This is a genomic window from Pantoea sp. 9140 (assembly GCF_000745295.1).
In the GTDB taxonomy this organism is placed as follows: Bacteria; Pseudomonadota; Gammaproteobacteria; order Enterobacterales; family Enterobacteriaceae; genus Pantoea; species Pantoea vagans.
Map to the genome: position 1 here is coordinate 2,406,053 of NZ_JQNO01000001.1, position 230,686 is coordinate 2,636,738.

At 55.3% G+C, this 230,686-nt stretch carries 175 protein-coding genes, 1 tRNA gene, 2 pseudogenes, 1 riboswitch and 1 other annotated feature (1 of these 180 only partly in view); of the genes and pseudogenes, 82 read left to right on the forward strand and 96 right to left on the reverse strand.

All coding sequences use genetic code 11. The features are described 5' to 3' along the window. Window positions 1-140: 140 nt before the first annotated feature. Window positions 141-1,304 (reverse strand): serine-type D-Ala-D-Ala carboxypeptidase DacD, encoded by a 1,164-nt coding sequence (dacD, locus tag FA92_RS11325; RefSeq protein WP_179291158.1) that lies wholly within the window; start codon window positions 1,302-1,304, stop codon window positions 141-143. 565 nt (window positions 1,305-1,869) lie between these two features. Here dacD and sbcB point away from each other — a divergent pair. Continuing rightward, window positions 1,870-3,297: an exodeoxyribonuclease I gene (sbcB, locus tag FA92_RS11330; protein ID WP_033783616.1), complete on the forward strand. Its 1,428-nt coding sequence runs from the start codon at window positions 1,870-1,872 to the stop codon at window positions 3,295-3,297. A 50-nt stretch (window positions 3,298-3,347) separates the two neighbouring features. Here the strand turns inward: sbcB and FA92_RS11335 are convergent, their stop codons facing one another. The 5 genes from FA92_RS11335 to ltnD all read right to left on the reverse strand — a co-directional run bounded on the left by FA92_RS11335 (window position 3,348) and on the right by ltnD (window position 8,417). Next, on the reverse strand, window positions 3,348-4,703 hold the full coding sequence (locus FA92_RS11335; RefSeq protein ID WP_033783617.1) for a GntP family transporter: 1,356 nt from the start codon (window positions 4,701-4,703) through the stop codon (window positions 3,348-3,350). A gap of 124 nt (window positions 4,704-4,827) precedes the next feature. Next, window positions 4,828-5,613: an HPr family phosphocarrier protein gene (locus FA92_RS11340; protein WP_033783618.1), complete on the reverse strand. Its 786-nt coding sequence runs from the start codon at window positions 5,611-5,613 to the stop codon at window positions 4,828-4,830. Then, entirely contained in the window at window positions 5,613-6,257 is a 645-nt protein-coding gene (locus tag FA92_RS11345; protein ID WP_033783619.1) for an aldolase, read from the reverse strand. The genes FA92_RS11340 and FA92_RS11345 overlap by 1 nt, the downstream gene beginning before the upstream one ends. Then, entirely contained in the window at window positions 6,250-7,512 is a 1,263-nt protein-coding gene (gene otnK, locus FA92_RS11350) for a 3-oxo-tetronate kinase (RefSeq protein WP_033783620.1), read from the reverse strand. The genes FA92_RS11345 and otnK overlap by 8 nt, the downstream gene beginning before the upstream one ends. Then, the gene (ltnD, locus tag FA92_RS11355) at window positions 7,512-8,417 is read right to left on the reverse strand and encodes an L-threonate dehydrogenase (protein ID WP_033783621.1); all 906 of its coding nucleotides are present in this window, start codon (window positions 8,415-8,417) and stop codon (window positions 7,512-7,514) included. The genes otnK and ltnD overlap by 1 nt, the downstream gene beginning before the upstream one ends. Before the next feature lie 267 nt (window positions 8,418-8,684). Here ltnD and ygbI point away from each other — a divergent pair, with 267 nt between their 5' ends. Next, on the forward strand, window positions 8,685-9,446 hold the full coding sequence (gene ygbI, locus FA92_RS11360; RefSeq protein WP_033783622.1) for a DNA-binding transcriptional repressor YgbI: 762 nt from the start codon (window positions 8,685-8,687) through the stop codon (window positions 9,444-9,446). A 49-nt stretch (window positions 9,447-9,495) separates the two neighbouring features. Here ygbI and FA92_RS11365 read toward each other — a convergent pair whose 3' ends face one another. Both FA92_RS11365 and FA92_RS11370 read right to left on the reverse strand, forming a co-directional pair. Further along, window positions 9,496-10,854 carry an APC family permease gene (locus FA92_RS11365; RefSeq protein WP_033783623.1) on the reverse strand — a complete coding sequence of 453 codons (1,359 nt, stop codon included), beginning with the start codon at window positions 10,852-10,854 and terminating at the stop codon, window positions 9,496-9,498. A gap of 403 nt (window positions 10,855-11,257) precedes the next feature. Next, on the reverse strand, window positions 11,258-12,673 hold the full coding sequence (locus FA92_RS11370; RefSeq protein WP_013358430.1) for a glutamine synthetase family protein: 1,416 nt from the start codon (window positions 12,671-12,673) through the stop codon (window positions 11,258-11,260). 204 nt (window positions 12,674-12,877) lie between these two features. Between FA92_RS11370 and puuD the strand changes: the two genes are divergently transcribed. The 3 genes from puuD to FA92_RS11385 are packed head-to-tail and all read left to right on the forward strand — an operon-like array spanning window position 12,878 to window position 15,492. Continuing rightward, window positions 12,878-13,645: a gamma-glutamyl-gamma-aminobutyrate hydrolase gene (gene puuD, locus FA92_RS11375; protein WP_033783624.1), complete on the forward strand. Its 768-nt coding sequence runs from the start codon at window positions 12,878-12,880 to the stop codon at window positions 13,643-13,645. After that, window positions 13,638-14,195 carry an HTH-type transcriptional regulator PuuR gene (gene puuR / locus FA92_RS11380; protein ID WP_013358432.1) on the forward strand — a complete coding sequence of 186 codons (558 nt, stop codon included), beginning with the start codon at window positions 13,638-13,640 and terminating at the stop codon, window positions 14,193-14,195. Before puuD ends, puuR begins: the two co-directional genes overlap by 8 nt. 19 nt (window positions 14,196-14,214) lie before the next feature. Next, window positions 14,215-15,492 (forward strand): FAD-binding oxidoreductase, encoded by a 1,278-nt coding sequence (locus tag FA92_RS11385; RefSeq protein ID WP_033783625.1) that lies wholly within the window; start codon window positions 14,215-14,217, stop codon window positions 15,490-15,492. A 165-nt stretch (window positions 15,493-15,657) separates the two neighbouring features. On the opposite strand, the gene FA92_RS11390 is transcribed toward FA92_RS11385, so the two are convergent. Next, a complete protein-coding gene (locus FA92_RS11390; protein ID WP_033783626.1) occupies window positions 15,658-16,485 on the reverse strand; it encodes an SDR family oxidoreductase in 828 nt (275 codons plus the stop codon). Window positions 16,486-16,664: 179 nt separating this feature from the next. Here FA92_RS11390 and hisL point away from each other — a divergent pair, with 179 nt between their 5' ends. The 12 genes from hisL to FA92_RS11445 all read left to right on the forward strand — a co-directional run bounded on the left by hisL (window position 16,665) and on the right by FA92_RS11445 (window position 26,745). After that, a complete protein-coding gene (hisL, locus tag FA92_RS23320) occupies window positions 16,665-16,712 on the forward strand; it encodes a his operon leader peptide (RefSeq protein ID WP_100396937.1) in 48 nt (15 codons plus the stop codon). Continuing rightward, window positions 16,688-16,808: a sequence feature (His leader region), on the forward strand. (Overlaps the previous gene by 25 nt.) A 48-nt stretch (window positions 16,809-16,856) precedes the next feature. After that, on the forward strand, window positions 16,857-17,756 hold the full coding sequence (gene hisG / locus FA92_RS11395) for an ATP phosphoribosyltransferase (protein WP_004571317.1): 900 nt from the start codon (window positions 16,857-16,859) through the stop codon (window positions 17,754-17,756). Window positions 17,757-17,759: 3 nt separating this feature from the next. Continuing rightward, window positions 17,760-19,064, forward strand: a complete 1,305-nt coding sequence (gene hisD / locus FA92_RS11400) for a histidinol dehydrogenase (protein ID WP_033783627.1) — start codon at window positions 17,760-17,762, stop codon at window positions 19,062-19,064. After that, the gene (hisC, locus tag FA92_RS11405) at window positions 19,061-20,137 is read left to right on the forward strand and encodes a histidinol-phosphate transaminase (protein WP_033783628.1); all 1,077 of its coding nucleotides are present in this window, start codon (window positions 19,061-19,063) and stop codon (window positions 20,135-20,137) included. Before hisD ends, hisC begins: the two co-directional genes overlap by 4 nt. Then, on the forward strand, window positions 20,134-21,201 hold the full coding sequence (gene hisB / locus FA92_RS11410) for a bifunctional histidinol-phosphatase/imidazoleglycerol-phosphate dehydratase HisB (RefSeq protein ID WP_033783629.1): 1,068 nt from the start codon (window positions 20,134-20,136) through the stop codon (window positions 21,199-21,201). The genes hisC and hisB overlap by 4 nt, the downstream gene beginning before the upstream one ends. Continuing rightward, window positions 21,201-21,791 (forward strand): imidazole glycerol phosphate synthase subunit HisH, encoded by a 591-nt coding sequence (gene hisH / locus FA92_RS11415; RefSeq protein ID WP_033783630.1) that lies wholly within the window; start codon window positions 21,201-21,203, stop codon window positions 21,789-21,791. Before hisB ends, hisH begins: the two co-directional genes overlap by 1 nt. Then, window positions 21,791-22,528 (forward strand): 1-(5-phosphoribosyl)-5-[(5-phosphoribosylamino)methylideneamino]imidazole-4-carboxamide isomerase, encoded by a 738-nt coding sequence (hisA, locus tag FA92_RS11420; protein ID WP_033783631.1) that lies wholly within the window; start codon window positions 21,791-21,793, stop codon window positions 22,526-22,528. Before hisH ends, hisA begins: the two co-directional genes overlap by 1 nt. Then, on the forward strand, window positions 22,510-23,286 hold the full coding sequence (hisF, locus tag FA92_RS11425) for an imidazole glycerol phosphate synthase subunit HisF (protein WP_033783632.1): 777 nt from the start codon (window positions 22,510-22,512) through the stop codon (window positions 23,284-23,286). Before hisA ends, hisF begins: the two co-directional genes overlap by 19 nt. Further along, complete coding sequence (gene hisIE / locus FA92_RS11430; RefSeq protein WP_033783633.1) at window positions 23,280-23,891, forward strand: bifunctional phosphoribosyl-AMP cyclohydrolase/phosphoribosyl-ATP diphosphatase HisIE; 612 nt, start codon at window positions 23,280-23,282, stop codon at window positions 23,889-23,891. Before hisF ends, hisIE begins: the two co-directional genes overlap by 7 nt. 114 nt (window positions 23,892-24,005) lie before the next feature. Continuing rightward, window positions 24,006-24,482, forward strand: coding sequence for a YbaK/prolyl-tRNA synthetase associated domain-containing protein (locus FA92_RS11435; RefSeq protein WP_033783634.1), 477 nt, complete (start codon window positions 24,006-24,008; stop codon window positions 24,480-24,482). Between the two features lie 66 nt (window positions 24,483-24,548). Next, a complete protein-coding gene (locus FA92_RS11440; protein ID WP_033783635.1) occupies window positions 24,549-25,340 on the forward strand; it encodes an ABC transporter substrate-binding protein in 792 nt (263 codons plus the stop codon). A gap of 106 nt (window positions 25,341-25,446) precedes the next feature. After that, window positions 25,447-26,745: a succinylglutamate desuccinylase/aspartoacylase family protein gene (locus FA92_RS11445; protein ID WP_033783636.1), complete on the forward strand. Its 1,299-nt coding sequence runs from the start codon at window positions 25,447-25,449 to the stop codon at window positions 26,743-26,745. Between the two features lie 34 nt (window positions 26,746-26,779). Here the strand turns inward: FA92_RS11445 and gndA are convergent, their stop codons facing one another. From gndA to FA92_RS11505, 12 genes are all read right to left on the reverse strand, one after another. Continuing rightward, on the reverse strand, window positions 26,780-28,189 hold the full coding sequence (gene gndA, locus FA92_RS11450; protein WP_033733220.1) for an NADP-dependent phosphogluconate dehydrogenase: 1,410 nt from the start codon (window positions 28,187-28,189) through the stop codon (window positions 26,780-26,782). 151 nt (window positions 28,190-28,340) lie between these two features. After that, window positions 28,341-29,402, reverse strand: coding sequence for a nuclear transport factor 2 family protein (locus FA92_RS11455; RefSeq protein ID WP_033783639.1), 1,062 nt, complete (start codon window positions 29,400-29,402; stop codon window positions 28,341-28,343). A gap of 4 nt (window positions 29,403-29,406) precedes the next feature. After that, window positions 29,407-30,042 (reverse strand): HAD family phosphatase, encoded by a 636-nt coding sequence (locus FA92_RS11460; protein WP_033783640.1) that lies wholly within the window; start codon window positions 30,040-30,042, stop codon window positions 29,407-29,409. Then, entirely contained in the window at window positions 30,032-30,673 is a 642-nt protein-coding gene (locus FA92_RS11465; protein WP_033783641.1) for a hypothetical protein, read from the reverse strand. Before FA92_RS11465 ends, FA92_RS11460 begins: the two co-directional genes overlap by 11 nt. A 12-nt stretch (window positions 30,674-30,685) precedes the next feature. Further along, entirely contained in the window at window positions 30,686-31,411 is a 726-nt protein-coding gene (locus tag FA92_RS11470) for an ABC transporter ATP-binding protein (RefSeq protein WP_033783642.1), read from the reverse strand. After that, window positions 31,408-32,226: an ABC transporter permease gene (locus FA92_RS11475; RefSeq protein WP_033783643.1), complete on the reverse strand. Its 819-nt coding sequence runs from the start codon at window positions 32,224-32,226 to the stop codon at window positions 31,408-31,410. The genes FA92_RS11470 and FA92_RS11475 overlap by 4 nt, the downstream gene beginning before the upstream one ends. Beyond that, window positions 32,226-33,281 carry a WavE lipopolysaccharide synthesis family protein gene (locus tag FA92_RS11480; RefSeq protein WP_033783645.1) on the reverse strand — a complete coding sequence of 352 codons (1,056 nt, stop codon included), beginning with the start codon at window positions 33,279-33,281 and terminating at the stop codon, window positions 32,226-32,228. The genes FA92_RS11475 and FA92_RS11480 overlap by 1 nt, the downstream gene beginning before the upstream one ends. 31 nt (window positions 33,282-33,312) lie before the next feature. Further along, entirely contained in the window at window positions 33,313-34,245 is a 933-nt protein-coding gene (locus FA92_RS11485) for an NAD-dependent epimerase/dehydratase family protein (RefSeq protein ID WP_072008975.1), read from the reverse strand. Continuing rightward, window positions 34,232-35,260, reverse strand: a complete 1,029-nt coding sequence (locus tag FA92_RS11490; RefSeq protein WP_033783647.1) for a hypothetical protein — start codon at window positions 35,258-35,260, stop codon at window positions 34,232-34,234. The genes FA92_RS11485 and FA92_RS11490 overlap by 14 nt, the downstream gene beginning before the upstream one ends. Continuing rightward, window positions 35,253-36,896 carry a glycosyltransferase gene (locus FA92_RS11495; protein ID WP_033783648.1) on the reverse strand — a complete coding sequence of 548 codons (1,644 nt, stop codon included), beginning with the start codon at window positions 36,894-36,896 and terminating at the stop codon, window positions 35,253-35,255. The genes FA92_RS11490 and FA92_RS11495 overlap by 8 nt, the downstream gene beginning before the upstream one ends. Window positions 36,897-36,898: 2 nt before the next feature. Then, a complete protein-coding gene (locus tag FA92_RS11500; RefSeq protein ID WP_033783649.1) occupies window positions 36,899-37,654 on the reverse strand; it encodes a glycosyltransferase family 2 protein in 756 nt (251 codons plus the stop codon). Window position 37,655: 1 nt separating this feature from the next. Continuing rightward, the gene (locus FA92_RS11505) at window positions 37,656-37,982 is read right to left on the reverse strand and encodes a hypothetical protein (RefSeq protein ID WP_033783650.1); all 327 of its coding nucleotides are present in this window, start codon (window positions 37,980-37,982) and stop codon (window positions 37,656-37,658) included. Between the two features lie 543 nt (window positions 37,983-38,525). Between FA92_RS11505 and rfbB the strand changes: the two genes are divergently transcribed. Genes rfbB through FA92_RS11520 form a run of 3 tightly spaced genes read left to right on the forward strand, consistent with a single transcriptional unit; the run spans window position 38,526 to window position 41,668 of the window. Continuing rightward, complete coding sequence (gene rfbB / locus FA92_RS11510; protein ID WP_033783651.1) at window positions 38,526-39,608, forward strand: dTDP-glucose 4,6-dehydratase; 1,083 nt, start codon at window positions 38,526-38,528, stop codon at window positions 39,606-39,608. Further along, window positions 39,608-40,471, forward strand: a complete 864-nt coding sequence (gene rfbA / locus FA92_RS11515) for a glucose-1-phosphate thymidylyltransferase RfbA (RefSeq protein ID WP_033783653.1) — start codon at window positions 39,608-39,610, stop codon at window positions 40,469-40,471. The genes rfbB and rfbA overlap by 1 nt, the downstream gene beginning before the upstream one ends. A gap of 48 nt (window positions 40,472-40,519) precedes the next feature. Continuing rightward, the gene (locus FA92_RS11520) at window positions 40,520-41,668 is read left to right on the forward strand and encodes an acyltransferase (protein WP_159053832.1); all 1,149 of its coding nucleotides are present in this window, start codon (window positions 40,520-40,522) and stop codon (window positions 41,666-41,668) included. 86 nt (window positions 41,669-41,754) lie between these two features. Here FA92_RS11520 and galE read toward each other — a convergent pair whose 3' ends face one another. From galE to wbaP, 14 genes are all read right to left on the reverse strand, one after another. Then, the gene (galE, locus tag FA92_RS11525; RefSeq protein WP_033783655.1) at window positions 41,755-42,768 is read right to left on the reverse strand and encodes a UDP-glucose 4-epimerase GalE; all 1,014 of its coding nucleotides are present in this window, start codon (window positions 42,766-42,768) and stop codon (window positions 41,755-41,757) included. A gap of 42 nt (window positions 42,769-42,810) precedes the next feature. Then, a complete protein-coding gene (gene galF, locus FA92_RS11530) occupies window positions 42,811-43,713 on the reverse strand; it encodes a UTP--glucose-1-phosphate uridylyltransferase GalF (protein ID WP_033783656.1) in 903 nt (300 codons plus the stop codon). A gap of 278 nt (window positions 43,714-43,991) precedes the next feature. After that, window positions 43,992-45,332, reverse strand: coding sequence for a lipopolysaccharide biosynthesis protein (locus FA92_RS11535; RefSeq protein ID WP_033783657.1), 1,341 nt, complete (start codon window positions 45,330-45,332; stop codon window positions 43,992-43,994). Continuing rightward, entirely contained in the window at window positions 45,329-46,552 is a 1,224-nt protein-coding gene (locus FA92_RS11540) for a glycosyltransferase (protein ID WP_033783658.1), read from the reverse strand. Before FA92_RS11540 ends, FA92_RS11535 begins: the two co-directional genes overlap by 4 nt. Window positions 46,553-46,556: 4 nt before the next feature. Continuing rightward, a complete protein-coding gene (gene wcaK / locus FA92_RS11545) occupies window positions 46,557-47,819 on the reverse strand; it encodes a colanic acid biosynthesis pyruvyl transferase WcaK (RefSeq protein WP_013358458.1) in 1,263 nt (420 codons plus the stop codon). Window positions 47,820-47,978: 159 nt separating this feature from the next. Beyond that, a complete protein-coding gene (locus FA92_RS11550; protein WP_033783659.1) occupies window positions 47,979-50,195 on the reverse strand; it encodes a phage tailspike protein in 2,217 nt (738 codons plus the stop codon). 82 nt (window positions 50,196-50,277) lie between these two features. Further along, window positions 50,278-51,312: a glycosyltransferase gene (locus tag FA92_RS11555; protein WP_033783660.1), complete on the reverse strand. Its 1,035-nt coding sequence runs from the start codon at window positions 51,310-51,312 to the stop codon at window positions 50,278-50,280. 46 nt (window positions 51,313-51,358) lie between these two features. Next, window positions 51,359-52,111, reverse strand: coding sequence for a glycosyltransferase family 2 protein (locus FA92_RS11560; RefSeq protein WP_033783661.1), 753 nt, complete (start codon window positions 52,109-52,111; stop codon window positions 51,359-51,361). Window positions 52,112-52,180: 69 nt separating this feature from the next. Further along, window positions 52,181-53,098, reverse strand: coding sequence for a glycosyltransferase (locus tag FA92_RS11565; protein ID WP_033784642.1), 918 nt, complete (start codon window positions 53,096-53,098; stop codon window positions 52,181-52,183). Window positions 53,099-53,226: 128 nt separating this feature from the next. Beyond that, window positions 53,227-54,363 (reverse strand): EpsG family protein, encoded by a 1,137-nt coding sequence (locus FA92_RS11570; RefSeq protein ID WP_013358463.1) that lies wholly within the window; start codon window positions 54,361-54,363, stop codon window positions 53,227-53,229. Between the two features lie 270 nt (window positions 54,364-54,633). Then, window positions 54,634-56,811, reverse strand: coding sequence for a tyrosine-protein kinase Wzc (gene wzc / locus FA92_RS11575; protein WP_013358464.1), 2,178 nt, complete (start codon window positions 56,809-56,811; stop codon window positions 54,634-54,636). Window positions 56,812-56,823: 12 nt separating this feature from the next. Continuing rightward, window positions 56,824-57,258, reverse strand: coding sequence for a protein-tyrosine-phosphatase (locus FA92_RS11580; RefSeq protein ID WP_013358465.1), 435 nt, complete (start codon window positions 57,256-57,258; stop codon window positions 56,824-56,826). 9 nt (window positions 57,259-57,267) lie between these two features. After that, the gene (locus tag FA92_RS11585; RefSeq protein ID WP_013358466.1) at window positions 57,268-58,407 is read right to left on the reverse strand and encodes a polysaccharide export protein; all 1,140 of its coding nucleotides are present in this window, start codon (window positions 58,405-58,407) and stop codon (window positions 57,268-57,270) included. Window positions 58,408-58,701: 294 nt separating this feature from the next. Then, window positions 58,702-60,135, reverse strand: a complete 1,434-nt coding sequence (gene wbaP, locus FA92_RS11590) for an undecaprenyl-phosphate galactose phosphotransferase WbaP (protein ID WP_013358467.1) — start codon at window positions 60,133-60,135, stop codon at window positions 58,702-58,704. A 791-nt stretch (window positions 60,136-60,926) separates the two neighbouring features. Here wbaP and FA92_RS11595 point away from each other — a divergent pair. Continuing rightward, window positions 60,927-62,498: a TerC family protein gene (locus tag FA92_RS11595; protein WP_013358468.1), complete on the forward strand. Its 1,572-nt coding sequence runs from the start codon at window positions 60,927-60,929 to the stop codon at window positions 62,496-62,498. A gap of 30 nt (window positions 62,499-62,528) precedes the next feature. Here the strand turns inward: FA92_RS11595 and asmA are convergent, their stop codons facing one another. From asmA to udk, 3 genes are all read right to left on the reverse strand, one after another. Continuing rightward, the gene (gene asmA, locus FA92_RS11600; protein ID WP_033783662.1) at window positions 62,529-64,352 is read right to left on the reverse strand and encodes an outer membrane assembly protein AsmA; all 1,824 of its coding nucleotides are present in this window, start codon (window positions 64,350-64,352) and stop codon (window positions 62,529-62,531) included. Between the two features lie 12 nt (window positions 64,353-64,364). Beyond that, on the reverse strand, window positions 64,365-64,946 hold the full coding sequence (dcd, locus tag FA92_RS11605; protein ID WP_013358470.1) for a dCTP deaminase: 582 nt from the start codon (window positions 64,944-64,946) through the stop codon (window positions 64,365-64,367). Between the two features lie 81 nt (window positions 64,947-65,027). After that, window positions 65,028-65,669, reverse strand: coding sequence for a uridine kinase (udk, locus tag FA92_RS11610; protein WP_013358471.1), 642 nt, complete (start codon window positions 65,667-65,669; stop codon window positions 65,028-65,030). A gap of 284 nt (window positions 65,670-65,953) precedes the next feature. Between udk and FA92_RS11615 the strand changes: the two genes are divergently transcribed. The 3 genes from FA92_RS11615 (at window position 65,954) to yegD (ending at window position 71,495) form a co-directional block, all read left to right on the forward strand. Then, complete coding sequence (locus FA92_RS11615) at window positions 65,954-66,568, forward strand: phosphatase PAP2 family protein (RefSeq protein WP_033783663.1); 615 nt, start codon at window positions 65,954-65,956, stop codon at window positions 66,566-66,568. 163 nt (window positions 66,569-66,731) lie between these two features. Continuing rightward, window positions 66,732-70,067: a diguanylate cyclase gene (locus tag FA92_RS11620; protein WP_051926522.1), complete on the forward strand. Its 3,336-nt coding sequence runs from the start codon at window positions 66,732-66,734 to the stop codon at window positions 70,065-70,067. A 75-nt stretch (window positions 70,068-70,142) separates the two neighbouring features. After that, window positions 70,143-71,495 carry a molecular chaperone gene (gene yegD / locus FA92_RS11625; RefSeq protein ID WP_033733249.1) on the forward strand — a complete coding sequence of 451 codons (1,353 nt, stop codon included), beginning with the start codon at window positions 70,143-70,145 and terminating at the stop codon, window positions 71,493-71,495. Between the two features lie 226 nt (window positions 71,496-71,721). On the opposite strand, the gene FA92_RS11630 is transcribed toward yegD, so the two are convergent. Further along, entirely contained in the window at window positions 71,722-73,065 is a 1,344-nt protein-coding gene (locus tag FA92_RS11630) for a carbohydrate porin (RefSeq protein ID WP_033783664.1), read from the reverse strand. Between the two features lie 206 nt (window positions 73,066-73,271). Then, window positions 73,272-74,231, reverse strand: coding sequence for an aldo/keto reductase (locus FA92_RS11635; RefSeq protein WP_033783665.1), 960 nt, complete (start codon window positions 74,229-74,231; stop codon window positions 73,272-73,274). A 239-nt stretch (window positions 74,232-74,470) separates the two neighbouring features. Between FA92_RS11635 and FA92_RS11640 the strand changes: the two genes are divergently transcribed. From FA92_RS11640 to FA92_RS11700, 13 genes are all read left to right on the forward strand, one after another. Next, entirely contained in the window at window positions 74,471-75,709 is a 1,239-nt protein-coding gene (locus FA92_RS11640) for an MdtA/MuxA family multidrug efflux RND transporter periplasmic adaptor subunit (RefSeq protein WP_033783666.1), read from the forward strand. After that, window positions 75,709-78,831, forward strand: coding sequence for an MdtB/MuxB family multidrug efflux RND transporter permease subunit (locus FA92_RS11645; protein ID WP_033783667.1), 3,123 nt, complete (start codon window positions 75,709-75,711; stop codon window positions 78,829-78,831). Before FA92_RS11640 ends, FA92_RS11645 begins: the two co-directional genes overlap by 1 nt. Continuing rightward, window positions 78,828-81,902: a multidrug efflux RND transporter permease subunit MdtC gene (gene mdtC, locus FA92_RS11650; protein ID WP_033783668.1), complete on the forward strand. Its 3,075-nt coding sequence runs from the start codon at window positions 78,828-78,830 to the stop codon at window positions 81,900-81,902. The genes FA92_RS11645 and mdtC overlap by 4 nt, the downstream gene beginning before the upstream one ends. A 51-nt stretch (window positions 81,903-81,953) precedes the next feature. Continuing rightward, entirely contained in the window at window positions 81,954-83,360 is a 1,407-nt protein-coding gene (locus FA92_RS11655) for an MFS transporter (protein ID WP_033783670.1), read from the forward strand. Continuing rightward, window positions 83,357-84,745 (forward strand): two-component system sensor histidine kinase BaeS, encoded by a 1,389-nt coding sequence (gene baeS / locus FA92_RS11660; protein WP_033783671.1) that lies wholly within the window; start codon window positions 83,357-83,359, stop codon window positions 84,743-84,745. The genes FA92_RS11655 and baeS overlap by 4 nt, the downstream gene beginning before the upstream one ends. A 6-nt stretch (window positions 84,746-84,751) precedes the next feature. Continuing rightward, a complete protein-coding gene (gene baeR / locus FA92_RS11665; protein WP_013358483.1) occupies window positions 84,752-85,459 on the forward strand; it encodes a two-component system response regulator BaeR in 708 nt (235 codons plus the stop codon). A 267-nt stretch (window positions 85,460-85,726) separates the two neighbouring features. Then, window positions 85,727-87,109, forward strand: coding sequence for a tRNA 5-hydroxyuridine modification protein YegQ (gene yegQ, locus FA92_RS11670; RefSeq protein WP_033783672.1), 1,383 nt, complete (start codon window positions 85,727-85,729; stop codon window positions 87,107-87,109). A gap of 221 nt (window positions 87,110-87,330) precedes the next feature. After that, window positions 87,331-88,230 carry a lipid kinase YegS gene (gene yegS / locus FA92_RS11675; protein WP_033783673.1) on the forward strand — a complete coding sequence of 300 codons (900 nt, stop codon included), beginning with the start codon at window positions 87,331-87,333 and terminating at the stop codon, window positions 88,228-88,230. A 453-nt stretch (window positions 88,231-88,683) separates the two neighbouring features. Next, window positions 88,684-89,898 (forward strand): D-mannonate dehydratase ManD, encoded by a 1,215-nt coding sequence (gene manD / locus FA92_RS11680; protein WP_033783674.1) that lies wholly within the window; start codon window positions 88,684-88,686, stop codon window positions 89,896-89,898. Between the two features lie 10 nt (window positions 89,899-89,908). Further along, window positions 89,909-90,919 (forward strand): Zn-dependent oxidoreductase, encoded by a 1,011-nt coding sequence (locus FA92_RS11685; RefSeq protein ID WP_033783676.1) that lies wholly within the window; start codon window positions 89,909-89,911, stop codon window positions 90,917-90,919. Window positions 90,920-91,000: 81 nt separating this feature from the next. Further along, complete coding sequence (locus FA92_RS11690; RefSeq protein ID WP_033733262.1) at window positions 91,001-92,284, forward strand: MFS transporter; 1,284 nt, start codon at window positions 91,001-91,003, stop codon at window positions 92,282-92,284. Window positions 92,285-92,351: 67 nt separating this feature from the next. Next, window positions 92,352-93,812: a mannitol dehydrogenase family protein gene (locus FA92_RS11695; protein ID WP_033783677.1), complete on the forward strand. Its 1,461-nt coding sequence runs from the start codon at window positions 92,352-92,354 to the stop codon at window positions 93,810-93,812. Window positions 93,813-93,912: 100 nt separating this feature from the next. Then, window positions 93,913-94,599 carry a GntR family transcriptional regulator gene (locus tag FA92_RS11700; RefSeq protein WP_033783679.1) on the forward strand — a complete coding sequence of 229 codons (687 nt, stop codon included), beginning with the start codon at window positions 93,913-93,915 and terminating at the stop codon, window positions 94,597-94,599. A gap of 46 nt (window positions 94,600-94,645) precedes the next feature. Here FA92_RS11700 and thiD read toward each other — a convergent pair whose 3' ends face one another. After that, a complete protein-coding gene (thiD, locus tag FA92_RS11705; protein ID WP_033783680.1) occupies window positions 94,646-95,446 on the reverse strand; it encodes a bifunctional hydroxymethylpyrimidine kinase/phosphomethylpyrimidine kinase in 801 nt (266 codons plus the stop codon). After that, a complete protein-coding gene (gene thiM / locus FA92_RS11710; RefSeq protein ID WP_033783682.1) occupies window positions 95,433-96,230 on the reverse strand; it encodes a hydroxyethylthiazole kinase in 798 nt (265 codons plus the stop codon). Before thiM ends, thiD begins: the two co-directional genes overlap by 14 nt. Before the next feature lie 34 nt (window positions 96,231-96,264). Beyond that, window positions 96,265-96,361: riboswitch (TPP riboswitch) on the reverse strand. A gap of 298 nt (window positions 96,362-96,659) precedes the next feature. Here thiM and FA92_RS11715 point away from each other — a divergent pair. Beyond that, window positions 96,660-96,857 (forward strand): hypothetical protein, encoded by a 198-nt coding sequence (locus FA92_RS11715; protein ID WP_033783683.1) that lies wholly within the window; start codon window positions 96,660-96,662, stop codon window positions 96,855-96,857. A 97-nt stretch (window positions 96,858-96,954) separates the two neighbouring features. After that, window positions 96,955-97,914, forward strand: a complete 960-nt coding sequence (locus FA92_RS11720) for an AEC family transporter (protein ID WP_033783684.1) — start codon at window positions 96,955-96,957, stop codon at window positions 97,912-97,914. 54 nt (window positions 97,915-97,968) lie between these two features. Here FA92_RS11720 and ahpF read toward each other — a convergent pair whose 3' ends face one another. Further along, window positions 97,969-99,537 carry an alkyl hydroperoxide reductase subunit F gene (gene ahpF, locus FA92_RS11725; protein WP_033783685.1) on the reverse strand — a complete coding sequence of 523 codons (1,569 nt, stop codon included), beginning with the start codon at window positions 99,535-99,537 and terminating at the stop codon, window positions 97,969-97,971. 71 nt (window positions 99,538-99,608) lie between these two features. Continuing rightward, window positions 99,609-100,172 carry an alkyl hydroperoxide reductase subunit C gene (gene ahpC, locus FA92_RS11730; RefSeq protein ID WP_013358496.1) on the reverse strand — a complete coding sequence of 188 codons (564 nt, stop codon included), beginning with the start codon at window positions 100,170-100,172 and terminating at the stop codon, window positions 99,609-99,611. 234 nt (window positions 100,173-100,406) lie between these two features. On the opposite strand from ahpC, the gene FA92_RS11735 reads away from it, so the two are divergent. Further along, window positions 100,407-100,862: a GNAT family N-acetyltransferase gene (locus FA92_RS11735; protein ID WP_013358497.1), complete on the forward strand. Its 456-nt coding sequence runs from the start codon at window positions 100,407-100,409 to the stop codon at window positions 100,860-100,862. Here FA92_RS11735 and apbC read toward each other — a convergent pair. Then, on the reverse strand, window positions 100,859-101,971 hold the full coding sequence (gene apbC / locus FA92_RS11740; RefSeq protein WP_033733277.1) for an iron-sulfur cluster carrier protein ApbC: 1,113 nt from the start codon (window positions 101,969-101,971) through the stop codon (window positions 100,859-100,861). The genes FA92_RS11735 and apbC overlap by 4 nt on opposite strands. Window positions 101,972-102,148: 177 nt before the next feature. Between apbC and metG the strand changes: the two genes are divergently transcribed. From metG to sanA, 6 genes are all read left to right on the forward strand, one after another. Then, on the forward strand, window positions 102,149-104,182 hold the full coding sequence (gene metG, locus FA92_RS11745; RefSeq protein WP_033783686.1) for a methionine--tRNA ligase: 2,034 nt from the start codon (window positions 102,149-102,151) through the stop codon (window positions 104,180-104,182). A 228-nt stretch (window positions 104,183-104,410) separates the two neighbouring features. Further along, entirely contained in the window at window positions 104,411-104,803 is a 393-nt protein-coding gene (locus tag FA92_RS11750) for a CidA/LrgA family protein (protein WP_013358500.1), read from the forward strand. Next, window positions 104,796-105,488 carry a CidB/LrgB family autolysis modulator gene (locus FA92_RS11755; protein WP_033783687.1) on the forward strand — a complete coding sequence of 231 codons (693 nt, stop codon included), beginning with the start codon at window positions 104,796-104,798 and terminating at the stop codon, window positions 105,486-105,488. The genes FA92_RS11750 and FA92_RS11755 overlap by 8 nt, the downstream gene beginning before the upstream one ends. Window positions 105,489-105,608: 120 nt before the next feature. Then, window positions 105,609-106,499, forward strand: coding sequence for a cytidine deaminase (gene cdd, locus FA92_RS11760; protein ID WP_033783688.1), 891 nt, complete (start codon window positions 105,609-105,611; stop codon window positions 106,497-106,499). A 269-nt stretch (window positions 106,500-106,768) separates the two neighbouring features. Then, window positions 106,769-108,466: an NAD-dependent malic enzyme gene (locus FA92_RS11765; RefSeq protein ID WP_013358503.1), complete on the forward strand. Its 1,698-nt coding sequence runs from the start codon at window positions 106,769-106,771 to the stop codon at window positions 108,464-108,466. A 135-nt stretch (window positions 108,467-108,601) separates the two neighbouring features. Next, entirely contained in the window at window positions 108,602-109,321 is a 720-nt protein-coding gene (sanA, locus tag FA92_RS11770; protein ID WP_013358504.1) for an outer membrane permeability protein SanA, read from the forward strand. A gap of 658 nt (window positions 109,322-109,979) precedes the next feature. On the opposite strand, the gene mglC is transcribed toward sanA, so the two are convergent. The 7 genes from mglC to FA92_RS11805 form a co-directional block, all read right to left on the reverse strand. Beyond that, window positions 109,980-110,990 (reverse strand): galactose/methyl galactoside ABC transporter permease MglC, encoded by a 1,011-nt coding sequence (mglC, locus tag FA92_RS11775; RefSeq protein ID WP_013358506.1) that lies wholly within the window; start codon window positions 110,988-110,990, stop codon window positions 109,980-109,982. 19 nt (window positions 110,991-111,009) lie between these two features. Continuing rightward, complete coding sequence (gene mglA, locus FA92_RS11780; RefSeq protein WP_013358507.1) at window positions 111,010-112,530, reverse strand: galactose/methyl galactoside ABC transporter ATP-binding protein MglA; 1,521 nt, start codon at window positions 112,528-112,530, stop codon at window positions 111,010-111,012. 68 nt (window positions 112,531-112,598) lie between these two features. Next, complete coding sequence (gene mglB / locus FA92_RS11785; RefSeq protein WP_013358508.1) at window positions 112,599-113,594, reverse strand: galactose/glucose ABC transporter substrate-binding protein MglB; 996 nt, start codon at window positions 113,592-113,594, stop codon at window positions 112,599-112,601. Window positions 113,595-113,903: 309 nt separating this feature from the next. Next, window positions 113,904-114,944 (reverse strand): HTH-type transcriptional regulator GalS, encoded by a 1,041-nt coding sequence (gene galS, locus FA92_RS11790; protein WP_013358509.1) that lies wholly within the window; start codon window positions 114,942-114,944, stop codon window positions 113,904-113,906. A 147-nt stretch (window positions 114,945-115,091) separates the two neighbouring features. Continuing rightward, complete coding sequence (gene yeiB, locus FA92_RS11795) at window positions 115,092-116,255, reverse strand: DUF418 domain-containing protein YeiB (protein WP_033783689.1); 1,164 nt, start codon at window positions 116,253-116,255, stop codon at window positions 115,092-115,094. Window positions 116,256-116,305: 50 nt separating this feature from the next. Next, window positions 116,306-116,971 (reverse strand): GTP cyclohydrolase I FolE, encoded by a 666-nt coding sequence (gene folE / locus FA92_RS11800; RefSeq protein ID WP_013358511.1) that lies wholly within the window; start codon window positions 116,969-116,971, stop codon window positions 116,306-116,308. A 124-nt stretch (window positions 116,972-117,095) separates the two neighbouring features. After that, a complete protein-coding gene (locus FA92_RS11805; RefSeq protein WP_033783690.1) occupies window positions 117,096-118,223 on the reverse strand; it encodes a YbfB/YjiJ family MFS transporter in 1,128 nt (375 codons plus the stop codon). 117 nt (window positions 118,224-118,340) lie between these two features. On the opposite strand from FA92_RS11805, the gene FA92_RS11810 reads away from it, so the two are divergent. The 3 genes from FA92_RS11810 (at window position 118,341) to fghA (ending at window position 121,306) form a co-directional block, all read left to right on the forward strand. Further along, entirely contained in the window at window positions 118,341-119,252 is a 912-nt protein-coding gene (locus FA92_RS11810) for a LysR family transcriptional regulator (protein WP_013358513.1), read from the forward strand. Window positions 119,253-119,326: 74 nt separating this feature from the next. Next, a complete protein-coding gene (locus FA92_RS11815) occupies window positions 119,327-120,451 on the forward strand; it encodes an S-(hydroxymethyl)glutathione dehydrogenase/class III alcohol dehydrogenase (protein WP_003854127.1) in 1,125 nt (374 codons plus the stop codon). 12 nt (window positions 120,452-120,463) lie between these two features. Beyond that, window positions 120,464-121,306 carry an S-formylglutathione hydrolase gene (fghA, locus tag FA92_RS11820; protein WP_013358515.1) on the forward strand — a complete coding sequence of 281 codons (843 nt, stop codon included), beginning with the start codon at window positions 120,464-120,466 and terminating at the stop codon, window positions 121,304-121,306. An 86-nt stretch (window positions 121,307-121,392) separates the two neighbouring features. On the opposite strand, the gene FA92_RS11825 is transcribed toward fghA, so the two are convergent. The 5 genes from FA92_RS11825 to FA92_RS11845 form a co-directional block, all read right to left on the reverse strand. Then, a complete protein-coding gene (locus tag FA92_RS11825; protein WP_033783692.1) occupies window positions 121,393-122,181 on the reverse strand; it encodes an ABC transporter ATP-binding protein in 789 nt (262 codons plus the stop codon). Continuing rightward, the gene (locus FA92_RS11830; protein WP_033783695.1) at window positions 122,181-123,257 is read right to left on the reverse strand and encodes an iron ABC transporter permease; all 1,077 of its coding nucleotides are present in this window, start codon (window positions 123,255-123,257) and stop codon (window positions 122,181-122,183) included. The genes FA92_RS11825 and FA92_RS11830 overlap by 1 nt, the downstream gene beginning before the upstream one ends. Window positions 123,258-123,563: 306 nt before the next feature. Further along, window positions 123,564-125,030, reverse strand: coding sequence for an amino acid permease (locus FA92_RS11835; protein WP_033783696.1), 1,467 nt, complete (start codon window positions 125,028-125,030; stop codon window positions 123,564-123,566). A 117-nt stretch (window positions 125,031-125,147) separates the two neighbouring features. Beyond that, window positions 125,148-126,014 (reverse strand): DNA-binding transcriptional regulator YeiE, encoded by an 867-nt coding sequence (gene yieE, locus FA92_RS11840; protein WP_003854133.1) that lies wholly within the window; start codon window positions 126,012-126,014, stop codon window positions 125,148-125,150. Between the two features lie 9 nt (window positions 126,015-126,023). Beyond that, window positions 126,024-126,398, reverse strand: a complete 375-nt coding sequence (locus tag FA92_RS11845) for a YkvA family protein (RefSeq protein ID WP_033783697.1) — start codon at window positions 126,396-126,398, stop codon at window positions 126,024-126,026. A gap of 105 nt (window positions 126,399-126,503) precedes the next feature. Between FA92_RS11845 and FA92_RS11850 the strand changes: the two genes are divergently transcribed. Together FA92_RS11850 and nfo are read left to right on the forward strand one after the other, a co-directional pair. Continuing rightward, entirely contained in the window at window positions 126,504-127,559 is a 1,056-nt protein-coding gene (locus FA92_RS11850) for a YeiH family putative sulfate export transporter (protein ID WP_033783698.1), read from the forward strand. Window positions 127,560-127,611: 52 nt separating this feature from the next. Next, window positions 127,612-128,457 carry a deoxyribonuclease IV gene (gene nfo / locus FA92_RS11855; protein WP_033783699.1) on the forward strand — a complete coding sequence of 282 codons (846 nt, stop codon included), beginning with the start codon at window positions 127,612-127,614 and terminating at the stop codon, window positions 128,455-128,457. A 376-nt stretch (window positions 128,458-128,833) separates the two neighbouring features. Here the strand turns inward: nfo and fruA are convergent, their stop codons facing one another. Genes fruA through fruB form a run of 3 tightly spaced genes read right to left on the reverse strand, consistent with a single transcriptional unit; the run spans window position 128,834 to window position 132,628 of the window. Further along, window positions 128,834-130,546, reverse strand: coding sequence for a PTS fructose transporter subunit IIBC (gene fruA / locus FA92_RS11860; protein ID WP_033783700.1), 1,713 nt, complete (start codon window positions 130,544-130,546; stop codon window positions 128,834-128,836). A gap of 16 nt (window positions 130,547-130,562) precedes the next feature. Then, entirely contained in the window at window positions 130,563-131,501 is a 939-nt protein-coding gene (gene fruK / locus FA92_RS11865) for a 1-phosphofructokinase (RefSeq protein ID WP_013358523.1), read from the reverse strand. Then, complete coding sequence (gene fruB, locus FA92_RS11870) at window positions 131,498-132,628, reverse strand: fused PTS fructose transporter subunit IIA/HPr protein (RefSeq protein WP_033783701.1); 1,131 nt, start codon at window positions 132,626-132,628, stop codon at window positions 131,498-131,500. Before fruB ends, fruK begins: the two co-directional genes overlap by 4 nt. A gap of 511 nt (window positions 132,629-133,139) precedes the next feature. On the opposite strand from fruB, the gene vapB reads away from it, so the two are divergent. Beyond that, window positions 133,140-133,370, forward strand: a complete 231-nt coding sequence (vapB, locus tag FA92_RS11875) for a type II toxin-antitoxin system VapB family antitoxin (protein WP_013358526.1) — start codon at window positions 133,140-133,142, stop codon at window positions 133,368-133,370. After that, window positions 133,367-133,783, forward strand: coding sequence for a type II toxin-antitoxin system VapC family toxin (locus FA92_RS11880; RefSeq protein WP_033783702.1), 417 nt, complete (start codon window positions 133,367-133,369; stop codon window positions 133,781-133,783). The genes vapB and FA92_RS11880 overlap by 4 nt, the downstream gene beginning before the upstream one ends. 102 nt (window positions 133,784-133,885) lie before the next feature. Here the strand turns inward: FA92_RS11880 and FA92_RS22705 are convergent. Further along, window positions 133,886-134,074: pseudogene (locus tag FA92_RS22705) on the reverse strand (YkgJ family cysteine cluster protein); the annotation flags it as partial. A 331-nt stretch (window positions 134,075-134,405) separates the two neighbouring features. On the opposite strand from FA92_RS22705, the gene yeiP reads away from it, so the two are divergent. From yeiP to yejF, 9 genes are all read left to right on the forward strand, one after another. Beyond that, on the forward strand, window positions 134,406-134,978 hold the full coding sequence (yeiP, locus tag FA92_RS11885; protein WP_033783703.1) for an elongation factor P-like protein YeiP: 573 nt from the start codon (window positions 134,406-134,408) through the stop codon (window positions 134,976-134,978). A 74-nt stretch (window positions 134,979-135,052) separates the two neighbouring features. Next, on the forward strand, window positions 135,053-136,021 hold the full coding sequence (locus FA92_RS11890) for a GTP-binding protein (protein ID WP_033783704.1): 969 nt from the start codon (window positions 135,053-135,055) through the stop codon (window positions 136,019-136,021). A gap of 43 nt (window positions 136,022-136,064) precedes the next feature. Continuing rightward, entirely contained in the window at window positions 136,065-136,772 is a 708-nt protein-coding gene (locus tag FA92_RS11895; RefSeq protein WP_013358529.1) for a phosphatase PAP2 family protein, read from the forward strand. Between the two features lie 513 nt (window positions 136,773-137,285). Next, window positions 137,286-137,861 carry a bifunctional murein DD-endopeptidase/murein LD-carboxypeptidase gene (mepS, locus tag FA92_RS11900; protein WP_013358530.1) on the forward strand — a complete coding sequence of 192 codons (576 nt, stop codon included), beginning with the start codon at window positions 137,286-137,288 and terminating at the stop codon, window positions 137,859-137,861. Between the two features lie 221 nt (window positions 137,862-138,082). Continuing rightward, window positions 138,083-139,645 carry a cyclic di-GMP phosphodiesterase gene (locus tag FA92_RS11905; protein WP_013358531.1) on the forward strand — a complete coding sequence of 521 codons (1,563 nt, stop codon included), beginning with the start codon at window positions 138,083-138,085 and terminating at the stop codon, window positions 139,643-139,645. A 44-nt stretch (window positions 139,646-139,689) separates the two neighbouring features. After that, a complete protein-coding gene (locus FA92_RS11910) occupies window positions 139,690-141,498 on the forward strand; it encodes an extracellular solute-binding protein (RefSeq protein WP_033783705.1) in 1,809 nt (602 codons plus the stop codon). An 11-nt stretch (window positions 141,499-141,509) separates the two neighbouring features. Continuing rightward, on the forward strand, window positions 141,510-142,604 hold the full coding sequence (locus FA92_RS11915; protein ID WP_013358533.1) for a microcin C ABC transporter permease YejB: 1,095 nt from the start codon (window positions 141,510-141,512) through the stop codon (window positions 142,602-142,604). Continuing rightward, the gene (locus FA92_RS11920) at window positions 142,601-143,623 is read left to right on the forward strand and encodes a microcin C ABC transporter permease (protein ID WP_013358534.1); all 1,023 of its coding nucleotides are present in this window, start codon (window positions 142,601-142,603) and stop codon (window positions 143,621-143,623) included. Before FA92_RS11915 ends, FA92_RS11920 begins: the two co-directional genes overlap by 4 nt. Continuing rightward, window positions 143,624-145,228, forward strand: coding sequence for a microcin C ABC transporter ATP-binding protein YejF (gene yejF, locus FA92_RS11925; RefSeq protein ID WP_033783706.1), 1,605 nt, complete (start codon window positions 143,624-143,626; stop codon window positions 145,226-145,228). On the opposite strand, the gene FA92_RS11930 is transcribed toward yejF, so the two are convergent. The 3 genes from FA92_RS11930 to rsuA form a co-directional block, all read right to left on the reverse strand. After that, window positions 145,215-145,535 carry a hypothetical protein gene (locus FA92_RS11930; protein WP_013358536.1) on the reverse strand — a complete coding sequence of 107 codons (321 nt, stop codon included), beginning with the start codon at window positions 145,533-145,535 and terminating at the stop codon, window positions 145,215-145,217. The genes yejF and FA92_RS11930 overlap by 14 nt on opposite strands. A 292-nt stretch (window positions 145,536-145,827) precedes the next feature. Next, the gene (locus tag FA92_RS11935; protein ID WP_013358537.1) at window positions 145,828-147,024 is read right to left on the reverse strand and encodes a Bcr/CflA family multidrug efflux MFS transporter; all 1,197 of its coding nucleotides are present in this window, start codon (window positions 147,022-147,024) and stop codon (window positions 145,828-145,830) included. A 49-nt stretch (window positions 147,025-147,073) separates the two neighbouring features. After that, window positions 147,074-147,793, reverse strand: a complete 720-nt coding sequence (gene rsuA, locus FA92_RS11940) for a 16S rRNA pseudouridine(516) synthase RsuA (RefSeq protein WP_033783707.1) — start codon at window positions 147,791-147,793, stop codon at window positions 147,074-147,076. 155 nt (window positions 147,794-147,948) lie between these two features. On the opposite strand from rsuA, the gene FA92_RS11945 reads away from it, so the two are divergent. Together FA92_RS11945 and rplY are read left to right on the forward strand one after the other, a co-directional pair. Further along, window positions 147,949-149,703 (forward strand): DEAD/DEAH box helicase family protein, encoded by a 1,755-nt coding sequence (locus FA92_RS11945; RefSeq protein ID WP_013358539.1) that lies wholly within the window; start codon window positions 147,949-147,951, stop codon window positions 149,701-149,703. A gap of 141 nt (window positions 149,704-149,844) precedes the next feature. Further along, a complete protein-coding gene (rplY, locus tag FA92_RS11950) occupies window positions 149,845-150,129 on the forward strand; it encodes a 50S ribosomal protein L25 (RefSeq protein WP_013358540.1) in 285 nt (94 codons plus the stop codon). Window positions 150,130-150,248: 119 nt separating this feature from the next. Here the strand turns inward: rplY and yejK are convergent, their stop codons facing one another. After that, window positions 150,249-151,253 (reverse strand): nucleoid-associated protein YejK, encoded by a 1,005-nt coding sequence (gene yejK, locus FA92_RS11955; RefSeq protein ID WP_013358541.1) that lies wholly within the window; start codon window positions 151,251-151,253, stop codon window positions 150,249-150,251. 158 nt (window positions 151,254-151,411) lie between these two features. On the opposite strand from yejK, the gene FA92_RS11960 reads away from it, so the two are divergent. The 5 genes from FA92_RS11960 to FA92_RS11980 all read left to right on the forward strand — a co-directional run bounded on the left by FA92_RS11960 (window position 151,412) and on the right by FA92_RS11980 (window position 154,998). Continuing rightward, window positions 151,412-151,639, forward strand: coding sequence for a YejL family protein (locus FA92_RS11960; RefSeq protein ID WP_010248348.1), 228 nt, complete (start codon window positions 151,412-151,414; stop codon window positions 151,637-151,639). A 22-nt stretch (window positions 151,640-151,661) separates the two neighbouring features. Further along, a complete protein-coding gene (gene yejM, locus FA92_RS11965) occupies window positions 151,662-153,416 on the forward strand; it encodes an LPS biosynthesis-modulating metalloenzyme YejM (protein WP_033783708.1) in 1,755 nt (584 codons plus the stop codon). 73 nt (window positions 153,417-153,489) lie between these two features. Further along, a tRNA-Pro gene (locus tag FA92_RS11970) sits at window positions 153,490-153,566 on the forward strand. Between the two features lie 439 nt (window positions 153,567-154,005). Next, a complete protein-coding gene (locus FA92_RS11975; protein ID WP_003854174.1) occupies window positions 154,006-154,209 on the forward strand; it encodes a hypothetical protein in 204 nt (67 codons plus the stop codon). A gap of 72 nt (window positions 154,210-154,281) precedes the next feature. Next, entirely contained in the window at window positions 154,282-154,998 is a 717-nt protein-coding gene (locus tag FA92_RS11980) for a 4'-phosphopantetheinyl transferase superfamily protein (protein ID WP_033783709.1), read from the forward strand. A 155-nt stretch (window positions 154,999-155,153) separates the two neighbouring features. Here the strand turns inward: FA92_RS11980 and FA92_RS11985 are convergent, their stop codons facing one another. The 3 genes from FA92_RS11985 to apbE all read right to left on the reverse strand — a co-directional run bounded on the left by FA92_RS11985 (window position 155,154) and on the right by apbE (window position 158,589). Then, window positions 155,154-156,806 carry a multidrug ABC transporter permease/ATP-binding protein gene (locus FA92_RS11985; RefSeq protein ID WP_033783710.1) on the reverse strand — a complete coding sequence of 551 codons (1,653 nt, stop codon included), beginning with the start codon at window positions 156,804-156,806 and terminating at the stop codon, window positions 155,154-155,156. A gap of 95 nt (window positions 156,807-156,901) precedes the next feature. Then, window positions 156,902-157,543 (reverse strand): DNA oxidative demethylase AlkB, encoded by a 642-nt coding sequence (gene alkB, locus FA92_RS11990; protein ID WP_033783711.1) that lies wholly within the window; start codon window positions 157,541-157,543, stop codon window positions 156,902-156,904. After that, on the reverse strand, window positions 157,543-158,589 hold the full coding sequence (gene apbE / locus FA92_RS11995) for an FAD:protein FMN transferase ApbE (protein ID WP_033783712.1): 1,047 nt from the start codon (window positions 158,587-158,589) through the stop codon (window positions 157,543-157,545). The genes alkB and apbE overlap by 1 nt, the downstream gene beginning before the upstream one ends. 172 nt (window positions 158,590-158,761) lie before the next feature. Between apbE and FA92_RS23485 the strand changes: the two genes are divergently transcribed. After that, on the forward strand, window positions 158,762-158,872 hold the full coding sequence (locus FA92_RS23485) for a hypothetical protein (RefSeq protein ID WP_013358547.1): 111 nt from the start codon (window positions 158,762-158,764) through the stop codon (window positions 158,870-158,872). A 149-nt stretch (window positions 158,873-159,021) separates the two neighbouring features. Then, window positions 159,022-159,216 carry a hypothetical protein gene (locus FA92_RS22710; protein WP_072008977.1) on the forward strand — a complete coding sequence of 65 codons (195 nt, stop codon included), beginning with the start codon at window positions 159,022-159,024 and terminating at the stop codon, window positions 159,214-159,216. 26 nt (window positions 159,217-159,242) lie between these two features. Here FA92_RS22710 and ompC read toward each other — a convergent pair whose 3' ends face one another. From ompC to FA92_RS12025, 6 genes and pseudogenes are all read right to left on the reverse strand, one after another. Beyond that, the gene (gene ompC, locus FA92_RS12000; RefSeq protein WP_033783713.1) at window positions 159,243-160,361 is read right to left on the reverse strand and encodes a porin OmpC; all 1,119 of its coding nucleotides are present in this window, start codon (window positions 160,359-160,361) and stop codon (window positions 159,243-159,245) included. Between the two features lie 598 nt (window positions 160,362-160,959). Next, window positions 160,960-162,129, reverse strand: a complete 1,170-nt coding sequence (locus tag FA92_RS12005; RefSeq protein ID WP_013358550.1) for an HlyD family efflux transporter periplasmic adaptor subunit — start codon at window positions 162,127-162,129, stop codon at window positions 160,960-160,962. Continuing rightward, complete coding sequence (locus tag FA92_RS12010) at window positions 162,126-164,270, reverse strand: type I secretion system permease/ATPase (protein WP_033783714.1); 2,145 nt, start codon at window positions 164,268-164,270, stop codon at window positions 162,126-162,128. The genes FA92_RS12005 and FA92_RS12010 overlap by 4 nt, the downstream gene beginning before the upstream one ends. Window positions 164,271-164,286: 16 nt before the next feature. After that, on the reverse strand, window positions 164,287-165,642 hold the full coding sequence (locus FA92_RS12015) for a TolC family outer membrane protein (RefSeq protein ID WP_013358552.1): 1,356 nt from the start codon (window positions 165,640-165,642) through the stop codon (window positions 164,287-164,289). A gap of 305 nt (window positions 165,643-165,947) precedes the next feature. Next, complete coding sequence (locus FA92_RS12020; protein WP_033783715.1) at window positions 165,948-167,864, reverse strand: Ig-like domain-containing protein; 1,917 nt, start codon at window positions 167,862-167,864, stop codon at window positions 165,948-165,950. A 547-nt stretch (window positions 167,865-168,411) separates the two neighbouring features. Next, window positions 168,412-186,428 (reverse strand): annotated as a pseudogene (locus FA92_RS12025) (Ig-like domain-containing protein). A 738-nt stretch (window positions 186,429-187,166) separates the two neighbouring features. Between FA92_RS12025 and FA92_RS12030 the strand changes: the two are divergent. The 3 genes from FA92_RS12030 to rcsB are packed head-to-tail and all read left to right on the forward strand — an operon-like array spanning window position 187,167 to window position 191,650. Continuing rightward, window positions 187,167-188,321, forward strand: a complete 1,155-nt coding sequence (locus tag FA92_RS12030; RefSeq protein ID WP_033783716.1) for an MFS transporter — start codon at window positions 187,167-187,169, stop codon at window positions 188,319-188,321. A 19-nt stretch (window positions 188,322-188,340) separates the two neighbouring features. Next, the gene (gene rcsD, locus FA92_RS12035; protein WP_033783717.1) at window positions 188,341-190,998 is read left to right on the forward strand and encodes a phosphotransferase RcsD; all 2,658 of its coding nucleotides are present in this window, start codon (window positions 188,341-188,343) and stop codon (window positions 190,996-190,998) included. Window position 190,999: 1 nt separating this feature from the next. Beyond that, window positions 191,000-191,650: a response regulator transcription factor RcsB gene (rcsB, locus tag FA92_RS12040; protein WP_009089068.1), complete on the forward strand. Its 651-nt coding sequence runs from the start codon at window positions 191,000-191,002 to the stop codon at window positions 191,648-191,650. A gap of 63 nt (window positions 191,651-191,713) precedes the next feature. On the opposite strand, the gene rcsC is transcribed toward rcsB, so the two are convergent. Together rcsC and gyrA are read right to left on the reverse strand one after the other, a co-directional pair. Further along, on the reverse strand, window positions 191,714-194,566 hold the full coding sequence (gene rcsC, locus FA92_RS12045) for a two-component system sensor histidine kinase RcsC (RefSeq protein WP_013358559.1): 2,853 nt from the start codon (window positions 194,564-194,566) through the stop codon (window positions 191,714-191,716). A gap of 425 nt (window positions 194,567-194,991) precedes the next feature. Next, a complete protein-coding gene (gyrA, locus tag FA92_RS12050) occupies window positions 194,992-197,664 on the reverse strand; it encodes a DNA topoisomerase (ATP-hydrolyzing) subunit A (RefSeq protein ID WP_013358560.1) in 2,673 nt (890 codons plus the stop codon). A gap of 177 nt (window positions 197,665-197,841) precedes the next feature. Here gyrA and ubiG point away from each other — a divergent pair, with 177 nt between their 5' ends. The 5 genes from ubiG (at window position 197,842) to yfaE (ending at window position 204,703) form a co-directional block, all read left to right on the forward strand. Continuing rightward, window positions 197,842-198,567, forward strand: coding sequence for a bifunctional 2-polyprenyl-6-hydroxyphenol methylase/3-demethylubiquinol 3-O-methyltransferase UbiG (gene ubiG / locus FA92_RS12055; RefSeq protein WP_033783718.1), 726 nt, complete (start codon window positions 197,842-197,844; stop codon window positions 198,565-198,567). Between the two features lie 523 nt (window positions 198,568-199,090). Next, window positions 199,091-200,422, forward strand: a complete 1,332-nt coding sequence (locus FA92_RS12060; protein WP_033783720.1) for a gluconate:H+ symporter — start codon at window positions 199,091-199,093, stop codon at window positions 200,420-200,422. 529 nt (window positions 200,423-200,951) lie between these two features. Next, on the forward strand, window positions 200,952-203,237 hold the full coding sequence (gene nrdA, locus FA92_RS12065; protein WP_013358562.1) for a class 1a ribonucleoside-diphosphate reductase subunit alpha: 2,286 nt from the start codon (window positions 200,952-200,954) through the stop codon (window positions 203,235-203,237). A 72-nt stretch (window positions 203,238-203,309) separates the two neighbouring features. Continuing rightward, a complete protein-coding gene (nrdB, locus tag FA92_RS12070) occupies window positions 203,310-204,440 on the forward strand; it encodes a class Ia ribonucleoside-diphosphate reductase subunit beta (RefSeq protein ID WP_013358563.1) in 1,131 nt (376 codons plus the stop codon). Window positions 204,441-204,442: 2 nt separating this feature from the next. Then, window positions 204,443-204,703: a class I ribonucleotide reductase maintenance protein YfaE gene (yfaE, locus tag FA92_RS12075; RefSeq protein ID WP_013358564.1), complete on the forward strand. Its 261-nt coding sequence runs from the start codon at window positions 204,443-204,445 to the stop codon at window positions 204,701-204,703. A 270-nt stretch (window positions 204,704-204,973) separates the two neighbouring features. Here yfaE and FA92_RS12080 read toward each other — a convergent pair whose 3' ends face one another. Together FA92_RS12080 and elaB are read right to left on the reverse strand one after the other, a co-directional pair. After that, on the reverse strand, window positions 204,974-206,170 hold the full coding sequence (locus tag FA92_RS12080; protein WP_033783722.1) for a nicotinamide mononucleotide deamidase-related protein YfaY: 1,197 nt from the start codon (window positions 206,168-206,170) through the stop codon (window positions 204,974-204,976). A gap of 245 nt (window positions 206,171-206,415) precedes the next feature. Continuing rightward, window positions 206,416-206,727, reverse strand: a complete 312-nt coding sequence (gene elaB / locus FA92_RS12085) for a stress response protein ElaB (RefSeq protein WP_013358566.1) — start codon at window positions 206,725-206,727, stop codon at window positions 206,416-206,418. Between the two features lie 335 nt (window positions 206,728-207,062). Here elaB and FA92_RS12090 point away from each other — a divergent pair, with 335 nt between their 5' ends. Continuing rightward, window positions 207,063-208,721 carry a glucan biosynthesis protein gene (locus tag FA92_RS12090; protein WP_013358567.1) on the forward strand — a complete coding sequence of 553 codons (1,659 nt, stop codon included), beginning with the start codon at window positions 207,063-207,065 and terminating at the stop codon, window positions 208,719-208,721. A 423-nt stretch (window positions 208,722-209,144) separates the two neighbouring features. Here the strand turns inward: FA92_RS12090 and FA92_RS12100 are convergent, their stop codons facing one another. The 15 genes from FA92_RS12100 to lrhA all read right to left on the reverse strand — a co-directional run bounded on the left by FA92_RS12100 (window position 209,145) and on the right by lrhA (window position 226,457). Then, window positions 209,145-209,603 (reverse strand): GNAT family N-acetyltransferase, encoded by a 459-nt coding sequence (locus FA92_RS12100; RefSeq protein WP_033783725.1) that lies wholly within the window; start codon window positions 209,601-209,603, stop codon window positions 209,145-209,147. A 129-nt stretch (window positions 209,604-209,732) separates the two neighbouring features. Further along, window positions 209,733-211,190, reverse strand: coding sequence for an NADH-quinone oxidoreductase subunit NuoN (nuoN, locus tag FA92_RS12105; protein WP_013358569.1), 1,458 nt, complete (start codon window positions 211,188-211,190; stop codon window positions 209,733-209,735). 6 nt (window positions 211,191-211,196) lie between these two features. Next, the gene (gene nuoM, locus FA92_RS12110) at window positions 211,197-212,717 is read right to left on the reverse strand and encodes an NADH-quinone oxidoreductase subunit M (RefSeq protein WP_033783726.1); all 1,521 of its coding nucleotides are present in this window, start codon (window positions 212,715-212,717) and stop codon (window positions 211,197-211,199) included. A gap of 210 nt (window positions 212,718-212,927) precedes the next feature. Continuing rightward, window positions 212,928-214,763 carry an NADH-quinone oxidoreductase subunit L gene (gene nuoL / locus FA92_RS12115; protein WP_033783727.1) on the reverse strand — a complete coding sequence of 612 codons (1,836 nt, stop codon included), beginning with the start codon at window positions 214,761-214,763 and terminating at the stop codon, window positions 212,928-212,930. Then, window positions 214,760-215,062, reverse strand: a complete 303-nt coding sequence (nuoK, locus tag FA92_RS12120; protein WP_003854236.1) for an NADH-quinone oxidoreductase subunit NuoK — start codon at window positions 215,060-215,062, stop codon at window positions 214,760-214,762. The genes nuoL and nuoK overlap by 4 nt, the downstream gene beginning before the upstream one ends. Beyond that, entirely contained in the window at window positions 215,059-215,610 is a 552-nt protein-coding gene (nuoJ, locus tag FA92_RS12125; protein WP_003854237.1) for an NADH-quinone oxidoreductase subunit J, read from the reverse strand. Before nuoJ ends, nuoK begins: the two co-directional genes overlap by 4 nt. 10 nt (window positions 215,611-215,620) lie before the next feature. Next, the gene (nuoI, locus tag FA92_RS12130; RefSeq protein WP_003854239.1) at window positions 215,621-216,163 is read right to left on the reverse strand and encodes an NADH-quinone oxidoreductase subunit NuoI; all 543 of its coding nucleotides are present in this window, start codon (window positions 216,161-216,163) and stop codon (window positions 215,621-215,623) included. Between the two features lie 11 nt (window positions 216,164-216,174). Then, window positions 216,175-217,152 (reverse strand): NADH-quinone oxidoreductase subunit NuoH, encoded by a 978-nt coding sequence (gene nuoH, locus FA92_RS12135; RefSeq protein ID WP_003854240.1) that lies wholly within the window; start codon window positions 217,150-217,152, stop codon window positions 216,175-216,177. Then, window positions 217,149-219,872 carry an NADH-quinone oxidoreductase subunit NuoG gene (nuoG, locus tag FA92_RS12140; protein WP_033783729.1) on the reverse strand — a complete coding sequence of 908 codons (2,724 nt, stop codon included), beginning with the start codon at window positions 219,870-219,872 and terminating at the stop codon, window positions 217,149-217,151. Before nuoG ends, nuoH begins: the two co-directional genes overlap by 4 nt. A 112-nt stretch (window positions 219,873-219,984) precedes the next feature. Continuing rightward, window positions 219,985-221,325: an NADH-quinone oxidoreductase subunit NuoF gene (gene nuoF, locus FA92_RS12145; RefSeq protein ID WP_175501446.1), complete on the reverse strand. Its 1,341-nt coding sequence runs from the start codon at window positions 221,323-221,325 to the stop codon at window positions 219,985-219,987. A 2-nt stretch (window positions 221,326-221,327) separates the two neighbouring features. Beyond that, a complete protein-coding gene (nuoE, locus tag FA92_RS12150) occupies window positions 221,328-221,843 on the reverse strand; it encodes an NADH-quinone oxidoreductase subunit NuoE (protein WP_033783731.1) in 516 nt (171 codons plus the stop codon). A gap of 2 nt (window positions 221,844-221,845) precedes the next feature. Then, window positions 221,846-223,645 carry an NADH-quinone oxidoreductase subunit C/D gene (gene nuoC / locus FA92_RS12155; protein WP_033783732.1) on the reverse strand — a complete coding sequence of 600 codons (1,800 nt, stop codon included), beginning with the start codon at window positions 223,643-223,645 and terminating at the stop codon, window positions 221,846-221,848. 113 nt (window positions 223,646-223,758) lie between these two features. Next, a complete protein-coding gene (locus tag FA92_RS12160; protein WP_013358574.1) occupies window positions 223,759-224,436 on the reverse strand; it encodes an NADH-quinone oxidoreductase subunit B in 678 nt (225 codons plus the stop codon). Between the two features lie 15 nt (window positions 224,437-224,451). Further along, window positions 224,452-224,895: an NADH-quinone oxidoreductase subunit A gene (locus FA92_RS12165; RefSeq protein WP_010258058.1), complete on the reverse strand. Its 444-nt coding sequence runs from the start codon at window positions 224,893-224,895 to the stop codon at window positions 224,452-224,454. Window positions 224,896-225,533: 638 nt separating this feature from the next. Beyond that, window positions 225,534-226,457, reverse strand: coding sequence for a transcriptional regulator LrhA (gene lrhA, locus FA92_RS12170; RefSeq protein ID WP_013358575.1), 924 nt, complete (start codon window positions 226,455-226,457; stop codon window positions 225,534-225,536). Window positions 226,458-227,420: 963 nt separating this feature from the next. Here lrhA and FA92_RS12175 point away from each other — a divergent pair. After that, window positions 227,421-228,638 (forward strand): pyridoxal phosphate-dependent aminotransferase, encoded by a 1,218-nt coding sequence (locus FA92_RS12175; RefSeq protein ID WP_033783733.1) that lies wholly within the window; start codon window positions 227,421-227,423, stop codon window positions 228,636-228,638. Between the two features lie 69 nt (window positions 228,639-228,707). After that, window positions 228,708-229,307: a 5'-deoxynucleotidase gene (gene yfbR / locus FA92_RS12180; RefSeq protein WP_013358577.1), complete on the forward strand. Its 600-nt coding sequence runs from the start codon at window positions 228,708-228,710 to the stop codon at window positions 229,305-229,307. A gap of 29 nt (window positions 229,308-229,336) precedes the next feature. Here the strand turns inward: yfbR and FA92_RS12185 are convergent, their stop codons facing one another. The 3 genes from FA92_RS12185 to yfbV form a co-directional block, all read right to left on the reverse strand. Beyond that, window positions 229,337-229,996: a sugar phosphatase gene (locus tag FA92_RS12185; RefSeq protein ID WP_033784644.1), complete on the reverse strand. Its 660-nt coding sequence runs from the start codon at window positions 229,994-229,996 to the stop codon at window positions 229,337-229,339. Window positions 229,997-230,009: 13 nt separating this feature from the next. Beyond that, window positions 230,010-230,504, reverse strand: a complete 495-nt coding sequence (locus FA92_RS12190) for a YfbU family protein (RefSeq protein ID WP_033783734.1) — start codon at window positions 230,502-230,504, stop codon at window positions 230,010-230,012. Between the two features lie 145 nt (window positions 230,505-230,649). Continuing rightward, window positions 230,650-230,686, reverse strand: partial view of a terminus macrodomain insulation protein YfbV gene (gene yfbV, locus FA92_RS12195; RefSeq protein ID WP_033783735.1) — the 3' portion only. 416 nt of this gene lie beyond the right edge of the window; the window shows 37 of its 453 coding nt (coding positions 417-453); its start codon lies beyond the right edge, outside the window; the stop codon is at window positions 230,650-230,652.

Below are 230,686 nucleotides of genomic sequence, written 5' to 3' on the forward strand. Positions count from 1 at the left end.
GACTCACATACCTGACCGGAAGTCATGAACAACTGAATACGGCTTTTTAACCTTTCTCAGGAATCAGTAACAGGCTCAGGGTGTAAATGTGAAAACGGGCAGCCCGCAGGCTACCCGTTTCTGTACTGCCCGGCGATTAATCAGAATTTCTGTTTAAGATAGTCCGTCAGACGGGTAATCACACCTGCTGGCTCTACCGCACTCAGCGCCACCAGCGGATAGTGAGCAATCTGCTGATCTTTATCCATCACCTGAATTTCTCCAATCACTTCATTGGCTTTCAGCGGCGCTTCCAGATCTTTGCGATCGATGACGTACTTCGCCTTCACGTTCTGCACTTCACTGCGCGGCAGTGACAGATAGACATCTTCTGCCGTTCCCACTTCTACCTGATGCGGATTGCCGTACCAGACGTTTTCGCTGCCAATCTTCTTACCGGCATGGAACAGCTGAACGGTATCAAAGGTGTTCTGACCCCAGACCAGCAGCTTACGCGCCTGCTCTTCGCGGCCTTTCGGGCTTTTACCGCCCATCACGACGGCGATCAGCCGATGTTTACCCACTACATTTGACGCGATGATGTTAAAGCCAGCGGTTTCCGTGTGACCGGTTTTCAGCCCATCAACGTGCAGGTTGTTATCCCACAGCAGGCCATTACGGTTGTTCTGAGTAATGCCGTTCCAGCTCAGGGTTTTCTCACTGTACATGGCATAAAAGTCAGGCTCACCATCGATAATCGCGCGTGACAGCTTCGCCATATCCAGCGCGCTGGAGTACTGACCCGGCGCATCCAGACCATGAACGGTCTCAAAGTGGGTATTCTGCAGGCCGAGCTTCTCAACATAATGATTCATCATGCCAACGAAGTTCGCTTCGCTGCCGGCCACGTAATCCGCCAGTGCAACACAGGCGTCATTGCCGGAATCGATAATCACGCCGCGGCTTAGATCCCGGACGCTCAGCTTATCGCCTGGCTTCAGGAACATCAGTGAGGAGCCTTTAAACACCGGATTTCCCGCCGCCCAGGCATCTTTGCCGACCGTGACCATGTCGTCACGGCTGATTTTCTTCTGGTCGATAGCGCGGTCGACTACGTAGCCGGTCATCAGTTTGGTCAGGCTGGCAGGATTGCGGCGTTCGTCGGGATTGCCCGCGGTCAGCACCTGCCCGGTGGTGGCATCCATCAAAACCCAGGAAGCCGCATCAATCGCCGGAGGCGTCACAGGAAAGGGAATCGCATCAGCCTGCGCCAGCGAGGCCCAAAAAACAGTAGCGGTAACGGTGAACAACAGACGCCTTTTCAACACTTCATCCTTAATTGCACGGGAGAGAAAATTTCTAAAACGAAACGGAAACAGCCGCACGTTTTACGGCAAAAGCGTCGTGAAGGTTTGAATAAATTGAAAAAAAGTATGAACTGGCAATGACCGGATGAACCGGGTAAGTGAATCCGTCCGTCGGCTGACCGCGACAGAAAAGATGCGGTGCAGGTTTGAGGCCACGAAAAGGCCTGAAAGTGGCATACAGACGTAGTGAGAAAATGTGCAACGGCTCCCGGTTCTGGACATCCGCCAAAACGGGCGGCTGAGTCTGTTGCGGCGGTCGCCAATGGCTGGTTGTCAAAAAGAGGCATCAGGCAGGCTTTACCCTTAACTTCAGACGCGCAGGAATATGGTTTACCATACGTGACGAGCGCCAGCCGCAGCCATGAGCCGCTATAATGGCACTGTACGGCTGAACCCTGCGCCCGCGCATCAGACATAACGATCACATCTCATCCTGCTGCGCGCAGAAAGTTACAGAGCGAGCAGAGCCGATTTAACACGCTCTGTTCATAAAGTCAGTGAACGCAATGAACGGATATGAAATTTGAATAACGACCGCGTACAGCCCACTTTTCTGTTCCACGATTACGAGACCTTCGGCACCAGCCCCTCTCGTGACCGGCCCGCCCAGTTCGCCGGCCTGCGCACCGACGGTGAGTTCAATCCTGTTGGCGAGCCAGAAGTGTTCTATTGCCGTCCGCCTGATGACTATCTGCCACAGCCCGAAGCGGTGATGATTACCGGCATTACCCCGCAGATAGCGATGAGCCGCGGCGTAATCGAAGCAGAGTTTGCCGAACGCATTCATAAGCTGTTCACCACCGAACAAACCTGCGTGGTCGGCTACAACAACGTGCGTTTCGATGATGAAGTGACGCGTAATATCTTCTATCGCAACTTTTACGATCCTTACGGCTGGGCCTGGCAAAACGGCAACTCACGCTGGGACCTGCTCGACGTGATGCGTGCCTGCTATGCGCTGAGGCCCGACGGAATCAACTGGCCGGAAAATGAAGAAGGCTTTCCGAGCTTCCGGCTGGAGCATCTGACCAAAGCCAACGGCGTGGCCCATGAAAATGCGCACGATGCGATGTCCGATGTTTACGCCACACTGGCGATGGCGAAGCTGGTAAAAGAGAAGCAGCCGAAACTGTTTGATTTTTTGTTTACCCACCGTAACAAAAACAAGCTGATGAACCTGATCGACATTCCGCAGATGAAACCGCTGGTCCATGTCTCCGGCATGTTTGGCGCGGCGCGCGGCAACACCAGCTGGATCGTACCGCTGGCCTGGCATCCCGATAACCGCAATGCGCTGATCGTGGTCGATCTGGCGGGCGATATGTCGCCGCTGCTGCAACTGGATGCCGATACCCTGCGTGAGCGTCTTTACACGCCGAAAAACGACCTGGGCGATCTGCCTGCGGTGCCGGTTAAACTGGTACATATCAACAAGTGTCCGGTGCTGGCACCTGCCAGTACGCTGCGTCCGGAAGATGCGGCCCGGCTGGGCATTGATCGTCAGCACTGCCTGGCGAATCTGGCGCTGCTGCGTCAGCAGCCTGACGTGCGGGAAAAACTGGTCACGCTGTTTGCCGAAGCCGAGCCGTTTACGCCGTCAGACGACGTGGACACACAGCTCTACGATGGATTCTTCAGTGATGCCGACCGTGCCGGAATGAATATTATCCGCCAGACCGCGCCCGCCAATCTGCCTGCGCTGGACCTGAGCTTTGAGAGTGCGCGGGTGGCGAAACTGCTGTTCCGCTACCGGGCGCGTAACTTCCCCGGCACGCTGGATGATGCCGAGCAGCAGCGCTGGTTGCAGCATCGCCGTGAAGTATTGAATAGTGATCGGGTGCAGGCATTTATGCAGGAGCTGGAGGGACTGGCTAATCTGCATGAAGCGGATGCAGAAAAGGTTGGGCAGCTCAAAGCGCTCTATCTTTATGCGCAGGAACTGGTCTCCTGAACCAATGAGAAAGCCTGACCCTGCGGGTCAGGCTTTCCTGTCTTGCTGAATCAGAGCACCGTCCACGCCAGCCAGGTCAGCACAAAACCGCTTACCCCCATTATCGTCGTCAGCACCGTCCAGGTGCGTAAACCGTCGGCCACGGAAAGCCCGAGATAACGGGTGACCACCCAGAATCCTGCATCATTAACGTGAGACAGACCCAGGCCGCCGAAACAGGCCGCCAGTGTGACCAGTACCCGTTGCATATCCGTTACACCGGTCACCGCCTGCGTCAGCAGACCGCTGGTGGTCAGGATGGCTACCGTGGCGGACCCCTGTGACGCGCGCAGCGCCAGCGACAGGATAAAGGCAGCCGGCACCAGCGGCAGATGCAGCGTTTCCAGCGTGACCGCCAGCGCTTTGCCGACCCCTGACTCCACCAGCACTTTACCGAAGGCCCCACCCGCACCGGCCACCAGAATTACGCTGGCAGAGGTGGGAATAGCCCGCCCGGTGAGATCTTCCAGCTTATCTTTACTCCAGCCACGCCGCACGCCCAGCAGCCAGGCCGCCAGCCCCAAGGCAATCAGCAGGGCAATCGGCGGTGTGCCAATTACGGTCATAACGTTACGCAGCAGGCTGCCTTCCGCCAGCAGGGTATGGGACAGCGTTCCCAGCACGATCAATACAATCGGGACCACAATCAGGCCACTGATAGTCAGCGCGCCAGGCGGGGCCGGTTCATGCTTCTTTTCCTGCCCCTCTGGCTTCGCCATCTGCAACTGCTCCAGCACCTCAACCGACAGATGGTAATGGCGACGGTTCATGACTTTCGCCACGTAGTAGCCAATGATCCCGACCGGCACGGAAATCGCGATACCCAGCATCATCAGCCAGCCCATATCGGTGTGCAGGATCCCGGCCGCCGCCGCCGCACCCGGATGGGTTGGCAGCGCCACGTGCACCGTCAGCATCACGCCCGCCATCGGCAGGCCAAACTTCAGGGGTGAGATCCGCGCCACCTTAGTGAAGCCATAAATCAACGGGATGACGATGATAAAGCCCACTTCGAAAAAGACCGGAATGCCCAGGATAAAGGCTGCCATGGTCAATGCCGCAACGGTTCGCTTCAGCCCCAGCGTTTTACTGAAGCGTTGCGCCAGTGATTCAGCCCCGCCGGAGGCTTCAATAATCGCCCCAAGCATGGCACCCAGCACGATGATGATAGTGATGTGACCAAGCAGCCCACCCATCCCGGTGATAATCGTCTCCATGATTTTTTCAGCCGGAATGCCGGTCGCGATAGCTACCAGCAGGCTGACAATCAACAGGGCGACAAACGGATGAACTTTGGCTTTGATGACCAGCAGCAGCAGGATCACGATGCTGGCGGTCGCTATGGCTAACAGCAGTGCGGTGGACATAGTAAACCTCAGAAATTGTTATATTTTTTTGGTTTCAGGCGTACAGAAATAGCAGGTGCAGAGTCAGAAAAAGGGCAAGCCGCTCCCGACCGGTGCTGAAACACCGGTTTTTCAGCCCGTTAAATCAGGCTTTTTGCGCCCAGGGAGCAAACCAGCCAAGACCCTCGGTCGTGCTGCCTCGCGGGATATATTCGCAGCCGACCCAGCCAGAATAGCCAACCTCATCCAGCAGCGAGAAGAGGTACGGATAGTTAACTTCTCCCTCATCCGGCTCATGGCGATCCGGTGCCGACGCAATCTGTACGTGACGATATCGTCCCGCATAGTGGCGAATCAGATGGCTGAGGTTGCCGTCCACCCGCTGTGCGTGAAACAGGTCGAGCTGAGTGAACACGTTCGGCCGGTCGATCTGTTCTACCATCTCCAGCGTCTGATACTGGCTGGCGTAGAGATAGTTGGGTTTGGTTACCGGGTTAAGCGCTTCGATCAGCAGGCTGATGCCGTGCGGCGCAAAGCGCTCAGCCGCATAGCGCATGTTGATGATAAAGGTCTCAACGTAGCGCTGACGATCGGCACCGGGCGGCACCGTCGCCGCCATGATGTGAACCTGCGGGCAGTTCAGCGCCAGCGCATAGCTCAGGGCGCGGTCGATATCCGCCTTTGCTTCCGCTTCCCGTCCGGGGATGGCGGAGACGCCCCACTCATCCGCTGCGACATTGCCCGGCGCGGTATTGAACAGCACCAGCTGCAGCTGGTTCTCATCGAGCCACTGTTTTATCTGCGTGGCGGGATAGTCATAAGGAAACAGAAATTCGACCGCTGTAAAACCGGCTTTCGCCGCTGCAGCGAAGCGTTCGGCAAAGGGATATTCATTAAACTGCGTCGAAAGGTTAGCAGCAAACTTCGGCATTATCGGCTCCTTAATTCCGCCACTTCGGCATCGCTGAGATAACGGATCGGGCGGTCACCCAGGGTAAAGATCAGACGGGCGGTCTCTTCCAGCTCTTCCGTGTTATCCGCCGCTTCCTGTAAGGATTTCCCCACCACCACCGGGCCGTGATTCGCCAGTAAAAAGGCGCGGTAACGCGGCGCCAGCACCGCCAGATCATCGGCCAGACGCCCATCGCCCGGCTTGTAGTAAGGCACGACCGGCACATCACCGACGCGCATGACCACATAGGGGGTAAACGGACGGATGCAGTTGTCCGTATCCAGCCCCTGTAAACAGGAGAGCGCCGTCAGGTAGTGGCTATGCAGATGCACCACTGCGCGGCAGTCGGGGTTATTCAGGTAGAGCGCGCGGTGAAACGCAATCTCTTTGGAGGGTTTATCGCCGGAGAGCCATTCTCCCTCAGGTGTGACTTTCGACAGCCGATCACCCTGTAATTCCCCGAGGCAGGAGCCGGTAGGGGTCGCCAGCAGATTGCCATCCGCCAGCAACATGGAGAGGTTGCCCGCTGAGCCGGTGGCATAGCCACGCTGAAAGAACGAGGCGCCGAGACGGACCATTTCGTCACGCGCCTGCTGTTCCGCTAACAGGGAAGATTCAGACATAGGTAAACTCCGTTTGCGCGCGGCGGAAGAAATCTTCGTCGCCAAAATTGCCCGATTTCAGTGCCAGCGAGAGCGGCTGATGGATGTCGCGCACCCAGGGCACGCCGGGCGAAATGGTCGGGCCGATGTGAAAGGCGGTTACACCCAGGCTCTGCGCGACTACGCCGGAGGTTTCCCCTCCCGCCACAATAAAGCGCTGCCAGCCGCGCCCTTTCAGCTCGCGGGTGACAGCGGCGAACAGCTGCTCAACGGCTTCGCTGCTGCGCTGCGCGCCATAGCGCTGCTGAATCAGCTGCAGTTGCTGCGCGTCAGCGGTGGCAAACAGCAGCGGGGCCAGCGTCTGATGGCTGTTAGCTTCCACCCAGTCGCACAGCTGCCGGGCATACCCTTCTGCATCTTCCAGACAATGCTCAATCTCTACTTCGCAGGCCGGTGCCAGTTGGCGGTACGCGGCAACCTGACGATTGGTCATCTGCGAACAGGATCCGGACAGCACCACGGCGCGATCGCCGCGCGGACGGCCTGCCTGCTCTGCCTCTGCATCCGTCTCAGCCGTCGCCCACTGCCGCGCCAGACCGATGGCCAGCCCGGAACCGCCGGTCACCAGTCGCCTGTCACTAAGTGCTTCACCCAGCGTCAACAGATGCGCCTGATGCAGGGTGTCAGTGACGACGTAATTAATGCCTTGCTCCGCCAGCTGGTCCAGCGCCTGACGCACTGACGCTGCGCCCTGATCGACCTGTGCCGCCGCGAGCAGCCCGGCTTTGCCGGTTGCCTGTGACATCATCAGACGAATCAGGTTGCTGTCCTGCATCGGGGTGACCGGATGGTGCCGCATGCCGGAATCGGACAACAATTGATCGCCGACAAACAGATAGCCCTGATAGACGGTGCGCCCGTTCACCGGCAGCGCCGGACAGATGACCGTCTGCGTCTCACCCAGCGCATTCAGCAGCGCATCGGTCACCGGACCGATATTGCCCTGCGCAGTGCTGTCGAAGGTGGAACAATATTTGAAGTAGAAGCGATCGCATCCCTGTTTCTGCAGCCACGCCAGCGCGGCCAGCGACTGCGCAACCGCCTGATCTGCCGGACAGGAACGGCTCTTCAGGCTGACCACAATCGCCTGCGCCTCTGTCCTCTCTGCGCTGGCGGGGATGCCGTTGAACTGGATAGTGGTCAGGCCGTTCTGCACCAGAAAACTGGCGATATCCGTTGCGCCGGTAAAATCGTCCGCTATTACGCCAAGACGCATCAGCTGTTCTCCCCTGCCTGTGGCAGCGTGATGCCGCTGAAGATTTTGATTACCGCACTGTCATCTTCCCGGCCATAACCGGCGTTGCTGGCTTCGGTAAACATGTTGAGGGCGGTTGAAGCCAGCGGCAGTGGAAAGTGCAGCGACTTTGCGGTATCGGCCACCAGGTTGAGATCTTTAACAAAGATATCGACGGCCGATTTCGGGCTGTAGTCGCCGTCTACCACATGCTTCATACGGTCCCCGAACATCCACGAGTTGCCCGCGGCATTAATGACCACTTCATACATGGTTTCCAGCGGAATACCGGCTCGCGCCGCCAGCGCCATGGCTTCTGCGCCGACCGCGATGTGAACGCCCGCCAGCAGCTGATGAATAATTTTGACGGTTGACCCGAGGCCAATTTCATTGCCCACGCGATAGACTTTGGCAGCCACCGCATCCAGCACCGGCTGCAGCTGTGCAAAGACCGCATCACTGCCGGATGCCATCACTGTCATTTCACCGCTGGCCGCTTTGGCCGCGCCGCCCGACACCGGGGCATCCAGCATTGGCAACTGATATTCAGCCAGCCGCTGTTCAATCTGCTGCGCATCCTGCGCTGAGAGTGTGGATGAGACCATTACCACCGTGCCCGGACGCAGTTTTGCGGCCAGACCATCTTCACCGAACAGAATGGCGTTAACCTGCTTTGCATTGACCACCAGCAGCAAAACGGCATCGAGCTGATCTGCAAAGGCTGAGGCGGATGACTGCGCATCACGTGCGCCGGCCTGACGTAAGCTCTCCAGGGCCGCAGGATTCAAATCGACCCCCCAGGTGTTGAGACCGGCGCGCAGACAGGATTTCGCCGCACCCATACCCATGGAACCTAACCCGATAACGCAGATGTTTTCAGCTGGCACGTTACGCCTCCACTGTTAAATTAAGTGATTATTTGTTTGTTACTGTTAATCCTGCCAGCTTCCTGTCGGTAAAAATGTGTCACTCCTCACAAAAAAACATCACCAGTGTGAACGGGAACAATTTTTAACACTGCCTGTTTTACCTGCCTCACCTTGCGTTAGCCCGGTGAGTGCAGCTGCCCGCCCTGTATCAGCTGTTATTTTTTGTTCTGGTTGACCGGCAGATACTTTATAATGTGAAAAAATGGTAATTATCAGGGAGCAGATATGATTCCGGTTGAACGTCATCAACAGATTCTGGCACTGGTGGCCGATCGGGGCGTGGTGAGCATTGCAGAGTTAACTGAGCGGCTGGGCGTATCGCACATGACGATACGCCGGGATGTGCAGAAACTGGAAGAACAAGGCACCGTGCTGTCGGTTTCCGGCGGCGTGCGCTCCGCCGATCGACTGGCAGCTGAACCGTCCCATCTGACGAAAAGCACCCTCTACAACGATGAGAAGCGCGCCATTGGCCGCACCGCTGCCCGTCACATCCCCCGTAATAGCTGCATCTATCTGGATGCCGGGACTACGACGTTAGCGCTGGCACAGGAAGTGGTGGATCGTGATGATTTACTGGTGGTGACCAATGATTTCATGGTGGCGAATCTGCTGATGGAGGCGAGTCAGTGCCGGGTGATCCACACGGGCGGCACCGTATGCCGGGAGAACCGCTCCTGCGTCGGCGAGTCGGCAGCACGCAGCCTGCGCAATCTGGCCATTGATATCGCCTTTATCTCCGCCTCCTGCTGGGGGCCACGCGGCTTGTTTACACCGGATGAAGATAAAGTGATGGTGAAGCAGGCAGTATGCGACGTGAGCAGCAAGCGGGTTTTACTGAGTGACAGTTCGAAGTACAACAGAATAGCGACGTTCCTGGCGTTACCGCTGGAGAGATTTGATCAGGTGGTGACGGACAACAAACTGAGTGATGCGGGGCGGGAACTATTGAGTGCGGGCAGCTGGGAACTGGTGCTGGCCGGTTAAGCTGTTGCCGCCTTCCTGATAAATCCGGAAGGCGGCAACGTTAGCGATATTAAACTTCTTCGCTGAACTGCGGCACCGGATTACGGAAGCTGCGGGTCACGAATGCCAGGTAGATAATCCCGATGGCGGCCCAGATCAGGCCCAGCTCCATAGAACTCGCTTCCAGATTCACCCACAGCGCACCGACCGTCATCGCGCCGAGCAGCGGCAGCAGCAGATACTGAACGTGATCTTTCAGCGTACGGTTTCGCTTCTCACGGATCCAGAACTGTGCAATCACCGACAGGTTCACGAAGGTAAACGCTACCAGCGCACCGAAGTTAATCAGCGCGGTCGCGGTGACCAGGTCAAAGTTAATCGCCATCAGCGCAATCGCACCCACCAGCAGTACGTTGAGCGACGGGGTACGCCATTTTGGATGGATGTAACCGAAGAAACGCTCCGGGAACACACCATCACGGCCCATCACATACATCAGACGCGATACGCCTGCGTGCGCCGCCATACCGGATGCCAGTACCGTGACCACCGAGAAGATCAGGATACCGACCTGCAGCGCTTTACCGGCTACGAACAGCATGATTTCTGGCTGTGAGGAGTCCGGGTCCTGGAAACGGGTGATGTCCGGGAAGTAGAGCTGCAGGAAGTAAGATGCCGCAATAAAGATCACACCGCCAATCAGCGCCGTCAGGAAAATCGCGCGTGGAATAGTACGTTCTGCATCTTTAGTCTCTTCCGACAGCGAACTGATGCCATCAAAGCCGAGGAACGAGAAGCAGAGTATGGTGGCACCGGTAATCATCGGCACCACATGCGCATTCTCAGACCAGAACGGACGGCTGCTCACCAGCGTGCCGGAACCGACGCCGCTTGCCACACCGTAGATCACCATGCCGGTGATCCCGACCATGACAATGACCTGCAGCACCACAATCACACTGTTAAAGTTGGCGACGGTTTTGATGCCCTTGAGGTTAGATAGCGTCATAAAGCCGACCAGCAACACCACGAAGATCCACGACGGGATGCCCGGCACCAGCGATTCGAAATAGTTTTTAGCCAGCAGGATGTTGATCATCGGCATGAACAGGTAGTCCAGCAGTGATGACCAGCCGACCATAAAGCCGACGTGCGGACTGATCGCCTTCTGAGCGTAGGTATAAGCGGAGCCCGCAGAGGGGAAGCGGCGTACCAGCTTACCGTAACTCACAGCAGTGAACAGAATCGCAATCAGCGCGAAAGCATAAGCAGTGGCGACGTGACCATCGGTCAGCCCGGAAACGATGCCAAAGGTATCGAACAGGGTCATAGGCTGCATGTAGGCTAAGCCCATCATGACGACCGGAAGTAACGTAAGCGTCTTTTTGAGTTGCGCACGCTGCGGTGAGGCGGAGGTATTAAGCGACATGCTTCAGTCCCCCATGTGCGACAACCTGGCTGGGCTGGGTCACAGGGCAACTGCGCATTAAGCGACAGGGAGTAAGGTTAGCGGTTGACGCGGCGCCGTAGTCATCACGAAAACGCGTACCAGCGTTGGCTGGCAGAGTGAAAAACATCCCCATCTTTGTAATCCTCAATCTCACGCTTACGCGTGTTTTCAGTGTTTATCTATCCGGGTGCGTGCCCGGCCTCGGTTAAGTCAGCAAAAACGCTCTGTTAAAACTGGATGCAAAAAAATAACCGGCGCGTTAAGCGTCGGTTATCATCTGATTTTGCAGGCCGCGTATTCTGCCCTAACCCGTGGCAGTAATACAAGCCGTTGGGGCACCTTATGCAAAAAAAAACGGGACAAAGTCACGCTGAGAAGCCCATCAGGCGTTTTTCAGCATCCAGTCTATTTCCGTAGACGTAATCAGTCGTTCAAACTGCATCAGTTCATAGTTTTTGCAACTGTGCCAGACGCTGGCAAAGCGTTCGCCCAGTAACTTCTGCAGCGGATAGCTGCTGTCAAACTCATACAGCGCATCGCTCTGCCGGATCGGCAGGGCCAGCCCTTCGGCATGGTGTCCGTTGCCGGTGACCGGATTCGGCAATGGCAGCTGCGTATCCAGCCCATGCAGCATCCCGGCCAGGATAGCCGAGACGACCAGATAGGGATTGGCATCAGCGCCCGCCACCCGATACTCAATACGATGGTTGTCGATATCTCCGCACGGCACGCGCAGCGCGACGGTCCGGTTGTTATGCCCCCACGAAGCCTGTAACGGCACATAGGCTTCAGGGACAAAGCGGCGATAGGCATTGACGTTGGGTGCCAGCAGCGCCATTGACGCGGGCATCAGGTCGATCATGCCCGCCAGCGCACGTTTCATCAGCGGTGAATCGCTGCCGTCATCGCAGGCGAAGGCGTTGTGATCGGCAGCATCCAGCATGCTGATATGCACGTGCATTCCGCTGCCCGCATACTCCTCGTAAGGCTTCGCCATAAAGGTGGCGGTCATGCCGTGATTTTCCGCGACCTGACGAATCAGGCGCTTCAGCTGCACCGCATGGTCGCAGGCGCGCAGCACGTCGCGGGTATGATGCAGGTTGATCTCAAACTGTCCGGGCGAGGCTTCCGCCAGCGCGCCATCAGCCGGTATGCCCTGCTGACGGGCCAGATCGTCAATATCGCGCAGGACATCAGCGAAGTGATCGAGATTATCGACCGAGTAGACCTGGCTCTGCATATTGCGTTCATCGCTGCCGGGCGAACAGGGCGGCTGGATAAAGCCTTCAGCATCGCGCTTTTTGTCTACCAGATAGAACTCCAGCTCTACCGCTACCACCGGAAACAGACCTCGGTTGCGCAACTGTTGCCACAGCCGGTTAAGGACATTTCGGGGTTCAACGTCAAAGGGAGTGCCATCTTGGTTGCACATGGTTAACAGCAGTTGCGCGATGTGTTGAGGGTCAGAGGCGGAGGGAACTAAAGTGCCGCTAACGGGCAGACAGAGATTATCGGGTTCACCAAGAGACTGGCCGAGTCCCGCTTCTTCCACCGTATTGCCGAGGATATCCATGGCAAACACTGAGGCGGGGAAATAACATCCTTTTTCCAGCTTAGGCAACGCAGAGACCGGAATGCGCTTGCCGCGGAACACACCATTTAAATCATTTAACAGGATGTCGACATACTGCGTTTCAGGATGGCGCTCCAGCCAGGCTTTCACCTCAAGCTGGAACGCGCTGGTTCGTTTCTCTTCACTGTGAAGCGTGAAGTCTTCCACTTCTACCAGGTTAGTCATGATCTCACCCGCCCCTATTAGGTTTGCGTAATGCTCAAAATAACAGCCACACCACTAACATAGCGCCAACATAAAAAGTGTGCAAATGTAACAAATCTGTTTGAAGAACAAACAGCAGATTGCTAGATTGAAAAAATATTGCACACTTAACCGCCAGACGTGCCCTTTCGGTAGATATTTCGACCAGTGATGCGAGGACGTAAGATGGGCATTATTTTTGACAAACCGTTGATTGGCGTAGTGATGTGCCACAAAGTTCTGGGCGGCCATGCGACTCAGACGGTGCATAACAAATATATTGATGCGATTGTCCTGGCGGGCGGCGTGCCCCTCGCCCTGCCCCATAGTCTTATTAATGCGCCTCATCTATCAGAAAACGCTATGGCTGTGCTGGATGGTCTGCTGTTCACCGGCAGTCCCAGCAATATCGAACCCTGGCATTATGGTGAAGCCGGTGAAGAGCCGCACGCCGATCCGGGCCGCGACCGTCTCGCCTTTCAGCTGATCACCTGGGCCACCAGCCACAAAATGCCAATGTTTGGTATCTGCCGTGGACTGCAGGAGCTGGTGGTGGCCAATGGTGGCGCGCTGTGGCGGGATCTCAGTGAGCAGTCAGAATTTCAGCGTCATCATGAAGATGAGACGCTGCCACTGGATCAGCAGTATGCGACAGCGCATCCGATCGCTATCGAACCGGATGGCCTGCTGGCAACGCTGCTGGACAGCAGCAAACCGCTTGCGGTCAATTCTCTGCATCATCAGGGCGTACGCGAACCGGGGCCGCAGTTGCGCGTTGAGGCACGCGCGCCGGATGGCCTGATTGAGGCGGTGAGTCTGCGTCATCATCCTTTTGCACTTGCGGTGCAGTGGCATCCCGAGTGGCAGCCGGAAAGTACGGCGGGATCGCAGGCATTGTTCAGCGGCTTTATTCAGGCCGCCATTCGCTATCACAGGGGAAAAGCAGATGAGTGATGTCACGCTGGCTCCGGGACGACGGCTGGCGCAGATTCGGCAGACGATGGGATTGTCGCAACGTCGCGTTGCCGAACTGGCCGGACTGACCCACAGCGCCATCAGCACTATCGAGCAGGATAAGGTCAGCCCGGCGGTCAGCACCCTGCAGAAGCTGCTGAAAGTCTATGGGCTTTCACTGTCGGAATTCTTTTCAGAACCCAAACCCCACGCAGAGCCAAAGGTGATTGTCCGCGCCAGCGATCTGCTGGAAATTGGCAGCCAGGGTGTGTCGCTGAAGCTCATCGACAATGGCCGTGCGCAGCGCACGCTGGGCATGCTGCTGGAAACCTATCAACCCGGCGCCAGCACCGGCGAGAAGCTGCGTCATCCAGGCGAAGAGACCGGCACGCTGCTGGAAGGCGAAATTACGCTGGTGATTAACGGTCAGCAGTTTCATCTCTCCGCCGGAGAGAGCTATGTGATTGATACCGGCTTACCGCACAGCTTCACCAACAGGGCTGAAATCCCCTGCCGCATTGTCAGTGCCCACACGCCAGCCAACTTTTAGGCGCTTCCCGGAGGTTGTTATGAATTATGTGGAGAGTTATTACGCAGCGACCGCCAATCCGCATGCGCCCTGGCCGACCCTGCGGGAGAGCATTCAGTGCGATGTCTGCATCATTGGCGGCGGTTTCACCGGTCTTTCAGCGGCGCTGCATCTGACCGAGGTCGGCTACGACGTAGTCGTGCTGGAAGCGGCGCGCGTCGGCTTTGGTGCCAGCGGCCGGAACGGCGGCCAGGTGGTGAACTCCTACAGCCGCGACGTGGATGTGATTGAACAACGCTACGGCAAAGAGAGCGCCCGCATGCTGGGCAGCATGATGTTTGAAGGTGCTGAGATTATCCGCGATCGCATTAAGCGGTATGCAATTGAATGCGACTACCGGCCTGGCGGCATTTTTGCAGCACTAAATGCGAGACAGATGGCGCATTTGCAAAAGCAGAAAACGCTATGGCAGCAGTACGGTAATTATGACCTGGAGCTGCTGGACGAACGCACTATTCGCCGCGAAGTCGCTACCGAACGTTATGTCGGCGGCCTGCTGGATCGACGTGGCGGCCATCTGCATCCGCTGAACCTGGCGCTGGGAGAAGCAGAAGCAATTCGTCGACATGGTGGACGCATTTATGAGCAGTCCGCAGCGACAGATGTGGTTTATGGCACACCTAACCGGGTGAAAACCGCTCACGGCGAGGTCAGTGCGACGTTTGTGATCTTCGCCGGTAATGCTTATCTCTCACCCAAACTGGAGCCGCGCCTGAGCAGGAAAAGCATGCCGTGCGGATCGCAGATTGTGGCGACCGAGCCGCTGACACCCGACCAGGCACTGTCGCTGATGCCAAACAATTACTGTGTGGAGGATTGTAACTATCTGCTGGATTACTTCCGTCTGACCGCCGACAACCGGCTGCTCTATGGCGGTGGTGTGGTCTACGGCGCGCGGGAACCGGCTGACATTGAAGCGCTAATCCGGCCCAAGCTGCGCCGTACTTTCCCGCAGTTGCAGAACGTGAAGCTGGACTTCAGCTGGAGCGGCAATTTCCTGCTGACGCTGTCGCGTATGCCGCAGTTTGGCCGGATGGAGAAGAATGTCTATTTTATGCAGGGCGACAGCGGTCATGGCGTCACCAGTACCCATCTTTCCGGCAAGCTGATTAGCGAAGTATTACGCGGCGATGCCGAGCGGTTTGACGCCTTTGCCCGCCTGCCTCACCTGCCGTTCCCTGGCGGCCGACGTTTTAAGGTGCCGCTGACGGCGATGGGCGCGGTGTGGTATGCGCTGAGGGATCGGCTGGGGGTGTAAGACTAAGGGCCAGGCATTGCGTCTGGTGAGCCGTATAACGGTCTTTCTGCGGGGCACATTCTGCCCTGCAGAATAAGATAAGTAAGTATGTTGTAACTATAAGGATAGCAAAACAGAGGCGTTTCAGCGGGGGCGCCCTGCCCCCACATCAACGTCAGCCGCGTGTTACTCCAGCGGCATTTTCACCGGATCGTCATAGCGATACTCAAAACCAAGCTCGCTACAGATGCGCGACCCATCTATCAGTTTGCCGCTGTCTTTGACGGCCTCTGGCGCAAACTGCGGCGGCTGCAGACCAAGCTGGCGCGTAACTGCGGGATAGAAGGTGTCACGCGTCGGATGTTTCGGCGCACTGAGGTTGTACACCCGGCCCCCTTTTGGCGACTGCAGCAGCAGCGTAATCGCCTCGACCACGTCATCCAGATGCACCAGATTTACGCCCTGCGAGCCATTTGCCACATCCTGCTTACCGGCGAGGAAGCGTCCCGGATGGCGCTTTGGCCCGACCAGACCGGACAAACGCACAATATCCACGCTGGTTCCCGGCAGATCGTGCAGCCAGCTCTCCAGCTTAACCAGCGTTTTACCGGCTACCGTTTCGGCGGTCAGCGGGCTGTTTTCCCGTTTAATGCCAGAGCTGCCACCATAGACTGACGTTGAGCTGGTAAAGATAATGCGCGGCACTTTATAAACCAGCGCGGTATCGACCACATTCTGTACCGCCTGCAGATAAGCTTCGCCGCCTTCCGCAGTACGGCTGGCAGGTAACGTGACAATTAATGCATCGACGTTAAAGAGCGGCTCGATATCGGCAGCATCACACAGCAGTTCCGGCGTCAGTTCCAGCTGGAACGCCTCAATGCCGCAGCGGCGTGCGGCTTCAACACCGTCTGGCGTGGTTTTACTGCCGGTGACCTGCCAGCCTCGCGCCGTTAACGCCGTGGCCAGCGGCATACCCAGCCAGCCCAGTCCCACAATCGCGACCTTCTTCATTTTGACTCCTGACGTGAAACATCAACCCTGACTTCACCGTAGTTTGCCCCCGGATTGCAAACCTGAACAACCTGTTTCAGCGCTTTCCGAACCGCCTGTTTAAAAAAGTGTTGCCAAGTGCTGCCATCTTCGCTAGGTTAATCCCCACAAATGAATACTCATTCATCGACGAGATTAATATGACACGCGTTCAGTTCAACCATCATCACCACCATCATCCTGACTAGTCTTTCAGGCGATTGGTGCTGGAAGACTTTTAAGATCTTCCAGTGGTGTGAACGCAAGAGAACCCCCGGAAGATCGTCTTCCGGGGGTTTTTTTATGGGCTGGCGCAACCACACTTTCAGGACAGGATTAAGAGGACAGGAACCATGTTAGATAACACCCGTTTACGCATAGCTATGCAGAAATCTGGCCGTTTAAGTGATGATTCACGCGAACTGCTGGCGCGCTGCGGCGTTAAAATCAATCTTCAGCAACAGCGCCTGATTGCGTTTGCGGAGAACATGCCGATCGACATCCTGCGTGTGCGCGATGACGATATCCCTGGCCTGGTGATGGACGGTGTGGTCGATCTCGGCATCATCGGTGAAAACGTGCTGGAAGAGGAGTTACTCTCACGCCGCGCTCAGGGCGAAGACCCGCGCTACTTTACGCTACGTCGCCTGGATTTCGGCGGTTGCCGTCTCTCACTGGCGATGGCGACCGACGCCGAGTACACCGGCCCGGAATGCCTTGATAAATCCCGTATCGCCACCTCTTATCCGCACCTGCTCAAACAGTATCTCGACAAAAAAGGCGTCAGCTTCAAAACCTGCCTACTGAACGGTTCTGTCGAAGTCGCGACCCGCGCCGGTCTGGCAGACGCCATCTGCGATCTGGTCTCTACCGGTGCCACCCTGGAAGCCAACGGCCTGCGTGAAGTGGAAGTCATCTATCGTTCAAAAGCCGTCCTGATCCAGCGCGACGGCGAGATGCCCGCCGCCAAGCAGGAGCTGATCGACAAGATGATGACCCGTATTCAGGGCGTGATTAAAGCGCGTGAATCGAAGTACATCATGCTGCACGCGCCGAGTGAGCGGCTGGAAGAGGTAATCAGCCTGCTGCCTGGCGCGGAGCGTCCGACCGTTCTGCCGCTGGCAGGCGATGTCAGCCGCGTGGCGATGCACATGGTCAGCAGCGAAACCCTGTTCTGGGAAACCATGGAAAAACTGAAAGCGTTGGGTGCCAGTTCAATTCTGGTGCTGCCTATTGAGAAGATGATGGAGTAAGCCATGGCCTTTTCTACCCCGATTGAGTGGCAGCAGTGCACCCCCGAACAGCAGCAGGCGCTGCTGTTGCGTCCAGCCATCGCCGCCTCTGAAAACGTCACGCTGACGGTGCGTAACGTGCTGGAGCAGGTAAAGCTGAACGGTGATGACGCGCTGCGCGAGTTCAGCGCCCGCTTCGACAAGGCGCAGGTTGAAAACCTGCGTGTGACGCCGCAGCAAATCGCAGACGCCAGCTTACGTCTGAGTGACGAGCTGAAGCAGGCGATGGCCGTCGCAGTGGGTAATATCGAAACCTTCCACAACGCGCAGATTCTGCCGCCGGTAGATGTGGAAACGCAGCCCGGCGTGCGCTGCCAGCAGATTACCCGCCCGGTGAAATCGGTCGGGCTCTACATTCCTGGCGGTTCCGCCCCGCTCTTCTCTACCGTGCTGATGCTGGCGACGCCTGCCCGCATCGCCGGTTGTGGCCGCGTGGTGCTCTGTTCGCCCCCGCCGATCGCCGATGAGATCCTCTATGCCGCGCAGCTGTGCGGCGTAGAAGAGGTGTTCCAGGTCGGCGGTGCGCAGGCTATTGCCGCGCTGGCCTTTGGTACCGAAACCGTGCCACGCGTGGACAAGATTTTTGGCCCGGGCAACGCCTGGGTGACCGAAGCGAAACGTCAGGTGAGTCAGCGACTCGATGGCGCAGCCATTGATATGCCTGCCGGTCCGTCCGAAGTGCTGGTGATTGCCGATGAAGGTGCCACGCCCGCGTTTGTCGCCTCCGATCTGCTTTCACAGGCAGAGCACGGCCCCGACTCGCAGGTCATTCTGCTGACGCCTTCACTGACGCTGGCTGAGGCGGTTGCGGACGCGGTTGAACAGCAACTGGCTCAGCTGCCGCGTGCGGCCACGGCGCGTCAGGCGCTGGAGAGCAGCCGCCTGATCGTGGCGCGCGATCTGGCGCAGTGTGTCGCCATCTCTAACCTCTACGGCCCGGAGCACCTGATTCTGCAGACCCGTCAGCCGCGCGATCTGGTGGAGTCGATCACCAGCGCCGGTTCAGTCTTCTTAGGCGACTGGTCACCGGAGTCTGCGGGCGATTACGCCTCGGGCACCAATCACGTGTTACCAACCTACGGTTATACTTCAACCTGTTCCAGCCTGGGCCTGGCCGATTTCCAGAAACGCATGACGGTGCAGGAGCTGACGCCGCAGGGCTTCCTGAATCTGGCCGCCACGATTGAAACGCTGGCCGCCGCCGAGCAGCTGGATGCCCACAAGAATGCCGTCACCCTGCGCGTTGCCGCACTGAAGGAGCAAGCATGAGTCAGAATATTGAGCAGCTGGCGCGCGCCAATGTGCGCGCTCTGACGCCTTATATGTCGGCGCGTCGTCTGGGTGGCAACGGTGATGTCTGGCTCAATGCCAACGAATTCCCGCTGCCGGTGCCGTTTGAGCTGTCGCAGCAGACGCTGAACCGCTATCCCGAATGTCAGCCTAAGCTGGTGATTGAGCGTTATGCGGCTTACGCAGGTTTAACGCCAGAGCAGGTGCTGGTCAGCCGGGGCGCGGATGAAGCCATTGAACTGATCATGCGCGCCTTCTGTGAGCCGGGGCAGGATGCCATTCTGTTCTGCCCGCCGACCTATGGCATGTACAGCGTCAGCGCCGAAACTATCGGCATTGAATATCGCACCGCGCCAGCGCTGAATGACTGGCAGCTGAACCTGCCTGCTATTGCGGAACAGCTGGATGGTGTCAAAGTCGTTTACCTTTGCAGTCCGAACAACCCGACCGGCAACCTGATTAATCAGGACGACATCCGCCAGTTGCTGGCGATGACCGCGGGTAAAGCGCTGGTCGTGGCGGATGAGGCCTATATTGAGTTCTGCCCGCAGGCAACGCTGACCGGCTGGCTGAAGGATTATCCGCATCTGGTGATCCTGCGTACCCTTTCTAAAGCCTTTGCGCTGGCGGGCCTGCGCTGTGGCTTTGCGCTGGCGAACCCGCAAGTGATCGACCTGCTGATGAAAGTGATTGCGCCCTACCCGCTGGCGACACCGGTTGCCGACGTCGCCGGACAGGCGCTGAGCGAGCAGGGAATTGCGCTGATGCGCGAACATGTGGCCCAGCTGAATGACAATCGCGGCTGGCTGCTGGCTGAACTGGCGCAGCTGGCCTGCGTTGAGCAGGTTTTCCCCAGCGAAACCAACTATGTGCTGGCGCGCTTTACCGATTCCCCAAAAGTCTTCAAAACCTTATGGGATCAGGGCATTATCCTGCGTGATCAGAACAAAAATCCGGGCCTGTCGGGATGCCTGCGCATCTCCATCGGCACGCGTGAAGAGTGCGAACGAGTGATCGCCGCGCTGGAAGCCTTTTCTCTGGAGCAAGCATGAGTCAGAAGACCCTTTTTATTGACCGCGACGGGACGTTAATCTCTGAGCCGCCTGAGGATTATCAGGTCGACCGTATGGATAAGCTGGCGTTTGAGCCAGACGTTATCCCGGCGCTGCTGGCGCTGCAGGCCGCCGGTTACCGCCTGGTGATGGTCACCAACCAGGATGGGCTTGGCACCGCCAGTTTCCCGCAGGCGGATTTCGATGGTCCACACAATCTGATGATGCAGGTCCTGACCTCACAGGGCATTGCGTTTGACGATGTGCTGATTTGCCCGCACATGCCGGACGATCACTGCGACTGCCGCAAGCCGAAAACCAGAATGGTAGAAGCCTGGCTGGCAGAAGGCGCACTGGATACCGCCAACAGTTATGTGATTGGCGATCGTCTGACCGACGTGCAGCTGGCGGAGAACATGGGCATTCAGCCTATCCGTTACGGCGCTGACGGCGAGAACTGGCAGACCATCCAGCAGCGTCTGACTCAGCGTGACCGCCATGCGCTGGTGCAGCGTAATACCAAAGAGACGCAGGTTCGGGTCGAACTTTGGCTGGACCGCGAAGGCGGCAGCAAGATTAATACCGGCGTGGGTTTCTTCGACCATATGCTGGACCAGATTGCGGTGCACGGCGGCTTCCGCATGAACATTGAAGTGAAAGGCGATCTCTATATCGACGATCACCACACGGTGGAAGATACCGGCCTGGCACTGGGCGAAGCATTGCTGAAAGCGCTGGGCGACAAACGCGGCATTGGCCGTTTTGGCTTTGTGCTGCCAATGGACGAATGCCTGGCGCGCTGCGCGCTGGATATCTCCGGCCGTCCGCACATAGAGTTCAAAGCCGAATTCAACTATCAGCGCGTGGGCGACCTGAGCACCGAGATGGTCGAGCACTTCTTCAGCTCGCTCTCCTACGCCATGATGAGCACCCTGCATCTGAAAACCAAAGGCAAGAACGATCATCATCGTGTCGAGAGCCTGTTTAAAGCCTTTGGCCGTACGCTGCGCCAGGCGATCCGCGTTGAGGGTAATACCCTGCCGAGCTCGAAGGGAGTGCTGTGATGAACGTGGTGATCATGGATACCGGTTGCGCCAACCTTTCCTCGGTGAAATGGGCGATTGAACGTCTGGGCTATACCCCTGAAGTGAGCCGCGATTCCGATGTGGTGCTGCGCGCCGACAAACTGTTTCTGCCGGGCGTCGGTACTGCGCAGGCGGCAATGAATCAGCTGGAAGAGCGTGACCTGATCGATCTGGTGAAAGCCTGTACCCAGCCGGTGCTGGGCATCTGTCTGGGTATGCAGCTGCTGGGACGCGGCAGCGATGAAAACGGCGGCGTACCGACGCTGGGCATTATTGATGAGCCGGTGTCGCTGATGGACACCCACGGCCTGCCGCTGCCGCATATGGGCTGGAACCAGATTACCGCGCAGGCGGGCAATCATCTGTTCCGCGGCATTGATGAAGGTTCTTATTTCTACTTCGTCCACAGCTATGCTATGCCGGTCAACGCCAGCACCATCGCTCAGTGTCACTACGGTGAAGCCTTCACCGCCGCAGTGCAGAAAGATAACTTCTTCGGCGTCCAGTTCCATCCGGAACGCTCGGGCAGAGCGGGCGCGCAATTGCTGAAAAACTTCCTGGAGATGTAATGATTATCCCCGCGTTAGATTTAATTGACGGCAAAGTGGTTCGTCTGCATCAGGGCGATTATGGCCAGCAGCGTAATTACGGCAGCGATCCGCTGCCACGTCTGCAGGATTACGTCAGCCAGGGCGCGACCGTGCTGCATCTGGTGGATTTAACCGGTGCGAAAGATCCGGCGAAACGCCAGATCGCGCTGCTGAAAACCCTGCTCGACGGCGTTGAGGTCACGGTGCAGGTCGGTGGCGGCATTCGCAGCCGTAACGATGTGTACGCACTGCTTGAAGCGGGTGCGAGTCGTGTGGTGGTCGGTTCCACTGCTGTGAAAGAGCCTGAAGAGGTTAAACGGTGGTTCGCGGAGTTTGGCGCAGAGGCGATTGTGCTCGCGTTAGATGTGCGCATTGATGCCAGTAACCGCAAAGAAGTGGCGATCAGTGGCTGGCAGGAAGCGGCTGGCGTCACCCTGGAAGAGGTAATTACCGATTTTCAGCAGGTGGGCCTGAAACACGTGCTCTGTACCGACATTTCCCGCGACGGCACCCTGAGCGGTTCCAACGTCGCGCTCTATCAGGAAGTGACGGCGCGCTTCCCGACGATTGCTTTCCAGTCCTCGGGTGGCATTGGCGACCTGAATGATATCGCCGCACTGCGCGGCAGCGGTGTTCAGGGCGTGATTGTCGGACGTGCGCTGCTGGAAGATAAATTCACAGTTTCGGAGGCGATCTCATGCTGGCAAAACGGATAATTCCCTGCCTGGACGTACGTGACGGCCAGGTGGTCAAAGGCGTACAGTTTCGTAATCACGAGATCATCGGCGACATCGTGCCGCTGGCGCAGCGCTACGCCGCTGAAGGTGCCGACGAACTGGTCTTCTATGACATCACCGCCTCATCCGATGGCCGGGTCGTCGACAAAAGCTGGGTGTCGCGCGTCGCGGAAGTGATTGATATCCCGTTCTGCGTCGCGGGCGGCATTAAAACCCCGGAAGACGCGGCACGCATTCTGGAGTTTGGCGCAGATAAGATTTCAATTAACTCGCCAGCGCTGGCCGATCCCACGCTCATCACCCGCCTCGCGGACCGGTTTGGCGTGCAGTGTATTGTCGTCGGCATCGATACCTGGTTTGACGAAGCCAGCGGCAAATATCAGGTGAATCAGTACACCGGTGACGAAGCACGTACCCGCGTGACACAGTGGGAAACGCTGGAGTGGGTACAGGAAGTGCAGAAGCTGGGCGCAGGCGAGATCGTGCTGAACATGATGAATCAGGATGGCGTGCGTAACGGCTATGACCTGGTGCAGCTGAAGAAAATGCGTGAAGTCTGCAACGTGCCCCTGATCGCCTCGGGCGGCGCAGGCACCATGCAGCACTTCCTGGAGGCGTTTACGGAGGCTAACGTCGATGGCGCCTTAGCCGCCTCGGTATTCCATAAGCAGATTATTAATATTGGTGAGCTGAAGAGCTTTCTGATCGACAACGGAGTGGAGATTCGCGCGTGCTAACTCAACAACAACAGGCTCTTCTCGACTGGGATAAAACAGAGGGCATGATGCCGGTCATCGTTCAGCACAACGTCTCAGGCGAAGTGCTGATGCATGGCTACATGAACCCGGAGGCGCTGGAAAAAACGCTGGCAGAGGGCAATGTCACCTTTTTCTCACGCACAAAAAACCGCTTGTGGACCAAAGGCGAAACGTCCGGCAACTTTCTGCAGGTAGTGAGCATTACGCCTGACTGCGACAATGACACGCTGCTGGTGCTGGCGAATCCGATTGGCCCGACCTGCCATCTGGGCACCACCAGCTGCTTCTCGCCGGCCGTACCTGAGTGGACCTTCCTTTATCAGCTGGAAGAGCTGCTGGCGTCACGCAAATCAGCTGACCCTGAAAGCTCTTACACGGCACGGCTCTACGCCAGCGGCACCAAGCGCATCGCACAGAAAGTGGGCGAAGAAGGCGTGGAGACTGCGCTTGCGGCGACCGTCAACGATCGGGATGAGCTGACCAATGAAGCGTCAGACCTGGTCTATCACCTTATGGTGCTGTTGCAGGATCAGGATCTCGACTTCAGCGCCGTGATTAATAACCTGCGCGCCCGCCACAAGTAATTGTGCAATAACCTGCTCAGAATTTCGTTTTTATGCAGATTCTGAGCAGAATCCTTCTCAATCTTCATCTCAATCCCGCACAGTAACGGCGACTCAAACCTCAGGGAGAGAACCGTGACAACCCATGAAAAATTAATCGCCCTGCTCGACCAGCACCAGGCGCGCTATCGCCTGATGGAGCATGAGGCCACCGGTAAATGTGAAGCCGTCGCGGCAATACGCGGCACCGAAATCGGTCAGGGCGCAAAAGCGCTGGTCTGCCATGTAAAAGGCAACGGCGTTAAACAGCATGTGCTGGCGGTGTTACCGGCCGACAGGCAGGCCGACCTGGGTAAAGTCGCCGCGGCGGTCGGTGGACGACGTGCTTCACTCGCCAGCCCGGCGGAGACCGATCTGCTGACCGGCTGCGTATTCGGGGCGATTCCGCCGTTCAGCTTTCATCCCGACCTCCGACTGATTGTGGACCCCGCGCTGTTTGAACGTTATCCGGAGATCGCATTTAACGCCGGTCTGCTGGAGCGCTCGGTGATCCTGAACACCGAAGACTACCGGGCGCTGTGCAAAGCTGATGTGATGGAGATAACGCAGTAATTGCCATCCCGGCAGCCCGACGATACTCTGCATAATCACTCATCACGACAGAATAAGAGCAAAATCATGAACATTCTCACTCAATGCCTGCGCCAGACGCTGGCTGTGGCAGTTATAGCAGGCTGCGCGTTTGGCGCACAGGCAAAAATTGAACAGGTGCGTTTTGCGGTCGATCCGACCTATCCGCCGTTTGAATCGAAAACGCCACAGGGTAAGCTGGTCGGCTTTGATATCGATCTGGGAAATGCGCTCTGCACGCAGATGCAGGCGAAATGTGTCTGGGTTGAAAGCCAGTTTGACGGCATGATCCCAGCGCTGAAAGCACGTAAGTTTGACGCCATTCTGTCTGACATGGGCATTACCGAAGAGCGCCTGAAGCAGATCGACTTTACCGTGCCGCTGTATGACACCCACACCCAGCTGATTGCGCGTAAAGGCGCCGGCATCCTGCCCACCGTCGAGTCTCTGAAAGGGAAAACGGTTGGCGTGGAACAGGGAACGGTTCAGGAGCGTTATGCGCTGGCGAAATGGCAGCCCTATGGTGTGACCGTGGTGCCCTATGGCGATCAGGCACAGGTTGAAAGCGATCTGGTTTCAGGCCGACTTGATGCCGTCTTTACCGATGCGGCACAGGCGGCGATTGGCTTCCTGAAGCATCCGCAGGGCAAAAATTTTGAACTGGCTGGCCCGATTATTCAGGATCCGATTATCGGCCCCGGCACGGCAATTGGACTTCGTAAAGGCGATACCGAACTGAAAACGGCGCTGGATAACGCCTTTGCCGAAATTAAAAAGAATGGCACCTTCGATCAGATTCAGAAGCGCTACTTCTCCACGGATATCTCTATCCAGCAGTAACCTCGCGGTCGCCCTTTTTCGTCCACACCGCGATCCGGCACTATACTCTAACTTTTTCGGGACGGCGCGCTGTCGTCCTTTGCCGATTAAAGGACATTAACACGGTATGCATCAACAACATCATCCACTGTTAAGCGCCTCTTTAGGCACCCAGCGTGAAATCATCAGTTTCCATTTTGCTGAGGACAATGAACGTCAGGTTTATATCCAGGCTGCGCTGCATGGCGACGAACTGCCCGGTATGGCGGTGGCCTGGTATTTGAAGCAGCGGCTGCAGGCGCTGGAGTCGGCCGGACAACTCAAAGCCGCCTTTACCCTGGTGCCGGTTGCGAATCCTCTGGCGCTGGGACAGCACTGGCACGGCACGCATCTGGGTCGCTTCCATACGCTCTCCGGTCAGGATTTTAACCGTCGTTTCCCGTCACTGGGCAACACGCTGGCGGCCGGGCTGGCTGACAGTCTGACCCAGAGTGAATCGCAGAACCGGAGCCTGATCCGAGAGGCGATCGATCGTCACTATCGCGATACCGTGCCAAAAACGGAGCTGGATGCGCAACGCTACACGCTGATGCGGATGGCCAGCCAGGCGGATCTGATGATTGACCTGCACTGTGACTGGGAAGCCGTGCCGCATCTCTACACCACGCCGCATGCCTGGCCGGATATCGAACCGCTGGCACGCTGGTTAGGCAGTGAAGTGCAGTTGCTGGCGCAGATCTCTGGCGGTGAGCCGTTTGATGAAGCCTGTTGCGAACCCTGGCTGACGCTGGCAGAGCGGTTCGGCAAAGATTACCCGATGCCTCGTGGCTTATTGCCGGTGACGCTGGAGTTGCGTGGCATGCGTGATGTGTCGCCTGAACAGGCGGAGAAAGATGCAGATGCGATTATTTCTGCGCTGCAGGAAGGCGGTTATATCGGCTACAGCGAGCCTTCGATTTCCGTGGAAGTGGCCGCGCCCGTCATTGGCGGCGATGAGCTGGTCCCGGCGAGCGCGGGCGGTGACGATATCGTGGCCATCAATGACGGTCCGATTGGTTTAAACGTGCCTGACCTCGCTGAAGCACCGGGAGAAGGTAGCGTTATCAAAGAGCGTCACAGCGAGGGTTCAGCGGCGGCCTCTCCTGCCCTGAAAAATCCTCCTACGCCGTTAGCGGGCTGTGAATATATTCATTCGCCGGTGTCAGGGCTGATCCTGCACCGCAAACCGCTCGGTGCGCAGATTCGCCCGGGAGAAGTAGTGGCTGAGATTATTGATCCGCTTACAGACCACATCACCCCTCTGGTGGCGGAGTATGGCGGTATTCTCTATGCGAGACACTGGGTAAGGTTTGCGACAGCAGGCATGCTGGTTGTGCGACTGGCGGGAGAGCGGGAGATTCGGAGCGGGGATTTGCTGGTGGGGTAAAAAAGGGCTTCCCGAGGGAAGCCCTTTTCAGTGATTAATCTAACCACTCAGTGTGGAACACACCGTCTTTATCAATGCGCTTGTAAGTATGCGCACCGAAGTAGTCACGCTGCGCCTGAATCAGGTTAGCAGGCAGGACTTCTGAACGGTAGCTGTCGTAGTAAGCGATCGCCGCAGAGAAGGTTGGCGTCGGGATACCGTTCTGAATTGCGTAAGAAACGACATCACGCAGCGCCTGCTGATACTGATCAGCGATATCTTTGAAGTATGGAGCCAGCAACAGGTTAGCGATGCCTGCATCAGCTTCATAAGCATCAGTGATCTTCTGCAGGAACTGGGCACGGATGATGCAGCCAGCGCGGAAGATCTTAGCGATTTCACCGTAGTGCAGATCCCAGTTGTTCTCTTCTGACGCTGCACGCAGCTGTGAGAAGCCCTGCGCATAAGAGACGATTTTACCCAGGTACAGCGCGCGACGGACTTTCTCGATGAACTCTGCTTTGTCACCAGTGAAAGCTTTAGCCTGTGGACCGCTCAGTACTTTAGAGGCCGCAACACGCTGCGTTTTCAGTGAGGACAGGTAACGAGCGAAGACAGACTCAGTGATCAGTGACAGCGGTTCACCCAGATCCAGCGAGCTCTGGCTGGTCCATTTACCGGTGCCTTTGTTAGCCGCTTCATCCAGAATCACATCAACCAGGTATTTACCGTCTTCGTCTTTCTTGGTGAAGATATCTTTGGTGATGTCGATCAGGTAGCTGCTCAGCTCGCCGTTGTTCCAGTCGGTGAAGGTTTCAGCCAGCTCTTCGTTGTTCAGGCCCAGCGCGCCTTTCAGCAGAGCATAGGCTTCTGCGATCAGCTGCATGTCGCCATATTCGATGCCGTTGTGAACCATCTTCACATAGTGGCCCGCGCCGTCCGGACCGATATAGGCCACACAGGCTTCGCCATCTTCCGCACGAGCAGCAATCTTATCCAGAATCGGTGCAACCAGCTCGTAAGCTTCTTTCTGACCGCCAGGCATGATGGATGGGCCTTTCAGTGCGCCCTCTTCACCACCGGAAACGCCGGTACCGATGAAGTTGAAGCCCTGGTCAGACAATTCTTTGTTACGACGGATGGTATCTTTGTAGAAGGTGTTACCGCCATCGATCAGGATGTCGCCTTTATCCAGGTGTGGTGTCAGTGAGGCGATAGTCTTGTCAGTCGCTTCACCCGCCTGAACCATCAGCAGGATACGACGAGGTTTTTCCAGCGATTCAACAAACTCTTCAACGGTGTAAAAAGGAGCAAGCTTCTTGCCCTGGTTCTCGGCGATGACTTCGTCAGTCTTTTCGCGTGAACGGTTGAAGATTGAAACAGTGTAACCGCGGCTCTCAATGTTAAGAGCCAGGTTGCGGCCCATCACTGCCATACCTACAACGCCGATCTGTTGCTTGGACATTACATACTCCTGTCTGAAGGTCACTTCACAAACGCAGCGGTTTGTGAACAAAAGTGGCGAACATGTTAACCCAGGTAAGCATTAACCCGTTAGAGAATGATGCTATCAGATAGCACTGACAACCATAGGCATATACATGCTCATTGATAAACTAATACAAATAAGCATTAAGTTTTACAATATGACCTTTATTATTCCAGTCGATGATATCAACGCCGCGTAGCAACTTATCATCAAGCTTAAGTTCAAATTCAATGACTGATCTGTTGTGCTCAGCCAGCACAGAAAGCGCTTTAAATTCAAGCAACTTAGTATCGTTGAAGAGTTGTACCAACATGCTACGGATGTTTTCCTGACCAACCTTATGATTTCCAGGATCGGTCAGCGTCGCATTACGGTCGAACATTTCGACCACTTCATGTAAAGAGCGTGAATTAAAAGCAGCGATATATTTTTCTGTCAATTTCTTCACAGGCGGCAAAGCATTAGCATGTGATGATTCAAAGGCTTTTACAGCATGTGCATCATAGAAATTGTGATACACCGAATCACCAAGAGGACGCATTACTATCTTTTTGCCCTTCAATACCAATTCATTTAATGAAGAAGAGAGATAAAAATTATTATCGATAGAGTTATCTTTACGAATAAGCTCTTTAGCGGCTTCAATGAAATCAGAGCCTCGCTTGAAGTAGTAAAGCCCCGCAACAGCATTACGACTAATAGCATTTTTTTCTGCAGTCTGAACGACCAGACCATCTTCATTAGTCTTAACGAAAGACCATTTTGGATGGACAGATTCAAAGGTGAGGACACCAGCATCAGCCTCCAGACTTCTGAAATACTCCAGTACCTGCTGCAGATCATCATTAATGTAATGGTCGGCAGAAGAAATAATCAATTCATCATCGAGATTAATTTCGTCAATAGCCATCATGCTGCTGCAAACAGCGCCCTTGGTCATTCCCTGCAATGGAATGATAACCGCCTGAGGCGAGATCAGTTCAATAATGTTACCCAGCGCCAGCTTACTAAGCTTATCCGCAGGAACAACAAAAAGACTTTTATACTCTTCCGTCAACGTAGAGAAGATATCCTGAGAATACTCCAGCAGGGTACGGTTGTTAATTTCCGTCAGGATTTTTGGATAGATGAAGTCAGCACTGGTTTCATAAAGACTGGCTCCACTCATTGGAATAATAATATTTAACATGCCATTAAACCTCGCTCTCTACCAAAGAGATGAACCGTTTAATATTCGCATAATTAACATCATGCACGGTTTCAACTTCTAATACATGTGCCCCACTGGCTCTGGCCGCTTTGATTCCATTTTCGTTATCTTCAACAATGACACAGTCAGCAGGTTTCAGACCCAGCATTGAAATAGCTTTATTGTACATTTCCGGATCGGGTTTGCCTTTAACAACATCCTGGTTAGAAACGTAAAACTCCAGATATTGTGCAAGATGTGCACGTTCCATCATAACTTCGATCGAATGCTTGATAGAGTTTGAAGCGACGGCCATTTTATAACCATCTTTTTTCAACATGGACAGGGCATATTCATGATGGAACATGGGCTTACATTTGTTATTAACAATTTCCATGGTGTACTGCTGCTTCATTTCATTAATGAAACTATGGAGATTGGTTGATAAGCCTTTATCTTTACTTAACATGATAAGTTTATCTTTAGTAGGCAAACCATCATATGTGGTTAAATGCTCCTGTCGGGAGATGGTCAGTCCGAACAGATCAAGAGCAGTATTCAATGCCTCATAATGCCAATCTTTAGCATCGATAAGAACGCCGTCCATATCGAAAATAACAGCTTTAATATTAGTAGCCATTAAAAAACTCCATACATTCTTCAGGGTAATCGGTACAAATGATTAAATCAGATGAGGAAAGTAGTTTATCATTGAATTTTTTATATTTCTCCCACATTTCAAGGTGGTTCCTTTTATGTAACTCAGGAGAAACAATACAAACTTTTTTTCCATCGGAAAGGATTTTATGCACTAACTCTTCTTTAACAAGATCTTTTTCAAAGCCATCTAACCATACACCTTCAGAAATATCATAAAGTGCATTAAGGCTTTCGAATTCACTATACCTGACAAAAGCTTTTAAACCGTGCTTATAGTAAGCAAGAGAATCAGGCAACGCCATATCGAAAAAAAAGTAATTAGTAATGAGCATTTTCTCAAGAGTGTCTTTGACTTTCTCCTGAAGACCATCGGCTTTGACGTTCAACGCCAATGGGGGGTTAGTGCTGGTGTGCGTCTTATACAATTCAAGCATATGCTGGAATGTCATACATGATGCATCAGGTATATCATGACTGATTACGATTTCACCATTGAAGTCACGTAAGTCAGTTTCTGTGCCAAGATCAAGCTGAAACGAGCGAATGAAAGCTGTTTCAGTGTTTTTTTCTTGTAAAGACTTCCAGTAGCCACGATGAGAAATAACTATCATTTTTAACCTTCTCTACTTAATTAACTGATTGTAAATTTCAACAGCCTGAGTAGTCTCACCCTGATAAATGAGTTGTCCTTTTTCCATAACGAGGCATGCGTCACAGATATTTTCAACCTGATTAACATTGTGACTAACAAAGAAAATAGTTTTCCCACTCTCTTTGACTTCATTTATTTTATTCAGACATTTTGCCTGGAAATTCGCATCACCAACAGCTAAAGCTTCATCGATGACCAGGATTTCAGAATCCAGATGTACGCCAATAGAAAAGGCCAGTCTGACGTACATACCTGATGAATAATATTTCACCGGCTCATAAATGAAATCTCTGACTTCAGCAAATTCAATGATACTTTCAAGTTTTGTTTCTATTTCCTTACGGCTCATACCTAATATTGAACCGCTAAGAAAAATATTCTCGTAACCTGAGAGCTCATGATGAAATCCTGCACCGACTTCCAGCAGACAGGAAATAGAACCATCGACAGTTATTTTTCCGGAGCTGGGTGCAATGATCCGGGTCAAAAGTTTAAGCAGGGTAGACTTGCCAGCTCCATTTCGCCCCAGAACACCAACAGCCTGTCCAGGCGTAATAGAAAAGGAGACATCGTTTACAGCGCGGTAAATTTTTCCGGGTTGAGAACGCTTTTTGTTAAACGAAAAAAGCTCTTTAAGAGTACTATGCTGGTAGTTTCCAACATTGAATTCACGTGTAACAGATTCAAAGGTAATCATTCGTAATCCGCAATTAATCTATCATTTTTGATAAAGTAGTACACACCAAAGATGACTAAAACGATGGCAGTGATAAAGCTATACAATAATGTAGTAACATTAATGCTATTACCACCCAGCAAAGCCCAGCGGGATAGAGCAACAATACCCGTCATCGGGTTGAAGGAATAATATTGATGGAATTCCTTCGGTACTATTGTAAGTGTATAAACAACCGGAGAAGCAAAAAACAGAGCCTGCGTCGCTAAGGGAAGCACGTGGCGTAAATCACGGAAACGTAATTTTAAAATTGCCATGAAACACCCTACGCCACACCCGAGCATAAGTGTAATAACTATACAAGGAATAAGGAAAAGGAGGCGTGAAAAATCAAAATGTACACCATAGAAAATAGCGAGCGGAATAAAAACAATAAAAGCTATGACAAAATCAATAAAAGCCACAAAAACACTCGCTATGCATAGCGAAATTCTGGGGAAATAGACTTTTGTCAGAAGATGCATATTATTTATTATCGCATCACTCGCAGCCATCATGCTGGTAGCAAACAGGTTCCAGAAAAGGATACCGGAGATTAAAACAGCAGCATAAGGTGCATTATATTCTGGCGTTGGGACTTTAACCAGCAATCCAAACACGAACAGGTACAAAAGTATATTTACGCCTGGATTTATAATTGCCCACAAAATCCCTAAGCTAGTCTGTTTATAGCGAACATTAAAATCTCTTCGGATAAACTCCTTAATCAAATTCCTGGAGTCTAATACTTCCGCTAAAGTCGTCCTGCTTTGCGGAGTAGATACAAAACCTTTCATTAATTTCCTCTCTTTACAAATAAGCGATAAGCAATTTTACGCACATAAGGCAACTTAAGCAGTTGAGTCCTGAAAAAGAAATAGACCTTCATCAGCGTTATTTGCAGCAATCTTAAATGCCAGATTAATGGACGAGAACAATTCTGTTTTCTGATATATCTGGAATACAAATCAACCCAGTCGAAGGGTTGATAGAGACTGGACCAGCCTTTATTGAAGTAGACCTCTTTGTGTTTACGCCAGACAAATCCCAGCCTTGCTGAATCTAATGGCAGGAAATTATTAACGTAGATTTTCTCAGAGCGTTCCACCTCAGCCGCATTTCTTGAGAAATTTCCAGAAAACTCAAACCCTTTAATTGAACGTTCTAAATTTTTCACCCAGACATACTGTTCTGGTACAAAACGCATATAGCATGCATTCATCATGCTTTTGCAGTGCTGAAAAATGCTTTCATCAGCAAGTGGAATGTCGAAGAAACTTAAAACATCGTCTGTCAAACCAGCCACCATAATATCACCGGGGTGATAAAGAAAAGGAAGCTGGCTATAGGGATTACGAGCGAATAAGTTACAGTTGATTAGATGGCGACTAAAAACTGTATACTCATTCTGGCGTCGAATATCCTCTACAGACAAGAATTTATTTCCCAGGAAATAGTCACTCAGGCATGTAAGAATATTGTCATTATATAAGTAAGAATCTGTCCTCATTTTTATCGAATACTTTTTTGAAGCGCATCTCAAACCATTAAGGCTGGATACCAGCATTCGATTGACATTACTGACAACGTTCACGCCATCAACATTTTTAGATATCGATCCTACATCCTCATTGAAAAGAAATTTGATGCCAGGATAGGAAATCCTGAGGTTATCTTCAATGACATCATCTGCCTTCCATGTTGACACAATAATTTCTGCTTTCGGGAAATTATCTAATGTCAGGTTGAGATTAAAAATAAAGTCATTATCTAATTCGCGTGAGGAATTTAAAATCCCTCCCTGAATGATGATGGAAACTTCACTCTGTGAGATCAGATTATCAGGATGCATTGTCCACGTTACTTAGATTTCATGTCTTGATTCATTGTGAGGTTAATTCATACCATTCAATGTATTTTTTTAAACCATTCTCAAGACTTGTTTGAGGTGACCAGTTAAACTCTCGTTTAGCACGCGTAATATCCAGAGATATAGAATTAACAACTGATATATCGCTTTTCACTTTAACAGTATCGACAACAATACCATGCCGGTTGAAGCTCTCGATAATATCTAAAATAGAATATTTCGAATCCGAACCGACATTGAAGATTCTAACATCGCCTTCATAAGAAGCAGACTTTATAAAGCAATCATGAAGATCATCAATATAAATGTAATCGCGTGAAGCTGAACCATCTCCATAGATCTTTACAGGAGTATTCTTTTTATAGGAATCCATGATTGCAGGAATAAGCCCCTGCCCACCTTTGAATACCTGCCCGGGTCCATAGGGATTTGCAATCCGTAGCACCCGATAGTTCAACCCATAGTTACAGTGATAAACCTGAAGATATGATTCCTGAGCAAGTTTATTTGCTGCATAAATAGTTTTGGGCGAAAGAGCATGATCCTCACGACATTTCTCGCCACCAGTATCTCCATAAATTGTCCCACCGGATGAAGAGAAAATAAAAGTAACCTTACTGGCTACTAATTTTATATCTTCCAGGAAGCTGATAAATGGCAGGAGATTAGAGTTAACACTCTCAAGAGCACAACTCTGCGACTCTGCCGGGGAGAACCTGTTTGCAAGATAATAGACAACAGGATTATCATCCTGAGCAATTTTGCTAACAAAATCATCGTGCTGACATAGCGTTGCATCAATAAAGTCAGGCGTAAAGCCGTTAACTTCAGTGTTGCGGCTATAAAGAAACACCTGTTTCTTAAAACCCATTCTGCTCAAATAATTTAACAGAGACTGGCCAATGTAACCACGCCAGCCCACAATATATAGATTACTTGATAGCATAATAAAATTTTCTACCTATCGTAACGAGTGTATGGTGAAAAATAGGTGGAATAAACTTTAAAGAAATATCAAATATTTTACGCCCAACTCTTAACAGAAAATTGCGATAGCTAAAGAAGAGTGGATTGAAATGATACATTCCTGTTTTGAAATAAATGTTTGAGAGCCTGATAAATATGCTCTCTTTAGTTTTGGAGGGAACAGCATTAAGATCGCTTGCTTTAAAGTTATAAGCATCTTCTTCTGGGCCATCCCTGAAAGGAGCCATCTTAAAAGTATACGGCAGGACAGGAATCCATCCTTTCAGAAACTTCTTCCACTTCAAAGATACATCCCAGCTATTAATAATAAAAACGTGTGCTTTAAGCTTTTCAAGACTATCTTCAGCGGACTCTTTGATCACGCCCCCTCTCTTTTTTACAAAGTTTGTAAAAAGGCGAGATTCCGGCCAGTAATTATAGAAATCCTTCACATGGTTGTTTTTAACCAGTTCTCTGATAAGGAGAATATTGTCCATATGCGTTTCTCTGAAGAACTCAGCAGGGTAGTAATCTCTTAATACCTTGTAGTCACCAGCAAGCAACATATCGGATGGATGGTACCAGCGGTCTGCACGTGTATAGCAGTTAGTCGTGATCAACTTATCCTTAACATCAGATGAGAAGGTCTTCACCACTCTCATCAAGGACGTAAAGCTAACTGTCTGGTCCATCCTGACTTTGATGACAAACGCGCTCTCGTCTATAACGTCAAGTGCCGCATTAACCAGGTTAATCTGACGATTTATATTAAAAAAGCCGGGGTTAAAAACATCATCACAGCCTAATACCATAATGTTTTCACGAGTATTAAGATTTAGTTTTTTTAGAAGAACCAGAACTTTTTCTGCATCTTTTTTATATGTCGATATGATAACTTTCACATCGCCAATTTGTTTGTGAATTGCATTTAAGTTTTTTTCTAAAAAATCCTCTTCAAGAGGACCATGGATAATCACAGAAATCTTATTAACCATTATATTTATATCTCAACAGGTCAAGTTCATACATTAAGTCAATGCCAATACCCTTTTCAACCCGCGATGCGTCCTCTCTGAAGAAGACGACATCTTTGCAGGAGAAAAGTATTTCTGCAATCAATCTGGACGCTTTGACATGCTTACCGATAGAGACATCAGTGACATTGATGGTAATTTGTGAAAAGGCTTTTCTGGATTTATTGATATCCAGTACAGTCCCATAAGGATGATGATATGAGAACGCAGAAATAACATTTTTCTCGGGGAAATAATTTTTTTCCAGAATCACATCATCGAAATTATCAGAAGGCAAAATAATCATATATTCTGCTGCATTCACTAGTTGATAAGCCTCGTTGCTATCAATATGAATCTTTTTATCATCTAATAACAGGTATTCGAGTCGCGCATCATCTCTCATAGTAACGAAGAGGCATTTTTCGCGCAGAGGCCGGACAGGAGTCGATTTGATTTCAATATTTTCGTACTGGCTCACTCTGTTGATAATAGCACTCTCAAAGCTTACCAGTGTTTTTAGTGATTCACGCTGAACTTTTCTGATCTCTTCTTTTTCGTCACGACTCATACTGCTAAAACCTGTCAGCATCGCCTTGATAGAATCGACAGAGTTTTTCTCGAAGCAGAGTTTTTCAGCAGCGGGTCCGCTCATATCTGCGATGCCGCTAGTTTTACTTCCTGCCACAATCAGACCATAGTTGATGGCTTCTAACGCAGTGTTCGGGAAGTTTTCATAAGGCGAGGGAATGACGAACAGATCATAATTTTTATATTGCTTTTGCAATTCCTTATAAGGAATAAAATCATAAAAACTAAAGTTCTTTTTCAGTTCCAGTGGAATAAGCCCATAGCATGTATCCATATAATCACGGCGATCATAAAAATCATCTCCGCTGTTACCGATTAATGTCACATGCAGGTCATAACCCTCAACCATTAATTCGCAGGCCGCAAGTATCAGCAATTCCTGTTTTTTACGGAGCTCAAACCGACCCAGAGAAAGAATCTCAATAGTGCTATTATTAGCCCTGACTGGCGGGATAGCCTGTTCAGCTAGCGGATAATAAGATGGGCAGGTATGAACTTTGGTATCGTGTAAGACACTGAGATAATTGGCAAGGAAATGAGATGTTGAGAAATTAGCATCACTCAGAATTGATTGTGCTCTCTCATACTGATACATCTCAATCATCCACGGTGGTGCACACTCCATAAAATTAAGCGCTGTACCCCACTCCCAGACCTCACGAATGCCGGTATGATTATTCGTGATAAAACGACATGAATAATCCAGTCCCTCAAGCGCGCGCTTTGCAAGTGTGTAGCTTGCAAGACCGATGAAGTCGGTGACTTCAACAAAGTCAGGTTTTATCTGCGAAAGCACTTCGTCGACTGCTTTGGAATTTTTGAAAATGCTGAAGTTATCTTTTATTTTCCAGCATTTGATCGCTGGATCATCCAGATCGCTGCCATGCAAAAAAATCGTATGGACTTCGTATCCTAACTTACTGAATCCTTTTGCTGTATGTTCTATATAGGTAGCAATACCACCTTGTCCTTTGTAATAGCCACACTCATGACCAATAAGGCATATTTTTTTCTTGGCATTTGTCATACTTAAAAGTCCAGCGCTTTCTTCGAAACATCTAATGATAAAAATAATTTCAAATCAGAAGGAATACCTAAACCATACATTCCGTCTGCTTCAGCACCAATGTTATAGACACCAATGTTTGCATCTTCTTCACGATACATCCAGGTGTATACGGGTGCCACATAAAATTCACCGTTGGTACGCTCATTCAGTTCAATCATTTTATTGGCGTTACGACAAAAATCAGCGCCATGTTTGAAATTATAGATACCTACCGTTGCTTCTTCGGATACCACTTCCTTTTCAACAACACGAATAACCTTACCATCACTATTCAACTCAGCGTAAGACCATTTAGGATCGTTAGCTGACATAGTCATAATCAAACCTGACAGATTTTCATCATCCATATATTTCAGATAATCGTTAATATCGATATCAATCCACTGGTCAGAATTGGCAATCATTAACGGCTCATCATTATCAATAAACTCTTTCGCACATAATACAGTGCAGGCAGCCCCATCAGTAATGCCATCAATACCAACAATTTCACACCCAGGCGCCCATTCGTTGAGCTTTGTTGATAAATCATATTTCTCAATATGATCCTGCTGGCAAATAAAAATAAACTTGTGAGGCTGATTAGGTTTAAGATTATTAATAACAACTTCGATCATGCGTTTGTCGTTGAGGGGGATCAAAGGCTTAGGATCAGTATAACCTTCTTTAGCGAAACGACTGCCTCGACCTGCCATAGGAACAATGATGTTTAACATTTCATTCTGCCTTAAGATATTTATCATTTAATGCGCCGGGAACTTTTACCACTGTTGTCACAGTGTCTTCGAGTGCTTCGAAATTTGTGTACTCACCGGGAGAGATTTTAACGACCTCTCCTGCACTGATGAGATTACCGTTCATTAAAGCTTTACCACTGACAATCACAGTGATCTCTGTAGCGATTTTGTGGCAATGACTGGCTTCTTTATCACCGGCTTTGAAGTGCTGTACAGCGACTTCTACATCAGTTGTTTTATAAAGAGTAGGCTCAAAACCGCCAACAAACCAACCACGCACAAACTGGTCTACCTTTTTAATTTCCATAAGATTAACCCTAAAAATACCTATCCATAAAGCGGTGATTTCTTAACGAGGGATAAGTCGAGTACACAGGAAAATATGATGAAAAAGAGCACGCTACCGCCCTTAGCTATAGCTACTAAATGCTCATCAAAACTTCATCAATGCAGATCAAAAAACTTAACCTTCTGATATGTTTACTTTTTCCAATTTTTCCCGGTGAAAAAATGACAATCCAGGCACTACATGTCTCTGGAAAAAACCCCTTAATTCTAACACGGTAGCACCGTTCTTCGAAATATGGTGGGGTGATTGTGACGCGATCTTCTGAATAAATGTTGATGTATGGTATTGAACTCTTAATAAAATAAACAATGTTATTATTAACATTACACTAATACCGTTATAATAAATAAGCATGCTAACTATTCCTGAATCGTCCATATTGAGATGTGCTTAACTGGTCAAGGCTGGATTAACTCGTCATAATGATGAGTTATTGACATCAGTTTGGTACGGCATGAGATAATACAGCCGTGCAACAAAATGCTAATCTTCGGGAAAAGTATGAAAATTTTAGTTACTGGCGGTGCAGGTTTTATCGGGTCAGCTGTAGTGAGACTTCTCGTTGCTGATCAGGATAATGAAGTATTGGTTGTCGATGCTTTAACTTACGCGGGTAATCTTGATTCACTCAAAACGATTGAAAATTCCCCCGGATTTTCTTTCGTTGAAGCTGATATCTGCGATTATGATGCAATGAAAGCAGTGATAAGCTCTTTCAAGCCTAATGCAATCATGCACTTAGCTGCAGAAAGTCATGTTGATCGCTCGATTGATGGACCAGGCGCATTCATCCAGACCAATATCATTGGCACCTATAACCTGCTCGAAGCTTCACGCCTGTATTACAACCAGTTGAGTGATACCGATAAAGCGGGCTTCCGTTTTCATCACATTTCAACGGATGAAGTGTATGGTGATTTACACAACACTTCTGATTTGTTCACTGAGACCACGCCCTACTCGCCTAGCAGCCCCTATTCTGCATCCAAAGCGAGCAGTGACCATCTGGTGAGAGCATGGCATCGCACCTATAACCTTCCGGTTCTGGTGACAAACTGCTCTAACAATTATGGTCCTTATCATTTTCCGGAAAAATTGATCCCGCTGACTATTCTCAATGCTCTGCATGGTAAACCACTGCCGGTATACGGTAATGGCAGCCAGATTCGTGACTGGTTATATGTAGAAGATCACGCCAGAGCACTTCAGGAAGTCGTTAAAAAAGGCGTCATTGGTCAGACTTATAATATTGGCGGCCACAATGAGCAGACAAACCTGACGGTTGTCCAGACTATCTGTGACATTCTTGATGAGCTTTCCCCATCAAACCTTCCGGATGTCGGCAGCTACCGTGAATTGATCACGTTCGTTAAGGATCGTCCGGGCCATGATCTCCGCTATGCTATTGATGCCTCTAAGATTGAGCGTGAATTAGGCTGGGTTCCACAGGAGTCTTTTGCAACGGGCTTGCGCAAGACTATTCAGTGGTATCTCGAAAACGAATGGTGGTGGAAACGCGTTCAGGACGGGTCTTATCAGGGTCAGCGGTTGGGTTTAGAAAATAATTCAGGTGAGGATTTATAATGAAAGGTATCGTTCTTGCCGGGGGTTCTGGCACTCGTTTATACCCAATCACTAAAGGTGTATCTAAGCAGCTGCTGCCTGTATACGATAAGCCTATGATTTACTATCCGGTTTCAGTGCTCATGCTGGCCGGTATCAGGGATATACTGATTATTACTACACCTGATGATCACGCTTCCTTTGTCAGGCTGATGGGTGACGGTAGCCAGTTCGGTATTAACCTCAGTTATGCTATTCAGGCGAGTCCCGATGGCCTTGCTCAGGCTTTCATTATCGGTGAAAAATTCATCAATAACGAAAGTTGTGCATTAGTGCTGGGTGATAATATTTTCTTTGGTCAGGGATTTGCCCCGGTTCTGGCACGCACGTCTGCGAATACTAACGGCGCTACCGTGTTTGGTTATCAGGTTAAAGATCCTGAGCGTTTTGGTGTCGTCGAGTTTGATGAGAACTTTAAAGCCTTATCACTGGAAGAAAAACCTGCCCAACCAAAATCCAACTGGGCGATTACAGGTTTATACTTCTACGATAACAACGTTACGGATTATGCGCGTACCTTAAAACCTTCGCACCGTGGTGAGCTGGAAATCACTGACCTTAACCGTCTATATTTAGAGCAAAATACGCTGAATGTGGAACTTCTGGGTCGTGGTTTTGCCTGGCTTGATACGGGTACACATGACAGCCTGATCGAAGCTTCTCAGTTCATTCATACAATTGAAAAACGGCAGGGTTTCAAAGTTGCCTGTCTTGAAGAAATCTCCTTCAAAAACGGCTGGCTTTCGAGCCAGGATGTTTATAATGAAGGTCAGAAATTATCTAAGACAGAATACGGTCAGTATCTTATGGGATTGGTAAAATAATCTTCAGGCGGGGCTTCCCGCCATAATCCCTTATAAGTGGTGATGAGTATGGTAAAAAAAGGCAAACTCAATATCGAAATTGAGTACCTGAGATTTTTTGCAATAATTGCTGTTCTTCTTGAGCATTTGCCCACCCTGTATATCTGGAGCAAGCATCAATTACTTCAAAATATCAACAAGTACGTTGAGTTCTGGCCTGGTGTTGATCTTTTCTTTGCCATTTCTGGCTATCTGATTGCGACTAATCTTCTCACTCATCTGGACAGTAAACAATCAGCTACTCAAATATTCAGACACGCGATTATTCCTTTTTTTGTTAAAAGAATATACAGGTTACTGCCAGCATCATGGTTCTGGATGTTTGTTGTCCTGTTTTTTTCAGCCTTCTATAATGTTACTCACGCATTTGGAGAATTCAGGCATAATATTATTTATTGCATCACCATTATTACATTTTCATTCAATGTTTTTTCCGGTTACCTTCTTGAGCAAGGTTACCTGCCAACTTATGGCCCTTACTGGTCGTTATCGCTGGAAGAGCAGTTCTATTTTGTAGCACCTTTCATTCTTCTTTTCATGAGAACGGGCTGGAAGGTAATCACATTCTCACTCATCGCTGTTTTCCTGCTCTATATTGTTCAGCAAGGTGACTGGAGTCCTAACTTCCGCTATCACGGCCTTATTTTTGGTGTTCTCTTAGCCATGCTGAAGCTGTCGCTGGGTAATAAAATCAAACCCATTATTTTAGGGCAATGGTATATACGCTATCTGGTGAATTTTTTCCTGCTTTTTTCGCTTTTCGCCATTCCAGCTGCATTCAAAGGTTCTGTTTACCTATTCGGCTCTTTAGCACTGACTTCTGCATTGCTGGTCTATATAGCTTCCTGGGACAGAGGCTATTTTATGGCACCCGAAAGTGAAGGGATTGTGTCTCGTACAATGAGCTGGATTGCGTCCCGATCCTACAGTATCTATCTGGCACATATGCCTGTGATCTATTTAGTACAGGAATCAACAGTACGTATCATGGTTCATTACGGTTTTGCCGCTGGGGATTCCTACCTGCGATCTCTGTGGATGACGATAATTGCTGTAGGACTGATTTTTATTTCATCTGAATTGAGCTATCGCTACCTGGAAGTGCCATTACGAAATAAAGGCCGGAAAGTAGCCCGCAAGTATGAAGTCGCCGCCTGATGATTTTCAGGTATTGCCACTCGTCCCAGCAACATCCATGAATTTATGGCATAAAAAAGGCGAACCTGAGTTCGCCTTTTTTTCAACTACCGAAACCCATCCGGGTTCTTGCTCTGCCAGTTCCACGTATCACGCATCATCTCATCGATGCCGCGCGTCACGCGCCAGTCGAGCTCACTGTTCGCCAGTGACGCATCGGCCCAGAACGCAGGCAGGTCGCCGTCACGGCGTAGCTTGATTTCAAACGGAATCGCCTTGCCGGAAGCCTTCTCGAACGCTTTGATCATCTCCAGCACGGAGAAGCCTTTGCCGCCGCCCAGGTTAAAGGCGGTGTAGCCTTCCACTTTGCTCAGATGGTCCAGCGCTTTCAGGTGGCCTTCCGCCAGGTCAACCACATGGATGTAGTCACGCAGACAGGTACCGTCTGGCGTATCGTAATCGCCGCCAAACACGCCCAGCTTCTCCAGACGACCAATCGCGACCTGCGCGATGTAGGGCAGCAGGTTGTTCGGGATGCCGGTCGGGTCTTCACCGATTTCGCCAGACTCGTGTGCGCCAACCGGGTTGAAGTAACGCAGGGCAATCGCCTTAAACTTCGGTTCTGCTTTGGCGAAGTCGCGCATGACGAATTCGGTCATCAGCTTTGAGGTGCCGTAAGGGCTGGTCGTGCCACCGATTGGGGTAGTCTCAACGTAAGGAACTGGCGCATCAGCGCCATAAACGGTCGCTGATGAGCTGAAGATAAAGTTCCACACGCCGGCATTACGCATCTCTTCCAGCAGCACCACGGTGCCCGCGACGTTGTTCTCGTAGTACTCCAGCGGCATGCGGGTCGACTCACCTACGGCTTTAAGCGCTGCAAAATGGATCACCGCTGAAATGCTGTTAGCAGCAAACAGGTCACGCAGACAGGCACGGTCACGGATATCGCCTTCAACGAAGGTCGCTTTTTTACCCGCCAGTTTCTCAACGCGGTTAATCGCTTCGCGTGAGGCATTGCAGAGGTTATCCAGAACCACAACATCATCACCGCGCTGCAACAGCGCCAGTACCGTATGGGAGCCGATATAGCCTGCTCCACCCGTTACTAAAATTGCCATGTGAGCTCCTTTCAATCTGCCGCGCAGGACGCGGCGATTTAATTACTTTTGTTTTGCGAGAATCGTCTGGATAGCTTCGCGGAAATCGCGACCCTGCGCGTTGTTGCGCAGTCCGTAAGAGACGAACGCCTGCATGTAACCCAGTTTACGACCGCAGTCGAAACTGTGACCGGTCAGCAGCGAAACATCAACGGTTTTATGCTTGCTCAGGCTGGCGATCGCATCTGTCAGCTGGATACGGCCCCACGCGCCTGGTTCAGTGCGCTCCAGTTCTGCCCAGATATCAGCAGAAAGGACATAGCGGCCTACCGCAGCCAGGTCAGAGCTCAGTCCGGCTGTATCTTCAGGCTTCTCAACGAAATCGGTGATGGTGCTGATGTCGCCTGGGTGATCGATCGGCTCGTCCGTGGTGATCACAGAGTACTCTGAGAGATCGGACGCCGGCATATGCTGCGCCAGGACCTGGCTGTGGCCGGTCTCTTCAAAACGGGCAACCATCGCTGCGAGGTTATAACGCATGTGGTCAGCGGTAGAGTCATCCAGCAGGACGTCCGGCAGCACGACAACGAAAGGGTTATCACCGATCATCGGACGGGCACAGAGAATGGAGTGACCCAGACCCAGCGGCTGCGCCTGGCGCACGTTCATGATGGTGACGCCTGGCGGGCAGATAGACTGCACTTCACTCAGCAGCTGACGCTTCACGCGCGCTTCAAGCAGCGCTTCCAGTTCATAGGTGGTGTCGAAGTGGTTCTCAACGGCATTTTTCGATGCATGCGTGACCAGCACAATCTCTTTAATACCTGCGGCAACACACTCGTCAATGATGTACTGGATCATCGGTTTGTCGACGACAGGCAGCATCTCTTTCGGAATGGCTTTAGTCGCAGGGAGCATATGCATACCGAGGCCCGCAACCGGGATTACTGCTTTAAGCTTGGTCATATTTATTCCGTTTAATAAAATGAAGATGTGGGTCGATTATGCAGGATCGGCCGGAAGAGCAAGTATAATCTTTATCTGAAAAGCGGACAGTAACTCTCTGTCATAACTTGGAAATTCGGCATTTTGCCCATTGCCAGCGACACCATAAACTGAACAAAGACAATCAGTAATCGAATATTGCCACTGTGATCCGGAGCACTCTTCGTTGCAGGGCTGAGACCAGCCATAAATGAAAACGGGCGACCCTGAGGCCGCCCGTTGATATATCTGTGTGGTGATTACAGCCAGCCTTCAAACCACTCTGGCATCACGAACAGATTAAAGTGATTGACCAGCATCATCACGCCAACAAATACCACCGAAACTGCCACCCACTGCCGGGCATACGGGATAAACCGAATGCCAATCACCGGCCTGATGAAGAACGGATGCGCCAGTGCCGAGATCAGGATCTGCGAGATAGAGAGCGTCAGGGCGACGTAGAGCACGTTCGGCCAGATAAAGGTGGTCGCCAGCACCGCCAGAACCACAATACTCGCCACGATGTTCCAGTAGAACTCCACGTTAGTGCGTCCGTTGGCCTGCGAAATCGCCCCGGTCAGTCCGCCCATTGGCCGCAGCATGCCAAACAGCAGCATCAGCGGGATCAGGTGATAGACCTGCTCATGTGACGCGCCATAAAGCACACGCACAATAACCGGCGAGAAGATACCAATAGCCAGATACATGGCGCTGCTGAACAGCATGATCCCCAGCGTACCTTTCAGGAACAGCTTTTTCAGTTGCTCGGCATCGTGCTGTTTCTCAGCAAAGCGCGGCAGTGCCAGACGGTTAATCACCGGCGTGACCAGCTTCAGCGGTTGCAGCACCAGCTCTTTCGCCAGTGAGTAAACGCCCAGCATCTCTGCGCCCATGACTTTACCGACCACCAGCGCATCGGCCTGGGTACGCAGCTGGTTAATGGTCTGCGAACCGAGCTGATAGCTGCCGTACCGAATCGCCCCGAAGAAGGTCGCTTTGTCGAACTCCCAGGTCGGACGCCATGACTTCTCACCCAGCGCAATCATACAGAGGATGCGGGTAAAGGCGTTGATGAACAGACCCAGAATCGCTGCCGCCACCGTCAGCGACGTGAACTCCAGCATCGCGACCACACAGAGGAAGGCAAACAGCTTGGTACCCATCTCAATCTTCGCCAGCGAGACCATCCGCTTGGTTTTGATGTAGTGCGCCTGATACTGCGACAGATGACCCAGCACCAGGAAGTTCAGGCTGGTCAGCATGATCAGCCCGGTCAGCTCCGGCAGGTGATAGAACCAGGAGACCGGGAAGGCGATCAGCAACATGATCAACCCGGTACACAGGCTGAGAGAGACGTTCACCCAATAGATGGTGCTCTGCTCACGACGGGTAATGTTCTGGCGATGCACCAGATAACTGCTCATCCCCATATCCTGCAGCACACCCGCCACCGCCAGGATGGCGTTGATGATGGCTAACAGCCCCAGCTCGTGGGTTTCCAGTTTGCGGGCGAGAAAGCTCAGCTGTGCAACCTGCAGCACCGCGGAAAAGCAGGTGCTGCCAAACAGCCAAATCGCCTGTGACTTAAATCCACTCACACCAGTCGCTCCAGAATCTGTGCCAGTTCGCCATAGGCGATATGCTGATTAAATTCAGTCTCAACTTTGTGACGTGCGGCTGCGACGACCGGCGCCACATCCACTTCACCCTGAGACAGTTTCAGCAGCGTTTCCGCCAGCGCTTCAGGATCGTCCTCTTCCACCAGCCAGCCAGACACGGTGTTCTCAATCAGCTCCGGAATGCCGCTGTGGAAGGTAGAGACCACCGGCAATCCGACTGCCATCGCCTCCATCAGCGCGACCGGGATCCCTTCCATATCGCCATCTGCGGCGGTTTTGGACGGCAGCAGGAAGATGTCTGCCTGGCTCAGCGCACGACGGATTTCCTCCTGCGGCTTAAAGCCCGGCATGCTGACACAATCTTCCATCCCCTCGCGGGCGATGAAATCACGCATCATCTCATCCTGATCGCCGTTGCCAATAATGGTGTACTGAAACTGACCGCCACGCTGCTTCAGGATGGCGCTGGCTTTCACCGCCACATCCAGGCCTTTTTTCTCGGTCAGACGCGCCACCGATACGATACGCAGCGGCGTATGGAACGCCTGGCGCGGCTGGAAGTTAAACTTCTCCGGCTCAATGCCCATACGCGTCACGTGAATTTTCTCCGGCGGGCAGCCCATCTCAATCAGCTTGTTCTCCCACAGATGGCTGATAGGCAGCATCAGCTCACTCTGGCGGAACAGATTCACGTAGTCGAGTTTGTGCTCTTCCAGAATGTGACGACGGGAGATATCAGCGCCGTGAAAGACGGTCGCCTGTTTACCCTTAAGCACACCCAGTTCTCGTAGCTTGTTCGCCAGTGCACCGGCATAGCCGAAATGCACCAGAAACACATCTGCGGTAAAGGTCTGCTTAGCATTCGCCACAATCGACGGCAGCAGCAGTTTGCTGGACTGCGCGCCATAACGGCGCACATTCAGCGAACGCAGCAGCGACGGCTTCGTCACTTTTGGCAGCACCAGCTTGATACGCTGGTTGAGCTTATCGACAATTGAGATCTTCTCTTCCGGCAGCAGATAGTGGGTCTTCGCGGCCAGACCATACTCATCAAACGCCGCATGCCGGTTCACTAAATCGCCGGGAAAGACTGAAATAATCTCCACCTCGTAACCGGCATCAATAAAATGGGTCACCTGATTTAGTACGAATGTCTCAGAGGCAACCGGGAAACGCATGGTGAAAAAAGTCAGTTTCATCACATTACCCTAATACTTTGAGAATCTCTTCAGTGATCCGGTTGCCAATTTCCCTTTCATTCGCAACGGCCGTGTCGACCTTAAGCTTGATGTTGTCGTAGTCGGCAAGAACGGTTTTCACCTTGTCGATCAGCGAGCCGTCCATCAGGCTTTTCACATCGGTTGCCATCTGCGGCAGACCAAGCTGGTTCATCACACCCATCGACTTGTGCTCATAGTTGATCGCCACAGCCGGGGTGCCAAAGTTCATGGAGATAATCGCCGAGTGCAGGCGGGTACCGATAGTCAGATGGCAGTGACTTAACAGGATGCCCAGTTCCAGGTCATTAAACTCGTCCATGATGACATGGTAATGTTCTGGCTGTGCCACGTGGTCACGCAGCGTCAGCGCCACCATGCGGTCATCTTTGGCATAGCTGTCGATGCCGGTACAGGTGGAGAACGCCACAACCTGATAGCCTTCAGCAATCATCGCATTAATTACCCGACCAAAGGCGGCTTCATACTCTTTCTGCGTCACGCCCAGACGTTTATCAAACGGTGCCAGTTCACGCACGGTGATCGCGATGGTTTTACGGCCATCGATAATGCCCTGCCAGTAGCGCAGGTTGTGGCTCGGATTTTCGACTTCACGCGCACGTACCAGGAATGCAGTATCCACACCGGACGCCACTTTAGAGCTGGTCACGCCGTCGCGCTTCATCAGATCAAGGCTGACTGATTCACGCAGTACCAGGCTGTCGACCCGATCAAAGACAAAGTTCGCCAGCGCATTGACGCGCGGGTTCTGGAAAGGTCCCACTGAGTGGCCGATCAGGTAGATCGGCTTTTTTGCCATCAGCGCACAGAGCGCATGGTCAAACTGTGTCACGCCATAGAGATCGACGAAGAAGGATCCGCCAACCTGAATAATCGCATCATATTTTGCCAGGCTTTCGGTAAAGGCCTTCAGGTGCGGCGGCACAGAGAATGACTTAAAGATCCCGCCCTTGCCCAGATGCGCCATCATGATATCGGGCATCAAACGGTTCGCCACTTTACGCTTAAACGAACCGACCAGACCTTTACCTGATTTGCTGTTGTGCAGATACAGCGCATCCTGCTGAATATCCTGCTGGAGCAGATAACCGGAGCTGGTTGGATAACGGCTAATAACATCAATGTCTAAATCACTGCGTGCAGACTTCATCGAATCGATCAGTCCACGAAGAATCGCGCCATCCCCGCGATTCCCACACGTATGGTTACCCACCAATAAAATTTTCATAACAACTCCGAATAAATTTTTTTAATTCTGTAAGCCGCCCAGATCCGAAATGGGCAAAATGAACTCTGTTTAAAGTAATGCTTTACGGGATAACGTACCCAAAGGGACTGCTCCTGTTAAACCGGCCGCCTCCATTGTGGCGGCCCTGAAACAAGGGGGTTAAGACTTAATCGCGAAGTAAGGCAGCGCAACCTGTTTACCGTTGATCACCACGGAAACAAAGCCTTCCGGCTTGCTGGTATCGACCTGATCGGCGGAGAGCGGACGGGAAGCCATCAGCAGATCGCCCTGCTCGTTGGCACCCACGCCCGCTTTGCCGTTATGCAGGCTGAAACGCTGCGGCGCGCGTTTGGTCGCGTCGCCCGATGGCGGATTACCCTTCTCCATCTTCGCGTTAACCCGCGCACAGCGACCGGTCACAAAGCGATCTTTACCGGTTGTTTTTACCAGCACGGCCGCCGACGGCGTCCAGCCCGCCAGTTTGACGAAGATACGGACATCGGTGTCATGCTCGGCCACATAGCGCACATCCACAATCGGGCTGCTGCCTTCGGCCGACCAGCTCGCTTCCGACAGGTCTTTCTTACGCTGTACGTGGATCACTGCGCGACCGCCGGTGGTCTTGTCACTAATCAGGTTCATCAGCGGCTTATCGCCACTGCCATTGCTGAACTGCGACTGACCGAAGATTTCAATCTCCCACGAATCACCCACCGTCGGTGAGTAGAGGCTGCCGAGATCAAACCAGGTCTCCTGATTTGTGTTGTTCTCTAAGCGCCAGCGCGAGGTGATGTAGTTGTACTTCAGGCTGCCATCCAGCGCGACACCATAGGACTCGACGCGGGTCGATCCCATCTCCCAGATGCTGAGCAGACGGTCGCCCTGCATGGAGTTGTCGATCCAGCTGCCCGACTGCAGGCTGGTCTGACGCATATTCAGACGGGTGTTGTGCGCGATCAGCGGATTCTTACAATCCTCCAGGCTCAGCGCATCAACGATCCACTGACCGTTAGAGAGGTCGCCCGGATTATCACAGTGTTCAATCCAGCCATTATGGATAATCGACTGGCCGCAGCGCGGCAGATTAAGCACTTTGCCGCCACGGCAGTACTGCGCATTGAAGTTTGACAGCTCAATCGCGGTACTGTGGTCCCATTTGCCCTGCTTCTGACCTGACCAGCCCGATTTAATCACATCGCCGCTGCAGCGTGAGGCGTACCACTGGTCGATTTTACAATCGAGGGTATCCTGCAGGCTGATGGCCGTGCCGCCAACGGCGTTAAAGCGCAGGCAGGCACCCCGGAAATATTGTCCGCCAGGACAGTTGTTATGGAAAAAGCCCTGCTGGTTCGGACTCTTATCACTGTTGCCGTTGAAATTCAGGTTGGAAAGCTCGACACGACGGGCGTTCATCTGGAAGACGAACTCTGACTTACCATCCGAGACGATCGTGGTCGCCGGGAAGTAGCCGAAGTTCACCATCGCACCGGACATGCGGAAGAAGTTGAGATACTTGTCGCCCAGGTTACAGGCGGAAACCATGAAGGTCCCGGCCGGGAACTGGACGCAGATCTGCTGGTTAGCCTGCTGCGACCAGTTGAACATTGCCATAATGGCGGGCGCAGTATCGGTTTTGCCATCGGCAATCGCACCGAAATCAAACAGCGTCAGGCGGTTAAAATCATCGACTACGCGACGCCAGGAGAAGCCCTCACCGGCAAAATTTACGCCGCCATCATTCGGAACGGTCTGGAAGCTACCGACAAACTCGCCGCCACCCACTTCCCGTCCTTCATGCCAGCTTTTCAGCTTAACCTTGGCCCCTTCAAACAGCGGGCGGGTTTTGCGTAACTCCGCTACGGACGGGATCTCACCAATCAGCTGATAACCCGCCGGCTGCGCCAGACGCTGACTGAAATCGGCGGCGCCCGGACGGCTGACATCGGCGATGTTAAACAGCGTCTGACCGTCATTGTCCTCGACCGTCATCGAATGCGAAGGATCGGCAATCAGTGCAGCGTTGTCCTGAATAAACTGGGCAAAGTTGCCCTTGTTGAGCGTGATAGGCTGAGCAATCTCAGACACTTTACCGTTGGCATCACGCAGGAAGACCGGGATCTGGTTACCCGGTTTGCTGGCATCCACACCCGCTTTACCAATCCAGAGTTTGCCCTCGAAGCCCTGCCAGAACTGCGGTGGCATGGCGTAGACATTCTCAGGCGTCAGGATAGGCACGTCGCCCTTAGGGATAGCCGCTGCATCAACCGGCTTCAGGGCAATGCCGTTACTTTTTGCAGCGTAGCTGGAAAAGGTGCTCACGGAGAGAGCCCCCACCAGAGCGGAGGCGGCGGTCTGTAAAACTTCTCTTCTTTTCATGCATCAATTCCCGTAGTCATTAAGGCCATTGGCCATGGCGGTGTCCCTGAGGCACGTCGCAAGTGAGCTTTTCCAGCTCCGGTTAAACCAATGACAGCCAGCTTTGCTTAATCTGGTTACCGTCGAATTTCAGCGCGGTTTGTTTCGTTTTTTCACTCATGGCATAGAACAGCGCGTCATCGGTGGCAAGCTGCTCCATTCGGGCCAGAAACGTGGCTTTATCATTCATCGGCACCAGGAACCCATCGTCACCGTGGTTGATGATCTCCTGTGGCCCGGTTGGGCAGTCATACGCCACCACCGGCAGTGACCAGGATTTCGCTTCCAGCAGCACCAGTGGCAAACCCTCATAGCGCGACGTCATCAGCGCCATGTCGCTGTCGCGATAGTAGTCATTGATATTGCTGACCTTGCCGACAAACTTCACGCTGTCGGTAATGCCCAGCACGGCCGCCTGATCATGCAACTGCTGACGCAGTTCGCCGTCACCGGCAATCACCAGCGTCCAGTCAGCATGAGTACGGGCGAAGTCGCGCCAGATATCCAGCAGCAGATCAAAGCCCTTCTGGTTATCCAGACGGCCCACCGCCAGTGCCTGACGATGACGGGTCTGACGCTGATAGCCTTTGTATACCACCGGGTTGGGGATTGGCTTGCTGGGAATGCGCCAGCGGCTGAACACCTGATGATCTTTTTCGGTCAGAACAATCACGCGGTCGTAGTAGCGCAGCAGCAGAAACTTGAGGAACTTGATCGGTTTGCTGAAGGAGTTAATGGCGATATGTTCGCAGGCGTAGGCTTTGCCCCGCTTCTTCTTCATGGCCAGCAGATTCCAGAAAGCGAACATCACGCTCAGGCGACCCATGCTGATCAGGAAGACGGTATCGAAACCCTCTTCATTGATGCGGGCTACCGCGCTTTTAATCGGGTTGCTCTGCCCTTCGAAGCTGACGATCTCTCTGACATGCTCAAACGGATAAAAGGTTTTACCGCTGCCTTCCAGCGAGTAGATGGTGACGTCATGCGTTTCGCCAAGACACTCTGACATAAAGTTACAGATGTTCTCAGTGCCCGCATACGAATAAGCATCTTTGATCACCAGGACAATTTTTTTCATGAAACGCTATCCACCTCAAATTTTAAAGACAATCCTGCCGACAGGCTTAACGATGCTTAAGGGTAAACAGCACACCATTCACCATATACCAGGCGTAATAGTAATAGATTTTTAAAGGATTGTTTTTATAGATAATTCTTAATAATTCAAGGTGCCACTGGGCGGCTTTGTTCTTATTACGTGAAAGAGAATCGCCTAATTCGTAATAGTTGACCAGAATCGTCTGAATTACGCGTGCCTGCTTATAGCGGGTGAATAATTCATACAAAAACAGGAAATCCTCGTGGCCTTTGCGCTGGAAGAAAAGCCCCTGCGGTGGACGGCGGAAACAGACGGAAGAAAAGCAGACGCGATACTGCTTCTTCACAAAGTTTTCCTGCTGCAGGTACGGTTTGCTGTAGGTAATGTCGTGCTCGGCTTTGCGGGTTTTATAGTGATACTCGGTAATCACAAAATCATCACCGGCCGCGATGGCCGCAACCTGCTGGCTCAGCTTATCGGCATGCCACTCATCGTCGCTGTCGAGAAAAGCGATAATCTCTTCAGTCGCCGCGCGCAGTCCGACGTTGCGGGCCTCTGCTGCGCCCATGTTGACCGCGTTATCCAGAATGGTAATGCGCGGATCCTGACAATGCTCGCGCACAAACTCCAGCGAGTCATCAGTGGACTTATCGTTGACCAGATAGAGGTGCCAGTCGGTATAGTGCTGATTGATAACCGATTGCACAGCGCGTAATACCGTCTGACGTGCATTATACATAGGCATGACAATGCCAACGGTTCCAACAGAAGTATTCATCTTCAACCCTGAATTAAACGAAAAGAGAGGTGCTCCTGGCGTCAGGAGCAGAACGAGGCGCGGCGCGCGTCAGGAGAGTGCTTTCTCACCGCCGAAACGTGCTTTGACCTTGTCTTTAACCCGGTTCATAAAATAAGCACGGTTGTCTTTGTTGGTGAGGAAGAAGTAGCGCGCAAAGCTCAGGCTTGCCATCAGCGACTTGCCATCCATTTTGTAGCGCAGCGGCAGCTTAAAGGCTTTGTAGGTGTGGATATCACGCGGGGTAAGATGCGGCTTCATGCTATCGAGCCAGAACATCGAGTAGTTCACCGATTCGCCTTTATGTTTTGAGCCAAACTTAGTGACCAGGTGGTAGTTCGCCAGCGGCGCGGCGATCATCACAAAGTCATAGCCCATGCGGTCGGCACGAATGCAAAAATCATAATCCTGATGACGGATGTAACGGGTATCGAACTGAATCTTCGCCGCATCTTCGCGCTTTAGCACAATGGTGCTGGTCTGGATAAAGCCGTAGCAGCCGAACAGATACTCGGCGACGGTTTCATTTTTGCCCGGTGGCTGCATTGGCATCACTTTCAGGAACGTGCCGTCCTGATAAATGTTCACCTGGCTGAAAATGACGAAGTTCTGTTTGCCCTGGGCTTCCAGCTGAGTAATTTTTTCACTCACCTGCTGCAGTTTATCTGCCGCCCACTCATCATCGGCGTCAAGGAAGCTGACATAGTCACCGGTCGCCAGCTCAATGCCTTTGTTACGCGCACCGGCCCCGTTGAGCTTAACCTCAGAGAGCACCAGATTGATGTCGAGATCCTGGTAGCGGTCGCTGCGAACCACCTCCGCCAGCGCGGCGGCATCCGCAGATTTATCATCCACGATGATGACTTCGAAATTGCGATACGTTTGTGCTTTAACGCAATCCAGCGTCGTGACAATCGATTCTGACGCGTTATAAGCCGGAATTACGATGGAGAAGCGAATGTCCTTCATTGCCAGCACCTCATTAAAATAGTTCAAAAATAATCCGTTCAATCGACAAGGATCGACAAAAAACCGGTGTGCTTACCGTCTATCGCCCCTGTGTGAATCTTTTCACGCAGGGGCGATCGATGGGTTAATTAGTGGACCAGCCAAAACTCACGCGCCACTTCATAGCCGGTAACCGCCTGCTTGGTCGAAATGGTGTTGTAGTAAAGGTAATAGAGCAGGAAGAAGACCAGCATGGCGTAAAGCGCGGGCTTCCACGATCGTCTGGCCTGGTAAATCAGCGAGGTCAGGATGATCGGCTCGACCTGTTGCAGATAGTTGGACAGACGCGAACCGGACGGGAAGTTGTACAGGAAGATCCTGATCGCACCACCAATGGCAAAACTTAAAATCAGCAGGTAGTTAAGGCGATACTGGGCGTAATTTTCGCGCTTCAGCTCGTCGGTCAGCATGAAGTAGAAGAAGACGAACACCAGCATAATGTTCTTCAGGTTCGACACGGCCAGGATGCTGCCACCCATGGCATAGGACGGGTCATTGTTGTAGCCCGATGCCCTCTCCCCCAGCGACCCCAGATGACCGGCAATCAGAGCAATGAAGCTGGAACCGCCCACTACAGATAGCGGCAGACTGGCAACGATGATAATGACCGGCCACCAGCGCCAGTCACGAATAAACAGGAACGGTATCAGCGTGACGACCATGACACCGGTGTTATGACTCGTGAACGACAGAATGAAGAAGGTAAACGCCCACCAGTAGCGCTTGAGATAGATCGACCACAGGACGCCCAGGAACAGCGCCGAACTGAGGCCAAAGCGAATCTGGTTAATGTCTTTGTTGATAAAGATGTGGGCCGAATAGAGCACCAGTGCCAGCACCGGATAGGGTGACATCTTCCTGAAAAACCAGGTATTGATGGAAACAGCCGTGGCACAGAAAACAAACAGGAAGATGCTGGCATTGTGCGAAACCAGACTGGTGAGCCAGGCCATCGCAAAAATCAGCGGTTCGTAACGGAAAAACGCAACGGTTTTAAAGAAGCCGTTAATTTCAATGCGTCTTACAAAGTCCTCAAAGAAGCTCCGGTACTGAAAATCATCCATGCCGGTGCCGAGACCGCGTATTCCCCCGAAGATAATCAGCAAAACGGCAGCAAAACAGAGCAGCCAGGTCAAAATATGATTTGTGCGTTCGTCTTTTTTCAGCGCTATTTCAAACAGCGAAAGCAGCAGCAAAAAGCCTGATACATACCAATAGGGAGCCATGGTGTGATTCCTTAATTCCACAAGTTCTCATGCCAGCAACAATGACGCTTCGCCTTCCCGGCTGGCTTTTCAGCGAGCCTGATAGCGGCTATGCGTGCAGGCGATACCCTGCTGGTCATGAATTCTGTTGAGTGACGCTCGCCATGCGATTTATAGAGGTATCGCTTTTGTGGGTTTGGACAGAATAACCTGTGTAAATTGATGCGTGTCGTCATTCAAAGGGACGATAAAAAGGGGCGGTCAGACCGCCCCCTCGTTGTTACTCAATGATCAGCTTTTATTGGTCTTACCGTAGTCATAGGCGTAGTAGTCATAGCCATAACCGTAGGCATTAGCAGCTTTGCGCACCACGGCGTTGAGGATCACACCTTTAATCTCAATACCGTTCTGGGCAAAGCGTTTGAAGCTGACGTCCACTTCTTTGGTGGTGTTGGCTTCGAAACGCGCGACCATCAGTGAGGTTCCAGCCAGCTTACCGATAATTGACGCATCGGTGACGGCCAGGATTGGCGGCGTATCGATTAACACCAGATCGTAGTTCTTGCTCGCCCAGTCCAGCAGCTCACCCATGCGACGATGCATCAGCAGCTCAGACGGGTTCGGCGGAACCTGACCACGTGGCAGGAAATCGAAACCGTACACGCCCTGCTGAATCAACGCCGGGCTGAATTCGGTTTTGCCGGACAGCACGTTGGACAGGCCAGATTTGTTATCCGCGCCCAGCAGTTCGTGGGTATAACCACGACGCATGTCACCATCGATGAACAGGACACGCTGGCCTGCTTTGGCAATCAGGGTGGCCAGGTTGGCACAGATAAAGGTTTTACCAATACCCGGGCTGGCACCGGTGATCATCAGGATGTTGTTTTTAGCTTCCATCATGGCGAAGTGCAGGCTGGTACGCAGGCTACGAATCGCTTCGATGGAGAGGTCAGTCGGGTTACCCAGCGCCAGCAGCGTTTCGTGCGGATCGGTTTTCACCTTGCTGCCACGACGCGCCAGTGCTTCGGTATCTTTCTTACGCTGCCAGTCAGACAGGGGAACGCTGGCATAGACATTCATACCCAGCTCTTCCAGCTGATCCGGGTTCTCGATGCCGTGATGCAGCAGTGCTTTCAGCAGAACCAGACCCACTGACACGAACAGACCCAGAATCAGGCTTGCGGCAATGATCAGCATCTTCTTCGGTGCTACCGGCGCGTTAGCCGTCTGCGCATTGTCGATGATGCGGACATCACCTACGGTGCTGGCTTTACTGATGCCCAGTTCCTGCTGACGATTCAGCAGCTGCATGTAGATCTCCTGACCAGACTGAACGTCACGGGTCAGACGCAGGATTTCCTGCTGAGTCTGTGGCATGCCAGAGATTTTCTTGTTCAGCTGAGCCTGCTCACCTTCCAGCGTTTTGCGTTTTTCCAGCAGCGCGCGGTAAGTCGGGTGATCTTTGGTAAACAGCTGAGAGACTTCTGCTTCACGGAAGGTCAGTTCGTTCAGCTGACTCTGCACGCTGACAGAGGAGTCCAGGGCAGATTTCGCTTCCAGTGACAGGTCAACAGATTCGTTCTGACGACGGAAGGTGTTCAGCTTGTTTTCCGCTTCATCCAGCTTGCTGCGAACGGCAGGCAGCTGAGTGCGTAAGAACTCCAGGCTTTTCTCGGCCTGCTCTGACTTGCGTTCAACGTTCTGTAATAGATAGTTGTTCACAATCTGGTTCAGCACTTTGCTGATCTGCTCCGGATCTTCACCCAGATATTCCAGACCCAGCACGCCGGTATCTTTACCTTTGTCTGCCACGGTCAGGTTAGAGAGCACAGAACGGATCGCCTGCAGGTCATTCAGCTTGGTCACGGTGAAGCTGGTGCCTTCATCGGCGTGAATCTCGCTCACCAGCATGCTGATATCGCCGTGCGACTCCAGCTGGCCGACTTTACCTTTGAACAGCTCATCGCCATCTTTCGAGACGGTGTAGCTATCCGGACCGGTCACTTCCAGTTCAACGTTACGTTTGTCGATAGTGCGTGGGATTTCCAGACGCGAAATCGCGATACTGGCCGGTTTGTTGCCCATCAGGCGCGACAGACCCTTGCCGATAACCGGGAAGTAGTTCTGCTCAACCACGGTATCCAGACCCAGATCGTCAACGGTTTTGCCGATGACCATACGGGATTCCAGAATCTCGATTTCCGTATCAGAGGCAGGCGTCGGTGGCAGAATGCTGTCGATTTCGTTAAGAACGGTGCTGGCATTCTTCTGCTCAACCTGAACTAACGCATCGGCGCTATAAATCGGTGTCGCAAACAGTGTGTAGAGTGTTCCCGCCAGCATGAAAAAAGCAGTAACGGCAACAATGATCCAGCGATGGTCAATTAGCTGTCCCACAAGATGCGCCAGATCCCATCCATTCGACTCCTCTCCCGGCGCGGTTCTGACCTTATTTTTTATATTCATGGATAATCCCAACTATCGGCTTAATACGTTGACCCATTTCTGGGTAGCGTTTTCCAGTAATCCGTAAATCTCTTCAAAGGCCTCACGGCTTTTTCGGTACGGATCCGCAATTTCTTTCTGATTGAGCCAGTGCCCAAGCAACATGGTTTTGCCACGTGCGGCGGGGTCGATGCGATTCACCTGTTCAATATGTCGCTTCTCCATGACCAGAATCAGGTCAGTGTTGCGGCACATTTCGGCCGTCAACTGCTGTGCCTGATGGCCTTCCAGCGACAGACCCTGCGCTTCGGCAACGGAAGATGCCATTTTGTCGGCCGGGTGGCCAACAAGGGCCCCCAGGCCGGCAGAGCGAACATCTAAATCGGGCAGCGCACGTTTAAACAGGCGCTCTCCGGTCGGAGAGCGGCAGATGTTGCCAACGCAAACGACTAACACGGACGTAATCATGGTCAGACCTTAGTTCGACCAGTTGCGGATACGCAGTGCGCTCTCGCTCACATCGTTGATACCCGCAATGGTTGGCAGTAATTGCGAGATCACACGGTTCCAGCGCGTCAGCGGCGTTGAGGTGACATAGACAATGTCATATGGCTGAAGCTGGAATTCGGTTCCCATCACCATGGATGCCGCATCTTTGGTGTTCAACTGATAGATGTTGGCAATCTTATTGCGATCGGTACCGCGCAGTGGACGGATAACGAAGACGCCGGTGGCGTCAGAGGTGGTTTGATCCATCCCGGCCGCGTTGCCCAGTGCTTCCGCCAGCGTCATGCCGCTACGGTCCATTTTCAGGGTCGCCTGCTGCTTCACTTCACCCATCACGAAGATTTTCAGATCATCGTTACGCGGAACGTAAAGGATATCGCCCGGATAGAGGAGGTGGTTCTGGCTCAGGTCGCCATTCTGCATCAGTGCCTGCAGCGAGACACGCTGTTCACGACCGTTGTGCGTCAGCACGACGTTACGCCAGTCAGCATCAGCGGCCAGGCCGCCAGCGGCGTTAATCGCGTCCAGAATCGTCAATGGCACGTTAGTGATCGGCTGCTGACCTGAGGTCGTTACCGAACCGGTGACATAGGTTTTCTGTGATTTAAACGAGGCGATGCTCACATCAACCTGTGGGCTTTCAATGTACTGTGCCAGGCGGCGTGCTACTTCGTTACGCACTTCGCCAACAGTACGGCCCGCTACACGCACACGGCCAATGTAGGGATAGAAGATGGTGCCGTCAGAATGTACCCAGTTACCGGTGTCGCTGGCGCTACGGTACTGACCCGCAGGGGTCGTCAATTCCGGGTGATCCCAGACCGTCACGGTCAAGACATCGCCCACACCGATACGGTATTCGTAGTTCTGAATTTCGTTCTGCAGTGAAGGGTTCGCCTGAGCCACCAGAGGCTTAGGACGCATTTTCTCAACCAGTGAAGGCGTTAACGGGAAGACGTTGACATATTTATCGATGTCAAAGTTGCTATCCTGTTGCTCAATAACATCTTTTCCTGATGTAGAAAGACGAGAACCGGGTTCGACTGTACACCCGACAAGGAATGTGGCGGATACCAGCAAAGGTATCAATTTCATTTTGATTGTAATCATTTAGATCTTCGCTATCAGTTATTTATTGATAGAGGCGAAACCGCCGCTGTGTAAGCGTCCAACAAAAAGTAAATCCTGGCTGACTTAAGCCTTAAGCTCTGAACCTGTCGTTCATTATCCTTGCTCCACTTGTTATAAGTAGTGGCCATCAACCAGGGTGTACCCGAAACGCCTTGCATCATAGCGGACTATAGATGCACTGCGATATCCCTGATGATGGCCGCTATTAACGACACGCCTGACAACGGCACAACACCTCGGAGCGCGCGTGAGCACGCTCATTCCGACTCACGATTAATAGGCACCGTCGCGTTTCAACACCACGCCCACTGTTTTAAACAGAATCGCGATGTCATTCCACAGTGACCAGTTTTTCACGTACCACGAGTCGAAATAGACGCGGGTTTCATAGTCAACATCATTACGACCGCTGACCTGCCACAATCCCGTCATGCCTGGTTTAGCCATCAGGTAATAATCAACATCACCAGCATAACGACAGAGTTCATCTTCAATGACCGGACGAGGCCCGACCAGACTCATATCACCGCGCACCACGTTCCAGAGCTGAGGTAACTCATCGAGGCTTGTTTTACGGATGAAGTGGCCCACTTTAGTAATACGTGGATCATTTTTGAGTTTGAAATCTTTATCCCATTCCGCTCGCGCAATCGGATCGGTACGAAGCACTTCTTCCAGCACTTCTTTTGAATTAATCACCATCGAACGGAATTTCAGACATTTGAATTTACGGCCATTCATGCCGACACGTTCGTGACCATAAATCGGTGGTCCGCCATCACGGCCAACCAGGAAGCCCAGGACCAGCAGCGCCGGCATCAGCATCAGAATAATCGAGAGTGCACCGACGATATCAAAGGCTCGCTTCAGGAAACGCGAGGTGCGTTTTGCCAGGTTATTCTGAACCCGCAGGATCATCACTTCGTGGCTGAAGATATAGGCCATATCAGTACCGTAAAGCGGTACACCACGCAGCGTCGGGATGACAGAGACTGAACGGCAGTTGTGCATCGCCAGCGATTTCAGCCACACATCACGATACTGACTCTGCTCATATTCTACTGCCACGATAAACTGGGTTTCGCTGTTAGTCAGGCTCCAGAGCGCCTGCTCGTCGCGCAGAACCGGCACACCGTTCATGATCTCCTGCGGACAGGTTCCGTCAACGTCATAGAAGGCGATGACGTCAAAACCCATAACCTCTTCGCTTTGCAGCGCCTGCCAGGCTTCGTGCGCATTTTTGCTGCTGCCGATAATAATGGTCTGTTTTTTCCACAAGCCATTTTTATTCAGCAGACGTTTGGCCAGCGCGCGACAGGTCGGAATTAAAATCAGCGCCAGTACCCAGGTCAGTAACCAGACGAAACGCGACATCTGCCACTGCGACAGTGCGGTAATCGACAGGTCGATAACAGAAAATATAAGAATGGTACGAAAAACTTCTTTTAATTCGAACCAGAAAGGTTTGCGGTATGTGTAGTGACGCAGCCTTACCCAGAACCAGCCAATACAAATTACCGACAGACAAATGTGTGTGGCAATTTTTAAATTCATTTCTTTTTCAGAAATATCTGCCAGCGGCGAACCTGACTGAACATTAATTAGCATCATCGCCACAAATAACGCTGCGTTGAAACAAATTAAATCTGAACATGCCAGCATTAATTTGGTAATAAGACTTTTAAACGTAAATTCTGTATCGCGCATATTTAACTCTTTATTTTATTTCCTTAAACCCGCAACGGCTATCGCCCGTTTAATCGTTAAGCGATAAAACCTTTCCAGACTGAGCCGTTTCTAAGGGGAGCTCCTGCGGCGTTTACGCCAGTGATCTTAACCATGACACCAATAATATTGTGATGAATACCAACAGATTACTCTGACTTTAATCACCGCCAGCATTGCTCATTTTATCAACGAAAAACGCGATTCAGGCACGCTACCGCCCTTGGCTGTCGCTGCCAATATCGCTGTCATCATTCATATTGCTCCCCGTAACAGGTAACCGTAACGCATCACACAAGTGTTCATAGATGAATTACTGATTCCTTACATTGCGATTAATGTAGAATCGGTACGCAAATTACGACTCTGGGGCAGAGTTTGCTAACTTGTTGCTATACTAGTTATTACTGGCTTGTTTACAAGCAGGTCCCGCCATCCCTGGACTATTTTAGGAAAAAGACTACCAGCAATTAGTATTGATGCCTGACAGGCAGTGCAATCCTTTCTGTACAATTCGGATTAATGCCATACTCGCGGTGAGATAAATCGCATAAGCCCGGCAGGTGAATATCGCTTTGCCGTGACAAAATGACTCAGAATAGTCTCCCCTGAACCCTGCGAATTTAATCAAAGCGTCACACTGTTATGTTCAGATTTTGCACAATATATCGGGCTGTGCCGGTTATCACCCCCCTGCCCTGCCATTTGTACGCGGCTTCGCACTCCACTATCATCAGAGAAAACCCAATTTAAGACATTCAGGTGAACAAGGCATGCTGGAGGTAATTGCAGATCCCTCGCTATGGGCGGGATTAGTAACGCTAATCGTTCTGGAACTGGTTTTAGGCATCGATAATCTGATCTTCATTGCTATTCTGGTTGAGAAGCTTCCTGGCCCCCTTCGCGACCGCGCGCGCGTCATCGGACTACTGCTGGCGTTAGTGTGCCGCTTATTGCTGCTGGCTTCGCTTTCCTGGCTGGTTACGCTCAAAGAACCCTGGGTTACGCTGGGGGGCCACCCCTTCAGTGCGCGCGACTTACTGCTGCTGTCAGGCGGGATTTTCCTGCTATTTAAAGCCACAACAGAGTTGAATGCGCGCCTTGAAGGCCATGATGAAGATGCCGGTCAACAAAAAGGCGGCGCTAAATTCTGGCCGGTGGTGGCGCAAATCGTGGTGCTGGATGCCATCTTCTCGCTGGATGCAGTGATTACCGCCGTCGGCATGGTGAATGAATTGCCGGTCATGATGATTGCGGTCACCATCGCCATTCTGCTGATGCTGCTTGCCAGCAAGCCACTGACCCGCTTTGTGAATAACCACCCTACGATTGTCATCCTCTGTTTAAGCTTCCTGCTGATGATTGGCTTCAGCCTGGTGGCGGAAGGCTTTGGCTTTGTCATTCCTAAAGGCTATCTCTATGCGGCTATCGGTTTCTCGGTCATCATTGAGGCACTAAACCAGCTGGCTCACTTCAATCGTCGGCGTGTGCTGTCAGCGGGTCGCCCGCTGCGCCAGCGCACGGCGGAAGCGGTGTTACGCATGCTGCGGGGTGCAGCGGAACCGGCGGAACTGGATGCGAAAACTTCGTCCCTGATTGCTGACAGCGATGCCAGCATGCTGTTCAACCGCCAGGAACGGGTGATGATTGCCCGGGTGCTGGGCATGGGCCAGCGCCACGTCAACAGCATCATGACCTCGCGCCATGACGTCGACCATATCGACCTCAGTGACGATCCGGCAGAGATCATGTCACGCCTCGACCGCAATCAGCACACGCGCATCCTGATAACGGACAACTCCAGCGAACCGCTGGGCGTAGTGCACGTTATCGATCTGCTGCACCAGTCGCTGCACCATAATTCACTCGATCTGCGCGCCCTGATTCGGCAGCCGCTGGTCTTTCCTGAACGTCTGACGCTGCTGCAGGCGCTGGAACAGTTCCGGCAGGCTCATACTCACTTTGCTTTTGTGGTGGATGAGTTTGGTTCAGTAGAGGGCGTGGTAACCCTGAGCGATGTGATGGAAACCATTGCGGGCAATCTGCCGAATGAGGCGGGAGAGATTGATGCCCGCTACGATATTCAGATTCAGGGAGAGGGGCACTGGATTGCCAACGGCCATATGCCGCTGGAAGATCTGGCGCTCTATGTGAAACTGCCGCTGGACGAGCAGCGTGACTATCATACGCTGGCAGGTTTACTGATGGATAAGCTGCAGCATATCCCGCAGGAAGGGGAAGTGTTGCAGCTGGGTGATTACCGGCTGAGAACCCTGCAGGTGGAAAATCATCGGGTTCAGAAAGTCGAAATTCTGCTGCAGCCTGATAGCGATTACGAGGTTTAATCAGTCATCCGGTTTGACAGCATGCGCCCGCTACGGGCGCATGATTTTCTTCAGGTTCTCTTTATTCTCGCCCTCTTTCTGACGATCGATCCACTGATTCAGCCGGGACTTCGCTTCACTCTGAAGACGGTCACGCAGCACGGCATCGACCGGCAGGGAATATTGCAGGCTGTTCCAGTCACCATACATACGCAGCGGAACCGGCTGACTGGAGAGCGTCTTCACCAGCGCATCATCGCCACGCCAGCCGCTGATTTTCAGTCCCAGCGTGACGTCCAGCTGTTGCTGCACCATGTCGACTTTACCTGCGCCCTGCAGGCCCAGATTCTGACCATTGCCATTAATATCGCTGAAGCTGAGTACGCCTTTATTCAGCGCGACCTGACCACTGATCGACTCAATGCCTTCATCGACGGCGTCCTGGCTGCTGACTTTATCGCTGACCCGAGCCACGGCACGCTGCACCATCTGCTGCAGATTAAGCTGTGCCAGCTTCAGGTTACTGGCGCTGATGGTCGCTCTGCCCTGCCAGCTTCGTTTTGCCGCCTCAACCGTCAGCGTATTGCCCGACAGCTCGCCGTCGAGACTCAGGTTTCCCTGCAGGCTTTCCGGCAGTTCAAATGCTTTAAGCAGTGGCTGAATGGCAATCAACCGGAGTTGAGGTTTCAGGCTGACCTGCGTTTCCGGCTGACGAATATCGATGCTGCCGGGAACCGAAAAGCTGCCATTGCCCAGCTTGCCGCTGAGCGTATTCAGCGTCATCAGTCCCTGCTGATTGCTGGCGTTTACCGCAAGGCTGGTCAGGGAGAGACCGCGCCATACCACACTATCCGCCTGTAATTTCAGCGCCAGGCTCAGTTCATTGAGCGGAGAGTCGGCGTTGCTGCGCTCCCGTGGGGCCGCAATCACCGGTAAACGGGCCACAGTGGCATGCTGCACGCCAGGCGTTTCAGAGACCGGCGTGCTGGTGAGTAAATTATCCAGATTCAGCGTGCTGGCTTTCAGATCCAGCGCCAGCTGCTGTGGCGGAGTAACCTGGCCGCTGCCCTGCCCGGTCAGCGTACTGTCGTTGGCGGTGAGCTGCAGATTGCTGAACGAGAACTGCTGGCGGTCGCCATCCCATTCGCCCTGCAGGCTCAGTGAGCCTTTAATTCCCTGAACCGGAATATCGGCACCGGAAAGCGTGTAATCAAGCTGCTGCAGCTGGCCGCTGAGACGGTGGGGATATTGCGCGGCATCGAGCTGGCCTTTGAGATTAAGGGTCGCGTTACGCTGATTGCGCATCAGGCTGGTGCTCAGCGACAGGGTCGCCAGCTTATTCGCGTCCTGTTCCATATTGATGTTGAGGTCGCGGAAATTATATTCGTCACCGCCCGGCTGCTGCCAGATAAGCAGACTGTCGGCTACCCGCAGCTTTGCAATATCAAATGACCAGCCGCTGGACGCCGGGGCTGGCTCCGCATCGCGCGGACCCTGGGGCGCATTTTTAGCACGCTGCGCGCTGCTCTCCGGCGTGACCCGCACGATCGCATTTTTCAGCAGCACCTGACTGACGCTGAGCTGGTGGGATAAGAGTGGCCAGAGATCGACATCAAGCCGCATGTTTTCTGCCGAGACCAGCGGCTGGCTGGCACCCGGCGCGGTGAGACTCATCCGCCCTGCCAGGATACTGAGCTGTGGCCAGACGTGCCAGCGCAGATCGCTGCTGACTTCAAGGCGATAACCACTGCGTTGTTCGACCTGTTGCACCATATAGGCACGAAAGTCGTTGGGATTGACCAGCAGCACCAGCGCGCTCATTCCCGTTACGACCACCACTAACAGGATGGCCAGCGTGGTTATCACTCTTTTCATTACATCCTCAAATCAGTCTTTATCGATACGGCTGGCATCAGCGCCCTGCTGACCGCGATATTTTGCATCTTCACGCCGGTTGTAGGGACGTGCAGCCGGACCTGAAAGCGGTTCAAAACTTAGCGCGCCAATTAACATGCCGGGACGCAGCGCCAGCGGCAGTTTACCTGAATTGTAGAATTCCAGCACGATACGACCCTGCCAGCCTGGATCAATGCGGTGAGCCGTCACGTGAACCATCAGCCCGAGGCGCGCCAGCGATGAGCGGCCATCCAGCCAGCCCACCAGATCGTCAGGCAGTGTTACAGACTCCAGCGTCACCGCCAGCGCCAGTTCACCCGGATGGAGGAAAAAGGCTTCGCCATCAGGCAGCACGATCTCATCGCTCATCACACGGTCCAGTGCCGCACTTACTTCCTGTTTCGGGCCGCTCAGGTCGATAAAAGCCGCGGTATGACCGCTGAAAGTACGGAACTGATTACCCAGACGCACATCGACCGTGGCACCATTAATGCGCTCGACCGGCGGGCGTGGCTCAATAGCCAGTTTGCCAGTGTCCAGCCAGGCTTCGATATCGCGATCGCATAATCTCATTGCGGTAACTCCATAACATAAGTTTAGCAAACCGGCATGCGTGCCTGCCGCCGGTCTGCACCACGTCCGGACGGACGTGCGTTATTCAAAAAACTGGTTGATTTTCGCCTTGAGGATATCGATGGCGATACGGTTTTTTCCGCCGCGCGGCACAATAATATCGGCGTACTGTTTTGATGGCTCGATAAACTGCAGGAACATCGGACGCACGGTCTTCTGATACTGACTCATTACCGAATCCATTGAACGGCCACGCTCGTTGACGTCACGTTTCATGCGGCGCATCAGACAGATGTCGAGCGGCGTGTCCACGAAGATAGAGAAGTTGAGTTCCTGGCGCAGACGGGCGTCAGTCAACAGCAGAATGCCTTCAAGAATAATGACCTTTTTGGCCTTCAGGTGATGCGTTTGCTGGGTGCGGGTGTGTTCAACATAGCTGTAAACCGGCAGCTCAATATCCTGGCCGGCTTTCACCGCCTGCAGATGCTGCAACAGCAAATCATGATCCATCGCACTCGGATGGTCATAATTGGTTTTAACCCTCTCTTCCATGGTGAGGTGACTTTGATCTTTGTAATAAGCATCTTCCGGGATCACCCCGATGTGCTCGTCACCTACCTGATCACGGATTTCACGATAGAGCGTGCTGGCAATTAAACTTTTACCGGATGCGGAAGCGCCGGCAATGCCTACAATCACGCACTGATGAGACTTGTCAGTCATACTATTTTAGGACCTGATAACTGGAGCCTGCCACTGGTCACACATTACGCGGGCAGCGGACGGGCCGAAATGGAGAGGGTGTGTTCGCGCTAAGTATAGGGATTTCGGCCTTTTGATGCCACAAAAATGGCGTCGGCGACTTTTCAGACTTTCTCCTTTGGACGCCACTCATTTCACCGATAAACTAACGTCACACCATACTATAAATAAAATGGCCTGCGCGGCGCGCTGTTCTGACGATGCGCGCTGCAAACGTTTCGACCGAATGATGCATCAGGAGTGGTATGCACTGGAAGACTTTGACCTATTTTGGCGACAGCATGCTGTTGATTCCGACAGCGGTGATTATTGCGCTGATTTTGCCGTGGAAGAGTGACAATCGTCTTACGGTCTTTTACTGGATTGTGGCTTTTGGCCTGGCTGGCCTGACCGTCAGCCTCTCGAAAATTCTGTTTCTGGGATTTGGTATTGGCAGCGCCCGGTTTAATTTCACCGGTTTCAGCGGTCACAGCGCCATGTCCGCGACGCTATGGCCGGTCATGTTATGGCTGATTTCCGGGCGCTGGGAAGCCGTATGGCGTATCGCGGCGATTGGCGTCGGTTATCTGATCCCACTGATGGTCGGTTTCTCACGTCTGGTGATCCACGCTCACTCTAAAAGTGAGGTCGCTACCGGTCTGCTGCTGGGCTTTACGCTGAGCACCGCGTTTCTCATTTCGCAGCGCCGCACCTCATTAAAAGGCTTCAGCTGGCCGCAGGTAGGTGCCGCGCTGTTAGTGCCGTTTGTATTGATGAGTCACGGTCGCGTCGCAACAACGCAGCAGTTTCTGGAGCGCTTCTCTGCCAGCCTCGCGGGCCTGGAGAAACCTTATACCCGCGCCGATCTTTTCCGCCAGTAATCAACACGCTGGCAATCAATTTTACCCTGCCCGTCAATTCGCCGAATAACGGGCAATATTGATTTCACCCCTTTTTTCTTTGCCGAATGTGCTAGCATGCAGTCAGAGAATGACTGGTGCCTGATTCGCCGTTGCGGAGCCCTGCACCCTGCCGGAAGTCCGCATGACGATAGAGATCCTGTCCCCGCAAAATAACCCGCCAAACCGCTGGCTCTCGGCCCTGGTGCTTGGCTGCGTGGTGTTTGTCCTGACGATGTTCTGTCTTGAACTGATCGTTGTCAGTGGGAAGATTTCCCCGCTCTGGTTCCCGACCACCTTAATGACCGTCGTGGTTTTCCGCTGCCCGTCAAGACAGCTGCCGCTGCTGCTGACTGCCTGTGTGCTGGGCACCGCGGGGGCGAATGCCATCATCATCGGACCTGCCCTCTCAAATATTAAATTTGCGCTGCTTAATCTTATTCAGGCCGGCGTGGGTGGTATGCTGCTGCGCGCCCTGCTGGATCGGCGCGCGCCGCTGAATTCGCTGAATGACTGGGCAAGGATGGTGGTGTCAGTCGGCATCATGACCCCGCTGCTCGGCGGCGTGCTGGCGATCTGGACGCTGCAGGTCAGCGGCCATGCCTCGTTTCCCTTCTTCTATACCTGGGTCATCTCCGAGATCATCGGGATGCTGGTTTTAGGCCCGATGCTGCTGCTGCTGCCCTGGCCGCTGCGGCGCGCGCAGTTCAGCGATCTGCGGCTGGCCGAATCCCTGCTGACGCTGGTGCTTACCCTCGGTGCCAGTTATCTGGCACTGCGTTTCCTGCCGTGGCCCTTTACCTTTATTGTGGTGATCCTGTTCTGGTGCGCGGTTCGCCTGCCCAAGCTGCAGGCGTTTGTCCTGTTCTTCCTGAACGCCAGTTTTATCTCGATGCTGCTGGCTTTTGATCTGGTCAACGTGGTCAATAACAACAGCGCCCTCGGCCCGGTCTCCAGCTGGCTGCCGTTTCTGCTGGTGTTAATCCCCAGTCACATTATGTCGCTGGTGATGGACGCGTTCCGGCGCGAAAAACTTCACATTACCGACAGCGAAACCCGCTTTCGTCACGCCATGGAGTATTCCGCCATCGGTATGGCACTCGTCGCGCCACAGGGCAACTGGCTGCAGGTGAATCGATCTCTCTGTCAGATTCTGGGCTATCCGGCAGAAGAGCTGAAGCGTCTGACCTTTCAGCAGATTACCCATCCCGACGATCTTTCCATCGATCTGCAGCATGTGAGCCAGTTGCTGGAGGGTGAGATCGATACCTACACTTTTGAGAAGCGCTATTTCCGTAAAGATGGCGAAATTGTCTGGGCGCGGCTGACGGTCTCGCTGGTGCGCGACAGTAGCTATGCCCCGCTCTACTTTATTGCGCAGATTATCGATATCTCAGAGCTGAAGCAGAGTGAGCAGGTGAACCGCCGGCTGATGGAGCGTATTACGCTGGCCAACGAGGCGGGCGGCATCGGCGTATGGGAGTGGAACCTGCTGACCGGCGAGATGTTATGGGACAAGCGCATGTACGCCCTGTTTGGCCTTGCGCCGCATGAGTCACCCAGCTATGACCTCTGGGTCCATCTGCTCCATCCCGCCGATCGCGAGTATGCCGCGCTGACGGTGCAGCAGGCGATTGAGCTGCGCAGCGCTTTTCATATGGAGTACCGCGTGGTCGATGCGCAGGGACAGCGCTGGGTGCGCACGCAGGCTAACCGGCAACTGAGCAAAGAGGGGCGCATTGAGCGCATGCTGGGCATCTGCCAGGACATCACGCCGCTGCGCAATCTTAATGAGGCGCTGTTTCAGGAGAAAGAGCGCATGGCGATCACCCTGGATTCCATCGGCGAAGCGGTGATCAGCACCGATAAAGAGATGCGCGTCACCTTTATGAACCCGGTAGCAGAGAAAATGAGTGGCCTGTCGCAGGAGCAGGCAGCCGGTCAGCCGCTGAGTGAACTACTGCATATCACTCAGGGGCGTAACGGCCCCGAAGTCGAGAATCTGCTGTTATGCCAGCTACCGGCGGAAAAAATCACCCCCGGTCTGGCGGACGATCTGGTGCTGCATACGCCCGATGGCGGCCATATCGATATTCACTACAGCATCACACCGCTGCGCTCCGAGGCGGGCCTGGAACAGGGTGCCGTAATGGTTATTCAGGATGTGAGTGAGTCGCGCAAACTGATGAAGCGGCTGAGCTATAGCGCGCTGCATGACACCCTGACCCGCCTGCCGAACCGTGCCAGTTTCGAGCTTCAGCTTAAACGTCTGCTGTTTGATGCGGCTGAACATCAGCATCAGCATGTGCTGGTGTTTATCGACCTGGATAAGTTTAAAGCGGTGAATGACAGCGCCGGACATGCCGCAGGCGATGCGTTACTGCGTGAGCTCTCCGATTTAATGCAGCACCACCTGCGCAGCAGCGATTTCCTGGCCCGGCTGGGCGGCGACGAGTTTGCGCTGCTGATGCCCGATTGCGAAGTCGCTCAGGCGCATGACGTGGTGCAGCGCATCGTCGCCGCGGTCAATGATTACCGGTTCCAGTGGCTGGGCCGCCTTTATCATGTGGGTGCCAGCGCGGGCGTCACGCAGATTTCAGCGGATAACTGCCAGAGCGGCGACGTGCTTTCGCAGGCGGATATCGCCTGTTACAACGCCAAACGCAGCGGGCGCGGACGACTGGTCATCTACGAACAGCATCGGTTACCGCTGCCGGGTAATCATCAGGGCATGGATGCAGCAATGATTGATGCGCTGCAGATCGAACTGCCGGCCTGGGCCGTTGCGCCGCCTAAAACACCGCAGGCGGCCTTTATCTGGCTGCTTGAGGTGCAGCTGTTAACGGCTGACGGGCTGCTGGTGGATGAAACCCTGCTGCGCAATAACCTGCCTGACGACTCGCTGCGTCGTCGACTGGATAACAATATTCTGGATGCTTTTTTCCGTCACGATGTGCAGAGGCTGAATAACAAAGGCATTCCGGTGATCCTGCCACTCAATGCACAGGTACTGAACGATGCCGTTTTCGTGCAGCAACTCTGTCAGCGCTTTGTTGCCGAGGGTTTCTCTGACAGCCGCTGTGGTTTCGCTTTCCCTGCCGCCAGCGTGCTGAGCAAAGGCGATCAGCTCTATGCCGCGCTGATGCAACTGCGGCAGTGTGGCTGTCGTGTCGTGTTGCAGCATTTTGGCCGTAACCTGGATGCCTTCAATCTGCTGAGTGACGAAGTGGTTGATTATCTGGTGCTGGCCCCTGAACTGGTTGCTAACGTTCATAATAATCTGATGGATGAGATGCTGCTGACCATCATTCAGGGCCAGGCAACGCAGCGCAATATCTCGGTGCTGGCCGGTCCGATTTCAGTACCCGCCGTACTCAGCACGCTGGCGACCCTTGATGTGGATGGCGTCTGGGGCAGTGCCGTGGCCGAGCGTCAGCCGTTGCGTTCTCTGGCTGAAGATCGCATCTTCGCTATCCGTTAATTCCCGCGCTGCCTGCTTGCCACCCTGCTGAAGCTGCGCTAAAGTCGCCCCCTTTTTTCCGGCATGGGGGCGAAAATGTTCATAGGATTCGATTACGGCACGGCTAACTGCTCTATTGCAGTCAGCGAAAATGGCACGCCACGTCTGTTAACGCTGGAAAATGATCAGCGCCTGCTGCCGTCAATGATCTGTGCGCCGACCCGCGAGTCGATCAGCGAATGGCTTTATCGTCATCATCAGGTGGCGACGCCGGACAGCGAAACGACGGCGCTGCTGCAGCGTGCCATGCGTTATAACCGCGAAGAGGATATCGAAGTCCAGCCCAACAGCGTGCAGTTCGGACTCACCGCGCTGCAGCATTACATGGTCGACCCCGAAGATGTCTGGTTCGTTAAATCCCCCAAATCGTTCCTCGGTGCCAGTGGCCTGAAGCCACAGCAGATCGCCCTGTTTGAAGATCTGGTCTGCGCCATGATGCTGCACATCCGCCAGCAGGGTGAAAGCCAGCTTGATCAGGCCATCGATCAAGCGGTGATCGGGCGGCCGGTCAACTTTCAGGGCTTAGGCAGCGAAGAGTCTAACCAGCAGGCAGAAGGCATTCTGCTGCGCGCCGCTCACCGCGCCGGTTTCCGTGACGTGGAATTTCAGTTTGAACCGGTCGCGGCCGGACTCGATTTCGAAGCGACGCTGAAGCAGGAAACGACGGTTCTGGTGGTGGATATCGGCGGCGGTACGACCGACTGCTCGATGCTGCTGATGGGGCCAAAATGGCGTGATAAGGCGGACCGCCGTGAAAGCCTGCTGGGCCACAGCGGTTGCCGCGTTGGCGGGAACGACCTGGATATTATGCTGACGTTTAAAACCCTGATGCCATTGCTGGGCCTGGGCGGTAATACCCTGAAAGGCACCGCGTTGCCTGCCCTGCCGTGGTGGAACGCCATCGCCATCAATGATGTTCCGGCGCAGAGTGACTTTTACAGTCCGGCCTGCGGTAAGTGGCTGCGGGATCTGGTGCGGGATGCTGAACAGGGTGACGTCGTGGCTCGCCTGCTGAAAGTGTGGCAGCAGAAGCTCAGTTACCGGCTGGTGCGCGCAGCAGAAGAGAGCAAGATTGCGCTGTCAGCCAGCCCGGCGCATACCGCTTCACTCGACTTTATTGCCGCGGCATTAGAGACAGAGATTGGGGTGGGTCAGTTGCAGGACGCCATCAGTCAGCCGCTGGAGAAAATCCTGGAACAGGTGCAGCTCGCGCTCGCCACCAGCCAGATCAAGCCTGATGTGATTTATCTGACCGGCGGCAGTGCGCGTTCGCCACTGCTGCGCGCAGCGCTGCAGCAGACGCTGCCGGATACGCCGATTGCCGGCGGCGATGATTTCGCCTCCGTCACCGCAGGCCTGGCCCGCTGGGCGGAAGTGATGTTCCGCTAATGCGGCGCATCGATGTAAAAAAGGCTCCTCGCTTTTCCGTAAAGACAGCTCAGAATCTTAAAGCGATGGGAGCATACGCCTGTAGCAAAGCATCGCGGGCCACGGATGGCCCGCGCTGAGCCTGCCAGGGATGGCGTCTTTTGCGTCTTTGCGGAAGGCGTATGCTCCCTGAGCCTGTGCACGATCTCCCCGCAATGGTTTTAAGGATGCCGTTTTTAGCCCACTATCAGAAGGCAATATTGGCGCTGATACCGCCGATAAACGCATCCTTCACTTCGCTCACCGCGCCCGGCGCCACCACATACTGCAGGTTAGGTCGCAGTGACATCCAGTTCGTTACTTTGGCGTTGTAGTAAACCTCATAGTTGTACTCTGACCCTTCCTGAATCGGCAGATAAGTCGGGCTGTCAAAGCGGCTCTCGCCATTGGCCTGATTCTGCTGACGCAGTGAGCGGGTATAGTCGCTGTTCACATGAATACGCGACGCGCCCACACCAATCTCATCCTGCGGACGGGCATCGAACGGCCCTGTCCAGGTAAAGGCGATAGACTGATAGTTATCGGTCTTCGAGGTCTTATGATCGTTCATCACCGCCTGAACACGCACGCCCAGACCGCGGTTCACATCGCCATCCTGCGCGGTCAGCTGTTGCTGCAATAACAGATAGCCGCCGTAGGAATGGGCCTGATCCTGATAGCCGCCGTTGCGCCAGCTGCCATAGACATCGCCATCCACTGACGAATAGTAATAACCGATGCGATAGTTACCCGGTAATTTCTCCGGCCCGAACGTCGGTTTCCAGCCCAGTTCCACCGGCACCAGATTCCCCTCGGAGTTGCTGGTATCCAGACGGAAGCCATCGCCGCGATCGTAGTTAGCGCGGTTCTGATTATAGAAACCGACCTGGAAGAAGACATCCGGCGTGATATTAAACTTCACCCGGCCGCCCCACTGCGACACCGGCCAGTTGAACCAGCGATCGCCACGCCAGTTACCCGCCTGTCCGCTGCCCAGCGCCAGGTTCTGGAACAGATTGCCATCGAAGTTGTCGAAATCTTCACCCACCGTTACCCGTCCGGCTTTGATATCGACCACATCGTTAAACAGGCCTTTGCGCAACCAGAACTGCGTCAGACGCCAGGTCTGACCGCGACCATAAACTTCCTGCACCGAGGAGAGCATACCGGTGCGTTGATCGGCGACCTGATCGGAAAGATTCTGCCCGTTACGGCTGGTGACGGTCATCTGAAACTCGGCATCCTGCCAGTCCAGCAGCTTCTGCAAATCGAAATTGGTGCCGAACGTCCACTGATCGCTGTAGCGCATGGTGGTATTGGTATCGGCTCCGCCGCCTAAGTTAGCGGCGCTTTCCATGGTGTAGTTGACGTCAAACTTGATGCCGTCGTCCTGCAACTGCGTTCGGTACCCCCCCCAGTCCCCAAACATCCATTCAGAGTCCGGGCTGAAAGCATCAGCGGCGATGGCCTGTGCGGAAAACATGGCCATGATCAGGGTGCCGGTTGCCACACGGCGCAGCGCAAAACGCTGTTCTGCTTGTCGATTTTTCATAGTGTTATTCTTATATGAGTTTGGGAAATGACAGGCAGAGGATAATGCTGGCTTATCTTCATTTATTGTAAATACGTGCGCATAATTTCCTGAAACATCAGTTTATTAACGCATTTGTGATCGGGATCGCTGATTGGTTATTCTTCGGGCAGGGTGCGCACTTTTTAACAGGCACAAAGTAAAAAGGGGCGCTAGCGCCCCTGTGATTAGCGGCTGGCCTGGTCCAGTTGATCAATCTGTTCCGGGGTCAGCGTGAGCTGCGTCGCGCCAGTCAGATCGTCGAGCTGTTTAAGTGAGGTAGCACTGACAATCGGTGCGGTGATACCGGGCCGGGCAATCTGCCAGGCCAGCGCCACCTGCGTCGGTGTCACCTGATGCGCATCGCTGATCGCATCCAGCGCGTCGAGGATCCGCAAACCGCGCGGGTTGAGGTATTTGTCTACCACGCCCTGACCCCGCGCGCTTTTACTGGCATCCACTGCATCACGGTATTTGCCACTGAGAAAACCGCTGGCGAGTGAGTAGTAGTTGATCACACCTAAACCGTGCGCCCTGACCACCGGCTCCAGTTCCGACTCAAAGGGCTGTCGGTCATAAAGGTTGTATTCCGGTTGCAGGGTTTCATAACGCGCCAGCCCCTCCGTTTCACTGATCTGCAATGCCTCCTCAAGCCGCGCCGCGCTGTAGTTCGAGGCGCCAATAGCCCGGACTTTCCCCTCGCGAATCAGACTGTCAAAGGTGCTCAGCGTGTCCGACAGCGGCGTATCCTGATCGTCACGGTGCGCCTGATAGAGGTCGATGTAGTCAGTCTGTAACCGGCGCAGTGAATCTTCGACCGCCTGACGGATATATTGCGGCTTCAGCCCGGTTTTTTCCGGCGACAGTTCCATACCGACTTTAGTTGCCAGCACGATCCGATCGCGCTTGCCGCTTTTTTTCAGCCACTCACCAATAATGGTTTCCGACTCACCGCCCTTGTTACCGGGTGCCCAGCGGGAATAGACATCGGCGGTGTCGATAAACCACAGGCCTCGATCCACCAGCGCATCCAGCAGAGAAAAGGAGGTGGTTTGATCCACTGTCCAGCCAAACACGTTGCCGCCAAACGTCAGTAACGGCACCGTAATACCACTGTCACCCAACTGCCGGGTTTGATTCTGACTCATTATCTGCTCCTGATTTGCCTGACAAACGGTCTGTTTTTTAGCATAGCAAAGTCATTTCACGCCTTTATGATGATTGTGCTGCGATTAATGCAGGAACAGGCATAATTACCCCGCCCTGACAGATATCCTTATTTCCTTCAACTTCTGCCCGTCAGAGGCGACTACAATCTTTCGTTTGCAGGCTACCCCTTTCATGTCTGCGCCTGGGACTACGTCACTGCTGGAGAGCATCAACAATCATGAGCACCCGACATCCTGTTATGAAGAAAACCCTGATCGTGCTGGCCCTGATAGCCGTGGCCGCTGGCGGCTACTATGCCTGGCAGCGCAATGCCCAGCCGCAGAGCAGCAGCCAGACGGATTCGCCAGCGCCACGTGGCGGCAAAGGTGGGGGTGATGGCGCGCGTCGTCCCCTCGCACCGGTTCAGGCGGCAACCGCCACCCGCCAGAGCGTGCCGCAATTCCTCAGCGGACTGGGAACGGTGACCGCTGCTAACACGGCCACGGTGCGCAGTCGGGTCAATGGCGACCTGCTGGCGATCCACTTCACCGAAGGCCAGCAGGTTAACGCAGGCGATCTGCTGGCAGAAGTCGACCCGCGGCCTTATCAGGTGGCGTTAACCCAGGCTCAGGGCCAGCTGGCGAAAGATCAGGCGACGCTGGCGAATGCCCGTCGCGACCTGGCACGCTTCGAGAAGCTGGCAAAAACCTCGCTGGTGTCGCAACAGGAGCTGGACACTCAGCGCTCACTGGTGAGTGAAACGCTCGGCACCCTGAAAGCAGATGAGGGCGGCGTTGCCAGTGCACAGCTTAATCTGACCTACAGCCGGATCACCGCGCCGATTGCTGGCCGGGTCGGGCTGAAACAGGTGGATGTTGGCAACTATGTCACCAGCGGCGACACCACCGGTATCGTGGTGATCACCCAGACGCACCCGATTGATGTGGTTTTTACCCTGGCAGAAAACAGCATCAGTTCGATTCTGCAGGCGCAGAAAAGCGGCCAGCCGTTGCTGGTGGAGGCCTGGGATCGCAGTAATCAGAATCTGATCGCCAGCGGCAAACTGCTGAGCCTCGATAACCAGATTGATGTCACTACCGGCACCATCAAAATCAAAGCGCGTTTTGATAATCAGGACGACACGCTGTTCCCTAACCAGTTCGTCAATGTGCGACTGAAGGTCAACACCCTGCAGGATGCAGTGGTCATTCCGCCTGCCGCATTACAGATGGGCAATGAGGGCCACTTTGTCTGGGTGGTCAACAGTGACAACAAGGTCAGCAAGAAAAGTGTGATGGCCGGCCTGCAGGATAGTGAAAAAGTCGTGATCAGCGCCGGTCTGGAGGCGGGTGAACGCGTGGTGACCGACGGGCTGGATCGCCTGACCGAAGGCGAGAAAGTTGAGGTGGTAGCGCCGCAGAGCAACGCACCGCGCGCTACCCGCGCGACCCTGCCGTCAAAAGGAGAGCGTGAGTAATGCAGGTCATGCCTCCCGATCACAGTGGCGGGCCGTCACGCCAGTTTATTCTGCGCCCGGTCGCCACCACGCTGTTGATGATTGCGATTCTGCTGGCCGGGATACTGGGCTACCGCTTCCTGCCGGTCTCGGCGCTGCCCGAAGTCGACTATCCGACCATCCAGGTCGTCACGCTCTATCCGGGTGCCAGCCCGGATGTGGTCACCTCCTCTATCACCGCCCCGCTTGAGCGCCAGTTTGGTCAGATGTCTGGGCTGAAACAGATGGCGTCGCAAAGCTCCGGCGGTGCCTCGGTCGTAACGCTGCAGTTCCAGCTGACGCTGCCGCTGGATGTGGCCGAGCAGGAGGTGCAGGCGGCCATCAACTCAGCGACCAACCTGCTGCCCAACGACCTGCCTAATCCGCCGGTCTACAGCAAAGTGAATCCTGCCGATCCACCGATCATGACGCTGGCCGTTACCACGCGCAGCATGCCGCTGACGCAGGTGCAGGACATGGTGGAAACGCGTGTCGCACAGAAAATCTCTCAGGTCAGCGGCGTCGGGCTGGTGACGCTTTCGGGTGGCCAGCGTCCGGCGGTGCGAGTGAAGATGAATGCGCAGGCGCTGGCGGCGCTGGGTCTGACCAGCGAAACGGTGCGGACTGCCATCAGCAATGCCAATGTCAATTCTGCCAAAGGCAGCCTGGATGGCCCGACCCGCTCCGTCACCCTATCAGCCAATGACCAGATGAAATCGGCGGAAGATTATCGCCAGCTGATCATCAGCTATAAAAATGGTGCGCCGGTACGTCTGGGTGATGTGGCGACTATCGAACAGGGAGCTGAAAACAGCTGGCTCGGTGCCTGGGCTAATCGCGATGCGGCGATTGTGCTCAACGTTCAGCGTCAGCCTGGCGCCAATATCATCGCCACGGCGGATAATATCCGTGCCATGCTGCCCGCCCTGACTGCCGCTCTGCCAAAATCGGTAGACGTTAAACTTCTCACCGACCGCACCACCAATATTCGCGCTTCAGTGAACGACACGCAGTTTGAGCTGATGCTGGCGATGGCGCTGGTCGTGATGATCATCTATCTGTTTCTGCGCAACGTGCCCGCCACGCTGATCCCGGCGGTGGCGGTTCCGCTTTCGCTGATCGGCACCTTTGCGGCGATGTACTTCCTCGGCTTTTCCATTAACAACCTGACGCTGATGGCGCTGACCATCGCCACCGGCTTTGTGGTCGATGATGCCATCGTGGTGATTGAGAACATCTCACGCTATATCGAGAAAGGAGAAAAACCGCTCACCGCCGCGCTGAAAGGGGCCGGAGAAATTGGCTTCACCATCATCTCCCTGACCTTCTCGCTGATTGCGGTGCTGATTCCGCTGCTGTTTATGGGCGACGTGATTGGCCGCCTGTTCCGTGAATTTGCCGTGACGCTGGCGGTGGCGATTCTGATTTCAGCAGTGGTGTCACTGACTCTGACGCCGATGATGTGCGCCAGGATGCTGAGCGCGGAGTCGCTGCGCAAACAGAACCGCTTTTCGCGGGCCAGTGAAGCGATTTTTGATCGTATCGTCGCCACGTACGGTCGTGGCCTGAGCCGGGTGCTGAATCACCCCTGGCTGACGCTGTCGGTGGCGCTGGGCACTCTGGTCCTGACGCTGCTGCTGTGGATGGTGATCCCGAAAGGCTTCTTCCCGCAGCAGGACAACAGCATTATTCAGGGTACGCTGCAGGCCCCGCAGTCAGTCTCTTACGCCAGTATGGCGCAACGCGCCCGCGATGTTGCCTCCATTATTATGAAAGATCCGGCGGTTGAGAGCATGACCTCGTTTGTCGGCGTGGATGGCACCAATGCTTCGCTGAACAGCGCGCGGCTGCAGATCAACCTCAAGCCGCTGGATCAGCGCGACGACCGGATTCCTGCTATACAGCAGCGCCTGCAACAGCAGGTCAGTGCGGTGCCAGGCGTGCAGCTGTGGCTGCAGGCGGTGCAGGATCTCACCATTGATACACAGGCGAGCCGCACACCGTACCAGTTCACACTGCAATCGGGTTCACTGTCGTCGCTCAGCACCTGGGTTCCGGCCCTGCTGACCCGGCTCAGCACCCTGCCACAGCTGCGCGATGTCAGCAGTGACTGGCAGGATCAGGGGCTGGAAGCTTATGTCAACGTGGACCGCGACAGCGCCAGCCGCCTCGGCATCAGCATGGCGGACGTCGATAACGCGCTGTATAACGCCTTTGGGCAGCGGCTGATCTCCACCATCTATACCCAGGCGAATCAGTATCGCGTGGTGCTGGAGCAGGATAATAATGCCACGCCAGGGCTGGCGAGCCTGGATGCGATTCGCCTGAACAGCAGCGACGGCGGCAGCGTGCCGCTGAGCGCCATTGCCCGCATCGAGCAGCGCTACACGCCACTGAGCATTAACCATCTCGACCAGTTCCCATCGGCGACCTTCTCGTTCAATGTGGCTGACGGCTATTCGCTGGAAGATGCGGTAAAAGCCGTTTCCCAGGCGGAAGCGGAGCTTGGCATGCCTGCCGAGCTGATGACCCAGTTCCAGGGCAGCACGCTGGCCTTTGAGGCGGCGCTCAGCAGCACGGTCTGGCTGATTGTGGCGGCCATTGTGGCGATGTACATCGTCCTGGGCGTGCTCTATGAGAGCTTTATTCACCCGATCACCATTCTCTCGACGCTGCCCACCGCGGGCGTCGGCGCGCTGCTGGCGCTGATGCTCAGCGGCAATGAGCTGGATATCGTGGCGATTATCGGCATCATCCTGCTCATCGGCATCGTGAAAAAGAACGCCATCATGATGATCGACTTTGCGCTGGCGGCGGAGCGTGAACAGGGTATGAAGCCTTATGATGCGATCTATCAGGCCTGCCTGCTGCGCTTCCGCCCGATTCTGATGACCACGCTGGCGGCCCTGCTCGGCGCGCTGCCATTGATGCTCAGCACCGGCGTCGGGGCCGAACTGCGTCATCCGCTGGGCATTGCCATGGTCGGCGGACTGATTCTGAGCCAGGTGCTGACGCTGTTCACCACACCGGTGATCTACCTGCTGTTTGATCGGCTGGCGCACGCCACCCGTCGCCGCTTTGGCCGCACGGAGGCCGCAGAGTGAAGTTCTTTGCCCTGTTCATCAACCGGCCCGTCGCGACGACCTTGCTGACGCTGGCCATCGCCCTGGCGGGCATGCTGGGTTTCCGGCTGCTGCCAGTGGCGCCGCTGCCGCAGGTCGATTTCCCGGTGATCGTTATCTCGGCGTCACTACCAGGCGCGTCGCCGGAGATTATGGCGTCGTCGGTGGCCACGCCGCTGGAGCGCTCGCTGGGACGCATCGCGGGCGTCAGTGAAATGACCTCAACCAGTTCGCTGGGCAGCACCCGCATCATTCTGGTGTTCGATTTTGATCGCGACATTAACGGCGCGGCGCGCGATGTGCAGGCCGCGATCAACGCGGCGCAAAGCCTGCTGCCCACCGGCATGCCGTCGCGTCCCACTTATCGCAAAGTGAATCCCTCTGATGCGCCGATTATGATCATGACGCTGACCTCGGATACCTATAATCCCGGTCAGCTCTATGATTACGCCTCGACCCAGCTGGCACAAAAGCTGTCACAGATTGAGGGCGTGGGTGACGTCACAGTGGGCGGCAGTTCGCTGCCTGCGGTGCGTGTGGCGCTCAATCCGCAGGCGCTGTTTAATCAGGGCGTGTCGCTGGATGCGGTGCGCACCGCGATCTCAAACGCCAACCAGCGCCGGCCGCAGGGCGCACTGGACGACGCGCAGCAGCGCTGGCAGTTGCGTACCAATGACGCGCTGCAGACCGCCCGTGAGTATCAGCCGCTGGTAGTGCACTACAACAACGGTGCAGCGGTGAAGCTGTCAGACGTGGCGACCGTCGAGGATTCGGTTCAGGACGTGCGTAACGCCGGGATGTCGCGCGGTAAACCGGCGGTGCTGCTGCTGATCCGCAAAACGCCTGAAGCCAACGTCATCGATACGGTTGACCGCATCCGCGCCGAAATGCCATTGCTGCATGAGGTGATCCCCGCCGCCATCGATCTGCAGATTGCTCAGGATCGCTCGCCTACCATTCGCGCCTCGCTGCATGAAGTGGAACAGTCTCTGTTAATCGCCGTGGCGCTGGTGATTCTGGTGGTGTTTGTTTTCCTGCGCTCCGGTCGTGCCACGCTGATCCCCGCCGTCGCCGTGCCGGTTTCGCTGATCGGCACCTTTGCCGCGATGTACCTGTGCGGCTTCAGCCTGAATAACCTCTCGCTGATGGCGCTGACCATCGCCACCGGCTTTGTGGTGGATGACGCGATCGTGGTGCTGGAGAACATTGCCCGCCACGTCGAAGCAGGCATGAAACCGCTGGCCGCCGCGCTGAAAGGGGTACGGGAAGTCGGCTTTACCGTGCTGTCGATGAGCCTGTCGCTGGTTGCCGTGTTCCTGCCGCTGCTGATGATCGGCGGGCTGATTGGCCGTTTCTTCTCTGAGTTTGCCATTACGCTGTCGGTGTCGATTGTTATCTCGCTGTTTATCTCCATCACCCTGACACCGATGATGTGCGCGTATCTGCTGAAGCCGCACGGGCCGCGCAGCCAGCCACGCCGGCGCGGCGCGGGTCGGCTGCTGATTGCGATCCAGCAGGGGTATGGTCGTTCGCTTAACGTGGTGCTGAACCATGCTCGCTGGGTCATGCTGCTGTTTTTCGCCACCATCTTCCTGACCGGCTGGCTGTTTGTTCATATTCCGAAAACTTTTATGCCGGAACAGGATACCGGGCGGCTCTCCGGCTTTATCTCTGCTGACCAGAGCATTTCGTTTCAGGCAATGCGCAGTAAGCTGCAGGATTTTATGGAGATTGTCGGCGCCGATCCCGCTGTTGACAGCGTAGTGGGCTTTACCGGTGGCACGCGTACCAACAGCGGCTCAATGTTTATCTCCCTGAAACCGCTGTCAGAGCGCAAAGAGAGTGCCGTGGAGATCATCGCGCGGTTGCGCACAAAGCTGGCAAAAGAGCCGGGTGCCAGCCTCTACCTGAATGCGGTGCAGGATCTGCGGGTCGGTGGCCGGGAGTCAAATGCTGGTTATCAGTATTCACTGCTGTCAGACGATCTCGCCGCCCTGCGAACGTGGGAACCGAAAATCCGCGAGGCGTTCTCTGCCCTGCCGCAGCTGGCGGACGTGAACTCCGATCAGCAGGATAAAGGCAGCGAGATGGCGCTGACCTATGACCGCGAAAGCATGGCGCGGCTCGGTATCGACGTCTCTCAGGCTAATGCCCTGCTGAATAACGCCTTTGGTCAGCGTCAGATCTCTACCATCTATCAGCCGCTTAACCAGTACAAAGTGGTGATGGAGGTCGATCCACGCTACACCCAGGATATCAGCGCCCTGTCACAGATGTTCGTAATTAACAGCGAAGGCAAAGCGATACCGCTGTCGTGGTTCGCCCACTGGCAGCCAGCGAATGCGCCGCTGTCGGTCAATCATGAAGGGCTGTCGGCGGCATCGACCATCTCATTCAACCTGCCAGAGGGTGTGTCGCTGTCACAGGCGTCGGAGGCGATTGAACGCACCATGACGGCGATCGGCGTACCATCCAGCGTGCGTGGCAGCTTTGCCGGAACCGCGCAGGTGTTTCAGCAGTCGCAGAGCAGCCAGCTCTGGCTGATGCTGGCGGCGATAGCGGCGGTCTATATCGTGCTGGGCATCCTCTATGAGAGCTATGTGCATCCGCTGACCATTCTCTCAACCCTGCCCTCGGCGGGTGTGGGGGCGCTGCTGGCGCTGGAACTGTTTGATACGCCCTTCAGCCTGATCGCGCTAATCGGGATTCTGCTGCTGATCGGTATCGTGAAAAAGAACGCCATCATGATGGTCGACTTTGCGCTGGAGGCCGAACGCAACGGCCAGCTCAGCGCGCGGGAGGCGATATTCCAGGCCTGCCTGTTGCGCTTCCGGCCGATTATGATGACCACGCTGGCAGCGCTGTTTGGCGCGCTGCCGCTGGTGCTGAGCAGCGGCGACGGTGCTGAACTGCGCCAGCCGCTGGGGATTACCATCGCGGGCGGCCTGGTGATGAGTCAGTTGCTGACGCTCTACACCACGCCGGTTGTCTATTTAATGATGGATAAGCTGCGGCGCAGAAAACGCCCGCTGGCCGCCGCACAGCAGCCGTAATGGGTCTGGCTGCGACGGACGGCGGATGTGACGCCTTGATCGGGGGGATTGATGACTTCGCAAAGCACTAACGTCCGCTGGCAACTGTGGATTGTTGCCATCGGTTTCTTTATGCAGACGCTGGATACCACCATCGTCAATACCGCGATCCCGTCGATGGCACACGACCTGGGCGTCAGCCCGCTGCACATGCACTCGGTGATCGTCTATTACGTGCTGACGGTGGCCGTGATGCTGCCGGTCAGCGGCTGGCTGGCGGATCGCTTTGGCGTGCGCAACATCTTCTTCTGCGCGATTGTGCTGTTCAGCCTGGGTTCGCTGCTGTGCGCCATCTCCGGCACGCTGGATCAGCTGGTGCTGTCGCGCGTGGTTCAGGGGATTGGCGGAGCCATGATGGTGCCGGTGGGTCGCCTGACGGTGATGAAAATCGTGCCGCGCGAACAGTACATGTCGGCCATGACCTTTGTGACCCTGCCCGGCCAGATTGGTCCGTTGCTGGGTCCGGCGCTGGGCGGTGTGCTGGTGGAGTACGCCAGCTGGCACTGGATCTTTCTGATTAATATCCCGGTCGGCATTGCTGGCGCTATCGCCACCCTGATGCTGATGCCCAACTACCGCATGCAGACACGCCGCTTTGATTTCGGTGGTTTTATCCTGCTGGCCGCCGGGATGGCTACCCTGACACTGGCACTGGATGGTCAGCGCAGCAGCGGCGGTTCGCCATTGCTGCTGGGTGCCATGATCCTCACTGGCATGTTTTCTCTGCTGTTTTACCTGATGCATGCGCGCGGCAATGATAACGCGCTGTTCAGCCTGAAGCTGTTTGATAATCGCGTTTATTCTATTGGCCTGCTCGGCAGTTTTACCGGCCGCATCGGCAGCGGCATGCTGCCCTTTATGACGCCAATCTTTCTGCAGCTCGGCATGGGCTACAGCCCGTTTCACGCCGGTCTGATGATGATTCCGATGGTGCTGGGCAATATGGGAATGAAGCGCATTGTGGTGCGCATCGTCAATCTCTATGGCTACCGTAATGTGCTGGTGATGTCGACCATAGCGCTGGCGCTGGTGGTCCTGCTGTTCCCAGTGGTGGCGCTCATGGGCTGGGTCTGGCTGCTGCCGCTGGTGCTGTTTCTGCAGGGCATGGTCAACGCCATTCGCTTCTCTTCGATGAATACCCTGACGCTGAAGGAGTTGCCGGATGAGCTGGCCTCCAGCGGCAACAGTCTGCTGTCGATGATTATGCAGCTGTCGATGAGTATTGGCGTCACCGTGGCCGGGCTGCTGCTGGGCGCGTTTGCCCAGGAGAGCGCAGCAAACAGCGTAGCGGAGCACCAGATGTTTATTTATACCTACCTTTGCATGTCGCTGATTATCATCCTGCCCGCGCTGGTGTTCTGGCGCGTCCCGCCACAGGTAAGTACCAACGTTGATCTGCGACGCCGGAGAAAAAAATGAGAGTTAACCTGCGCCTGGGCATCGGGGCCAAACTGTTTATGGCGATTTTCGCCACCTGCATGCTGGTGCTGATCACCATGCACTGGGGCGTTCGCCTCAGTTTCGAACATGGCTTTGTCGACTACATCAAGCGCGGCAACGAGCAGCGATTAAATCTGCTCAGCGATGCGCTGGCCGATCAGTATGAGCAACACGGTAACTGGGATTTTCTGCGCCACAACGATCGGCTGATCTTCACCATGCTGCGTTCGCTGGAGCAGAATCCTGACAGCAGCAGTCAGCTGCCGCCACACGGCTGGCGCACCCAGTTCTGGGTCCTCGATCAGCAATATAAAGTGATGGTCGGACCGCCGGGGCCGGTGCCCCCGGAAGGCACAAGACGCAATATCACGACCAGTACCGGTAAGGTGGTTGGCTGGGTGATCGGCTCGCCGCCAGAACGGCTGACGCGCAGTACCGATATTAACTTTGATCAACAGCAGCGGCGCACCAGCTGGATTATCGTGGGGCTGTCAACGCTGCTGGCGGCGCTGGCGACCTGGCTGATGGCGCGGGGCCTGCTGGCGCCGGTTAAGCGGCTGGTCGATGGCACGCATCATCTGGCGGCCGGTAATTTTGCCACCCGCGTTGAGGTCAGCAGCCGGGATGAGCTGGGCCAGCTGGCCGGTGACTTTAACCTGCTGGCCAGCTCGCTGGAAAAAAACGAAAGCATGCGCCGCGCCTTTATGGCTGATATCTCCCATGAGCTGCGCACGCCGCTGGCGATCCTGCGCGGTGAACTGGAAGCGATGCAGGATGGCGTACGCAAACTGACGCCGGATGCGATCGCCTCACTGCAGAGTGAAGTCGTGGTGCTGACCAAGCTGGTAGAAGACCTGCATCAGCTGTCGCTGTCGGACGTGGGTGCCCTCGCCTACCGCAAGCAGGCGACCGATCTGGTGCAGTTGCTGGAAGTGACAGCCGGCAGCTTTGCCGAACGTTATCGCGCGCACGGCCTGACGCTGAAGCTGAATCTGCCCGACAATGCCCCTTTCTTCGGCGATCCCGATCGCCTGATGCAGCTGTTCACCAATCTGCTGGAAAACAGCCTGCGCTACACCGACAGCGGTGGGCGGGTTGAAGTGACGCTGAAGTATGAAGCCCCCCACTGGCACATTGAGTTTGATGACAGCGCACCGGGCGTAGACAGAGAACATCAGGTGCAGATTTTTGAGCGCTTTTTCCGCACCGAAGGCTCGCGCAATCGTGCCAGCGGCGGTTCGGGCCTGGGCCTGGCCATCTGTAAAAATATCGCAGATGCGCACGGCGGCGATATTCATGCGGCGCACTCTGATTTAGGTGGACTGAAAATCGCGCTACACTTGCGCTATGTTCCCCCTGTGTAGACGCTTATGAGCCAGGAAAACCACGACCCGCTGATTCTGGTGGTCGAAGATGAGCCGAAACTGGCGCAGCTGATGATCGATTATCTGCACGCCTCGAACTACCGTACCCATCACATCGCCGACGGCAATGCGGTGCTGGAGTATGTGCGCCAGACGCCACCCGACCTGATGCTGCTGGATTTGATGCTGCCGGGCACCGACGGCTTAACGCTGTGCCGCGAAATCCGTCGTCATTCCGAACTGCCGATTATTATGGTCACCGCCCGCACCGAAGAGATTGATCGGTTGCTGGGGCTGGAGCTGGGCGCGGATGACTACATCTGCAAACCCTTCAGCCCACGTGAAGTGGTGGCGCGGGTTAAAACGATTCTGCGCCGGGTAAAACGTTCAGCGGAAGAGCCGCAGAGCGCCTCGTTACTGCGGGTTGATGAGAGCCGCTTCTTCGCCAGCTGGCGCGAAAAGCCGCTGGATCTTACCCCGGCGGAGTTCCGGCTGCTGAAAACCCTGTCGCTGGAGCCGGGCAAGGTTTTTTCACGCGAACAGCTGCTCAACCATCTCTATGATGACTATCGCGTGGTCACGGATCGCACCATCGACAGCCATATCAAGAATCTGCGGCGCAAGCTGGAGAATCTTGACAGCGAGCAACCCTTTATCCGTGCGGTCTACGGCATGGGCTATCGCTGGGAAGCCGACGCCTGTCATTTGATCTAGTTTGATCCCGATCAATTTACTTCCCTTTTCTCACTGCCTACAATTCCGCACCTTTTGCAGGGCTTAGAGCTTATCCTAGTAGGCGTAATTGTTGCAGGCAGTCTGGACACGGACAGCGCGGAACAACCGGAGCGTACACGTAGTACGTGAGGATTGTGAGCACTGCCCAGGTTCAGACTGACAAATAAAATAGCCGAATGGGATAGGCTCTTAACGGCCCTGCACCTGCCGCTTAAGGCGGCATACTGACCTGACATCAGTGAGAACATCATGAAACCCGAACTGCTTTCTCCCGCCGGCACGCTGAAAAACATGCGTTATGCCTTTGCTTATGGTGCCGATGCTGTCTATGCCGGCCAGCCACGCTACAGCCTGCGGGTGCGCAACAACGAATTTACCCACGAGAACCTCGCGCTGGGCATCAACGAAGCGCATGCGCTGGGCAAAAAATTCTACGTGGTGGTAAACATTGCGCCGCACAACGCCAAGCTGAAAACCTTTATTCGTGACTTAACGCCGGTGGTGGCGATGCAGCCTGACGCACTGATCATGTCCGATCCCGGCCTGATTATGCTGGTGCGTGAGGCTTTCCCGACGATGCCGATTCACCTGTCAGTACAGGCCAATGCGGTCAACTGGGCCACGGTAAAATTCTGGCAGCAGATGGGGCTGAGCCGGGTGATTCTGTCACGCGAGCTGTCACTGGAGGAGATCGCTGAGATCCGCCAGCAGGTGCCGGAGATGGAGCTGGAAGTGTTTGTTCATGGTGCGCTCTGTATGGCCTATTCCGGTCGCTGTCTGCTGTCGGGCTATATGAACAAACGCGATCCGAATCAGGGCACCTGCACCAACGCCTGCCGCTGGGAGTATAAAGTGGCGGAAGGCCAGCAGGATGAAGTGGGGAATATCGTCGGTATTCATGAGCCCATCCCGGTACAGGATGTGACGCCCACGCTGGGTATCGGTCAGCCCACCGACAAGGTATTTCTGCTGGAAGAGAAGATGAAGCCGGGTGAGGTGATGAGCGCGTTCGAAGATGAACACGGCACCTACATCATGAACTCGCGGGATCTGCGCGCAGTGGCACACGTGGAGCGGCTCAGCGAGATGGGCGTGCATTCGCTGAAAATTGAAGGACGCACCAAGTCCTATTACTACTGCGCCCGCACCGCTCAGGTTTATCGCCGGGCGATTGACGATGCCGCGGCCGGTAAGCCGTTTGACCCCTCACTGCTGTTAACGCTGGAAGGCCTGGCGCATCGTGGTTATACCGAAGGCTTCCTGCGCCGTCATACTCACGACAGCTACCAGAATTATCAGCAGGGTTTTTCGGTCTCGGATCGCCAGCAGTTTGTCGGTGAATTTACCGGCGAGCGTCGGGGCGAATGGGCGGAAGTGGCTGTGAAGAACAAGTTTATGCTGCACGATAGCATGGAGATCATGACGCCCGAAGGCAACCTGAATGGCCAGCTGGATGCCCTGCAGAATGCGCGTGGCGAACCCACTGAGGTTGCACCCGGCGATGGCCATCGCGTCTGGCTGCGTGTGCCGGAAGAGGTCGATCTGCGTTTTGCGCTGCTGTTGCGCAATTTTGATCACGGCGAAGATACCCGTGATCCTCATAATCGTTTACTAACGGAAACAATTTGAGGAAATCAGAACAGGATCACAGACCCCTGCGCAGCGCTGCTTTATAGTCCCGCCTGCTGCTAACGAGTAACAACAAACGGTAGATTTACCAGGAACCACCTCATTTACCCGCCCGGCTCCCCCGTGCGGGTTTTCTTTTTTCTCTCTTTCGCCAATAATTTACTGCTGGCAGCTGTGCTATACATTCCCTTCTTACTCTGTAGATCTTCAAGGAACGCAAAATGGACAATAAACCGCTTACGCTGCTCATCCTGAATGGGAAAGGCGCGGGTAATGATGATCTGCGCGAAGCCATTACCACCCTGCGTGAAGAAGGCTTCGACATTGCGGTGCGTGTCACGTTCGAAAAAGGCGATGGCGACAGGTACGTCAGAGAGGCGATTGCGCTGCAGGCGGAGACCGTCGTAGCCGGTGGCGGCGATGGCACCATTAATGAGGTTGCCACTGCACTGGCGGCATCAGATGCCGATCATCGCCCGGTGCTGGGTATCCTGCCGCTGGGAACCGCCAACGACTTTGCCACCAGCGTCGGTATTCCGGAAGAGATGGAACCGGCACTGCGACTGGCGATTCGGGGCAAAGCGCATGCCATCGACCTGGCCAGAGTGAACCAGAGCCACTACTTCATCAATATGGCGACGGGCGGATTTGGCACTCGCATCACCACAGAAACACCGGAAAAGCTGAAGTCGGCGCTGGGCGGTGTCTCCTACTTTATTCACGGCCTGATGCGCATGGATACGCTGAAGCCTGATACCTGCGAGATCAGCGGTCCCGATTTCGCCTGGCAGGGTGATGCGCTGGTTATCGGTATCGGTAACGGGCGTCAGGCGGGCGGCGGTCAGCGCTTATGCCCTGGTGCGCTGATCAACGATGGCCGGCTTGACGTCAGTATTGTCACCGCGCAGGAGCTGCTGCCGACGCTGCTGCACTCGCTGACCGGCGACGATGAAAATCCCGGTATCGTCACCACGCAGCTGGAGTCGCTGACGATTCGCTCTCCACACGAGATGACCTTTAACCTGGATGGTGAACCGCTCTCCGGACGCGAATTCGTGATTGAGGTGATGGCGGGCGCGCTGAGCTGTCGCCTGCCGCCGCAGTGTGCACTCCTTTCCTGAGTATGGGTCAGGGGGCGAAAGCCCCTTCAGATTTCTGACAAACTCACAGCTGAACGAATTTAGCAGCAATGCATTAGCTTAAAGCGTAGGGAACACGGGCAGAGGAGGAAAGCGTCCCGCGTCAGGGACGACGCGGGCCGAGCATGCCAGGGATGGCGGCTTTTGCGACTTTCCGATCTGACTGTGTTCCCTCCGTCGGCTGGGTCTTACAGCCAGCTGGGGCAGACGCTGCCAATAATCTTAAGAGGGCGAAAGCCCCTTTTTCACGCTGGCCGCCCGTCGTTTTACTACCACGCCGCCCTTTTTGTCGCCAAATAATACGCCAGTTCATTACCCCCTTTCGCCCCAGAAAACTCTCTGTGACTGGCTTCACAACTCTGCCAGACTAACTTGTATGGTAGTATTAAACCGCGTACTTTTTCATCATTGAACGCTGACTGAAAGGCAAACAGGATGAAAATTGTTAAGGCGGAAGTATTCGTAACCTGCGCAGGCAGAAACTTTGTTACCGTGAAGATCACCACCGATCAGGGGCTGACCGGCGTGGGTGATGCCACGCTGAATGGCCGAGAACTGCCGGTCGCCTCCTACCTGAAAGATCACGTCTGCCCGCAGCTGATTGGCCGCGATGCGCATCAGATCGAAGACATCTGGCAATACTTCTATAAAGGCGCTTACTGGCGTCGTGGCCCGGTTACCATGTCTGCGATCTCGGCTGTCGATATGGCGCTGTGGGATATCAAAGGTAAAGCCGCCAACATGCCGCTCTACCAGCTGCTGGGCGGCGCTTCACGCACCGGCGTGATGGTTTATTGCCACACCACCGGCCACTCCATCGATGAAGTGATGGATGACTATGCGAAGCACAAAGAGCTGGGGTTCAAAGCGATCCGTGCGCAGTGCGGCGTGCCGGGCATGAAAACCACCTACGGCATGGCAAAAGGTAAAGGCCTGGCCTATGAACCTGCGACCAAAGGTAACTGGCCGGAAGAGCAGCTCTGGTCAACCGAGAAATACCTCGATTTCACGCCAAAGTTGTTTGAGGCGATCCGCGACAAGTTTGGTTTCGATGAGCATCTGCTGCATGACATGCACCATCGCCTGACGCCGATTGAAGCGGCACGTTTCGGCAAGAGCGTGGAAGATTATCGTCTGTTCTGGATGGAAGATCCGACGCCTGCTGAGAATCAGGAATGCTTCCGTCTGATTCGCCAGCACACCGTCACGCCGATTGCGGTAGGCGAAGTGTTCAACAGCATCTGGGATTGTAAGCAGCTGATTGAAGAGCAGCTGATCGACTATATCCGCACCACCATTACCCACGCGGGCGGCATTACCGGGATGCGTCGTATTGCTGATTTTGCGTCACTCTATCAGGTGCGTACCGGCTCGCACGGCCCATCGGATCTCTCCCCTGTCTGCATGGCGGCTGCGCTGCACTTTGACCTCTGGGTACCGAACTTCGGCGTGCAGGAGTACATGGGCTTCTCGGAACAGATGATGGAACTGTTTGATGCTAACTGGACCTTTGACCAGGGCTACATGCATCCAGGCGACAAGCCGGGCCTCGGCATTGAATTCAACGAGAAACTGGCGGCGAAATATCCCTATGAACCTGCCTATCTGCCGGTCGCCCGTCTTGAAGATGGCACCCTGTGGAACTGGTAAGGAGAACCCCATGAAAAGCGTAGTGATTGAACAGCCAGGTGAACTGGTGTTAGCTGAACGTCCACTGCCACAACCCGCGGCGGGCGAAGTCCGGGTTAAAGTGGCCTATGCCAGCATCTGTGGCTCTGACGTGCATATCTGGCACGGTCATAACCCGTTCGCGAAATATCCGCGAGTGATTGGTCATGAATTTTTTGGCGTGATCGATGCAGTGGGTGATGGTGTCGACGCGGCACGACTGGGCCAGCGCGTGGCGGTCGACCCGGTGGTAAGCTGCGGTCACTGCTATCCCTGCTCGGTAGGCCGTCCGAATGTCTGTACCACCCTGCAGGTGATTGGCGTGCACCGCGACGGCGGTTTCAGCGAGTATGCGCTGGCCCCGGCTAAAAATGCCTGGCACCTGCCGGACGCGATTCCCGATAAGCTCGCCAGCCTGGTCGAGCCCTTCACTATCGCAGCCAACATCACGGCGTTTCTCAAGCCGCAACCGGATGATGTGGCGCTGATTTATGGTGCCGGTCCGATGGGACTCACCGCCATTCAGGTGCTGAAGGGCGTCTATCAGGTAAAAACGGTGATGGTCGTGGATCGCCTGCCGGAACGTCTGGCGCTGGCTAAGCAGAGCGGTGCCGATCAATTATTCGATAACAGCAAAATCCCGTTAGCGGCTCAGCTAGAGGGCGTGCAGCCCACGCTGATTATCGACGCGGCCTGCCACCCCTCCATCCTGGCAGAAGCCGCCGCCCTCGCCTCACCGGCCGCGCGCATCGGTCTGCTGGGCTTTTCCGGTGAACCGTGCAGCATTACTCAGCAAAGTCTTACCAGCAAAGAGCTGTCGCTGTTTACCTCACGTCTTAACAGCAACCGCTTCCCGCAGGTGATTGAATGGATGGAAAAGGGGTTAATCCGGCCAGAGAAGCTGGTCACCCACTACTTCCCGCTGCAGGAGATTGAACGCGCGATGACCCTGTTCGAAAAAGATCCGCGCACCTGCTGCAAAGTGATCCTTCAGATGGGTTAATGCCCGCTGAACACCAGGTGTCCTCTGCCGGTGTGTACCCGCCGGCATAATTAAAAAGATAAAACAGATCACGGAGTTTGTATGTTCAAGAATCTGCGCTGGACCCTCGTTTTGCTGCTGTTCCTGGTTTACATGATCAATTACCTCGATCGTGTTGCCCTGTCTCTGACCGTGCCGCTGGTTGAAAAAGATCTGGCGATTAATGCTGAGCAGTTCGGCATGATCTTCGGCAGCTTCTTCTTCGGCTACGCCCTGTTTAACTTTGTCGGTGGCCTCGCCACTGACCGCTATGGCCCCAAAATCGTGCTGGCCGTGGCCGTGGGTGCCTGGTCCATTTTCTGCGGTATGACCGCGCTGGCTACCGGCTTCTGGTCGCTGCTGATCCTGCGAGTGCTGTTCGGCATGGCTGAAGGCCCGATCTGCTCTTCGGCTAACAAGGCGATTAATGGCTGGTTCCCGAAGAAGCAGGCCGCCACGGCGATGGGCTTACTGAGTGCCGGATCACCGCTGGGCGGCGCGGTAGCCGGTCCGATCATCGGCTATCTGGCCCTGGCCTACGGCTGGCGTCCGGCCTTTGTGATCGTCTGCTGTATCGGTCTGGTATGGATGGCGTTCTGGCTCTTCTTTGCCGCTGATAATCCGGCGAAAAGCAAACTGGTCACCGAAAAAGAGCGTCTGCTGATCGATCGCCTGAAAGCCACCAGCCCGAATGACGAGGTCGACCTGTCTGAAACGCCGCATCCGTTTGGTTACTACCTGCGCCAGCCGATTATCCTGGTCACGGCGTTTGCCTTCTTCTGCTACAACTACATCCTGTTCTTCTTCCTGAGCTGGTTCCCGGCCTATCTGGTGCAGGCGCACGGCCTGGATATCAAATCGATGAGCATCACCACCATGATCCCGTGGATCGTCGGTTTCGTTGGCCTGGCGCTGGGTGGCTGGATCTCTGACAGAATCTTTAATATCACCGGCAAACTGTTGTTGTCCCGCAAAATTGTGCTGGTGGTCTCACTGCTGGCAGCCGCAATTTGTGTGGCACTGGCGGGTACGATAAAAGAGGTGGTTCCCGCCGTGATGATGATGTCGGTGTCCATTTTCTTTCTCTACATCACCGGCGCGATCTACTGGGCGATTATTCAGGATGTGGTGCACAAGAGCCGTATTGGCAGCATCAGCGGTTTTATCCATCTGGTGGGGAGTCTCTCCGGCATCATCGGGCCAATCGTCACCGGCTTTATTGTTCAGCACACCGGTAAGTTCGATAGCGCCTTTATCCTGGCGGGTTGTGTCGCCGCGCTGGGGGCTTTCCTGGTGCTGTTTGTGATTCGCAGTCCGAAACCTGAGGATAAACCGGTTTCGGTCTGAGTGTTGTTCCGCTAACAGAATGATGATTTTGGGGCGCTTTGCGCCCCGTTTGCCATAAGGACGGACTATGTTACAGATTGATCGCCTGCCCGCTGAGGTCCGGCGCCCCGCTTACGACCGCAGCCAGTTAAAAACCCGCATGGTGCATATCGGTTTTGGTGCGTTTCATCGCGCCCATCAGGCACTCTGCAGCGATAAGCTGGCTGAACAGGGCAGCGACTGGGGATACTGCGAAGTGAACCTCAACAGCGGCGCGCTGATTCACGCCCTGCGTGAGCAGCATCTGCTCTATACCCTGACAGAGATGGCCGATGATTTCCTGCATACCCGGGTGATCGGTGTCATCACACAGGCGCTGCACGGTAAAAGTGACGGTATTGAGGCGGTGATTAACGCCATGAGTCAGCCTGAAGTGGCGATTGTCTCCATGACAGTCACTGAAAAAGGCTATTGCCATCAGCCCGCCAGTGGCAATTTAAATCCCGATCATCCCGATATCGTCCATGATCTGCAGCATCCGGATGCGCCGCGCTCGCTACCGGGTCTGATTCTGGCCGCGATCCGCCGCCGCCGTGACCAGGGGTTACCTGCCTTCAGCGTGATGTCCTGTGACAACATGCCGGAAAATGGTCACGTCACCCGTAATGTGATTGTGCAACTGGCCCGGCAGCAGGATCCGGAACTGGCAGAGTACATTCAGCAGCACATGACCTTCCCCTCAACCATGGTGGATCGCATCGTTCCGGCGATGACCGATGCGGCGTTTGCGGCCCTGAGCGCGCGCCTGGGTTCCAGCGACCCGGTTGCGGTTGAAGCGGAACCCTTCTTCCAGTGGGTGATTGAAGATAACTTCGTCAATGGTCGTCCGGCGTGGGAAAAGGCGGGCGCAGAACTGGTCAGTGATGTCCTGCCCTACGAAGAGATGAAACTGCGCATGTTGAATGGCAGCCACTCTTTCCTGGCTTACCTCGGCTTCCTGGCAGGTTATGAGTACATCAGCGACTGCATGGCCGATCCCCATTTCCGTGCCGCCGCCCGTTCCCTGATGATCGATGAGCAGGCACCCACACTGCGGACCCAGGGCGTGGATCTCAATGCCTATGCCGACTCGCTGATCGCTCGTTATGAAAACCGAGCGATTAAACATCGCACCGGACAGATTGCCACTGACGGCACACAGAAACTGCCACAGCGTATGCTCGACAGCCTGCGCTGGCACCTGCAGCGCGGCAGTGACTGCGATTTGCTGCTGCTGGGCGTAGCGGGCTGGATGCGCTATGTCGGTGGCGTTGATGAACAGGGCCAGCCGATTGAAATCCGCGACCCGATGAAAGCGCAGCTCGCAGAGTGCGTTGCCGCCAGCGAAGAGGGTGAGCCTCGCGTACGGGCATTACTCGCCATCCGCGAAGTATTCGGCGAGGATCTGGCGCAGAATGGCGACGTGGTCGCCCGGCTGACGGCCTGGTATCAGCAACTCACCACCCAGGGCGCACGAGCTACAGTGCATCAGTACCTGAACCGCAGCTAATGCTGCGGTCACAAAGCACTGGCGCAGGCGCAGTACCCTGATTAGACTGACACTTTCCCATCGTGCTGGCCTGTGCCAGCCGTAATATGGATATTGCTGCATGTCGATCGCCTATACCATTACTACCAGCGAACCGGTAAATCAGCAGATTTACCGTTATCTGCGCAAAGATATTGTCACCTGCGCAATTCAGCCAGGTTCGCTGCTCTCTGAAAAAGAGGTCTCCGCACGCTTCAACGTTTCGCGCCAGCCGGTGCGTGAAGCGTTCATTAAGCTGGCTGAAGCCGGACTGGTACAGGTATTGCCGCAGCGCGGCACCTTCGTGCGCAAAATCTCCGCTAAACGTGTCGCGGATGGCCGTTTTATCCGTGAGGCGGTGGAAGTGTCGGTAGTGCGGCGGGCAGCGGTGGAGATTGACGATCCCGCCCTGATGGCGCTGGAACACAATCTGCAGTTGCAGCGCATGGCCGCCGGGCGGCATGACAGCCAGGCATTCCTCACTCTGGATGATGAATTTCATCGCCTGATCGCTGAAAGCATTGACTGCAAGCTCGCCTGGGAGACGGTGGAAAACATAAAAGCGGCCATGGACCGGGTGCGGTTTCTGACGCTGAGTGAAGTCTCACCCCCGGAGAGGCTGATTGAGCAACATGAAGAGATTTTTGCCGCGCTGAAGCGCCATGATGCCGATGCCGCCGAAGCGGCGATGCGCCGTCACCTGCAGGAGATGATCTTCTCAATCACCCCGATTGCCGAGCGCAACAGCGCCTGGTTTGAAACCCCCTGAAACTGCCCGCACGGCCTGAATACCAGGTCGATGCGGGCCTTCGCCTTTACCACCATTGGTGAAAATGGTGCACCGGTCCAATCCCCTTCCCGACCTCCAGCGAATCCGCCTGTAACAGCGCCTGCTGCAACCAGTTTTTCGCTTCCTCAATCGTCTCTGCCCAGTCATTATGGCGCGGACGTAACGCGGCTAAGGCGGCCGACAGCGTGCAGCCGGTGCCGTGCGTATGACGGGTATGCACGCGTGGCGTGCTGAATCGCTGTTCTGCTGAGTGAGTAATCAGCCAGTCCGGACTTTCCGCCGCCGCCAGATGACCGCCCTTCATCAGCACCGCCTGACAGCCGAGTGCCAGCAAGGCCCGTCCCTGCTCGCGCATCTCCGCCTCATCGGTGGCAATAGCGCAATCCAGCAATGCCGCCGCTTCCGGCAGATTTGGCGTGATCAGCGACACCTGTGGTAATAACTGCTCGCGTACGCTGGCCACGGCGTCTGGCGAGAGCAGCGCATCGCCACTTTTCGCGACCATCACCGTATCCAGCACCACGAACGGGATCTCAGCACGCCTCAGCCGGGCCGCAACCTGCTCCACGATGGCCGTTTCAGACAGCATGCCGATTTTTGCGCTGTCGATGCGCACGTCATCCAGCACTGAATCGAGCTGAGCGGCAACAAAGTTAGGCTCAATGCGATAAACCGACTGCACGCCCTGCGTGTTCTGCGCCACCAGTGCAGTGATCACGCTGGTGCCATAGGCGCCCAGGGCGGAGAAGGTTTTCAGATCGGCCTGAATGCCTGCGCCACCGCTGGGATCGGTACCGGCAATCGTCAGAGCATTAATGCGCTTCATGCTCCACCTCCAGCGTCCAGAGTGCATCAATAAATGCTGTCGCAAAGCTGCCCGGCCCGGCTACCTGCGCCGCTGCCTTTTCCCCCGCCAGGGCCATGACCTGACAGGCTGCCGCCACATTCATCAGCCGATCGCCCGGCAGAGCACTGAATCCCGCGACCACGGCAGAGAGCGCGCAGCCGGTCCCGACCACCCGCGTCATTAACGGACTTCCTCCGGTTATGGCGAGGATTCGCTGACCGTCGGTGGCATAGTCCACTTCGCCGGTGACAATGACCAGCGTGTGCCAGGTCTCAGCGAGTTGCTGTGCCGCATCGAGTGCTGCATCCGCCTGATGCAGCGTATCGACACCGCGCCCGCCGCTGGCCTGCTGTGCCAGCGCCAGAATCTCTGACGCATTACCGCGAATCACCGCCGGTTGCTGGCTGAGCAGCTGCTGACAGAAGTCACTGCGCAGCGTCAGCGCGCCGACGGCGACCGGATCGAGTGTCCAGGGGGTTCCCGCCTCACTGGCGGCGGTGACGGCAGCCTGCATCGCCTGCTGACGCTCACAGGTTAAGGTGCCGACGTTAATCAGTAACGCATCGGCAAAGCGGCTGAACTGTGCCGCTTCGTCAGCATCGATCACCATTGCCGGTGAGGCATTGAGTGCCAGCAGGACGTTGGCAGTGAAATTCTGGACCACGTCATTGGTCATGCAGTGCACCAGCGGTGACTGACGGCGGAAAGTGTGCAGAACGGGCGCGAAGTGCGCGGCAGAAAGGTGTTGAGATTGATGTGTCATCGTTGCTCCCAACCGGCGAACAAGAAGGCGAATGCGGTCAGGCATCAGACTTCCCTACGCTGGCATTATCCAGATCAGGTATTACGGGTATTTCTCAGCCTTCACAAAGAAGGGCACCCCGAGTCGTGTTACGGCTTGCAGCATAGGCAAGGCGTACCGTTAAAGCAAGCCTGGAAAATAATCGGAACTGGAACAATTCACATGATCCCGATCAACTCTCAGCAGTACAAAAAAAGGCTTAATGCTGCGGGTTATCGGGATACCTCTTTATAGGTAGCCCTGTTTATTACCCTGACGGGTAATATTTCCCGCAGGGATTCTGGTGACCCTATAATAATTAACCTGCCGGCAGCATCATCGTAAAAAACATTTTATTTCAGTGAGTTAATAAACTTCTGGAGCGGAACTTCATACTATTCAGGATGTATGATGCGATTATCAGCGCTTATTCCTCACCGCCATCGATGGCAGGATATTATTATTGAACGTCGGGGTGCTATCGCGCCAAATGGCAGATCTTATCTTTCCACCTATATTTCCGCGCACTGTGCGGGCTGCGGCGAAATCATTCATCGCGTCTACTATCGCGATATCAGTGACAGACAGGCACGCCGCTGGTTAGGCTAGCGTCCCTGCTGCACTCAATCCGGACACCGTTATAGTTAACAGTTAGTTAGCAATTTGTTAGTCTGGTAACTAATCATCGTCTGACCAGACTCTCCCTATGCCACTGCTGTTTGAAAGCCTTAGCCATCAAATTTATCTGTCAGCTCCGCTGTTTATCCTGATTTTGCTGGGATACTGCCTGACGCGCCTCGGAAAATGGCCCGCCAGCATCAGTGAAGGGATGAACCGCTTTGTGTTTAACGTCGCGCTGCCCTGCATGCTCTTTCGGGTGATGAGCACCTTCTCGCAAAGTCCGCCGGTGGATGCGCGTCTGCTCCTGGCCTTCTTTGGCAGTTGCCTGCTGGTGTTTATCGTGGGGAGAGTGCTGGCAACAAGGCTTTTTAATCTGGATGGCGTGGCGGCTTCGGTCTTTGCCCTGGGCGGCATCTTTTCTAATAACGTGATGCTGGGGATCCCGGTAGCTACGGTGCTGCTCGGGCCAGAAGCCCTGCCCCCGGTTGCGCTGGTACTGGTGTTTAACAGCCTGATCCTCTGGACCTTACTCACCGTTTCGGTCGAGTGGGCAAAACAGGGCAACTTCTCGCTGGAAGGCGTCTGGCGCACTCTGATTGGGGTGGTAAAAAATCCACTCATCATCGGCATTCTCAGCGGAGCGGCCTGGAGTTTTCTGCAGCGTCCTTTGCCAATGCTCGCCGCGGAACCGTTAAAGATGCTGGCTTCACTGGCCGCGCCGCTGTCGCTGGTCACGCTGGGCATGAGCCTGGCGCACTATCGGGTGCGGGACGGACTTAAAGAGAGCTATACCATCTGCCTGCTGAAGCTGATACTGCAGCCGATGACGGTATGGGCGATTGCCTGGCTGACCGGCTTGCCGCCGCTGGAGAGTAAAGTGGTGGTATTGCTGGGCTCGATGGCGGTCGGAGTTAACGTCTATCTGATGTCGCAGAAGTTCAATGTCATTCCTGGCCCGGCGGCGGCGAGTATGCTCTTTTCTACGGTATTTGCGGCGGTGACGACGCCAGTATGGATGATGCTGATGACGCTGGCGGGCTATTAATAAAAAAGCCCTTCAGCATGGATGCTGAAGGGCTGTTGTCTGGCTGACGAAACGTTATTCAGCAGACTTAGTGCGGATCAGATAATCAAACGCGCTCAGTGAGGCTTTGGCACCTTCGCCGCTGGCGATGATGATCTGCTTGTACGGCACGGTGGTGCAGTCACCCGCTGCGAATACGCCTTTCAGGCTGGTTTCGCATTTACCGTCGATGATGATCTCACCCATCTTGTTGCGCTCAACCGCGCCTTCCAGCCATGGGGTGTTCGGCAGCAGACCAATCTGAACGAAGATACCGGAGAGCGGCAGCTCGTGGGTGGTCTGCGTCGTACGGTCAATATAGTGCAGGCCGGTCACTTTGGTGCCGTCGCCTTTCACTTCAGTGGTCTGCGCGTTCAGGATCACATCAACGTTCTTCAGACTGCGCAGTTTATCCTGCAGCACCTGGTCGGCACGCATCTCACCAGCAAACTCCAGCAGCGTAACGTGTTCAACGATACCCGCCAGGTCAATGGCCGCTTCAACACCGGAGTTACCGCCGCCGATTACCGCCGTGCGCTTGCCTTTGAACAGCGGGCCATCGCAGTGCGGGCAGTAGGTGACGCCTTTGGTGCGGTACTCTTCTTCACCCGGCACACCCATGTTGCGCCAGCGTGCGCCGGTCGCCAGGATGATGCTACGTGATTTCAGTACTGCGCCGGAGGCGGTCTCGATGGCGTGCAGTCCGCCCTCTTTCGCCGCCGGAATCAGTTTGATGGCGCTCTGGCTTTCGATGACGTCCACGTTGTAATCATCAACGTGTGCGCGCAGTGAACCTGCCAGCTTTGCCCCTTCAGTTTTTAGCACGGAGATATAGTTTTCGATATCCACCGTGTCCAGCACCTGGCCGCCAAAACGCTCGCCCAGCAGACCAGTACGGATACCTTTACGTGCTGAGTAGACCGCTGCCGCTGCGCCCGCCGGGCCGCTGCCGATAATCAGGACTTCGTAGGCGTCACGCTTGTTCAGCTCTTCCGCTGCGCGTTTATCGGCGTTGGTGTCTACTTTGCTGACGATTTCGGCCAGGCTCATGCGGCCCTGACCAAACTCTTTACCGTTGAGGTAAACCGCTGGCACGCCCATCACGTTGCGTTCCTGAATATCATTCTGGAACAGGCCACCGTCGATAGCGGTGTGGCTGATGCGCGGGTTAATCACCGCCATCAGGTTCAGCGCCTGAACCACGTCAGGGCAGTTATGGCATGAGAGTGAATAGTAGGTTTCGAAATGGAAGTCACTGTCCAAGGCTGCGATCTGATCCAGCAGGCTCTGTGCTTCTTTCGACGGATGCCCACCGGTCTGTAACAGTGCCAGCACCAGTGAGGTAAATTCGTGACCCAGTGGAGAACCGGCAAAACGCGGGCCGCTGTTCGAACCTGGGTTAGTGATCAGAAATGAAGGCTTACGCACCTGACGATCGTTCTCTTCGCGGAAGCTGACTTTGTCAGACAGGCCGGCGATATCAACCAACAGTTCACGGATCTCGGTTGATTTTGCACCCTCATCCAGGGTGGCGATCAACTCAACAGGTTTGGTTAATTTCTCAAGGTAAGCCTTGAGCTGCGTCTTCAAATTTGTGTCGAGCATAGTGATATCCTGGTCAAAAAATCGGGTGCCGCAGCACCCGATTGGAGAATGGTCGAAAGGGCGAAGCGAAATTAGATTTTGCCAACCAGGTCCAGAGACGGAGCCAGTGTTGCATCACCTTCTTTCCATTTAGCCGGGCACACTTCACCTGGGTGAGAAGCCACGTACTGAGCCGCTTTCACTTTGCGCAGCAGGTCAGAGGCGTCACGGCCAATGCCTTCAGCAGTGATTTCGATAGCCTGGATAACGCCTTCCGGGTCAACGATGAACGTACCACGGTCAGCCAGACCTTCGTCTTCACGCATGATTTCGAAGTTACGGGTCAGCGCGCCAGTCGGGTCACCGATCATCGCGTACTGAATTTTCGCGATGGTGTCTGAAGAACCGTGCCAGGCTTTGTGGGTAAAGTGGGTGTCGGTAGAAACAGAGTAGATATCTACGCCCAGTTTCTGGAATTCTTCGTAGTGGTCAGCCACGTCGCCCAGTTCGGTCGGGCAGACGAAGGTGAAGTCAGCTGGATAGAAGAAGAACACACTCCATTTACCTTCAACGTCTTTCTCGGTTACGTCGATGAATTCGCCGTTTTTGAATGCTGCGTTTTTGAACGGCTTGATTTTGGTATTGATAATAGACATCTGTGGCCTCCGTTAAAATATGTGATGCAGGTTACATAATTTTCGGGCCAACATCTAATACGCGGTCGTTATCAATCTGATAAACGAAAGCTATCAAACGCTGAGAGCCTGATGCTCTCTGGCCCGGCTGGCAGTGTACAGCGATTTACATGACATTTAACCCGCTTTATCTTTTCGCCCGTCTTCGCGAATCACTGCTAGTTTTGTAAGACAAGATGATAAGGGAGCTGACCTGTGGAGATTCGTCCGTTTACGGAAGCCGATCGTCCTTTCCTGCGTACGCTGTTTCTGGCGGCGCGGCGACACAACTGGCGTTGGCTCGACGGCAGTGAGTGGCAGCTGGAAGATTTTGATGGAGTCATTCTGGGGGAAACCGTGCTGGTCGCGGAAGCTGAGGGACAGCGCGTCGGATTTGCGGGGCTGCTGGAGAACGACAACTTCCTGCACAGCCTTTATGTCGATCCTGACTGGCAGGGACGGGGCGTGGGCAGCGCTTTACTTGAAGCCGTTGAAGCTCGCTTTACCTCAACCGGCGCGCTGAAATGCCTGCAGAAGAACAAAGCGGCGCAGGCCTTTTATCTGCAACATGGCTGGAAGATGATTTCACAGGGCGAAGGCGAGCACGGCGGCTACGTGTTGATGCACTACCCGCTGGCCTCACACTATGCCAGCGGGTCGGGTCGGGCTTAAAGCGCGCGGAAGGCGATGTCGCCGGGGATCACGTCGCCCTGCCAGTAAAGCTGAGCCGCAACGCGTCCGGCCAGCTGGCGATAGAGCGCGGTAAATTCGCTGTCGGGACGGCGAATTACCGTCGGTTCACCTTCATCAAGATCTTCACGCAAATCGATGTGCAGCGGCAGCTGGGCCAGCAGTTGCGTCTGGTAATCCTCCACCAGTTTCTGCGCGCCACCGGTGCCGAAGATTGGCTCGTGGAAGCCACACTGACTGCAGATATGCAGGCTCATATTTTCCACCACGCCCAGCACCGGCACATTGACCTTTTCAAACATCACCAGCCCTTTGCGGGCATCAATCAGGGCGATGTCCTGCGGCGTGGTCACTACCAGCGCGCCGGTGACCGGCACGTTCTGCGCCAGCGTCAGCTGAATGTCGCCAGTGCCGGGCGGCATATCCAGCACCAGATAATCCAGCTCCGGCCACATCGTCTCATTCAGCAGCTGCATCAGTGCTTTGCTGGCCATCGGCCCGCGCCACACCATCGCATTATCGTCCGTCACCAGATAGCCGATGGAGTTTGTGGCTAGCCCGTGTGCCATGATCGGTGCCATATGAGTGCCATCCGGCGAGGTCGGGCGTTGATCCTGGGTGCCGAGCATGTTCGGCACTGACGGACCATAGATATCGGCGTCCAGAATCCCGACCCGAGCGCCTTCTGCTGCCAGCGCCAGTGCCATGTTCACGGCGGTGCTGGATTTACCGACGCCGCCTTTGCCGGAGCTGACCGCAATAATGTTTTTGACGCCGTTCACACCCGGCTGGTTTTTCACCCGCTTCAGGGTGGCAATATCGTGGCTGAGCCGCCAGTCGATGGCACTGGCGCCGGTCTGACGCAGCAGGTCGGCGCTGACCTGCTCTTTGAGGTCGTCGAACCCGCTGGCCCAGGCAAACGGCATCAGCAGTTCCACATGCAGCGTTCCATCCAGCTGCGCCACATGATGCAACGCCTTCAGGGCGGTGAGATTCTGCTTAAGGGTCGGATGCTCAAAGCTTCTCAATACGCCGGCCACGATGGCGCGCAGGCCCTCTGGCGTATGCGGTTCCCGGGATTGTACTGTCATCCCCTGCTCCTTATTTCTGCTGTGCTTACGCTGTGTTTCAGCGATGTATTGTCAATGATATCAGATGCTCGTGGATCTGCGGCGACTGGCAGGGGTGAATCCCTTGTGTTTACGCAGGAGAAGCCTTCAGTTACCATCTAAGCCCGTTTTTTCAATCAACAGAAAGCTACGCAAACTATGACTCAAGTCGCTAAAAAAATTCTGGTAACGTGCGCACTGCCTTACGCGAACGGATCAATCCATCTCGGCCACATGCTCGAGCATATCCAGGCAGACATTTGGGTGCGTTATCAGCGAATGCGTGGCAATCAGGTTTACTTCATCTGCGCCGATGATGCGCATGGCACGCCGATCATGCTGAAAGCTCAGCAGCTAGGCATTGCACCGGAGCAGATGATTGCAGAGATGAAAAGCGAGCATGAAGCCGACTTTGCCGGCTTCAATGTCAGCTATGACAACTATCATTCGACTCACGGCGACGAAAACCGTGAGCTGTCTGCGCTGATTTACGGCCGTCTGAAAGAGAACGGTTTTATTAAGAACCGCACCATCTCGCAGCTTTACGATCCGGAAAAAGGGATGTTCCTGCCGGACCGTTTTGTGAAAGGCACCTGCCCGAAATGTAAATCGCCTGACCAGTATGGCGACAACTGTGAAGTCTGCAGCGCGACCTACAGCCCGACCGAGCTGATCGATCCGAAATCAGTGGTATCCGGTGCGACGCCAGTCCTGCGCGACTCAGAGCACTTCTTCTTTGATCTGCCGTCTTTCAGCGCCATGCTGCAGGCCTGGACCCGCTCCGGTGCGCTGCAGGATCAGGTGGCGAACAAGATGCAGGAGTGGTTTGAATCGGGCCTGCAGCAGTGGGATATCTCCCGCGATGCGCCCTATTTCGGCTTTGAAATTCCGGACGCGCCAGGCAAATATTTCTACGTCTGGCTGGATGCGCCTATCGGTTACATGGGCTCGTTCAAAAACCTGTGCGACAAGCGTGGCGACATCGACTTTGACGAATTCTGGCGTAAAGACTCGACGACCGAGCTGTATCACTTCATCGGTAAAGATATCGTCTACTTCCACAGCCTGTTCTGGCCAGCGATGCTGGAAGGCAGCAACTTCCGCAAGCCAAACAACCTGTTTGTACACGGCTATGTCACCGTCAACGGTGCCAAGATGTCGAAGTCGCGCGGCACCTTTATTAAGGCCAGCACCTGGCTGCAGCATCTGGATGCCGACAGCCTGCGTTACTACTACGCGGCAAAACTCTCTTCACGTATCGACGATATCGACCTGAATCTGGAAGATTTCGTCCAGCGCGTGAATGCTGACATCGTTAACAAAGTGGTTAACCTGGCGTCACGTAACGCGGGCTTTATCACCAAACGCTTTGACGGCAAACTGGCAGCAGAGCTGGCCGATCCGGCGCTCTACCAGACCTTCGTTGATGCGTCAGAAAAGATTGGTGACGCGTGGGCAGCACGCGAATACAGCCGTGCTATCCGTGAAATCATGGCGCTGGCTGACCTGGCGAACCGTTATGTCGATGAACAGGCTCCGTGGGTGGTGGCGAAGCAGGAAGGCCGCGATGCCGATCTGCAGGCTATCTGCTCAATGGGTATTAACCTGTTCCGCATTCTGATGACCTGGCTGAAGCCGGTACTGCCATCACTGAGCGCCCGTGCAGAAGGCTTCCTCAATTGTGAACTGAGCTGGGATGCAATTGCGCAGCCGCTGCTGGATCATCAGGTTGCGCCGTTCAAAGTGCTCTACAGCCGCATTGAAATGGCGAAAGTCGAAGGACTGATTGAGGCTTCGAAAGAGGATGCCGCTGCCGCCAGTGCACCGGCCGCCACGGGCCCGCTAGCCGATGCGCCGATCGGTGAAACCATCACCATTGATGATTTCGCCAAAGTCGATATGCGCGTCGCGCTAATTGAGCAGGCGGAACTGGTGGAAGGTTCGGACAAGCTGCTGCGTCTGCAACTTGACCTGGGCGGCGAGAAGCGTCAGATCTTCTCAGGTATTCGTGCCGCCTATCCTGATCCCGCCGTGCTGGTCGGTAAAATGACCATTATCGTGGCTAACCTGGCGCCGCGTAAAATGCGCTTTGGTATCTCTGAAGGCATGGTGCTGTCAGCGGGTCCGGGCGGCAAAGATCTGTTCGTACTCTCCGTCGACAGCGGTGCTGTACCGGGTATGCCGGTTAAGTAATCGCCTGCCGACGCTCAAAAGGTTAAGCGCAGTGCCGTTCTGAACCCTTCGCGCCGTATAACTGGCGCGAAGGGTTATTTTCCCCGCTTCGTATTCTCACCGCTACTGCCCCGCTTCCTTCTGCTGAAACGCTTTGCCCGTTGCTGCTACTCCGCGGCATAAATGTGATCGCTAGCACGCTAAGCGGTTAATGCGTATGATGAAGCTCAGTGAAAACAGGAGCCTGCCATGCTCACCGTGCTGTCTGTCTGCGGACAATATCTTCGCGCCTTTATCATCATTTATCTCTGCTTATACGCTGGTATCGGCATCGCTTCGCTGCTGCCCATTAAGCTGCCTGGCAGCATCCTGGGAATGCTCATTCTGTTCGCCCTGCTGGCGTCGCAGATCCTGCCGGTGAGCTGGGTAAAACCGGGCTGTCATCTGCTGATTCGCTATATGGCGCTGCTGTTTGTGCCAATCAGCGTCGGGGTGATGAGCTACACCGATATCCTCTCCGCACAGTTTGGCCCGATTGTTGTCTCCTGTGTGGTCAGTACTTTCCTGGTGCTCTCTATTGTCGGCGTCAGCGCACACCAGCTTCACAGCCGCCGTCCAGCCGGAGAGTCAGCCGATGAGTGACATGTGGTGGTCACTGCCACTGACCCTGGCGGTTTTTTTTCTGGCGCGCAAGCTGGCGATACGGCTGAAAATCTCGCTGCTTAATCCGCTGCTGGTCGCGATGGCGATCATTATCCCGATACTGCTGCTGTTGCAGCTTCCTTACTCGCGCTATTTCGCCGGTAGCCAGATTCTTAATCAGCTGCTGCAACCGGCGGTGGTGGCGCTGGCACTGCCGCTATATGAGCAGATGCATCAGATCCGCGCCCGCTGGAGATCGATTATTGGCGTCTGCTTTATCGGCAGCCTGACCGCCATGATCTCAGGCACCGCCATTGCCCTGTGGATGGGTGCCACACCCGAAATTGCCGCCACCATCGTGCCTAAATCCGTGACCACGCCCATCGCGATGGCCGTCTCCGGCTCGCTGCACGGCATCCCCGCCATCAGCGCTATCTGCGTGCTGATTGCGGGTGTACTGGGGGCGGTATTCGGACACACGGTGCTGAATCTACTGGGCGTGAAATCGAAAGCGGCGCGTGGACTGGCAATTGGCAATGCGTCGCATGCGCTGGGCACCGCGCGCGCCGCGGAACTTGACTATCAGGAAGGGGCATTCAGCTCTCTGGCGCTGGTGATCTGCGGCATCATCACCTCCCTCCTGGCACCCTTTATTTTTCCGCTGCTGATGCACTGGTTTGGCTGAAAGTTTGCGAGAGATCTCGCAAAGTTGAAACATGCAACACAGGTTACATTGTCAGAGCGATGTGGATCACATATAAACCGGTGACTGGCACATCGCCCTGCTGAATTTAATGAGGCTCACATGCACTCCCGTTTCCTCTCTGCTTTTGAGGCACTGCCGTCAACGCTGCAAACTGCACTCGCTCCCCTGCTGGACGATCCTGACTTCCACGCGGTACTCAGCGCCGACCAGGTCGCCGCACTGCAGCAACAGACGCAGATGGATGCCGATACGCTGGCGCTGACGCTGCTGCCGCTGGCGGCGTCCTGCGCCGTTGCCACCGTCTCCCATTTCAACGTCGGGGCGATTGCCCGTGGCGTGAGCGGCACCTGGTACTTCGGCGCTAATATGGAATTTGTCGGCACGCCGATGCAGCAGACGGTTCACGCTGAGCAGAGCGCCATTACCCATGCATGGCTGCGCGGCGAGCGCCAGCTTGAGACCATCACCGTTAACTACACGCCGTGCGGTCACTGCCGTCAGTTTATGAATGAACTGAACAGCGGCACCAGCATTCGCATCAGCCTGCCGCAGCGTGCAATCAGCACCCTGGCCGATTATCTGCCGGATGCCTTTGGCCCGCGCGATCTCGACATCACGACCTTCCTGATGGACGAGGTGGATCACGGCTATGTGGCCGAAGGTGATGAGCTGGTGCAGGCTGCGGTTGCCGCCGCCAATGCCAGCCACGCGCCCTACAGCCAGTCCCATGCGGGTGTTGCGCTGCTCACCACGGATGACAAGATTGTGGCTGGTCGTTATGCGGAAAATGCTGCGTTTAACCCGAGCTTCCCACCGCTTCAGGCAGCACTGGTCCTGCTGAACATGCAGGGCGGCGATGTTCGTCAGATAAAAAAAGCGGTTTTAGCCGAAGTAGAAAATGCCACGTTAAGCCAGTTCGCCGCCACGCAGGCGACGCTTGAGACATTTGGTTGCGGTGAGCTGCTGCAGGTGACGCTGAACAAAGCATAACCCGCTGTCAGAGAGGCCACAGTTTTGTGAGCTTTTATTAACAAACGCTGTACTTCTGTGGGAAATTTCATAGGATCTGGCGCCAGAATTCACGTCATTACAAATTACTCTGAATAATTCAGGTTGCAGGATAGCAGCACGGTCGTGACTGTTTCTGCAGCGGTTACCCTGCTGCTGCCGGACCTGCAGTCTGAGCTATAACGGGTGAGAAAACTGGCGCTACCTTTCCGGCGTGACGCCAGACAACACTGCAACCGGAGCATTACCGCATGGAACTCGACTACGAAAGTAAACGCCCGCTGTATATCCCTTATGCTGGCCCGATTTTGCTGGAATTCCCCCTGCTGAACAAAGGCAGCGCCTTTAGCATCGAAGAACGTAACGAATTCAACCTCAACGGTCTGCTGCCAGAAGCGGTGGAATCGATTGAAGAGCAGGCGCAGCGTGCCTGGCGTCAGTTCCAGGACTTCAAAAACAATAACGATAAGCATGTCTACCTGCGTAACATCCAGGACACCAACGAAACGCTGTTTTACCGCCTGCTGGATAACCATCTTGAAGAGATGATGCCCATCATCTATACGCCCACCGTCGGCGCAGCCTGCGAACACTTCTCTGAAATCTACCGTCGTGCGCGTGGCGTGTTCATCTCCTACCCTAACCGCGACCGCATCGAAGATATGCTGCAAAACGCCACCAAGCAGAATGTGAAGGTGATTGTGGTGACCGATGGCGAGCGCATCCTGGGCCTGGGCGATCAGGGCATCGGTGGGATGGGTATCCCGATTGGTAAGCTGTCACTCTATACCGCCTGTGGCGGCATCAGCCCGGCTTACACCCTGCCGGTGGTGCTGGATGTCGGCACCAATAACCAGCAACTGCTGAACGATCCACTCTATATGGGCTGGCGTCATCCGCGCATTACCGGCGAAGAGTACGACGAGTTCGTGAACGAATTTATTCAGGCCGTTAAGCGCCGCTGGCCGAAAGTGCTGTTGCAGTTTGAAGATTTCGCCCAGAAGAACGCCATGCCGCTGCTGAACCGCTATCGCGATGAAGTCTGCTGCTTTAACGATGATATTCAGGGCACCGCCGCCGTTACTGTCGGCACGCTGATTGCCGCCAGCCGCGCAGCCGGTAGCCGCCTGTGCGAACAGAAAGTGGTGTTCCTGGGTGCCGGTTCTGCGGGTTGTGGTATCGCTGAACAGATCATCGCGCAGATGAAATCAGAAGGTCTGAGCGACGCGGAAGCCCGTGGCCGGGTGATGATGGTAGATCGCTTTGGTCTGCTGACGGACAAGCTGCCTAACCTGCTCGATTTCCAGAGCAAGCTGGTGCAGAAGAGCGAAAGCCTGCAGCACTGGGATGTGACCAATGATGCAATCTCGCTGCTGGATGTGGTGCGTAATGCTCAGCCCGATATTCTGATTGGTGTTTCCGGCCAGCCGGGTCTGTTCACCGAAGAGATCATCCGTGAGATGCACAAGCACTGTAAGCGCCCTATCGTGATGCCGCTGTCGAACCCGACATCACGCGTGGAAGCGACGCCAGCCGATATTATCGCCTGGACTGACGGTGCTGCGCTGGTCGCAACCGGCAGCCCGTTCTCGCCGGTGAGCTGGAATGGTAAAACTTACCCGATTGCGCAGTGCAATAACTCCTACATCTTCCCGGGCATTGGTCTGGGTGTGATTGCCGCAGGTGCCAGCCGTGTTACCGATACGATGCTGATGACCGCCAGCCGCGCGCTCGCCGACTGCTCTCCGCTGGTGAACGAAGGCGAAGGCCCGGTGCTGCCTGAGATTAAAGATATTCAGGGCGTGTCGAAAATCATTGCGATGGAAGTGGGTAAAGCCGCTCAGCTGGCCGGTGTCGCCGTGGTGACCTCAGAAGATGTGTTGTCACAGGCTATCGCCAACAACTTCTGGCTGCCGCAGTATCGTCACTATCGTCGTACCTCGATTTAATCTTCCCGCTGCCGGATCGCCCTTGATCCGGCAGTGTTCAAAAAGAGTACAGCCAGCCGGCAGTAACTTGCTTCGCTGCGGCTGCTCAAGTAGCCTTGTCCCATCTCAACATTCTGACATCGAGTCTCCAGGCGCATGCTGAAACGCGTTCTCATTGGTCTGCTTTTCATCATCTTACTGATGGTGGCAACGGCGCTCGGCCTTGATCGCTGGATCAGCTGGAAAACTGCGCCTTTTATCTACGAAAATGTTGCCTCATTGCCGCATCGTCAGGTGGGCGTGGTACTGGGTACAGCTAAATATTATCGTACCGGCGTCATTAATCAGTATTACCTCTATCGTATGCAGGGTGCGCTGAATGCCTATAACAGCGGCAAGGTGAATTATCTGCTGCTCAGCGGTGATAACGCGCTGCAAAGCTATAACGAGCCGATGACGATGCGCCGCGATCTTATCAAAGCTGGTGTTGATCCAGCTGATATCGTGCTCGATTATGCCGGGTTCCGGACGCTGGATTCGATTGTGCGCACCCGCAAAGTGTTTGATACCAACGACTTCATTATTATCACGCAACGCTTCCACTGTGAGCGCGCGCTGTTTATCGCCCTGCAGCTGGGTATTCAGGCGCAGTGTTATGCGGTGCCTTCACCGAAAAACATGCTGAGCGTGCGCTTCCGTGAAGTGGGTGCCCGGCTGGGCGCACTGGCGGATCTCTTCCTGCTCAAGCGTGAACCCCGTTTCTTAGGCCCGCTGGTGCCGATTCCCGCCGTACACGATGTTCCTGAGGATGCACAGAGTTACCCGGCGGTGACGCCGGAGCAGCTGCTGGAGCTGGAACAGAAGCTGCGGAAATAGCTGACGTTCAGCGGTTTAATGAAACTCTGTTATATGCGCTGAGCTGCAGTCTGGCAGCAAGGTACAAGACTCAGGGAGCATACGCCTTTCGCAAAGACGCAAAAGACGCCATCCCTGGCAGGCTCAGCGCGGGCCATCCATGGCCCGCTATGCTTTGCTGCAGGCGTACGCTCCCATCGTTTTAAGTGGGTGAGTCGTCTGTTTGAATTCCCTGAGGCTTAGGCGAATCTAACAGCAATAAAAAAGCCTGAAGCGCAGGGAACACAGTCAGAAGAGGAAAGCGTCCCGCGCCATGGACAAAAACGCCGGGAGCGTTTTTGAACAACGCAACGCGTTGGCCCGTTTACGGGCGCACCTCAGGGATGAGATGCGTAATCGCGCGGGCCGAGCGTGTCATGGATGACGGCTTTTGCGTCTTTCCGATCTGACCCTGTTCCCTTCGCATACTCCGTATCAAAGCAGCAACTCCAGCACTTACCCCATTAAAAGCTCCCTACGCCAGGGATGTTATAGGCCGGGCATGTAACGGATAACAGATTTTGCGTCTTTTCGATCTGACCGTGTTCCCTTCGCATACTCCGTCTCAAATCAACCCTCCCAGCACTCACCCCCATAAAAAAAGCGACCCGAAGGTCGCTTCCTTAGCGTTGAATAAAACTTACTTCTTACGAGAATATTTCAGTGAATCCAGCGCCACGGCGAAGATGATGATGCCGCCCTTAATGATGTACTGCCAGTATGGGTTGACGCCGATATAGGTCAGACCGTAGTTAATAACGGTGAAGATCAGCACACCGGTGACGACACCCGCCACACTACCCACACCACCGGCGAAGGAGACGCCGCCGACCACACAGGCCGCAATGGCATCCAGCTCATACATAAAGCCGAGGTTATTGGTGGCAGAACCGATACGACCGGCTTCAAGCATCCCGCCAAAGGCGTAGAACACACCTGACAGGGCATAAATCATGATCAGGTTCAAAGGCACGTTCACGCCTGACACTTTCGCCGCTTCAGGGTTACCGCCGATAGCAAAAATGTTTTTACCGAAGCGGGTTTTGTTCCACAGAATCCAGACGAAAATAATGGCAATCACGGCATAGAACGTGATGAATGAGAGTTTAAAATCACCAAAGCGTAAGAAGCCCTGAGTAAATTTCGAGAACCCTGCATCAAAACCGGCAATCGGCGAGGCACCCACAAAGTCGTAATAGAGTGAGTTGATACCGTAAACGATAATCATGGTGCCCAGCGTGGTGATAAATGGCGTCACCTTCAGGTAGGCAATAATCACACCGTTGACCAGACCAATCACGCCGCCAATGATGCACACGGTCAGGATCACCAGTGGAATCGGCACCGTATCCAGCGTCGGGAAGACTTTGTTCGCGTTATCCATCGCCTGCAACAGCGTCGCGGCAACGACCGCCGCTAAGCCGACCTGACGTCCGGCTGACAGGTCAGTACCCTGGGTCACAATCAGACCCGCCACACCCAGTGCAATAATAATGCGCACCGAAGATTGGGTCAGAATATTACTCAGGTTCATTAAACTTAAAAATGTCGGGTCCTGGAAAATAATAATAGCCAGCAATACCAGCAGAACGACATAAATGCCGCCCTCTTTTAACCAGGTTAGCGCATTCTTTTTTGTAGTCGCTTTCATGTTAACAGCCCTTGCTTCATTAAAGGTGTAATGACGCTAAACGCAATATTTCGTTCTGCGTGGTCGTTTTGGTATCAACTATGCCTGCTACCAGACCATTACTCATTACCAGAATACGATCGGTAATGCCTAACAGCTCCGGCATTTCGGATGAGATAATAATGATGCCTTTTTCTCTTTTCGCGAGCTCAGCAATCAGCTGGTAAATTTCGAATTTCGCACCAACATCAATACCGCGAGTTGGTTCATCAAGCATCAGGATTTCAGGCTGGGTCAATAACCAGCGGCCAATAATCACTTTTTGCTGGTTACCGCCCGAAAGCGAACCAATTTGTGTATGATGACCTGGCGTTTTTACGCGCATTGAATCGATAACCCATTGGGTATCACTCTTCATGCGTTTATTATCCAGCAGTCCCATACTGTTTTTATATTTTTTAATATTGGAAATAAGCGAGTTAAAACCAATATCCAGGTAAGCATAAATACCCGTTGAACGCCGCTCTTCGGTTACCAGCGCAAAACCGTGGTTAATCGCTTCATTGGCGCTGTGATTATTAATCGGTTTGCCATGCAGTTTAATGGTGCCGCCCGATTTCTCGCGAATGCCAAACAGCGTTTCGACGATATCTGTACGTTTAGCGCCCACCAGCCCGGCAATGCCGAGTATCTCCCCTTTACGCAGATCAAATGAGATGTCGCGAATCGATGGCTGACGCAGTGACGTCAGATTACGCACCTCAAGAATCGTCTCGCCTGGCACGTTGGTACGGTCAGGGAAACGCTGGTTCAGTGAACGGCCGACCATCATGGCGATGATCTTATCCATATCCAGCCCTTCCAGCGGCTGAGAGGTGATCCACTGCCCATCACGCAGAATTGTGATCTCATCACACAGCTGGAAAATCTCTTCCATCTTGTGCGAAATATAAACAATACCGCAGCCGCGATCTTTCAGCTTACGAATAATCGTGAACAGGTGATTCACCTCTTTCTCGGTTAACGAGGAAGTTGGCTCATCCATAATCACAATTTTCGCGTCGTAGGAGAACGCTTTGGCAATTTCAATCATCTGCATCTGCGACACAGAAAGATTAGCCACTTTGTCGCGCGGATCGATATCGATATCCAGCTCGTCAAAAATCGCTTTGGTGTCCTGGTACATTTTATCCTGATCGACAAAGAAGCCTTTGCGCGGATAACGCCCCAGCCACATGTTATCCATCACGGTACGCTGCAGAACCAGGTTTAATTCCTGATGCACCATCGATACGCCATTTTCCAGCGCCTCTTTAGAGCTTTTATAGTCAATCTCTTTACCCTGAAACAGGATACTGCCGGTATCTTTTTTATAAATACCAAACAGGCATTTTAATAAGGTGGATTTCCCGGCACCGTTCTCGCCCATTAATGCATGAACAGAGTGAGGCCGCACTTTTAAATTCACATTATCTAACGCTTTAACGCCGGGAAATGATTTCGAAACATTCGTCATTTCCAGCAAATATTCTCGCTGCGCGGTCGTGTTATCACTGGCCATATTTTACCTGGCTAAAAAACGGTGGTGACATAAAAAAGGCGCGACAGCGGTCGCGCCCGTAATCGATCTTATTTCGAGAACTGAGACAGATTTTCTTTATCAACCGGCACGTAAGGAACGCGGACGATCTTATCGACCATCTTGAAGTTCGTTCCGTCGGTTGCCGCTTTGCCGTTCGCCAGGTTGTTGGCAATATCCAGCGTCGCTTTCGCCTGGTTTTCCGCATCGTTCAGCACGGTACCGGCCAGCGCACCGGATTTCACCAGCGCCAGCGCTTCTGGCAGGGCATCGACACCGAAGACAGGAATGGAGGTCATGTTGTGCGCTTTCAGCGCTTCAACGGCACCCATCGCCATCGCATCGTTGTTGGCAATCACGACTTCAATTTTCTTGGCGTTCGGGCCTGACAGCCACGCATCCATCTTATCTTTGGCCTGTGCAGTGTCCCACATCGCCGTATCCATCGCTAACTGCTGTGTCTTCAGACCATCTTTGTTCAGCGTGTCGATGACATATTTAGTACGGGCTTCAGCATCCGGATGGCCTGGCTCGCCTTTCAGCAGGACGAACTGAATGGTGCCATCTTTGTTCAGATCCCAGGCTGGGGTCGCTTTCCAGTGCTTCTCGATCAGCTGACCCTGAATGATGCCAGACTCTTTGGAATCGGTACCGACATAGTAAGCTTTGTCATAACCGGCCAGCACTTTGGCGTTGGGTTCTTTGTTGAAGAAGACAACCGGTACTTCGTTGGCACGCGCTTTGTCTACGATGACGGCAGCGGCAGCCGGGTCAACCAGGTTAATCGCCAGCGCTTTCACGCCTTTTGCCATCAGCACGTCAACCTGATCGTTCTGTTTGGACTGGTCGTTCTGCGAGTCATTCATCAGCAGCTGTACGCCACCGATCGCTTTCGCTTCTTTCTCGATGTCTTTGCGCACCATTGACATGAAGTTGTCATCATATTTGTAAATGGTCACGCCGATACGGGTGTCAGCTGCGTGAGCGGTTGCACCAAACATCATGCTGGCAACCAGTGCTGTAAGCGTGAAAACCTTCTTATTCATGGTATCTCCGGTTTTATTATGCAGGGTCTTTTTAGCGCTAACGCTAAACGTGCGTGAGCGCAATCGGTAAAACAGATCGGCGCGCTGGCTAACATAATGAAGATGTTAAGCCGTTAAACGCCGTCTAAAACCTGACTTCCCTGTGCCAGAACGCTTCCATGAAGAGGGTATAAACCCTTTAACCGGCTACTGAGACCACAACTGATGCCGTTACACTGGCGTTACATAATGTTTCAGTCCGGTAAGACGCTGCCATCATAGTGAGGGCAATGTTAATTAACTGTGAATACAATCACAGATTGAAAACGGTTACATGCCTGAATCGCCTGAATTAGTGACGGACTCCACATTTTGCCGCTGCGCCACCGAATGACGCCGCACCAGGGTTGGCATAAAGATGTGGGTTGCGGTGTCATCAAGCAGTCCGGCTGCGCCCTGCAGTGCCAGCTCAGTGGCAATTTTTGCCATAGATACAATGGGATAGCGCACAGTGGTTAACTGTGGATCGGTGTAACGGGAGATGGGGATGTCATCAAAGCCAATGACAGAAAAATGCTGTGGCACCTGGATGCCGTTGTCTTTCAGCGCAGTGAGGGCGCCAGCCGCCATGCCGTCGTTATAGGCAAACACCGCAGTCAGGTTGAGGTTACGCCCCAGCAGCTCCACCATCGCCGCTTCGCCCCCCTGCATATCTGGCTCTGCGCTGGCAATCCAGCTCTCCTGCGGCCGGATGCCCTGCTCTGCCATCGCCTGCATCCACCCTTCACGGCGCTGCGCGACATCCTCAATGGGATGGCTGGAGCAGAGATAGCCAATGCGGCTATGCCCCTGTTGCAGCAGGGTTCTTGAGGCCATCAGCGCCCCGGTGACGTTATCCAGACTGACGCTGCGGTGTTCGAATCCTGGGACGATGCGGTTAATCACCACCATGCCAGGCACGTGCTGCATAAAGTCCGCCAGCTCCGCGTCCGGCAGCGTTTTCGCGTGAACCACCAGGGCGCTGCAGCGCTGCCGGATCAGCACCTCGATAGCATGACGCTCTTTCTCTTCCTGATGCCAGGAGTTGCTGATTAATACATGCTTGTGCACGCGCTGCGCCACGGTATCCACTGCTTTAACCAGCGCCCCGAAGAAGGGATCTGAGACATCCATCACCACGACCCCGATCGTATCGCTGACCTGCGTCGCCAGCGCCTGGGCGTTGGCGTTGGGGCGATAGCCCAGCGCCTCAACCGCCTGCAACACGGCGTCGCGGGTGTCAGAGGTCACGGCGTTGCTCTGATTGAGAACGCGCGACACGGTCGCCACTGACACGCCAGCCTGACGGGCAACATCACGAATAGTTATCATGCAGCAGTTCCAGAAAGGAAAAATAGGGCATCACGCCGGGTTGAACACCGGCGCTATTCTGTCAGGGGCAGGAGGCGTACAGCGTGAATTGCGTCACATCAATGAAAACGGTTACATACAATTCTGTAACCTTTGTGATGGCGGTCATTATCTGGCGTTGTCGGTAATGCGTGATTTGCCGGCTGAGAGCAGCGTAAGTCGCCGCCACAGCCATTCCAGCGGACCCTGGGCGAAGAAATGTAACCAGATGAGTGAAAACAGGATATTGATGAGCCACACCGCAGGCACCATCATCACCAGTTCCAGCCGAGTGAAGTGCATATAGAAGCCAAAGCGATAGAACAGCGTGGTACAGATAAGCGTTTGCAGCAGATAGTTGGTCAGCGCCATACGGCCCACGCACTGGATGGCGTGGCTGATGCGCCAGCGCGAGATTAGCGGCCAGTACGCCAGGCAGAGCGCGGCATAGCCCAGGCTAATCAGCGGGCTGGCGAGATCGCGCGGAGCCTGCAGGTAAAAAGCCGTCCAGCGGAATTCCCAATGTAACAGCCATTGCGCTGCCACACCGGCCACCGCAATGGAGAAGCCCATTGTCAGCAGCAGGGCCGCCGCCTGACGATAGTGGCGGAGAGGAAACTCCCCTGTCAGCCAGCCGCTGCGCAGCAGTGCGCCACCAATCATCATTAAGCCCGCCAGCTGCCAGCCATACTGCGCCGCCAGCGCCATCAGCCCTGACGAGAGATGGTCCAGCCGGTTCTGTATCGCTTCCCAGCCGCCGGCGAGTTTCCAGTACTGCTCATATTGCAGATCGGCTGCGCCCGGCAGCCAGGATCGCGTCGGTTCGGGATCGGAGATCGACCCAAACACCAGCAGCACGCCGCAGCCCACCAGATAGAGCAGAATGCCGGTATTCATCAGGCTGCGGGTTGAAGGCACATCACGCAGCACCCGCCAGACCACCAGCCCGATAATGCCGTAGTCCAGCAGGATGTCGCCCTCCCAGAGAAAGACACCATGCAGAAAACCGATGAGTACCAGAATGGAAAGCCGGGCTGTCAGCCAGCGACTGCCGCGCGGCAGCTGCATTTGCAGACCTGCGCCAAACAGCAGTGCAAACAGGGTGAGGAATTTGAGCTGAGCAAAGACGTCAGAAAGTGCCCAGGTCCAGACATCGGAGAGGCTGACGCTGCCCTGCCAGGCCGGATTCAGGTAAGCAGCAGAAGGCAGGCCGAAGCCGACAATATTGAGCAGCAGGATGCCGAGAATGGCACATCCACGAATGAAATCCAGCGCGTGATAGCGTTGTTGCATGCGGCACCCTGCATTGACGACGCGGGCAACATCATGTGCCCGCCGTTAACTCAACTATGGCGTACCGCGCGCAAAAATTCCTGGCGGGTATTCTGACTGGACTTGAACAGGCCGCCCAGAGAGGTCGTGGTAGTGGCGCTGGTGGCATCTTTTACGCCACGCGCTTTCACACAGTAATGCACTGCATCAATCGAGACCGCCACATTATTGGTGCCCAGCAGCGTCTGCAGTGCAACCAGCACCTGCTGCGTCAGACGCTCCTGCACCTGCGGGCGCTGGGCGAAGAACTGCACAATGCGGTTGATTTTCGACAGGCCAATCACCTTTTCCTTGGGAATATAGGCGACCGTAGCTTTGCCATCGATGATCACAAAGTGGTGTTCACAGGTGCTGGTCAGGGTGATATCACGCACGGTCACCATCTCGTCGACCTTCATTTTATTTTCAATGACGGTGATTTTCGGGAAGTTGGCGTAATCGAGACCGGAAAAGACCTCGTCCACATACATTTTGGCGATGCGATGCGGCGTTTCCATCAGGCTGTCATCTTCAAGATCCAGATTCAGCAGCTGCATGATTTCCGTCATGTGCCCGGCAATCAGGCTTTTACGCGTCTCTTTATCTATGTCGCGCGTCGGTGCACGTAACGGCGTTTCCAGTCCACGCGCCAGCAGCGCTTCGTGAACCAGGGCAGCTTCCTGACTTAGGGTGCTCATTTACTCTTCTCCGGCTGGTGTTGCGCCCGCAAGCTTTTGCCTGCGGGCCCTGTAATCAGGCGCGTATTGTGAAACTTTCTTTGCGGGGAATCCAGCAATCAATCAGATTGGTGATGAAAGCTTTTCACTCACTTCTTCGCCAGACTAGCAGGCCCGCCCAGACAAGGCTGGCCCCGGCCACCCACAGGGCAGGCTCCAGCCGGTGTAACAGGGCAGTAGAGAGAAAAGAGAGCAGCGGACCGACCAGCTGACCCACCGCGTAGCCGGTGGTCAGCAGACCAGCCATGTATCGCAGATGGTTGGGCGCCAGTTCACGGGCGCAGAGCAGCGAGAGCTGCACCACGCTGAGGAAGCCGCCGCCTACCAGCAGCGCACCGGCCAGCAGACCACTAAAGCCTGGCAGCAGTGCCGCAGCAAAAACGCCCAGTGCCTGCGCCCAGAGTACTATCGCCAGACGGACGTGACTGTGCCCCCAGCGCCGCGTCAGGATCCCCAGCACGATGCCGATCATCGCCGCGCCGCCAAATATCGGCCAGACAAACTGCGCGAAGATACCGTCAGGAAAACGCGTAGCGGCCATCTGCGACAAAAAGGTGGCGGGCAGGATATAACCAAAGCCCGCCAGACTGTAACTCAGCACCAGACGTTTCAGGTTGCGATCCAGCACCAGCGGCTCCGGTGCCTGATCCGGGCGATGCAGTTCGCCCCGACGCGGCAGGTTACGCGTAATCAGCGCAATCAGCAGCAGTGCCAGCGCACCGTAAGCGGCCCAGGCCAGACCGGCGGAGACCTGCCATGTGTGCAGCGCCACCCCCAGCAGACCGCTGACAAAAATGCCGCAGCCCGGCCCGGCAAAGACGGCCGCCGACAGCCCTGCCCGGCCATGCCGATGCAACTGTTCGTTACTCCAGGCCGCCACCAGCACCATCGCCCAGCCACTGGCCCAGCCAATCAGAAAGCGTATCGCACCGTGCAGCCATGGACCGGTTGCCAGTGCAGAGAGCAGCGTCAGGATCACTGCGCCCCACACGCCCGCCTGCAAACGCAGCTCTACCCGCCGGTGCGCGCGCATGGCATCAAACGAGCCACACAGATAGCCAAGATAGTTGAGCGCAGCGACCAGGCTGGCACTCGTGAGCGTCAGCTGGTGCGCCTGAATCATCAGCGGCACCTGCGGCGTAAAAGCGAATCGCCCAATGCCCATCGCTACAAATAGGGTTAAAAACGCGCTGAGCGCGACGCGTAACGCCATTGCTGAACTCCTGTTGTTCTGCCCTGAGATCTCTTCTGACTTGCTAACAGCATGCAGGATGATTAAACTCACGGAAAGTGAATAATATTAACCAACTTGTTTACGGGAAGAGAAGATATGGATTTAGTTCAGCTGCGTATGTTCTGTTCCGTCGCCGAAACGGGTTCCCTGGCGCGCGCAGCCGAACAGCTGCATCGCGTTCCCTCTAATCTCACCACGCGGCTGCGCCAGCTGGAAGAAGAATTAGGTGTGGATCTCTTTATTCGTGAGAAGCAGCGCATTCGCCTGTCACCGATGGGCCATAATTTCCTGAATTATGCGCAGCGTATTCTGGCATTAAGCGAAGAAGCGATGAGTATGACCCGCACCGGCGAACCGGCAGGCAACTTTGCGCTGGGCTCTATGGAGAGTACCGCAGCGACCCGCCTGCCTGGTCTGCTCGCCGCCTATCACCAGCGCTTTCCTAAAGTGGCGCTGTCGTTGATTACCGGCACCTCGGGCGAAATCATCGATCGGGTCCGCGAAGGCACCCTGGCCGCCGCGCTGGTGGATGGGCCGGTTTCCCATGACGATCTGAATGGCTGCATCGCATTTCGCGAGGAGATGGTGTTGATCACCGGGCTGGATCACGCGCCTATTACCACGGCGCGCGATGTGCAGGACGACACCCTGTTTGCCTTCCGCAACAGCTGCTCTTACCGGGTGAAGCTGGAGAGCTGGTATCGCGACAGCCAGACCGCGCCCGACAACGTGATGGAGATTCAGTCCTATCACGCCATGCTGGCCTGTGTGGCGGGCGGCGCAGGCGTTGCGATGATCCCGGCCTCGGTGCTGAAGCAGATGGCAGACCGATCGCGGGTACAGGCGCATACCTTACCCGCCGCTTATCGCGATACCGCCACCTGGCTGATGTGGCGACGCGACGCCTTTACCCCCAATGTCGAAGCGCTGAAATACCTGATTATTGAACAGTTTGACGATCGTCCGCTTAACGATGAGCTGATTCACCCATTACAGGCGGCGGAATAAGCGTTCCACGCTATGTTTAAACCATAACCACACGACGCCATCGCGCGTCACAATCTGACTGGAAGAGGGATTGCATGAACATGATCAAAACCCGTGCCGCTGTTGCCTGGGCCGCTGGCGAACCGCTGAAAATCGAAGAAGTGGATTTGATGCCACCGCAGAAAGGCGAAGTGCTGGTGCGTATTGTCGCGACCGGTGTCTGTCATACCGACGCCTATACCCTCTCCGGCACTGACCCGGAAGGCGTTTTCCCGGCGATTCTCGGCCATGAAGGCGGCGGCATTGTGGAAGCCGTGGGCGAAGGCGTGACCAGCGTAGAAGTGGGTGACCATGTCATTCCGCTTTACACGCCAGAGTGTGGCAAATGTAAATATTGTCTGTCGGGCAAAACCAACCTCTGTCAGGCGATCCGCGCCACCCAAGGTAAAGGCCTGATGCCGGATGGCACCACCCGCTTCTTTAAAGATGGCAAACCGATTTTCCACTATATGGGCACCTCGACCTTCTCTGAATACACCGTGATCCCGGAAATCTCACTGGCGAAAATCAGTAAAGAAGCGCCGCTGGAAGAAGTTTGCCTGCTGGGCTGTGGCGTCACTACCGGCATGGGTGCAGTAATGAACACGGCTAAAGTGAAAGAAGGCGACACCGTCGCAATCTTCGGTCTCGGCGGCATTGGTCTTTCTGCGGTCATCGGCGCCAAAATGGCGAAAGCCGGACGCATCATTGCAATCGACCTCAACACCAGCAAATTCGATCTGGCGCGCAAACTGGGTGCCACCGATCTGATTAACCCGAAAGATTACGATAAGCCGATTCAGGATGTGATTGTCGAGCTGACCGACGGCGGCGTGGACTTCTCATTTGAATGTATCGGTAACGTCAACGTAATGCGTTCCGCGCTGGAGTGCTGCCACAAAGGCTGGGGCGAGTCTGTGATTATCGGCGTCGCCGGTGCCGGTGAAGAGATCTCTACCCGTCCGTTCCAGCTGGTAACCGGTCGCGTCTGGCGCGGTTCCGCCTTTGGTGGCGTGAAAGGCCGTTCACAGCTGCCTGGCATTGTGCAGGATTACCTTGATGGTAAGTTTGCCCTGAACGACTTCATCACCCACACCATGCCGCTGGAAGAGATCAACGACGCCTTTGATTTGATGCACGAAGGAAAATCGATTCGCTCGGTCGTGCACTTTAACAAATAATCAGGAGGCGTTATGGCATCCACTCTGGAGCTACTGGAAGAACACCGTATTTTTGGCGGCTGGCAGCAGCGCTGGCGTCATCAGTCGGCCGTGCTGAACTGCCCGATGACCTTCAGCATCTATCTGCCTGAGCCGCACGGTGATGCGCCGCCGCCGGTGGTCTGGTTTCTGGCCGGGCTGACCTGCAACGATGAGAACTTCACCACCAAAGCGGGCGCGCAGCGCGTGGCGGCGGAACTGGGTCTGGTGCTGATTATGCCGGATACCAGCCCGCGCGGCGAAGGCGTTGCCAACGATGAGGGCTACGATCTGGGTCAGGGCGCGGGATTTTATCTCAATGCCACTCAGCAACCCTGGGCCACGCATTTCCGCATGTTCGACTATCTGAGCAGCGAGCTGCCCGCCCTGATTGCCGACAACTTCAAGGTCAGTGAACGTCAGTCGATCATGGGTCACTCCATGGGCGGACACGGCGCGCTGATGCTGGCGCTGCGTCTGGGTAACCGCTTTGCCTCGGCGTCTGCGTTTGCGCCGATTGTGAACCCGATGCAGGTGCCGTGGGGCCAGAAAGCGTTTCAGGCCTATCTGGGCGATGACCAGGCAGCGTGGCGGGAATATGACAGCTGCCAGCTGATGGCGGAGGTGTCGCATCGTCTGCCAGTCCTGATCGATCAGGGCGACAGCGATCAGTTCCTGGCCGATCAGCTGCAACCGGAGCGGTTAGAGGAGATCGCCAGAGAAGTCGGTTTCCCGCTGACGCTGCGTATTCAGCCGGGTTATGACCATAGCTACTTCTTTATCGCCAGCTTCGTGGAAGATCATCTGCGCTTCCATGCACAGCATCTGCTGGCGTAAATAATCAGGGCCGCAATTGCGGCCCTGAACTTTTGTGCATCCTGTACTGCCGCAAACGCTGGCTCAAGGCCAGGCCTGCCAGATTCTCAGACCAGTGCCGGTCCGGTCAGCCCGTCGATCATCACCTGCGGAATGCCGCGCGAGCAGTGTTCGATACGGCCATTCACGCCATACACCTTCGCCAGCGTAGCAGGCGTGATCACCTTATCCGGCTGCCCTTCCGCTACCAGCGCGCCCTGCTTCAGCATCAGCGCGTGTTGCGCATGACGCAGCGCGATGTTGATGTCATGCACCACCACCACCGTCACGATGTTGCGCTGGGCTGTTTCGCGGCGGACCAGATCCATCACGTGGAACTGGTAATTGAGGTCCAGCGCGCTCAGCGGTTCATCCAGCAGCAGCAGCTTAGGGCGACGGATCAGTGACTGCGCCAGCCCGACCAGCTGCTTCTGTCCGCCGGAGAGCTGGTCGAGGTAACGCATCGCGAGATGCGCAATCCCCAGCTGTTCCAGCAGATGCATGATTTCCGCTTCGCTGCTGGCGCTGTGCAGCCCACCCGAGGCACGCTGCGCCACGATGATCGACTCCAGCACATGCAGATGCACGCCCGCAGGCAGCGACTGCGGCAGATAGACCACATTCTTCGCGCGACGGGCAAACGGCTGGGTCATCAGATCTTCGCCATTGAGCCACATCTCACCCTGACCTTTATTCAGTCCGGCCAGCGCACGCAGCAGTGTCGATTTACCGCAGCCATTCGGTCCGAGCAATACGGTAATTTCCCCGCGCGGCAGCGGTGCCACGTTGAGATTTTCAATGACTTTATGTTTGGGATAACCGGCACTGAAGCCGCGTAACGTCAGACCCTGTTCCATCACACTGTCCCCCGATGACGCAGAATAATACTCAGGAAGAACGGCACGCCAATCAGTGAGGTGACAATGCCGACCGGGATGATCACACCGGGGAGCAGGTTTTTCGAGGCGACCGACGCCAGCGATAGCACCAGCGCACCAACCAGCGCACTGGCGGGCAGATAGAAGCGGTGATCTTCACCAAACATCATGCGGGCAATATGCGGTGCCACCAGACCGATGAAGCCTATCGGGCCAACAAACGCCACCGCCAGCGCCGAGAGAATGCTGATGCGCAGCAGGGTGGTAAGGCGCAGACGACGTACATCGATACCAAAGCTCACCGCACGATCTTCACCCAGACGCAGCGCCGTCAGCTTCCAGCTGCTCATCATCGAGAACGGCACCAGAATGGCCAGCGCGACGGTTAATACGCCCAGCTTCTCCCAGGAAGCACGCGCCAGGCTGCCCATGGTCCAGAACACCAGACCCTGCAGGGTGTCTTCGCTGGCGATGAACTGCATCATTGAGACCAGCGCATTAAAGGTAAAGACCAGCGCAATACCGAACAGGACTACGCCCGCCGATGAAACCTGCGTCCAACGGGTCACGGCATCCAGCATCAGCGCGGCAAACAGCGCAAAGACAAAGGCGTTGGCAGAGATTAACCACTGATCAGGAATGCCGGGGATACCCACACCGAGGATGATCGCCAGTGCAGCACCAAACGCCGCCGCCGAGGAGACACCGAGTGTAAACGGGCTGGCCAGCGGGTTGTTCAGGATGGTCTGCATTTCTGCACCTGCCAGGCCCAGCGACAGCCCTACCACCAGCGCCATCAGCGCATAGGGTAAACGAATGTCCCAGACGATAACGCGGGTGCCGGCATCCACGCTATCGGGGCTGAGCAGCGTATTCCACAGCGTTTCAAGTGAGAGTCCGGCCGGACCCAGCGTGAAGTCGAGGATCAGCGAGGCGACAATGGCCACCAGTAATACGCCAATCCAGATCAGGCGACGGCGCAGCACCTGATGGTAATTTTGCATGGTGTGGTGAAGCGTCTCTTCCCCCGCCAGCAGCGAAGTTTCGGTAGTCATGTTTGAACCCTGTGTGGCTATCACGTCAGAAAACGCAGCCACAATAGTGCAGGTGATAATAATTATCAATTCGTGAAGATAAGCGAGACGTGAAAAAAGGGTAAAAAACGGTGTTGCAGGCGGGAGAATGGCTCAGGGAGCCTGCGCCTTTCGCAAAGACGCAAAACCCGCCATCCCTGGCGGGCTCAGCGCGGACCATCCCTGGCCCGCTATGCTTTGCTACAGGCACAGGCTCCCATCGCTTCACGATTCCTGCGGCCTGCCAGAAATGCGGCAGGCACCGTGCGCAGGAGTCAGCGCACAGAACTAATCTTTATGAACCGGGAATTCCATCTCGCTGTACTTCACGAAACGGCTCCCGCGCGTCAGCTTGTAACCAAACCAGATAATCAGGAACAGCGGAATACCGATATAGGTGGCCGCTACGCCGTACCAGTCGATGCTGTCGTTGAGGAAGGCCTGATAGTTCTGACCCAGCGTGATGATCAGGCAGAGCACGAAGGCAAAAATCGGTCCCAGCGGGAAGAAGCCGGAACGGTATGGCAGATCGTTCAGGTCACGTCCCTGGGCGACATAACCGCGACGGAAGCGATAGTGGCTGATGGCAATACCCAGCCAGGCGATAAAACCGGTCATGCCTGAGGTGTTCAGCAGCCACAGATAAACTTCCTGATTGCCAAATTTTGAGGTCAGGAAGCACAGCCCGGCCACGACGGTGGTCGCCCATAAGGCATTGCGCGGCACGCCGCCCTTTGAGAGCTTCGCGAAAATACGCGGCGCTTTACCTTCAGAGGCCAGGTTGTACAGCATGCGCGTTGAGGCATACATACCGGAGTTGCCGGCAGACAGCACCGCCGTCAGGATCACCGCATTCATCACCGCTGCCGCAGAGAGCAGACCCGCGTTGCGGAACACCAGAGTGAATGGGCTGACGCTGATATCGTCAATGTCGTTGTGCAGTAATTGCGGATCGGTATACGGCAGAATCAGGCTGATAATCAGGATGGCGAACACATAGAACAGCAGGATACGCCAGAAAATCTGCCGCACGGCACGCGGAATATTTTTTGCCGGGTCTTCAGATTCGCCCGCCGCGATACCGATCAGCTCGGTGCCCTGGAAGGAGAATCCCACAATCATCGCCACGCCAATCATCGCCGCAAAGCCGCCCGCAAATGGCGCATCGCCCACCTGCCAGTTCTGCCAGCCCGCATGCTCCGCACCGTGCATGATGCCGGTGATCATCAGCACGCCCACGATGATAAAGATAATGACGGTGGCCACTTTAATCAGCGAGAACCAGTACTCCGCCTCGCCAAAGCCTTTTACTGAGATGTAGTTAAGCAGGAATATCAGTCCCAGGAACAGCGCGCTCCAGATCCAGCCCGGCGTGTCGGGGAACCAGTAGGTCATCACCAGCTGGGACGCCACCAGGTCAACCGCGATGGTCACCGCCCAGTTGTACCAGTAGTTCCAGCCGAGTGCGAAACCAAAGCCCTCTTCGACATATTTTGCGCCGTAGGTGGCGAAAGAACCGGATACGGGCATGAAGGCAGCCAGCTCACCGAGACTGGTCATCAGGAAGTAGACCATCAGGCCGATCAGCATGTAGGAGAGCAGTGCCCCGCCGGGGCCAGCCTGAGCAATAGTAGCGCCGGAGGCGACAAACAGGCCGGTACCGATGGAGCCGCCGATGGCGATCATCGTCAGATGACGGGCTTTTAACGCACGTCGTAATGCAGGTTGTTGTGTTGTTTTTGAGTCATTATGCATGTGTTAACGCTACGCTGGGTAAAAATGAGGCGCGATTGTAGCAGCCAGACCGCCTCTGTATAGCTGATGCCATACTGTTATAAGTTAAGTTCATGATCGCGCCCGAATTATTAGCAATCACTCACGACAATAGGACAAAAAGCGCGTCAGTGCCTTTGAAATATGCTTCTGCCGATGATGGATGCGATAGAGCGTCCGGGTCAGACGCGGCAACGGAATCGTCAGTTCTGTCAGCGTCCCCGCCTCCAGCAAATCGGCAATCACCCGGCGCGAAAGACAGCTGATGCCCATGCCGTGCCGCACGGCATGCTTGATCGCTTCGGAGTTGCCCAGCTCCATACCCAGTTGAAAACTTGGCAGGTGAGACAGCAGCAGATAGTCGACGATTTCCCGGGTGCCGGATCCGCGTTCACGCAGGATCCACGGCGCTTCTGCCAGGGTTTTCAGCGTTACCGGCTGTTGCAGAATCGCGGCATCGGGCGCGGCAAACACCACCAGCTCATCTTCCAGCCAGGGTTCGCTGACCAGTTCGGTCATATGGCACGGCCCTTCAATCAGGCCGACATCCACGCGAAAATCGGAAACCGCCTGAATCACATCCTGACTGTTGCCGACGCTCAGCTCCAGCGGCAGACCGGGAAAATCGCGACGATAGGCCGCCATCATGCCCGGCAGCAGATAGTTACCAATGGTGCTGCTGGCAAAGATGCGGATCGCGCCGTTATCCTCTTTGAATAGCTGCTCAATTTCGCCCGCCTGCTCCAGCAGCCCGACCGCACGCGGATAGAGCAGTCGCCCATGCTCATTCAGTACCAGCCGTTTGCCGACCCGATCAAACAGCTGTACCCCGAGCTGACTCTCCAGATCGGCCAGCGCCGCGCTGACCGCCGACTGCGACAGTGCCAGCAGTTGCGACGCCTGAGTGGTGGAGCCGCTCTTCAGCACTTCGGTGAACACTTCGATTTGTCGCAGCGTAATGTGCATCGTCGCCTCTTAACTCAGTGAGTGCCTGACAAGATAAATGATTAATGCCAGCCAGATCAGCCCGATGACTACCAGCCAGCCTGCCATCTTTTTGCCGCGCGAACGCTGGGACTGCGCGCGTTCACTGCTGCTGATGCGCACCTCTCGTGGCAGCAGCCGCAACAGAATCATGACGCCCGTGGGAATAATCACCGCGTCATCCAGCAGACCAACAAACGGGATCACATCCGGGATGAGATCGATCGGGCTGACCCCATAAGCAACCAGCCCCAGCATGCCCAGCTTGTTCCACCAGGGTGTGCGCGGATCGCGAAAGGCGAACCACAGCACGAACATATCTTTTTTGATCAGCGTCGCCCAGCGGCGCAGACGCGAAACTATCATGATTGCTGCCTTATCGTTTATTCTGGTCAATTATAAATATATTATCAATTTCACTTTTAAGCCAGTCGCCCTCATGATCATGACTCAACCACGAGGAGTGACACCATGACCGAACTGAGCATCCCTAAAACGCATCATCCCGTTGCGCTCTGGTTCCCTGGTCTGCTGCTGACTGTCGCGATTGCCGGGGCTGCCAGCTGGCTGGCGCAGCAACCGGCAATTGCAGCAGCAGGGCTGGGTTCACTGACCCTGGCGATTATGCTGGGCATTCTGGTTGGCAATAGCGTCTATACACCGCTGGCTTCGCGCTGCGACAGCGGCGTGGCGCTGGCTAAACAGAAGCTGCTGCGGCTGGGGATTATCCTGTTTGGCTTTCGCATTACTTTACAGCAGATCGCTGACGTCGGTTTCAGCGGCATCCTGATTGATGCGCTGACGCTGAGCAGCACCTTTTTTGTGACCTGCCTGCTGGGCATCCGACTGCTGAAGCTGGATCGCGATACCGTCTGGCTGATTGGTGCAGGCAGCAGTATCTGCGGGGCTGCGGCCGTGCTGGCGACCGAGCCGGTGGTGAAAGCCGCGCCGTCAAAAGTCGCGGTGGCTATCGCGACCGTGGTGCTGTTTGGCACGCTGGCGATCTTTATCTATCCGCTGCTGTGGCCGCTGGCGCATCACCTGTTTCCGGGCCTGAGTGCCGCGCAGTTTGGGGTATTCACTGGCTCAACCATTCACGAAGTGGCGCAGGTGGTGGCCGCCGGGCACAGTATCAGCCCGGAGGCTGAGAACAGCGCTGTGATTGCCAAAATGCTGCGGGTAATGATGCTGGCGCCGTTCCTGCTCTGCCTGAGTGCGGTAATCCGCGGCAAACGCAACGCGAGCCAGGCGCGTCAGCCGGTGACCTTTCCCTGGTTCGCCCTGCTGTTTATCGCGGTCGCGCTGTTTAACTCGCTGCAACTGTTGCCTGCGGCGTTGGTGGCCACGCTGAATGCGCTCGCGGGTCTGCTGCTGGCAATGGCGATGGCCGCGCTGGGCTTAACCACCCGTTTTGGCGCGCTGCGTGAGGCTGGCGTTAAACCGTTGCTGCTGGGCGCACTGGTATTTGGCTGGTTAATCGCGGGCGGCGGCACCATCAATCTGCTGGTGCAACATTTCATGGGCTAGCGGCATCGGGTATTATGCCGCTTCACCCGTGCATAGCCCCCAGGAGTAAGGCATGAAATATATTGGCGCACACGTGAGTGCGGCAGGTGGCGTTGATCAGGCCGTGATCCGCGCCCATGAAATAGAAGCCACCGCCTTCGCCCTCTTTACTAAAAATCAGCGTCAGTGGAAGGCCGCCCCGCTCTCCACCGAGGTGATTGATGCTTTTCGCGCCGCCTGCGAGACGTACAAATTCAGTCCGCAGCAAATCCTGCCGCACGACAGTTTTCTGATTAACCTTGGTCATCCGGTTGAAGAGGCGCTGGAGAAATCCCGCGCGGCTTTTATTGATGAACTGAAACGTTGTGATCAGCTCGGCCTGACGCTGCTCAATTTCCATCCCGGCAGCCATCTGCATCAGATTGAAGAAGAAGCGTGCCTGAAGCGGATTGCGGAGTCGATTAACATCGCGCTCGATCAGACGCAGAACGTGACCGCCGTGATTGAGAATACCGCCGGTCAGGGCAGTAACCTGGGTTTCCGCTTCGAGCATCTCGCCACCATTATTGAGCATGTCGAAGATAAGTCGCGCGTCGGCGTCTGCATTGATACCTGCCATGCGTTTGCCGGCGGTTATGATCTGCGCACCGAAGCGGACTGCGAAGCGACCTTTGCTGAGTTTGAGCGCATTGTCGGCTTTAACTATCTGCGCGGCATGCACCTGAACGATGCCAAAAGCGCCTTTGACAGTCGCGTTGACCGCCATCACAGTCTGGGTGAAGGGAATATCGGCAAAACGGCGTTTAGCTGGCTGATGAAAGATCCCCGGTTTGATGGTATCCCGTTGATTCTGGAGACCATCAATCCCGATATCTGGAAAGATGAGATTGCCTGGCTGAAAGCCGAGCAGCAGGGATAGAAAAAGGGAGCCAGATGGCTCCCTCAGACCGCTGACAAACCGAAAGCCGGTTGAACCTGGCAGCAACGTATTAGCTCAATGCGCAGGGAACAGGGTCAGAGGAGGAAAGCGTCCCGCCGCCCGGATAAAAACGCCGGGAGCGTTTTTGAACAACGCAACGCGTTGGCCCGTTTACGGGCGCACCTCAGGGATGAGGTGCGTAATCGCGCGGGCCGAGCGTGCCATGGATGGCGGCTTTTGCGTCTTTCCGATCTGACCGTGTTCCCAATGCCAGCTCGGTCTCACCGCCACCGGGCCCGACTTTGTCAACTGGAATAACAGGGAGCCATCCGGCTCCCTGTTATTTTTACTTCAGCAGATTAGGCACTTCTGCACATCAGGCTTTCGCCAGCTGCTCTTCCGGACGTTTCAGAACTGCATAGCTCAGACCGGCAATCGCGGTGCCGATGATAATCGCCATCAGATAGCCGACAACCGGGGTGATTGCGCCAGGGATCAGCAGGACAAACAGTCCACCGTGCGGTGCCATCAGTTTCGCGCCAATCGCCATGGAGATCGCGCCGGTAACCGCGCCGCCGACGATACAGCAAGGCAGAACGCGCATCGGGTCACGGGCAGCGAACGGAATCGCACCTTCAGAGATAAAGCAGAGACCCAGAACCAGTGCCGCTTTACCGCCTTCCTGCTGACCTTTGTTGAATTTACGACGGGCAACCAGCGTAGCCAGACCCATCGCCAGCGGTGGCACCATACCGGCGGCCATGATGGCGGCCATGGGTGCATACGTCTGCGAACTCAGTAAGCCAACGCCAAATGCGTAAGCCACCTTGTTCACCGGACCACCCATATCGGTACACATCATGCCGCCCAGAATCGCACCCAGCAGGACCGCATTCGCCGTACCCATGTTGGCCAGCCAGTGCGTGAGGCCATTCATGATGCCTGCAACCGGTTTACCCACCACGTAGATCATCAGCAGGCCGGTGATCAGGCTGGCAAACAGCGGAATAATCAGTATCGGTTTCAGCGCTTCCATACTCTGCGGCAGTTTAACTTTGCCGCTGATCAGCTTCGCTGCATAACCGGCAATAAAGCCTGCGATGATACCGCCTAAGAAGCCTGCATTGATGCTGGTGGCGATCATACCGCCAATCAGACCTGGCGTCAGACCCGGGCGGTCAGCAATAGAGAAGGCGATAAAGCCCGCCAGCACCGGTACCATCAGGGCAAAGGCGCTGCCTCCACCGATTTGCATCAGTGCCGCAGCCAGTGTGCCCTGCTCTTTAAAGGCTGTGATACCAAAAGCGAACGACAGGGCGATGCTCAGACCACCCGCGACCACCATCGGCAGCATGTAAGAAACACCGGTCAGCAGGTGACGATAAGCCCCCGTGCCGCCTTTCTTCTCTTCTTCACTGGTATTGCTCTGTCCGGCAGCCGCCGCTTTATACGGCTTCGCTTCTGCTACCGCTTTATCCAGTTCCTGCGCGGTTTTCTTCAGCGCCAGACCGGTCGAGGTGCGGTACATCGGCTTACCGGCAAATTTCGCCAGATCGACTTCGATATCAGCAGCGACGATCACCAGATCGGCAGCAGCCACCTCTTCCGGAGTAATCGCATTACCGGCTCCCACGGAACCGCGGGTTTCAACTTTCACCCACCAGCCGCGGCGGGTCGCTTCGGCCTGAATCGCCTCGGCAGCCATAAAGGTGTGCGCCACGCCGGTCGGACAGGCGGTAACGGCAACCACGCGTTTCGGCGCGCCAGTCTGAGCCGGTGCCGCAGCAGCTGCGCCAGCCGGTGTGGCCACCGCAGCGGTTGACTGCCAGGTTTTGGCTTCGGCTTTCGCCCGGTTCAGGAAAGTTTCCGGCTCGCGGACTGCCAGCTGGATATCGCCCAGCCAGACCGCTTTACCGTTCAGCGCCGCATCGTCCGGCACGTTTTTGCCCAGCACGATCGCCAGTTCAGCGTCGGCAGGGTTATCAGTCAGAGTCAGGCCCGCAGCAGGTGCGGCCGCAGCCAGACGTTGTTGCGCCATATAAGCGGAAGCCAGTCCCAGTACAGGGTCTTTAATCAGCAGCGTTTTCATTATCGCTCTCCTGCTGTCAGTTAACGGGTTGTAAGTCGACGCGCGCCATCATTGCGGCCAACTGAGTACGATCGGAAACGCCGACATTGCTCTGGCTGACGGCCATTGCCGCCACAGCAGTCGCAAGACGCAGCGTGTGTTCGCTGGATTCGCGCATCAGCAGGCCATAAATCAGGCCGCCAACCATGGAATCACCTGCACCCACGGTGCTGACGACTTCACACACCGGCGGTTTAGCAATCCATTCACCTGAGGCGTTGACCCATAGCGCGCCTTCTGCGCCCAGTGAAATCACCACATGGGCGATACCCTGCTCGCGCAGTTCGTGCGCAGCACCAATCACATCCTGCAGGGTTGGCAGTTTGCGGCCGGCCCAGATTTCCAGCTCACGGCGGTTAGGTTTAACCAGCCACGGTGCGGCTTTCAGGCCTGCCACCAGTGCTTCGCGGCTGCTGTCAAAGATGATGCAAGGGCAGTGGGTGCGCAGTTCGGTCATCCAGCGGGTAAAGGCATCGTGATCGACACCTTCCGGCAGGCTGCCGCTGACGCAGACCATATCGAACTGGCCCAGCCAGGTCAGCGAGTCGGAGGTAAAACGATCCCAGTCCTGACCCGTCACCTGAAAACCGGAGAAATTCAGATCGGTAACGTCGCCGGTCTGTTCAGTGAGTTTAACGTTGATACGGGTACGGCCTGGCACCACCTGGAAACGGTTAGCAATGCCCAGCTCGCTGAACAGCTGCTGGAACCCGTCCTGATTCTCTTTACCCAGGAAGCCACCTACGGTGACATCGATACCCAGGTCTTTCAGAACTTTGGCGACGTTGATGCCCTTGCCCGCAGCATGCAGCCCGGTGGTTTTCACCAGGTTCACTTCGCCGCGTTCAATTTCAGGGGTATATCCCACCAGGTCATACGCCGGATTCAGCGTAATGGTGGCGACGCGTCTGCTCATGATGCCCCCTCGCCCAGACCGCTGGTGATCGCTTCTTCAATCGCGTTCAGCGCCTGCTGTGCATCGTCACCGCTGGCAGTAAAGCGCAGGCGATGGCCTTTCTTCACGCCCAGCGCAACCACTTTCATCAGGCTGCGGCCATTGGCAGGTTTACCACTGCCGTCGAGGTTGGTCACGGTGATGTCGCTGTTGAACTGCTTGATCACGCTGACCAGCGCGGTGCCCGGACGGGCATGCAGGCCATGTTCGTTACGGATGGTGTATTCTGCGGTCAGCACCTCAGCCTGCTCATCGACTTCGCTGGTCAGCAGCGCGTAGACGCCTGCCGCATCGGCTTTCAGCAGACGATCGGCTTTGCCCTGCTGCAGTAATGCGCTGAGGTAACCCAGCACTTCCAGCGGACGCTCATCGGTCGCCGACACGCTGATTAACAGTGCAGCCTGTTCGCCCTTATGGTCGAAGGCATGTTCAGCGCGACTGATAGCCACGCCGCTGCGCAGGTTGCCGAGGCTGCTGTCGCTGAGCCAGATGCCCTGCCCCAGATTCAGCGGCGTCGTTGAAACCACGTCTGCGACGTAGCTGGCATCCACCACGCCCGCGGACTGCAGCCGACCGGCGTTCATTGCCTGCAGGGTAATCAGATCGCTGGCGGCGACGTTCAGCGTAATTAATGAAGTGTCGAAGCTGAATTCAGCGGCTTGTTTCTCGCCCATCAGCAACGCACGAAGATCTTCAGCAGAGGCGGTTTTAAGCTGTTCGGCGATAGAGTCATCGCTCAGAACATGCGTCAGCTGACGCAGCAGCGCCAGATGTTCATCTGACTTAGCAGCAATCCCGATAGCGACATAGGCGGTCTGATCTTCGCCCCAGGCAATGCCCTGCGGGAACTGGAACACCTGAACACCGGTTTTCAGCACCAGATCGCGGGTATCGGTGGTGCCATGAGGGATGGCGATGCCGTTGCCGAGGAAGGTTGAGGTCTGCTGTTCGCGCGCCAGCATGCCGTTGACGTAGCCTTCCGTCACATTGCCTGCAGCGGTTAACGCGGCAGCGACCTGACGAATGGCCTCTTCTTTGTTCTGGGCGCTGGCTCCGGTATGGATGGCCTGCAATTCGAGCTGGAACATAATTCTCCTCGCTTGCTGAGATTGAATCGTTTCAGCCAGTGGGGATTTTTTTACGCCATGCTGTTGAAAACAGGTGGCGCAGTCACCGCTGAAACGTTTCAGGGATTGTGGTACAGCAATTTTCCGTAGGCAAGAAAATGCGCAAATGGCGTAACAGATTTTTGACGTTACGCACATTTCAGGGCGGTTTTGGGGAATAAAAAGTGAACAGGCTGACGCGGTTGCTGTAAAGCAGAGATTACCGGACCAGAAATTTCAGCAGCGTCAGCGCCTCAGAGCGCGGTATCCGCTTCGAGTTGCAACAGCCAGGTCATCGCCTGATGGCGGGAACCGCTGCCCAGGCTGGGTGCCTGAATATTTTTGTAGCGGCCTGTAAGATTACTCTCGCAGCAGCGAGCATATGCCTGACCTATACATTTACTGAGGGCTGGCATAAACTGAGTCACTACGTTTATCCAGGCTATTACTGACGCCTGTGTTCGGGCCAGATTTTTAAAGAGGAACATCCAACATGAGAACCGTCTCTGTATTCAAAAATGGCAATAATCGCGCCATTCGCCTGCCTCGCGACATGGATTTTGAGGGAGTGAGCGAGCTGGAAATTATCAGGGAAGGAGATGCTATTATTCTGCGTCCTGTCAGACCCACATGGCGTTCATTTACCCAGCTTGAGAAAGCTGACTCTGACTTCATGACAGAGCGTGAAGACGTTATCAGCGATGAGGGACGTTTTGACCTGTGAACAACACTTACATGCTCGACACAAATATCTGCTCATTTATTATGCGTGAGCAGCCTGAAGAAGTCATCCGGCGACTGGAACAGGCGGTGCTGCGTAACCACCGGATTGTGGTTTCTGCAATTACTTATGCTGAAATGCGTTTCGGTGCGATCGGAAAGAAAGCTTCACCGCGGCATATGCATTTGGTCGATGCATTCTGCGCACGGCTTGATGCTGTACTGTCATGGGACCGTGCAGCGGTAGATACAACCACTGAAATCAAAGCAGCGCTGGCTGTTGTCGGAACGCCCATTGGTCCTAACGACACTGCGATTGCCGGGCATGCTATTGCGGCCAGGGCTATTCTGGTGACCAATAACACACGCGAGTTTCAACGGGTACCCGGATTGCAGCTGGAAGACTGGGTCAAATAAGCGTCTGGATTCAGTGTAAGCCGTGTGGATCGGTTCTCAGGCGCTTGTGCTGGCTTCAAGCTCAATCAGGTAGGTCATAGCTGAGGTACGATCTGTAAGACACATATCAATAGAAGGTTGCAGACTTCCGCATACTTTCGGCCTTAAATCTGAACCGAAAATCATGCACAAATTTTCATCCGATAACTGAATACATCGGACATTAGCCGGTTTACCCTGCGGCATTCCGGGGATGGGACTTGAGATTGAGGGCGCGATGCAGCATGCACCACAATCAATACGACACTGCATTAATACCTCTCACGCGACCTTCAGAATACAACCGACAGTAACAGAACCTCAGAGGGATCGACACTGTACCCTTCAACACTTAACTTCCCGCTTTAATCGCTTACCATCAGGCATGCCAGGAATCGGTGAAGAAACAGAGGGCACTGTGCAACCGGCACCGCATTGCATGCTGTGCTCCGGCAGAGAAAGTCGCGGCGACAATAGCAGTCCACCGCGCTAATTACCATGAAAGCCGCGGCCTGAGACAAAATTTCGCATCCACGATATTGCCAGTTTTCAACGGCGCGAGTAACGTTGCGCGCACTTCACTCTCAAGATAGCGAGAACAGCAATGCCAAAAGCCAATGAAATCAAAAAAGGGATGGCCGTCACGCACAACGGTAAACTGCTGCTGGTTAAGGACATTGATGTCCAGAGCCCCAGCGCACGCGGTGCCGCCACCCTGTATAAAATGCGCTTTACCGATGTCCGCACCGGTTTAAAAGTCGAAGAACGCTTCAAGGGCGACGAGATTATTGATGCAATTTCGCTCAGCCGCCGCAGCGTGACCTTCTCTTATATAGATGGTGACGAATACATTTTTATGGATGATGAGGATTACACTCCCTACTCCTTTAAACAGGAGCAGATTCAAGAAGAGCTGCTGTTTATCCCTGAAGGCGGCATCCCTGGCATTCACGTACTGACGATGGAAGGTCAGGTGCTGGCACTGGAACTGCCACAAACCGTGGATATGGAAATCGTGGATACCTCACCCGGCATTAAAGGCGCCTCTGCCAGTGCCCGCACCAAACCGGCCGGCATGAGCACGGGTCTCTCTATCCAGGTGCCGGAATACCTCAGCAATGGTGATCGCATCCGTATCCATATCGCTGAACGCCGCTACATGGGTCGTGCAGACTGACCGGTTGCCTTCTGCCTATCGTGATAATGTTATAGTATTACATTATCACGCTATTCTCTGGCAGGAGTTGGCTTATGACACGCGTTAACCTGATCACCGGCTTTCTGGGTAGCGGCAAAACCACGCTGCTCTGCCATCTGCTGGCCGCCAGGCCCGCCGGGGAAAAGTGGGCAGTGCTGGTCAACGAATTTGGTGAGATCGGGATCGACGGCACCCTGCTGGCCGATCGCGGCGCCACGCTGAAAGAGATCCCCGGCGGCTGCCTGTGCTGCGTGAATGGCCTGCCGATGCAGGTCGGGCTGAATATGCTGCTCAGGAGCAAGCCCGATCGGCTGCTGATCGAGCCAACCGGCCTGGGTCATCCGCGTCAGGTGTTGCAGATGTTAAGCGCGCCGGTTTATCAGGCGTGGCTGCAACTGAATGCCACCCTGACGCTGCTGGATGCGCGTCATCTGGCCGATCCTCGCATCGTTGCCAATGGAAATTTCCGCGATCAGCTCGCGGCTGCCGATATTGTCATCGCCAATAAGCGTGATTGCTGGGATGAAGCGGACCGTCAGCGCCTGGCTGACTGGCAGCAGCAGATGCAGCCTCCGCGTCCATTAATACAGACAGAATTTGGTCAGGTCCCCCTTTCCCTGCTGGATATGCCGTATCAGCCACGCGATATCCCTCTGCCGCATCATCATCATCCGGCAAATCCCAATAGCGGTCTGACGGCGTTACGTCTGGATGGCGAAGCACGCTGGCGTCGGGCGCTGAATCACGGCCAGGGTTACAGCGCCTGCGGCTGGCTGTTTGATGCTGATACGCTGTTCGACAGCGGCGCACTGCTGGAGTGGGTACGGCAGGCAGCGGTCGATCGTATTAAAGGTGTGATGCGCACGCCAGAAGGCACAATGCGTATTAACTGCCAGGCAAAAGAGTTGCAGAGTGAAACCCTCGCCACACCGCCACCCGATAGCCGCATTGAGATCATCCATTCTCAGCAGGCTGACTGGAATCGGCTACAATCGGCGTTGTTGAAATGCCGTTTACGCTAAGACAGGTATTGTCGGCGGTTATTTTTTTAAATGAGTTCTGATTATGCGCGCAACCCGCCTTATTACTATCCTGCTGCTTAATGCACTGGGCGTAGTGCTCTTTCTTTCGTGGTATCTGCCGCCAGAACATGGTTTCTGGTTCGGCATTGATAAAACTATATTCTATGGCTTCAACAATCAGATGGTGAGCCATCCGCTGTTCGCACTGATCGTCGCCATCACCAATTTTCGTGGTTTTGATGCGGTGTCATTGCTGGCCATGGGCCTGCTTTATCTGTCGATCTGGCGACGTGAAACGCCACAGGCGCGGCGGCGGATGCTGGCTATCGGCATCACTATGCTGCTCACCGCCGTGGTGCTTAACCAGCTGGGCCACCTGTTGCCGGTGAAACACTCCAGTCCGACGCTGTTCTTCGAGAATGTGCATCGCGTCAGCGAACTGACCGGTATCCCCGCTAAAGATGCCTCGAAAGACAGCTTCCCAGGCGACCACGGTATGATGCTGATTATTTTCGCCTGCTTTATCTGGCGTTATTTTGGTTTCAGCCGTTTTTTAATTGCCACCGCTATTGTGGTGATATTTTCACTGCCGCGCGTCATGGCGGGTGCACACTGGTTTACCGATATTGCCGTCGGTTCAATGTCAGTGATATTAGTGGGGCTGAGCTGGTGGCTATTAACGCCGGCCAGTGACGTGCTGGTTAACTGGTTTTATCGCAAATTACCGGGTAAATATAAGCCCGTGACGTAAATGTTAAGCGCGGACGATTTAATAGCCCTGGTCTTAACCGTCCGCGCTTATAAAAAACAGCCCACCACTATTAGCCTGCTAATTAAATTCACGAAAAGAAAAGGTTATGACCCTGCTGACAGGTTAAATAGCCACCAACACCCTCTGTCAATTAAGAAAACTCCAAAAACAGAGGCTATGCCCTGAATTGACGCCCCTTTCACTGCCTGTTCTCATCATCATTTCACCACAATTGTTGCTAAAGTAGTCAGTGTGTTACGGTTTGATTTCACATCAAAAAAACCTATATGAAATTGATTAAAAGCACTCGCCACGGCGTCTGTAATCAGTTAACCTCAGTCGCAGTGAGGCTACAGCGGCAGAAAATTCGGATTTTTTACCGTTAAAATGTGTCCATTAACACATTTTAGTAATTAAGGATTTGTCTTAGGCTGTTTCGCTTATTAATCTCCCTGTTTTGTCATCTGGCTGGCGACAATTTTGTCGTAAGGAAATCGAAGGAAAACCCGAATAATGGTCAAGTCTCAACCAATACTGAGATATATCTTGCGGATCGTGCCCGCACTGGCGCTGGCCACACTCCTCTCAGCTTGTAGCAGTACACATAGCAGTCAAAACGCGAATAACGAGAATCATGAAGTTAACAACCACAATGGTTTTTTACTTCAGGCGTCTCAGGATGAGTTTGAAGAAATGGTGCGTAACGTCGACGTTAAGTCGCGCATCATGGAACAATACGCCGTCTGGAAAGGTGTGCGCTATCGCCTCGGTGGCGATACCAAACGCGGGATCGATTGTTCCGCCTTTGTACAACGCACTTTCCGCGATCAGTTTGGCTTAGAATTACCGCGCTCGACCTCTGAGCAGCAGGACACCGGTAAAGAGATTACCCGCAGTAAACTGCGTCCTGGCGATCTGGTGATGTTCCGTGCCGGTTCGACTGGTCGTCATGTGGGTATTTATCTGGGTAACGACAATTTCGTTCATGCCTCCACCAGCAGTGGCGTCATGATCTCCAGTCTCAATGATGACTACTGGAAAAAGCGTTACCGTGAAGGACGCCGTGTATTAAGTCGTAACCCGACCTGATTATCACCTTCGATCTTCTCTCAGCCAGAGAACATGAAACGCTGCTTACGCAGCGTTTTTTTTCGTGCCTTATTCTTAGCGGCAGTCGTTTTATCAGATAAAAGCATTGTATTTCAGATTAATAACGAGACATTTCGGACACTCTCGTTATATTCTCGGTCGCTTAAACCGAAGCAGTCGTGTGCAATACATAATAATAATTTGATCAGGGGAAGTTCCTCATGCCACTGTCGGGGGCGCTAAGGCGCCATGCCACCTATCCTCGCCGAATCGCATGGAGTAGTGCGATGGCCGGTGGCGTATTCTTTCTTCTGTTTGCCGTCCTGTCATTTCACCAGACCTGGCAGAAGCGCGAACGACAGCATCAGCAACTGCTGGAGAACAGCCGCACAGCATTACAGCAAACGCTTTCCAGCCTGCTCAACAGCACCCTCAGTCCCCTGCTTCCGTTCACCCACACTGCCTGTCATACCATCAATCGTGAACTGACCTCGCGCGCCGCGTTTGCCGGTAATCTCCGCGCCATCCTGCTGGTTAACGACGGCAATGCCTTTTGCTCCTCGGCCACCGGCAGTTTTAGCCTGCCGCTTAATGTGATCGCACCTGATAGTGATGTCTCACGTGACATCGATCTGCAGCTGATGTCAGGCACGCCGCTTCAGCCAAATAAACCGGCGCTGGGATTGTGGATTAAAAATCCTGGCAGTCAGCAGTCAGGTGTCTTCGCGACGCTGAATATCAGTCTGGCTCCCTACCAGCTGCAGGTCTCCGGGCATCCGGAAATTACCGGTATGGCGCTGATGGCACAAAAGAGTGCCTTAACCAGCTGGCAGCCTGGCGTGATGAAAAATAAAAGTCTGCCGCCGCCGCTGTATCAGCAGGCGCTGACAGACTATCCGCTGAAGTTTGTGTTGTTCGGTTCGGTTCTGGCGTTCAGTGATTACCAGAATATCCTGCTGTGCAGCCTGCTGCTATCACTGATGGTTTCCGGCGGCTGCTGGCTGCTGTTATCTGTTTATCAGCGTCCGGGGAAAGAGCTGATTCGGGGCATGAAGCGCGGTGAGTTTCACGTTGAATATCAGCCGCTGGTCACCTCCCACGATGGTCAACCTTATGGTATGGAAGCGTTACTGCGCTGGACCCATCCGACTGAAGGCCCGATCCCGCCGGATGTGTTTATTCAGTATGCCGAGTCGCAGAACCTGATTATTCCGCTGACGCGGCATCTGTTTCAGCTGGTTTCACGTGATGCGCACCAGCTGTGTCATACCATTCCCCGTCATGCCTGCCTCAGCCTCAACATCTCTCCGCTGCATCTGGCTGACAGCTGTTTCCGGCAGGATGTGCTGCGCTGGCTTGATACCATGCCTGCGGCTCACTTTAATTACGTGTTTGAGATTACCGAGCGCGCCATGGTGCGCGATGAAAACGTCGGGGAACTGTTTGACTGGCTGCATCAGCAGCATATCAACATTGCCATTGATGATTTTGGCACCGGCCACAGTGCGCTGATCTATCTGGAACGTTATGCGTTTGATTACCTGAAAATCGATCGGGGTTTTGTCCAGAGCATCGGTACAGAAACCCTGACCTCGCCAGTGCTGGACACCGTGCTGCAGCTGGCGAAGAAACTGAATCTGAAAAGTGTGGCGGAAGGGGTAGAAACCGGCGAACAGGCCGCCTGGCTGATCCATCGTGGCGTGACTCATCTGCAGGGTTACATCTTCAGCCGTCCGCTGCGACCGGAAACGCTGATAGACTATTTCCGGCGTCATAACGCCTGAGACTCTCTGGCCCGAATCGCGCCGGACATTTAACGGGAGAGAACATGCTATTTCGCCTGGGATTTCTGCTGCTGTGCGGCCTCTTCAGCGCCCCGCTGCTGGCTGCATCAGTCCTGCAAACGTTCGCCTTCACACAGACCGGCGAAGCGAAATATCCGCCCGGCTTCAGCCATTACGATTACGCTGACCCCCGCGCGCCAAAAGGCGGCAGTATTACCCTGGCGGTAGTGGGCACTTACGACAATTTCAACCGCTACGCCTCACGCGGCAATCCGGGCATCAATACCGGCACGCTTTATGACGGCCTGTACACCAGCTCAGACGATGAACCGGGCAGCTATTATCCGCTGATTGCTGAATCAGCCCGCTACGCCAGCGATTTTACCTGGATTGAAATACGCCTGAATCCCCGCGCCCGGTTCCATGACGGCACACCAGTCACCGCCCGCGACGTAGCGTTCACCTTTCAGAAGTTCATGACCGAGGGCGTGCCTCAGTTCCGCGTCGCCTACCGTGGCGTGACCGTCAGAGCGCTGGACGATCACACTGTCCGCATCGGGGCACAGAAACCGGATAAAGATCTGCTGCTTGGGTTACTGACGCTACCGGTTATCCCCGAGTCGTTCTGGCGCGATAAGAAGTTTAACGAGCCGTTAAGCGCACCACCGCTTTCCAGTGGACCTTATCGCATCACGCGCTGGAAGCTGGGCCAGTTTATTGAGTTCAGCCGGGTAAAAGATTACTGGGCCGCCGATCTGCCGGTGAATCGTGGACGCTTTAATTTTGATCGCATGCGCTACGACTACTATCTGGATGACAATGTAGCGTTCGAAGCCTTTAAAGCGGGTGCGTACGACTGGCGTGAAGAGACATCGGCGAAGAAATGGTCGACCCAGTATCGCGGCCGCAATTTCGACAATGGCAGCATTGTAAAAGAAACCGCGCCCAATGAAGCCGCTATCGATACCCGCTGGCTGGCATTCAACAATGAAAAACCGCTATTCCACGATCGCCGCGTGCGTCAGGCGTTGTCACTGATGTTCGATTTCGAGTGGATGAATAAAGCGCTCTATTACGGTGCCTGGCAGCGTGCCAGCAGCTACTTCCAGAATACAGAGTATGCGGCCCACGGCGTGCCGGATGCACAGCAGCTGGCGCTGCTTGAACCGTGGCGCGCGCAGCTGCCACCTGCGCTGTTCAGCCAGCCTTATCTGCCGCACAAAACCGATGGCAGCGGCTATGACCGCGCCAGTCTGTTAAGCGCGTTTGACCTGCTGAAACAGGCGGGCTGGCAGATTAAAAATCGCCGACTGATTAACGATAAAACCGGTCAGCCATTTACGGTCGAACTGCTGCTGCGCGGTGGCACCAGTACTGAATGGGCGTTACCGTTGCAGCACAACCTTGCGCGGCTCGGCATTACGTTGAACCTGCGGCAGATCGACAGCTCGCAGTACCTGCGGCGCTGGCGTGAAGGCGACTATGACATGATTGCCACCGTTTATGGGGCGATGCCGATTCCGACCTCCAGTCTGCAGATCCTCTGGCAGTCCGACTACATCACCTCGTCGTGGAATACCGCGCGGGTCAAAGACCCAATCGTTGATCACTTTGTGAAACAGATTATCGCGCATCAGGGCGACCCTGCCGCGCTGCGGCCGCTGGCACAGGCGCTGGATCGGGTACTGCTGTGGAATGCGTATATGATCCCGATGTGGTACAACGCTGAACAACGGCTGGCGTACTGGGATAAGTTTTCACACCCTGCCCGCAAACCTGCCTACAGCACCGGGCTGGAAAACTGGTGGTACGACACAAATAAAGCCGGACGCCTGCCGGCCAGCAAACGCTAAGGAGATGACCGTTGGCCGCATACTTTCTGCGCAGATTGCTGCTGATTATCCCGACCTTATGGGCGATCATCACGCTTAACTTCTTTATCGTGCAAATCGCGCCCGGCGGACCGGTCGATCAGGCGCTGGCGAATATTGAGTTTGGTCAGACCACTGGCCTGCCCGGCAGCGGCGCGGAGAACGCCAGTTCACGCGCCAGCGTCAGTCATCTTAATCCCGCAGATAATCAGTACCGTGGGGCGCGCGGGCTGGATCCCGAAGTAATTGCGGAAATTAAAAAGCGTTACGGCTTCGATAAACCGCTGTGGCAGCGCTACGGCGAGATGCTGTGGAACTACCTGCGTTTTGATTTTGGCGACAGCCTGTTTCGCAGCGCCTCGGTGATCGGGCTGATTAAGGAGAGCCTGCCGGTCTCCATCAGTCTGGGATTATGGAGCACGCTGATCATCTATCTGGTTTCGATCCCGCTCGGGATCCGCAAAGCGGTGCGCAACGGCAGCGCCTTTGATGTCTGGAGCAGCGCGTTTATTATCATTGGCTACTCCATTCCGGCTTTTCTGTTCGGCATCATGCTGATCGTACTGTTTGCCGGTGGCAGCTATCTCGACTGGTTCCCACTGCGCGGGCTTACGTCTGCGCAGCACGACACCCTGCCCTGGTATGGCAAAGTGCTGGATTACTTCTGGCATATCGCCCTGCCGGTACTGGCAACGGTGATTGGCGGCTTTGCCACACTGACGATGCTGACGAAAAACGCCTTTCTGGATGAGATCCGCAAGCTCTATGTGGTGACCGCGCGCGCCAAAGGCGTGCCGGAACGCCGTATTCTCTATCACCATGTTTTTCGCAATGCCATGCTGCTGGTGATTGCCAGCTTCCCCGCCACGTTTATCAGCATGTTTTTTACCAGCTCAGTATTGATCGAAGTGATGTTCTCGCTCAACGGACTCGGCCTGCTCGGCTATGATGCGACGCTGCAACGTGATTATCCGGTGATGTTTGGCACGCTCTATATTTTTACGCTGATCGGTTTGCTGATGAACATTCTCAGCGATCTGACCTATACGCTGGTCGATCCGCGTATCGATTTCGGGAGCCGCTCATGACGCTCTCTCCGCTGAATCAACAGCGCTGGCAGCGCTTTCGCCATAACCGTCGCGGCTACTGGTCACTGTGGATCTTTCTGGTCATTTTCCTGCTGTCGCTGTGTGCCGAACTGATCGCCAATGACAAGCCGCTGCTGGTGCATTACCAGCAGCGCTGGACGGTGCCGCTGCTGTTTGACTACAGCGAAACCGACTATGGCGGCGTACTGGCGACAGCGGCAGATTATCAGGATCCCTGGCTGCGGCAGCGCATTGCGCAGAACGGCTGGGCTTTATGGGCTCCGATTCGCTTCAGCGACAGCACCATCAACTTTGCTACTCAGGTGCCCTTCCCCTCTCCGCCCTCTGCGCAGAACTGGCTCGGCACGGACGCCAACGGTGGCGACGTACTGGCACGGCTGCTCTATGGTACGCGCATCTCCCTGCTGTTCGGCGTGCTGCTGACACTTATCTCCAGTATCATCGGGATTGTGATTGGCGCGGTGCAGGGTTATTTCGGCGGCAGAATTGATCTGATTGGGCAGCGGATGATTGAGGTCTGGTCCGGCATGCCTGCGCTGTTTCTGCTGATCCTCCTCTCCAGCGTCATTCAGCCCGGTTTCTGGTGGCTGCTGCTGGTCACCGTCGCGTTTGGCTGGATGAGCCTGGTGAGCGTGGTCCGGGCCGAGTTTCTGCGAACCCGAAACTTTGATTACATCCGCGCAGCACAGGCGCTGGGCGTCAGCGATGGCCGGATTATGCTGCGTCACATGCTGCCTAACGCGATGGTAGCAACCCTGACCTTTCTGCCCTTTATTTTGTGCGGATCGATTACCACGCTCACCTCCCTCGACTTCCTCGGCTTTGGTCTGCCGCTGGGTTCGCCCTCGCTGGGCGAGTTACTGCTGCAGGGCAAAAATAACCTGCAGGCACCCTGGCTGGGCCTGGCGGGCTTTTTCACCCTGGCGATCCTGCTCTCGCTGCTGATTTTTATCGGCGAAGCGGTGCGCGACGCCTTTGATCCGGGCAAAGGAGCCTGAATGACAACGCCACTGCTTGCCATCAATCATCTCTCGGTCGCCTTTCGTCAGGGCGAGCAGCTTCGCCAGGTCGTGAATGACGTTTCACTGCGCATTGACGCGGGCGAAACGCTGGCGCTGGTGGGTGAGTCGGGTTCCGGCAAAAGCGTCACGGCGCTGTCGGTAATGCGACTGCTGCATGAGGCGGCGGTGGTTTACCCCCGTGGAGAGATTCTGTTTAACGGTGAAGATCTGCTGCGCGCCCGCGAGCAACGACTGCGCGCGATTCGCGGCAACCAGATCGCAATGATTTTTCAGGAGCCGATGGTATCGCTGAATCCGCTGCACACCGTGGAGAAGCAGCTGTATGAAGTGCTGTCGCTGCATCGCGGGCTGCGTCGTCCGGCTGCACGTGGTGAGATTCTCAGCGTGCTTGATCGGGTCGGTATCCGTCAGCCTGCTACCCGGCTCAACGATTTCCCCCACCAGCTTTCCGGCGGCGAACGCCAGCGGGTGATGATCGCCATGGCGCTGCTGACCGAGCCTCAGTTGCTGATTGCCGATGAGCCGACCACTGCACTGGATGTGACGGTACAGGCGCAGATTCTGGCGCTGCTGCGTGAACTACAGCGGGAGCTGAATATGGGCATGCTGTTTATCACCCATAACCTGAATATCGTGCGTCAGCTGGCAGATAACGTCAGCGTGATGCGTCAGGGTCAGATTGTGGAACAGAATCGCTGCCAGATTCTGCTGAACCAGCCGCAACATCCTTACAGCCAGCAGTTGCTGGCCGCCGAGCCGGAAGGAAAAGCGCTGCCGCTACCCGCAGACGCGCCGGTCATTCTTCGGGTCGAACAGCTTAAGGTCAGTTTTGCGCAGCGGCGCGGACTGTTCCGGCGGCAGACCGGCGAAAAGCAGGTGCTTTCCGGGCTGAGTTTCAGCCTGCGGCGGGGCGAAAGTCTGGGTCTGGTGGGCGAGTCCGGGTCGGGTAAAAGCACCACCGGCCTGGCGCTGTTGCGGCTGATTTCCTCACGTGGCGACGTCTGGTTTGACGGCCAGCCGCTGCATCAGCTGTCGCGCCGGCAACTTCTGCCGCTGCGTCAGCGCATTCAGGTGGTGTTTCAGGATCCCAATTCCTCGCTCAATCCGCGTATGACGGTGCAGCAGATTATTGCTGAAGGTCTGGCGGTGCATCAGCCCGAACTGAACAGTGCCCAGCAGGCGCAGCGGGTGATTGCGGTGATGGAAGAAGTGGGACTGGAAGCGGAAAGCCGGCATCGTTATCCGGCCGAATTCTCTGGCGGTCAGCGACAGCGTATTGCTATCGCACGGGCACTGATTCTGGAGCCGGAGCTGTTGATACTGGATGAACCCACCTCATCGCTGGATCGCACGGTGCAGAAGCAGATTCTGACGCTGTTACGCCGCTTACAGCAGCAGCGTCAGCTCAGCTATCTGTTTATCAGTCACGACCTGGATGTGGTTCGCGCCCTGTGTCACCAGCTTATTGTGCTGCGTCAGGGGGAGGTAGTGGAACAGGGAGAGTGTGAAACGTTGTTTGCGTCACCGACGGCTGTGTATACCCGCGAGCTGCTGCAGTCGGCGCAACTCACCCTGCGATAAATGTTTCCGCAATCGCCACGCCCTGATTTTTCAGGCAGCAGTTAGTGGCGCTTTCGTCGCGACGCTGAATAAACAGGCAGGGCTGCCCTTCGCACTCGGCCACTTTGCAATCGACCTGAATATCCGCCAGCACCTCTTTCAGCTGCTGCAGGATCTCCCACGCCGGAATGCCGTCATGGCTGATCAGACGCAACGCCACGAACTCTTGCTCATCCAGCATTGTGTCATCGGATTCAATGGCACTGTGGTGATCGCTGGCCCAGCGAAAACGCTGTGGCAGACGATGCACAATTGAAAGTTGCAGCATAGGTTACTCTCCCCGATGAGTTTATGTCGCAACACCGACCTGCCCGGCTGAAAACGGGTTGATCCCCGCAGAGTCAGGACAGGGATGACTGGCCCGTCCATGCGGATTGCAGAAGCGCATTTTTTGCGACTTACATCGCACTTCAGCCTATATGTACCGCGTTCACACGCCGTTAACAATCATTTTAGACGCATTGCGGTTACTTTTTTAGCTAAAAGTTTTCACAAGTAAGAAACAAAACCGGCGAGATGTGCATCACTGCGGACAACGGCGGGGAAACCACTGCGCCCGATTAACGGGGCGCAGTGCGGGAACGTGAAGCGTAGAAAAAGAGCAACAGAGAGATTGTTGCGCAGAGTGCGATAGTGCCGACCATCGGCCAGGCGCTGTTAAAACTCACCAGCGACAGCAACGCACCGACAAACGCGCCGACGCCAAAACGCAGCGTGCCCGCCAGGGACGAGGCCGTGCCCGCCATGTGCGGGAACTCATCCAGGATCACCGCCATCGCATTCGATGAGACCATCGACACACAGCCGATAAACAGCGCGATCCCCATCACCAGCGGCAGGAAACCGAGGCTGAAAGCGCTGACAATCAGCAGCCAGATCCCCATGCAGAACTGAATCAGCAGGCCCAGCCGGAACATTGCCACCGGGCCAAAGCGGCGCACGGCGCGGCTGTTAATCAGCGTCAGCAGAAACAGAAACACCACGTTAAGGCCAAAGTAGTAGCCAAAGTTTTGCGGTGAGACGTGATTCAGCTCGATGTAAACAAAGGGGCCAGCATTGAGAAAGGTAAACAGCCCGGCAAAGGAGAAGCCGCTTGCCAGCATATAGCTGAACGCCCGCTTGTGGCGGAACAGGGTCACGAAATTGCCCAGCGTGGTGCGCAGGTGAAACCGCTGTCGCTGCTCCGGCTTCAGGGTTTCGCGGATCTGCGTGGTGACCAGCACCGTCGTCACCAGTGCCGCGCCCGCAAGCGCCCAGAAGATGGCATGCCAGCTCCAGAGCACCAGCAGCCAGCCCCCGATAATCGGGGCCAGCAGCGGCGCAATGGTGGTAATCAGCATCACAAAGGACATCATGCGCGAGAAGTCCTCTTTCGAGTAACTGTCACGCATCAGGGCATTAATCACCACACTGGCTGCGGCAGCCGACAGCCCGTGCAGGAAGCGCATCAGAATCAGCTGGTCGATGCTCTGCGACAGCGCACAGGCCGCGGCGGCACAGGCGAAGATCAGGGTGCCGAGTGCAATCACCGGCTTACGCCCATAGCTGTCTGCCAGTGGCCCATAGATAAGCTGGCCAATCGCGAAGCCAAGGATGTAGAGGTTAAGCGACATCTGCACGCTACCGGCTGACACACCGAACTCACGCGCAATCTGCGGCATCGCAGGCAGATACATGTCGATCGACAATGGCATCAGCATGGCTAACAGACCAAGGATGACAACCAGTCCTGTTGGCGAATTCTTTTCCTTACGCACACCCTCTCCTGCACAAATGAATCAGGTACGGGCCGCCTGGCCCGCCCGGTTATTTTGCCTGCAGCTCTTTTGGCAGACCGATACTGGCGATCTCGTCTTCTGTCAGCGCCCGGTATTCGCCCGGTTCCAGATCGTCGTCCAGCGCAATGTCACCGATACGTTCGCGATGCAGCTCAATGACCCGGTTGCCGACGGCGGCAAACATCCGTTTCACCTGGTGATAGCGGCCTTCGCTCAGGGTCAGCCGCACGTCTGTGGGGGTAATCACCTCCAGCTGTGCCGGTTTCGTCAGGTCCTTCTCATTGTGGAGCTGCACGCCCGCGGTAAACTGCGCGGCCGTATCGTCACCGAGCGGCGATTCCAGGGTGACACGATAGGTTTTCTCGCAGTGATGACGTGGCGAGGTAATGCGATGTGACCACTGGCCATCATCTGTCAGCAGCACCAGCCCGGTGGTGTCAATATCAAGACGCCCTGCCGCGTGCAGTTTGAATGACATTGGCTCTTCGATGAAATAGAGGATAGTCGGATGATCGGGATCGTCGGTTGAGCAGACGTAGCCCTGCGGTTTGTTCAGCATAAAGTAGCGTGGGCCGGTGAGCATCTGCAGCACGTTGCCGTCGTAGGCGACTTCGTGGTCGGGCAGCAGTTTAAACGCGGTGTCGCGTACCACTTCACCGTTGACGGTGACACGCTGACCACGGATCTCGCGATGAGCGATAGCGCGGCTGATTTCCAGTTGCTGAGAGATGAATTTGTCGAGTCGCATGAATTCGTTTTGCCTGTTACTGCGGAGGGAATCTGAAACGGCCTGGTTAACCGTTGAAAATGTGCGGGAAGTATAACGTGATCCGCGCCAGCCTGACAGCGCGTTTACCGCCCTTTCATGGCATAATTACCACCAGTTTTATAAAAGTGAGCAACATGTCTTTTACCTTACGCCCCTATCAACAGGATGCGGTGAATGCCACCGTGGCGCATTTCCGTCGCCATCAGGAGCCCGCCGTTATTGTGCTGCCAACCGGTGCCGGAAAAAGTCTGGTGATTGCCGAGCTGGCACGGCTGGCGCGTGGCCGGGTGCTGGTGCTGGCGCACGTCAAAGAGCTGGTGGCACAGAACCACAGCAAATATCAGGCTTACGGACTGGAGGCCGATATTTTTGCCGCCGGCCTGCAGCGCAAAGAGAGCCAGCGCAAAGTGGTGTTTGGCAGCGTACAGTCGGTGGCGCGTAACCTCGACCTGTTCGACAGCGCCTTCTCGCTGGTGATCGTCGATGAGTGCCACCGCATCGGCGATGACAAAGAGAGCCAGTATCAGCAGATCTTCAACCATCTGCGTCAGCACAATCCTCAGCTCCGTTTACTCGGCCTGACCGCCACGCCGTTCCGGCTGGGTAAAGGCTGGATTTATCAGTTCCACTATCACGGCATGGTACGTGGCGACGAAAAGTCGCTGTTCCGCGACTGCATTTATGAGCTGCCGCTACGCTATATGATCAAGCATCAGTTCCTGGTGCCGCCTGAGCGGCTGGATATGCCGGTGGTGCAGTATGATTTCAGCCGCCTGACGGCACAGTCTAACGGCCTGTTCAGCGAAGCCGATCTGAATCGCGAGCTGAAACAGCAGCAGCGCGTAACGCCCCATATCATCCGGCAGATTGTGGAGTTCGCTGAAGATCGGCTGGGGGTGATGATTTTCGCCTCAACGGTAGAGCATGCGCGGGAAATTCTGCAGCTGCTGCCTGAAAACAGCGCGCTGGTCTCTGCCGACACCCCCGCCCGCGAGCGTGATGCCCTGATTCTGGCGTTTAAAGCGCAGCAGCTGAAATTCCTGGTGAACGTGGCGGTGCTGACCACCGGGTTTGATGCTCCGCACGTGGATCTGATTGCGATCCTGCGCCCGACCGAGTCAGTGAGCCTCTACCAGCAAATCGTCGGCCGCGGGCTGCGGCTCTCGCCCGGTAAAACCGACTGTCTTATCCTGGATTATGCCGGTAATCCGCATGACCTTTTTACGCCCGAAGTCGGCGCGCCTAAAGGTAAGAGCGACAACCAGCCGGTGCAGGTTTTCTGTCCCGCCTGCGGTTTCGCCAACACCTTCTGGGGCAAGGCGACCGCCGATGGCATGGTGATTGAGCATTTTGGCCGACGCTGTCAGGGCGTGCTGGAAGATGATGAGGGTGAGCGCGAACAGTGTGATTTCCGCTTCCGCTTTAAAAGCTGCCCTGACTGTGGCGCAGAGAATGATATTGCCGCCCGGCGCTGCCATCAGTGCGACAAAATTCTGGTCGACCCGGACGATATGCTTAAAGCTGCCCTGAAACTGAAGGATGCGCTGGTGCTGCGCTGTGGCGGTATGACGCTGGAACAGGGCCGCGACGCCAAAGGTGAATGGCTGAAGGCAACTTATCATGATGAGGAAGGCACCAGCGTCAGCGAACGGTTTCGCCTGCAGACACCCGCCCAGCGTAAGGCGTTTGAACAGCTCTTTATGCGCCCGCATCAGCGCGCGCCCGGCGTACCGCTGGGCTGGCAGACCGCCGCTGACGTGCTGGCGTTGCAGCCCCTGCTGCGACATCCCGACTTTGTCGTGGCGCGCGCCAAAGGCCAGTTCTGGCAAATCCGCGAGAAAATGTTTGATTATCAGGGTCGTTATCGCCGCGCCAATGAGCTGCGGTAATCCCTGCTGGCGGGTATATCGTTTGCTACCACCTGGCATAACGGCTATACTGCCGCCCGCTTTTGCATGTGCATCAGCGGGATTGAATAACCTGCCTGTTACTGGGTCGCCTGTAGCAGGATTAAATAAAGAGATATATTAATGCTCACTATCAATGCAGTAGAACGTAAAGAGCAGGGTAAGGGTGCGAGCCGCCGCCTGCGTACAGCAAACCGTTTCCCGGCCATCATCTACGGTGGTTCTGAAGCGGCTGTTGCCATCGATCTGGATCACGACTCAGTAATGAACCTGCAGGCTAAGCCAGGTTTCTACGACGAAGTTCTGACCCTGTCAGTTGACGGCAAAGAAACTAAAGTGAAAGTTCAGGCTGTTCAGCGTCACCCGTTCAAGCCAAAACTGTTCCACATCGACTTCGTTCGCGCTTAATCGCGAATTACGTTGAAAAACAGAAGGGCCGGTTGAGAAACCGGCCCTTTTATTTTGTCGCTGATACACCAGGACAATCGACGTATCAGGCAACAGAGCCGGGCTAAGCCCGGCTTTTTTTATTTGCTGCTGGTACGGCGCTGGAGCTGATCGCGCAGATTAGGCGGTGTGCCCTTAATCGTCAGAGTGTCCGTGGCCGGATCCCAGAAAATGCGTTCACCCAGCAACATCGCATCAAAGTTCAGGGTCAGTCCCCCGCCGCTTCCGGCAAACTTTGTCAGCTGACGCAACGTGCTGCGATCCGCAGGGAAGCTCTCTTCCAGCTCGTAACCCTGCTCCTGGGTAAAGGCCTGAAAGGTTTTTTCGCCCAGCGGTGGCAGTTCGCTCGACAGATCTTCCAGCGCAATCTCTTCGCCCGCCTGCAGCTGCTCGTTGCAGTAGCTGTAAACCTGCTGGCGATAGTTCTGCCGCTCCTGCTTGTCCAGTTCCGATTCGTTGCAGTAGTCATCGACCGCCTGCAACAGACCGCGGTTCTGCGCCTTAGTGTCTAATCCCACTTCGGCTCCGAGGAAGTCCATAAAGAAGTCAGCGACCTTACGACCAACGCGGCCGCGCAGGAAGGTCAGGTAACGGGTCGATTCCGGGTTGGTTTCCCATTCGGTCAAGTCGATACGCGCTACGATGTCCGCATGATTGATATCGAGATAATGCGTGCTGCTGATATCCAGCTGCTCATTGACGCGCATGCTGGACTGGCTGTTCAGCACCGCAATCAGCAGGTACTCCACCGCCAGATAGCGATAGTGAATAAACAGCACCACGCCGCCTTCCGCAAACGGGTATTTTGCCAGCTCGTCGCGCAGACGACCGGTCGCGGCACGGCTAAAAGCGAGAAAATCATCGTTGCCCTTACGACAATTACGCAGCGCTTCTGCCAGTTCACTCTCAGCGTTGAACAGGCCATAGGCTTTGCTTTTTGCGCTGTAAACCCGGTGTAACTCTTCCACCATCGCGTTGACCGTGTTGGTGGCAGGCAGCAGCGAATCGCGCAGCGCCAGTTCAAGCTGGTTTTCATCGCGTTTGATTAACTGATGCAGGGCAATCTGGTCGATATCCAGACTCATGGTAGACTCTCCTTTTAGCACAGGCGCGTATTCAAACACCGCCAGCATCGGCTTTCAACTCCATGCTGAAAGCGAACGCGGTACTTTCGATAAAATTGCGGTAAAAAGTGCGCTGTTCCGGTAATATATCGCCTTTTGAAATGAGCTTAGACGACGATATGGCACAATCATCACGCTACAGTGACGAACGCGTGGAACAACTCCTCGCGGAAATGGCCCAAATCCTGCACAAGGATAAAGCCCCCACCGACCTCTCCCTGATGGTACTGGGAAATATGGTGACCAACTTAATTAACAGCGATGTCGCTCCGGCGCAACGTCGTTCACTGGCACGCTCTTTCGCCGATGCCCTTCAGGCATCTGTGCGCGACGACAATGCTCATTAATTGGCTGATTTGACTTCATAATATGGTAACCAACCGGCAGCGCTACCGCGAAAAAGTCTCCCAGATGATCAGTTGGGGGCACTGGTTTGCTCTGTTTAATATCTTATTCGCGCTGATTTTAGGCAGTCGCTACCTGTTGGTCGCCGACTGGCCTTCTTCGCTGGCGGGGCGTATCTACGCCTATACCAGCTGGGTTGGCCACTTCAGTTTTGTCGTGTTTGCCGCTTATCTGCTGATTATTTTCCCGCTGACCTTTGTGGTGATGTCGCAACGGCTGATGCGGGTGTTATCTGCGGTGATTGCGACGTCCGGGCTGACGCTGGTGATGGTCGACAGTGCGGTCTTCAGCCGTTTCCACCTGCACCTGAATCCGGTGGTGTGGGAACTGGTCATTAACCCCGATCAGAGCGAGATGGCGCGTGACTGGCAGCTGATGTTTATCAGCGTGCCGCTGATTTTCCTGGTCGAGATGCTGTTTGCGACCTGGAGCTGGCAGAAGCTGCGCAGCCTCAATCGCCGTTCATTTGGTAAACCTGTCGCAGCTCTGTTTATCAGCGCCTTCTTTGCCAGCCACCTGATGTATATCTGGGCCGATGCCAACTTCTATCGCCCGATTACCATGCAGCGAGCCAATCTGCCGCTCTCCTATCCGATGACCGCCCGCCGCTTCCTGGAACGTCACGGCTTGCTGGATGCGCAGGAGTATCAGCGCCGTCTGGTTCAGCAGGGGGATCCGGAAGCGCTGGCGGTAGAGTATCCGCTGAGCGACATTACTTTCCGTGACGCCGGGACACGCAATAACCTGCTGGTGCTGACCGTCGATGGTCTGAACAACGCCACGCTGGCCAAAGCGCTGCCGCAACTCAATCAGTTTGCCAGCGAGAACGTGCGTTTCACGCAGCACTACAGCGCGGGTGATACGCCGGAGAAAGGCTTATTCGGCCTGTTCTACGGTATCTCCTCCAGCTACATGAACGGCATTCTGGCCTCCCGGACGCCGTCTGCCCTGCTGGGTGCATTGAGTACCCAGGGTTATCAGTTTGGCCTGTTCTCCTCAGAAGGCTTTAATCCGCCGCTCTACCGCCAGGCGTTGCTGACCGATTATTCACTGCCTGCCACCAGCAGTCAGCCCAACGCCAGCACCGTGGGGCAATGGCAGAACTGGCTGGAGAAACAGAAAGATTCACAGGCGCCCTGGTTCTCATGGATCGCCCTGAACGGCCCTGATGTGACCGGCGACAGTGCCAAAGCGCGTCAGCGCAGCTATCTGCGTCAGGCTCCGGCTGTTGATGAACAGATTCACGCGGTGCTCAGCAGCCTGCAGGCACGTGATTTGCTGAAGAACACCGTCGTGGTGATCACCGCGCAGCGTGGTCTGGCGCTGGATGGCAATCCTGACAGTGCCGGAAACCGCCAGACGTTGCAGGTGCCGTTAGTGATTCACTGGCCTGACACCCCCGCGCAGACGGTTGATCGCCTTTCGGATCATCAGGATGTGATGGCGACGCTGATGCAGCGCCTGCTGCATGTGCGGACCAATCCGGTGAATTACTCGCAGGGTGAAGATCTGTTTGCAGCGCGTCGTCGCCATGACTGGGTCGCCAGCAGCGAAGAGAATAAACTGGTCATTACCACGCCGCAGGTGACGCTGGTGCTCAACAACAATGGCAGCTATCGCGCTTATGATGCGCAGGGCAACGCGCTTAAAGATCACAAGCCAGAGCTGGCATTGCTGTTGCAGGTACTCACCGAGGAGAAGCGGTTTATCGCTAACTGATTAATTATCAGGCAAATAGTTTGCGGGTATCTTGCATTCATGACGATAACCAGTAGACTTATCTTCCAGTGTTCGGCACGTAGCGCAGCCTGGTAGCGCACGGTCATGGGGTGTCCGGGGTCGGAGGTTCAAATCCTCTCGTGCCGACCAAATTCCCTGAAAAGCAGCCCAAAAGGCTGCTTTTTTCGTTTCTGTCGTCAGACTTTAACTTCCCTCGCGCGTCCAGCAATCCGATCTATACTTAAAAACGAGTGGGTAACAAGAGGAGAGTTCATGACAGTAATCGAAAAAGACGATCCAACCGAAGCACCTGAGTCCGGCGATAAGCAACCTTCCCCGCCAGACGAAAAGTAACCCACAGGGCCGCGTCTGACGCGGCCTTTCTCTGTCGCTGCTTCCCATTGCTTAATATTCAGATTAATCCCGAACGGGGTTAACATTCCTCATGTAATCATCAGGTTAAAGCTTGCAAAAAAGCCTGATCCGCCTCATAAAAGTAGCCACCCGCTGCGCTTTTTCATCAAACTGAAACAAAAATGTCACAGAAAATATCTACCCTGAACTCCCCAGAAATTGACGGATAATTTTTATGGCGATCAAAGCGAAAAGCCTGAAAGATGCAGAAGCGTTACTTCATTCAGGCATTAGCAAAGTGGAACTGGCGTATGACATTGGCAGCGACGATTTCTTTCGTCTGGCGAGCCACTGGTGCGACCGGGGTGCACGCATCAGCAGGGGTCACCACCATTTCGTTGTTTCTCTTAAAAGTTTTGCCATTCCTCCCAACGACTGATTGCGGCGGGCTGCTTGCCCTGAACCATCGCGCCTGATTAAATGCCTTTTTGGGTTCTGATGATGGTTTCGCATGCGCTATCCCGACCTGCCGCTGCCGCCTGTTGCAGGCGGCTTTATCCTTTCCTGTCATCTTAATCACAGCGATCCTTTGCTGGCGGTGAGTCACTTTGACCCACAAAAATATCATGACGCGCTGGCTGTCGAATGGGGTATTCCACTGCCCGCCCGACTGCAGCAGGCGGTCAATAAAAGACGTGCGGAATATCTTGCCAGCCGGTTACTTGCCCGGTCAGTAATGGCAGAACTGGGCATTGATGATTTCATTCTGACTAACGCTCCTGACCGATCTCCCCTCTGGCCTGCCGGCATTCAGGCGTCACTGTCACACAGTAGTGGTGTCGTCGTCGTGGCGGCTACCCGTCAGCCCTGCGCAGTTGGCATTGATGTCGAGCAGTTGATGTCAGAGACCACGGCACAGGAAACGGCAACGCTGCTGATGAACAAGCAGGAACAGCAGCTGTTGCGGACGCTGCCCGTCTCCTTCAGTGCGGCCGCCACCCTGCTCTTCTCGCTCAAAGAAAGCGTATATAAAGCGCTATGGCCACAACTGCATCAGCCGATGGACTTTCTGGATGCGGCACTGGTGTCCGTAGATTTCGCGCAGCAAAGTGCCATGCTGAGCCTGACTCAGCACGTCGGCGAGCGCTTTGCGAGGGGGACGTTACTGCAAGCGGACTTTATCTGGCAGGAGAATCAGGTCATCACCCTGATCACGCATCAGCTTTAAAAAACCGGCTAAACAAGGGTATTTAGCCGGGGTAAACACAGACGAAAGAAGACGTTTCAGGATGGCAGAAACCGACGTTTCTGCTGATTGCTAAAGTAGCCTGTCTGACGCGCAGCACGCCAGTGCGCTTTTCTGCTAAGTTTTGCCAGCTGCCGTCAAAGCCCGGTGTCGGTGCGCTTTACCGAGTCGAGCGTGGCGAGATCGCGCTCATTACCGGTCAGCTCCGTTAACTGGCCTTCGCGCATCTCCAGCAGCCGATCGGCATGAATGAAGTAATGATCGTCATGGCTGATGGCAAACACCGTTTTACCCGCCTGCTGCAACCACGGCAGCAGCTCGCGATAAAAGATGCGGCGAAAATGGGGATCCTGATCGGCCGCCCACTCATCCAGTAACAGCACATCGCGCTCTTCCGCCACCGCCAGCAGCAGTGCCAGTCGCTTACTCTGCCCTTTGGATAGCCGCAGGTTCAGCACTTTGTTGCCTTCAATTTTCAGCTTATCCTGCATCTTCAGCCGCTCCAGCCACTGCTGAACCAGCGCCGGATTAGCCGCAACCCCTTCCCGTCCGATTAACCGGTCAAACAGATGCAGGTCGGTAAAGACTGCCGAGAACTGGCTGCGCCACACATCCAGCTCGTCAGCCGTGATCGCTTTACCATCAAGCAGCAGCGTGCCGGACTGCGGCTGATAAAGTCCGGTCATCAGCATCGCCAGCGTCGATTTCCCGCTACCGTTGCCGCCAATCAGGAACACCAGTTCTCCCCGGCGCAGCGTCAGGTTAATTGGTCCCACCTGGAAGCCATTATCACCATAGTGAAAAGAGACGTCGCGCAGCTCCAGTGTCTGCCAGTCAGAGACGGCAGATGGGGCATGAAACCCGGGCTGATAAGGCGCGAGGTCAAAGGCGTTGAGCTTACGGAAAGCGACCTGGGCACTGAGCAACGTCGGTAACGCACCCACCGCCGAGAGCAGCGGCGTGCGTAAGAAAAGCAGCGTCAGGGAAAAGGTGGCGGCGACGGCGGTATTAGCCCAGCCCAGGCTGTTAGCCATAAAAAAGACCATGCCGATAGCGCCTAGCGTCATGATATTTGACCAGTTAACCGCACTGAGATGGTAAGTATCCGCGCGTACAATATGATGACGCCAGGCGCGGGCATCTTCCTGATACACGGTGTCATAGACCTGCTGTGCACGGGAGCGGTTAAGCTGCAGCTCTTTGCGCCCTTCAATCACCGTCTGGTAATCGCGATAGAGGTTATCTTCGATTTCCCGCAGCTTTGCCATGTGCTGATACACGCGTGAAACCAGCATCCAGCCGCCCACAAGCGTGACACCCAGCCAGAGACTGGTCACCAGCAGCATTTTGGGCGACAGCCAGGCGAGATAAATTGCCGAGCCAAGCGTAATGATGACGCCCTGAAACAGCTCCGGCAGGCGTACAAAGGCCAGCGTAATCGCCCGCACATCGCTGGTCAGTCCCGCCAGCAGCTGCGCACTGCCGAGTTGCTCGATGCGCTCAACCCGGGAATCGAGGATACGCTTAATAAACTCACCGCGCAGTCGCCAGACAAACTGATGGCCAAGCATCGTCAGCGCCAGCTGCGAGGCCAGCGTCACCGCCATCAGCACCACCAACTGCAACAGAAACTGCGGCAATACCGCAAAGGAGGTGTTAATGGCGACAATCATTTCGCGATTAATGAAGGCGATCATGCCGATACCCAGCACGGCGCTTATCAACGTCAGCGCAATCACCCCGAGAAAAGGCCAGCGGAACTGGCGAAAAACAACGCTTAACAACGTCATGCAGGCAATCCATCAGCTAAAAACAGCCTGCAGTGTAATGGGATGCCAAATGATAGCAATAGTTATTCTCACCACGCCATAACCGGCGTGGCGGGTCAAAAGGCGCGGCGAAACGTCAGGTTATAACGCCAGGGACCGGCCAGCGGATGAACGCCTGGCTTCAGCGGCAGGATGCCGTGATAACGCAGGCGCGACGGCCCGCCCCACACCACAATATCGCCATGTTCCAGCAGCACACGCTGAGTCGTGTCGCCGCGCTCGAAGCCGCCAAACTGGAAAACCGCCGGCAAGCCCAGCGACACCGAAACGATAGGCTGGCGCAGATCTTTCTCATCTTTATCCTGATGCAGCGTCAGCTTCGCGCCCGGTTCATAGCGATTAAGCAGGCAGGCATCCGGATTAAAGTCAGGAAATCCTGCCTCTGATGCCGCCTGCTTTGCCAGAGTACGAAACAGCGGTGGCATGGGTGGCCATTGACGTCCGTTGAGGTTGTCCTGCTGCTGATAATTGTAGCCACGTGAATCCACCGACCAGCCAAAATCGCCGCAGTTGGTCATCGCCACCGACATGCGATGGCCGCCGGGCGTAATGCGATGGGCAAACGGGTTCTGTTCCGCAATCGTCATTATCTGCTGATAAAGCGCTTCTGCCTCTTCGCGCGCGCGACGCCGCAGGATCACAGCTCCTTCAGCCAGCGGCTCCTGCCAGGGTTGCTCTTCACTAAAAAGATCTAACATCAGGGTTCTCCGGATTTGTCGGGGATCAGGAAGGCAGCAAACTGCGGCGACATCCAGCTGGCAAATTTATCGCCCTGCTTACTAATCAGATAGACCGCCAGATGCTCTTTTATCGCCAGTGCTTTGGCTTTTTCAGTGCCGAGTACCATCAATCCGGTATCCCAACCGTCGGCTTCCAGTGCCGTAGTGGCGATCACCGTGGCGGAGACCAGTTTATGCTCAATGGGCCGTCCGGTAACGGGATCGATCACATGAGAAATGCGCTTGCCGTCCAGTTCATAATAGTTGCGATAACTGCCGGAGGTGCTGATACCGTGTCCCTGCAGATCAACGCGCGCCTGAACCGCATTTTCGCGATCCGTCGGTTTCTGAATCGCCACACGCCACGGCTGCTGCTGCGCATTCAGACCACGACTCAGCACCGCACCCCCGACCGACACCAGATAGTTGTTGATGCCGAGCTGCTCCATCAGCCGCGCCAGATGATCGGTAGCGAAGCCCTCGCCCACCGTTGAGAGATCCACATAAAGGTCAGGCAGATCTTTCTGCAGCCACTGCCCGTCTGCACCCTGCACCACCCGCAGATGCTGTAACCCGGTCTGCGCCCGGGCGGCAGCGATCTGTGCCGCATCCGGCGTATGACCAGGCTGTTTCGTCGGCCCAAAACCCCACAGGTTAACCAGTGGCCCGACGGTGATATCCATCGCCCCGCCGGTTTGGCGGCCAATTCGCAAAGAGGTGATGACAATATCCGCCATATTTTCACTCACCGGCTGCGGTGACAGCTCCCGGCTCTGGTTGAAGCGCGATAGCACGGAATCGGCTTTCCAGGTTGAGAGTTCAGCATCATCCGCGTCCAGCCGCTGCTGAATGCGCTGCTGCAGCTCCGCTTTACGTTCGCTCTCTACTCCCGCCAGGCTCACACGCCAGACGGTCCCCATCGTTTTTCCTTCCAGTACCAGTGCGGTTGTTGCCGCTGGCTTATCACAGGCTGCTAACATCAGTACCAACATCGCTATAAACAGCAGATTAATCTGAGAACGCATCTTCCCTCACTTGTAACACTTTATTCAGCTCTGCTACAAAGCATAAACTTCGGGTAAATTAGCTTAAATAGCGTTGAATATTTTTCTGAATCACGAGAACATTCACCGGTCATCTATCCTGACCCCGCCTCCCGACAGGCGATAAACATTAATTCAAAGTAAGGAGCTACAGATGATTTATGCGATTCTCGTTATTGCCCTGGGTCTGTTTGTTTATGGAAGTTATAAAGTGGTCGAACAACGTCGTCATCGTCATATGACGCCTTCCCGGCCGCGCCATTAACAGGCCTGGCTGCACCTGATTGGGGCAATGCCTCTCTGACGCGCGCGGCAAGTGTACCAAAACGGGCGCGCCGTCTGTGGCTGTGAGAGCGGTAAAGCTGGCATGAATTCTGCACTGTTGAAACAGTGTTTATCTCTGAGAGGTGCAGAATGAAAAATTCACAGAAGTGGCCAACAGCATGGCATCACTGGCTGAGCTTTTCAGCCTTTACGCTGGCAGGTGTGGCATTTGAAGGTGCACGATTCGGCAGTGTTGTGTCGTCGGTAACAACAGCACCAGAACCCACAAAGTGGCAAAAGGCTGAAACGCTCAGCCCGGAAGGTGATGCAGGAGCGCAGCGGTAACTGCGCTCCCTGACAACTCAGAACATTTAGAACTGGTAAACCAGACCCAGTGCCACCACGTCGTCGGTATTGATACCGGCTGCGTCGGTGAAGGCGTTGTCGTCCAGCAGGTTGATCTGGTAATCAACATAGGTAGACATGTTTTTGTTGAAGTAGTACGTCGCGCCAACATCGATATATTTTTTCAGATTCTGTTTGCCCCAGTTCTGAACATCGGTGCCGCGTGAGGTGACATAGGCCAGGGATGGACGCAGGCCGAAGTCAAACTGATACTGTGCAACCAGTTCCCAGTTATCCGCTTTATCCGCATACCCGTAAGCTGAAGAGGCGTCACTGCTGTCACCAAAGCGGGTCGCATTGTAAGCACGTGAGTACATCGCTGCCAGATAGACATTGTTCGCGTCATATTTCAGACCGCCTGTGTACACTTCCGCTTTATCGCCGCGGCCAAGAATACCTGACGTTGCGCTGTTCTGATCATTGGTACGGTCAGACTGGAAAGCTGCTGCGCCAATGCCGAAGCCCTGACCCAGATCATAGGTGGTGCTCAGACCCCAGCCGTCGCCGTTCTGGCCCAGTACGTCGCGGCCATTAGGTGATTCGCTGCTGTTGCCATTCTTGCCCTGATACTGGACTGCAAAGTTCCAGCCATCCACCAGACCAAAGAAGTTATTGTTGCGGTAGGTCGCCATGCCGTTACCGCGCTGATACATGAAGTTATCCGCGCCATAGGTATCGCCACCAAACTCGGGCAGCACGTCGGTCCATGCGCCGATGTCGTAGGCTACGCCGTAGTTACGACCGTAGTCGAACGAGCCTGCATCCCCAAATTTCACGCCGGCAAAGCCGACACGGGTGAAGCTGTCAGCAGTGCCCTGAGACTCGGCGTTGTTCAGCGCGGCCTGATATTCCCACTGGCCGTAACCGGTCAGCTCATTGCTGATTTCGGTTTCACCTTTGAAGCCGAAGCGAACGTAGGATTGGTCGCCGTCAGAGCTGTCGTTATCAGAGAAGTAGTGCAGACCGTCAACTTTACCGAAGAGGTCTAATTTGTTGCCGTCTTTGTTATAGATTTCAGCTGCGTTTGCTGATCCTGCTGCAACCAGCAATGCAGGGATCACCAGGGAGAGAACGCGACGTTTCATTTTATTACCCTCTGTTATGTGCCTTTATTATTTGCCACTGCGAACTGAATGATTAAAAATTCAGCCGGCAGGCCATTGTTGTTATATAACGGGCAATAATCCACCAGGAAAATGCTACTAATTTTCCAAAAGTGTTTCATAAGTCGAAACAGTTATTTCTTAATGTAAATATCGGGGAACTAATAACCAGCACGGATCGATAAAAATCAGCGCACGAATCGTCAATCTCAATTGGTATTCTTTGTTATCAACAGGTTGCATCAGACCTTTCTGAAGCACTGAATGATAAAACTTTTGCGGGATCTGGTAATAGAATAGACCCCGCTATCATCATTTATTCCATTATTACCTTCATTCTCCCCGAATGAGATGTACAACTTATTATTTCCCGCCGGACAAATCGTCCGGCATTTTTTTGCCTGCAATTTGCCGTTCCGTTATATGCACGTAAACTTTCTTAAGCGGGTTAAATTAACTACGTCTTATTTCCGCACAGAGTGTTAAATTGCGCACGCTTTGCACATGGAATGATGAAATATCCGCCATGTTAATTTATCACCGTAATTAAGCAGGCGGATAGTGGGGATGCTGCTGATTGTCAGCGCTCGCGTAGCGATTCTTTGACTTTATTCAGCGGCTTAATCAGATAGTCCATGACCGATTTCTGACCGGTTTTAATCTCCACGTTGGCCACCATACCCGGCACAATCGGGAATTTTCGTCCGGCACGGTTGGTCAGCTCCGCTTTCTGGGTACGAACGTAAACACGATAGTAATATTGATCGCGTTTTACCTCATCCTGCAGGGTATCGGGCGACACCGTTTCAACTTCGCCGGGCAGGTCGCCATAGATAGAAGAGTCATAGGCGGTCACTTTTACGGTGGCGGCCAGACCGGGGCGGATATAGGCGATATCACGTGGATTGATGCGCGTCTCAATCAGCAGCTGATCCTCCAGCGGCACGATTTCCATCAGCTTACCGCCTGGCTCCAGTACGCCACCGACCGTGGTGACCTGAATATCTTTGACGATGCCGCGTACCGGCGAGTAGAGCGTAGCACGCGTCAGCTGATCCTCTTTGCCCGCAGCAACCTGCAGTTGTGCATCCAGTTCGGCATTGTTTTTCACCTGCTCTTCATGGGCACGCACCAGATAGTCGTTACGCGCCTCATCAATTTTACCGCGCAGATCGCTGACCTGACGGCGCAGACGAATCACCTCGACCTGTCCTGCCGCGCCCTTAGCCACCAGCGGTTCCGTCAGCCGCAGTTCATCCTGTACCAGTTTCAGCGACTGCTGCAGGTTACTGATGGTTTCAGTGAGATTACGACGACGCGATTCGTAGAGCTGCCGTTCGCGCGTGACCAGGTTCGGCTCCTTCAGGGTTTCGGCGCTGAACGTCAGCGGCGTGCCCGACAACTCCGCCTCAAGCCTTTCGGATGAGGCACGCAGCGTGCGCACTTTGGCCTGCGCTTCGCCAAAGTTGGACTGGAAGCGCGTCGGATCGAGCGTCGCCAGCACCTGCCCTTTCTCAACAATATCGCCCTCATGCACATTCAGCTGTTTGACGATGCCGCCGTCCAGGCTGTCAATCACCTGCGCGCGGCTGGAAGGTGTTACCTTACCTGTGCCGACGGTCACCTCATCCAGAATGGCGAAGTGCGCCCAGATAAGAAAAATCGCCAGCGCGGCGGTGCAGAGCCAGATAATTGCCGATGTCCGGCGCTCATGACGGGCAAGATCTTTATCAACAATAACCAGACTCATGCAGCATCTCCTTTCCCTGGCGTCGCTGGCGTCGTCGCACGGCGCAGGATCTCGTCACGCGGACCATCGGCCACAATCCGGCCGTTATCCATCACCACAATCCGATCAACCATCTTCAGCAGCGCCGGGCGATGCGTCACCAGCACCAGCGTCCGGCCACTGATCCAGCCCTGTAGCTGACGGATCACATGTTCCTCCAGCTGTTCATCCATGGCCGCAGTCGGCTCATCCAGCAGCACCACCTGCGGCTGCCGCAGGATCATCCGGCTCAGCATCACCATCTGACGCTGCCCGCCTGACAGCCCGCGTCCGCCTTCATTGATAATACGATCCAGACTGGCAGCATCCTGCTGGACCAGCGACAGCGCGCCGCTGATGCGCAGCGCCTGCAGCATCTCCTGTTCGCTGGCGTGGGGATTACCCAGCATCAGGTTCTGCCGCAGCGTGCCAAAGAAGAGACGGGAATCATGCGACAGCCAGCCGAGCTGACGGCGTAAATCGACAGGATCGATACGCTCAATGTCGACGCCATCGACAATGACCTTGCCCTGAGTGGCCTGCGCCTGACCGGCCAGGATCTTCAGGAGCGTCGACTTCCCTGCCCCGACTTTGCCCAGAATGGCAATCTTCTCGCCGGGCTTGATCTGCAGCTGCTGCACGTGGAGCACATTTTTTTCATTCTCTTCGTCATAGCTGTAATGGACATTGCGCAGATCGTACTGGCCGGTAAGCGTCGGACAGTGCGCCAGCGTGGCGGCTTCAGGCTGATCGAGCGGCTTTTTCAGCAGCTCATCTAGCCCTTTCATCGCCATTTTGGCGTGCTGCCAGCGTGAGAAAACCATGGTCAGCTGCATTAATGGGGCGATGGTGCGGGATGAGAGCAGGCTACAGGCAACCAGCGTACCGGTGGTGATTTGCGAATCGAGCACCAGATAGACACCAAACACCAGCATTCCGGCATAAGTGAGCTGCTGCACGGTCGATGCCCAGCCGGTAAGGCGTGCGCCCCATAACCGCTGCTGATTGCTGATTGAAGCGCTGACTTCGTGGGTCTGTTCCCACTGACGCTGGAAATAGGGTTCTGCCTGCAGCGCCTTGATATCCTCAATCCCTTCGATGGTTTCCACCAGCATCGCATTGCGCAGCGCGCCCTCGCGCAGCCCCTCTTTGGCCAGCCGCGCCATCGGGATCTGCACCAGCAGGCCGGGAATAACGATCAGCGGGATCGCCGCCAGCGGGATCAGCACCAGCCAGCCGCCCACAAACGACATGATAAACAGGAACAGGATGACAAACGGCAGATCGGCTGCTGCACCCACCGTGGTTGAAGTCAGCAACTCACGCACCTGGTCGATCTCACGCAGCTGCGAAATAAAGGAGCCGGTCGATTTTGGCCGCGCCTCATTACGGATGCTCATCGCCCGGGCAAACAGCATGGCGGAGACTTTGAGGTCGATGCGTTTGCCCATTAAGTCTGACACCTGAGTTCGCATCAGCCGGATCACATACTCAATGGCTGCGGCGATCAGCACCCCGACAAACAGTACCCACAGCGTGGACTGCGACTGCGCCGGAATCACCCTATCGTAGACCTGCATCGAAAAGAGAATACCGGCCAGCGCCAGCACATTGCTGATCACCGAGGCCAGCGAGATCTCGGTAATACGGCGACCCATGCCACGAAAGTTTTTCCAGAACCAGTGCGGCTCATAGGGCTGAACAAATTCGTCGATACGCGCATCCCGGCCACGCGCCGCCACGCCAATCACGCCGACATCGCCCTGAGCGCGCGTCAGCAGTTCCGATAAGGCGCTTTCGCGCACCACATCGCCGCCTTCACTGAGCCAGTAGCGTGCGCTGCCGTCAGAATCGATATTCTCCAGCACCGCCACGCTGGCATTTTCCAGCACCAGCACCACCGGGGTGATCTCCTGACGCCAGCGCAGTTTGTTCTGCGGCACCATGGTCAGATGCAGTCCGAGCAGCCCGGAAAGCCGCTCCAGCTGCTGCGACACTGGCAGATGTTCAAACCAGCGCATCTGCTGACGCAGGGTTTTACCATCGGCAGGTTTACCGAATCGCGCGGCGACGCGCAGCATGGCGGCAATCCAGTTATCGGTATTCAGGGTTGAAGTACTCATTATTTATGCCTTATCGCTATTGCAGCGAAGGAAGGAGATCGCCGCTGCTTTGCTGGCGATCGATACCCATGATATCGAGCAGATTGTCTACCGCGGCGGCATAGCGCACGGTGGCGTCCCAGCCATCGTAAAGCGCGGTGATACGTGAGCTGTCGGCCTGAAACACATCCTGTTCCACGCTCAGCAGGTCGTTCAGGCTGCGCTTACTCAGACGATATTCATCGGCGTAGACATTACGGGTATGGTCGGCGCTGGCCAGCTGCACTTCTCCGGCGGCCTGCCGCTGCTGTGCCCCGATCATGTCGGCATAGGCAGTCGAGGCGTTCTGATTGATGGCAAGTTTGGCCTGCTGCACCGCAGCCTGTGCCGCTTCGCGATCGCCCTCCGCTGACTCAGTTTTGGCATTTACCATGCCGCCCTGATAAAGCGGCGCTTCCACCTGCAGCTGCACTTCATCATCCCAGTAAGACGAACGATCGTTTTCATAGCGGGTCCGGCCCGCCTGCACTTTGATGGTCGGCCAGTGACCGGACTGAGCCTGGCGCACCCGCTCACGGGCAGCTTCCTGTTTAGACTGCGCGCTGCGTACTGCGGCGCTGCTTTCATAGGCAATTTTGTCGAGGGTTATCTGCTGTTTCAGCAGCGCCTGAGGCAGTTCGGGCAGCGTGGCGGGCACGACACCGGTCAGCACGGTCAGCTGCGCGGTGGCAGAACGCAGCTGGGCGCGATATTGCTCCAGCGTGGCCTGCATCGCGGCGATGCGGGTTTCCGCCTGCAAAACATCTGACTGGGAATTGAGTCCGGCATCGGCACGCAGTTTTGCGATATCCCGTACCCGCTGCAGCGAGGCGATATTGGTGTGCGCCGTTTCAGACAGCGCCTGGTAGCGTTTGACTTCGAGGTAGGCCTGCAGCGTATCTTCCGCCACGGTCGTCATCGAATCGAACAGGCCGAAACGATAAGCCTCTGACAGGGCATGCTGTTCATCAATGGCGCTGCCGGTGCGGCCAAAGTCGTAAAGCAGCTGACTGAGCGTGATACCGCCGGAGCCATTATTGTTCAGACTGCCGGCTGAGTCGGTCTGGTGAGAGCGTCCCGCGGCACCCTGCAGTGAGATCTGCGGATACCAGGCGCTGCGGGCGGCATCCAGATCCCCCTCACCGACGTGGATCTGTGCCGCCGCTTCCGAGATTTTCGGATTGCGGGCAAAGGCCCGGAGAATGGCGTCGCGCAGCGTTAAGCTGGCAATCTGTTCTTCGGTTGGCGCGGCGCGCCAGTTAAATTCGGCTTTCGGTAACGGTGCGGCAAAGGCCGCGGGCACTGCCACGCCACTCAGGGCGCACAACAAAAAAGTTAATCGCGCTTTGTTCATTATCCATACCAGCAAGGGTTCTTATCATCATGGTGTTTTTCCTGGTGAACAAAGCGAGCAAAAAGGGGTGTATCTCAGAGCCAGACCGTTTTATTGCGTTATTTTATTTATGGTTCGCAAGCGGCGACGCTAAACGAACTTTAACATTATTAGATCATATTCCGCGCTTATTCCTGCTAAAAACAGATGAATTCTTTAATATTTATCCTTTATGGATGAAAAACAACCAGCAAAGCAATCCATGCCAATCCAGACAGGCTTAACAGACCTGTCCGGAAGGTAGTGATTTTACTAATGTGTTGGTGTCAGACTATCGGCTGTGCTGCAGGATGCTGCAACAGATGATCGGCAAGGGTGTAAGAAACATCGGAGAAGAGATGACTCTCCTGCGGTACGGCAGAAGCCGTGGAGGCGTGCGCCACGTGCGCGGTCTCCGCCTGCTGGGTCAGCGTGACGGTTTCCAGCAGGTTATCCACCGTCTGATCCGCCATCAGGCTGGCCGTTTCGGTATGCGATACCACCTGCACCGTCTGACTGGCCGTGGCCAGATTACCGGCACTGTCTTTACCGCTGACCGTCATCTGGTACTCACCATCATCCAGCGGCGCCAGCTCCCCGGCCAGAATGGTCAGTGCCCAGCCACCATCCGCTTTTACGCTGGCGCTGTAGTGTTGATCGCCCAGCGTTAATTCTACCAGGCTGCCCGGTTGCAGATGGCTGGAGCTGCCCTGGATCAGATGCCAGCTGTTCACATCGGCGGCATCAATTTTGTTGTCATCAAAGGCGGTGTCCAGCGTCAGAGTTGGCCGCTGATGCACGGCCACGGTAAAGAGGGAGTCCCAGTTCTGCGTGTCGCTGTTGCCGTACTGATCCTGGCGATGAAAAGTAGCGGCGACAGGACCATCCGGCAGCGCCATCAGCTCGCCGGAGGTAAGCGTCACCATGCCCTGCGCATCGGGCTGGTAGGTTTTGCCGTTGATCTCCAGCGTGTTGCAGCCCTCAACGTAGAAGCTCAGATCGTGCTGCGCCTCCTGATAGTTAAGCGTCATGTCATCGCCCAGATCCATTTCGGTGTAGATCGGAATAAAGCCGGTGTGGATATTCAGCTCATGCGTGGCATCCGTGTAGTTATTGGCCCCGTCGATCGACCAGGCGCGGATCTCGCCAATATTAATAAAGTCGTGCACATCCGCCGCCGGGATCACCACCTGCCAGTGGCCATCCTCGCCTATTGTGGCAGCATAATCTTTCTGGTTGGCACCGGTAATCACCAGCCGGTGACCCGGCATCACGGTAGAGAGCGTGCCGCTCAGCAGCAGATCCTGCTGGGTTTCTGCCAGATTAATCACGTCGTCCGACGTGATCTTATCAAAGGTAATTTTTGGCAGGCTACTCAGGTGGGTAATCAGCGTCAGGTCGTGATAGTCGGTTACGGTTTTTCCATTCGGATCGGTCGCCGTCACTTTGAGGCTGTAGACGCCATCCTGCAGCGCCTGCATATCGCTTTCCTGGAAAGTGCCATACCACTTGCCGTCGCTTTCCATGTGGGCAGTGGTGGTCTGCGTGCCCAGGGTTAATTTCAGCACTGACCCCGCCGGCAGGTGTGTTGCGCTGCCGCTGATTTCAACGCCGTAAATGCTCTCAGCAATATTTACCGCGTTGTCGCCACTGACCGTGTCTACTGTCAGGGTCGGTTTGATAGTGCGATCAACATAGAGACCAAAATCGACATCGGTAGTGGTGCTGTGGCCCGCTTTATCGGTGATGGTCAGCGCCAGACTGTGATTGCCATCCGGCACGCCTTTCAGGGCATCAGCCGGCATGGAGGCGTTCCAGTAGCCCCACTTGTTAACGGTGCTGTGCCAGCTCTGGTCGTTAAACGTCAGCGTGACCGTTGAGCCCGCTTCGCCTTCAGCCCGGCCACGCAGATGCACCGGCTTTTGCGCCTCCCAGGCGGCAATGACGCCATCTCTGGCAATCGGTTCATAGGGGCGCAGAGCAGCGAGTGACGTACTCTCAACCGCGCTAAGCGCCAGGGCACTGTAGTTGAGCGGACTGCTATGCGGTAACTCCGCAGAGAGAGGGGTGACGGGCAGATTGAGACTCTGCGTGGCCACGGGAATAATGGCGGGCAGCGCGCTGTCGGCGACAGCAAAGTCGCTCACCGCCGTCTGGAAAATAGATTCGAACCGGACGGAACGAAGCGTATCGCGTGTTGACATAGGTAACCTCAGTTCAGAACAGAAACGCAGACTAAAACGCCCGGATAAACCGGACGTTAAGACTGACGATGGGTAGTGGGTCAGCTGACACTGCCCGTTTCCGCTGGTCGGAACTGATTACCCGCAGGTAACAGGGATGATGAAAGAAGACGCTGATAAAAGCGACAAATGGAGCCAGAATGCTGATTTACGGCGTCACGCCGTTTGCTGCGCTTACCCTAATCTTTCATTCTGCTAATGAATAGTGGCGATAATCTGGAAAGTGAAATTATTACGTGACTAAAACAAAAAAAGCGGGTGCTTGCGCACCCGCTGAGTTCAATCACGATATCTGTGCCGGTTGGCGATGAGATTGTGCTGGCACAGGAAACAGGGTCAGATCGGAAAGTCGCAAAATCCGTCATCCATGACATGCTCGGCCCGCGCCGTCCGTGGCGCGGGACGCTTCCCTATTCTGACGCTGTTTCCTATGCTTTGAGCTTGTTAACCGTATGGGCGGGTGCTTGCGCACCCGCTTCTCAGAACGATCTGACAGACGTTGCTGTGACTACGCCACGTGGACCTGCAGGTTCTGCTGCACCAGCACATCACCCAGGGTGTTTTCACTGCTCAGCGCCGAGTTGTGGTAGATCTCAAAGACTCTGCCCTCCACCGTGCGCTCGCCGGTCACTTCCCAGATACCACCGTTGCTGTTCGCCAGTGTGACCTGACTGCCATCAGCGCCTTTGATCAGCAAATCATCACTCTGTTTATCCGTAATATTAAGTGCCTCATTGAGATCGAGTTTCACAGAGTTGGTGCCGGTTTTACCCAAATCGAGCACTTCAATGTGTTCAACTTTCAGGCCCAGCGCGGTGAGATCCAGATTGAGATATTCACCATTCAGCACCAGTGTATCGGTGCCTGCGCCGCCATCAATATGGGTAAAGTTAAGGTCGCTGACCGTCACGGTATCCGCCCCGCTGCTGCCGGTCACCGAAGCGCCTTCTGCCGTACTGCCATCGGCCAGCGTAATCACGACGCCGCCAATGGTGTAACCCACCTCTTCTGCTGGTGTCACCGCCGCCACCGCAGTGTCACTTATTACTGCATTTTCACTGCTGCTGACTGGCGTCACCGTATCCGCTTCGGTAACCAGTGTGGAGGCCACCGCCACATGGGCGCTGCTGTCGTCGCTGCTGCTGGTGCTGCTGTTATGCTGCGTCTCCGTGCTGGCACTGGCGACGGTGGCGCTGTCATCCACCACCGAGAACAGTGCCACCGACTCGGTGGCTGCCAGTGTCGCCGGCAACAGCGAGCCCAGCAACAGGGTGTTAGTGGTGGTGTAGCTGTTACCCGCCACGTCGGTGATCGAGACTTTTGCCAGCGTGTTCAGCGACAGCAGCAGCCCCCCTACCGACAGCAGTGACGGTGAGAAGTTAACCGCGTAACGCCCTAGGGCATCGGTGGTGGTATTCAGCGTCGGTCCGTTGCTGCCGTTGGAGAGCAGCAGCGTCACGCTGACTTTCGATCCCTGAGATGCATTCAGCGATCCCCCCTGCACGACCAGGCCGGTAAGCAGAGAACCGACGATGCTAAGCACCGGATCAACCCCGACCAGCGGCTGATTATGGGACAGCGCAGTAAAGCTGCTGGTGCTGGTCGCGGTATTGCCCCCAATATCCGTCACCGTGACGGTCAGCGGATGGCTGCCATCTGCGATCCCTTTCAGCGTCGCTGACGGCACGCTGATGCTCCATGCCCCATTCGCGCCGATGGTCGTGGTGAGGACATTACCTGCCATGTTAACCGTTACGGTGCCGCCCGCCGCGTTGGTGCTGGTTCCTCTGATGGTTTCAGCCGTATTGGCTTCCGCAATATTGAGATAACCATCGCCACCAAAGAAACTATTCACAGTGACGGTCGGCGTAGTGTGACTCACCACACCCAGCGACGCCGAGGTGGCGCCGTTGGTGCCTGCGCCGTTGATGACGCTGGCCGTCACGGTCTGCAGACCATCCGCAATCGCAGCGAGGTTAGCCGCTGGCACAGAGAGACTCCAGTTGCCGTTGCTGCTCACCGTGGTGCTGTAAGTCTGGCCACCCAGCGTAACGCGTACCACCGATCCTTCGGCGTTACTGGCGGTGCCTGAAATAGTCTGCGCGGTTTTGACATCGGCTGCACTGAGGGCATTGTCACCAAACAGTGAGGTAATGGCGACCACTGGCGTCGACTGACTGATAACGCTCAGTGTTCCACTGCTGTTCGCCACGTTTCCGTAGGCATCGGTGCCGGTCACCGTCACGGTTTTACTGCCGTCAGTGATTGCGGCAAGATCCGCTTTCGGAACGCTGATGCTCCAGTTACCGCCACTTACCACTTTGGTGGTGTAGGTCAGGCCGTTCAGCGTGGCGCTGACAGTAGAGCCGGCTGACAGGCTGGAGGTCCCGCTCAGGGTCTGGTTCGAGGCCAGATCGGCTGCGCTCAGCACCCCGTCGCCGAATACCGTATTCACCGTCAGGGTTGGCTGCACCAGTCCCAGTGACACGCCTGCGCTGGTGCTGCTGACGTTGCCGACCAGGTCAGTGACCGCCGCGCTGACAGTAAAGTTACCGTTCAGCAGCGTCGAGAGCACGGCTGGCGAAACGGTGGTGGAGAACGTGCCATCGGCGTTGACCAGCGCAGTGGCCGTTGTGTTGCCAATGGCCAGCCTGACGCTGCTGCCCGCTGCCACGCCGGAGACCGTGCCGCTGATAGTCTGGCTCACCAGCGATTCCGCCAGGTTCAGCACGCCATCACCAAACAACGGATTGAGCGTAACCTTCGGCAGATTGTGAATACCCACCAGCGCGCCGGCGGTGGTGCTGCTGGTGTTACCGGCGCTGTCAGTGACGCTGACGCCGACGGTGAGATTGCCATCCGCAATGCCCTGCAGCAGCGCAGGCGTCAGTGAAACGTTAAAGTTGCCGCTGGCATCAGTTGCCGTTACAAACTGCTGAGAACCCACCGATACGACGACACGCGATCCCGCTTCTGCACCGCCGACGACGCCGCCAATCACCTGCGTGACCAGCGCATCCGCCACGTTCAGCAGACCGTCACCAAACAGCGGATTTACCGTGATGGTTGGCAGCAGCGTATCGACGCGAATACCGGCGCTGGTGCTGGCGGTATTCCCCGCTGCATCCGTTACCGACGCCCCGACCGTCAGGTTGCCCTGCGCCAGGGTGCCCAGGATATCCGGCGTCACCGTGGCGCTGAAGGCACCGCCCGCACCCACGGTCGCGGTCAGCTGGCTGTTGCCCACCGAAAGCGTCACCACACTGCCCTGCGCAACGTTGTTCACCACCCCGCTGATCACCTGGCCGGTGGCGATATCAGCCAGATTCAGCACGCCATCGCCAAACAGAGAGGTCAGGGAAATGGATGGTGTCTGGGTAAAGATGCCGATCGTCGCGCTATTCGAGGCGACGTTACCCGCCGCATCCCGGACGCTGACGCCCAGCGTCAGATTGCCATCCAGCAGTGAGGTGAGATCGCTGCCCGGCAGGCTAACGCTCCATGCTCCGCCCGCCTGTACGGTGGTGTTGTAAGTTTTACTGCCGAAGGTCACCGTCACCTGGGAACCTGCCGCCGCGTTACTGATTACGCCACCCACCAGCTGCCCGGCTGCCGCTTCCGCAATGTTCAGCAGGTTATCGCCGCCAAACAGCCCGGTGAGGGCGCCCACCACCGGCACCGCATCGACAATCGCCGTCACGGTTTCACCCACGGTGCGGGTGTTGCCCACCGCATCGGTCAGGGTAACGTTAACCGCAAGATTGCCGTCGGTGACCAGATCCAGCACCGCAGGTGGCACCAAGATGGCCCATTTACCATCCTGACCCACAGAAGCAGAGAGCGTGGCGCCGCCCAGCACCACCGATACCGTGGCCCCGACACCAGCCGACGTCGCAGTTCCGGAGATGGTCTGCGCCACCGTGGTATCCAGCGCACTGAGCGTGGCGTCGCCGAATACCGAATCAACCACCAGCGTCAGCGCACTGTTAACCACTTTGTTGACCGTCAGCGTCGCGTCGGTCTGATTTCCTGCACTGTCATTGACCCGCACGCCAAACACCAGCGCGCCGTCAGTGAGACCCGACAGGACATTCGGTGCAAGATCAATGCTCCAGCGACCATCTGCACCCACCGTTGCGGTAGCGATCGGCGCGGCATCGCCCAGGTAGAGGCCGATGGTCTGGCCTTCTGCGCCCTGCGCGCTGCCGGTCAGTACCTGACTGACGGCCAGATCAGCGGCGTTAAGCACGTTATCGCCCGCCAGCGCGTCAACCTGGACCAGCGGCGCGGCGGTATCCACCGTCACCTGCTGTGTCACGGTCGTCACGTTACCGGCGACATCTGACAACTGCGCGGTGATCACCGGCGTACTGCCATCGGTCAGGGCCTGCATCGCGCTGGCAGGAACGGGGGTGGACCAGCTGCCGTTACTCTGCACTACTGCGCTGTACGTCTGGTTATTGAAGGTCACAACCACCGTACGGCCTGCTTCACCGACATCGGCGGTGCCGCTGATGGTCTGGCTGGTAGCGCTTTCATTACCATTGACCTGGTTGTCACCCGCAAAGGCATTGATCGTCAGGGCCGGTGGCGTCAGATCAATCAGCACGTTACCGCTGACGGTGACAGGAGTCGTGCCGTCGGTGGCATTCACCGTGATGGCGACGCTGCCGTCCGCATTGCCAAAGGCGCTGATCGGCAACGCAGCCGTTGACCAGTTGCCTGACCCATCCAGCGTGGTGGCGTAGGTCTGACCGTTGATTAACACCGTCACCACCCCGCCTGCACCAAGGTTAGCCGAGGTGCCGCTCAGGACGACGCCACCCGCGACATCCTGGGTGCTGATGATGTTGTCGCCCGAAACCGTACCCAGCGTTACCAGCGGGCCTGGCGGTGGCGTCAGGTTAACCGCAAGCACAACCTCATCATTGGCTGTGTTACCTGCCAGGTCAGTCACTGCCAGCGCCAGGGTTGTGGATGCGCCAAAGGTGGCCATCTGCTCTGGCGTCAGCGTCACGCTCCAGTTGCCGTTACCGTCAACCACGGCGGTGCCGAGGGTCGTGGCATTCAGCGAGACCGTGACCACGGCACCCGTCTCTGCGCCCGTTGCCGTGCCGCTAAGGATCTGCGGCTGAATGCTCTCGGCGTAGTTCAGTGCGTTGTCACCGGCAAAGGCGTTAGTGCTCAGTACCGGCGGCGTGGTGTCGAGCACCAGTGAGCTGTTAATCGTCGTGCTGTTGCCTGCCGCATCGGTGGCCGTCACGGTGACCGGATAGGTAGCATCCGGCAGCGCTGAAAGCTGCGCCTGAGTCAGCGGCACCGTCCAGTTACCATTCGCATCCACTGTGGCGCTGTAAGTGTTGCCGCCCAGCGTCAGCTGCACCGTCTGATTTGCGCCCGCCTCACCGGTGGTACCGCTCAGCGTAATCCCTGCGGCAACATCGCTGCTATTCACATAATCACCGAGGAATTGCGGATTGACCCCAGGCTGCGGCGCGCTGAGATCGGTGGTGAACGGCAGCTGCGCCGATGCGCTGTTACCCGCCGCATCCACGACGTTAACCGTCAGGATTTGCGTCCCGTTACCCAGAGAACTCAGCGCGTTACCAGGAAGGTCAACGGTCCAGTTACCGTTGCCATCCACCGTGCCGGAATAGAGGCTGCCATTGAGATCAACAGTAATGCTGACCGCCTGATTATCCCCCACGCTGCCGGTGGTGCCGGTCAGGGTGACCCCTGCCGCGGCTTCACTGATGTTCAGGACGTTATCGCCGCCAAACGCGCCAGGCGTGAAGGTCGGCACCGGCACAGCCACTTCGGTTACCACACTCAGGGCCGTCACGTCACTGTTACCCGCAATGTCGGTAGCGGTCACGGTAATGGTATGCGTGCCGCTGGTGAAGGTGGCTAACTGCGCTGGCGACAGGGCCAGCGACCAGCTGCCATCGTTCTGCACCGTGGCGGCCAGCGGCTGGTCGCCGTTAAAGCCGGCGATCAGCACCGATACCGTCTGTCCTGCACCGGTAATGCCGGTGGTGCCACTGAGGATTTGCTCTGTTCCCGCTTCGGTGGCGTTCAGCGCACCGTCACCAAACGGCAGGATCAGCGTGACATCCGGCAGCGTATTGACAGCGACCAGCAGCGAACCACTGGTGGTGCCGATGTTGCCGTTCACGTCGGTGACGGTCACGCTGACCGGCAGGTTGCCATCCGGCAGTGACTGCAATACGGCAGGCGGCAGAGTCAGTGACCAGCCTGCACCGCCAGCAGTGAGCGTCGCGGCATAGACGGTGCCATTGATAGTCACCGCCACCGAGGCCGGATCAGCACTGTTGACCGTACCGGTCAGGATACCGTCCGTTGCCGCTTCCGCCGCGTTAAGACGGCCATCCGTAAATGGCGTATCCAGCGTTGGCGCGGCAATCGGGGTAATCGCTGAGACAAAGGTCTGCGTCTCTGTGATGCTGTTACCGGCCCGATCCGTGGTGGTGAGGGTCAGCGTGTGTTCACCGGCACCCAGGCTGGCGATCACCTCCGGCGTCAGGCTGGCTGTCCAGTTGCCACTGGCATCGACCGTCACCGACAGCGGGATGTTGTCATCGCCGACTGTGACGCTGAGGGTCTGGCCCGCAACAGGATTAGACGTGCCTGTGACCAGCTGAACGGAACCCGCTTCACTGATGTTTATCACGTTATCGCCGAACTGTGTTGCAGCAAAGTTGGCGGAAACCGGCGGGGCCTGCAGGATTTCAATGCCTGCGGTAACCTGCGCCGGATTTCCTGCCGCATCCGTGGCGGTGACCACCACCTGTGTCAGTCCATCGTCCAGGCCCGTCAGTGCGCCCGCTGCCAGGTTCAGCGTCCAGTTGCCGCTGGCATCGGTCGTGGTGCTGAAAGTCTGTGTGCCGACGGTAATATTCACTACGCTGCCTTCCGGCAGATTAGTGCTGTCACCACTCAGCGTTAATGGCGCGGCGACATCTGCTGCACTGACCAGCGCGTCGCCAAACGGCGTGTTCAGAGTCAGCGCTGGCAGGGTATTAAACGCCACATCCAGTATGGTGGTGGTGTCGGTAGTGACATTGCCCGCCGCGTCAGTGACCGACACGGTGATGGCGTTAGGGCCATCTGCCAGCTGCTGCACATCGGCTGTGGGAATGGTGAGGGTCCAGTTCCCGTCCGCATCCGCCGTGGTGGTATAGCTGACGTTATTCAGCGTCACCGTCACCGGCAGTGCGCCCGTGGTGGTGCCGTTGATAGTGAGATCCTGCAGCGACTCCGCCAGGTTTAGCGTGTCACCCGCATTGACCGTAATATCCGTCAGCACAGGCGGTGTGGTACTGAAGCTTACCTCCTGCGTGTCGACCGCCGGGTTACCGGCGACATCACTGGCGGTGACGGTAAAGGTCTGCGTGCTGCCCGGCGCAACGTTGATGAAGGCTGCAGACGGTACCGTCACCGTCCAGTTGCCGTCAGCATCAATCGTGGTGCTGTAATCAGTACCGTTAAACGACACGGTTACCGGCGTTCCTGCCGCCAGCAGGGTGCTGCCACCGCTGACCGCGACATCCGCAGCGGCCTCAGTAGCATTGATCACATCATCGCCTGCCACCACGTTCAGGGTCAGCGTTGGCTGAACCAGCGCGCTGGCCAGCACGACCAGACTGGCGCTGGCACTGGCCGGGTTGCCAGAGGTATCCGCTGAGACGACGACCAGCAGCTGATCGCCATCCGGCAGATTGCCCAGATCGGCGGCCGGCACGGTCACGGTCCAGCTGCCATCTGCGGCCACCGTGCCGCTGTACTGAATGGCGTTCAGCGTTACCGTTACCAGCTGGCCTTCCACCAGATTGGTGCTGGTGCCTCCGATGCTCAGATCCTGCAGCGACTCTGCCTGGTTAAGGAAGTTATCATCACTGATTGTCCCAATGGCCAGGGTCGGCAGATTCAGGCTGTCCGCATCACGCGTCAGCGTCTGGGTCGCCGTGGTCAGGTTACCCGCCGCATCTCTGATCGTCACATCGACCGGATAGCTGCCATCCGCCAGCCCCTGCACGACAGCGGCAGGCAGGGTCACCTGCCACGTGCCATCAGAGAGTACCCGGGCGGTGTAATCGGTATTCTGGAAACTGACCGTGACCGTTTGTCCGGCATCCGCAACTGAGGCTGTTCCGCTGATAGCAACAGCTTCCAGCACCTCAACTGAATTGATGATGTTGTCACCGCCGATAGGGTTAATGCTTAACGCAGGCGGGGTGAGATCGACGGTAACTGCGCTGGTCAGCGAACCGCTGTTACCGGCGGCATCGCTGGCATTGACCACCAGGGTCGTCACGCCCTCAGCCAGTTCCTGCACCTGCGCTGGCGTTAAGGTCAGCGTCCAGTTGCCCTGCGCATCGACTGCGGCAGTGTAGTCATTATCACCCAGCGTCACGCTGACGGTCTGGCCCTCGCCCGCGACGCCGGTGCTGCCGTTCAGCGTCTGACTGACCGCCGTTTCAGCCTGGCTAAGGTAGCCATCGCCAAACGGCGTATTAATGCTGACCGACAGGGCACCGGTTGCAACGGTGATTTCACGCGTTTCAGTAACCGGATTGCCCGCCGCATCACTGACCGTCACGGTCAGGGTATATGCACCGGCCGGAATCCCTGCCAGGGCACCCGCAGGCAGCGTCAGGCTCCAGTCGCCATCCTGGGTCACGGTGGTGGTCCAGATCTGGTTGTTAAGGGTAAGGGTGACCTGCTGACCGGCTTCGGCATTACTGCTGCCGCTGAGCACAATCGGCGCGGTGCTTTCGGCGATATTGACGCTGTTATCGCCCGCAACCGGATCAAGCGACAGGGTTGGTGGCGTCAGATCGACCGTGACGCTGCCCTGGCTGCTGCCGGTGTTATCCGCTGCATCCTGCACGTTAACGGTGTAGTCAAGCGTCTCCTCCGGCAGATCGGCCAGCGCAGAGGCAGGCACGCTGACCTGCCAGTTGCCATTGCTGTCGACCGTGCCGTTGTAGGTCACGCCGTTGAGAACCACGCTCACCGTCTGGCCGTCACCTGTCACACCTGTGGTGCCGCTCAGGGTTTGTGGCGTGGTGATTTCGCTGCTGTTAAGCAGACCATCGCCAAAAGCAGAGACGATCTGCGGTGCTGGCAGCGTCGCCAGCACGCTGAGCGCGGCTTCGCTGCTCAGGGTCGCCCCGCCGCTGTCCGTCGCGGTGACCGTGACGGTGTAAGGCCCGTCGGCGAGTGCCGTCAGTGACTCAGCCGGAACGATCACACTCCAGCGACCACTGGCCGAGACCTGCGCGGTGTAGCTGATGTTGTTAAACAGCAGCGTGACCAGACTGCCTTCAGGCACATTCGCCGAGGTGCCGGTAACAATCAGCGGCTGACCCAGTTCCTGCGCATTCAGGTAGTTGTCCTGACTGATGGCATCCATCGCCAGGCCAGACGCGTTGCTATTAACGTCAAAGGTGAGATTAGTGGTGGTGGTGTTGCCCGCCACGTCGCTGACCGCCACGGTGAAACTGGCGCTGCCATCCGCAATTGCCGCCAGCGCACCGGCTGGCACGATCAGGCTCCATGCTCCGCTCGCCTGCACGGCGGCGCTGTAGACCGTGCCATCAAGGGTGACGGTGACCAGCTGGCCCGCTTCGACGTTGGTGGTGGTGCCGGTCAGACGTTGATCGGTGAGGCGCTCCGCACCATCGACCACATTGTTACCGGCAAAGGCATCCAGCGTCAGGGTCGGCAGCGTGCCCGCCTCCACTTTCAGCGCCAGATCGCGGCTGGTGGTGGTGGCATTGCCTGCTGCGTCGCTGGCGGTCACGGTCAGAGGATAGGTGCCGTTGCCCAGCCCGGTATAAACCGTGGCGGGCAGATCCAGCGACCAGTTACCGTTGACGTCTGCGGTGGTGCTCAGGCTGATGCCGTTGAAGCTGGCCACAATCAGCGCATTGGCTTCACTGCTGCCGGTCAGCGTCAGCGGCTGCTGACTCTCAGCGGCATTGATAATGCCATCGGAGGGGGTGATGAAGTTCAGCACCGGTGGCAGGGTATCCACCACCATGCTGCCGTCAGCCTGGCTGCTGTTGCCTGCCACATCACTGACCACCACGGTGTAAGGCGTGGTGCCTTGTGGCAACGCAGAGAGCGCCGCTGGCGGAACCGCGACCTGCCAGTTACCCGCTGCGTCGACCGTGCCGCTGTAGTTAGTGCCGCCCAGCGTGACGATAACCGTCTGGCCGTCGCCAGGTACGCCGGTGTTACCGGTGATCACGCCGCCGCTGACGGCTTCGTCGCCGTTGAGAATACCGTCATCAAAGGCCACGCCAGGGGTGGCCACCGGCAGTGCACTGGCCACCACCGTCAGGGTAGCGTCGCTGGTGGCAAGCTGTTGTCCGCTGCCGTCGGTGGCCGTAGCGGTAATCGTCTGCGGGCCATCGGCTGCGCCGTTAAAGGAGCCAGCCGGTAAGGTCAGGCTCCAGCTTCCATCGGCCGCCACGCTGGTGCTGGCTGTGGTGCCGTTGGCAAGCACGGTAATAATGCTGCCCTCAGGCAGGCCGCTGGTGCTGCCGCTGACCACGACGGCACCGCCCAGCTCCTGGGCATTGAGGTAGTTGTCGTCGCCGATCGGTGCCAGCGCGATCGATGGCAGCGTGTTGTCCACAGTGAAGTTAAGCGGGCTGGTGGCGGTATTGCCAACGGCGTTGATCACGCTGACGTTCAGCGTCTGGCTGCCCTCGCCCAGTTCCGCCAGTGCGCCCGCAGGCAGCGTAATGCTCCAGTTGCCGCTGGCCCCGACCACACCGCTGTAGTCCGTGCCGTTCAGGGTGATGACGACCTGCTGGCCCGCCTCGACGTTACTGCTGCTGCCGCGCACCGTAACCGGCTGTAACTGTTCGGCGGCCATGACGATACCGTCACCGGCAAAGGTGCTGCTATCGACGGTCAGCACAGGCTGCACGTCCGGCGAGGTTGCCACATTCAGATCAACCACCTGGCTGCTCTGGTTGCCGTTAGCATTGATTTCGGTAACTGTCAGCGGATTCGTGCCCGGAGGCAGCGCCGCCAGATCATTAGCATCGATTTGCAGCGTCCACTGCCCATTCACGCCGACGGTGGTGCTATAGAGCTGGTCATTGAGCTGGACCGTGACAATGTCGCCGTTCTGACCGCTGCCGCTGACGACCAGCGGCTCCGCCAGTTCAGCGGTGTTCAGCGCGTTGTCCCCGCTGACCGGCGCAACCACTAGCGGAGGCGGCGTGGTGGCAACCGTCAGCGCACTGTTCTGGCTGCTGCTGTTGCCAGCCGCGTCGGTGACGGTGACCACCACCGGATAGCTGGTGCCGTTGGTCAGACCGGCAAGCGCAGCAGGCGGTACGGCCAGCCCCCAGTTTCCGTCCGCATCAACCGTGCCGGTGTAGGTGACGCCATTCAGCGTCACGCTGACGCGGTCACCTTCACTGCCTGCGCCGCTGAAGCTGAAACCAGCAGCCTGCTCCGCAATGTTCAGCACGCCATCGCCAGCGGGCGCATTAATGCTGAAGTCGGGTGCGGTGGTATCCACGGTGACCGGCAATGGCGTGGTGGCAACGTTGCCACTGACGCTGGTAACGCTCACGTTGAGATCGTAACGGCCATCAGTCAGCTGTTGCAGATCGGCAGCGGGTACGGTGGCGGTCCAGCTACCATTCGCGGCGACCGTGGCGCTGTAGGTCTCACCATTCAGCACAAAGCTGACGCTGCTGCCCGGGGCGACGGTGCCGCTGACGGTCAGATCGCTGGCTGTTTCAGCCGCATTGATAATGCCATCGGTGGCAATCGGATTAACGGTCAGCGCCGGTACCCCGGTATCCACCGTTATCGGTTCACTGATGCTGGTGCTGTTACCCGCGACATCGCTCACCGTCACGGTAACGGGATTGCTGCCCTGCGCCAGGGCCTGTAGCGCATCTGGCGGCAGCGTGACGCTCCAGTCACCATTTGCCGCTACCGTTGCCGGATAGCTGATGCCCCCCAGGGTCACGCTGACGGCCTGGCCTGGCTGGACGGAGCCGGTCAGCGTCTGCGCTGTGCTTGCTTCCTCAGTGTTGAGAATGCCGTCAGTGAAAGGCGTGTTGATTTGGGGTTCTGCCAGCGGCGTCGTTGCCACCAGCAGCGTCTGGCTGGTCTGTACATCCCCTGAGGTGACGGTAACGGTGGTGTTACCCTGCGCCAGGTTCGCCAGGTCGGCGGCTGGCACGGTCAGAGTCCAGCTACCGTTTTCATCGGTTGTAGTGCTGTAAAGGGTGCCGCCGGGCACCAGCGTCACGCTGATCGGGCTGTTCGCTGGCAGGTTTGCGGAACCGCCGCTGAGGATCAGATCGCTCTGCGCATCCAGCACGTTGAGTGCGTTGTCGTCACTGATCGGGGCAATCGACAGCGACGGTACGTTGGTCGTGATCACGGTGAACTGCCCCTGGGCAGGCAGCGCCGGATTTCCGGCCACGTCGGTAATCGCCACGGTAAAGGTTTTATCGCCCGCGGCACCCAGCGATCCGGCGGGCAGGGTCACACTCCAGCTTCCGTTCGCCTGCACTACGCCGTCGTAAGACTGACCGTTAATGGTCAGTAATACCGGCTGGCCTGCCGGTACGCCGGTGACGTTACCGGTGACCAGAATGTCAGTGAGCTGTTCCGCACTGTCGACCAGATTATCGCCGGTCACAGGATCAATGGTCAGCGCCGGTGACGTTGCCGCCAGCACCGTGACACTGGAGGCGACGGTCGTGCTGTTGCCATAAGCATCGCTGATTACCACGTCAACCGGGTAGAGTGCATCGCCCAACTGACTGATGATGGCGGCGGGCACCGTCACGCTCCATGTGCCATTGGTGTCAACCGTGGCGGAGTAGGTTTCGCCATTGAAACTCACTGCCACCGTGTCGCCCTGCGTCCCCCCGCGCCCGTCGATGGTGAGATCCTGCGTGTGTTCAGCGATGTTGATATAACCATCACTGCCCGGCGTCGAGACCTCCAGCAGTGGCGGCGTGGTCGCGAAAATCAGTGAACTGCTGGCTGGCGTGGTATTGCCATCCGCGTCCGTCGCAACGACCGAGACCAGCTGAGTACCGTTGGGCACGCCCGCCAGGTCGGCAGCCGGAACGGTTACACTCCAGTTGCCGCCCTGTGCCACCACGGCGCTGTAGGTCAGGTTATTGAGCGTGACGCGAATGATGTCACCTTCGTCGCCGGTTCCGCTGACAATCAGCGGCTGCTGCGCGTCGCTGATGTTGATTACGCCGTCAGCGTCCAGAGGGTTCAGAGTCAGAACAGGCGCTTCGGTAGCAACCCGCAGATCGGTATCCTGCGTGCTGCTGTTACCGGCCTGATCGGTCACGGTCACGGTGACCGGATAAGTCTGGTTGCTCAGCGTGGCAAGATCGGCAATCGGAACTGATGCACTCCAGTTACCGTTTTCGTCCACGATAGCAGCGTAAGTTTTACCGTTTAACCCGACAGCTACACTGTCGCCCGTGGTGCCGGTTCCGCTGATCACCAGCGGCTCCGTGAGCTCATTGCTGGTCAGAACGCCATCCCCGCCCGGTGCGGTGACGGTGGCAACCGGCGGCTGCGTGCTGACGGCCAGCGTCTGCGACTGGGTCGCGATGTTACCGCTGGCGTCGGTCAGGGTAACCACCAGCGTATAGCTGCTGCCATCTGACAGCGCCTGCAGCGCCGCTGGCGGCAGATCCACCGTCCAGTTGCCCTGCCCATCCACGGTTGCGCTGTAAACGACGTTGTTCAGCGAGACCGTTACCAGCTCGCCCGGCAGCGCACCTGAACCGCTTACCGGCACGCCTGCTGCCACTTCCGCGCTGTTAAGAATGCCATCGCCACCTGCGACTTCCGCCACAATCAGGTTCGGTGGCAGCGCGTCGACGCTGAAGTTCAGCGTCTCGTCCACGCGGTTGCCCGCCTCATCAATCGCGGTAATGGTCAGGCCGTTAGCGCCCTGCGGCAGTAAGGCGAGATCGGCGGCAGGCAGCGTCAGGTTCCAGCTGCCGTCGTCATTGACCGTGGTGCTGTAAGTTTTGCCGTTGAGTTGTACTTCGACCAACTGGCCCGCCACCGCTTTACCGGTGCTGCCACCGATCAGCAGATCGCTGCCCGCTTCGGTCTGATTAAGAATGCCATCGGTAAGCGCGCTCTCATCCAGCGTGATCTGCGGCAGCGTGGTAGTGACCACATTCAGCTGAGCAGAGTCGGTCAGCAGCGCACCACTGGCGTCGGTTGCGGTAACCGAGATCAGTTTCACGCCGTCGGTGATGCCACTGAGATCGCCAGACGGAATGGTGACGCTCCAGAAGCCGTTACTGCCCACCACCGCACTGTAATTGTTGCCGTTAAAGTTAAGCTGCACCGCCTGGCCCGGATTGACGCCCACCGCCGAGCCGCCGATGATCAGATCGCTGCTCAGCTCCTGCAGGTTGAGGAAACCATCAACGCTGACAGGCTCGCTGATCGTGATCACACCCGGTTCACCGGCTGCCGGCGCGACGTTGATGTCACGGCTGTCGGTGGCTAAGGCACCGGCTACCGACGTGACGCTGACCGTGATGGCCGTGGTGCCTGCCGCCAGGGCACTGAGCGCCGCAGACGGGATCTGCGTGCTCCAGCTGCCGTCCGGGTTGACCAGCGCACTGTAATTCTGACCGCCCAGGGTAATGGTGACCGTCTGGCCCGCCTCCACGTTACTGGTGCTGCCGGACAGCGTCTGATCGACGGCCTTCTCGCTATTATCCACCAGATCATCACCGGCAAACAGGGCGATCGTGACTGTCGGCGTGCCCGGCTCCGCAGGCGCTTCCACCGCGATCACCCGATCTTCACTTACCGTTCCCCCGCCTGACTGGTGACCGTGGCCGCGATAGTGGCACTGCCCGCCGCCAGTGCCGCCAGCGCGCTGGCAGGGACGCTCAGGCTCCAGCTGCCATCCACACCAACCGTAGCGCTGTAGGTCTGATCACCCAGCGTGACCGTGACAATCTGGCCCGCCTCAACGTTGGTGGTGGTACCGCTCAATAGCTGGTCGCTGGTTTTCTCGTCGTTACTCAGGACGTCATCACCCGCGAACTGATTGATTGTGATCACCGGCTGGCCCGGCTCGGTAACCAGAGGTTCTACCGTAATCGCCAGCGTATCGCTGATGGGCGTGCCAGCCGCATTGCTGACCGTCACGACCAGCGAGGCAGCGCCCGAAGCCAGAGCAAGGAGATCGTTGGCCGGAATCGCGATATTCCAGCTGCCATCGGCGCCGACCGTGCCGCTGTAGTTCTGGCCGCCCAGCGTCACCGTGACAATCTGTCCGGCTTCGACATTGGTGGTGCTGCCCGAGACCGCCTGAGCATCCAGCTTCTCATCGTTGCTCAGGACGTTATCGCCAGCAAAGGCATTGATGGTTAATGTCGGGGTGCCTGGCGCGGTGCCTGATGACTCTACGAGGAAGTCGCGGGTTTCGCTGACTGGCGTGCCGAGCGAATCGTTAACGGTGGCGTTCAGGGTCGCACTTCCGGCGGTCAGCGCGGCCAGCGAGCTGGCCGGAATCGTGACGCTCCAGCTGCCATCTGCGCCGACCGTGGCGGTGAAGGTCTCTCCGTTCAGCGTAACAGTAACCTGCTGCCCCTCGGGGATATTGGTGGTGGTACCGCTCAGCAACTGGTCGCTGGCTTTCTCGCTGTTGCTGAGGATGTCATCTCCGGCAAAGGCGTCGATGGTCACGGTGGCCTGATCCGGCTGCGTTGCCGGGGCTTCGACGGTGATCGGCTGCGCGGCAGTTGCGACATCGCCCGCCGCATTACTGACCGAAACGGTGAGTGTGGTCGTGCCGGCTGCCAGCGCGTTGAGCGCAGCTGACGGAACGGTGACGCTCCAGCTGCCATCAGCCTGCACGCTGGCGCTGTAGGTCTGGCCGCCCAGAGTAACCGTCACCAGCTGTCCGGCTTCAACATTACTGGTGGTGCCGCTGACCAGTTGATCAACCGCTTTTTCGTCGTTGCTCAGGGCGTTATCGCCCGCGAAATCATTCAGGGTCAGGGCCGGTACGCCTGGCTCTGTTGTCGGCGCATCCACCGAAATATCGCGGGTTTCGCTGGTGGTTACGCCCGCGGCGTTACTGACGGTGACGCCAATGGCATTCGAGCCCGCGGGCAGATTGCCCAGCGCGGCTGCCGGAATAATCACACTCCAGTTTCCACTGCCATCGACGGTGCCGAGGTAAGTCTGCCCCCCCAGGGTGACGGTTACCGTCTGGCCCGCTTCGATATTGGTGGTCGTGCCGGAGAGTGTCTGGGCCGTCCCTTTTTCATCGTTGCTGAGAATGTCATCCCCGGCAAACTGACCGATGGTCACAGTCGGTTCGCCCGGCTGCGTCACTGGGGCTTCCACGCTGATCGGCAGGCTGCCGGTCACGGTGTTACCGGCAGCATTGCTGACCGAAACCGTCAGGGTGGTTTCACCTGCCGCCAGTGCGCTCAGGGCTGCTGATGGCAATGTGACGCTCCAGTTGCCCTGCGCGTCCACGCTGCCGCTGTAAGTCTGACCGCCCAGCGTCACCGTCACCAGTTGCCCGGTTTCAATGTTACTGGTGCTGCCGGTCACCGTCTGGTCCGTGGCTTTCTCCGTGTTACTCAGCTGATTGTCACCGGTAAAGTCATCCACGGTGACCGCTGGCGGGCCCGTAACCACCGGCGTATCGACGCTGATGGCGCGGTTTTCGCTGGCCTCAATGCCAGCCTGACTGGTGACGACCGCCGAAATGGCAACCGTCCCGGCGGCCAGCGCATTCAGCTGTGCAGGCGACAGCGTGATGCTCCAGTTGCCCTGTGCATCCACCAGCGCGCTATAGGTCTGGTCGCCCAGCGTGATGGTGACAATCTGCCCGGCTTCAACGTTGGTGGTGGAGCCGCTCAGCAGCTGGTCACTGCTTTTCTCAGCATTGCTGAGGATATCATCCCCGGCAAACTGGTCGATGGTGATGACCGGCGTCCCCGGCTGGGTCAGCGGTGCCTCTACGGTAAGAGTCAGACTGCCGCTGGCAGCGGTTCCCGCCTGGTTAGTGACCGTTGCCGTGACGGTGGTGGTGCCGGAGGCCAGCGCGCTCAGCGCATCGGCAGGCACGGTGATGTTCCAGCTGCCGTCGCCCGCTACGCTGCCGCTGTAGCTCTGGCCGCCCAGGGTCACGGTAACGATCTGCCCTGCTTCGACATTGCCGGTGGAGCCGGACAGCGTTTGTGGCGTGGTTTTTTCGCTGTTATCCAGCAGGTTATCGCCCGCAAACGGATTCAGGCTGATGACCGGCGTCGCAGGCGTGCCGGGATCGGCGGCGGCGACGGTAATCGGCAGGCTGCCGGTGGCCGCCGTGCCTGCTGCGTTAGTGACGCTGACGCCTATGGTGGTAGTGCCTGCGGCGAGTCCTGCCAGTGCCGCAGCCGGAATCGCAACGCTCCAACTGCCATCCGCACCCACGGTGCCGTTGTAGGTCTGGCCGCCCAGCGTGACGGTAACAATCTGACCCGCCTCAACATTGCTGGTGGAGCCGGATACGGTTTGTGGCGTGGTTTTTTCGTTGTTATCCAGCAGGTTATCGCCCGCAAACGGGTTCAGGCTGATAGCTGGCGTCGCGGGCGTGCCGGGATCGGCGGCGGCAACGGTAATCGGCAGGCTGCCGGTGGCTGCCGTGCCTGCTGCGTTAGTGACGCTGACATCGATGGTGGTGGTGCCTGCGGCGAGTCCTGCCAGCGCCGCAGCCGGGATCGTAACGCTCCAGCTGCCGTCCGCACCTACGGTGGCGTTGTAGGTCTGACCGCCCAGCGTGACGGTAACTGTCTGACCTGCCTCAACATTGCTGGTGGAGCCGCTCAGCACCTGATCGGTAGTTTTTTCCGCGTTATCCAGTACATCATCGCCAGCGAACGCATTCAGGGTGATGGCAGGCGTCCCTGGCGTAACCGGTGTACCGGGATCGGTGCCGCCATCGTTGCCGCCGCCATTCCCTCCACCGCCGCCTCCACCACGACCTACACCCACGGCCAGTCCGGCTAAGCCGAGCACACCCAGACCGCCCGCGGTTATCACGCCCATTGAGGTGTTGGTGTTATCCGCCAGCAGTAGCGGCTCTACGCTGTCGAGTGACTCATAGGTGGGCGTAACCGAACCGGAGGCGAGTTCAGCGCCCTCGGCAGTCTGGGGAAAGAGCGCATGTTCCGGTGGATTAACCCCATCATCGAACACCAGTTCGCTGTGCTGGCCTTCGGCGTCATCGAGGAAGAATTTCTGATAGCGTACCGTGCTGCCGTCACGCATTTTCAGCACGAGATCGTTACCCTGGCGCTCGAACTGCGTCACCATGTCGCGCGTGCCGCTGATGCGCACAACGCTGGGCTCGGTGAGGTTAATGGATTGTGACGAACCGCCAGCGGTCTGTGAGAGGAGTGTGCCGTTTTCGCGCGAGATAATGTCTACACGGCCTTGCGTGAGTTCTGCCATTTGTAACCTCTATTCCACCAGATTAGCTAATATACTGAATCCATAAACATAAAGTTATTTTATGATTAAGGCCTTCACACATAGTTTCACCTTCTGAACCACAGAAGGCGTCTCAACCTGGTGTATGTAGAAATGGCAAAGCAAAGCTGCGTCACATATCCCTGAGGAAGCAGAGGGTGGCGGTATTATTGTTAGATTTAGTTGTACAGACTGACGCAAAACGTAACGGTTCTGACAAAGTCATTTTTAGCGTAACCCTGGTAAAAATCAATTTCAATGTACAGATTTCATTATGATTTAATCTTTATTACATTAGCCATAGCTGAAATTCAATTTTCGGAAAATTCGCTTTGCCCTTGTTTTTTCATGTCAATTTATTGCTGACTGTTTCCATAAATGATGCAAATTGGTAAAAAAACCACCCTTTCAAAAACCTGAGGCCGGAAAAATAAATTTGTTAATTATGCGATTCAGCCATCATTTATGGCTGGTCCTGTTCCGCCTTTTGGGTGGCAACTTGTTGAAAAGCAGCATTGAAATTTGAGTTAAGTCACGCATCGCGGGTGGTGGTCATACCAGGAAAGTTCTGGAAAAAATTCGCGGCGCAGCAAAAGTCGGTAAACTCCCGGTTTTGCCATTTAAACGATGTTGCTGCACCACTTTAATAAGAGGCGCAACGGCCACTGAACTCACGGCCAGTGCTACACTTTTCCGCTTTACCCTTGATGAATCTGACCTATGACTGCACTGGACGCTGCACAACAACATAAGTATCAGAGCCGCCTGAACTGGGGCACACGCACCATCTTTCTGATTAATGGTTTAGGGATGTCAGCCTGGGCACCGCTGGTGCCGTTTGCCCGCGATCGTCTGCAGCTCAGCGGCGCCTCATTGGGCGCATTACTGCTTTGCCTGGGAATTGGCTCGCTGGCCGCGATGCCGGTGACCGGCACGCTGGTGGCACGGTTTGGCTGCCGTCGGGTCATGGGCTTCTCCACGCTGTTAGTGCTGCTTATGATGCCGCTGCTGGCCACCGCTGACTCTCATCTGGTGATGGCAGCGGCGCTGATGCTGTTTGGTGCCGGGCTCGGCATGCTGGATGTGGCGATGAATTATCAGGCGGTGCAGGTTGAGCAGGCTGCCGATAAACCGATGATGTCCGGCTTTCATGGCTTCTTCAGCCTGGGCGGGATTCTGGGAGCGGGTACGGTGAGCCTGTTGCTGAGCCGCGCGTTTACGCCGCTGCACGCGACCCTGGTGGTGATGGCCGTGATGCTGTTACTGCTGCTGTGGCGACTGCCGGTGTTAATGAATCAGCGCCTGCATCAGCCCGATCAGCCCTGGCTGGTGATCCCACGCGGCTGGGTCGCATTTCTTGGCCTGCTCTGCTTTATCCTGTTCCTGGCGGAAGGGGCGGTGCTGGACTGGGGCGCACTGCTGTTGCTGCAGAATCCGGCGATGTCACCCGCTTATGCGGGTCTGGGCTATGCGGTCTTTTCGGTTGCGATGACGCTGGGCCGTTTTAGCGGCGATAAGATCATCCAGCGTTTTGGCCGCTATCCGGTGATGCTGACGGGCGCACTGACTGCCGCAGCGGGTATGACGCTGGCCGTCTGGCTGCCGTGGCCGGAGATCGCCCTGCTGGCATTTCTGCTGGTGGGCTTTGGTTTGTCCAATACGGTGCCGATGTTGTTCAATGCTGCCGGGAATCAACAGGATATGCCTGCGAACCTGGCGATTTCTGCCATGACAACGCTGGGATATGCGGGTATTCTCTCAGGTCCGGCTTTAATCGGATTCATTTCGCAATGGATCAGCCTCAGCGGCGCATTTTTAATGATCGCGCTGTTGCTGTTAGTGGTAGCCGCCAGTGCGCGAAAAGTTGCGCGATAATTCAGGTACCTGACACGCTATGTTGTATAAGTTTCCACTGACCTCCGGCAATGTCACCCGCTTTTTTGTGGTTTTCAATCTGGTGCTGCTGCTGGCGCTGGGCTTTATGGTGCATAACTCGGTCAATGCCTGGCTGACCGGCAAACGCTATGCCATGGACGATCTGGCGCGTGACGTGCAGAAGCGCATCGACGCCTACCGCTTTGCCACCTGGCAGATTTATGAAAATCTCTCCACCAGTGCGGCAGGCGCAACACCCGGCAGCAATCTGCAGGAGACGCGACTGCGTCCTGACGTCTATTACCTGGAAAAAACCCGCCGTAAAACTGAAGCGCTGATTTTCGGCTCACACGACAGCAGCACGCTGGATATGACCATGCGGATGTCGAACTATCTCGACACGCTGTGGGGCGCAGAAAATCCCACCTGGTCGATGTACTTTTTAAATGGTCAGGACAACAGCCTGATTATGATCTCGACCCTGCCGCTGAAAGATATGGCGACGCGCTATAAAGAGAGCGCCATCAGCGCAATGGTGGATAGTCGCCGCGCGGAGATGCTGCAACAGGCTAATGCGCTGGATGAACGCGAGAGCTTCTCGCCGCTGCGCCACCTCGCCTTCCAGAACGACCACTATTTCACGTTGCGCACCACCTTCAATCAGCCGGGCCATCTGGCCACTGTGGTCGCCTTTGATCTGCCGGTTAACGATATTGTTCCGCAGAACATGCCGCTGGAAAACTTCCAGCTGCGTCAGGACAGCTCAATGCCTGCCACGACAGCCGATCAGCAGGAGGTGGAAAACACCCGCATCACGCTGGTTAATCCCAACATTGAGATTACGGCCACCCTGCCCAGTACGTCGCTGCAGCTGGTCTATCAGGTCCCGATTACCCGCCTGATTATCGACAGCCTGCACAACCTGCTCTGGCCGCTGCTCATCAACCTGCTGCTATTCCTGCTGTCGCTGGCGGGTATCGTGCTGCTGCGCCAGCAATCGCTGCGTCCCAGCGAGAATCAGAGTGCTGAACTCGACTCGCTACGGGTACTGAATGAGGAGATTGTCGCCAGCCTGCCGGTCGGCCTGCTGGTGTATGACTTTGCCAGCAACCGCACCCTGCTGAGCAATAAGATTGCTGAACATCTTTTGCCTCACCTCAATCTGCAGAAGATTATTAATATGTCCGACCAGCATCAGGGCGTGCTGCAGGCCACTATCAATAACGAAGTGTATGAAATTCGCCACGCCCGCAGCGTGCTGTCGCCACATACCCAGCTGTTTATGATGCGTGACCAGGATCGTGAGTTGCTGGTGAACAAGAAACTACAGAAAGCGCAGCAGGTGCTGGACCGCAACCATCAGATGCGTCAGCAGCTGCTGCACAATCTGGGACATGCGCTGAATCAGCCACTGGAGAAGATGGTGACGCAGCTGGTGCAGCTCAGCCAGCGTGACGCCGATGAGACCGTGCTGGACCTGCTCGATGAGAGCCAGGGGCTGGCGCGACTGGTGGATGATATCGTGCTGCTGAACCGGCTTGAGGCGCATGACTGGTCACCGGATGCCACCGTCTTTAACCTGCAGGAACTGCTGGACGAAATCGCACTGGAAAGCCTGCCGCTGATGCGTCGCAAAGGGCTGTCGCTGGTGGTGAATAACCATCTGCCGAATGACGAAACCCGCTTTGGCGACCGTCGCGCCCTGCGCAAAGTGCTGACCACGCTGATGCACTATGCTCTGACCACCACCCGCTGGGGAAAAATCACCCTGGAAGTTAAGGCTGCGGACAAACAGGCCGATAGAGTGATCATCGAACTGGTGGACACCGGTGCGGGCCTGACGGTGGATGAACTGGCAAATGTCGACTTCCCGTTCCTGGGCGATACCAGTCAGGATCGCTACGGACAGGCTTCCGGTATGGCGTTCTTCCTGTGTAAGCAGCTCTGCAAGCAGATGGGTGGCAGCCTCGATATCGTGGCAAAAGCGGATATCGGCACGCGCTATAACATGCAGCTGCCGCTGGTGCTGGAGCAGAAGCATGAAGAAGAAGAGGAAAAGATTCTGGATGGTGTGACCGCGCTGGTGGAGATCACCGTGGAGGACGTGCATAAAATCGTCTGCCGCCATCTGGAGAACTGGGGCGCACGGTGTCTGACACCCGATGAGCGTATTTCCGGTCAGGATCACGATGTGCTGGTGACCGACGATCCCTCAAAGCTTAGCGGCTGGGCACTGCTGCTGGCGGAAGATGAACTGGGTCATCATGCACTGAACGACCAGCAGTATCGGGTCAATTTCAATCTCAGTAATGCGATGCTGGATGCCTTACTGGCCCTGATTGAGAAGCAACTGTCGCATGATGTGATGGATAATGACATGGAAGACGACACGGCCACGCCATTGATGAGCGGCGGCTATTTCCAGCTGTTTACGGAGACAGTACCGGTTGATGTGAAGAGACTGTATACTGAGTCGGCGGAAAAGGACTACGCCTCGCTTGCTCAGACAGCGCATCGCCTAAAGGGCGTGTTTGCCATGCTCAATCTGACTCCCGGCAAACAGCTTTGTGAAGAGTTAGAACACCACATTAAAGCGTGTGACGATTCAAACATTACAAATACCACCAGTGATATTGACGCTTACGTCAATCAACTGCTGCAGCAAGGTAACCAATAAGATGAATAACTTAAACGTAATTATTGCCGATGACCATCCAATTGTCCTTTTCGGTATCCGAAAGTCTCTGGAACAAATTGAATGGGTCAACGTTGTAGGTGAGTTCGAAGACTCAACAGCACTGATCAATAATCTGTCCAAGCTTGACGCTAACGTCCTGATCACCGACCTCTCTATGCCAGGTGAGAAGTATGGCGATGGCATTACGCTGATTAAATACATTAAACGCCACTATCCGGATCTGTCGATTATTGTTCTGACCATGAACAATAACCCGGCGATTCTGAGTTCTGTGCTTGATCTCGATATCGAAGGGATTGTCCTGAAACAGGGCGCGCCTACCGATCTGCCGAAAGCACTGGCTGCACTGCAGAAAGGCAAGAAATATACGCCGGAAAGCGTTGCGAAACTGCTGGAGAAGATCAGCGCAGGTGGTTATGGCGACAAGCGTCTGTCACCAAAAGAGAGCGAAGTACTGCGTCTGTTCGCTGAAGGTTTCCTGGTAACGGAAATCGCCAAGAAACTGAACCGCAGTATCAAAACGATCAGTAGCCAGAAGAAATCAGCGATGATGAAACTGGGCGTGGATAATGATATCGCGCTGCTGAACTACCTGTCGTCTGTCAGCCAGACTCAGGTCGAAAGAGACTAAGTTACTTCTGAGGCGGTGCAGCCTGCACCGCCTTACCTCTGCCCTATCCTGCTTTATCCTGTCCTATCCTATCCGCGTTTTACGCACCCGATCAGCATAGATGGCCAGCGTCACTTTCAGCACATCCAGCGTCACCGGTTTTGACAGGCAGTTATCCATGCCCGCATCCATACAACGCTGTTTCTCTTCCGCCAGCGCATTTGCCGTCACGCCCACGACCGGGAAGAGATGGCCCAGCTGACGCAACCGCTGCGTCAGGCGATAACCATCCATGTTTGGCATGTTCACGTCCGTCAGCACGATGTCGATTTCATTACGACTCAGCACGTTAAGCGCATCAACGCCATCCTGTGCGGTTTTCACCTGATAGCCCAGCGTACCCAGCTGTTCCGACAGCAGCATGCGGTTAATCGGATGGTCATCGACAATCAGCACCATGATGTCATCGTTATGCACTTTCTCTTCGACCGGCGCGGCTAGCAGCAACGCATCCGCCGCATCGTGGCCCAGCGAAATACGGTAGATGCGCGCCAGCAGCGCCGGCACCTCGTGCAGCGTGGCTGTTGAGTGGATCCAGCGTCCCGGCTGACGTTCACGCGGCATATCCACATGCGAGCCATCGAAGGTGATCAGCGCCCGCAGCGGTAAGTCGATTTCCAGGTCGTAATCGGTCATCACCACATCGTCGTGACCCGGCTTACCATTATATTCCGCGACCTCAATGCCCTGCTGCTGAATCTGGCGGGTAATAAACTCCGCAAGATAGTCGTTACGCATCGCCAGCCAGACTTTGTTCTCTTTCAAATCCTCGAGCAGCATCAGTGACGGCTTCTGCCCTTTGTAGATCGGAATACGAACGATGAACTGGCTGCCCATGCCTGGCTCTGAGTCAACTTCAATGTCACCGTCCATCATATTGATCAGCTTTTCACAGATCGCCAGTCCCAGCCCGGTGCCCTGGAAATTACGCTGCACGCCACTGCCTACCTGGAAGAAAGGATCAAACAGACGTGGCAGCTCTTTCGCCGGGATGCCGACGCCGGTATCACGGACGCGGAAGGCCAGATAGCCTTCGGCAACCCAGGCGTGGAGGATAATACAGCCGGTGTGCGTGAACTTAATCGCGTTATTCAGCAGGTTCGAGATCACCTGCTGCAGGCGCAGCGGATCGCCATCCAGCACCTGCGGCACATCATGTTCGATAAAGCAGTAGAGCGTCAGCCGCTTCTTCACCACCAGCGACAGATAGTTACCGACGATGTGGGTGACGATTTCGCGCGGTGCAAACGGACGCGGCTCAATTTTCAGCTGCTCGGACTCAATTTTCGAGAAATCGAGAATATCGCTGATGATCTTCAGCAGCAGGCTGGAGGAGTTGTTCATCGCCGTCACCAGCGAGTCGATGCCGCTGGGCAGCTCTTTGGTCTGTAACAGGTCGAGATTACCGATAATGCCATACAGCGGCGTGCGCAGCTCGTGACTGACGGTAGCCAGGAACATCGATTTAGACTGGCTGGCCTGCTCTGCCGCGTGGGCCATCTCCTGCAGAGACTGCTCCATTCGTACGCGCGCCGAAACATCGACCAGCACGCAAATCGCCACGTTCTCATTACGATAGCGCGAATGCACAAAGCTGATCTGCAGGTTAGTATTACTGCCGGTCAGCACATCGACAAAGTTGACCTGCTGCCCGCCAATAATCTCATTCAGTCTCAGACGATCTTCCTGCGTCAGCAACGTCAGATAGTTGTGCGCCAGCTCGTTACTCAGAATATTGGTGCCGTCGCTGGTACGTAAGATACAGATCCCGACCGGCGCAGAGGCAACAATCTTACGGTTAAACTGCTCATGCTCTTCCAGCCGGTGCGCATTCTCCTCCGCCGGCAGGAACATCCGTCGCTCAAACACCCATGCGAGAGTAAACAGGATCACGGCGCTGAAAATATTAAGCAGCAGCGCATTGATAATCATCAGCTTAAGCTGATCCACCATGACGTCGGTGGGTATCGACCACACCACGTTAAGATCGGACGGCGGCAGCGGTTTCTTCAGCACCAGCTGACGATACCCATTCAGATAACCAAACCAGGTTTTATCATCCGGCAGATTATCCAGCGAGAAGCCCAGCCCGCCGCGCCGCGAGTTAAGCAGTGGACGGTAATTTTCGTCGGTAATAGACGCAATAATCGGCAGGCTGCCCGGCTGAATAAACTCATCCAGCCGGATGTTCTGCTCAACACCCAGCAGCGCCTGTAACTTATTGGCGACATAAACCGGCACTACCATATAGAAGGTGCCGACGCCGGGCTGCGCACTGCTATTGATCCAGTACATTGGATTGCGGCGATCTTCTTCGCTGCTATTGCGATAGCGCAGTACATTCTCACGCAGCGATTTCAGGCTGCGTTCCCGATCGGCATTACTGCTGCCAATGGTAAAGTCCGCCAGACACTGACTCTCGCCACCGATAAAGAACACCCGATTAAGCTCATATGACGAGGCGAAGTTGCTCTTCCAGTAATTGATGTAGTAGCTGAGGGAATCGAGCGAGTTGCGCCAGGTATTGCTCATTGAAGTACAGTCGCCATCCGAAAAGAGTGGCGTAAACTGCGGCTGCGTAGTTTTGCCCGGCATCATGCCGGTCAGCACATCCAGACCACTGCTGGCGTTGGTCAGGCGGTTCTCGGTGATATATTTCAGCTCACGCATCATGTCCGCCGAATGGCGCACATACCACTGAATCGTGCCGTAGTTGCTGGCGAACTCCTGCCGGACCTGCGTCTCTTTATTGTGCAGCACGCTGATGATGTAAAACGCCGTCAGAACAGCGCCCAGCGTCCAGATTAGCAGCGCCAGCGCGCGGAAAAGATAGCGCGAGATGCGAAGCGTAGTGCGGAAAGAGACAGGATATTTCAAAGGTAACTCGCAGTTGGCAAGGTTAATCGCATCATCGATTTTTAATGCCCATACACTAGCTTTATCAGGCGAAAAAAGCCAGCCAGCCGCAGGCTTAGCGGAAGGTTTGGGAATCTTTTAAGATAGCGAAAGCAGCCAGCTATCAGTGAACAGGAAGGCTTGCGTACAGGCCTGCCCGTAAGAACTCAAAGCGACACCGTAATCCCAGCGAGAAAGGCTGGCTATGCCCGAAGAGCAAAGCGTCCACGCCACGGATGGCGTGGCCGATCCGCAGGGATGCGGGAATCCTTTGCGATCGGGAATAGCGGGCCTTTCGGCGGCTCCCGACTCACAGCCACCCACACCCGATCTCCAAAAAAAAACGGCAGGCCGGGTTTCCCCTGACCTGCCGTTTCTGCAACGAACCTCAGCTCACTTCAGACAAATTACTCTTCGTCTTCTGCTGCGTCGTCTTCGTCTTCAGCATCCGCTTCCGGTGCAATCTCTTCATCGTCGATCTCAGCTTCCGGCGCAATATCATCTTCACCTTCCGCCACGCTGCCGTCGATTGAATCCAGCTCTTCCTCTTCAACCGGCTCGGCAACACGCTGCAGTCCGACGACGTTCTCATCCTCAGCGGTACGAATCAGAATCACACCCTGGGTATTACGACCCACGACGCTCACTTCTGACACGCGGGTACGCACCAGCGTACCGGCATCGGTGATCATCATAATCTGATCGCCATCGACAACCTGAACCGCGCCAATCACCGGACCATTACGCTCGGTCACTTTGATTGAGATAACACCCTGCGTCGCACGCGACTTCGTCGGGTATTCGCTGTTGGCCGTACGCTTACCGTAACCATTCTGCGTCACGGTCATAATGGCACCTTCTTCACGCGGCACAATCAGCGACACCACACGATCGCCTTCAGCCAGCCTGATGCCGCGCACGCCAGAAGCGGTACGACCCATGGCACGAACTGCGGACTCTGCAAAGCGAACCACTTTACCGGCTGCGGAGAACAACATCGCTTCATCGTTGCCATTAGTCAGCGCCACGCCGATCAGCTCATCGTCATCACGCAGATTCACGGCAATAATACCGGCGCTGCGTGGACGGCTGAACTCTTTAAGCGCCGTCTTCTTCACGGTACCCAGCGCGGTCGCCATAAAGATATTGAAGCCTTCGGTATACTCACGTACCGGCAGAATCGCCGTAATACGCTCGTTAGCTTCCAGCGGCAGCAGGTTGACGATTGGACGTCCACGCGCGCCACGACTTGCTTCCGGCAGCTGATAAACCTTCATCCAGTACAGACGGCCACGGCTTGAGAAGCAAAGAATCGTGTCATGGGTATTGGCCACCAGCAGACGATCAATGAAGTCCTCTTCTTTGATACGCGCGGCTGACTTGCCTTTACCACCACGACGCTGCGCTTCATAGTCGCTCAGCGGCTGATACTTCACATAGCCCTGATGCGACAAGGTCACGACAACATCTTCCTGATTGATCAGGTCTTCGATATTAATATCGGCGGTGTTTGCGGTGATCTCGGTACGACGATCGTCACCAAACTGATCGCGCATCAGCTCCAGCTCTTCGCGGATCACTTCCATCAGACGCTCAGCGCTCGACAGAATGTGCAGCAACTCAGCGATCTGCTCCAGCAGCGCCTTATACTCATCCAGCAGCTTCTCGTGCTCAAGGCCGGTCAGTTTCTGCAGACGCAGATCCAGAATCGCCTGAGCCTGCTGCTCGGTCAGATAGTACTGCCCGTCACGGATGCCGTACTGCGGATCCAGCCACTCAGGACGCGCGGCGTCATCACCGGCACGCTCCAGCATCGCTGACACGTTACCGAGATCCCACGCCTGGGCAATCAGACCCGCTTTCGCTTCGGCCGGGTTTGGCGCACGACGAATCAGCTCGATGATCGGATCGATATTCGCCAGCGCAATCGCCAGACCTTCCAGGATATGCGCGCGGTCACGGGCCTTGCGCAGTTCAAAGATGGTACGACGCGTTACGACTTCACGACGATGGCGAACGAAGGCGTCCAGAATCTCCTTCAGCGCCATAATCTTCGGCTGGCCCTGATGCAGCGCCACCATATTGATACCAAACGAGGTCTGCAGCTGTGTCAGTGAATAGAGATTATTCAGGACCACTTCACCGACCGCATCACGCTTGATCTCAATCACGATGCGCATGCCGTCTTTATCAGACTCATCGCGCAGTGCGCTGATACCTTCGACACGCTTCTCTTTCACCAGCTCCGCAATCTTCTCAATCAGGCGGGCTTTGTTCACCTGATACGGCAGCTCATGAATGATGATGGTCTCGCGGCCCGTTTTCGCATCGGCTTCCACTTCGCCACGCGCGCGAATGTAAATCTTGCCGCGTCCGGTGCGGTACGCTTCTTCGATGCCACGGCGACCATTGATAATGGCGGCGGTCGGGAAATCAGGCCCCGGAATGTGCTCCATCAGCGCTTCAATGCTGATGTTCTCATCTTCAATGTACGCCAGGCAGCCGTTGATCACTTCACGCAGGTTGTGCGGTGGAATGTTGGTTGCCATACCCACGGCGATACCGGACGAACCGTTCACCAGCAGGTTAGGGATTTTGGTTGGCAGAACTTCAGGGATCTGCTCAGTGCCGTCATAGTTCGGTACGAAATCGACGGTCTCTTTTTCCAGGTCAGCTAACAGGTCGTGGGCGATTTTCGACATGCGAATTTCGGTATAACGCATCGCTGCAGCGGAGTCGCCGTCGATGGAACCGAAGTTGCCTTGTCCGTCCACCAGCATGTAACGCAGGGAGAAAGGCTGGGCCATACGTACAATGGTATCGTAAACGGCAGAATCACCATGCGGGTGATATTTACCGATAACGTCACCGACGACGCGGGCAGATTTTTTATAGGGTTTGTTCCAGTCGTTACCCAGTACGCTCATCGCATAGAGTACGCGACGATGAACCGGCTTCAGGCCATCACGCACATCGGGTAAAGCTCGGCCAACGATGACCGACATGGCGTAACCGAGGTAAGAATTTTTTAATTCTTCTTCGATATTGACCGGTGTAATTTCTCTCGCAAGGTCGCTCATGGAGCCGCTATCCCTCTACTTAATCCCGGATTTTAAAGGTGCGAAAGTATATCACACTGCAATGCCCGGGTGAACGTTAACCACCGATATCGCCCGCTTTTCCTTACGCCTGAAAGGTGTGCCATCCGCGGTTAAGCGTTTATACTGTGGGCACATTTTGTCAGGAGTTACGATTCAATGAATGCACAACCGCAGAATCATCAGCAGAACGTCGATGCGCAGGAAATTGCCAAGTTTGAGGCGGTTGCCTCGCGCTGGTGGGATCTGGAGGGTGAATTTAAACCTCTGCACCGCATCAACCCGCTGCGCCTGGGCTATATCGCGCAGCACAGCAACGGTTTATTTGGTAAAACCGTGCTCGACGTGGGATGCGGCGGCGGCATTTTAGCGGAAAGCATGGCGCGTGAAGGCGCAGTGGTGACGGGCCTGGATATGGGCGCTGAACCGCTGGCCGTGGCGCGCCTGCATGCTCTTGAGAGCGGCGTGGCGCTGGACTACGTGCAGCAGACCGTTGAAGAGCATGCCGAACAGTACGCCGGAAAATATGATGTGGTGACCTGTATGGAGATGCTGGAGCATGTGCCGGATCCGCGTTCGGTGGTTCACGCCTGCGCGAAACTGGTCAAACCCGGCGGCGAAGTCTTTTTCTCAACGCTGAACCGCAACCCTAAAGCCTGGCTGCTAGCGATCTTTGGCGCAGAATATGTGCTCCGCATGCTGCCGCGCGGCACCCATGACGTGAAGAAGTTTATCCGTCCTTCCGAACTGCTGGGCTGGGTCGATGAAACGACGCTACGTGAACGTAACATCATCGGCCTGCACTACAATCCGGTAACCAACCGCTTCAAACTGGCCCCGGGTACTGATGTCAATTATATGGTGCACACGCACCGCGCCGTATAAGTGAAAATACCCGCCTGAACACAGGCGGGTATGAATAATGTCAAAGCCGAATTAACAGCAAATTTAAAATTATTCGCTGATTCAGCATCACAATTGCCGCATTGCGTTACACCTCACCTTAAATATATGCAAGCGCTTCATGCCAGCTTTCTGCCTGATAACATTCATCGGAACATTAAGATAACAACGCTTACCAAAACAGAATAAATTCTATTTCCACAATATATTAATAATTAAACTTAAACCTCATGATTCAACTTAACTGAAAACAGACCCAGCTAACGTTTAAAAACCAGGAATTTCAATATTTAAAATAAAAAATCATCAGTAAAAATTGCCAGACCCATTAATAACCAGATCAAAATCCTCGAAATAAAAATATCTCAACGCGGACCAAAGCAGTGGATTAATAACACTGTGACAGGCTTCAAAAAACCCATCCTGAAATTTAAATATACTAGAATGGTAGGATTGAAAATCGTTTCTGCCTGAAAAAAATTAACCTCATCTCTTAAGGATAACTATGACGCCCTTTTTATCACTCTTTTGGGTATTAGCAGGTATCGCAATATTAGTCGTGCTCAATCTTAAATATAAATTTCATAACGTATTTTCTCTGCTGATTGCAGGCATGTTCGTTGCCATCATGGTTGGTATCCCGGCAGATAAAATAGTCGGCGTCGTCCAGCAGGGTATCGGCAGTATCATGGGCCACCTGGCGCTAATCATTATATTCGGTGCGATCATTGGGAAGTTCATGACCGAATCAGGCGCAAGCCAGCAGATAGCGGATACCGTCATCCGCCATTGTGGCACCCGCTTCCTGTCCACCGGACTGATGTTTATCGGCGTGATATTCGGTATTGCGATGTTTTACGAGGTGGCCTTCCTGATTGCAATGCCGCTGGTGATGAACATCGCTAAAAAAGCGGATATCCCCTACATGAAACTGGTCATCCCTACGGTGGTCGGTGCAACAATGGGACACAGCCTGTTTCCACCGCAGCCAGGACCGGTTGCTCTGATCAGCGCATTCAACGCAGATATCGTGCAGGTCTATCTTTATGGCGCCGTGGTGATTGTCCCTGCGCTGTTTTGTGCAGGCGTTTTACTGCCCCGCTTCCTGCCAGGAATCAGCCGTATGCCGCTGAACTCCATGATCAAACCGATCAAAGAGCTGGCCCCTGCCGATCTCCCTCCTTTCAGAATCAGTATCCTGATCCCACTGATCCCTGCGGTGCTGATGATTCTGGCTTCGGTCATCAAGCCGCTGGCTGGTGAGGGATCTGAACTGACACGCGTCTTTAAGCTGCTGGGCAGTGCGGAAGTCAGCATGGTGTTCGCTACGCTGGCTGCGATGTGGTTTCTGGGTGTTAAGCGGGGAATGACCTCCGAAGGCATCACGCATAACGTCACCAACTCAATTTCACAGATTTCTAACGTGCTGTTCGTCATCAGTGCCGGCGGTATCCTCAAGCAGGTGATCATTGACTCTGATGTGGGCAACAGCATTGTCCAGCTTATGAGTCATGTGCCCTTTTCACCCTTTATTATCGCCTGGTTAATCACTGCGGTAATCCGCATTCTGACCGGCCAGGGTGCGGTGGCCGCCATTACCTCAGCGGGCATCGTGGCGCCGATGATAGAAGCCTTTCATCTTAATCCGGCGCTGATGGTGCTGGCAGTCGCTTGCGGCAGTAACACCATTACACTGATGTATGACGGCGGCTTCTTACTGTTCAAAGAGACGTTTGGAATCTCAATGAAGGACACCTTCAAATCCTGGGGGCTGCTGGAGTTGATAAACTCAGTAGTCGGTCTGGGTATGGTCATCCTGGTCAGCCAGTTCATCTAGTTTTATGCCTCTGTCGTAAAGGAGTTGCAGCAAAGGCAATCCTCATACACTCGGTACAAAGCGAGTACTCCGGATAAACAGACGAAAGGGTATTCTTTTTTCTGCCAGAGAGTTACGTCGTTATAGCAGTGAACTGTCATAAACCGCGGCAGCGGACTCTCTGCAGCTTCACATCCCGCTAGCGGCTTTTTCCCATTTTTCATCCCTTTTTCTGCTGAATCCTGAGGATTGAATAAGAAATACGCGTCCGATCAAATTTAGAAAAAAAAGTGTGATCTGGTTGACATGTTGCCAGGCCTTACAAGGCATGGCCTAAGAATTTTCGCCAAAAATACAACCCCTCTATCCATCATTTTTTACTCTTGTTAAGCGGCCGTAAAATACTAAAATAAGCCCCCATGTAGTTATGGTACTTCCCATCACCCCCAAGATGTAGTGTTTATCCACACATTATTCACAATGAATATGCTGTGCATAAGCCGGGATTTCTTTTAATTTTTGGATACTCACGCAAAGGTAAAAACGCGACATGAACCAGAGTCTGCTCGTTACTAAACGCGATGGCCGCCAGGAGCGCATTGATCTCGACAAAATTCACCGTGTGCTGGACTGGGCAGCTGAAGGGCTGAACAACGTCTCAGTTTCACAGGTCGAACTGCGCTCTCACATTCAGTTCTATGATGGCATCAGAACCTCTGACATTCATGAGACCATCATCAAGGCCGCAGCAGACCTCATCTCTCGCGATGCCCCTGACTATCAGTACCTGGCTGCCCGCCTGGCGATCTTCCACCTGCGCAAAAAAGCGTATGGTCAGTTTGAGCCGCCGAAGCTTTATGACCAGGTCGTTAAGATGGTCGACATGGGCAAATACGATCGCCACCTGCTGGAAGATTACAGCCAGGAAGAGTTCGCACAGATGGACGAGTTCCTCGACCACTGGCGTGACATGAACTTCTCCTACGCCGCGGTGAAGCAGCTGGAAGGCAAATATCTGGTCCAGAACCGCGTCTCGGGTGAAATCTACGAGAGCGCGCAGTTCCTCTACATTCTGGTTGCTGCCTGCCTGTTCTCTGGCTACCCGCGCGACACGCGTATGGATTACATCAAGCGTTTCTATGATGCGATCTCCACGTTTAAAATCTCGCTGCCTACGCCAATCATGTCGGGCGTGCGTACCCCGACACGTCAGTTCAGCTCCTGTGTGCTGATCGAGTGCGGCGATAGCCTGGACTCCATCAACGCCACCTCCAGTGCGATTGTGAAATATGTCTCTCAGCGTGCCGGTATCGGCATCAACGCCGGTCGTATCCGTGCGCTGGGCAGCCCGATTCGCGGTGGTGAAGCGTTCCACACCGGCTGTATCCCGTTCTATAAGCATTTCCAGACCGCAGTGAAGTCCTGTTCTCAGGGCGGCGTACGTGGCGGCGCAGCGACACTGTTCTACCCGATGTGGCATCTGGAAATCGAAAGCCTGCTGGTGCTGAAAAACAACCGTGGCGTTGAAGGCAACCGCGTGCGTCACATGGACTACGGCGTTCAGCTTAACAAGCTGATGTATCAGCGCCTGCTGAAAGGCGAAGACATTACTCTGTTCAGTCCGTCTGACGTGCCTGGCCTCTATGATGCGTTCTTCGCCGATCAGGATGAGTTTGAGCGTCTCTACACCAAATATGAACAGGATAAGAGCATCCGCCAGCAGCGTGTTAAAGCGGTCGATCTCTTCTCGCTGATGATGCAGGAACGTGCTTCAACTGGCCGTATCTACATTCAGAACGTCGATCACTGCAACACCCACAGCCCGTTTGATCCGCGCATCGCGCCGGTTCGCCAGTCTAACCTCTGCCTGGAAATCGCCCTGCCGACCAAACCGCTGGAAGATGTTAACGACGAAAACGGTGAGATCGCGCTTTGTACGCTTTCTGCGTTTAACCTCGGTGCCATCGAAAGCCTGGACGATCTGGAAGAGCTGGCTACCCTGGCGGTGCGTGCACTGGATGCCCTGCTCGACTATCAGGATTACCCGATTCCGGCTGCCCAGCGTGGTGCCATGGGTCGTCGTACCCTGGGTATCGGCGTCATCAACTACGCCTACTATCTGGCGAAGCACGGTGTGCGCTACTCCGATGGCAGTGCTAATGGCCTGACCCACAAAACCTTTGAAGCGATTCAGTACTACCTGTTGAAAGCGTCAAACGAGCTGGCAAAAGAGCAAGGTGCCTGCCCGTGGTTCAATGAAACCACCTATGCGCAGGGCATTCTGCCAATCGACACCTACAAGAAAGACCTGGACGCGATCAGCAACGAACCGCTGCATCTCGACTGGGAGAGTCTGCGTGAAGAGATTAAAACGCACGGCCTGCGCAACTCGACCCTGTCTGCGCTGATGCCGTCTGAGACCTCGTCGCAGATCTCCAATGCCACTAATGGCATTGAGCCGCCACGTGGCCACATCAGCATCAAAGCATCGAAAGATGGCATCCTGCGTCAGGTAGTGCCGGAGTATGAGCGTCTGAAAGATCAGTACGAGCTGCTGTGGGAAATGCCGAACAACGACGGCTACCTGCAACTGGTGGGTCTGATGCAGAAATTCATCGACCAGGCGATTTCGTCCAACACCAACTACGATCCGTCACGCTTTGCCAACGGCAAAGTGCCGATGAAACAGCTGCTGAAAGATCTGCTGACGGCGTACAAGTTCGGCGTGAAAACGCTCTACTATCAGAACACCCGTGACGGTGCGGAAGATGCGCAGGATGACCTGGCACCTTCTATCCAGGATGATGGCTGCGAAAGCGGCGCCTGTAAGATCTAATGGTCAGGCGGGAGATTCTCCCGCCTCATTCATTTCACGAGGCCTGGCTTCGTCTACTTTTGGACAACTTTTATGGCTTACTCCACTTTCTCACAGAACAAAAATGATCAGCTGAAAGAGCCGATGTTTTTCGGTCAGTCAGTCAACGTGGCGCGCTTTGACCAGCAGAAATATGACATCTTTGAAAAGCTGATCGAAAAGCAGCTCTCCTTCTTCTGGCGTCCGGAAGAGGTGGATGTCTCGCGCGACCGTATCGACTACCAGGCGCTGCCGGACCACGAAAAGCATATCTTTATCAGTAACCTGAAGTATCAGACGCTGCTGGATTCGATTCAGGGTCGCAGCCCGAACGTTGCCCTGCTGCCGCTGATCTCGATTCCTGAACTGGAAACCTGGATTGAAACCTGGGCATTCTCTGAGACGATTCACTCCCGGTCTTACACCCATATCATCCGTAACATCGTGAACGATCCCGCGGTGGTGTTTGACGATATCGTCACCAATGAGCAGATTCTGGCGCGTGCTCAGGATATCTCACGCTATTACGACGATCTGATTGAGATGACCAACTACTGGCATCAGCTGGGCGAAGGCACCCATCAGGTCAACGATAAGCAGGTTGTGGTCAGCCTGCGTGCGCTGAAGAAGCAGCTTTATATCTGTCTGATGAGCGTCAACGCGCTGGAAGCGATCCGTTTCTATGTCAGCTTCGCCTGTTCCTTCGCTTTCGCTGAGCGCGAGCTGATGGAAGGCAACGCCAAAATCATCAAGCTGATCGCCCGCGATGAAGCGCTGCACCTGACCGGCACCCAGCACATGCTGAACCTGCTGCGCAGCGGTGAAGACGATCCGGAAATGAAAGAGATTGCGGCAGAGTGCCGTGAAGAGTGCTTTGAGCTATTTAAGAAGGCGGCGCTGCAGGAGAAAGAGTGGGCAGAATATCTGTTCAGCGGCGGCTCGATGATCGGCCTGAACAAAGACATTCTCTGCCAGTACATTGAGTACATCACCAATATCCGTATGCAGGCGGTGGGTCTTGATCTGCCCTTCCAGACGCGCTCTAACCCGATTCCATGGATCAACTCATGGCTGGTGTCTGACAACGTTCAGGTCGCGCCGCAGGAAGTGGAAGTGAGCTCTTATCTGGTCGGTCAGATCGACTCTGAAGTAGGCGCTAACGACTTCGACGACTTCCAGCTTTAATCATGAGCCGTGACGTTGTTATTCTGCGCACTTCCGGCACCCGGCTGGAATGCACAGACGAGCACACCAACCTGCTGACGCTGCTGGAAGCCAACAATCTCTGCGTGGAGTTTCAGTGCCGCGAAGGTTACTGCGGCTCCTGTAGGATGCGGCTGCTGAAAGGCGAAGTGCATTACCCACAGCGGCCGCTGGCCTTTGTGCAGCAGGATGAGATCCTGCCCTGCTGCTGCAAAGCTAAAGGCGAGATTGAGCTTGAGTTATAACTGCAGCAGGCGTCTTTCATTCTGCTGACAAATTCAAATCCGGATAAATTTAACCGCAATGAATTAGTACGAAGCGCAGGGAATACGGTTAGAGGAGGAAAGCGTCCCACGCCATGGATGGCGTGGGTAGAGCAGGTCAGGGATGACGGGTTTTGCGTCTTTCCGATCTGACCGTGTTCCCTTCGCAGGCTGGGTATTACAGCGAGCTGCGACTACCTTTGTCCACATACAAAACGGGCGCCTCAGGCGCCCGTTTTATTTTCACTGACATTACTGTCTGACAGTTTCAACCACATCAATCCAGCCGTGACCGGTGCTCACTTCACTGCCGTGCAACCAGCGACGCAGCATGTTCATCGCCATCATCGCCACCACCTTCTGCCGCGTTTCAAGGTTATAGCGACCGGTGCTGAACTTCACGCGCTGACCAAAACTGCCCTCTGGCGTATGCAACGCCACCGAAATCTCTTCCTGTTCCAGGCTGCCAACAGAGAGTGCCAGCGCTGCCTGCTGCTGCGCGGCAAGATCGCGGGTGCGGCTCACCTGCTGCTCCAGCGTCTCCTGCCGGGCAGGCAGGATGTCCGCGCCACGCAACGGCACGCTGGCGGCCGCCAGTTGCCAGTAAAGCAGACCGGCGGTGTATTGCTCGCTGACCGCCAGTTGTTCACCGCGCTGCTCCAGCTCGCGGGCCAGCAGTGCCGGCAGACCTTCGGTGCCTTCAAAAATGGTGCACTCCGCCAGAAGCAGACGCACCTGCTGCCACACCTGCTCCATCGCCACCCGCTGGCTGGCCGGGCCGGTAAGCTTGATCTCGATGATTGGCATCGATGAGCGATACCCCATCACCGCCCCTTCCGGCAGGGCGAGTGGCTCCAGTTCGGCGGCAATATCACTTTCACCGCGACCAAAGGTGGTCAGCCGCAGACAAACCGGTGGCTCGGGCGGCGAGAATTTTGTTTTCAGACGCGGAATGATCTGCTGCTCCACCATCACTTTAAATTCAGACGGCACGCCAGGCGTGAAGAACATCCAGCAGCGATTGAGTTGCAGGGCAAAACCACAGGCGGTTCCTACCGGATTATCAATCAGCTCCGCATTGGCCGGGATTTCAGCCTGCTTGCGATTGCTGGCCGCCATTATCCGCCCGCGACTGGCAAACCAGGCTTCCATCTGCTCCAGCCACTCCTGCTGCATCGCCAGTTCAACCCCACAGGCGCGGGCCGCAGCCAGCGCACTCAGATCGTCACTGGTTGGCCCCAGACCGCCATTGACTATCAGCACATCGGCCTCATGACTGCGCGCCTGCAGCGTAGCGATCAGCGACTCGAGTGAATCCCCTACCGTGGTGCGACTGGTCATGGGCAAACCCTGCTGGAACAGCATATCCGCCAGCCAGGCTGCATTGGTGTCGACGATTTGGCCATGCAGCACCTCATCCCCGGTTGACAGCATCTCTACTTTAATCACGTCGGATTCTCCTTTTCACGTTTGCTTCACTGTATGAAGTCCACCCGGGAAACACAATCGGCATGACCAGCGATTGTGATTGTTGCGGCTAAGGCAGCACGTTGCGCTTAAATGTCAGAGGGTTGAGCGGGATTCAGTGGCGCAGATGAGTGAATTCAGGGCAGTAAGAAGTCAACAAAAACGGCGGGATTTCCCCGCCGTTTTTCACTGCAGTTGTCTGCTACATCTGAATGAGCAGGTCGCGATTAGCGACGGGCCAGCAGCAGACCGAGCACCAGACCGGCAGTTGCGCCAATACCGACGCCCTGCCACGGTTTTTCATGCACGTAATCGTCAGCGCGGTAAGCCGCCTGCTTAGCGCGATAGTAATAGCTATCTGACGCCTGGCTGACACGGGATTTCACATCGTTCAGCGCCTGTTCGGCTTTGCTTTTGAGCTCAATGTACTTCTGATCGGCCGGATCGCCTGATGCCTTAAGCACTTCTTCCAGCGTTTCGGTCAGTAACGCAATATCGTCATCGAGGTTCGTTTCGAATTGATTTGTCTGGTTTACCATCGTTTCCTCCGTGTGAATTGCAAAGCAGTTCATTAACTATAGTCATAATCTGGCGCTCTGCTGTTTTCCTGATCCAGGAATCACCTGATTTTTCATCTGCTAAAGTTGCTCAACTCAGGCGGTGCACCGTTTCGCTGCGCAAAGAAGTGTAAGACGCCACGGCAACCGCCGAATTTCGCTTCGCTTCTTTGATTAATCTGATAAATTTTGTCGGGACTGAATTTTCCAGTAACCCTACTGTCGTACCCCTCTGTTGCCTGTGATTATCGGGCCATAAAAGTGCATTTGGCACAACAGTCACGACACCCTCGAACAGCTAAGGAATGATCTCTGGCATGAATCGAAGAATGTTTATGAAAGCGTCAATGGCCTTCTCCGCCGTCAGCGGCATGACCGGCCTGTCAACGCTGTTTGCGCAATCCGCATGGGCAGAAGATGGCATTGCTGACGGAACCGCCGTACGCTTCGATTTTGACGTACTGAAGAAAAACGCGGCCGCGCTGGCGAAAAAACCCTGGGGCGGTGCACCAGGCGCGCTGCCGGAGACGCTGGCTACACTGACCCCGCAGGCGTACAACGAAATTCAGTATGACGCTAACCACTCGCTGTGGAATAACCTGCCTGACCGTCAACTGGATGTGCAGTTCTTCCATGTTGGTATGGGCTTTAAGCGTCGCATCCGTATGTTCTCTGTTGACGGCGCAAGCCGCGAGGCGCGCGAAATTCATTTCCGCCCCGAGCTGTTCAACTACAACAACGCCCACGTGGATACAAAGCAGCTGGAGGGCAAAACTGACCTCGGCTTCGCCGGTTTCCGCGCCTTTAAAAAGCCGGAGCTGGCCCGTCGCGACATCGTCTCTTTCCTCGGCGCAAGCTACTTCCGTGCCGTTGACGATACCTTCCAGTACGGTCTCTCGGCGCGTGGCGTGGCGATTAACACTTTCAGCAACGGTCAGGAAGAGTTCCCGGACTTCACCGCCTTCTGGTTTGAAACGCCAAAAGCGGAAGATACCACTTTCACCTGTTACGCCCTGCTGGATGGTGCCAGCCTTACCGGTGCTTATAAGTTCATCATTCATTGCGAAGAGAAACGCGTGGTGATGGAAGTAGAAAACCACCTGTTTGCCCGTAAAGAGATCCGTCAGATCGGCATCTCGCCAATGACCAGCATGTTTAGCTGTGGCACCAACGAACGTCGCATGTGCAACACTTACCATCCACAGATCCACGACTCCGATCGTCTGGCAATGTGGACCGGTAAAGGCGAATGGATTGCGCGTCCGCTGAATAATCCGCAGCGTCTGCAGTTCAACGCCTATGAAGATGAGAATCCGCGTGGCTTTGGCCTGCTGCAGCTGAATCACGACTTCAAAGATTACCAGGATGTGATTGGCTGGTATGACAAACGTCCGAGCCTGTGGGTTGAGCCGGTCGGCAAGTGGGGCAAAGGCGCGATCAACCTGATGGAGATCCCAACCACGGGTGAAACGCTGGATAACATCGTCTGCTTCTGGCAACCGGCGGAACCGGTCAAAGCGGGTAGTGAGCTGAACTTCTCCTACAAACTCTACTGGAGTGGTCTGCCGCCGGTGCGAAGCGGTCTGGCGCGTGTGGATGCCACCCGTACCGGTATCGGTGGCTTCCCGGAAGGCTGGGCGCCTGGCGAGCACTTCCCTGAAACCTGGTGCCGTCGCTTCGCCATCGATTTTATTGGTGGTGATCTGCAGGCTGCCGCGCCGAAAGGCATTGAGCCGGTGATTACTGTCTCATCCGGCAGCGTGAAGCAGGTTGAAATTCTGTATGTCGATCCGTTGAAGGGATACCGCATTTTGTTTGACTGGTATCCGAACAGTGATTCCACCCAGCCGGTGGAGATGCGTCTGTTCCTGCGTAGCAAGGATGAAACGCTGAGCGAAACATGGCTTTATCAGTATTTCCCGCCTGCGCCGGATCAGCGCAAATATGTCGATGACCGTCAGATGACGGTGGGTTGATGGAAAAAGGCGAGGCTCAGGCCTCGCCTTTTTTCTGACAAAGTCTGCACCGATTTGCGATGAGAGCGAGCCTGCTCAGGGAACACGATCAGATCGGAAAGTCGCAAAAGCCGTCATCCATGACATGCCCGGCCCGCGCGATTACGCACCTCATCCCTGAGGTGCGCCCATAAATGGGCCAACGCGTTGCGTTGTTCAAAAACGCTCCCTGCGTTTTTAGTACGCACCTCATCCCTGAGGTGCGCCCATAAACGGGCCAACGCGTTGCGTTGTTCAAAAACGCTCCTGGCGTTTTTGTCCATGGCGCGGGACGCTTTCCTCCTCTGACCGTGTTTCCTTCGCGTTGAGTTGAGAGGTTGCTGTCAGTTTCACTCTGACCTGGGTTTGTCTGCAGTATGAGGCGAGGCTCAGGCCTCGCCTTTTTTATAGCGCAGTTTTCACCATATCAATATGCGGAATGCCATCTTCCAGGTAGCTCTCCCCTGCCGCCACAAAGCCATACTGCCCGTAAAAATTTTCCAGATGTGCCTGAGCGGAGAGAAACAGATCGTGACCCGGCCAGTGCAGCTGACAACGGCTGATCGCCTTCTCCATCAGACGGCTGCCCAGCCGCGCACCACGCACCCGATCGGACACAATCACCCGCCCGATTTTTGCCGGGCTGCTCTTATCTTCCGGTGAGAGAAGTCGCGCATAGGCCACCAGCTGACCATCCGTTATCCCCAGCAGATGCCGGTTTTCCGCCTGCAAGTCTTTACCATCCACATCCTGATACGCGCACTGCTGTTCCACGACGAACACGGCACTGCGCAATGCCAGTAAGTCGTAAAGTTCCCGGGCGGTGAGTTCGCTATGGTGTTTATCCTGCCAGTCAATGTTCATGGTCTCTCCTTGCTAATCACAACACGCTACATCAGAACGGTGTCGCCATCCAGCATCGGCGGGTCACCTCATCTCTAAGGCAAAAAAAATCAGGCCCGGAGGCCTGATTCATCAGTTGCAGATACCTGTTTACATCAGCGGCTGAGCCATCTGCACCAGTCTGATCAGCGGCTGTGGGTAAACCCCTAACAGCAGCACCAGAATGGCGGAGATCAGCACGACCACACCACCGGCGGTAAACGCCCAGTTAGCCGGAGTGTCACGGGTGTGCAGTTCCGGCGGGCTGAGGTAAAGACTGACCGTCACGCGCAGATAGTAGTAGAGGCCAATCGCGCTGCCCGCGACCACGGCACCGGTCAGCCACCACAGGTGAGCACTGACACCTGACGCGATAACGTAGAATTTACCGATAAAGCCCAACGTCATCGGGATACCCGCCAGCGACAGCATCATCACTGTCATCACCGCTGAAAGGACAGGACGATGCCAGAACAGGCCACGATAAGAGTAGAGTGAGTCGGCATCCGGGCCACGATACGGGCTGGACATCAGGCTCACCACACCAAAGGCACCCAGGCTGCTGAACAGATAACCGGCCAGATAAACACCTGAGGTTTCCAGCGACAGCTGATGATCTTTCACCGCAATCAGCGCCACCAGCAGATAACCAAGGTGGGCGATAGAGGAGTAACCCAGCAGACGCTTGATGTTGCTCTGCGAAATCGCCATCAGGTTACCGAACAGAATCGACACGAAGGCGATCATGGCCAGCACTGTACGTACCGCTTCGCTGTCGGTCACTGGTGCGTACATAAACAGACGCATGATGACACCAAAGATCGCAATCTTGCTGGCAGTTGCCAGGAAGGTTGAAACCGGCGCAGGCGCACCCTGATAAACATCGGGCGTCCAGAGGTGGAACGGAACCAGTGAGAGCTTGAAGCCAAGGCCGATGATCATCATGCCCAGACCCACCAGCAACAGCGGCTCGTGAATCATGCTGTCCGTCAGGCTCTGACCCAGCGCCACGAAGCTCAGATTACCTGAGTCGGCGTAGATCAGCGCAATACCAAACAGCAGGAATGAGGAGGCTGCCGCTGAGAGGATGGTGTATTTCAGCGCCGCTTCCAGCGAGCGTTTCTGGCGGAAAGCGTAACCAATCAGACCAAACAGAGGCAGCGACAACAGCTCAATGCCGATGAACAGCGAAGCCAGATGGTTAGCACTGGCCAGCACGATGCCACCCAGCGCCGCAATCAGCACCAGCAGGTAGAACTCATCTTTGTTGTCCGGGTAACCCGCCAGCCATGGATAGGCAAAGGTACAGGTCGCCAGGCTCGCCAGCATCACCAGCGCGGTATAAAACATCGAATAGCCATCGACGCGCAGCAGCGGCGTGACATCCATTGCCCCGACCTGACCGACAAAGTAGAGCGAGAGCAGCGCCAGGTTCAGGCCAACTACCGTTAGCGTGGCGTTAACGAAGTGGTTGCGTCGCCAGGCAATGGACAGCATCACAACCACCACCGTCAATCCGACGATTAACAGCGGTAGCAACGCAATCAATTGGTGAGGAGTTATTGTCATGGCGAATTACGGCCTTGTAGTTGAAATTGAAGCGGTAAACCACTGCTGAATATTGCTCATGGCAGCGTGCGAAGTATCCAGAATCGGCTGTGGATAGACGCCCAGCAGCACCAGCAGCACCACCAGAACACCGATAGTCATAAACTCACGCGGTGACATGCCTGGCAGCGGATCTTTCGATTTCGCTTCGCCGTAGTAAGCGCGCTGCATCATCACCAGCGAGTAGACAGAGGCGAACACCAGACCAAAGGTTGCGATGACAATAATCATCGGCACCACCTGGAAGCTGCCGGTCAGAATCATAAATTCACCGACGAAGTTACCGGTGCCCGGCATACCGAGGTTGGCAACAGCAAAGAACAGCGACAGGCCCGGAATCCATTTGATGCGCGACCACAGGCCACCCATCTGGCGCATATCACGGGTATGCAGACGCTCATACAGCTGACCACACAGAATGAAGAGTGCCGCAGCGGACAGACCGTGTGCAATCATCTGGATCACTGCACCCTGCAGCGCCAGCTGGCTGCCGGTGTAGATGGCAATCAGCACAAAGCCCATGTGCGAAATCGAGGTATAGGCAATCAGACGTTTGATGTCGGTCTGCGAGAAGGCCATCCAGGCACCGTAGAAGATACCGATGATGCCCAGCCACATGGCGATCGGCGCAAACTCGGCTGACGCGTTCGGGAACAGCGGCAGGCTGAAACGGAGTAAGCCGTAAGCCGCGGTTTTCAGCAGGATACCCGCCAGGTCAACAGAACCGGCCGTTGGAGCCTGACTGTGCGCATCCGGCAGCCAGCCGTGCAACGGTACTACCGGCATCTTGACCGCAAAGGCGATAAAGAAGCCCAGCATCAGAAGATATTCAACCCCGCTCGACATTGGCGTCTGCAGCAGCTGTTCGTAGCTGAATGTCCAGACGCCGGTCGCGTTGTAGTGGACAAACACCAGGCCCAGAATCGCAATCAGCATCACCAGACCCGAAGCCTGGGTATAGATGAAGAATTTGGTCGCGGCGGAGATACGGGTTTTACCGTCCGATGCTTTATGACCCCAGAGCGCGATGAGGAAGTACATCGGCACCAGCATCATTTCCCAGAAGAAGAAGAACAGGAACAGGTCGATGGAGAGGAACACACCGATTACGCCGCCCAGGATCCACATCAGATTCAGATGGAAGAAGCCCTGATACTTTGAAATCTCATTCCAGGAACAGAGCACCGCCATCAGACCGAGCAGACCGGTCAGCACCACCATCAGCAGCGACAGGCCATCAATGGCTAAATGGAAGCTGATGCCGAAGCGTGGGATCCACGGAACGGAGAAACTTGACTGCCACTGCGGAATGCCCGCTGCCTGCGTCAGTGAATAGCCTCCCTGCAACCAGAGTTGCAGTGAAAGCGCCAACGTCAGCCCCATGGTGATCAGCGCGATCCAGCGTGGCACCTTCGCGCCAAGGCGCTCAGTGAGCCAGCAGATCAGACCGCCGACGAAGGGTATGATAATTAGCCAAGGTAATAACACGGCACACTTCCCTTTTCTTTGTCTTAGTTCGGGCTATCTTACTTGCCATTTTGATTCCCGGCAGTGCTCGCAATCCTCACATACCTCGGTATGCTCCGGTTGCTGTGCGCTGGCGGTAACCAAACTGGCTGCGACGATAACGCCCTTGCTCAGGACAATTTTTGACATTCTCAATGGGCAGATTAACTAACCTGCCCCGCTCATCAATCTTTAAATCACCAGCAGCAGAGCCAGCACCAGCACGGCACCCACGCTCATTGACGCCACGTACCAGCGCAGGTAGCCATTTTCACTGACCACCAGACCTTTGTTGGCAATGCGTGACAGCAGCGCAGGCAGGTTCATCAGACCATTCAGTGGGTCGCGCTTCAGCAGCCACGCAATACCCAGATAAGGTTTGACGAACACTTTATCGTAGAGCCAGTCGAAGCCCCAGGCCGCAAACCACCAGGTGCCGAAGAAGCGGCCCGGTGCACTGTTTGCGATACGGGTCACCAGCTCACGTTTGCCCAGCCACAGTGCGGCTGCGATCAGAATGCCAACGATCGCGACCACACCCGAGGTGATTTCCAGTCCCACTTTGCCCGATTCACCGAACTCATTGGCTGGCAGTACACCCGCCAGCGGTGGCGTAATCAGCGCACCAATAAAGGTGGAGAGCAGCAGCAGCACAATCAGCGGCAGATGATGGGTAATGCCTTTACCGGCGTGTGCATGAATTTTCTCTTCGCCGTGGAACACGATGAAGATCATGCGGAAGGTATAGATAGAGGTCAGGAACGCCCCGACCAGACCCGCTACCATCAGATTGATGTGACCGTTAGCCAGCGCACCAAACAGAATTTCATCTTTACTGTAGAAGCCCGCCGTAATCAGCGGCAGTGCCGCCAGCGCCGCGCCACCGACCAGGAAGCAGGTATAGACCAGCGGAATGCTCTTACGCAGGCCACCCATTTTGAAGATGTTCTGTTCGTGATGGCAGGCCAGAATCACTGAACCCGAGGAGAGGAACAGTAATGCTTTAAAGAAGGCGTGCGTCATCAGATGGAAAATCGCCGCATCCCACGCCTGAACGCCCAGCGCCAGGAACATATAGCCAATCTGGCTCATGGTGGAGTATGCGAGAACACGTTTGATGTCGGTCTGCACCAGCGCAGCAAAGCCTGCCAGCACCAGGGTAATTGCCCCAATGATGCCGACCAGATGCAGCACTTCTGGCGTCAGCAGGAAGAGACCGTGGCTGCGGGCAATCAGGTAAACACCCGCCGTCACCATGGTCGCGGCGTGGATCAGCGCCGAAACCGGTGTCGGACCGGCCATCGCATCGGCCAGCCAGGTCTGTAACGGCAGCTGTGCCGATTTACCGACCGCGCCACCCAGCAGCATCAGCGTTGCCCACTGCAGCATATGGTTGTCTGCGGCAAAGTGCGCCGGAGCCAGTTCCATCATCTCGCGGAAATTCAGCGTGCCCAGCTCGTTGTAGAGAATGAACAGACCGAATGCCAGGAAGACGTCGCCGACACGGGTGATGATGAAGGCTTTCATCGCCGCTTTGCCGTTTTCCGGATTGCTGTAGTAGAAACCGATCAGCAGATAAGAACACAGCCCTACCCCTTCCCAGCCCAGATACATCAGCATCAGGTTATCGGCCAGCACCAGAACCACCATGCTGGCAATAAACAGGTTGGTGTAGGCGAAGAAGCGGGAGTAGCCCTCCTCTCCACGCATGTACCAGGAGGCGAACATATGAATGAAGAAGCCGACACCGGTTACGACCGACAGCATGGTCAGCGACAGGCCGTCCAGCGTCAGATTCACCTTCATGTCGAAATTGCCCACATGCATCCACGTCCAGAGTGCCTGGGTGTAGGCTTGCTGGCCACTGGCGAAGAACTCGAAACCGATCAACGCCGTCGTCAGTGCTGCCAGACCCACCGATCCCATACCCACCGTGGCCGACAGGTTCTCTGACCAGCGACCGCGGGAAAACGCTAACAGCAGAAAGCCGATCAGCGGAAACAAGACAGTTAAATAGAGAAGATTCATCCGCGCATCTCGCTCACAGTATCAATGTTCAGCGTCTGACGACGACGATAGAGCTGAAGCAGCAGTGCCAGACCAATACTGGCTTCCGCTGCCGCCAGGCTGATAGCCAGGATATACATCACCTGTCCATCGGCCTGACCCCAGTAGCTCCCGGCAACCACCAGAGCTAAAGCGGCGGCGTTGATCATGATTTCAAGGCCGATCAGCATAAACAGCAGATTGCGGCGTATCACCAGCGACGTCAGTCCAAGGACAAACAGCACGGCAGCAAGAATCAATCCATGTTGTAACGGGATCATGCGTTCTCCTTTTTCACCTGAGCGGCGTCAGCATTACGGTTACTCAGGACTTCGCCCTGACGCTCTTCACGACCGATATGGAACGCCACGACCAGACCCGCCAGCAGCAGCATCGAAGCCAGTTCAACCGCCAGCACGTAAGGACCAAACAGGCTGATGCCCACCGCTTTGGCGTCGATGATGGTGCCATCAATGCCCTGGTCATTGGCTGTCAGGATGGCGTAGATCATCACCACCAGCAGCAGTAATGAAACGATGCCCGGGCCAATCCACAATGACGGGCTGAGCCACTCACGCTCCTGCTTCTCGGTCTGTTTGCCCAGGTTCAGCATCATGACCACGAAGACGAACAGCACCATGATGGCCCCGGCGTAGACGATGATCTCCAGGGCACCGGCAAAATAGGCCCCCATCGAGAAGAAGACGCCCGCAATCGACAACAGCGAAACGATCAGGTACAGCAACGCATGTACCGGATTAGTGTGGGTAATGACGCGCAACGTCGTCAGCACCGCCACCAGTCCGCAAAGATAAAACGCAAATTCCATGCCTTGCTCCTTAAGGTAATAAGCCTTTGACGTCGATAGGCTTGGCTTCGTTTTCCGCTTCGCCCTTATCTTTACCGTCAATCGCCATACCTGCCATGCGGTAGAAGTTGTACTCCGGATATTTACCCGGCCCCGAAATCAGCAGATCGTCCTTCTCATACACCAAATCCTGACGCTTAAACTCACCCAGTTCGAAATCCGGGGTCAGCTGAATCGCCGTGGTCGGACAGGCTTCCTCACACATGCCACAGAAGATGCAGCGTGAGAAGTTGATGCGGAAGAACTCCGGGTACCAGCGGCCATCTTTGGTTTCAGCTTTCTGCAGTGAAATACAGCCAACCGGACAGGCAACCGCACACAGGTTACAGGCAACGCAACGCTCCTGGCCGTCCGGATCGCGGGTTAACACGATACGGCCACGATAGCGCGGTGGCAGATAAACCGGCTCTTCCGGGTACATCTGCGTTTCACGTTTGGCGAAGGCGTGCAGCCCGATCAGCCAGATACTGCGAACTGTCGTGCCGAAACCTACGACAATATCTTTCAAAGTCATTTGTTAACCCCTTACGGCGCTGTGTAGAGAATCACTGCGGCAGTCGCCAGCAGGTTCAACAGCGTCAACGGCAGACACACTTTCCAGCCGAATGACAGCACCTGGTCGTAGCGTGGACGCGGAAGCGCAGCACGGATCAGGATGAACATCATCATAAAGAACGCCGTTTTCAGGGCGAACCAGATGAACGGCGGCAGGAAAGGTCCGTGCCAGCCACCAAAGAACAGCGTTACGATCAGCGCTGAAACGGTGGTAATCGCCACATATTCGCCGACAAAGAACAGGCCGAACTTCATACCGGCATATTCAATGTGGTAGCCGTCCGCCAGTTCCTGCTCCGCTTCTGGCTGGTCAAACGGATGACGGTGACACACCGCCACGCCCGCAATACAGAAGGTCACGAAACCGAAGAACTGCGGAATGATGTTCCACAGATGCGTCTGGCTGTTGACGATATCGTTCATATTGAACGAGCCCGCCTGTGCTACCACACCCATCAGCGACAGACCCAGGAACACTTCGTAGCTCAGGGTCTGCGCCGAGGCGCGCATCGCACCCAGCAGCGAGTATTTGTTGTTACTCGACCAGCCAGCAAACAGCACCGCGTAGACCGCAAGGCCCGCCATCATCAGGAAGAACAGCAGACCGATATTCAGGTCTGTTACCATCCAGGTGGGCGAAACCGGCACGATAGCAAAAGCCAGCAGCAGTGAAACAAAGGCGATAACCGGTGCAAGGGTAAAGATAAAGCGGTCGGTAAACGGCGGGACCCAGTCCTCTTTGAAGAACATTTTGATCATGTCCGCCACCAGCTGCAGCGAGCCGCCCCAGCCTACGCGGTTTGGCCCATAACGGTTCTGGAACAGGCCGAGCAGACGACGCTCGGCGAAGCTCATGAACGCGCCGCAGGCCACCACCACCAGCAGAATCACGATGGCTTTAACAATGGCCAGCAGAATGTCGATAACGTCCGGTGTTAACCAGCTCATTGCGCCGCCTCCTGCAGAGTGTCGATTTTACCGTTCGCCAGGAATGGTGGAACGCCCGGCATACCCAGCGGCAGACCAATCTGTCCCGCCTGCAGTGACGCCGAGAAACGGACCGGCAGACGCACTGTCTCACCGGCACAGCTGAACTCCACCGCCGCGCCATTGTTGACGCCCAGTTTTGCCGCATCCTCCGGGTTAATCACCAGCGCAGGCTCAGCCATGCGCTGCTGGAAGACCGGTGAACGCTGTGACATCTCTTCGCTGCCGAACAGCCGATATAAAGGTGCCACGCGCCACTGCGCATCACTGACAAAGGCTTTTGGTACAGTAGTGAACCACGGTAACTCACCTGCGCTGGCTTCAAACAGGCGCACGCCCGGATCGCCATGACGCAATTTGCCGCCCACTTCCGCCTGGAACTTGTTCCACGCCTGCGGTGAGTTCCAGCCTGGTGCCCAGGCAAACGGAATCTGTGAGCGCGGTGCAGAGGGCTGGTTGTTACCTTCCATTGAGAAGGCGAACATCGTGTCCTGGTCCTGCGGCTGACGCGGTTCGTGCACGCTGATATTGGCGCGCGCCGCGGTACGGCCACTGGCACGGTGCGGTGAACGCGACAGTTTCTGTCCGCGAATACGGAAGCTGGCATCCGGTGCCGCATCCTTGATTCCGGCCAGCTGTGGCAGATGACTCACCACCGCATCGATGACGTGGTCCAGCTGCGTCCAGTCGACGTGACGGCTTTCCAGCGTGCTGTGCAGCGAATGCAGCCAGCGCCAGCTCTCCAGCATCACTACGTTGTTGTCGTAGTAAGAAGGATCGTAAACCTGGAAGAAACGCTGTGCGCGGCCTTCATGGTTGATCGAGGTGCCATCGCTTTCGGCGAAGCTGGCGGTTGATAACACCAGACCCGCTTTCTCCAGCGTCTCGGTGCGCTGATGATCAACCACAATCACGTTAGTAGTCTGGGCCAGCGCCGCATCAACCAGCGTTTTCGGTGCATGGCGATAGAGGTCATTTTCCAGTACCACCAGCGCATCGGCTTCACCGTTTCTCAGTTGCTCCAGCGCGCTCTCCAGAGGATTGCCGCCCATCAGGCCAAGACCCACGCTGTTGGCGTGTCCCGCCAGCAGCGTAATCCCGACGTCGGCACCGCGCGCTTTCAGCGCTTTCGCCACGTTGGCAGCCGCTTCGATCATCGCGCTGCTGCCGGAATGGGTCCCGGAAATAATTAACGGTTTTTTCGCGCCGGCCAGCGCCTGCACGATGACATCCATCTTGCCGTTCAGTTTGCTGTCGAAATCGGTCACCGCCGGGGCGGTTTCATCCAGCGCACTGGCGATAGCGAAACCGAGGCGCGCCTGATCTTCAACCGGCGCACGATAGCTCCATGCCGCGATATCATCCAGACGGGTTTCATCAACGTGGGTAACAAACAGCGGATGTTTGGCGTTCTGACCGATGTTCATGATGGCGGCGATCTGCCAGTCTGCGACTTTCTGCGCAGCGGCCATATCACGCGCTTTGCCTTTCACTGCCTGACGCACCGAGAGCGCCACGCGAGCGCCCACCTGTGTCAGGTCTTCACCCAGCACCAGCACCGCGTCGTAGCTTTCAATTTCACGCAGCGATGGCGTATAGATACCGCCCTCGCGCAGGACTTTCAGCATCAGTTCAAGACGGGCCTGTTCGCCCGCTGGCATGCCGGTTGAGAAGTTCTCTGCACCCACCAGTTCACGCAGGGCGAAGTTACTTTCAATGCTGGCGCGCGGCGAGCCGATACCGATCACTTTCTTCGCCTGACGCAGCAAATCTGCACCAGCGTTAACCGCCTGCTCTGCGTTCAGTGTGACCCAGTCGTTGCCGCGCAGCAGCATCGGCTGACGTGGGCGATCTTTACGGTTCACGTAGCCATAGCCAAAGCGGCCACGGTCACACAGGAAATAGTGATTTACAGTGCCGTTATAACGGTTTTCGATACGGCGTAACTCACCATAACGTTCACCCGGGCTGGTGTTACAGCCAACGCTGCACTGCTGGCAGATGCTCGGCGCAAACTGCATATCCCATTTACGGTTATAGCGTTCGGAGTGGGTTTTGTCGGTGAAGACGCCGGTCGGGCAGATTTCAACCAGGTTGCCGGAGAATTCGCTCTCCAGCGTGCCATCTTCCGGGCGACCAAAGTAGACGTTGTCGTGCGCGCCGTAGACACCCAGATCTTTGCCATCGGCATAATCTTTGTAGTAACGCACGCAGCGGTAACAGGCGATACAGCGGTTCATCTCATGGGAGATGAACGGGCCGAGATCCTGATTACGGTGGGTACGCTTAGTGAAGCGATAGCGGCGGAAGCTATGGCCGGTCATGACTGTCATATCCTGCAGGTGACAGTTACCGCCCTCTTCACACACCGGGCAGTCGTGCGGGTGGTTGGTCATCAGCCACTCCACCACGCTTTCGCGGAACTCTTTCGCTTCGCCATCATCGATGGAGATGAATGTGCCGTCAGAGGCCGGCGTCATGCAGGACATGACAAGACGGCCGCGGGTATCTTCGGCATTCTGGAATTGCTTTACCGCACACTGGCGGCAGGCCCCAACGCTTCCCAGCGCCGGATGCCAGCAAAAGTAAGGAATATCAAGGCCCAGAGAGAGACATGCCTGTAGCAGGTTGTCCGCTCCGTTCACATCATACTCTTTACCGTCTACATGAATTGTAGCCATAGTGACATGCTTCCGTAAGGCTCGTCAGAGACGAGCGTTAATCATATTCTTGCCCCGACGCACGACATTGTCCGGGCGGCGGCACCAGGCCTGTTCCGTGTGCTACGGCGAATTACCAGCGCGCTTTCAGCAGGTTTGGCTGGATCCCGCCAATGGCGCGGGTATTGCCAAACACCTGCGGAGCCATGCCAGCTTCAAACTCTTCACGGAAATATTTAATCGCACTCTGCAACGGCTCAACCGCACCCGGCGCATGCGCACAGAAGGTTTTACCCGGGCCAAGCTGACGGCAAAGTTGCAGTAAGGTTTCGATGTCCCCTGGCTGACCCTGCTTCTGCTCCAGCGCACGCAGAATTTTCACGCTCCACGGCAGGCCATCGCGACACGGTGTACACCAGCCGCACGACTCTCGGGCAAAGAATTCTTCCAGGTTGCGCACCAGCGAGACCATATTGATTTCGTGATCGACCGCCATCGCCAGCGCGGTGCCGAGACGGCTGCCTGCTTTGCCGATGCTGGCAAACTCCATCGGCAGATCCAGATGCTGGTCGGTGAGGAAATCGGTGCCTGCGCCGCCCGGCTGCCAGGCTTTAAACTTCAGCCCATCACGCATGCCGCCCGCATAATCTTCCAGGATTTCACGCGCGGTGATACCGAATGGCAGCTCCCAGACGCCAGGATTTTTCACCCGTCCTGAGAAGCCCATCATTTTGGTACCGGCATCTTCGCTTTTAGAGATGTTTTTGTACCACTCCACGCCATTGGCCAGAATCGCCGGGACGTTGGAGAGGGTTTCCACGTTGTTCACGCAGGTCGGTTTGCCCCACGCGCCCGCACTTGCCGGGAATGGTGGCTTGGAACGCGGGTTAGCACGACGGCCTTCCAGTGAGTTAATCAGCGCCGTCTCTTCGCCGCAGATATAACGCCCTGCGCCGGTGTGGACGATCAGCTCAAAGTCGAAACCGGTGCCAAGAATATTTTTACCGAGATAACCCGCTTCCGTCGCTTCAGCAATCGCACGGCGCAGATGCACCGCGGCTTCAATGTATTCGCCACGTAAGAAGATATAGCCACGGTAAGCCTTCAGTGCAAAGGCACTGATCAGCATCCCTTCCACCAGCTGATGAGGCATCTGCTCCATCAGCAGGCGGTCTTTATAGGTGCCGGGTTCCATCTCATCGGCGTTACACAGCAGGTAACGGATGTTCATCGACTCATCTTTCGGCATCAGGCTCCACTTCAGACCGGTAGAGAAGCCAGCACCGCCACGCCCTTTCAGGCCGGAATCTTTCACTGCTGCGACGATTTCATCCTGTGACATGCTTTTCAGCGCTTTTTCCGCACCGGCATAGCCGTTTTTGCTGCGGTATTCATCAAGCCAGACAGGTTGCTTGTCGTCACGCATCCGCCAGGTCAGCGGATGGGTTTCAGCAGTACGAATGATCTGTTTAATTGTCATTGATACTGCTCCAGCAAAGAAGGAATGCCTTCCGGCGTCAGATGCACATGCGTATCTTCATCCACCATCATCGTTGGGCCCTTGTCGCAGTTGCCCAGACAGCAGGTTGGCAGCAGCGTAAAGCGGCCATCAGCCGTGGTCTGACCCGGTTTGATATTGAGCTGCTGTTCCAGTGCGGACTGGATGCCCTGATAACCGGTGATGTGACAGACCACACTGTCACAGTAACGGATCACATGACGACCCACCGGCTGACGGAAGATCTGGCTGTAAAACGTCGCCACACCTTCAACATCACTTGCCGGGATACCCAGGACTTCGGCAATCGCGTTGATCGCGCCGTCTGGCACCCAGCCGCGCTGTTTCTGCACGATCTTCAGCGCTTCAATCGAGGCTGCACGCGCATCTTCGTAGTGGTGTTTTTCGTGCTCAATAGCGTGATGCTCTTCCGCGCTCAGCACGAAGACCTCGTTAGGGTCGATCGTTTTAATGGCAATGTGTTGATCGTGCATAATTAGCGGTCCACGTCTGACATAACAAAATCGATACTACCCAGATATACGATCAGGTCGGATACCAGGCTGCCACGGATTACGGAAGGAATCTGCTGCAGATGCGGGAAGCTCGGCGTACGCACGCGGGTGCGGTAGCTCATGGTGCTGCCATCGCTGGTCAGGTAGTAGCTGTTGATCCCTTTCGTCGCTTCAATCATCTGGAACGATTCATTGGCTGGCATCACCGGTCCCCAGGACACCTGCAGGAAGTGGGTAATCAGCGTTTCAATGTGCTGCAGCGTGCGCTCTTTCGGTGGCGGCGTGGTCAGCGGGTGATCCGCTTTAAACGGCCCCTCTGGCATATTATTGAGACACTGCTCAAGAATACGCAGCGACTGCCACATCTCTTCCATCTTCAGCTGAACGCGGCTATACGCATCGCTGACGCCGTCGCCGACCGGGATTTCGAAATCGAAGTTTTCGTAGCCTGAATAGGGACGCCATTTACGCACGTCAAAGTCGAGACCCGTTGCACGCAGACCGGCACCGGTCGTGCCCCACGCCAGCGCCTCTTCCATGTTGTACGCAGCCACGCCTTTAGAACGACCAATCAGCACGGTGTTACGCAGTGCAGCTTTGTCATATTCCTTCAGACGCTTCGGCATCCAGTCCAGGAAGTCACGCAGCAGACGTTCCCAGCCACGCGGCAGGTCGTGTGCGACGCCACCGATGCGGAACCAGGCCGGATGCATACGGAAACCGGTAATGGCTTCAACTACGTCATAGATTTTCTGGCGATCGGTAAAGGCAAAGAACACCGGTGTCATGGCACCGACGTCCTGAATAAAGGTGGAGATATAGAGCAGATGGCTGTTGATGCGGAACAGCTCAGAGAGCATGACACGGATCACGTTAACGCGATCGGGCACCACGATACCGGCCAGTTTTTCCACTGCCAGCACGTACGGCATTTCGTTTACGCAACCGCCGAGGTATTCGATACGGTCTGTGTAAGGAATGTAGCTGTGCCACGACTGACGTTCACCCATCTTTTCGGCACCACGATGGTGATAACCGATGTCAGGCACGCAGTCGACAATCTCTTCACCATCCAGCTGCAGAATGATGCGGAATGCACCGTGCGCCGACGGGTGGTTAGGCCCGAGGTTGAGGAACATGAAGTCTTCGTTGGTAGTACTGCGCTTCATGCCCCAGTCTTCGGGCTTAAAGGTCAGCGCCTCCATCTCTAAATCTTCTTTCTGCTTAGTCAGCGTGAAAGGATCGAATTCGGTGGCGCGCGCCGGGTAATCCTTACGCAGCGGATGGCCTTCCCAGGTCGACGGCATCATGATGCGGGTCAGGTGCGGGTGGCCATCAAAGGTAATACCAAACATCTCCCAGGTTTCACGCTCATACCAGTTGGCATTCGGGAAAAGACGGGTGATGGTCGGCAGATGCATGTCGTTTTCAGAGAGTGCCACCTTGAGCATGATGTCGCGGTTACGCTCAATCGACAGCAGGTGGTAGAAAACGGAAAAATCCGCCGCAGGCAGGCCTGCACGGTGGGTACGCAAACGCTCATCCACGCCATGCAGGTCATACAGCATGACGTAAGGCTTGGGTAATTTACGCAGAAACTCGATGATTTCCAGTATCTGTTCACGCTTAACCCATACCACCGGAATGCCGGTGCGGGTTGGCTGAACAGTGAAGGCATCCGGCCCAAAACGGTTACGCAACTCGCCGATCACCGGGTCATCAAGGTGATCACGGGTTTGCCATAGAGGCTGAGCGAGATCTTGCGTGGTCAAATCTGTCATACGTTACTCACCATTCCGGCCTGGTCTCAGGCACTCAAATGAAGGCGTCAGGATGGGGCCATGCATTAAATTGTGATGTTCTGCTGCAGGCGCGGTTTTCCATCCATACGGTTTTAAACTTCGTCCGGGCTGCGCAGGTTTGTGACTGCGATGCGCTCTGAACGTTTTCTTTCACGCTCTGAAGGCATGTTGGCGCGGTAAACGCCCTGGTCGCCGACAACCCACGAAAGCGGACGGCGCTCTTTGCCGATCGACTCCTGCAACAGCAGCAGTGCCTGCATGTAAGCTTCAGGACGTGGCGGGCAGCCAGGAATGTAAACATCGACCGGCAGGAATTTATCGACGCCCTGCACCACCGAATAGATGTCATACATGCCGCCCGAGTTGGCGCAGGCACCCATGGAAATCACCCATTTTGGTTCCAGCATTTGATCGTACAAACGCTGAATAACCGGGGCCATTTTAGTAAACGGCGTACCGGCAATAACCATGAAATCCGCCTGACGTGGCGAGGCGCGCATAACTTCCGCACCAAAACGCGCCACGTCGTGAACCGCGGTAAACGACGTTGTCATCTCTACGTAACAACAGGACAAGCCGAAATTGTAGGGCCAGAGGGAGTTTTTACGTCCCCAGTTCACCATGTCATGCAGGGCATTTTCGAGTTTGCCCATATAAACGCTGCGATGAACGTGCTGCTCCAGCGGATCGCTGACGATTTCCTGCTTTTGCAGAGGATAACGGTCGTTCTCACCACCGTTCGGGTCTATGCGGGTGAGCGTATAGTCCATCTTATTGCCTCTCTTTTACTGCTTATGAGGATTGGTGTGGCTGACCGTAGTGGTTTTCACCACCACGCGACGACGAGCTGGCGCCCAGTCCAGTGCGCCAATGCGTACCAGATAGACCAGCCCCGCCAGGAGCACCAAAATGAAAATTGCGGCTTCCACAAAGCCGATCCAACCGCTTTCACGGATTGAAGTCGCCCATGCGTATAAAAAGAGGGCTTCGACGTCGAAAATGACGAAAAACATCGCAACCAGATAAAATTTCGCCGACAGGCGGATATGGGTATCACCAACGGATTCGATGCCCGATTCGAATGGCGTGTCTTTGTAGCGGGCGCGCGCTCTGCCGCCAAGCAGCCATCCTCCGGTCAGCATGAAAGCACACAGGCCAAAGGCAATAACGATAAATACGATAAACGCCCAGTGCTGAGCGATGATTTCGGTGGTAGTTGACATACTCATTGCTTACTCATCAAAAGTGGCGCTGGCATCCTGCACGCGTTTCCCGCAGCAAACTGACCACATCGATTCAAGGGAAGGGTAAAAACCTTTTAAATGTTGCTGTTATCAGGTAATAAGCAGCCATTTTATGGGGTTTTTTACTCCTTTCTATAACCTTTTGTCAACTTTGACAAAAGTATCCAAACATTATTTCACACCTGCATCATATTATTAACAAATGATGCCCCGCTTTCCAGCTAAATCGCTTCAGTCTGTAGGGTTAATTTTAGTGTAGCGGGTATTCACATGCATGGATCGTGCATTTAACAAACATATTTTGACAGGTATCATCCTGTTTTCCTTCCCCTTCTCAGGGGTATTTTCTTGATCCAGAACACACTTCTGTCCTTTGTGCGCTAATTTTCTCCAAATGAAACAGCGATCCAGAACAAATGATTCGTTTTTTCGGTTTTTACGTTTCAGTTCATTGCAGGATGAAATTATTCAGGAGGGTAACGTCAGGGAGAAGAGCTGGTGAGGAGAGTCGGGCGAGGCGCAGACACAAAAAAGCCTCTCGTTCTGTTCAGGGAATGAGAGGCCTATTTATAAGCGTTTGTTAAGGCAACTATGCCTGTGTTGAGTACAACACGTTAGCGAAATTACTCTTCGTCATCCAGCAACAGCGTACCGTCTGGATTATTGCTCAGGTTATACGGGTCGTTGGTGGACTGCATGGCGTTAAAGATAGCCAGTGCCAGCTCATTATCGCTGTCAGGATTGCGGCACAGCAGATATTGCGTATCCGGCAATACCGGCAGCCCTTCCGCCGCACCCATAACACGCAGTTCCGGGCTCATCATCTCTACCGGACGCGCTGTCACGCCCAGTCCCGCTTTCACCGCGGCGCGTACTGCAGCCAGTGTGGAAGCGACGTATGAGATACGCCACGGTATGCCAGCTTCATTGAGATGATCAATCGCCATATCGCGGTAAGGACTTGGCTCATCCAGCAGCACCAATGGAATAGCTTCGCCGCGCTGGAAGATATAATCCGCTGCGCAGTACCACAAGGTAGGTGAAGTACGCAGTACCTGATAGGTAAAGTTACCCGGGCTTGAGGTCGTCACAACCAGGTCCACTTCACCCTGATTGAGCATTTCCATCATAAACGGATTACGTTTAACCCGAACATCGATTGCCAGTTTCGGATAAACCGAGGTTACCCGGTTTAACAGGAAAGGCAGAATAGTGTCAGAGGTGTCATCAGAGGCACCAATGGTCAGCACGCCCTGAATATTACTGTACATCAGCGAAGTGCAGGCTTCGTCGTTGAAACGAAGGATTTTTCTGGCATAGCCTAAAAGCTGGATCCCGTGCTCTGTTAACAGCTTATTACGTCCATGTCTGGCAAACAGCTCTTTACCTACCAATTGTTCCAGACGCTGCATCTGCTGACTGACTGCTGACTGGGTTCTGCAGACCGCTGCAGCGGCCGCTGCAAAGGTATTCAAATCCGCAACGGCAACGAAAGTTCTCAGCAGATCGAGGTCGAGATTGAGTATCGGACGATTTGCATTAGTCATGTTTTTTCTTCACTTATAAGATTTTTACGAACTACTACCCTGGTGTTATTACAAGCTTATCAAAGTGATAAGCAGTAATGGTGCTTAATGACAGTCCTGTGTGAAGACTGACACAAAAAAAATTCATCTGGAACCGGCACTGCTGACTCAACTGAAAGGGTCACGGTGCTCTCAAGACAGATACAACTTCTGAACCGATGGCGCTGGGGTGCGCAAATGCAGGAAGCTGCGTAGTTGTCTTATTCCCACCAGAAATTATCGGGCGGGATAAAAATCGCACTTTTCAGGCCAGCAAGACGAAGCGGCTATGTGCATTAAATAATAAATTATACTTAATCATTTTTGACTTCAAAATGGAAATGATTTTGTGAAAAGCGCTGTAAATTTTGTGCTAAAGGCATTTCCGGACCCTTATGCCACATTATTGATCACTTTTTAAGCCTTCAGCGTTCCGAAATTTAGTGAAGAAGTGTTAAGTACTGCTCACAATCCTGATAAAAGCGTGCCAGAAACACCTCTTCATTTGGTACTTTTCCGGCAATCACAAGGCCTTAAACAGGTCACTCTTAAGCAGTGTTAAGGCGTAGTCGTTGCACGCGTCATAAAATTGTCCACAAAGTGAACATTTATAAAATATCCTTTAACTATTTACCTGAGTGTATATTTCAGGTGCAAAGAAAAGCGTCCTTTCCATAACGTTCATATTTCATTTCACAATACCCAAGCCATATGTTGTCTCAGCCCCGCTTTAGATAGTTTAAAATATTCCTATATGCATCATTTCTGGTTTTATCAACCGCATCATGTACTGGTAAATATTTTTTACGCTACTCACCGTCTAAAAAGTTGTCGAACCCGCCAAAACGGGGCGGCACCCTTCATTTGTGAGCGGCAGGAGAGTACATTGTGCTGGTTCGATTTCAGTGGCAGCCAAAAAGGATTCTGCCCGTTAAGGCGGTAACAATGACTTTTCAAATAGATAAATCCGGAAAACTCGATAACGTCTGCTATGACATCCGTGGCCCGGTCCTGAAAGAGGCGAAGCGCCTCGAAGAAGAAGGCAATAAAGTTCTTAAGCTGAACATCGGCAATCCGGCACCGTTCGGTTTCGAAGCACCGGATGAAATTCTGGTCGATGTGATTCGTAATCTTCCCAGTGCTCAGGGCTATTGCGACTCCAAGGGTCTCTATTCCGCCCGTAAAGCGATCATGCAGCACTATCAGGCGCGCGACATGCGTGATGTCACGGTAGAAGATATCTACATTGGCAACGGCGTTTCAGAGCTCATCGTGCAGGCGATGCAGGCGTTACTGAACGGCGGCGACGAAATGCTGGTGCCAGCACCTGACTATCCGTTGTGGACGGCTGCGGTTTCCCTCTCCAGTGGAAAAGCGGTACATTATCTGTGTGATGAGTCAGCAGGCTGGTTCCCTGACCTGGATGATATCCGCAGCAAGATCACCCCGCGTACCCGCGGTATCGTAATTATCAACCCGAACAACCCGACCGGTGCGGTCTACAGCAAAGAGCTGCTGTTAGAGGTGGTTGAGATTGCGCGTCAGCATAACCTGATTATTTTTGCCGATGAGATCTACGATAAGATCCTTTACGACGAGGCACAGCACCACTGCATCGCAGCCCTGGCCCCGGATCTGCTGACCGTAACCTTCAATGGCCTATCTAAAACCTATCGTGTAGCCGGTTTCCGTCAGGGCTGGATGGTACTGAACGGGCCGAAGAAACATGCGAAAGGCTACATTGAAGGGCTGGAGATGCTGGCGTCTATGCGCCTGTGTGCCAACGTACCGGCCCAGCATGCCATCCAGACGGCGCTGGGCGGCTACCAGAGCATCAGCGAATTTATTATGCCTGGTGGTCGTCTTTATGAGCAGCGCCAGCGTGCCTGGGAATTGATCAACGATATTCCCGGCGTCAGCTGTGTGAAGCCGCAGGGCGCGCTCTACATGTTCCCGAAAATTGACGCCAAAAAATTCAATATTTTTGACGATCAAAAAATGGTGCTGGATTTTCTGCTTCAGGAGAAGGTGCTGCTGGTACAGGGTAGCGCGTTCAACTGGCCATGGCCCGATCACCTGCGCATTGTTACGCTGCCTCGTGTGGATGATCTGGAGATGGCGATTAATAAATTTGGTCGCTTCCTGCAAGGCTATCGCCAGTAATCACGCCCGCGTATACTGACGCTATTTGGGGAGAGCCTGTCTCTCCCCTGCCTGCTAACAGGAACGCTCATGACACAAAGCCACTTCTTTGCTCACCTCTCCCGTCTTAAGCTGATCAACCGCTGGCCACTGATGCGCAATGTGCGTACCGAGAATGTTTCTGAACACAGTCTGCAGGTCGCCATGGTGGCGCACGCGCTGGCCGTCATCAAAAACCTTAAATTCAGTGGCTCGCTTAACGCCGACCGCATCGCCATGCTGGCGCTTTATCATGACGCCAGCGAAGTGCTCACCGGCGATTTACCCACCCCGGTTAAGTATTACAACGCACAGATTGCCCACGAATATAAGAAAATCGAGAAGATTGCCCAGCAGAAACTGATTGAGATGCTGCCGGAAGAGTTTCAGGCGATCTATCGCCCGCTGATCGACGAGCATCTGCATAGCGAAGAGGAGCAGGCCGTGGTGAAACAGGCAGATGCGCTCTGTGCCTATGTAAAATGTCTTGAGGAGCTGTCTGCCGGCAATAACGAATTTCTGCTGGCCAAAGCGCGGCTGGAAAAGACCCTGGCACAGCGGCGTTCGCCAGAGATGGATTACTTCGTTGAGGTGTTTATTCCAAGCTTCAGCCTGTCGCTGGATGAAATTTCGCAGGATACGCCACTGTAAACCCGACGGCATGGCCGCCGGGCGGATCTTTAAGCCTGCTGGCTGAAGGTAAAGCTGCCATCAGACTCGCGGGTGATAATCAGAGACGCCAGTGAGTCGAGCTTAAGCGCCACCTCATCCAGTCGTGGCGTTTCCGCTGGGGGATTAATAGCAATCACCGCACAGCCGGCGTTCAGGCCGGACAGAATACCGGCGGGTGCATCTTCTGCTACCACGCATGACGTCGCCGCTAACCCCAGCCTCTCTGCACCAAGCAGATAAGGATCGGGCTCAGGTTTGCCTTTAGCGACCTGCTCAGCGGTAATGAAGACGGCGGGCTTCGGTAATCCTGCGGCTTTGTGACGAGCATGAGCGACCGGCACAGAACCTGAAGTGACGATCGCCCAGGGAATCTGCAGCTCGTTCAGCCGGTTCAGCAGCGCATGGGCGCCTGGCAGCGCCTGCACACCGTCGGTGTCTGCCGCTTCAGCCTGCTCCAGCGCGACAAACTCCGCCTGAATAGCCTCTTCCGACTGGCCTGCCATGAAATGACGCAGAGAGGTAATCGCCTGTTTGCCATGGATGAAATCCAGGATCTCATCAGCGTCGATACCATGACGGGCACCCCACTGGCTCCAGGCTCGTTCAACCGCTGGCAGTGAGTCCACCAGCGTGCCGTCTAAATCAAATAGAAAACCTATGTAGGTCACGCGCTCCTCCTCATCAGGCATTAATCACTTGCGCAATTTCGTTTGCACTTAAATGGTACTGGCGCGGGCAAGTCTGCCACAAAGCTAACATGCGTTGATACTTTTCCCACATTGGGGTCTGCGCGTTAAAACCGTGGGTACCGGAATCAAAGTGGGTATAACGCCCTTCTGTATTGACCATAAAACGGACGTAACCCAGCAGGCGTGCTTCCGTTGCTGCATCAAAGCCCAGAAAGGCGAGACGGCGCTCTTCCAGCTGACCTTTATCCTTCAGGTTCGACCAGGAGACGTGGAGCGCATGATGCATTTCCATTATATCGATCACGGTCCGGCATATCGCTTCACTCAGTTCGCCAAACTCTTTATCCAGCTCGCGCATCTGCAGCGCATAACCGCGTTCGATAATGGTCTGGTAACGGCGAAAACGTTCTGCATTTTCCGGCTCAAGCATGGCCATGATTTTGTACTGGTTGGTAAGAATCAGACGCTGCGCATGGGTCATTTCCATCATTCACTCCCGGTCAGAGACCGCTCAGTTAATCGACAATGGAGAAATGATTGCACAGCGTTAGCGACACGGAAATCGCCGTATCGCCTTTCTTTGATTTGGCCGCAGGTTAGCGGTAATTATTTTACCGCCAGCCCGGGAGGAGTCAGAGATCGTCCAGGAAAGTGCGGTCGAGTTGTTTA

What these genes read in the sequence shown, in the direction of transcription:
- FA92_RS11335 (WP_033783617.1), bottom strand. Translation starts at nt 4,703, where the DNA reads ATGTCCACCGCACTGCTGTTAGCCATAGCGACCGCCAGCATCGTGATC.
- FA92_RS11340 (WP_033783618.1), bottom strand. Translation starts at nt 5,613, where the DNA reads ATGCCGAAGTTTGCTGCTAACCTTTCGACGCAGTTTAATGAATATCCC.
- FA92_RS11345 (WP_033783619.1), bottom strand. Translation starts at nt 6,257, where the DNA reads ATGTCTGAATCTTCCCTGTTAGCGGAACAGCAGGCGCGTGACGAAATG.
- otnK (WP_033783620.1), bottom strand. Translation starts at nt 7,512, where the DNA reads ATGCGTCTTGGCGTAATAGCGGACGATTTTACCGGCGCAACGGATATC.
- ygbI (WP_033783622.1), top strand. Translation starts at nt 8,685, where the DNA reads ATGATTCCGGTTGAACGTCATCAACAGATTCTGGCACTGGTGGCCGAT.
- FA92_RS11365 (WP_033783623.1), bottom strand. Translation starts at nt 10,854, where the DNA reads ATGTCGCTTAATACCTCCGCCTCACCGCAGCGTGCGCAACTCAAAAAG.
- FA92_RS11370 (WP_013358430.1), bottom strand. Translation starts at nt 12,673, where the DNA reads ATGACTAACCTGGTAGAAGTGGAAGACTTCACGCTTCACAGTGAAGAG.
- puuD (WP_033783624.1), top strand. Translation starts at nt 12,878, where the DNA reads ATGGGCATTATTTTTGACAAACCGTTGATTGGCGTAGTGATGTGCCAC.
- puuR (WP_013358432.1), top strand. Translation starts at nt 13,638, where the DNA reads ATGAGTGATGTCACGCTGGCTCCGGGACGACGGCTGGCGCAGATTCGG.
- FA92_RS11385 (WP_033783625.1), top strand. Translation starts at nt 14,215, where the DNA reads ATGAATTATGTGGAGAGTTATTACGCAGCGACCGCCAATCCGCATGCG.
- FA92_RS11390 (WP_033783626.1), bottom strand. Translation starts at nt 16,485, where the DNA reads ATGAAGAAGGTCGCGATTGTGGGACTGGGCTGGCTGGGTATGCCGCTG.
- hisG (WP_004571317.1), top strand. Translation starts at nt 16,857, where the DNA reads ATGTTAGATAACACCCGTTTACGCATAGCTATGCAGAAATCTGGCCGT.
- hisD (WP_033783627.1), top strand. Translation starts at nt 17,760, where the DNA reads ATGGCCTTTTCTACCCCGATTGAGTGGCAGCAGTGCACCCCCGAACAG.
- hisC (WP_033783628.1), top strand. Translation starts at nt 19,061, where the DNA reads ATGAGTCAGAATATTGAGCAGCTGGCGCGCGCCAATGTGCGCGCTCTG.
- hisB (WP_033783629.1), top strand. Translation starts at nt 20,134, where the DNA reads ATGAGTCAGAAGACCCTTTTTATTGACCGCGACGGGACGTTAATCTCT.
- hisH (WP_033783630.1), top strand. Translation starts at nt 21,201, where the DNA reads ATGAACGTGGTGATCATGGATACCGGTTGCGCCAACCTTTCCTCGGTG.
- hisA (WP_033783631.1), top strand. Translation starts at nt 21,791, where the DNA reads ATGATTATCCCCGCGTTAGATTTAATTGACGGCAAAGTGGTTCGTCTG.
- hisF (WP_033783632.1), top strand. Translation starts at nt 22,510, where the DNA reads ATGCTGGCAAAACGGATAATTCCCTGCCTGGACGTACGTGACGGCCAG.
- FA92_RS11440 (WP_033783635.1), top strand. Translation starts at nt 24,549, where the DNA reads ATGAACATTCTCACTCAATGCCTGCGCCAGACGCTGGCTGTGGCAGTT.
- FA92_RS11445 (WP_033783636.1), top strand. Translation starts at nt 25,447, where the DNA reads ATGCATCAACAACATCATCCACTGTTAAGCGCCTCTTTAGGCACCCAG.
- gndA (WP_033733220.1), bottom strand. Translation starts at nt 28,189, where the DNA reads ATGTCCAAGCAACAGATCGGCGTTGTAGGTATGGCAGTGATGGGCCGC.
- FA92_RS11455 (WP_033783639.1), bottom strand. Translation starts at nt 29,402, where the DNA reads ATGTTAAATATTATTATTCCAATGAGTGGAGCCAGTCTTTATGAAACC.
- FA92_RS11460 (WP_033783640.1), bottom strand. Translation starts at nt 30,042, where the DNA reads ATGGCTACTAATATTAAAGCTGTTATTTTCGATATGGACGGCGTTCTT.
- FA92_RS11465 (WP_033783641.1), bottom strand. Translation starts at nt 30,673, where the DNA reads ATGATAGTTATTTCTCATCGTGGCTACTGGAAGTCTTTACAAGAAAAA.
- FA92_RS11470 (WP_033783642.1), bottom strand. Translation starts at nt 31,411, where the DNA reads ATGATTACCTTTGAATCTGTTACACGTGAATTCAATGTTGGAAACTAC.
- FA92_RS11475 (WP_033783643.1), bottom strand. Translation starts at nt 32,226, where the DNA reads ATGAAAGGTTTTGTATCTACTCCGCAAAGCAGGACGACTTTAGCGGAA.
- FA92_RS11480 (WP_033783645.1), bottom strand. Translation starts at nt 33,281, where the DNA reads ATGCATCCTGATAATCTGATCTCACAGAGTGAAGTTTCCATCATCATT.
- FA92_RS11485 (WP_072008975.1), bottom strand. Translation starts at nt 34,245, where the DNA reads ATGCTATCAAGTAATCTATATATTGTGGGCTGGCGTGGTTACATTGGC.
- FA92_RS11490 (WP_033783647.1), bottom strand. Translation starts at nt 35,260, where the DNA reads ATGGTTAATAAGATTTCTGTGATTATCCATGGTCCTCTTGAAGAGGAT.
- FA92_RS11495 (WP_033783648.1), bottom strand. Translation starts at nt 36,896, where the DNA reads ATGACAAATGCCAAGAAAAAAATATGCCTTATTGGTCATGAGTGTGGC.
- FA92_RS11500 (WP_033783649.1), bottom strand. Translation starts at nt 37,654, where the DNA reads ATGTTAAACATCATTGTTCCTATGGCAGGTCGAGGCAGTCGTTTCGCT.
- FA92_RS11505 (WP_033783650.1), bottom strand. Translation starts at nt 37,982, where the DNA reads ATGGAAATTAAAAAGGTAGACCAGTTTGTGCGTGGTTGGTTTGTTGGC.
- rfbB (WP_033783651.1), top strand. Translation starts at nt 38,526, where the DNA reads ATGAAAATTTTAGTTACTGGCGGTGCAGGTTTTATCGGGTCAGCTGTA.
- rfbA (WP_033783653.1), top strand. Translation starts at nt 39,608, where the DNA reads ATGAAAGGTATCGTTCTTGCCGGGGGTTCTGGCACTCGTTTATACCCA.
- FA92_RS11520 (WP_159053832.1), top strand. Translation starts at nt 40,520, where the DNA reads ATGGTAAAAAAAGGCAAACTCAATATCGAAATTGAGTACCTGAGATTT.
- galE (WP_033783655.1), bottom strand. Translation starts at nt 42,768, where the DNA reads ATGGCAATTTTAGTAACGGGTGGAGCAGGCTATATCGGCTCCCATACG.
- galF (WP_033783656.1), bottom strand. Translation starts at nt 43,713, where the DNA reads ATGACCAAGCTTAAAGCAGTAATCCCGGTTGCGGGCCTCGGTATGCAT.
- FA92_RS11540 (WP_033783658.1), bottom strand. Translation starts at nt 46,552, where the DNA reads ATGAAACTGACTTTTTTCACCATGCGTTTCCCGGTTGCCTCTGAGACA.
- wcaK (WP_013358458.1), bottom strand. Translation starts at nt 47,819, where the DNA reads ATGAAAATTTTATTGGTGGGTAACCATACGTGTGGGAATCGCGGGGAT.
- FA92_RS11550 (WP_033783659.1), bottom strand. Translation starts at nt 50,195, where the DNA reads ATGAAAAGAAGAGAAGTTTTACAGACCGCCGCCTCCGCTCTGGTGGGG.
- FA92_RS11555 (WP_033783660.1), bottom strand. Translation starts at nt 51,312, where the DNA reads ATGAAAAAAATTGTCCTGGTGATCAAAGATGCTTATTCGTATGCGGGC.
- FA92_RS11560 (WP_033783661.1), bottom strand. Translation starts at nt 52,111, where the DNA reads ATGAATACTTCTGTTGGAACCGTTGGCATTGTCATGCCTATGTATAAT.
- FA92_RS11565 (WP_033784642.1), bottom strand. Translation starts at nt 53,098, where the DNA reads ATGAAGGACATTCGCTTCTCCATCGTAATTCCGGCTTATAACGCGTCA.
- FA92_RS11570 (WP_013358463.1), bottom strand. Translation starts at nt 54,363, where the DNA reads ATGGCTCCCTATTGGTATGTATCAGGCTTTTTGCTGCTGCTTTCGCTG.
- wzc (WP_013358464.1), bottom strand. Translation starts at nt 56,811, where the DNA reads ATGAATATAAAAAATAAGGTCAGAACCGCGCCGGGAGAGGAGTCGAAT.
- FA92_RS11580 (WP_013358465.1), bottom strand. Translation starts at nt 57,258, where the DNA reads ATGATTACGTCCGTGTTAGTCGTTTGCGTTGGCAACATCTGCCGCTCT.
- FA92_RS11585 (WP_013358466.1), bottom strand. Translation starts at nt 58,407, where the DNA reads ATGATTACAATCAAAATGAAATTGATACCTTTGCTGGTATCCGCCACA.
- wbaP (WP_013358467.1), bottom strand. Translation starts at nt 60,135, where the DNA reads ATGCGCGATACAGAATTTACGTTTAAAAGTCTTATTACCAAATTAATG.
- FA92_RS11595 (WP_013358468.1), top strand. Translation starts at nt 60,927, where the DNA reads ATGCTGGAGGTAATTGCAGATCCCTCGCTATGGGCGGGATTAGTAACG.
- asmA (WP_033783662.1), bottom strand. Translation starts at nt 64,352, where the DNA reads ATGAAAAGAGTGATAACCACGCTGGCCATCCTGTTAGTGGTGGTCGTA.
- dcd (WP_013358470.1), bottom strand. Translation starts at nt 64,946, where the DNA reads ATGAGATTATGCGATCGCGATATCGAAGCCTGGCTGGACACTGGCAAA.
- udk (WP_013358471.1), bottom strand. Translation starts at nt 65,669, where the DNA reads ATGACTGACAAGTCTCATCAGTGCGTGATTGTAGGCATTGCCGGCGCT.
- FA92_RS11615 (WP_033783663.1), top strand. Translation starts at nt 65,954, where the DNA reads ATGCACTGGAAGACTTTGACCTATTTTGGCGACAGCATGCTGTTGATT.
- FA92_RS11620 (WP_051926522.1), top strand. Translation starts at nt 66,732, where the DNA reads ATGACGATAGAGATCCTGTCCCCGCAAAATAACCCGCCAAACCGCTGG.
- yegD (WP_033733249.1), top strand. Translation starts at nt 70,143, where the DNA reads ATGTTCATAGGATTCGATTACGGCACGGCTAACTGCTCTATTGCAGTC.
- FA92_RS11630 (WP_033783664.1), bottom strand. Translation starts at nt 73,065, where the DNA reads ATGAAAAATCGACAAGCAGAACAGCGTTTTGCGCTGCGCCGTGTGGCA.
- FA92_RS11635 (WP_033783665.1), bottom strand. Translation starts at nt 74,231, where the DNA reads ATGAGTCAGAATCAAACCCGGCAGTTGGGTGACAGTGGTATTACGGTG.
- FA92_RS11640 (WP_033783666.1), top strand. Translation starts at nt 74,471, where the DNA reads ATGAGCACCCGACATCCTGTTATGAAGAAAACCCTGATCGTGCTGGCC.
- FA92_RS11645 (WP_033783667.1), top strand. Translation starts at nt 75,709, where the DNA reads ATGCAGGTCATGCCTCCCGATCACAGTGGCGGGCCGTCACGCCAGTTT.
- FA92_RS11655 (WP_033783670.1), top strand. Translation starts at nt 81,954, where the DNA reads ATGACTTCGCAAAGCACTAACGTCCGCTGGCAACTGTGGATTGTTGCC.
- baeS (WP_033783671.1), top strand. Translation starts at nt 83,357, where the DNA reads ATGAGAGTTAACCTGCGCCTGGGCATCGGGGCCAAACTGTTTATGGCG.
- baeR (WP_013358483.1), top strand. Translation starts at nt 84,752, where the DNA reads ATGAGCCAGGAAAACCACGACCCGCTGATTCTGGTGGTCGAAGATGAG.
- yegS (WP_033783673.1), top strand. Translation starts at nt 87,331, where the DNA reads ATGGACAATAAACCGCTTACGCTGCTCATCCTGAATGGGAAAGGCGCG.
- manD (WP_033783674.1), top strand. Translation starts at nt 88,684, where the DNA reads ATGAAAATTGTTAAGGCGGAAGTATTCGTAACCTGCGCAGGCAGAAAC.
- FA92_RS11685 (WP_033783676.1), top strand. Translation starts at nt 89,909, where the DNA reads ATGAAAAGCGTAGTGATTGAACAGCCAGGTGAACTGGTGTTAGCTGAA.
- FA92_RS11690 (WP_033733262.1), top strand. Translation starts at nt 91,001, where the DNA reads ATGTTCAAGAATCTGCGCTGGACCCTCGTTTTGCTGCTGTTCCTGGTT.
- FA92_RS11695 (WP_033783677.1), top strand. Translation starts at nt 92,352, where the DNA reads ATGTTACAGATTGATCGCCTGCCCGCTGAGGTCCGGCGCCCCGCTTAC.
- FA92_RS11700 (WP_033783679.1), top strand. Translation starts at nt 93,913, where the DNA reads ATGTCGATCGCCTATACCATTACTACCAGCGAACCGGTAAATCAGCAG.
- thiD (WP_033783680.1), bottom strand. Translation starts at nt 95,446, where the DNA reads ATGAAGCGCATTAATGCTCTGACGATTGCCGGTACCGATCCCAGCGGT.
- thiM (WP_033783682.1), bottom strand. Translation starts at nt 96,230, where the DNA reads ATGACACATCAATCTCAACACCTTTCTGCCGCGCACTTCGCGCCCGTT.
- FA92_RS11715 (WP_033783683.1), top strand. Translation starts at nt 96,660, where the DNA reads ATGCGATTATCAGCGCTTATTCCTCACCGCCATCGATGGCAGGATATT.
- FA92_RS11720 (WP_033783684.1), top strand. Translation starts at nt 96,955, where the DNA reads ATGCCACTGCTGTTTGAAAGCCTTAGCCATCAAATTTATCTGTCAGCT.
- ahpF (WP_033783685.1), bottom strand. Translation starts at nt 99,537, where the DNA reads ATGCTCGACACAAATTTGAAGACGCAGCTCAAGGCTTACCTTGAGAAA.
- ahpC (WP_013358496.1), bottom strand. Translation starts at nt 100,172, where the DNA reads ATGTCTATTATCAATACCAAAATCAAGCCGTTCAAAAACGCAGCATTC.
- apbC (WP_033733277.1), bottom strand. Translation starts at nt 101,971, where the DNA reads ATGACAGTACAATCCCGGGAACCGCATACGCCAGAGGGCCTGCGCGCC.
- metG (WP_033783686.1), top strand. Translation starts at nt 102,149, where the DNA reads ATGACTCAAGTCGCTAAAAAAATTCTGGTAACGTGCGCACTGCCTTAC.
- FA92_RS11750 (WP_013358500.1), top strand. Translation starts at nt 104,411, where the DNA reads ATGCTCACCGTGCTGTCTGTCTGCGGACAATATCTTCGCGCCTTTATC.
- FA92_RS11755 (WP_033783687.1), top strand. Translation starts at nt 104,796, where the DNA reads ATGAGTGACATGTGGTGGTCACTGCCACTGACCCTGGCGGTTTTTTTT.
- cdd (WP_033783688.1), top strand. Translation starts at nt 105,609, where the DNA reads ATGCACTCCCGTTTCCTCTCTGCTTTTGAGGCACTGCCGTCAACGCTG.
- FA92_RS11765 (WP_013358503.1), top strand. Translation starts at nt 106,769, where the DNA reads ATGGAACTCGACTACGAAAGTAAACGCCCGCTGTATATCCCTTATGCT.
- sanA (WP_013358504.1), top strand. Translation starts at nt 108,602, where the DNA reads ATGCTGAAACGCGTTCTCATTGGTCTGCTTTTCATCATCTTACTGATG.
- mglC (WP_013358506.1), bottom strand. Translation starts at nt 110,990, where the DNA reads ATGAAAGCGACTACAAAAAAGAATGCGCTAACCTGGTTAAAAGAGGGC.
- mglA (WP_013358507.1), bottom strand. Translation starts at nt 112,530, where the DNA reads ATGGCCAGTGATAACACGACCGCGCAGCGAGAATATTTGCTGGAAATG.
- mglB (WP_013358508.1), bottom strand. Translation starts at nt 113,594, where the DNA reads ATGAATAAGAAGGTTTTCACGCTTACAGCACTGGTTGCCAGCATGATG.
- galS (WP_013358509.1), bottom strand. Translation starts at nt 114,944, where the DNA reads ATGATAACTATTCGTGATGTTGCCCGTCAGGCTGGCGTGTCAGTGGCG.
- yeiB (WP_033783689.1), bottom strand. Translation starts at nt 116,255, where the DNA reads ATGCAACAACGCTATCACGCGCTGGATTTCATTCGTGGATGTGCCATT.
- folE (WP_013358511.1), bottom strand. Translation starts at nt 116,971, where the DNA reads ATGAGCACCCTAAGTCAGGAAGCTGCCCTGGTTCACGAAGCGCTGCTG.
- FA92_RS11805 (WP_033783690.1), bottom strand. Translation starts at nt 118,223, where the DNA reads ATGGCGTTACGCGTCGCGCTCAGCGCGTTTTTAACCCTATTTGTAGCG.
- FA92_RS11810 (WP_013358513.1), top strand. Translation starts at nt 118,341, where the DNA reads ATGGATTTAGTTCAGCTGCGTATGTTCTGTTCCGTCGCCGAAACGGGT.
- FA92_RS11815 (WP_003854127.1), top strand. Translation starts at nt 119,327, where the DNA reads ATGAACATGATCAAAACCCGTGCCGCTGTTGCCTGGGCCGCTGGCGAA.
- fghA (WP_013358515.1), top strand. Translation starts at nt 120,464, where the DNA reads ATGGCATCCACTCTGGAGCTACTGGAAGAACACCGTATTTTTGGCGGC.
- FA92_RS11825 (WP_033783692.1), bottom strand. Translation starts at nt 122,181, where the DNA reads ATGGAACAGGGTCTGACGTTACGCGGCTTCAGTGCCGGTTATCCCAAA.
- FA92_RS11830 (WP_033783695.1), bottom strand. Translation starts at nt 123,257, where the DNA reads ATGACTACCGAAACTTCGCTGCTGGCGGGGGAAGAGACGCTTCACCAC.
- FA92_RS11835 (WP_033783696.1), bottom strand. Translation starts at nt 125,030, where the DNA reads ATGCATAATGACTCAAAAACAACACAACAACCTGCATTACGACGTGCG.
- yieE (WP_003854133.1), bottom strand. Translation starts at nt 126,014, where the DNA reads ATGCACATTACGCTGCGACAAATCGAAGTGTTCACCGAAGTGCTGAAG.
- FA92_RS11845 (WP_033783697.1), bottom strand. Translation starts at nt 126,398, where the DNA reads ATGATAGTTTCGCGTCTGCGCCGCTGGGCGACGCTGATCAAAAAAGAT.
- FA92_RS11850 (WP_033783698.1), top strand. Translation starts at nt 126,504, where the DNA reads ATGACCGAACTGAGCATCCCTAAAACGCATCATCCCGTTGCGCTCTGG.
- nfo (WP_033783699.1), top strand. Translation starts at nt 127,612, where the DNA reads ATGAAATATATTGGCGCACACGTGAGTGCGGCAGGTGGCGTTGATCAG.
- fruA (WP_033783700.1), bottom strand. Translation starts at nt 130,546, where the DNA reads ATGAAAACGCTGCTGATTAAAGACCCTGTACTGGGACTGGCTTCCGCT.
- fruK (WP_013358523.1), bottom strand. Translation starts at nt 131,501, where the DNA reads ATGAGCAGACGCGTCGCCACCATTACGCTGAATCCGGCGTATGACCTG.
- fruB (WP_033783701.1), bottom strand. Translation starts at nt 132,628, where the DNA reads ATGTTCCAGCTCGAATTGCAGGCCATCCATACCGGAGCCAGCGCCCAG.
- vapB (WP_013358526.1), top strand. Translation starts at nt 133,140, where the DNA reads ATGAGAACCGTCTCTGTATTCAAAAATGGCAATAATCGCGCCATTCGC.
- yeiP (WP_033783703.1), top strand. Translation starts at nt 134,406, where the DNA reads ATGCCAAAAGCCAATGAAATCAAAAAAGGGATGGCCGTCACGCACAAC.
- FA92_RS11890 (WP_033783704.1), top strand. Translation starts at nt 135,053, where the DNA reads ATGACACGCGTTAACCTGATCACCGGCTTTCTGGGTAGCGGCAAAACC.
- FA92_RS11895 (WP_013358529.1), top strand. Translation starts at nt 136,065, where the DNA reads ATGCGCGCAACCCGCCTTATTACTATCCTGCTGCTTAATGCACTGGGC.
- mepS (WP_013358530.1), top strand. Translation starts at nt 137,286, where the DNA reads ATGGTCAAGTCTCAACCAATACTGAGATATATCTTGCGGATCGTGCCC.
- FA92_RS11905 (WP_013358531.1), top strand. Translation starts at nt 138,083, where the DNA reads ATGCCACTGTCGGGGGCGCTAAGGCGCCATGCCACCTATCCTCGCCGA.
- FA92_RS11910 (WP_033783705.1), top strand. Translation starts at nt 139,690, where the DNA reads ATGCTATTTCGCCTGGGATTTCTGCTGCTGTGCGGCCTCTTCAGCGCC.
- FA92_RS11920 (WP_013358534.1), top strand. Translation starts at nt 142,601, where the DNA reads ATGACGCTCTCTCCGCTGAATCAACAGCGCTGGCAGCGCTTTCGCCAT.
- yejF (WP_033783706.1), top strand. Translation starts at nt 143,624, where the DNA reads ATGACAACGCCACTGCTTGCCATCAATCATCTCTCGGTCGCCTTTCGT.
- FA92_RS11930 (WP_013358536.1), bottom strand. Translation starts at nt 145,535, where the DNA reads ATGCTGCAACTTTCAATTGTGCATCGTCTGCCACAGCGTTTTCGCTGG.
- rsuA (WP_033783707.1), bottom strand. Translation starts at nt 147,793, where the DNA reads ATGCGACTCGACAAATTCATCTCTCAGCAACTGGAAATCAGCCGCGCT.
- FA92_RS11945 (WP_013358539.1), top strand. Translation starts at nt 147,949, where the DNA reads ATGTCTTTTACCTTACGCCCCTATCAACAGGATGCGGTGAATGCCACC.
- rplY (WP_013358540.1), top strand. Translation starts at nt 149,845, where the DNA reads ATGCTCACTATCAATGCAGTAGAACGTAAAGAGCAGGGTAAGGGTGCG.
- yejK (WP_013358541.1), bottom strand. Translation starts at nt 151,253, where the DNA reads ATGAGTCTGGATATCGACCAGATTGCCCTGCATCAGTTAATCAAACGC.
- FA92_RS11960 (WP_010248348.1), top strand. Translation starts at nt 151,412, where the DNA reads ATGGCACAATCATCACGCTACAGTGACGAACGCGTGGAACAACTCCTC.
- yejM (WP_033783708.1), top strand. Translation starts at nt 151,662, where the DNA reads ATGGTAACCAACCGGCAGCGCTACCGCGAAAAAGTCTCCCAGATGATC.
- FA92_RS11975 (WP_003854174.1), top strand. Translation starts at nt 154,006, where the DNA reads ATGGCGATCAAAGCGAAAAGCCTGAAAGATGCAGAAGCGTTACTTCAT.
- FA92_RS11980 (WP_033783709.1), top strand. Translation starts at nt 154,282, where the DNA reads ATGCGCTATCCCGACCTGCCGCTGCCGCCTGTTGCAGGCGGCTTTATC.
- FA92_RS11985 (WP_033783710.1), bottom strand. Translation starts at nt 156,806, where the DNA reads ATGACGTTGTTAAGCGTTGTTTTTCGCCAGTTCCGCTGGCCTTTTCTC.
- alkB (WP_033783711.1), bottom strand. Translation starts at nt 157,543, where the DNA reads ATGTTAGATCTTTTTAGTGAAGAGCAACCCTGGCAGGAGCCGCTGGCT.
- apbE (WP_033783712.1), bottom strand. Translation starts at nt 158,589, where the DNA reads ATGCGTTCTCAGATTAATCTGCTGTTTATAGCGATGTTGGTACTGATG.
- FA92_RS23485 (WP_013358547.1), top strand. Translation starts at nt 158,762, where the DNA reads ATGATTTATGCGATTCTCGTTATTGCCCTGGGTCTGTTTGTTTATGGA.
- FA92_RS22710 (WP_072008977.1), top strand. Translation starts at nt 159,022, where the DNA reads ATGAAAAATTCACAGAAGTGGCCAACAGCATGGCATCACTGGCTGAGC.
- ompC (WP_033783713.1), bottom strand. Translation starts at nt 160,361, where the DNA reads ATGAAACGTCGCGTTCTCTCCCTGGTGATCCCTGCATTGCTGGTTGCA.
- FA92_RS12005 (WP_013358550.1), bottom strand. Translation starts at nt 162,129, where the DNA reads ATGAGTCTGGTTATTGTTGATAAAGATCTTGCCCGTCATGAGCGCCGG.
- FA92_RS12010 (WP_033783714.1), bottom strand. Translation starts at nt 164,270, where the DNA reads ATGAGTACTTCAACCCTGAATACCGATAACTGGATTGCCGCCATGCTG.
- FA92_RS12015 (WP_013358552.1), bottom strand. Translation starts at nt 165,642, where the DNA reads ATGAACAAAGCGCGATTAACTTTTTTGTTGTGCGCCCTGAGTGGCGTG.
- FA92_RS12020 (WP_033783715.1), bottom strand. Translation starts at nt 167,864, where the DNA reads ATGTCAACACGCGATACGCTTCGTTCCGTCCGGTTCGAATCTATTTTC.
- FA92_RS12030 (WP_033783716.1), top strand. Translation starts at nt 187,167, where the DNA reads ATGACTGCACTGGACGCTGCACAACAACATAAGTATCAGAGCCGCCTG.
- rcsD (WP_033783717.1), top strand. Translation starts at nt 188,341, where the DNA reads ATGTTGTATAAGTTTCCACTGACCTCCGGCAATGTCACCCGCTTTTTT.
- rcsB (WP_009089068.1), top strand. Translation starts at nt 191,000, where the DNA reads ATGAATAACTTAAACGTAATTATTGCCGATGACCATCCAATTGTCCTT.
- gyrA (WP_013358560.1), bottom strand. Translation starts at nt 197,664, where the DNA reads ATGAGCGACCTTGCGAGAGAAATTACACCGGTCAATATCGAAGAAGAA.
- ubiG (WP_033783718.1), top strand. Translation starts at nt 197,842, where the DNA reads ATGAATGCACAACCGCAGAATCATCAGCAGAACGTCGATGCGCAGGAA.
- FA92_RS12060 (WP_033783720.1), top strand. Translation starts at nt 199,091, where the DNA reads ATGACGCCCTTTTTATCACTCTTTTGGGTATTAGCAGGTATCGCAATA.
- nrdA (WP_013358562.1), top strand. Translation starts at nt 200,952, where the DNA reads ATGAACCAGAGTCTGCTCGTTACTAAACGCGATGGCCGCCAGGAGCGC.
- nrdB (WP_013358563.1), top strand. Translation starts at nt 203,310, where the DNA reads ATGGCTTACTCCACTTTCTCACAGAACAAAAATGATCAGCTGAAAGAG.
- yfaE (WP_013358564.1), top strand. Translation starts at nt 204,443, where the DNA reads ATGAGCCGTGACGTTGTTATTCTGCGCACTTCCGGCACCCGGCTGGAA.
- elaB (WP_013358566.1), bottom strand. Translation starts at nt 206,727, where the DNA reads ATGGTAAACCAGACAAATCAATTCGAAACGAACCTCGATGACGATATT.
- FA92_RS12090 (WP_013358567.1), top strand. Translation starts at nt 207,063, where the DNA reads ATGAATCGAAGAATGTTTATGAAAGCGTCAATGGCCTTCTCCGCCGTC.
- FA92_RS12100 (WP_033783725.1), bottom strand. Translation starts at nt 209,603, where the DNA reads ATGAACATTGACTGGCAGGATAAACACCATAGCGAACTCACCGCCCGG.
- nuoN (WP_013358569.1), bottom strand. Translation starts at nt 211,190, where the DNA reads ATGACAATAACTCCTCACCAATTGATTGCGTTGCTACCGCTGTTAATC.
- nuoL (WP_033783727.1), bottom strand. Translation starts at nt 214,763, where the DNA reads ATGAATCTTCTCTATTTAACTGTCTTGTTTCCGCTGATCGGCTTTCTG.
- nuoK (WP_003854236.1), bottom strand. Translation starts at nt 215,062, where the DNA reads ATGATCCCGTTACAACATGGATTGATTCTTGCTGCCGTGCTGTTTGTC.
- nuoJ (WP_003854237.1), bottom strand. Translation starts at nt 215,610, where the DNA reads ATGGAATTTGCGTTTTATCTTTGCGGACTGGTGGCGGTGCTGACGACG.
- nuoI (WP_003854239.1), bottom strand. Translation starts at nt 216,163, where the DNA reads ATGACTTTGAAAGATATTGTCGTAGGTTTCGGCACGACAGTTCGCAGT.
- nuoH (WP_003854240.1), bottom strand. Translation starts at nt 217,152, where the DNA reads ATGAGCTGGTTAACACCGGACGTTATCGACATTCTGCTGGCCATTGTT.
- nuoG (WP_033783729.1), bottom strand. Translation starts at nt 219,872, where the DNA reads ATGGCTACAATTCATGTAGACGGTAAAGAGTATGATGTGAACGGAGCG.
- nuoE (WP_033783731.1), bottom strand. Translation starts at nt 221,843, where the DNA reads ATGCACGATCAACACATTGCCATTAAAACGATCGACCCTAACGAGGTC.
- nuoC (WP_033783732.1), bottom strand. Translation starts at nt 223,645, where the DNA reads ATGACAGATTTGACCACGCAAGATCTCGCTCAGCCTCTATGGCAAACC.
- FA92_RS12160 (WP_013358574.1), bottom strand. Translation starts at nt 224,436, where the DNA reads ATGGACTATACGCTCACCCGCATAGACCCGAACGGTGGTGAGAACGAC.
- FA92_RS12165 (WP_010258058.1), bottom strand. Translation starts at nt 224,895, where the DNA reads ATGAGTATGTCAACTACCACCGAAATCATCGCTCAGCACTGGGCGTTT.
- lrhA (WP_013358575.1), bottom strand. Translation starts at nt 226,457, where the DNA reads ATGACTAATGCAAATCGTCCGATACTCAATCTCGACCTCGATCTGCTG.
- FA92_RS12175 (WP_033783733.1), top strand. Translation starts at nt 227,421, where the DNA reads ATGACTTTTCAAATAGATAAATCCGGAAAACTCGATAACGTCTGCTAT.
- yfbR (WP_013358577.1), top strand. Translation starts at nt 228,708, where the DNA reads ATGACACAAAGCCACTTCTTTGCTCACCTCTCCCGTCTTAAGCTGATC.
- FA92_RS12190 (WP_033783734.1), bottom strand. Translation starts at nt 230,504, where the DNA reads ATGGAAATGACCCATGCGCAGCGTCTGATTCTTACCAACCAGTACAAA.